Below are 230,686 nucleotides of genomic sequence, written 5' to 3'. Positions count from 1 at the left end.
GGAATTGGAAACAATTTATACTTCATATTATTTCTCCCTCAAAAAAAGGTTGACCAAAACATAATGTTTTGCCCAACCTTGCTTTTTTATTTCAGTAACAAAAAGCATAAAACTAAATCATCACGGTCCTTCAAATCAAAACCGGTCTGTTCATGAAATTTTTCCATTCGATACAATAATGTATTTCGATGTAAAAAGAGCATCTTCGAAGTTTTAGCTAAATTAGAGTCACACTTGTACAACGTATTGATCATCTGCGTAGTCTTAGAATCAATATCAATTTTGCCCTTTAAGGATTTGAACATATCTGTATTCTTCAGATTCTGTTCAATCAGAAAATCCAAAATAACAGTGGATAAGTTGTTAACTCTTTCTTTCATTTCTAACGATTTATGAAATAATTGACGTTCCATGTCAAAAATATTAGGGAGTTTGTCATTGACTGGCCAAAATTGACCAACATAAACATGACTTTTAGTATAAAAATCAGAATCTACTAACTCTATCATTCTTTGGACTTCGAGCTTGTCCATATTTGCATTAGTCTCTTTTTCAATCAATATACCTGTATATTTGTTGATCCAAAAACTATCTACAACATCATCGAACGTATCTTCAAATACGCTCAACCATTCATTGGCTCGATCATCAGATTCCAACTTTTGTACTTCAAATTGGAGTACTCGAACATTAATCTTTTCGGCAGGAATTTTATCACTCTCGTGAACTAAGAAGTTCCACCATTGGTTATTAATGGATTTATTATTATTATCTTGACTGACTAGCGATAAAAGGAACTTCTCTCTGTTGCTTAAATGATCTTTTTTAATTGTTACCCATTGTCCAGATATCAAAAAATTGTAATTATGGGGATCAGAACTAGGTTCTATAACTACTTTGGCATCTGGATACAATTCCAATAATTTAGCAATACTTCCTAGCATACATTTTAACCACCTATTTTAACGGATTGCGTCTGTGGTCTTTTCATCAAAGAAATGTGCTTTGTTCAAATCGAATGTCAAGCGAACTTTATCACCTGGTTTGTGATAATCACGGGCATCAACAATAGCAACAAATTCTGTACCATCAACTCTTGAGTAAAGCATTGATGTAGCACCAAGTAATTCAGAAACCACAACTTCACTTTCAACTGTAGCTTCTGGGAATGTCTCTTCCATGGCACCTTCAGCATGAATATCTTCTGGACGAATACCTAAAGTAACATCCTTATCATCATATCCAGCTTCATCAAGAACCTTTGAACGACCTTCTGGAAGCTTCAACTTCAAGCCTTCGCTATCTGTAACAATACCATCTTTGTAGTGAACATCAAAGAAGTTCATTGAAGGTGAACCGATAAATCCGGCAACAAACTTATTCTTAGGTGATTCATAAACTTCTTTAGGAGTACCAATTTGTTGAACTTCACCCATTGACATGACAACAATTCTGTCGGCCATTGTCATAGCTTCAGTTTGATCATGAGTAACATAAATTGTTGTTGTATGTAATTCTTGGTGCAATCTAGCAATTTCAGCACGCATGCTGACACGAAGTTTGGCATCCAAGTTTGATAGAGGTTCATCCATCAAGAAGATAGGGGCATCACGAACGATAGCTCTACCTAAAGCAACACGTTGTCTTTGACCACCTGACAAAGCAGCGGGTTTTCTGTCTAGATATTCTGTTAGACCAAGAACCTTAGCAGCATAGTCAACCTTCTCTTTGATCTTATCTTTATCATACTTACGTAGTTTCAAACCAAAAGCCATGTTATCAAATACAGTCATATGTGGGTACAAAGCATAGTTTTGGAAAACCATGGCGATATTACGATCCTTAGGAGCTGTATCATTCTCATATTTACCATCAATGATCAATTCACCTTTAGTAATATCCTCTAGTCCAGCAATCATACGTAAAGTTGTTGACTTACCACAACCTGAAGGTCCAACGAAAACGATGAATTCCTTATCCTTGATGTGTAAGTCGAAATCTGAAACAGCATAGTTATCTTCTTCAGCATTAGCATATCTTTTATAAATGTGATTTAAATCAATCTCTACCATAATTAAAAACCTCTCAACTATTTAGTTATTAGTTTATCTCTAATTGATATGTTTATTGTATTTTAAAAACGCTTTCATTGATATTACAAAACAACTAAAATCAATCAGTATTTTTGTATACTTTTACTAAAAACTAAATTTATATGTTCTTATTTCCGCTGGATTTAGGATATCAAGTTTATCTACTGGATAATCTTCTTCCAAAAAGTTAACCGTTTTAGCTTGTTTTAGAATATTGCTGTTAATTTGAGCTTCATCATTTGTTAAATTATATCCTCTCAAAATGTTTCCATCACTATTTTCAGCTTGTTTCAAACTGGTTACAGCAAAATTATCAGTTTGGAGAGTTAAGAAAGCATCTTCACTCTTCTTTTTTCCTTCATGAATGTCAGTTTGGACACTTTGCACAGAAACTTGATTTGTTTTAGCCTGTTGATAAGTATGAGTTTGACTCGCAACTGTACTGCTATGGAAAGCTAAACTGTATTCAAATGAGAATTGACCTAAGCATTGGGCATCCGGTGTCCCGAAGTAACCCCAATCTCCCATTTCACCTACACAACGAAGTAAAGTTACCGCAATCGTATTATCTTTTGGTAAAATTTCATATTCATTTAATCCAAAGTTACCAACTGTCACTCCGCCTTTATCATCACAAATATTAACAAAAGTTTGTTGATGTTGAGGATTAGTGGGATTCTTCCAAGTATCACTAACATGATTAGGACGTTTAACTGTTTCAAAAATAGAATCGGCCAAATTATAGTCACTCTTTAAATTTGTCTTAAACAATACTCTGACACGATGATCTTTCATTTGGTTATTGAAACTAGTCTTAAACTTCAACTGGTCAGCATTCTTAGACAAAGTAATCACAGTAGTTATTGTCAATGGCACCAATTTATCAGAACGGTTTGCTTTTCGGTTCGTTATATCAATTACAGCCTGACGTTCATATTCAAGACGTTCATCAGCCGACTTAGGAATCATCATCGTCTGTCTTAACTGCACCTTAGCACCCAAAAAGTTATTTTGTAGAACTTTGATTTCAGCAGTACTATCAGTTGAAAGAACAGTCTTTTTGTCCGCTGATTGACGATAAATATACTCATTACCAATATCGCCAGTATCTTCAAATACCAATTGATCATCGAATTTACGACCCGTCTTTTTATCAAAGATATTCAAACTTCCATTACTATTAATAGAAACTTGAAGCCAATTATTTTCTAACACTTGTGTATTTTCGTCATAAAATTTAGTAGTATCAGTTTTTTCTGATTCTTCAGAACTTGCTAATGCCAAAGACTTCCATGAGAAAGCTGGCATATCAGTTAGATCTAATTGGACAGTGACATATAAAGCCATATAAGGAATTCTAAATTTATTTTTAGGTAAATCGTAACCAAAACGAACATCCGAACTGACCATTTCAAATGGAATCTTATTGCCATTAGCATCAATGACTTTAAAATCAGGAAGTTCTCTTTGAGCTTTCTTCATCGCTTCATATTGCTCATCAGGTTTACCGTCAGCAAATAAAGCACGTTTCCATTCAATTTCAACTGTCTTCATTTCCGTTTTTTCGTGACCATTAGTATTTATCAAAATAAATGGTTTACTACCTTCTGGGAATGTTGATGTATTTATTTGACTAGCTAAAGTTTTGATAGCATCTTTCGCCACAAATTCACCAACTTCTCTAGACTTGGCGAATCGAGTCATCATTTCTCGATGCACATCATCAACTGAACAACCGCAAATACTATCATGAGGATTATTTTGTAATAACATTTTCCAAGCATATCTTAATTGGTCATGTGGGTAATCTTTTGTACCGTTATAAGCCATAGTTGCCAATGGTTCAGCAATATTCTCTAATTCTCTTTCAACTTTAGTATTGTCTTGCTTTAGATATACACGTGAAGAAGCAGTATTGGCCAAAGTATACCAACCATCAGTTTCTTGACTGGTCAACTCACCGTCTACTTTGCCAAGATCCTTAGGAATGCTTTTAGAAACAGCCTTAAGATAATCGTCAAAATTAGAATGAATAAATTCATAATCAGGATAAAGTTCCTGGGCAACTTTTAAAGCTTCAATCACATTCTTCTGAACAGGTTGATGATCAACTCCGTTCATCATTAAAAGATTATCAGTTGAAGCATACTTCTCAGCATCAGCTAACTTTTGATCCCAGAATTTCTTGGCTTCGGTCTTATCAACGGGGATTTCGTTACCATTACTATACCAATTAGCAAATAATACACTTAACACTTTGGAATTATCTGGCCCTTGCCACCACATTTCAGAATATTGTGAACTGTATTTTTCATTATCAAAGACTTGATTATTCAAACCAGTCGGCTTGACTCCACGACCAAAGGCCGCATATTTCAAATCTGCTAACTTCAACATTTGTGGAGTTTGTCCCATGTTACCAAAAGTATCTGGGAAATATCCTAAGTTAACTTGATTGCCCCACTTCTTTGAATCTTGATGACCAATTAACATATCACGTGTATTAGCTTCTGGACTAATTAGAAAGTCATCTTGCAGAATATAGAACGGTCCAACACGTAATTTCCCTTCGGCAACCCGCTTTTCTACTTCAGCACGTCTCTCTGGTCTGACTTTTAAATAATCATCAAGAATAATTGTTTGTCCATCTAGATGAAAACTATTGAACTCCGACTCTTTATTAAAGAGATCCAAAAGATCATCCATTAATTTAATCAAACGCATATGGTGCTGTTCATAGGCCATATACCATTCACGATCCCAGTGACTATGTGATATTACAAAAACCTTTTTTTTACTCATAATAAATTTCCCATCTATTCTTTAATTTTATAGTCAAAATAATCTAAGAATAATTCGCAATACATCATGTTTGCCCAAGAGAACCATTCACGTGTGAACTTACTTGGATCATTAACATTAAAGCCTTCATGCATCATATTGGTACCAGCCGTTGTGGCAACCATATTATCTAATAGGACTGCTTTTTCATTTTTATCTGATTGTGTTAAACCTTGAATTGCTAGAGCAATATGCCAAATATAGTGTGCAGGCGTATGCGGACTACCTAATCCTTTACCATATTTCCCTGCAAAGTAATAAGGATTTTCTGAACTCAAAACTGTCTTACGGGTATTCAAATATGTTGGATCATCCATAGCTGTGTAATGTAAATATGGTGTACTCAATAGATTAGGCACATTGCCATCATCCATAATTAGGTAATGACCTAAACCATCGGTCTCATAAGCATAAATACGCTCACCGGCTTCATTTGTCGTTGTTCCATATTCCTCAATTCCCGCTTTAACTTCAGTTTGGATCTTTTTAGCTTTAGCAACAATTTCTGAATCGTCCAAGATACCACTGAATAGTTCTTGAATATAATCAAGAATCAAAACTGCAAACATATTAGCCGGAATCAAATATCCATAGACACAGGCATCATCACTAGGTCTAAAACCAGACCAAATCATTCCTGTTTCTGCTACTGGCGAACCTAAACCATCATTAGTTAGAGTATCTTCAGGACGATCTTCATCCCTTTCAAAACGATACTTAGACTCTGCAGTATGATGTTGCTCAGTTTCAAATACTTGTAGTAATTTCTTAATACCACTAACAAAACTATCATCAAATTGATCAATACGACCGGTATTCTTATAAAGTAAGTAAGCCAATTGAACTGGGAAACAAAGGGAATCAATTTCAAATTTTCTTTCCCAAATCCAAGGTGTCATCTCTGTATGATCCTTATGATGTCCTGCATTATTAGGTTCACTATTAAAAGCATTAGCATACGGGTCATGATTCATATTAAAGAATTGACGCTTAACCACTCCACGAATAAAATCCGATACTTCAGGAATCTGCTGAGCCATAACTAGATATGGTCGAACTTGGCAAGTTGAATCTCGTTGCCACATCGCAGGAATATCTCCTGTCAAAATAAAAATGTCATCATCAGCAATTTTCTTAACGGTCGTCTCTAAAGTATTGGCATAAGTTACATTAAATACTTTGGACCAATCAGCATGATCAACCCCAGCTTTTCTAGTAACCTCATCCATAAAGTTCTTTATTTCAGGTGAAATTGTTTGCTTAGTCAAAATCGGATCCTCCAATTGATATATCATTTGCTCCATTAGTATAATGCAAACGTTTACAAAAAACTAGTATCTTTTGTTAAAAAAGTGCTATATTATTAGTCATAGAAAGGAATATTAATATTATGGAGCCAAAATACAAATTGATATACCAAACATTAAAAAACGATATTCTAACACAAAAAATAACTATTGGATCAAAACTACCCAGTGAGAATCAATTAGCTCAAGATTATAAGGTTAGTCGTATTACCTCCAAACGAGCTTTAACTGAATTAGAAAATGACGGTTTAGTAACCCGAAAGGCCGGCATTGGTACAATTGTTAAAAAAAATAATATTGAAAAAATTACTAAATCTGAAATTATTTTTGTAATTCCTTTTGCTAATAATAATGAATTTGGCGATTACACTAGCGGACTCTTACAAATATTGGACGATACAAGCGATTTTCAATTAACGACTATTAATAATAATATTTTTCGTAATTTACCCCTATCACGTATAAAGGCAGCTAAGGGAATTATTTATTATGTTGAATCTCTTAGCCTTGAGTTACCGATAATTACTAATCTCTACCTAAATGACATTCCTATTGTTTTATTAGATAAATCCTTTGAAGATTTGCCTATTCCTTCAGTCACTTCCGATAACTTTACAGGCGGTTATTTGGCCACAAATGAGCTTATTAAAAACGGTCATCACAATATTACTTTTCTAACTAATGAAGTTAATTTAAACGAGGCTTCTGTTCGTTCACGTTATTTTGGCTACCTATCAGCTTTAAAGAAACAGCAAATCACACCGGAAATTCTTCATGCTGACTTAGATCAAGATAAGACTATTGAATACTTAGTAAATAATATTAATAACAAAAAAATTACTGGTCTAGTGGCAGAGAATGATGTCATAGCTATTCGGATCATGAATGAATTACGGAATCACAATATCCAAATTCCACAGCAATTATCTATAATTGGTTTCGACAATATTCAAGCCTCTAAACTAAGCTATCCAGCTCTTTCTACAATTGACCAAAACTTTGTTGCTTTGGGTGAAAATGCAGCCAACCTACTTTTGAATTTAATCAACAATTCTGATAAATCAATCACTAAGCGAACAACTATTCCTGTAAAACTCATCGAGAGACAATCTATTAATACCTTAGGAGATAAATAAATATGTTAATCAGTCAAATTGACACCAGACAGGGAACTAATAGTACTTCTGAATTTTCACATGGTAATACTCTCCCCTATACCGGGATGCCCTTTGGAATGAACTATTTAATACCACAAACAACTTTTGATGATACTTCTTGGTCTTTCTCCCCTGTATCACATCAGTTTGCTGGTATCAAGATTACTCATCAACCGAGTCCCTGGATTGGAGATTTCTCTAGTTTTATCTTGTCAGCCCTTACTGGTGATATTGAAATTAACACTAAAACCTTTGATCAAATCGGATCATACCGACCTAACGAAGCCACTTTCAATCCACACTACTTATCAATTTACGACCAAAGATACGAAGTTCAAACTGAAGTCGTCCCAACAAATTATGGTGCTTTTTTCAAATATAATTTTGACCGTAAAATTCCTAAAATCATCGTACATATTCCTAAGAATGGTGAATTTGTACTCGACGACAGTCAAAATAAGCTAAAATTATTAGTCAGAAATTATGATTCCCATTTCAACAATGACTTTAAACTTTACGCCGCCTTGGAATTTGATGAACCTATTAAAACAACTTTAACCTTGCATCAAAATAATCCTGAATATGATTCTATGATTCTTTCGTTTGATGACACCGATGAAATTAATGTCAAATTAACAACCTCTTTCATCAACTTCAATCAAGCACAAATTGCTTTGAATCGCCTAAATAATTTAACTTTTGAGAATGTTAAAAAGATCGCCCAAGAAACATGGCAGTCCTATCTCGATTTAATAAATATTACTGATCGTAATAAAAAACGTCTTTCAACTTTCTATCATTGTATGTATCGTACATTCCTATTTCCACAAAGATGTTATGAACTGGACTCTAATGATCGACCGATTCACTATGACTTGTATCATGACACTGTTAAATCTGGCTACCTTTATATGAATAACGGTTTCTGGGACACCAGCAAGACAGTTTATCCTCTATTCGCTATTCTTACTCCTAAAACATATCATCAAATGCTGCTTGGCTTTTATAACAGTTACCTCGAAAGTGGATACTTGCCAAAATGGTTAGCTCCTGATGAACGTGGTATGATGCCTGGAACCTTGATTGATGCCGTTATTGCTGATGCAGCTGTCAAAGGCATCTTAAACGAAGACGAAATGAGGCAATTCCTTGATGCCATGTTGAAGAGTGCTACTCAAGAAAGTGACGATGAACGTTTAGGAAGATTAGGCATGGATGATTTCAACAAATATGGCTACCTTCCAGCTGATAAATATCCCGAATCTGTCAACCAAACTCTCGACTACACTTACAGCGATTTTTGTATTTCACAAGTTGCTAAATTACTACATGAAGATAAATTAGCTAAAAAGTATGCCAAATCTGCTTTAAATTATAAAAATATCTTTGACCCAGAAAACGGTCTGATGCGGCCAAAAGACAGCAATGGTCAGTTCAAAGATGGCTTTGATTCAATCCGTTGGGGTACTGATTACACTGAAGGTAGCTCTTGGCAAAATAGTTTTGCCGTTTACCATGATATTGCAGGTCTCAAGAAGCTCTACAGTAAGAAACTAAGTTTTTTACAAACGCTTTTAAACCTCAGCAATCAAAAACCAGCCTTTAAAGTTGGTGGCTATGGTTTTCAAATTCATGAAATGACAGAGATGGCAGCAATTGACTTCGGACAAATTGCTATCTCTAATCAACCAAGTTTTCATTTACCATACTTATTTGAGTATACCGACCATCCCGAATATACCGAACTTTTGGTTAAACAATTAGCCAACCAATTCAATGATTCAATTGATGGTTTTCCTGGTGATGAAGACAATGGTTCAATGGCAGCCTGGTTCATTTTTGCTTGTCTTGGTTTCTATCCACTTTGTCCAGGTAGTGACGAATATGTCTTTGGTATTTCTTTATTCGATAAAATTCAAATAAATCTGCCTAGTGGTGACAACTTCACCATTAGAACAAATCGTAATCAACCTCAAAATCAATTTGTACAAACCCGTTTACTTAATGGTCAAGAATTGAAACAAAGATTCTTAAAATACCATCAAATCATTAATGGAGGAAATCTTGAGACCAATCTTTGCTTACTGCCAGAAATTAAGCACGATGAACAATTACCTTTCTCATTAAGTAAAAAATAACTCAAAAAGACGTTCATATTACCTATTAATACTTGGTAAATATGAACGCCTTTTTATTTTCATGTCTATACACTATCACTGATTTCCCAGCTAAGAGTTGTCCTGTATGTTCCAGCTCTATTTATCTCAGAATTCATATATAACAGAATTCCTTCATCTCGACTCCAGCCTTGTGAATTCAAGACCTCATCGTTTTCAGTTTGATAAATCGAAGTTGGATTGTCTAACAGATCATAGGAATTTTTACCATTATAAAACCTTAAATGACCTGACAAAACGTCAGAATTTTCATTAGTAAATTCCCCTACTTGCTCGACACTCAAAGTTACGGGCTTCTTATTTCTTCTTGTATCTTCAATATCAACGACATTATTTGGTAAATTTAATTCATCTTGACGATTCAATGTGCCCTCTGACATAACAGAATTTAATGTCCCATAGTCGATATCATTTGCATTCTTAATTGCTACAGCATCCAAGGTATAGTTGATCACATTCTGATTACCTATCTTCTGATAGGAAACTCCATCATCATCTTTTCCACTAACATAAGGTATCGAACTAAAACTATCCTTTTTTTCTATTGCTGCTACTTCAGTTTCAATATCAATCGTATGACTTTCGTTAATGTCAAAATTCAGACTTGAAACAGTTAAGTCAGTTGCATTGGTTGTTGAATTTTTCGATAATTTATATTCGTCAGTTTCTGTGCCATCAACTTTAACTGACTTAACGGTCGTTCCATTTCTCAATGGCAAAGTATACGTAGCATCATTTAAACGTCCACCTGAAGTATTATTTTTCAACGTGTCATGATAAATTATTTGATCACCATTATTTACACCAAACAACATATTTTCTGTGTTTGTTCCATCATTAAATGTGCTGTTTTCCATGGTATTGGTAATAGAAAGATTCGGTCCACCTTCTGGTTTTACATACAAAAAGGCATCGTTCGTTGTGTACGAATAAGTTTTACCATTATATTTCACCTGTATAATGGCAAGGAACAAAGTCCCATCATCTTTCAATGTTGCTTTGGGAGTAGTGTATGAGAGTGCTTTGGGATCATCTTTTAAGATTTGTTCACGAGTATGTGTGATGGGATCTTCCTTATACCATTTGACCGTATAATCACTTCCAGCCTCCATGTCATCGCCTTCGTCCAGATCACCAATGTTTCCTCGTAAATCAAAGGTTGCTGTTTGACCAGCCTTCACTGTTTGGTCCTCCAAACCACCGCCAATTGTAATATCCTTATAGTTAGAAACAGTTGATCCATTCGGATTATGCAATGTTGCTGTAACTCTAACTACACCGGATAAACGAGAAGTATTAGCATCAATTTCTCCTGTCTCGCTGTCAATAGTGGCTAATTTATCATTATCAATACTCCAACTAACTGTACCTGTGAAATTAACGGGGTCAGGATGTGCATGTGCTATGGTATCAGTATTAACAATATCATTTGATGAATTGTACAAATAGTCATCATCTGTCGTCACTTCAACACTAGTTGCATCTACTGGTTCGGGGACAGCATTGACAGTCGCCAAATCAGAATATAAATGCGTCGTTGTACGTCCAAGTATTCCTGGCGCTTGCCAGTAGACCTCTAGTTGATAGTACGTTTTGCCCACTTTATCTGGAGTTATACTCAAAGTTTTCTTATTAGCTGAACTAGATGTATCCTTACTCCAATTCTTTCCATCAGTAGATTTATACCATTGATACTTCTTATTTGTATAGCCTAAAGCTAAAGTCAGGGTTAATGTTCCCAACGAACGTGATGCATTACCAGAAATCGTCTTAGTCTGTCCAACTTCCAAATAAGTTTCTTTTGCTGGTTGCAGACTATAACCATTTGTTAGTCTAATACCCAAGAATTTAGTAGAATTTCCACTCGGCTTCTTATAAGGAGATACCTCAGTAGGTTCCTCCTCTTGGGCATTAACATTCTTATAATGCCTATTAAACGACGAGGCTGATAATATGGAAATAAAAATTAGTACTAATAACCAACGTTTTTTTAATTTCCTCATTATGAAACCCCTTTCTATTAATTAACAATAATTATATTATCATATAGTTTTTATACATTAAATCATTTTTAACTATTTTATTTTTAAAAATATGGTTCAATTTTATGTCATTAAAAAAGCTTAAAAAAATCTTAAATATCCTTAAGATACCTATATAAAGGGAAGTTCCCTATTTTTTTAATGTTAGAATTACACTAATTCATGTTAGAAGGGAATTATTATGGGAAAAAAGTATACAAATCAACACTTTTCCCATAACGGGGAAAGAACTATGGAAAATGACGTACTCTCACCTAAAGTAAAAAAAATAGCTCGCGATGATGTTGAAATTAAGGTTCACTACGTTGATTCCTTAGGTAAAGAAATCTCTAAGCCAGTTACCATAAAAGGACATTATCTAGATAAGTTAGATATTCCTTGGCAAGAAATACCTGGGTATGTTTTGTCATCTGTTACTAACTTCCAACAGACATTTATTCCTAATTCCGATGGAATCTACTTAGTTTATGCCAGTCAACTATCAGCTCCTGTTATTGTTTATCACCGTAATACTGATGGTAATTTAATCGCTGATCCACAATATCTTGAAGGTGAATTGAACCGTCAATTCGATTCACATCCACTTCAAGAAGCTGATCACTTCTTGGTACATTCACCTAAAGAATCACATGGTCAATTCACTGACAAAGTTCAAGAACAAGAATATGTTTATAATGTTTTGCCAGTTAGAGAATTCAAAATCAAGAAGAATCTCTATATTCGAACAAAGGATAATGTTAATGTCTTCAGTGAACCAACTAGCAAGACACCTTTAGACAAACCTTTACCTTTTGGAACTGATTGGAAAGTTTATCGTGCCGTTCAAGAAACATATAATAGTACAATCTGGTACAACTTAGGCGGTAACACTTGGATCCCAAGTTCTGAAAGAATTATGACTAGAATTATTCAACGACCAAAATCTCAACAAGAAATGTTGAAAAGTCCTTTGAGTGAAACAGCTAATAATATTAGCTATACTTATTCAGTTATTGATAGTATGAATATTAATCGTTCAGTTAAAGTACTTTACTATTCTGAGCAATTCATTACAGCTTGGAAAACACCTTATGGTGACATGGACAACCAACGTTACCGTGGCAATCAATCTGTTTTTGTTAAAACACTAGTTCAATTAGACAACTATAGTGTTTGGGCCCAATTAGATGACGGCTACTACATTGAAAGCAAATATTTAAATCTATAAAGTCAAAGAGACAGTTAATTCAAAATTGAATTAACTGTCTCTTTTGTGTTCTATTCCATATCTTTCAAAGCATTATTTGCAGCAATACGTCCAAATGTAAAAATGTCACTCAATGAATTACCACCAAGACGGTTACCAGCATGAATTCCTCCGGCAACTTCACCAGCAGCATATAAGCCAGAAATAATCTTTTCATCTTGATTAATAACGTGAGCATCTGTATCAATCCTTAAACCACCCATTGTATGATGAACAGCTGGTTTTCTTGGTGTAGCATAGAATGGTGCTTTTTCAACTTTCAAATCAAAGGCACTCTTATGGAATTCTGGATCTTCCCCAGCGTCAACATAAGAATTATAGTCATTGACAGTCTTAACAAAAGTAGCTGGATCCATGCCCACTTGTTTAGCTAAACCTTCCAAAGTGTCATCACGATACAAAGTACCTTGTTCAACTTGTTTGTCAATTTGAGCTTGACTAGTGTTATAAGCTGTTTCTTTAATTGCGTCGTCGGCAATCAAATAGAACAAACTACCATTATCAATGGCGGCCTTAGTCAATTCATCACGACTACCATATTCGTTAACGAAACGTTTTCCCTTTTGATTAACCATCACAAAATTCTGTGGTGGTACTTGTAAACCACTGAAGAGTTCTCCAGTCTCCGGATCAGATACCGGCATCATTTGAGAAAAGCCCATACCGACCAATTCGGCACCAGCACTTTGACCTAAACGAATTCCGTCACCAGTAATAGCTGGTGAGTTAGTTGTCTTAATATTATCATCAATATTGGACCAGTAAGTGTTATACTTCTTCAACATTTTCGTATTAGCACCAAATCCACCTGAAGCTAGGACCACAGCCTTTGCATGTACGATAACTTTTTTACCATCAGAACTACGAGCAATGATACCTTTAACTTGACCACCTTCGATAATCAATTCTTTAGCTGCGGTATCTGTAATAATTTGTCCATCATTACTTTCAAGATATTTCTTCAAAGCTTCAATAAAGGCAAATCCTTGACTACCAAGTGGTTTATGTCCACGTCTCCATAAAGCCCCAACCGGCATAGTCACTTGAGTCTTATCAAATTTAACGCCAATATCTTCGAGCCATTTAACTGACTCTAAAGCATGATCTGTCAATTCCTTAACCAAATCATATTGACCATAAATCTTGTTACCATTGAGATCAGTTCTTTTTCCACCAAGATAAGTTTGAATACGATGTAAAAGTTTAGAATCAAACAGATAAGCTTTTTTATCTTCATTTTCCTTAAGATATTCATTAATTTGTTTCTTTAATGCTCGGAAATCAGCCAAATATTCATCATCAATCGTCTTTTCATCAATTTCTGAAATTTCTTTTAGAGTGTGACGTTCACCAGTAATCTCATCAAATTTATTTTGCCATTCTGGATCAGCGGCGTTCATTGGGCCACCAGCGCGAACAGTATTTCCCCCAATAGCTGGGAATTTTTCAAGCACAATCGCCTTTTTACCCTGTTGAATCGTTCTAGCTGCGGCTGTTAACCCAGCACCACCGGCACCAACAACAACGACATCAGTTTGATACTCAACAACATTTTGTTTATTAGGACCACTTGATTTTTTACGTTTCTTCAAAATATCGGGATTTGCTCCAGCCATTTTGACAGCCTTAGCAACACCATCAACCACACCACGACTAGTGATAGATGCACCAGAAACATTTAAAGTTTGACCGTCAATAATTTGTTGAGGAATACGTTTGAAAGCAACATCAGCAATACCTTGAGTTTCACTAGAAGTGTCGATATCAATTTTTTCAATACGATCATCTGACAAGGTAACTTCCATTGGTAAGTCTCCATTATGACCTACTGCAGTAACTTTGAAAGTTCCGGGCTCATAAGTAATATCTTCTGGAATATTCATTTGAGCAATGATGTCAGAAAATTTCATAAACTTAGCAAAACAACTGTCTAAGAAATCAATCGTACGCTGAGCTTTCAAATCACCATTCTTGTCAAAGGCTTCTTGAGCTTTACCTAATAAAAATTCTGAACCAGGCATGACACTGGCATTTACCCCAGGAGCATCCAAAATTTGACGTAAATGTAATTGTGCTCTGGATGAACCCTGGATATTGTATGAAGCACCAACAATCATCACTGCTTTACCATCTAAAGGATGTAAATTGAATGATAACCATTCGATAATACTCTTCAAAGCTGCGGGAATAGAGTGATTATGTTCAGGTGTAGCGACAATAACCCCATCACTAGCTTCAATTTTTTGATTGAATTCTTGAATAATTGGACTATCAGATTGATCTTTAGATTCATTGAACATAGGAACATCTTTTAATTCGAGAATTTCAATTTCTGCTTTATTAGCAAAGTGTTTCTGCATGAATTGCAAAAGCATACGGTTGTATGATTTTTTAGCATTAGTACCAACAATTCCAATAAACTTCATTACATGTCCTCCCCATTTGCGACTTGTTTCCAAGAAAATTGTTTACTGATTTCAAAGAATTTACTATTTGCTGTCAATTTTTCAGTTAATTTGACGAAAGAAAGGAATTCTGTAAAATCATTATCCAATTCCTTAGCCTTATCTTCATAAATCATGTTTCCATCGTCATCAAAAGCTTCCAAAGCTCTTCCTAATAAGTATTCAACATTAGGCATAATCAAGGCTTTAAGTTCTGGTGCTTCAAGAATTTGACGTAAATGAGCTTGGGCACGTGATGTACCAAGAGCACCTAATGAAGCTCCAATAATCATAACCGGCTTATTGATCAATGGACGAGTTGTGTAAGATAACCACTCGATAGCATTTTTCAAAACAGCTGGAATAGAATGATCATATTCAGGTGTAGCAAAGATTACGCCATCACTAGCCGCAATTTTATCTGATAACACTTGAACAGCTTGAGGTGCAGTTTTATCCTCTGGTTCATCAAAAACAGGAATTTCATCAATTTCACAAATTTCAATTTCTGCTTGTTCACTATAATGTTGTCTCATATACTGTAACAAACGACGGTTGGTCGACTCTGAAGAATTAGTTCCCACGATTCCAACTAATTTCATAACAAATCTCCTCACAATTGTGTAAGGGTACACAATTAACTTTTTTTAATTAAATTATTTAGTAAGTAGTCAAAATGGTACTATTTAATAGTAAAAACTACCCACTAACTTTAGAGTAAATATCTTTTACTATAAGATTAGTTTAGAGCTCACTTGTGAATTTGTGAAATATTTATTTAATTGTTGAGCTATAAGTAAATAGCTATAAGTTAGGAATGACAGTCTATGCCGAAAACTGATTCTCTAAATATGCTGCGCTTTTTGGACACTTTGTTAAAACATGGTAATTATACAAAGGCGGCCAAAGATCTCTATATCTCACAACCATATTTAACACAAACAATACAAAATGCCGAAAAAGAATTGGGAATTGAAATCATCAATCGTAAATCCTCTCCTTTACAATTAACTGACGCCGGAAGAATTTACTATCAATATTTGAATTCTCTTGAGACTGAAAAAAGTAATTTTCAGAGACAAATCCTTAAATATTCTTCACCAAATAAGACAGTCATTCATTTAGGGGTGCTGTCTAGTTTAGGAACCTATTTGTTACCCCTTTTTATGAAAAAATATTTATCCACTCATCCCGAAGTCAAAATTGAACTCCACGAAGATATACCTGAAACTAACGAAAAAAGTCTTTTAAACGGTGAGATTGATTTTCTTCTGGGACAAAACCCAGAAACTATTTCACCGAGATTAACAGTCTACAACCGTGGGACTCATGGGTATTTTGCCATTATTCCTAAGACTTCCCAATTCTTTCAAAAGGGAAAAAAATCTTTAGAACCAAATTCAATTTCAATCAAAAATTTACTAAAAGAGAAACTTGTTTTAACTACTCATGGTTCTGCCATCCGACGTCAAGTTGATTACTTATTGGAAAAGTACAAAGTAAATTCAAATATTGTTTTAGAAAGTAGCAATATCTTTACCACTGCTAAACTCGCTACCAGTGGTTTGGGTGTAACTCTATTGCCTGAAAGTGTTTATATCATTCCGAATAGTGATGAATACAATATCTATCCCTTGCCGCAAAGTATTATTTCACTCGATTACTTTATTGCCTATCAAGCGGATCGAACCTTGAACCAGGCTGAACAGGATCTAGTTGATTCTTTCCTCAATAGCATTCAAGAAAGAATCAATCAAGATCCTACATTGTTGTAAATAATAAAAGATACTATCTAATTCTTCATTTGCTGACAAATTTTATCAACAAATTCATCAGCCATCCCCTTTAGAAAAACACTATTATAACTTTCAAAATATTTTCCATATTAAACACATAAAAACCTTCATCTACAAAATATTACCCAAAGCAAAGATCAAAGGAATTGTAACTAAAGACAAAATTGTCGACAAACTCATAGCCGATATAGCTGGTGCAGTATCGTCGTGAACCTGCAAAGTAAACAGCACTACTAATCCAGCTACTGGACAAGCTGCCATTACGATTGTTGTATAGAAAGCAATTCCCGTGACGCCAATCATTCTTAAAATAATGATTCCAAAAATAGGAAATAATAGATTACGGAATAAGATTGTTAATCCAATTTCTTTATTCAACATATTTTTAGTAAATTTAATATTAGCCAAACTATTTCCAATTACAATCATCGATAATGGCGTATTCACCGAACCAATATCTTTGATAATTTGATTTGGAATACTTGGAATTCGTACTGAGAAGACAAAAAAGATTGCTCCAATGACAATCGCGATAATATTAGGATTCAATAAAACTTGTTTCCAATTAGTTTTTTCGGTTGTACCACTGTCATTATTTTTGAACAATGATACTCCTTGCGTCCAACTAAAAATGTTAAAGGCTGCCAATGAAACCACTGCAAAGAAGACGCCTTTGGAACCAAATAGAGAACTAATCAACGGAATTCCCATGAATCCGGCATTAGAATAAATACTACCGTACTGAGCAATTCTACTTAAATTACGATTCTTTAGACTTCCAAAAACCAATTTAGCGATAACAATTTCAACTACGTACAACAAGATTACTCCCCCGGCTGCCAGCAAAAATTGTTTGATTCGATCGTTCGAGTAAGGTTGTTCAAACGCATTAATAATTAAACATGGTGAAACAATATATAGTAAAACATTTGTTAAGTCATTCGACGTCTGCGCATGCATAAATTTTAATTTGTTAATTAAAACCCCCACTAGCATCAAGCAGAACATCAAAATGATTTGATTAATCAGTTGTCCAATATTCATTATTTTTCCCTCTAGTTATACTTTAACTAAAGTTTTATGCCAAAACAACACAGCAAAGAAGCATCCATTCAAGATACAAATGGATGCTTCTTTATTTTGAATTATTTTCTACGACGACCAGTAGCTGGATAACCTAATTCTTCACGGTATTTAGCTACAGTTCTACGAGCAATCTTCAAATTATCTTCTATTAATAAGTTAGAAATCTTTTGATCACTCAATGGTTTCTTCTTATCTTCATTATCTAAAATGTCTTTGATCTTGGCCTTAACTTGATCAACGGATTTATCATCCTCACCTACATTTACCTTACTTCTACGTGAGAAGAAGTTCTTCAACTCAAAGATTCCAAAGTCAGTTTGGATGTATTTTCCATTGATAGTTCTGCTTACAGTTGACTCACTCAATTGTAATTTTTGAGCAACATCCCTTATCAAAAGTGGTTCCAAAGCATTGGTTTCCTGCATAAAGAATTTATACTGTGCTTTAACGATACACTTACCGATAATAGAAATTGTTTCAATTCGACGTTGCAAATTATAGCTCAATGATTTGTATTGATTGTACTTTTCGTAAATATACTTTTTAACATCTTCATCAGTTGATTGTGCTAATCGGTCATAAGTTTCTTCAGCAAAAACAATTTGTGGCTGACCATATTTAGTTACTGACAAAGTTAATTTGTCTTTATTTTTTTTAATCCTCAATTCAGGAACAACATATTGTTCATTTTGAGAAGTATATCTTTGTCCCGGATTAGCCGTCAACGACTGAATAAAGTCGACATTCTTTTGTAATTCCTCATTTGATAACTTCAGCTTACGTTTTAATTGTTTCCATTCATGTTTAGCCAACATTTCAAAATTATCACTCAACATCGACATAACAACAGGGTCAGCATTATCCGCCTCAGCTTGCAAATACAGACATTCCTGCAAATTTCTGGCACCAATCCCAGGAGGATCAAGTTGATGCAAAAGTGTCTTGGCATCTAACAACATAATTGGTGTAATATCTTTAAGTTCCGCGAAGATCTCCTTATCAGACATTGTTAAATAACCATTAGGATCTAATTGTTCAATCAAATAAACGACCAAATCACGTAAAGGTGTTTTACGCATCGTTAATTGAACCTGATCTAAAAGGTACTCAAACAACGACTGTTGATCATCCTTAATTTGATATGAAGCTCGATCACTGTTTTCAACGAATGGCATATCCAAATCGACATGTACATCGAAAAGTGGATTCTCCAGACTCTGTTCATTTAAATATTCAGCTAAATCAATAGCATCTGATTGTAATACTAAAATTGATTGTCTCATTCCCTGGGTTAGAGACAATCCCTGAACCTGTTTCTGGTTCAAATTTTGCTTTAATTCCATTAATTTCACGCTCCTTCCGTTATTTTATTCAAAAATTATTAGAATACTTTTTTCGTCAAATATAATAACTAATATAATGATAGCGCTTTTTTAGATATTTGTATTTACTCTTGCCAACTTTATTTTTCGGATTGACGATTTAAATCAATAAATGAACTTAGACCACTGGTATTCAAACGAATCAGACGATTTCTAAACTCGCTTCTATCTAACTGTACCAACCCACTATTATATAAACGAAACATCATCATAGTATTACGAATAAAGAAGCTGGCACAAATATAAGAGTCTAATTGGGAAGTTCCATATTGCTCCTGAATTGCTTGGGCAAAACCTTCAGCCACCTTGGACTCAACTTTTCTAGACAAAAAACTATAATCCATTGAAGTCATCATGAATGTATAGAACTCACGTGATTTTTGAAAAAAATCAAATACTCGGTCAAAGATATAGCCTGGTTTGGCAAGACTCTCCTTTAAAGGCTGACCAGTGATCAAAGTTAATAATTTATCAGCAATTTCATCCACAACAGTATTAGAAAAATCATCGATAGAATCGTAATGTAGATAAAATGTCTTACGATTGATTCCTGCAGTTTCAGTTAATTTCTTAACTGTGATGTTGCGATAGCTAGTATTCCTAGCAATCTTCCTAAAAGCAGTCTGTAGAACTTGATTAGTTTTTTGTACTCTACGATCAATTTTTGTCATTTAATTTCACCTTTTTTAAGATAATACACACATTGTGTATTTATGTTGTGGAAATGATATATTTATATGTTTATCATTTAAGCCACAGTTGAGTATTAATTCACGCCAACTATAACATATTTTCTAAAAGGGGTAATACAAATGATTAAAGAGGAATGGAAATATCTGTTAAAACACAAGTTAATGATTATTGTTTTCGCAGTTATGATCTTTATTCCATCCATCTATTCTGTTACTTTTCTTAAATCCATGTGGGATCCATATGGACAATTAAAAAATTTACCAGTTGCTGTCGTCAACAATGATAAATCTGTAAATTATCAAGGTACAGACTTAAAGGTTGGAAAAGATCTTACTAAAAAACTTAAGCACTCTAAGGATATGGATTTCCGTATTCTCAATTCAAAACAACAAGCACAAAAAGGTTTAAGCGATGGCAAATACTATATGGTCATCACTATCCCAAAGAATTTTTCTCAAAATGCTACCACATTATTAAACAAGAATCCTAAAAAAATGGTACTACACTACGAAACTAGTGCTGGTCACAACTTCACAGCTTCCAAAATGACTGCTTCGGCTGCCCAACAAGCCGCTCAAGGCGTTTCTGAACAAGTCACTAAGACCTATTCGAAGACAATGTTCCAAGCTCTAAAACAGGTTTCTCAGGGTATGGGTAAAGCTGCCAAAGGAAGTCAGAAGTTAGCCACTGGCGGACAAAAGTTAGAAAATGCCAATTCAGAATTATCAACGGGACTCAACACCTTAGCTACCAGTTCTCTAACTTTTAGTAACGGAGCCAATACTCTTAATCAAGGTTTGAATCAATATATTTCTGGAGTTGATCAAGTCGCAGCCGGTAGTCAAACTTTAACTGATGGTATTCAACAGTTAAATGACAAATCCTCAACCTTAACTAGTGGCGTCAATCAATTAGCAGCTGGTAGCAGCGCTTTAACATCAGGCTTGCAAAACTACACTAACGGCGTAACTAGTTTGAATACCGCTAGCAATAGTTTGCATTCCGGCTCACAGGCCCTAAATAACGGAACTAATACTTTGGCTACCAGTTCTCAAACTCTGAATTCAGGATTAAGCCAATTACATTCGGCTAGCCAAGAGTTAACTGATAACTTGCAAAAAGTCAGTGACAGCTTGGATAATACCACCCAGGTTGAAAGTTCAATTAAGAACCTCAAGGACCAACTTGCTAACAACAATAGTCAACAAGCCAGTGCCATTAAGAGTGATCTAACTTCCTTGCAAGAAGCCATCAAAACTCAAGCTGATTCAAATAATCAAACAAGTCAAAAAGTTTCCCAAATAGCCGATCAACAAGGGCTATCCGCTACACAAAAAGCTGCAATTCTCGATGCAGTAAATTCTTCAGACAACAGTAACTTAAGTCAGATCACTGATACTTTATCAAAAGATTTAACTACACTCATGACTACCCAAGAAAGTGCTCTATCACAATTAGATAGTCTTTCAAATAGTAGCAATGATTTATCAACTATCATTGCTCAATTAGCAGCCGGTTCTCAACAACTTACAACTCAGTTGCAAAATGCCTCAACCGGTATGAATCAGTTAAGCAATGGCATCAGTGAATTAAATACCAATACTGCTCAATTAACACAAGGTAGTGCTCAATTGAATGCTGGCATCAATCAACTGGCAGACAATAGTTCCACTTTAAATACTGGTGCTTCCAGTCTTAACAACGGTATTGGTGAATTGAATAGTCAAATGCCAACTCTGAAATCAGGTGTTAGTCAATTGGCAACTGGAGCTGATTCTCTCAATTCCGGAATCAATCAATTGGTTGCTAATGGTACATCTCTAACTAGTGGTACTACTCAACTAACCTCAGGTGCGCAACAAATAAACAGTGGTTCTGAAAAACTAGCCGACGGTTCCAGTCAAATGGGTAGTGGCTTACAACAAGTAACTTCTGGTAATAATACTTTGAACAAAGAATTAGCCGCAGGAGCTAAGAAATCCAACATCAAAGCTACTAATTTAACTTATGACCAAATCGCCAAACCAACTACAACCAAACATAAAGAAAGAGATACCGCTCCAAATAACGGTACCGGAATGGCTCCTTATATGTTATCCGTTTCCTTATTCGTTGGTGCTCTAGCCTTCAATTTAATGTTCGATATCTATACACCTAGAAAATTCCCACGTACAGGTGTTAGTTGGTGGGCTAGCAAAGCTGCTATAACTGGTACTTTTGTTCTATTAGAAGCAGTTGCAGTCTTCCTACTACTTAGTGTCATTGATGGTTTAGCTCCAGTTCGTCCATTTACTACCCTAATAATGTTGATTCTAACTGGATTAACTTTCATGTCGATTGTTCATTGGCTCAATCTAGTTCTTGGTAAAGTTGGTTCATTCCTAAGTATGATTCTCTTAGTCTTTCAACTTGGTGGATCTGCCGGAACCTATCCAATTCAATTATCCAACAAATTCTTTGAGTCAATTCATCCATGGCTACCAATGTCTTACAGTGTCGATGGTTTAAGACAAACCTTGATGATTGGTGACTCGGCCATCCCTGACATGATGACGCTTTTAGCTATCACATTACTATTTTCACTTCTCAGCATTCTTTTCTTTGTCAGAAGAAAGACCCATATCTCTGAAATTGATTACACTAAAGAAGCAGCTGAACATTCAATCGTTTAAACTATTAATCAAAAAGTCTTCAAATCAATAGATAAAATGTCTAAAGATTTGAAGACTTTTTTCTTGTTTTATAAAAATTGGTATATATTAAAAATGCTGTTATGTAAATATCAAATAATAAATGGTCTTATTTTTTTACTATTTTAAAAGTACGATTTATACTCTAGGCGTAAAAAAAGAATGTATCTTAATAATTCAATTCAATAGGTTAAATAAAACCGAAAGGAAATTAACCTATTGCCTTTTTTACAATAGTTTAAACGAGTTGTACAGATCAAAAATCTGACATACTCTTTCACTGGAGATGTCTAAAATGAAAAAATCACTTCTTTATATAACTTTAGTTGGATTGGTTTTAACATTTTTGCTTATCTTTATGCCTAGTGGACAAACAGTAAAAGCTGCAACGTCCTCGCAAGTTGGTTCAACCTCTACTATAACAACTACGAACCCTTCTACCAGTCAAACCAGTGAAACTTCATCTGATCCATTAATCACACCTAGATTTATTGAAGGTATCAGCGGATTAAATGGCGAAGATGCCAAAGTAACTGATATGAATGGTAATCCTATTGGACCCGACGATGATTTATATACATGGTTGAACTTCAATGTACACTATAATTGGAGTATTCCTGATGGTGTTAAAATCAATGCTGGCGATACATCTGATTTTGAGCTACCCAATGGAATAGTAGCTTCTGGTGATCTATCATTCCCTATCTACGATTCCAATGGTGTAGAAATTGGTACTGGCTCCATTAAAAATGGTGAAAGTACTGGTACTATTACATTTAACGATGCATTGTCCAATACTACACTCAACCGTAAAGGTACATTAAATCTCATTGCTAAAGGTACACAAACCAATAACAACAATGAAGGCGAAAATTGGATGTTTAATAAAGTTGGTTGGGTTGCTGGTTATGATCAAAACAATGTCCCTAACGAATTAACTTGGAATATTGCTTTTAACCCTAACGAAAACAACTTAAAGAACGTTGTCATCAAAGATACCCTTGGTCCTAACCAAGAGTATATCCCTGGTTCATTAACTGCCATTGGTGGTTCTTACCAAAATGGTGGCTTTGTTGGCAATGGTCAGCAACTATATCCAAATGTAGTCGTTAACGGAAATGTCGTTGAGATTAGCTTCCCTGGTAATGTTACAACAGCTGTTGATATTTACTATAGAGTCAAAGTTACACCTAATGCCGATGGTACTAACACCTGGACTAACCACGCAACAATGGGGTCAAGCGAAGGCGATTACTCTATCGACTCCAACACATCTTGGGGTGGTAGTGGTACCGGCAACGGTGAAGAAGTTGGAACGATTAAGCTTACTAAGACAGATGCTATCTCTGGAAAAGTTTTGGCTGGCGCTGAATACGAATTAAAAGATAGTACTGGCAAAGTTCTTATGTCCAATGTCACAACTGACGAAAATGGTGTTATCAATATTAAAAATCTACCACTTGGTACATATACTTTAACCGAAGTAAAAGCTCCTGATGGTTATGAATTGAATCCAACTCCAATCACAATCACTTTACCTTCTGATGGTTCATTGGATTTAAATATTTCCGAAACAGACGAACCATTCACTGGTAATGTTACATTGACAAAAGTCGATTCAGTCGTTAACAAGCTTTTACCAGGCGCCGTATATAATCTACTAGACGCTGACAAGAACGTTATTAAGAGCGATTTGACAACTAATGAAAGTGGTCAAATCAATGTTACCGGCCTACCAGTCGGAACATACTACTTTGTTGAAACAAAAGCCCCTGAAGGCTATGAATTAAATGATGAACCAATCGAATTCACTATCACAAAAGATGAAACAACAGATCTTGAAGCTAAGGATGTCGAGACTCCGACAGAACCTGAAAATCCTGTTAAGCCTCCAATCATCGTTCCTCCCGTTAAACCCGAAGAACCTGAAAATCCTGAAGAACCTGTGAACCCTGAAGAGCCTGAAAACCCTGAAGAACCGGAGAATCCTGGTACTACAGTCCCTCCTGTTAAACCTGAAGAACCCGAAAATCCTGGTACTACAGTCCCTCCCGTTAAACCCGAAGAACCTGAAATCCCAGGTACCTCTGAACCCGAAAATCCTGGAGCCATCACTCCTGCACCAAATCCTGACGAAGTTCTTCCACCAACCAACACTGACAACAGTGACAATGTTAGTGGAAATACATCTAATGTAACTTCTAACGGATCAGGGTCAGCAAACAGTCAGAAGAAATTCCCTCAAACTGGTAATGCTAGTGGTTTGTTCATGGCAGTTATCGGATCATTCTTAGCTTTGTTCTTAATCTTTAAACATTTGATCAAGAATCTATAATATTTTACATTAAAAGGCATGATTCCAATTATCTATTGGCGTCATGCTTTTTTTGCACACAAAAACCCCTTAAATACACAGATTTTTCAACTAAACCTGCACATCTAAGGGGTCATTTATTCACACACTAAATTAAAAATAAAAATAAAAATATAGTAACTATCAGAAGATCCGCACTTCCACCAAGACTAAGATTGTTTTTATTACAATATTCATTCATATCATCCAAAATTTTCTTACCTTCAGAATTACCACAACCGCCAACATTTAAAATATCTTTAGCATATTTTTGAATTCTCTCTAATGAATTAAGATCGCCACGTTTTACTACATTAGAATCATACGAATGAGAAACAATAACCATTAAAGTATTCAAAAACATACTGTTAAGATCAACATCAGTTTGTGATTTTAGATATGGTAAAGAATTATCGAAAACAGTCGGATACCCTTTCTCAGCTTCACCGCGAATACCAGTAACTCCATACTTGAGAAACATTTTTTCTCCATTGCTCAAGTTTTTCTTACTGTCCAAAGCCTTAAAATCATTCTCAACTAAACCTTGAAGCATCGCTTTTATAGTCGCTTGGATATTATCACGATCATAACCACACGCTGCCAATATTATACCTAAGGAAAAAATTGCTCCTTTATGGGTATTAATATTGTTCGTGGACTCAAACATTGCTTCTTCAGCCTTAATTCCAATCGGACGAATTGATTTGAACAAGTCACGCAAATCATTACCCTCAAAATCAATTCCAGCTTGCGCAAATTCTTCCAAATATGGATGTAACGATACAGCACTATCAATGAAAGTAAATACATTCATATCCAAATGAGTTGAGTTATCAACTGGATCAACTAATCCCGGTTTAGGGTGAACATTTACCTCATATAATAAAGCTTTCACTGCAGCATCTGCTAAGTATTTACTTGATTTCATAAAAGCTCCACATTTTTATTTATTAATTCACTAATATAGTTCTGCATTTCTTTAACACTATGCTTTCGACTACGAGCACACACTTTAGCAGGTTGATCACACATTATGCATTTACGTCCTACTTGGTGAAAATCTTGTCTGCTCACTGGATGAGGAACACCGTCATCCTCCGTCAAAACATCAATATCAAATAGTCTGCCTAGATTATCATTGTCTTCAAATTCAATAGCAGCTTGCTTTGAATCTTTAGCTGACCCATCAAGAATCAAAAAGGCCTCTGGACCAGTTGCTACATCCCATATCAACCGATAATCAACCTTTGATTCTTGCAAAAATCTTTTTAAACCGCGATAGAAAACTTGTATCAAATAAGCATTATTTTTAATTGGACCAGGTATGTTTAATTTGGCATTAATTAATGATTGATTGTTATTTAATTTTTTTAAAAGAATGAGCTGCTCTCTTACACGCATATCTCTACTCTTCAATATTTGGGTAATATCTTGTGGTATTCCTTTAGAAAAAACATCAACCATCTTTTTTACTCCTAATCTTTAACTTGATAAACGGTATCGATCAAACTACCATCACGATATTCAATCAAAGCAACTGGGCGATCAGTGAATTGTAGTTTTTCTGGTTTACCAACAATAGCTTCTGCACGTTTTTGTAGTTCTTCAATTGTATAAACTGGAACACCAGGAACATCTTTCAAAGCTTCAATTAAATCTTTTCTTCTAGGATTAATAGCAATACCTACTTCAGTTACTAATACATCAATACTATCACCAGGTGTAACAACAGTAGTTACGTCTGGTACGACTGTCGCAATTCTACCACGAACTAGTGGGGCAGAAATGATAGTCAATTTAGCGTTAGCTGCATCTTGATGTCCACCAATAGCACCACGTAGTACGCCATCTGATCCAGTCATAACATTAACATTGAATTTTGTATCGATTTCTAAGGCCGATAGGATACAAACATCCAATTGATTTACTGCAGCGCCCTTATTATAAGGATCGGCATACCATGAAGAATCAATTTCTTGTTGATTTTCATTATTAGCCATACTTGCGGCAGCACCCTTATCAAAGTCTTGAACATCAAGAATCTTATTAACTAAACCTTCCTCTAGCAAATCAACTGTTGGTTTAGTAATACCACCTAATGCAAATGATGCCTTGATATTCCTGTCAATCATTGATTCTCTTAGATAACGGCTAACAGCAAGGGCTGCACCACCAGAACCAGTTTGGAAACTAAATCCATCTTTGAAATATGGAGAATGTGTGATTACTTGGTTAACAGTCTTAGCAATTTTTAATTCCTTAGGATCTTTAGTGAATCTTGTAGCACCGGAACCGATCTTTTCTGGATCTCCGACTTTTGATACCTTAACGACATAATCAACTTGAGTTTGTTTAACACTTGCAGGTGTATTTGGATAAGGCATGATTGTATCAGTTAACAATACTACCTTATCAGCATATTTGGCATCCATAAGTGAATAACCCATTGAACCAAAGACAGCGTCACCTTTGATAGCATTAGCATTTCCGACAGCATCAGAATTAGGAACACCCAAGAAAGCAACATCTATTTTAATATCACCATTTTCGATTGAACGAGCACGGTTACCATGTGAGCGAAGAACAACTGGATCTTTCAAACCACCATGTGAAATGAAATCTCCCAAGCTACCACGCATACCTGATGAAGTTATATGAGTAACTGTTCCGGCTTTAATGGCCTTAATTACCATATCATTCATAACATTGGTCAAAGAACTTGGTGCTAATGTCAAATCCTTAAAACCTTCGTCAATAATTTCTTGCATAACCATGTTAAAGACAAAATCACCTTCACGGAAATGATGGTGGAAAGAAATTGTCATTCCATCTTTCAAACCAACTTTAGCGATAACATCTTTAATTGAATCAACTAACTTATCATTTCCTTGTGAAACTTTTACCTCGTGTGCTACATAAGTAGTTTCGGGATTACCGATTTCAGTTGTTTCAAATGGTTTATAATTTTTATCTTTTAAAATTTCATCGGGAATTTCACGATTTACTTTATTCAACATAAATATTGCCTTCCTTATCAACTAAGTGTGAAGCCTTGGCTAAGGCCATAGTTCTTTCTGCACGAGCAACAACTGGTTTATCAACCATCTTACCATGTAAGGAAATTACTCCTGAACCCTTCTTGTGAGCTTCTTCAATAGCATTTAGAACAGCTTTAGCATTTCTAATTTCCTTTTCACTTGGAGCATAGATAGCATTTACTAATGGTATTTGTCTTGGGTTAATAACTGACTTACCATCAAATCCTAATTCATGAATAATTTCTACTTCATGATTGAATCCTTCAGTGTTATCAACATCAGAATAAACTGTATCAAAGGCTGCAATCCCTGCTGCACGAGCACCATGAAGAATCATATTACGAGCAAATGATAGTTCTGCGCCATCGGGATATCTGTGTGTCTTCATATTTGTAACGTAATCTTCAGCACCAAGAGCAATACCGATCAAACGATCAGAAGCTTTAGCAATTGCAGGTGCATTCAAAACACCTTCAGCACTTTCAATAGCAGCCATCATATGTGTACGACCGTTTTCAATACCAAAGAACTTCTCTGCTTCAGCAATAACTTTTTCAGTTTCAACTACATCATCAGGTGTTTCAGTCTTAGGTAAACGAATAACTTGAACTCCAGCCTTTACCATTGCATAAATATCGGCTTTTCCCATATCTGTGTCCAAACCATTAATTCTGACAACAAGTTCAGAGTTACCATAATCTACATTCTTTAAGGCTTCAAAGACCAACATTCTAGCAGCATCTTTTTCTGCCAAAGAAACTGAATCTTCCAAATCAAACATTATTGAATCTGCTCCGTAAATACCGGCATCTTTAATCATAGCTGGGTTATTACCAGGAACAAACATCATAGTTCTTCTCAAACGTTCCATTATTCGAGTACCCCCCAATTTTGTTCATTCTGAGTATCAGTTGCACGTTGAATTGCAGCGATTAAGCGAGCTTTAATTGTACAATCCAAAGCACCTTTGTCAACAACGTGTACCTTAACATTGTTAATCTCATATTTAGCTAATAAGTCTGTAACTACCTTTTTGATCTGTTTTCCAAATTGTTTTTCAACTTGTGAATCAAGGTCAATACTGATTCCCTTACCCTCAGAAAGAGTAATTTGAACATCACTAGATTCAAGTGTACCTGCTAGTGCCGTATGTTTAATTTCCATTATTAATCCTCCTTAATAAATCCTTTAAATTCGTTTTTATAAAATCAAAAGTTGTTTCTGGAACATACTTTCTAATCGCTTCTAGATTTTCTTTACTAATAGCTTGGCGAACTTTAGTAGCACTGATAATATCGCCGCCAATCTCTTTACGCTTCAACACTTCTAATACAACTTCAGGTATTAAAATTTTCTTCAACGATTGATTATATATTTCAGTTGTAGGTGAATATGGTTCCTCTCCTACAAAACGTTTAGTAATATTTAATGCCTCTGCAATTCTTTTAAAAACTTGGGCATCTAATTCTGTTTGATAAGTAACTACATCGCTACGACTCTTTATAAAATATGATGGGAAAGTTACAAAACTAACCATATAATCGCCGCCGGCTACAACCACAACATTGTTTAAATCTTTAGTACCTGCTTTAACTAATTCAATACGTTCTGAAGTTTTAAATAAAGAAGCATTCTGACTAACTACGAAGACATAAACTACATCGCTCTTTTTCGATGCTTCTTCTATTAAATAACGATGTCCTAACGTAAAAGGATTAGCGTTCATAACAATTGCAGAAATATTATTTCCTGATACCTTAGGTAGTTCAGAAATATATTGAGTGATCGAGTAATCCCCAGTTTCTAAAAGCGTTGAGAAGCTACTTTTAGCTACCAGTTTGAATCCTAAATATTCAAAACTACTTTGGTACTGCGTCTTGGTAAAAACAAAAACATGAAATATGTTCTGACTAGCCAAATCACTAATTAAATATGAAACTAATTTATTAAAAACATTACCACCTTGATATTCCGGATCAATTGCCAAATACTTCAGAACATTATTAAAATAAGATCCTGTTGCAATCAGCTTATCTTCATCATAAATACCAATTGTTTCTGTAATATCATCTAAATTCTCAATGTACAGTCCCTCATTTTCAATCAACTTTTGCCATTGTTGATAATAGTAAGGGTCGTTTAAATCTATTTTTATCGTATCCAACATAATCTCCTAAGCGAAAAATCTCATAAGGAAAATTGAAAGTGTAACAGTAATTGCACCACCCAAACGAACTGCAACTTGAGCAAACGGCATCAAGTTCATACGATCACCAGCGGCCAGGATTGCTAGAGCACCTGTACCACCTTGACCAGAACAACATGATACGGCAATTGCTGTATCGACTGGATACATGCCTAATAATTTGGCACTAAAGAATGCAGCAAGAATAATGGCCGTAACTGTAACAAAGATTGTAAGTAGCATTGGTACATTTGTGAATACAGTTACCAATGACTTCCAAGGAGTCATAGCAACACCGACTCCGAATAGTAATAATGGAGAAATACCTTTAACTGTCAAACTGTATAGTGACTTTCCACCTTCTTGTACAGAATCTGGAATCCAACCTAACATTTTGGCAACCATTACTACGATCAATAATACGATAGGTGCTGGTAAATGAATCACACTGTTAACCCATACACCAAGCATGTACAAAGTAATGGCCAAGATACCTGATATCAACATCTTAGTAATATTAGCTGTATCAGATTTTGAAGAAAGACTACCTAATTCATCAGCACTATCATCGCTTTCAACTAGACGACCATTTCCAGTCAAACTTGGTTTCTTAACACCAATTTGTCTCAAGATACCCGCTTCAATAACTGCGACAAGACTACCTAACATAACACAAGGTAAAATTTGAGCAAAAATGTCTTGTTGACCCATTGAAATAATAGCCGCATAACCTAATGACAATGGCAAGGCACCTTCACCAACACCACCAGCCATAATAGGAGCAACAATGAAGAAATATGATTTATATGCTGAAAGTCCTAATAGCATTCCAAATCCCATACCAACTAGTGGTCCTACAACTTCACAAATCAAAAGAACTACGATAATACGCATACTGGCTTGGATCAAAGTCTTTCGATTCATAGCCGAAATACTTCCGACAATTAATAATGCAATAAAGACTGCTAGAAAATTATTGTTATTCATAAAATCAGTTACAATCTTGGTCGTGCTATTTGGTAACCAATCCATGTAAACAAGATAAGAGGGTAAGAAAGTGACAACCAACACCTTACCACCCAATGAATTCAAAATTGGAATATGCTTTCCTATTTCCTCAAGAATAAAAGAAAATAACGTCATGATACCAATGGCACCAATCATATCATTAGGCATTTGCTTAGTAATTGTTAACAACAGATATGTGACTAATAACAACAGATATAAAGGCATTGGTACAATTCCAATATTTAATCCCATAAACTTCTGAAAGATATTTTTATGTTGTGCATCATTAGGAATAGAGTTTGTTTCCATCTTATTCACCTTTTTTCACAAAATTTGTTATCGCATCAGATACTGTTTTTACTACGCCGTCATCAAAGACACCAGGAATAATTTTTTCAGCCTTAGGTGACTCAATCATTGAAGCTAACCCTTCTGCCACACTAGTTTCTACGTCAGAACTGAAATGTTTGACATGATTTTCAAGTAATCCCTTAAATAAACCTGGGAAAGCTAAGATGTTATTAACTTGGTTAGGATATTGTGAACTACCTGTAGCCACTACAACAGCACCAGCTTCTTTAGCATCGGCTGGATCAATTTCAGGTTTTGGATTAGCTAATGCGAATACAATTCCTTCATTCATTGATGAAACCATTGCTTTAGTTACTACATTTCCTACTGACAAACCGATAAATGCATCCGCACCATTCATTGCTTCAGCTAAATCTTTTGCCTCAGTCTTATAGTTGACCTTTTTATATAAATCATATTGATAGTCATTCAATGTTGTATCTTTACTGTTGATGACACCTTTTTGGTCAACTAGAACAATATTCTTTACACCACTATCAAATAACAATTCAGCTGTAGCTAATCCTGAAGCCCCAACTCCATTGACAACTACTTTCATATCTTTCAAATCTTTATGAACAACTTTTGCTGCATTGATCAAACCGGCCAAAACTACAATAGCTGTTCCTTCTTGATCGTCATGATAAACTGGAATATCAATTTTTTCAGCAAGTTTTTTTTCAATTTCAAAACACTTTGGTGCAGCAATATCTTCCAAATGAATTCCTGCAAAACTCTTACTTATATTAGCAACCGTTTGAACGAATTCATCGACATCAACTTGATCCAAGGCTAAAGGTATTGCATCAACATTAGCCAGCTTCTTATATAACAAAGCCTTACCCTCAATAACAGGTAATCCACCTTGAGGTCCAATATTTCCTAATCCTAGTACCGCTGAACCATCAGTTATAATTGCTACCAATTTACCACTGACAGTATATTCAGAAGCAAGACTGTGATCATTAGCAATAAGTTTACTAATTTCAGCAACTCCTGGAGTATAGGCCTCACCTAATTCTTCCTTAGTTGATACTGGTAATTCCCCATCAATTTCCAGAACTCCGGTATGCGCACTATGTAATTTTTTTATTAATTCACTATTCATAAGCTGCACCTCTTTTAAATTTTTAAAAAAATAACTTATTTATTAACATTTTTCAATTATCATATTACTCTTCGTTTTAAAATATGTAAATGATTTCACAAGAATTAAATTTTTAAAAAATTGCTATTAATTTACAATTAAGGTAATTTATATATATATCAAAGGAGATTCGATTATGGATCAAGAAAAAGACACTTCACTACTTGTCGATTTAGCTCAGGATTATTATCTTAGACATCTTAATCTGGGTGAAATCGCTAAAAAATATAATATTAGCCGTTATAAAATTTCAAAATACTTAAATGAAGCTATTGAAAAGAACATCGTTACAATTAATATCAATTCACCATTTGCTCGAAGCCACGATTTGGAAAACAAATTTAAACATTTTTTCCCCAATCTAAATTTTTACATTTTAAAAAATACAGAAGATATCGCTCATGAAGACGACCGTTTCTATTCCTTTGCGGCAAAATATTTACAGAATTTGATAAATGGAAAAAAGATTATTGGTCTTACTTGGGGAGATACGATTTATCACGTAATTGATTCATTCCAGTCCGTTCCCAAAGAAAACATGGTCTTTACACAGTTTGTTGGCGAAAATGGTAAACATAACTCTTTAGCTGGATCAATGCGTATGGTTCAAAAAGTTGCGGTTCGTTATAACGGTACATATCTGACCATTGATGCTCCACTATATATAGCCAACAAAGAGGTAAGACGTTTACTTGCCTTGGAACCAGCTATCCAACCAACTCTAGCAACGGCCCAACAATTAGATTTGATTTTTACTAGTGTAGGAACAATTGATTCGATTAATAGTGTCAACTCTTGGTATAATTCTGAAGACATTCTTTTTCCAAAAATTAATCCTAATTCAATTGCGGCCTTAGTTTATGGCCGCCCAATTGATAAAGATGGGAACTTATTAATCGATAACGAGCATGATAAGGTATTCGGTATTAGTTTCAAAAAGACTATGGAAGTTCCAACTCGAGTAGCAATCGTAAATGATAAATTTAAGTTCTTAGCCTTAAAAGCTGCTTTAAACGGTAATTACTTCACGGATGTTATTCTCAATGAACCTACAGCTAACAAGGTTTTAGCTGAATTAGAATAGCTAAATAAAGTATGTTTGTGCTTAATTTTCGATTACTTTATTAAAAATAAATGTTTTTAATACATGATCTTTCATCCTCAAAGCAAAAAAGGTGTTCATATCAGCCAAATTTTAATTGGTTAATATAAACACCTTTTTACTATCTAAATGTAAAACAAAAAAGAAATCCATTTGTACTATATAGAGTTAAAGAATTCAAGATGCCGCAGTTTTACTCAGCAGTAATTAGAACCAACGAACTAGTCGGTAGTAAAAAATCTGTGAGCCCTCAGTGGTGAAGTTTTACTTAACTTGCGTAGCAAGGTTAGTAAAAGACCGAGCTTCGAGATCCATAATTTCGCACAAAGTGTGAAATTATTAGCTTGAAGTCGTGTCCACCACGTTCCAGCGGCTCACAGATTTTTTGCGGACGACGCATATTTCAATTACATTAGTTGGTATCCAGTTACAACCAGGTTTGAACATGAAATATGCCTTGAAAACTTAATAGAGGCTGTTCTTTTATTCTTCAGTATATTCTAAAATATCGCCTGGTTGACATTGTAAAATCTGACAAATCTTTTCTAACGTTGAAAAAAGAATTGCCTTAGCACGATTATTCTTCAAGATAGAGATATTGGCCTGAGTAATCCCAACTTTGTCTGCCAATTCCATGACTGTCATTTTTCGTTTTAATAACATAATATCCAAATTAACATTTATCATATCGTCAAATCATTTTCATCTTTCATTTTAATAGAATTATCCAAGATTTGTTCCATCGTATAAACAAAAGTAGCTATGGCTAAAGGTAAAAATACAACTGCACCAACAATAATAATTAGTCCCGGCGCATCTCCATGGTCAGCTGTATAGTAAACAAACGGCATAATGCCTAACAAAATCACAAATTCAGCGATGAATAAATAACGAATCATTTTGACCGCATGTAAGGCAATTTTACTGAAGAAATCTCGCCGATCAATTAAAAAGAAAATTCTAAACAAATAATAACTAATGCCAAAGATTACTAAACAACCTAAGAATAGAGAACTAGCTGTTAAAGTTTGTAATCCAAAAGTTGAGCCCTCTTTAATAGACGAAATAGTTCCCATCGTTAAAGTAAAACAAAAAAATAAGACAAACAAATCGATAATAGCTGTAACTAACTTTAAAAGTACTGTTTTAATCTTCATGCCCAATCTCCCATCAATTATTAGGGGTATTTTAGCATTTTGCATATTGAAAAACAATATATTTATATTGATAATCGATATATATATATATATATTAAATAAAGCTTTTAATAAGTTGTGCCACCTTTTCACTATTAGCCTCACAAATAACATCTGCTTTTTTACCAAAATTCAACAGTGACGGCTTACTATTGATCCAAATACTCTGCTGAGCTTCACTTAACATTTCCAAATCATTGCGATCATTACCAAAGGCTACAAACTTATCAACTTGTAGATATTCTAAAGTATAAGCCTTATTAATATTCTGCGATGTAATATCAACCGTTCCCTCACCAGCTAAACCAATAGCGTTTAAAGTCGTCTTCTCCTTAATGAGAGTCATTAACTTTCCCTGCAAAGAGTCATCTAAATTAACAAAGATTGTTTTAATCGGTTCAACAATTTCTTCCAGAGCAACCTGTTTAGCTAAATTTTTGGGATCAATCATTTTTTCAATAAAACTTTCTTGAGTAATTCTAGATGAATAATTCCAACTACCATCGACTATATAATCTAACTGAAATTCATTAATCAACTCTTTTAAGAAATCATAGTACTCAAGGTCTATTTTGGAAATCACTCTAACCTTTTGATCTATTGAAATCATGGCACCATTAGCACCAATTAGTTTTTGATTCGTAAAGGTAGGAATCATTGGTAAAAGATCCCTAATCGGACGTGCTGAAGCAAAAATAACTTCATTCCCTGCCGCAATCAAATCGTCAATAGCGGAATTGATCACTGGAGCAATTGTTTCACCATCAAAACTCAAAGTTCCATCAACGTCAAAGATATATTTCATTAATTTTTCTCCTGATATTTATTTATCATAAAACCAATTACTAATCCAATTAGAGCTGGAATTACCCACCCCAAGCCTAATGAAGCCAGTGGTAAATAACTATTCCAATGTAATACATTTTGAATAAAACTAGAACCTTTCAAAGTTTCTGGTAGAGCATCAACTCCCGCAAACAACGATGGGATGACTGTAAATAAGGTTGTCAAACCAAAGATCCATCTCGATTCACCAATTAACGGTGTTAAAACTGCCACAATAATCAAAACAATAGCCAGAGGATAAAGGAACATCAAAACAGGTGTCGAATAATTGATCAATTTTGTTAAACCAATATTGGCAATCAAAAACGAAATCACGCCAACTACAATTAAAGTAATTTGATATTTGAATTTAGGAAACATCTCCTCAGCAGTTTCACCAAAGGCTGTTGTCAAACCAATTGAGGTTTTCAAACAAGCTATAATAGCAATCAAAGCCAACAACAAACTTCCAAAAGAACCGAAATAATAATTGAAGACTTGTGCCAGAGTTACGCCTCCATTAGAAGCTAATGGCAATTTAGCTACACTCATTGTTCCTATTAGTGCTAAGAAACCATAGATCACTCCCATAATTACTACGCTGATAAGACCAGATTTAATGGTATCTTTAGCAATTTGACCAGGATGAGTGATTCCTAATGATTTAATAGTATCAATTACGACAACGCCAAAAGCTAATGAAGCCAAAGCATCCATCGTATTGTATCCTTCAGTAAATCCAGTCAGAACTGGACTTGTCGCATACTGATTTTGTGGAACAGCCTGCAAATTACCCATCGGCTTCACAAAAGCTGTTACTATCAAAATTCCTAATAAAACTAGAAAAATCGGTGTTAACCACTTACCAACATAAGTCATCAATTTACTTGGTTTTCTTGATAATAACCACGTTACAAAGAAGAAAATAGCTGAAAAAATCAACAATACTAAACTCTGATGCCCTTTATCGACAAAGGGTGCGATTCCTAATTGAAATGAAATCGTCGCTAATCTCGGAATTGCGAACAACGGACCCATTGTCATATAAAGTAAAATTGTAAAAATATAAGCGAACGGACGATTAACTTTTCCCGCTAAATCAAAGACACTATTACTAGCTGTAATTCCCATACTGGCAACTCCTAGAAGAGGTAATCCTACTCCAGTAATTAGAAGACCAATAATGGCTAAACCAACATTGCTACCGGCTTGTTGACCAAGGAAGACTGGAAAAATCAGATTTCCAGCTCCAAAAAATAATCCAAATAACATTGAACCAATGAAGAATAAATTTCTCCAAGTTAATTTTGTTTTCATTTATTTCACTCTCTTAACTAAACTCATCTAAATATCATAATCAAATCAACGTTTTGAAACAACTAATATTTGAATTTTAAGCAAAAAAAGACACCCCATTGGGATGTCTAAGTAAATTTATACATTTATTATTTAACAACGTATGTATCTTGTACCCATTCGTTAGTAGCAACACGATAGTATGTGTGACCATTAAGAACTCTAGTTTGATCAGTTTGCCATGGTGTGTCATTACCTAAAGCACGGTTAGTAATTACTGAATATGTACCATCACTTTGTAAAGCAAGTAATTTTACATAAGGACTAGCACTATTTCTAACTGTAATAACACCCTTTTGAGTATCTTGTGAACTACCGTTTGTTTGAGCGTTACCATCATATTGTGTCAAATTGTATGTGGAAATGATGTTGTTCAAAGAAGATGCATAGTTAGGAGCTGTTGCATATCTACCTTGTAGCCATGCTGTTGCATCCTTATATGAGCTTGCATTTTCTTTCCATGTACCCTTGTAATAGCTAGAATTCCATGAAACACCATTACGAAGCTTGTCACCATTGTCTAAGAATGATTCGTAGTAACTAGGATACTTTCTGAAGTTAGCATAAATTGTATACCAACCCTTTGATGAACTGTATTCAGATGTAGGCATTGTTACAAAAGCACCATTATAGTCACCCTTAATACCAAACAAGTTATGACCTTGAGTAGCTAATGTTGAAGCACCCCAACCACTTTCAAGAATGGCTTGTGCCAACATTACTGACGCATAAAGGTTATATTTTGAAGCAGCTTTTTGAGCCATAGGAACGGCTTCATTTAAGAAAGCTTGTTGTTGTGAAGATGATAACCCTGAAGCAGCTTGAACAATTGCTGTTGCATTTGAAGCTGCATATGGTGATTCACTTGCTGATTGTACAATTGATGAGTTAGCAACAGTGGTATCAGCCTTTTTTACGTCAGAGCCAGCAATGACGTTTTCGTCGTTATTTTGTGATTTGTTATTTACTTGTTCTGTATTTGTGTCAGATGCTGTAGAATCTGCATCGGTTGTAGCAGCTGATACTACTGAAGGCGTAGCAGTTGCAGCCAATGTTCCAAGTACCAAGGCACTTGTAATTAGATTTTTTTTAGACATAGAATGTTTCCCCTTAATAAATAATCTAGTTATAGACTACTATTTACAAAATTTAGTTTCAATAAAACCCGGATTTTGTAACAAGAATTAAACATTCGAAAATAAATTGTAATTTTTTGTTACTTGACATTAAGAAATTCTTAAGAAATTTAAGATTTTTTTACATCAAATAACCCAATCACATCTTTTCCAAAAGAAATTGGATAACAAATTCCATAAAAATGAAATGTTTAATTGAATAAACCCATTGGTAGCCAAATTATTTTTTTAAAATGAAGAGCGTAATCCCCTGTTTTCACGCCATCCGGGCTTTTTTTGCACCTCCTTTATATGTGATTTTTTACACTACCATGAAAATTTTACAATAAAAAAAACCGCCATTCAGCGATTTCCTATAATTTTGAAGTTAACTTAACATTTGGATATTTGTTAGCAAACCAGTTTTCAGCAAACTTATTCTCAAATAAGAACAATGGTTTGTCATCCAAATCTTTCACTAACATATTTCTAGTTGATGACATTGAAGCATCTAGTTGTTCTGGATCTACCCAACGGGCAATTCTAGAACCAATTGGTTTCATAACAACGTCACAATTATACTCGTTCTTCATTCTAAATTGGAAGACTTCAAATTGAAGTTGTCCAACTGCACCTAAAATATAGTCATTAGTTGTATATTTCTTATAAAGTTGAACCGCACCTTCTTGAACCAATTGTTGCATCCCTTTGTGGAATGACTTTTGCTTCATAACATTCTTAGCTTGAACTTCCATGAACATTTCTGGTGTAAATTGAGGTAAGTCTTCAAATTGAACAGATTTTTTACCTTCATAAATCGTATCACCAATTTGGAAATTACCAGTATCATACAAACCAACAATATCACCGGCAACAGCAGTCTTAACTGTCTCTCTTTGATCAGACATGAACTCAGTTGCATTGTTCAAGCGCATTACTTTACCTGTACGATCCAAAGTTACATCCATTCCACGAACAAATTCACCTGAACAAATACGTACGAAAGCAATTCTATCACGATGATTAGGATTCATATTAGCTTGAATCTTAAAGACGAAACCAGAGAATGTTGGGTCATCAGGTTTTACGACTTCTTCACTATCTTGTTCCTTATGTTCGGCTGGAGCTGGCGCCATGTCCAAGAATGTGTTCAAGAAAGTTTCTACACCAAAGTTAGTCAAAGCTGAACCAAAGAAGACTGGTGTTTGATTACCTGCTAAAACTTTATCCAAGTCGAACTTGTTACCAGCTTCCTTAATCAAATCAACTTCACCTAATGCTTGTTCGTAGACACCCTCTTCTTCAATTGGATTGGATTCAGCCAATTGTCCTTTGTCATTCAAAGGTAGGAAACGGTCATCGCCATCTTTACGGTAAAGTTCCAAGCGATTATTACTAATATCGTATAATCCTTTTAATTCCTTACCCATACCGATAGGCCAGTTCATAGCACAACCTTCGATATTCAAAAGATCTTCCAATTCAGCAATCAAATCAAGTGGATCACGACCATCACGATCCAACTTATTCATAAATGTGAAAATAGGAATACCACGTTTTTTAACAACTTTAAATAATTTCTTTGTTTGTGGTTCAATACCTTTGGCAGAATCAATTACCATGACTGCAGCATCAACCGCCATCAATGTACGATAAGTATCTTCAGAGAAGTCCTCATGTCCTGGAGTATCCAAGATATTGATATCCTTATCGTGGTAATGAAATTGCATAACAGAACTGGTAACAGAAATACCACGTTTCTTTTCAATTTCCATCCAATCACTAGTTGCAAATTGACCGGATTTCTTAGCTTTAACTGTACCAGCTGAACGAATAACTCCACCAAAGTAAAGCATCTGTTCAGTAATAGTTGTTTTACCAGCATCCGGGTGAGAAATGATGGCAAAGGTTCTACGTTTATTTACTTCTTGTTCTAATTGTTTTTGATCCATATTTTATTAACACACAAAAATTTTGTGTACTTTATTCCTCCATACATACTTTGTAACTTAATTCTTCATCGAAAAAAAAGAAATACAGTTAGTATTTCTTTTTGAACATGTTTGAGGTAACTGTCTTCAATTTATTATCTGGTACAGTCACAATAACATTTTCAATTCTTGATCCATTCAACTCACCAGATGTAATCACTGTTCCATCTTTTAACTCAAATGACTTGGGATGCTTAGGATCAGGTATCTCACCAATATTCATGATTAGATAACCCGCAATCGTATCAACATCTTCTACTTGAATCTCTTCTTCAAATAGTTCATCGAAATCCTCAATTGTCATTAAACCAACAACAGAAAACTTATTGGCACCCAATCGTTGGAAATTCTTTGTTACAGGGTCATATTCATCATCAATTTCACCAACAATTTCTTCCAAAATGTCTTCAATCGTAGCTAAACCGACGATTCCCCCATACTCATCAACAACCATGGCAATTTGAGTCTGTGTACTACGCATTTTTAAAAGCAAGGCATCAATATTAGTTGCTTCCGGAACAAACAGTGGTTCCTTCATAATCGATTTTAAATTGATATTTTCAAAACCAATTTCTCGAGACTTCTTCAATAGATCCTTAATATGAACAATTCCGATAACATTATCCTTATCACCGCCATATAAAGGAATTCTTGAATATGGTTGTTCTAAGATTGCATCGATATTCTCATCAACTGGATTGTTGATATCAATCATAAAAGTATCCATTCTTGGTGTCATAATCTCTCTTGCCGTCTTATCACCAAAACGAATGATTCCCTGTAGCATCTGATACTCGTCAGAATTGATTGTTCCACTATTACGTGATTTACGTAAGGTAGCAATCATTTCATTTCTAGAAATAGGATCATCCTTTTGACTAAAATCAATTGGCGTAATCTTCGTCAACATATTGATTGTCTTATCCAATAACCAGACAAACGGACGTAAAATTTTACCAACAAATCTTATAAAAGGTTCAGTAAAACTGGCCACCTCATAGGGTTTTTGTAACGCTATTCTCTTCGGATACAATTCACCGAAAACTAAGGTAATAAACGATAAAATTATCGTTATAATAATAATTGAAATCTCGTGACTGCCTGGAAATTGACCAATCAAAGATTCTACCCTCGTACTTAAGGTAGTTGCCGCACTAGCTGATGACAAGAAGCCTGCTAAAGTAATCGCTACTTGAATCGTAGATAGGAACTTATTGGGATTATTAATCGCCTGTAATATTTTCTGAGCCCGTTTATTCTCATTCTTTGCTCTTTCCTCAACGGACGTCTTATTAACAGAAACTATCGCCATCTCGCCTGCTGCAAAAAAAGCATTTAATAATGTTAAAACTATTATTAAAATCAGCTGCCCGGAAAGCGACGCTCCAGAAGAGTCACCACTCATTTAACTCGCACTCACTTTCATTTGTAAACTTAAACATAAACAAAACAATTATAACAGGTGTTTATGTATTCAACAATAAACCTTTTTCATGTTAAAATAAGAACATTAGTATATAGGGAGTAATCAAAAATGTCTAATAAAAAAATTTCCATCATCTACCTATTCTTCTTCATCATCCCTTATGTTCTCTGTCTATCGATCATTGGGGTGTCATATAACTCATTAGTTCTCCACGCCTTGACTTGGAGAATCGTTGTTGGTGGAATCGTAGGAGCTTTTGGTATGTTTGCTGTTAAGGTAATCGCTCAACGTCCTGTTTTGATTATGTACCGTAGCTCAACTAGAAAAATTCTCAAAGATCTTTTACATTTCTTCGTGCTTGAGCGTAATAAAGTTGTCATTGGTGCAAATCTTTTTGTTGATTTTTGGCTATCGATGTTAAGTATTTACTTAATTGCTCGCTTCCTACCACTGAGTTTAATCCTCGGTCGAACAATGGGTTGGTTAGTCTTCCTGTTGATGATTTCATTGACCTTGGCTTCATATTTGGAATTCGAATCACTTTCAATTTATACAGAAAAAAAGAAATAATCCTTGACTAATTAATTTTTTAATTGTAAATTTGAGTCATCTTAATTGCAGGAGGAATTTGACATGTTGAATTTTAATCAAGAAAACATTAAATCATGTTGTTGTGTAGTAATTGACAAAAATTACTATACTTTTTCGACATGTCTAATACCACTCAATTGATAAACAAGTAGTGCAAACTGTAAATCAAGAGGAGCTGACATTAGTCGGCTCCTCTTTTTGTTTGCCAAACTTAGAAAGGAGACACTTGTGGAACCTATTAGAATTGGAATTTTAAACTTAATGCAAAATAAAATTGAAACTATGCACAATTTTCAGAAGGCTTTAGACCTTGATAACGTTGAATTGACATTTTACTATTCAGCCACTCGGTACGTTGATCGTGTACTTGATTCCGAAATAACAGATAATATGAGACCTTTAGATTTAGAAGAAATTAAGAATCTTGATGGTTTTATCATTAGTGGTAGTCCAGTTGAAAAATTAGATTTTCCTCAAGTTTCCTACTTTGATGAAATCAATGATTTGATTGACCAATTAAATCAGACTGACATTCCACAATTGTATGTCTGTTGGGGCGCCATGGCTGCCCTTAATCGTATATATAACATTCAAAAAAAACTTTTACCTCACAAGGTATTCGGAATTTTCCAAAATCAAATTTTGAAAGATTCTAAATATCTTGAAAATATCAGTGACAACTTTCCTGCACCTCACGCTCGTTATGCCGAAATGGATCACGAAGAGATGCAGAATAACCCTCACTTATCAATCAAAGCTATCAGTGAAAATGGTCTATTAACTTTAGCTGAAGCCGTCGATAAGAATCAAACTTTTATCTTTTCACATTTAGAATATCAAAAAGATGGTTTAGATAAAGAATATCGCCGTGAATTGGCCAGTCCCAAAGCAAAACAACCACTTCCCGCTTTGAATTACTATTCGCCATTAGATAAAAAGCCAACTTTTGCTTGGAAACAAACACAACTTAACTTTTATCATAATTGGCTTCAATCAGTTTCAGAATATAAATTAACTACTTGTTAAGGAGATTATCATTATGACAAAAATTGCTCAAAATATTACAGAACTTATTGGAAATACACCTATCGTTAAACTAAACAACGTCGTTCCTGAAGATGCCGCTGACGTTTACGTAAAATTAGAATTCTTCAATCCTGGTAGCTCTATCAAAGATAGAATTGCTCTTTCAATGATTGAAGCTGCTGAAAAAGCTGGCAAAATCAAACCTGGCGATACATTAGTTGAACCTACTTCAGGTAACACTGGTATTGGCTTATCACTAGTCGCCGCCGCTAAAGGTTACCATTTAATCATTACAATGCCTGAAACAATGAGTATCGAACGTCGTAAGTTGATGCAGGGATACGGCACTGAATTGATTTTGACACCTGGTAAAGATGGTATGGGTGGTGCTATTAAGAAAGCCACAGACCTATCTAAGGAAAATGGTTACTTCATGCCTATGCAATTCCAAAATCCTGCTAACCCGGCTATTCATGAAGCTACTACTGGTAAGGAAATCGTTGAAGCATTTGGTGACACTCCAGTTGATGGCTTTGTAGCTGGTGTTGGTACTGGCGGTACTCTTTCTGGTGTTAGTCATGCTCTAACTAAGAAATATCCTAATGTAAAAGTTTGGGCTCTTGAAGCTGCTGAGTCTCCTTTATTAAAGGAAGGAAAAACTGGTGCCCACAAAATTCAAGGTATCAGTGCTGGCTTCATCCCGGACACACTCGATAAGAATGCTTATTCAGATATAATGGAAGTAACTAGTGATCAAGCCATTAAGATGGCGCAAGAAGTTAGCCACAAGGAAGGCTTTTTACCAGGTATTTCTGCTGGTGCCAATATCTACGGAGCCATTCAAATTGCTAAGAAACTTGGCAAAGGTAAAACTGTCGTAACTGTTGCACCTGATAATGGTGAAAGATACCTATCAACTGATTTATTTAAGTTTTAAAAGTCATATCTTTTTTAAGTATTTTTATTTTATGAGAGAATAGAAAATGGTAATTTTCTATTAGAGGGGGATTTTTTTATAATGAAAAAGCGTATTGCTTTAATTTTAACAATGATTGCAGCCTTTGTTTTGGTTCTAACTGGTTGCTCAAACAAGAGCGCCAACAGTGATACTAAGACTGATGGTACTTTAACAATCGGTTTGGAAGGTACTTATGCACCTTACTCATACCGTGATAATGGTAAACTTAAGGGATTTGAAGTCGATCTTGGTAAAGCCATTGCTAAGAAACTTGATTTAAAGGCTAAATTTGTTCCAACAAAGTGGGATTCATTAATTGCTGGTTTAAACTCAAATACTTTTGATGTTGTTTTGAATAACGTGGCTGAAAACCCATCACGTGAGAAACATTACATCTTCTCAACACCTTACATTTACTCAAAATCAGTTATCATTACTAAAGATGGTACAGGTATTAATTCTGTAGATGATATTAAGGGTAAGAAGATTTCTGCCGGTACTGGTACTGATAATTACAACCATGCCGAAAAATTTGGTGCTAAGGTAGTTCCTGCTGCTGATTTCCAAACTGACATGTCAATGATCGATCAAGGACGTGTTGCTGGTGCTTTCAATTCTAAGGAAGCCTTCCTATATTGGAAAGAAAGCCATAAGAACACTGATTTGAAATACATCACTATTCCTAATAGCAAACTTAAACCATCAAAGATTGCTCCAATTTACAACAAGAAATCAACTCATCTACGTAACCGTGTAAATAAAGCTATCAAAGAACTATATAAAGACGGTACAATGAAGAAGCTTTCTAATAAGTACTTCGGTGAAGATATCACCAAAAAATAAATTTTAAAATTATCGAGGGGGTTATAAGTTCATGTGGCACACTATCATTACTTCATTACCAGCAATGATTTCTGCAATGTTGCAGTATACCATTCCGTTGGCCATTATTTCTTTTATCTTTGGCCTAATCTTAGCCGTATTAACAGCTTTAATTAAATTCATCCAACCGAGTGAAAATAAATTGATCAAATATCCTTGGTTAGTACTTCGTGCAATTGCTAACTTCTATGTTTGGTTATTCCGTTCCACTCCACTATTGGTTCAATTATTCATTATCTTCTTTGGTCTTCCAAGTGCTGGCGTTCAACTATCACCATTCATTGCTGCCGTAATTGGTTTCTCATTGAATACTGGGGCTTATGCCTCAGAGACTATTCGTTCAGCCTTGTTATCAGTTCCGCAAGATCAATGGGATGCAGCTTTTACATTGAATTTTACGACTAAGCAAACATTAATGAAGATTGTGTTGCCACAGGCTGTTAGAATTGCTCTACCACCACTATCCAATTCATTTATTGGTTTAGTGAAGGATACATCTCTTGCCAGTTCTATTACAATTTTGGAAATGTTCCAAGTCAGTCAACAAATTACTGCTAAAAACTTTCAACCATTATTGATGTACTCATTGGCCGCTTTCTTGTATGCTGTTGTCTGCTCGTTACTTACTTTATTGCAACATTATCTCGAACGGAGAACTTCAAAATACGTTAAAGGAAGTGAAGCCTAATGATTTCATTGAAGAATATTGTTAAAACTTATGGTAATAAACAAGTTCTTAAGAATCTTAGTGTTGACTTCCCTGATGGTAAAACAACTGTTATTCTGGGACCTTCTGGTTCTGGTAAATCAACACTATTAAGATCACTAGACCTTTTAGTTCGACCTGAAAGTGGAACTTTGAACTTCTCTGATCTGCAACTTGATTATTCTAAACCTGTTTCCAAAAAGCTTAGTTTCGATGTTCGTAAAAAAACTAGTATGGTTTTTCAAAATTGGAATCTCTTTCCTAATCTAACCGTACTCAAGAACATCACTACTGCTCCTGAAACAGTACTTGGTAAATCTAAGAAAGAAACCGAAGAACGTGCCCATAAGTTGCTTGCTCAAGTCGGTTTATCAGAATACGCTGACCGTTATCCAAGCCAACTATCTGGTGGTCAACAACAACGTATTTCAATTTGTCGTGCTTTAGCAATGGATCCTGAATACATTCTTTTGGACGAACCAACTAGTGCACTTGATCCAGAGTTGGAAACACAGGTTCTTTTGATTTTGGAAGAGCTAAGCAAAATGGGACAAGCAATGATTATTGTGACACACAACATGGAATTTGCTCGTTCAGTTGCTGATAAAATTGTCTTTGTTGAAGATGGTGACATCCTCTTCGACGGTTCAACCGATGAGTTCTTTAATCATCCCACAACACGAATCAAAGACTTTTTATCAGGTATTACATTTAACGAAGAAAAATAGTAATAACCCCTAACAAAAAGCAGCCAATAAAATGGCTGCTTTTTTGTTATGAATTATTTTACTTGTTCAACAAATTCAAACTTATTATTATCAAAAGTTAATTTAAGCACGGCACAGTTATGAAAGCTAATTTCTTTGGCAATTTTCTCCATCGAAAATAGTGACTGCATAAACATCAACATCACCGCTCCATGACAGACTACTAATGTATTTTCACCATCAGATACTTGTGCCATCGTTTCCTTAAGAGTCCTAATAACACGAGCCTGAAATTTTGTAGCCGACTCACCATTAAATTCAACGAAGAAGTCGCCATAAGATCCATCAGTATAGTAAGTTTTAGGCAAAAGTGTCTCACTCTCACCTTCAAAAATACCGAAGTCCCATTCTTTGACCCCCTTCAAACGTTGATAAGGTTGATCAGTTACTAATTCCAAAGTATCGGAAGCACGCTCCTGTGTTGACGAAAAGCAGTGATCAAAGTGCATTTGATGTTCTTCAAAAAATTGCTTTGCAGTTTTGGCATCCTCAATTCCCTTAGCTGTTAAAGGTGAATCACAAGCTCCCTGTGTTTTTTCTAGCTTATTAAAAAGCGTTTGACCATGGCGCATCAAATATAGTGTTTTCATCTCAATTTTTCTCCCCAAATCTGATATACGCCTAGGATACGCGACTTTTACTTTTAGAACTACAAAACCAAGACGAAAGTTTAAATTAATCTACCACATTGATTGTCTTAAGATATTTAAATTTGTCATCCGCAAATTCGAACTTCAAAACGGAACAATTTTTCATTTCTACGTGCTTGACGATTTCCTCTAGTGGAATCCAATTTTTCAAGAACAAATAGATTGATGCGCCATGTCCCACAACCAAAACATTTTGATTATCTTTACGATCCATAATTTCGGTTAAAACTCTTACCATCCGTATCTGCACGTCATCGGCCGAGTCCCCACCGTATGGAACAAAGGCATCGCCGACTGAACCAATTTTAGGATCATATTTAGGATTGAGTCGTTGGTTCTCACCCTCGAATAATCCAAAGTTCCATTCCCTCAAACCTTTTAAACGCTGATAAGGTTGGTCAGTTACTAACTCCAAAGTATCAGAAGCCCGTTCTTGAGTTGAAGAATAAGCATGATCAAATTCTATTTGGTTATCTTTAAAATATTGGTCAACTTTTTTGGCATCAGCAATTCCCTTCGAAGTTAAAGGTGAATCGCATACTCCTTGAATCTTACCTAAAGCATTAAATTGTGTCTGTCCGTGACGCATTAAGTATAAAGTTTTAGTCATTTTAATTCACTTCAATCGTTTTCTGATATTTGAAAATACCTTGATCATATTCAAATTCAATTACTGAACAATTAGTAATATGTGGCAGTCTTTCTGTGATCCACTTCAAAGTAAACATATGAATTGCTCCACCATGACTGACAGCTAGGATATTTTGACCGTCATCGGCTTGTTCCATAATATCGGTTAATGTTTGATTAACTCTAGTTTGTACTTCACTAGCAGCTTCTCCTTGATAAGGTACAAAGAAATCGCCATACGAACCAACCTTAGGATCAGGTTTAGGATTAAGCTTTTCACTTTCACCCTCAAAGACGCCAAAATTCCATTCCTTTAATCCCTTGAGGCGTTGATATGGTTGATCAGTTACTAATTCCAAAGTGTCAGATGCTCGTTCCTGGGTTGATGAATAGGCATGATCAAAAGTTAATTGATGTTCTTTGAAATATTGGCCAACCTTTTTGGCATCGTTAATACCTTTCTGAGTTAGTGGCGAATCGCAGGCTCCTTGAATCTTATGTAACTCATTGAATTGAGTTTGCCCATGGCGCATCAAATAAAGTTTTTTTGTCATGCTATTTCTCCTTTAACAAATTAATAAAATTATCGCGATAAATTCCATTTCTTTGAATGTCAGAAATATTCATTTCATCAATTGCCTGCATAATCTCCTGGGTTGCTCCATTAGGCATCACTGCGAAAGGTGCATCCGTTCCAAAGACTAGGTGTTTTGGACCATAAAAATCCAGTGCCAATTCCAAGGCTTTGGAATTACCTAAAATTGCTGTATCAACATAAAACTTTTTAAAATCCTCATAATACTTAGGCAAAGTATATTTAATCCGACCGGCAAAAAACGGAACCATTGCTCCAGCATGATGAACAATTATCTTCAAATTGGGATACTTTTCAAAATAATCAGCTAAAACCAGTTGATACATTGCCTGTGTTAATTCGTATTCCCAACTGAAAGTCAAATTGTTATCTGGTTTTCTACCATCAAATACAGGATGCAACCAAATCGGCACATTTAACTCAGCAGCCGTTTTGAATACTATTTCAAATTCTGGATCAGCAATCGATTTTCCTAAAGCTCTTGTAAAAAGCTGAATTCCCACTAAAGACGGATTTTGTGAGACTTGTTGAATGATTTTAACAGCTTCGTCTAAATTGTTCATGGGTACCATTGCCACGACTGACTCAAAAATATCAGTATTAGCTTTTTGAATCTGTATCATTTCATCGTTAGCATCCCCGCACATTTGAGCAGACTTTTCTCCATCAAAATAATCTTCAGGATTCAAATTAACATTTGAAATAATTTGTTTAACATCCTGAGGAAAGTTTTGATGACGTAATTTTAAATCAGTCAAAGAGGAAATCTGCAAAAAAAGATTGTCCTCAATAATACTGGGGACATCTTTCTTAATACTTTTCAACAGATTGGTTGGCAAAACGTGTGCAAAAATATCTAATTTTTGATTCATAATTTTTCCACCTTTCCTATTAATTATTAACGTGTAAAATCATTTTCTTCTTTAGTAAAAGCACCAACCAACTTATGTGGCAAATATGGTGCTTTCATATATTTAACATCTTCATTATCCAATTTAACATTCAAAGCATCAACCGAACTAGCCAAATGATCCGGATTAGTTGCGCCTATAATTGGAGCCACAACCTGTTTCTTTTGCAATAGCCAAGCAATAGCAACTTGAGCCATCGTAACATGATGTTTAGCAGCCACTTCTGAAACTCGTTTAACGATTTCCATATCATTTTGTTCCGCATTATCATATTTACTTTCAGCTACTTTATCAGTTTGTGCTCGCTTAGTTCCACCATTCCAAGTTGGACGTGTTAAATGTCCGGAAGCTAAAGGACTATAGGGAGTTACTGCAATATTTTCATCCTCACAAAGTGGCAACATTTCTCGCTCTTCTTCACGGTACAAGAGATTTAGATGATCTTGCATCGATACAAATTCGGTCCAATTATGTTCTCTTGCAACAGCTTGGGCTCTTTCAAATTGCCAAGAATACATAGCTGAAGCTCCAATATATCTAGCTTTACCTGATTTAACTATGTCATGCAAAGCTTCCATTGTTTCTTCGATTGGAGTGTTGTAGTCCCAACGATGAATGATATACAAATCAACATAATCCATATCTAAACGTTTCAAACTTTTATCAATTTGAGTCATGATAGCCTTACGTGATAATCCATGTTGATTAGGTTTATCAGATTGACTGAAGAATACCTTCGTAGCAACTACAACCTCATCACGATTAGCATACTTTTTCAGTGCTTTTCCTAAAAATTCTTCACTGTCACCATAAGAATAAATGTTAGCTGTATCAAAGAAATTGATTCCCAAATCCAAGGCCTTTTTAACTACTTGTTCACTTTTATCATAATCGACAGCCCAAGGAAAAACGCCTGTTTCCGGACGTCCAAAGCCCATGGTTCCCAAACAAATTCGTGAAACGTCTAATCCAGTGTTACCTAGTTTGCGATAATCCAAAACTAAAACTTCCTCTCATTTATTTCATGACGCAAGTAATCGATTCGTTCCAACTGTTTTTCTTGCAAATGAATCTCGTCTAACTTCGACTTACGTTTCTTTGTTAAAAAATCAATTCGTGTTTGCTTAGAATTAGGTGTTTCTAATAGCAAACGCATATACTGCTCAACTTCTTTATTACTGAAGCCGACATCGTGCAAAGCCATGATTGTACTTAGACGCTCCAGATCCTGATTATCATATTGCCATTCACCCATCACGTATTTGACAACATTGCATAATCCCCAAGATTCATATTCATCAAGAACTTCAACCGGAATCCGATATTTTTGACTAACTTCTTTTTTGTTCATAATTAATCTTTCCTACAAAAAAATAGACATCCCTTAACGGAACATCTATATTATCAAACCACTTATATGAAATGTATAATGCTTATTTTTCATCATCTGAAATACCTTCTAGGTATTCCTTAGCAAAATCAATAAAAGCCGACACATTACGAGCCGTTATTTGATCAGCTTTCCAAGCCAAGACAGAATTATAAGTTAAAGCCGGTTTCAAAGGAATAAACTTCATTCCTTCATAATGAGCATCCAACTTCAGACACAAGACACTACCCAGACCAGCTCTAGCCATAATCACCGCATTGTAGAGCAAATTGTAATTAGCAGCAACGTGAATTTTCTTCAAATCACTCCCAAACCAATAATTCAATTCACTTTCCATCGGTCTGCTTTTAGATAAAATCAATGTCTGATTTCTCAAATCTTTTGACTCTATGTAATCAAATTTAGCCAACGATGAATCGACTGGTGTCATAACACCCCACTGTTCAACTGGATGCATTCTAGCAAAATCATATTTTTCAGTGCTGACAGGTTCAATCAATAGACCTAAATCCAGTAGTCCTTGTTCGATTCCCCATTTAGTATCCTTAGAGTTACCACTTTGAATTTTGAAAGTTACTAGTGGATATTGCTGACGAAATGCAGTCATAATCTGAGCCAATTCATTCATACTTCGAAGTTCACCACCGCCAATAGAAATTTCACCAGCAATCTCAGCTTTGTCTTCAGACATTTCTGTTTTGATTTTGTCGCTTAGTTGACGCATCTCTTCAGCCCGACGTCTCAACAATAAGCCATCTTCGGTTAAAGTTATTTTGTGACTTTGACGAACAAACAGTTTTGTTCCCAATTCTTCTTCCAAAGCTGCAATCTGCCGTGAAAGTGTTGGTTGGCTAACATGCAACAAATTAGCTGCTCTAGTAATATTCTCTTCACGCGCAATCATCAAAAAATAATTTAAAACACGTAGCTCCATTATCTTATCCTCCCGAATACTAAAAAAGACCACCTATAGGTGATCTTACTAGGATATAGCAATCCTAATGGTGTGACAGTTCCTCATATCTTTGCATCCAAAGATCAACATAGGCCTGTGAAAATGGGCCTTTCTTCTTATCGATCCAATCAATTAAAACGTCGACATTATAATGTAAAATTGTATCTATTTCTGGTGGATAATTCCACATTTTACTGTGTGCCGCATACTCGTCTACATCGAGTAGTCTTTTTTCTCCATCCGGAAAAACCTTAACATCTAAATCATAATCAATATATTTAATGGCTTCTTTATCTAAGGCAAACGGTGTTGCTAGATTGCAATAATAGGACACTCCACTATTCCGAATCATAGTAACGATGTTGAACCAGTACTTTCTATGAAAATAGACTAATGCTGGCTCTCTAGTTACCCAACGACGTCCGTCTGCTTCTGTGACAAGAGTATTCTCATTACAACCGATAATCTCATTCTCACTTGTCTTTAGCACCATTGTTTCACGCCAAGTACGATGTAAATGACCATCATGCTTATAACTCTGGATTGCTACGTAATCCCCTTCTCTAGGAACTTGCATAACTTACCCAGCTTTCTAAACCTAAATCTTATCCAAAAAAAGTATAACAGAGCTGTGAAACGATTGAAAGATAAACAGTTAATTGTTAGCGTCTAAAACACGCTTGATCTCATCGTAATGGTAGCCTTTAGTCATTAAATAATTAATCAATTTAGCTTGCGTATCATAACGATGCTGAACTTTTTCAATCATTTTCTTTAATTTATCAAGTTCCTCATCTTCATCGACTTCTAAATCTAATTTCTTAATAGCTTCGTTAGTAATCTCACTATTAAAACCCTTTTGATATAAACTCTGACGAATCTTTGTCAGCATTTGTTGGAATGAGGCTCGTTTTTGTTTTCGAGCTTGTTTCTTAGCAAATTCAATAGCATTCTCCAATAGAACATCCTGATCAATATCAAATAAACTATCCTGAATGATATTGTCCGGCACACCCTTTTGAAACAATTTTTGCTCAATTATCTTAGGTCCATTAGCGGTCATCCGTAATTGATCGGTGATAAAACTCTTAGCATAACTAGCATCATCCAAATAATGTAGATTACGCAACTTTTCAAGTGTGAATTCGACAGCATCTTTGTGATATTCCTTCTTATATAGATACTCTTTGATTTCTTTTTCTGTTCGCAATTGGTAACTCAAATAATTAACTGCATCACCATAAGCCTTATTTACATTCTCTCGATGTTCAATCTCCGCAACTTGTTGATCGGTCAATTCTACATCTTTCATCAGACGAAATTCGATCAAAGTAGTCTCCGCTACAGGAAAAGCATACTTGCCATCAAGATAGATATTGTAACGTCCCTTACGTTTCTGGGCCTGAATTTTCGTAACTTTTGCCAAAATATTATTACCTCACATGTTATACTCAAGTGTAAGTTTATCGCAAAAACATTCAAAGGAAAAATTATGGATACAAATATAACTCAAGAACTAAAAGTTGGTGACAAATTTCCACTAACTATCAAACGAATCGGTATAAATGGCGAAGGCATCGGTTTTTTCAAGCATGTCATCGTCTTTGTACCAAAAGCTGTTCCCGAAGATGTCATCGTCTGTGAAGTCACTGATGTGCACCCTCGTTTTCTAAATGGCCGTATTCACAAAATCAGACAAGCTAGTCGCTTCAGAAATCCTGAGACACCTGCCTTAGCTGACAAAGTTGGTGGTTTGGATTTTGCTCATATTAAATATGAAGACCAATTAAAATTTAAGGCCGATATTCTCCGTGAATCACTCGAAAAATACAAACCTTACGCTTATGAAAAATACAACATTCGTCCAACTGTAGCCTCAGTTCAACAAGAAAAATATCGTAACAAAGCTCAATTCCCTATTCAAGAGATAGATGGCGAAATCCGTTGTGGACTTTACAAAACAGGCACACAAGAATTAGTTGATTTAACTGAAATGCCAACACAAATGGATCTAACTATGTCGGCCATGCGCAAGATTGTTGAAATCATTAAAGACTTGGAAATCCCCGTTTTCAATCCTAAACAAAAATCAGGAATCCTCAGCATGATTGTCATTCGTGAATCAGTTGAATTTAACCAACTTCAAGTTACCTTCATTACTCGTTCACCAAAATTTATCAAAGAACGACAATTAATTGAACGTATTCAAGAAGAAATTCCTGAAGTTAGTTCAATTTCTCAAAATATTAATAAGGAAGATCAAGGTGCCGTTTGGGGTGATGAAACTAAATTACTCTGGGGTGACGAATATCTCCAAGAAGATATCAATGGCTATATTTTCAACTTTTCACCACGTGCCTTTCTACAATTAAATTCACTTCAAACTGATAAATTGTATGACCTTGTTAACCAAGCACTAGAACCAACTCAAAGAGATATCCTTCTAGATGCATATTGTGGAGTTGGAACAATCGGTATTACTATGTCAGAGACCGTTAAGCATATTTACGGAATTGAAATTATTCCCGAAGCTATCGAAGACGCCAAAGCAAATGCCAAATTAAATGAAGTAGAAAATGCTGACTACTACGTCGGATCAACTTACAAAATCTATCCAGAATTATTAAAAGATGGCATCAACGTCAACTCAATTGTCGTAGATCCACCAAGAACCGGACTAGAAGGCAGCATGATCACAACACTAAATCGCAACCCAGTTGATAAGTTAGTTTACGTTTCATGTAACCCATCAACCTTAGCTAAAGATTTAGTAAGATTAGCGGAACGCTATAAAGTCGTTTATTTACAACCAGTAGATATGTTCCCACAAACACCACACGTTGAAACAGTCGTTAAACTAGTAAAAAGATAGAGAGTGGAACAGAGGCGGTCAGCTCACGAGGATTTGCCTAAGTATCAGAATTGCACAGGAATCTGGCCTACATAGCTCGTTTCCACTATTTTACATAGAACCATGGTTATTTAAAACCTAACAAAAGAGATGAACTATTCATGGAAGAAAATGAATACGATGATAAAAGTTTCTTTGAAGCCTACAGTAAATTTCCACGTTCTGTTGAAGGCTTAAAAGCTGCTGGAGAATGGCCAACCTTTCAAAAAATGCTACCCGATTTTCACGACAAAAGAGTTCTAGATATCGGTTGTGGCTTTGGCTGGCATGATATTTATGCAGCACAAAATGGAGCAAAATCAGTTTTAGGAATCGATCTATCTGAGAACATGCTCAAAGTGGCTCAGGAAAAGAATCATTACGACAACGTTCATTACCAAAAAATGGCAATGGAAGATATCGACTTTCCCGAAAATAGTTTCGATATCGTTATCAGTTCCCTAGCCTTGCATTACACTCCAGATTTCAATCTTATTTGTCAAAAAGTTAGACACAGCTTATCCCCAAATGGAGCATTCGTCTTCTCTGTTGAACATCCCATCTTCACAGCCTATGGCAACCAGGAATGGTTTTATGATGAGAACGGAGAAATAGCCTGCTGGCCTGTCGATCACTACTTTGAAGAAGGCAAACGAGAAGCTGATTTCTTAAACCACAAAGTTGTTAAATATCACAAGACTTTAACGACTTATGTAAATACACTGTTACAAAATGGATTTACACTAAAAGGCTTAGAAGAACCCACGCCACCAAAACATTTGTTAGATATTCCTGGAATGAAGGATGAGTTTAGAAGACCAATGATGCTGATAATCTCAGCAAAGAGAGCGGAGTAGGTCCACTTTTCACTATTTCAGATAGAACTATGGTTATTAAATATCACTACAAACAAAAATACGTTAAACGGAGTAAAATCAAACTCGATTTAACGTATTTTTTTATAACAAATTTCAGGAGGATCCTATCATGCCAACAACAGGAGTTTTTAATATTATAACAATCGATAAACTAATCCTCTTAGTAAAAAGAAATGATGTACCCTTTTGGGATTTGCCTGGAGGAACTTTAGAAAAAGATGAAGACTACCTTACCTGTCTAAAAAGAGAAGCTTTTGAAGAAACCGGTTTGTTCGTTTCTCCCACTAAAAAAGTTGGAACCTTCTATAACAAGCAACAAAATGACCAACAAATAGTTTATTGTAGCCAAATTGTCGGAGGAGAATTAATCATAAGTGGGCCTGAAACAAATGAATTAAAATTCTTTTCAATCTACAAATTGCCACTCAACCTCATTCCACATCGTAGAATGCAGATCAAATTGGCACTCAAAAATTTACCTCCACTTCAACAAAACATCCGAGATAATTTTCTCGTTCAATTATTTAAACATCAAAAAAAGTCGTAGACCTCACATCTACGGCTTTTTCTATACAGTAGTTTCACCAGTAATCAACTTAACAGGCAAAACATAATTATCTTCTAATTCACAATCATGATCATCAATACGTTTTAACAACAAGTCGATCATCACCATCACAATATCTGAGATTGGCTGCATAACTGTTGTCAATTCAGGATGATAAGACTGAACAAAATTCGTCCCATCATATCCAACAAGCTTCACATCTTCAGGGACCCTCATCCCCAAAGCCTTAGCTTGTTGCATAACTAATAGGGCCGTCAAATCGTCAGTACAGAAGATTCCATCAACTTCTCGCTTAGACAATAATTCTTTGATCTTCAATCCTTTAATATTAGGCGTGGCAGAAAAACTGATTTCCATTATATCGAAATCCAAATCACTCTTCGCTAATTCATCTTTAAAGCCAGTCAATCTCGCATTGGTTGGACTATTAGGACGATTAGCACCCGTAATAATTTGTAATTTTTTACTACCTGACCTCATTAAAGTCTGGGCGGCAAGTTGACCACCATGATAATTATCGGAACTAACTATTGGAATTTCATCTGATAAATAACGATCAAACGAAATAATTGGTAATCCCACCTTTTGGTATTCCTCAATCCCCAAATTGTGCGATCCAGCAATAATTCCATCAACACGGTTAGCCATCAACATTCTTAAATAGTCTCGTTCTTTTTCGGCATCACTACCTGCATTGCAAAGAATGATTCGAAAACCCTTTTTGAACAATTGATCTTCAATTTCTTGCACCATTTGTCCAAAGAAAGGATTACTGACACCGGGTAAAATAACCCCAATCAATTGGGTCTTCTTCCCCTTCAATGATCTTGCCAAACTATTGGGTTGGTAATTGAGTTCTCTCATAGCTTCAAAAACCTTTGTTTTAGTCTTTTCCGACAGTGAGCCATAGTTATTAATAACTCGTGAAACTGTTGTCGCTGAAACACCCGCTAATTTTGCAATATCATCTAATGTCGCCATAATCTACCTCATTAATAAATCTTGTCTAAACTAACTTTTTTCACTTCAATATTTTCTGATTCCACCAAGAACTGTTTACCCTGTGGAAAAATCCGACCGGTGATAACTTTTTGTCCACCGTTAACGTATAATTCAAAAACTGTATTATCTAGATACAAATCGGCCTGAATTTCTTTACCAGCACTAACTTTAGTACTTCTTGTCGTACCAAAATCAGTCGCAAAAGGAACTCCAGCATTTGTGCGATCAACTAATATCTTACCATTAGTTGTATCAAGAATAATTTGTAATTCTTCATTAAGTTCCGTCTTAAGTGTTATCGATCCAACTAAGTTTGCTCCCAGTTTGAATGATAACTTGGCTTGAGGCGTAATTTCCTTTGAGTTAAGTGTTTCCTTAACTAACTGATTATTTTCGACTACTGGTATTTGGTACAAATGATTATCTTTGATCTTCAGTTCTTTGATCAAGCTGAAACAGTTAGCCCAGCCTTCTTTATCCGAAGGATAAGTAGTATCTGGAAGACCAATCCAACTGACTGTTAAAGCTCGTCCATCTGGAGCATTGAATCCATGTGTAGCGTAAACATCAAAACCCTCATCTAAGTTTTCGATTGCACTTGGATTAATAAAACTAAATGTCCCCCAGTCAAAGTCCTCACCGATGACTACAGCGTTGGGATAGACATTCGAGTATTGTAACACATCTTGTTCAATTCCTTGCGGACAAAACATCAAAACTGGACGATTATCAACAAATAGTAAATTAGGACATTCAATCATGTAACCACAATTCTCGTCAGTGAACTTCAATTCTGTTTTGTATGACCAAGGACCGGTGACTTCAGAGGCTTGATATACCAAGACATGCCCTGTGTCATCAGCTCGACGCCCACCAATTAAACAATAGTAAGTATTTTCATGTTTAATAATCTGAGGATCACGAAAATGATCTGTATAACCTGGTTTAGGATTTTCAATCAATGGTGTAGAAATTTTTTTGATTTGATTATCCTTACCCATCCAAGCACCATCTTGTTTAGGATGACGTACCCAATTTTTATCACGGACGTTACCGGTATACATCATAAATAACTTGTCATCTACAGGGATTGCCGAACCAGAGTAAGCACCGTGACTATCTTGAGCATCCCCTGGCAACAAAGCTGGTCCGTGATCTTGCCAATGAACTAAATCATTTGAAGTTAAATGAGCCCAACTCTTTAGTCCATGTACGGCACCATAAGGAAATGATTGATAAAACAAATGCCACTGATTATTAAAATAAGAGAATCCATTAGGGTCATTTAAAAGACCAGTTGACGGTTGAATATGATACCCCAAACGCCAATGTGATTGAGCAATCTTCTGTTCGATATCAATTAACTCCTGATCTGACCATTCTTGATATGGCTTATATCTCAATGCAGTTGTCCATTTTGTAATCATAATTTTGACCCATACTTTCTTTGATAATGGCTTCATTGTAACTTATTTTGTTTAAAATTGTCAATCGTATAACATTTACATTTATTTATGTATAGCAGTATATTAATCGCTTACAAAAATATAAAGCAATTATGAATTGCTAAACGTTTGACAATTTATAAAAACCATGTATTATTAAAGTATCGAAACGCTTACATATATTTTAGGAGGAAATTACTATGAATCATGAACAAGTTGCGGATCGAGTACTGAAATATGTGGGACGTGATAATTTAATTGCGGCGGCTCACTGTGCGACTCGATTAAGATTAGTTGTTAAAGATGAAAAGAAAATCGATCAAAAGGGATTAGATACCGATGACGATGTCAAAGGTACTTTCAGTATCAATGGTCAATATCAAATCATCATTGGGCCTGGTGATGTCGACAAAGTTTATGACTTCTTAATTCAAAAGACAGGTCTTAAAACAGTAACCCCTGATGACCTTAAGAATTTAGCCACTAATGGCAAAAAGGCCAATCCCATCATGGCCTTTGTTAAACTTCTTTCCGATATTTTTGTTCCATTAATTCCAGCCCTTGTTGCTGGTGGTTTGTTGATGGCTTTGAATAACGTCTTAACATCCCCTAACCTCTTTGGTGCTCAATCAGTTGTTCAAATGTATCCTGGAATGAAAGGTGTTGCTGAATTAATTAATCTTTTGGCTTCAGCTCCATTCACTTTCATGCCTGTATTAATTGGTTTCTCAGCTACTAAACGTTTTGGCGGTAATCCTTATCTTGGTGCAGCTATTGGTATGGCAATGGTTATGCCCGCTTTGGTCAACGGCTACGATGTTGCTAACGTTATGGCTGCTGGCAAGATGACTTATTGGAATGTCTTTGGTTTAAAAGTTGCTCAAGCCGGATATCAAGGTCAAGTTTTACCAGTTCTAGCAGTTGCTTGGATCTTAGCTACTATTGAAAAATGGCTACATAAGCATATGCCCGCAACTTTAGACTTTATCTTTACCCCACTACTTGCGGTAATCGTAACTGGTCTACTAACATTTATCGGTGTTGGACCTATCATGAGAATTGTCTCCGATGGTTTAACTAACGGTATCGTTTGGATGTATAACGCAACTGGATTCGTTGGTACTGCTATCTTTGGTACCTTTTACTCACCTATCGTTATTACCGGACTTCATCAAAGTTTCCCTGCTATCGAAACACAATTACTGACTAACATTGCTAAAACCGGTGGAGATTTCTTCTTCCCAATCGCTTCTATGGCCAATGCGGCTCAAGGTGCTGCCTGTCTAGCTGTCTTCTTCCTTTCTAAAGACAAGAAACAAAAAGGTTTGGCATCATCAGCTGGATTGTCAGCTCTATTAGGTATCACAGAACCAGCTATCTTCGGTGTTAACTTGAAATTACGTTACCCATTCATCTGTGCCATGATTGCTTCCGGAATTGCCTCTATCTTTATTGGTATCTTCCATGTTCTATCTAGTGCTTTAGGTGCCGCTGGTATCATCGGATTCATTTCTTTCCCACCTAAGTATTACCTACCATTCTTCATCAGTATCTTAATCAGTATTGCTTTAGGTTTTACTCTTACATATCTTTACGGAATCAAGTTCGACAAAGTAACAACTGCTAAACCAGTTGAAAAAGCCGATAATGATACTGTTGCTGTAGCTGATGAACTAATTGCCGCTCCCGTATCTGGTGAATTGATTCAATTAAAAGATGTTAATGATCAAGTCTTCTCCGCTGAAATTATGGGTAAAGGTGCTGCCATCAAACCCACTGATAACAATGTTTACGCTGTAGCCGATGGAACAGTTACCGTTGCTTATGCTACAAAACATGCTTACGGCATTAAGACCAATGATGGTGCCGAAGTTCTTATTCATTTAGGAATCGACACCGTTGATCTTAAAGGACAATACTTCACATCTAACGTTAAACAAGGCGATACTGTTAAAAAAGGTGATTTGCTTGGTACCTTTGATATTGAAAAAATCCAAACAGCTGGTTATGATCCCACAGTTATGATTGTCGTAACCAACACAATGTCCTACGGCGACGTGGATAAATTGAATAAAACAGACGTCAAATCTGGCGATGACATCGTAGCTTTGACAGAATTAGCTGCAAATTATTCCGCTGCCGCAAATGTTTAACCCTTCATGAATCATATAAAAAATGCCTAAATAAATTAGGCATTTTTTTGTGGATTTTTAAATTGCGTAAACAATAACGCTACCAAAACAGCCGCAATCAATCCATTGACCAAATATAGTACCCGATAATCAATAGCTGCAAAGGCTGCGCTATAAATCAAGACACCAATTGGATTTAGAATTTGAACCATAGTGTACATCAAAGTATTGACTCGTCCCAAGGCTTTTTCAGGAATAATCTCTTGTACATACGTAAAGACTGGTGGATCAGAAATTGCTCCTACAAAACCAGAGACAAATTCAATCACAACAAAGATTGCCAAGGTATACTGTGGAACAAGCTTAATTAAGAATCCTAGTAAAAGAAGTTCAACCACTGAGATCCAATAAGTTACCTTTTCAAATTTAAAGACATCTTTAATTTCAACAATCGTAATAATAATTCCGCCTAAGAAAACTCCAAATGACAAAATACCTTGAACATTACCACTGACGACAGTTGAATACTTGAGGATATGAATCAAAACATAAGGAATTCCAATTTGTAAGGAAATACCAGCTAAATTCAATACCATTGCGATTACAGTCAAAACAACTAATTGTGGTTGACCCTTTAAAACTTTAACCAAATCAATCTTTTCATCATCACCAGTAACCGTCTTTTCAACTGTTATTTGCTTAAAATGCGTACTCCAAGTGACTAGTAGCGTCAGACCCTCTGTAAAAATTTCTACCAGAATAATCCAAGTAAATGGTACGACTCCAAACAGAAAACCTGCTAAAGGTGCAGCTACAATACTAGCCATAGACACTCCCGTTGTCTGAATTGAGTTGAGACGTTGAATAGATTTTTTACTAACAATTTGTGGTGTTGAGGATAAATAAGTAATGGAGAATAATCGGCCAAAAATATTCATGGCACAAACAACTACGATGGCCGTATACAAAATATTAGTCCCCATTGAATAGGCCAATAGATATAGTAACAACGAAGCAATCAACAAAGCTTCAGAAATCAAAGCTAATCGTTTATGAGAATATTTATCAATTATTTTTCCAATGATAGGTGCCAAAGCTAGTCCAACAATTGGACCGATGAATAAGCTAGTACCATATCCTAAAGCTGAACCAGTTACCTTCAATAGCTTTAAAGACAATGAGAATGAAAAAATGGTTTCACCTAAGGCATTAATAACTGAAGTACTTCCGGCCTTGATCAATTGTAAATTATCTTGTTTCATAATAGTCATCCCTAACTTGATTGACCATGTTATAACACTTAACAAGATGAGAAAGTCCATTCTCCTTTCAAGCGGTCGTCTAACTTGCCTATCAGGTAAAAGTGCTTCATTGAAGGTTGGTTTTAGTGTTAAACTGCCGTCTTCCGCAAAAGTTGAAAATGCTGGTGGAACGCTGTGGGCGTGACTTGGAGCTAAAAATCTCACACTTCGTGCGAGATTTTGGATCTTCAAGATCAGCCTCATTGTAACCGGCAAAGCCGCTAACAATGATTTCACAGCTGACCGCATTTTCAACTTTTACTCCAGACTAATAAACAACTCTATTTATTATTTTCTAAATTTTCAGCAAAAAAAACAATAGTACCCATTTAGAAACGCAATTATACACGCCTGTTCTAAATGAATACTATTTTAAATTTCTAAATTATTCGAAGTAACCAGCAGATTATATTGTCTAACCAAAATCTATCCTAACCCCTAATTAAGAACAACACACTAGTCCGGAACAACAAGTCCGATTGGTCTCAGCCGTGAAATTTTTCTTGGTAGGTGCTTTTCCCACCTAGAAAAAGACCTGTATTTGAGACAATTGTGAACTTCAATTGGCTCAAATCAGCGTCCCAGACCAATCGAACTTGTTGTGGAGGACGGCAATCGAACATCTATCTATTAGTCCTCTTCTCTAGCAACAACAAAATAATTACCTTCAGGATCTTGGAAGTTAAAAGTCAACACACCATTAACTTCAGAGACTTCCCCTGCACTTAATAAATCATCATGTAGCTCATTGAATCGATTAGAGAAGAACATCAATGATGGTACTGTCTCATCTACTTCTGGTGAATAAATTCTGACGTAATCTTTAGGAAAAATCGATAGCTCGGTTTCCGCAGAAATCCCTACGATAACATTTTGGTAGCCACCATTTAAAGTTTGACGTGCTACTACTTTAGCTCCAAACTCTTCGACCCAAAATTCAACGTTCATATCAACGTCATCGACGTAAAGCATAATTCTAGTTTTCATCTAACAAATCCCTATCCCAAACGACACCCATAGTTTTTTCACCAGTATGTACACTGATAGCAGGTCCTAAATGACTTGTTGAAATTCGTGCGTCAGGGAAGTTATTTTGGAAATCATTGCTCCACTTCTCTAGCATTTCACGATTATTAGAATCAACTACTGTGATGTGCAACTTCCAGTCTGGATGTGCATCTGCATATTTTTGTATCTCTAATGCAATTACACGGAAAGCTCGATGCATGGTTCTTTCCTTACCAATTGCAAAAATTTTACCATCTTTAAAAGTTAACAATGGTTTAACGTCTAATAAACTACCAATAATAGCGGAACGATTACTTAAACGGCCAGTACGACTCAAATGTTTCAAGTCATTAACTGCAAAATAAATATCGGTTGAATCACGTAATTCTTCCATTTTAGCAACGATTTTTTCAGGATCTTCTCCCTTTTGTGCCATTGAACCAGCTAACATAACTAAATCAGCTTCGGCGGCACTGGCAGCCATTGAATCAAATGGGTAAACTTTAGCATTATCATAATCCTTCACGAACATACGTAAGTTGTCCATAAATGAAGTAATTCCTAATGATAAGTGAATTGAGATAATTGTGTCATAACCTTCTGATACCAAACGATCATAAGCTTCTTGGATCTGTCCCATCGAAACTTGAGCTGTTGTTGGTAATTCTGGTTCATTACGCAAATAATCATAAAACTCTTGATCCGTTAATTCTTCTGTTTCTTTGTATTGCTTATTCCCCAAAATAACCGTGATTGGCAAGACGGTGATGTTGTATTGCTTGATTTGCTCAGGTGTTAAGTACGATGCTGTATCAGTTACAACTGCCGTTTTCATATTTTTCCTCTTTTTCAAGTGACTTTGTATTCATGCATATAATAATAACATTTTATTATATTTTTTAAATCTATAGGGTTGTTTTAGTTATTGGAAAGCGCTATCATTTTTGTTAAGTAAACATTTACTAAATGGAGGATCAATCATGAATACTAACGAAATTTTACAAGGATTTGCAGATAAATTTAACCAAACAGCTGAAAAATTGTTTTTCTCACCTGGCCGTATCAACTTAATTGGTGAACACACTGACTACAATGGAGGAAATGTCTTCCCCTGCGCTATCAGTTTAGGAACATATGCAGCTTACGGTAAACGTGATGACAACACTGTTCAAATGTTTTCCGAGAATTTACCTGACAAAGGTATTATTTCATTCTCACTTGACGACCTCAAATTTAACAAAGACGACGATTGGGCTAATTATCCTAAAGGGATGATCTATTTTATTACTAAAACCGGTTACAAATTAGACCATGGTTTCAATCTTTATATCCACGGTAATTTACCTGATGGTGCTGGCTTATCATCTTCTGCTTCAATTGAATTATTGATGGGAACAATTCTCAAAGACGTCTTCTCACTTGATATTGATCAACTTGATTTAGTAAAAATGGGTCAAAAAGATGAGAACGACTTTATCGGTGTCAATTCAGGAATCATGGATCAATTTGCTGTGGGAATGGGTAAAGAAAATCAAGCTATCCTGCTCGACACTAATACTATGGAATATCACTATGCTCCAGTTGAATTAGGCAATAACGTTATTGTTATCATGAACACCAACAAGCATCGTACTTTGGCCGATTCTAAATACAATGAACGTCGTAGCCAATGTGAGGAAGCCTTGAAACTGCTTCAAACTAAATTGGATATCAACTCATTAGGTGAATTGTCAATTGACGATTTCGATCGTAACTCATATTTGATCAATGATGACATCTTGATTCGTCGTGCCCGTCATGCTGTTTTTGAAAACCAAAGAACCCTCAAGGCTATCAACTATCTTAAAGAGAACAATCTTGAAGAATTCGGTAAATTAGTCAATGCTTCACATATTTCACTTCATTATGACTATGAAGTAACTGGTAAAGAACTCGATACTTTAGTCGCTGCCGCTTGGAAACAAGACGGTGTTCTTGGTGCCCGTATGGTTGGCGCTGGCTTTGGTGGTTGTGCTATTGCCATTGTTGACAAAGATAAAATCGTTGCCTTCAAAGAAAATGTTGGTCAAATTTATCAAGAAGAGATTGGCTATGCTGCTGACTTTTACATTGCTGAAATTGCTGATGGACCTAGAGAAATTGCTATAACCGAGGTGGAAAAATAATGTCTTGTGTCGATAAATTTGTCGATCAAATAATTAATGCTGATAACGATTATCAAGAAATGGATCATGTTTACTTATACAATCGCATCTGTGCCCTAGTTGGTGACGATAATTATCTTGAAGCTGAAGATACTAAAGAAGCCTTAATCAAAACAGCTATTCAAAATAAAAAAATTGAAGATAGTCAAACTGCTAAGGAAATCCTTAACGACCAATTGATGGACTTCGTTACCCCACTACCTTCACGTGTTAATCATAAATTCTGGAATCTTTATCAAAAGAACCCAACTGATGCTATCAAATATTTCTATCAGATGAGTCAAGATAATGATTACATCAAAGTTAAAGCCATCGCCAAAAATATTTCCTACCAGGTAGCAACTGATTATGGCAACCTCGAAATCACTATTAACCTATCCAAACCTGAAAAGGACCCTAAAGCTATTGCGGCCGCTGGCAAAGCTAAACAAACTGGTTACCCTAAATGTCAACTTTGTCTAGAAAATGAAGGCTATTTAGGCCGTTTAGGTTATCCTGCTCGTAGCAATCATCGTGTTATTCGTTTTACCCTTGGTGGTGAAACTTGGGGTTTCCAATATTCCCCTTACGCCTATTTTAAAGAGCATGCTATTTTCTTAAATACGACTCACAAACCAATGATCATCAATCAACATACCTTCAATAACTTGATTGAAATCATTAAAATGTTCCCTAATTACTTCGTTGGTAGTAACGCTGACTTGCCAATTGTCGGTGGTTCTATGCTTAGTCACGATCACTATCAAGGTGGTCATCATACTTTCCCAATGATGAAAGCCCCTATTGACCGTCAAATTGAAATTGATGTTGATAATGTTTCCGCCGGAATCGTTAAATGGCCGCTTTCCACAATTCGTTTAACAAGCAAAGATCCTGAAGAATTAGTTAAGGCTGCTACTTTGATTCATGAACACTGGATGAATTATTCTGACGAATCAGTTGATATTAGATCTCATAGTGGTGAAATTCGTCATCATACTGTTACGCCGATTGCCTATCGCAAAGACGAAAACTACGTTATGGATATCGTCTTGCGTGACAACCAAACCTCTGATAAATATCCCGATGGAATTTTCCACCCCCACAAGGATGTTCAACATATCAAGAAGGAAAATATCGGTCTAATCGAAGTTATGGGACGTGCCATCTTACCTGCTAGACTAAAAACTGAGTTAAAAGAGGTTGAACGTTACCTATTAGACCAACCTAACCAAATGGCTCAATATCATAAGACTTGGGCAGATCAATTGAAACAAAAATATGAATTTACAACTGACAATGTGGAAAAGATTGTTGATAAAGAAACAGGTCTTGTCTTTAGTCGTGTTCTCGAAGATGCTGGTGTCTTCAAATGGAATACTCAAGGACAAGCTGCTTTTGACAAATTCATTCGGAGTCTTCAATAATGGCTACCTTACGCGATATTGCTAAAAAAGCCAGTGTCTCACCAGCCACTGTCTCTCGAGTTTTGAACAATGATTTAACTTTATCAGTCACTGATGAAACTAGAGCCAATATTTTAAAAATTGCGACTGACCTTAACTATAAAAAAGCTAATCATCCCAATAGCCACTATCAAAAACATTTAGCTCTAGTCCAGTGGTATTCCGAATCTAAAGAGCAAGATGACCTCTACTATATGACCGTACGTGAAGGAATCGAACAACAGGCACCCAAATACGGATTCCAAATCAGTCGTATTTTTCACAACGATATTGAGGAAATTCCTAATGACACTGACGGTATCATTGCCGTAGGTAAATTCAGTCAGGAACAAGTTCAAACTATGACCTTGATTTGCCCTAACATTGTTTTTATCGACGATGACCAATTCAGTAAAGGGTTCGATTCAGTGTTAACTGATTTCAAATATGGTATTCAAAAAGTTATTAATTATTTTGTTGACCAAGATATCGAAGACATCGGCTTGATATACGGCGAAGAGACTTCGACAGATAATCAGAGAACTATCCCTGATTTACGTTTTAATTCCTTCAAATCAGCTATGGAAGAACACAATCTATTTGATCCCCAAAATTGTTTTAAGGGTGACTTCACTAAAGACTCTGGTTATCTGCAAATGACAAAGGCCTTGGATAAAGAAAACTTTCCACATGCTTTCTTCATTACCAATGACTTGATGGCTGCCGGTGCATTAAAAGCCCTTCAAGAGAATAACATTGCTGTTCCTAAACAAGTTCAACTCTTTAGTTTCGACAACACTGCTCTTTCTCGCTATGTCAATCCCGAGTTAAGCTCAGTAGACGTTGCTACAAATCAAATGGGTGCCGCCTCAGTTGATTTAATGCAGGATCTCTTAACTAATCAGCAACACATTGCTAAAAGAATCGAATTAGCTACTAAACTCATCTTTAGACAATCCACCTATGCAACAATTGAAGATTTATAAATAATTTGTCATTGGGGAGATAAAAATGGATTACATTCAGGACATTCGACACAAAATTGGTCATGAACCAATTATCTTAAATTTTGCTGGAGGAATTCTAACCAACAATAAGAATGAAGTTCTTTTGCAAAAACGTTCTGATACGAATAAATGGGGACTTCCCGGTGGTGCCATGGAATATGGTGAAACAGTTGAAGGTACCTGTCGTCGTGAATTTCGCGAAGAAACTGGACTTGAAGTTACATTAAATTCATTTCTAGGACTCTCCTCTAACCACATTCAGCACTACCCCAACAACGACGTTGCCCAAACCATCGTAACCTTCTTTTTAGTCAACTATTGTAAAGGTGAACTCCATTCTAAGAATGAGGAAACCTTAGATTTAAAATATTTCTCTAAAGAAAATTTACCTGAAATATTCAATCCGCAACACGCTAGATGCTTGCAACATTACTTTGATCATGATTATCCATATTTCGAATAAGCAAGCAATATAATTGTTAGAACTTCAACTCCTACCTATAATTGAGACAATTCCATTTAAAGGAGATGCCAATTATGATGGGATTAACCGGTTGTCATATATTTAGTGGTATGGACTTCATGGGTGGAGGATTCCTCTTTTATGGAATCATTACCTTGTTGATCTTCATTGCGATTGTTTACCTATTTAATGATCATCAAAATAGCCATCGGCAAAATAGTGCGCTAGACATTTTGGATCGTGAGTACGCTCAAGGAAAAATCTCGGACGCTGACTATGCTAAACGAAAAGAAAATTTAAAAAAGTAAAATAATAAAAAATAAGAACAGCTTCTATTGAGAAATATTCGAGTACATAACATATGCCTTGAATACTTAATGGAAGCTGTTCTTTTGATTTAAAATTTTTATTTGGATTATATAGATACTGCATTTTTACTCGCTAATATTGGAACTAACGAACCAGTCGGTAGTAAAAAATCTGTGAGCCCTCAGTGGTGAAGTTTTTACTTAGCTTGAAGTCGTGTCCACCACGTTCCAGCGGCTCACAGATTTTTTGCGGACGACGGCATATTTCAACTACATTAGTTGGTATTAGTTACAATCAAATCAGCTTTTAATTTTTTCCTACTTCTTCCATAAGAAGTTAATTAAAATCCTATCAACTTGCTTATTTTCATGTAGCTTACTGTGGGCAGCCATCTTACCAACAATCTTCTTTTCCCGATAAGACTTGGCACGACCAGAAACTAAATATCTCAACGATTGAGAAGAAGCGTTGGTTACAGCTCCATCAGAATGTGTACCATCATTTTTATCACCAAAAATATTTAACACTCTAGTATTAGTAGGATAAATCTTTCTAAACTTCAATAACTCCTGATAATACTGATTCATAGGCGTAGGTTTACCATTTTTATCTAAACTAATACGTCCTGGTTCATCATCTTCATCAATGATACCGTCAAAATGACCGGCAATATCAACTACCTTATTAATTTTAGGCAACTTCTTATTACTATAATTATCCAAAATATAATAATTAATAGCCATATTCCCCATTGAATGACCTACTAAATTAACTTTTTTAAACTTATAATCCTTTTGCAAAACTTTGATAACATTCTTAGCCCAAAGACCGGCCGTATGATAGTTCAACATTTTATTATCATCATAATTAACTTCAACAATCGGGTTCTTGGCCTTTTTAGGTATAGAACCAATCATTTTAGCGTAACCATTAGGACTAACATTGATTCTCACGATTGTTCTTGTAACTCCCGCCTCTTTAGCAGCACCAGTCATTTGAGTTTCAGCTTGATAACTACTGCCATAACCATGAAAAAAGATAGTTGGAATTGATTCTTGAACGTATTTTTTAGAATTTACTGCTTGTGCATGACAACTATAGGTAAAGAAACCGAATACCACTAGTATCATTGCCATTGCGGTCGAAAAAATAAACTTTTTTTTATTCATAATTTCTCCTCTCACTTATAACCTATATTGTAGCCATTCTCGTACTAGTCGCGTAAAGAAAACACTTAAACTTGATTGACACTTCCAAAATGATTAATTATGATGAATTTAATCTATTTAATATTATTTTAATTTTAGTAAGGAGATTTTGATTATGGCAAAAGCAGATCCAACAACAATTGACTGGAATAACCTCGGATTTAATTACATGGACTTACCTTATCGATTTATCGCTCATTATAAGAACGGTTCATGGCAAGATGCTGGTTTAACTGAAGACAGTACACTCCATATTAGCGAGGCTTCTACTGTTTTACATTATGGTCAGGCAGCTTTCGAAGGAATGAAGGCCTATCGTACTCCTGATGGTCATATTCAATTATTCAGACCCGACCGCAATGCTAGCCGAATGAAGGAATCTTGTGAAAGACTATTGATGCCAGTTTTTCCAGAAGATAAATTCGTTGAAGCCGTCAAAGAAGTAGTCAAAGCCAATTCTGACTTTGTTCCCCCTTACGGAACTGGTGCCACACTTTATTTACGCCCTTTAATTATTGGTACTGGTGCCCAAATCGGTGTCCACGCTGCTCCTGAATACATCTTTACCATTTTCGCTATGCCCGTTGGTAACTACTTCAAAGGTGGACTCACTCCGGTTAATTTCACCACATCACAGTACGACCGTGCCGCCCACAAAGGTACCGGTCAAAGTAAAGTTGGTGGAAATTACGCCGCTAGTCTCTACCCTGGTGACGAAGCTCATAAAAACGGTTTTGCAGATTGTGTTTATCTAGATCCAATTAATCATGAAAAAATTGAAGAAGTCGGATCAGCTAATTTCTTCGGTATCACTAAGGATGATGTCTTCTTGACGCCAAAATCACCATCAATTTTACCAAGTATTACTAAATACTCCCTACTCTGGTTAGCTAAGAATCGTCTGGGACTTGGAGCAGAAGAAGGCGACGTCTACATCGACCAACTAGATAAGTTCAAAGAAGCTGGTGCTTGTGGTACCGCTGCCGTCATCTCTCCTATTGGTGGTTTGGAACACAATGGTAATCTACACGTCTTCTACAGTGAAACAGAAGTCGGACCAGTTACCAAAAAACTATATGAAACTTTAACAGGAATTCAATTTGGAACCGTTGAGGCTCCTGAAGGTTGGGTTCAAGTCGTAGAATAGCAAAAAAGCTGTGATTGATGAAGTCACAGCTTTTTTAATGGAATATTATATGTTTGAGATTCTCAATATTAAAGTGCAGTATCGAAGGGTGAACTGTAACATTAATATTAGAGCAAATTAGTACACTACTGGTAATTAGGGAAAACAGTGTTTTGATAGTACACATGTTACCTTCGACAGATTATCCGAGGGTGATAATAAGTCAGAAGTTAGAACAATTATTTTGCTCTCTCGCATGTACTTATATTGTATATTTAAGCCACCAGTAAGGAATCTACAAATTTATAAAATAATTTTTCTATTATTGAATTAAAATCCAAGCTAAATAATGGTATATTTCTTAGTTTACAGATAAATCAAACTTTTTACGGTGAAAAATTAACCGCATGATAGAATATTACAGAGCATATAATAATAGAAAGAAGGATTTTTTAATGAAAATATATTTTGCAAATGGTCTTTTTGCTTTAGCTGACCGTATGTTTAACGAAGTTGTAGTTGATAAGATCAGAAAGATGAATTCCAATATCGAAGTTTATCTCCCACAAGAAAATGGTGACATCAATGACAAGATGAATTACGCCGATTCTATCAAAATCGCCCAAGAAGATAACAAAGAATTATTATCTTCCGACTTAATTGTTGCAATTCTTGATGGTGACACGATGGACGACGGTGTGGCTTCTGAAATTGGTTTGGCATATGGAAAAGAAATTCCTATTATTGGTGTCTATACTGACCTACGTCAACACGGCGTCGAGAATCCTGAAAAGCTTAAGGCTGTAGGATCTATCGGTGAGAATCCTTTTGCCTATATCAACAATTACACTATTGGTTTAATCAAAATGAACGGTGTTGTTGTTAACAATATCGATAGTATGTTAGAAGAGATTCGCAAATACTTGTAATTTTTTTGTAAAAATTTGACATATAATTGTTTCAGTTTAGTTACATTAACTTTACAGTCAAATTATAACTAATTTACAGTTAAGTTATATTCAACATTTGTCGGTCTAGACGTTATATTATTAATTCCGTTGAGAAAATAGCACACATTAAATAAAAACAAACACAAGATTTACTCGGGGGAATTATTTTATATGAAGATCAAAAAATTCGTAGCATCAGTATTTACCGTAACTACACTTGCTTTAATCGGAATCAGTACTCAAACACAAACTGTTAGTGCTGCAACAACAACAGCTAGTGCTAGTGGTGTTGTTTATGTAACTAACGCTAATGGTGCCGGTATTTACACACAATCACAAAACGGTGTTACTAGAGCTAGTTCTATGCTTGGTAACAAAACAGCTTGGAGAATCGACAAGACTATGAACGTTGATGGAGCTGTTTATTACGAAGTAGGTGCAAACGAATGGATCTCTGCTAACGATATTTCTACAGAAGCTCCAGCTGTTTCTCTAAGCAAAGATATGTATATTAATGTTGCAGGTGGTGTTAACCTTTATGATGCCCCTAACGGCAATTTTACAGGTAATGTAGCTACTGGACATACTATGGTTCATGTTTACGCAAGTAAAACTGATTCAACTGGTAACACATGGTACGATGTTGGCCGTAGTCAATGGATCAACGGAAAGTACATGTCAACTGACAATGTTAAACAAACTCTAACAATGTCAGCTACAGCTTATGATCCCGTTGTTCTTGGTTCAAACATGGGTTACAGTGGCGTTGCTGCTAACTTATCAAAATTCCCTCGTGGAACACATTTAAGAATTACTGCTAATGGCAAGACTTACGATCGTGTAGTTAACGATACTGGCCTCTTCGCTTACAGCAATCCTAACCAACTTGATATTGCTATGCCTAACTCACAAGCATTACAATTTGGACGTCAAAACGTTACTGTTCAAGTTTTAGGTTAATCAGATAGATTTAATCGGGTATCTCCATTTTGGAGGTACCTTTTTTGTTTTCAATTTTTACTAAGCCGATGTGTTCTTTCATCGAATTTAAGAACTTTCCAAACGAGTAATACCATCCCCACCACAAAGGCTAAGATGGAATAGATTAATGGAGCTGTTACAACAATAATAGTAGCAATTCCCAAAAGAGCGCTGAAGAAAATATTAACTAATTTTTTTAACATAATGCCCTCTCCTTTTCAGTTGCTCAAGATTCTACTAAAGAGAATAATTATTCCAAAAACAAAGGCAATAATTGAACTGATCACGCCACCTGTAATCCAGATATAAAAGTCCAGTAGGATAAAAGCTAAAGTTAAACTTCTACGATATACTTGATCCATTTGTATCAAATCCTTTTTTTGGTTTAAGGATATTCTATTATTTTGAAGTTAATTGTCCAAGAAATTAGTCCACATAAAAAGGCTGAACCCTCATTGATTTAGCCTTCCTTATAACCATTTTTGCCAAGATGTCTAATTAGATAATAAAAAAAGAGCTCTCACTTGTGGAGAGCCCTCTAGTTAGATATAAGTGGTAAGATGAAATCTACTGCAGTTTTCATCAATATTCAATGAATCTTACTACTTTTAAAACATATCTTACTATCTAAATATGTAATTCTTTTGTTCAACTAATGGATCCTAGCGAACCATGTATTGAGCTTGCGCGACTAACTAATTAGGTCGATCTTATGTTAACTTTTGTCGCTAGTTCCAAGAATGTCCTTAAACTGCACTGACTCTAACTTTCTATTTGTTCTTTACTGATCCTATCTTGTAACAGATAAAACTTTCTAAATCAAAAACTTTTAGGGCTGCAGTTCCTGACACTTCATCTTTACCACGTCTATAATATAACTCATTTCGTAAGCGTTTACAATAAATAACTCTGGAAAATTTAGACACTACGTCATTAAATTCTGAACGCAAAAAAAGAGTTCTCACTTGTGGAGAACTCTTAAGTTAGATATGAGTGGTAAGACGAAATTTACTGCAGTTTCATCAACTTTTAAATTGAATCTATTTAAATAAATGAATCTTACTACCTGAAACATATCTTACTATAAATATATTTTGTTCAACTAATGGATCCTAGCGAACCACGTATTGAGCTTGCGCGACTACTTAAAAGGTCGATTTTATGTTAACTTTTGTCGCTAGTTCCAAAAATGCCGTTGAACTGTATTACTCTAATTTTCCTTTGTTTTTGACTAATCCTACCATCCCCTAGAAACGATAAAACTTTCTCATTCAAAATCTTTTAGGGCTACAGTTCCTGACATTTCATCTTTACCACGTCTTTAATATAGCATCTTAAGTAAGCGTTTGCAATACCTTACTTTAACTTTTTATAGAGTCGTTCATTCTCTTTAATTTCACTCAAATAGAACTTGCTATTAACTGCTTGGGGATCAACAATTGTTCCATCTTGATACTCAACTTGATACATCTTTTCGTAATCTGCAATGCTCATTTTTTGACGATTATCAAGCATTTCTAAAATGCCACTTTGATCAATAACCTTATCAAAACCAGCTTGAATTTCGCCACTATATAATTCACCAACAGCACCTGAACCGTAACTGAATAATAATAATTCTTCATTGGCTTGAGCAGCATTAATCAAATAAGACAACAGTCCTAAGTAAAGTGAACCAGTATAAAGATTCCCTACTTCACGGCTGAATTTGATACTAGCTTGATAGTGTTCTGTCAATTTTGCGTACTTGACATCTGAAATCTTGCCTTCCAAAGTTCTTAAAGCTTTTGTACCCATCTTCGTATAAGGAATATGGAATAATAAAGTTGAGAAGTCATCAATTGTGGCTGAATACTTATCTTGATATTTTTTCCATAAAGTATTGAAGAAATCGACATATACTTCATTAGAGAATTTACCACGGGCAAAAGCCGTCTTGGAGAATGTTGGACGCCAGAAATCACCCACATTACGAGTCATGTAAACTGATTTGCGAGTCAATTTCAAAACACGTGGATTTTGACTAACGATCATCGCCACTGATCCAGCACCCTGAGTTACTTCACCAGGAGTCTTGATACCATAACGAGCAATATCACTAGCAATAACTAGTGCTTTTTTATCAGGATTTTGACTGACAAAATCAACCGCTGTTTGTAGTCCAGCTGTGGCTCCATAACAAGCCTGCTTAATTTCAAAAGAACGGATATCTTCTGGTAAATCTAATAGATCCATCAAAAAAGCTGCCGATGATTTAGACTCATCGATACTGCTTTCTGTTCCGACAATTAGTAAACCTAAGGCCTTTTTATCTTCGGTGGTTAAAATACTATCAGCTGAATTAGCAGCCATAGTTACCACATCCTCGTAAGGTTGTGGAACAGCTTGTTTGTCTTGTCCAATACCAATTGTAAATTTATTAGGATCAACATCCCTAGCTTTAGCTAGTTCAACAATGTCGATATAATTTTTAGGAACGTAAACGCCTATTTTATCAATACCTATATCCATTATTTACCTCTTAATTCCATTAAAATATTCTTTGCATTTTCAATTGTATAATTTTTTGTTTGATTTAATTGTTTCGAAACTTCATCAATTTCAGAACCACTGGCACCAGCCGAAACCGCTAATGACTTACTCTGTAGTCCCATATGACCAGCCTGAATTCCAGTTGTCACTAAAGCTCTCAGAGCTGACAAATTATTAGCCAATCCAACTGCAGCCACTACTGACTGTAATTGTTTACTATTAGTGATCTTCATAATTGCCAAACTAAGTTGAGCCATCGGTAAAGCACTTATTGCCCCACCGACGCTACCGAGTTCAATTGGCATTTTTAAAGTGCCCAATAATTGCCCATCTTTGATCTGCCATTCACTGAACGGTTGATACTGTCCAGATTCAAAGGCAAAACTGTGAGCCGCAGCTTCTTGAGCACGGAAGTCGTTTCCTGTAGCTAGATAAACTGCATCAATTCCGTTCATAATACCTTTGTTGTGAGTCACAGCTCGTTTAACTGACTGTTTAGCAAAATCAGCTAGTTTCACGATTCTAGTTGCTACTTCAGAACCAGACATAGATTTCGTCTTGAGTTGTTCAAAATCAATCGCCGCTTCAGCAGTAATGACTTGTCCCTGACCACTATTAGACAAAATACTACATAAGATATCACCTGAAACCAAGCTAGAAATCTTATGAGCTGTCTTTTCCAAAATTGAATTAACCATATTGGCACCCATAGCATCAACCGTATCGATACCGAGTTCAATTTCAAAGAAATCATCGTAGCGATTAAATTTCAACGAAACGATACCGCCACCTCGTTTAATAAGACTGGGATGCGCTTGTTGAGCAAATTCAAATATCTCTGAATCTTTCTTTTCTAAGGTTTCAATATCGGTTTTTGTCAAATTTTCCAAAACGATTTGACCATAAACTACTCGAGAACTGGGGAATGTTCTAAAACCACCACTATTTTTGATACGTTTAGCAGCATTAGAAGCTGCAGCAATCACAGAAGGTTCCTCGATAACCATTGGCACAAGATAATCTTGTCCATCGACTACAAAGTCCGTGGCAAAACCATAGGGCAAACTAAAACTACCAATCTGATTTTCGCTCAAACTATTAGCCAAATCTAAAGAAATGGTTTGACGATTCTGCAACAATTCAGCTTGTTTGGTCGTCAGATAACCCGTTTGAACCAATAACTTAATTCTTTCTTCATTCGTCATTTCATAGATTTTCATAGCAGTTTAATACCCATAGCCATACCCATGCCGCCACCAATACATAATGAGGCTAAACCTGTTTGCTTCTTTTCTTGTTGTAACGAATTTATCAAGGTAGCAATCATACGAGCTCCTGTAGCTCCTAATGGATGTCCTAAGGCAATTGCTCCTCCATAAATATTCAAACGATCCATTGGTAGATTCAAATCACGACTAACGGCTACTGCTTGTGAAGCAAAAGCTTCATTAACTTCATATAGATCAAAATCATCTAAACCAGTCTTGTAACGATCAAAATACTTATTTACAGCATAGTATGGAGCATATCCCATATAATTAGGATCAATTCCTACTTCTGTATAACCCGTAATTTCAGCTACCGGTGTCAAACCTAATTCAGTTGCACGACTTTGTTTCATCAGAATAACCGCTGCGGCACCGTCATTGATTGGTGAAGAATTTCCGGCTGTAACAGTACCTTGTTTATCAAATACAGTTCTTAATTGACCCATTTGTTCCAAAGTTGTTGTCGGACGAATTGACTGATCAGTAGTTATCTCTTCGCCATTAACTTCAATCGGAATAATTTCCTTAGCCAATTTGGACTCTGCTTGATGAGCCTTTTGATGAGAATTGTAGGCAAACTCATCTTGTTGCTCACGACTGATATGGAATTTCTTAGCAACATTTTCAGCCGTTATACCCATAGGTAAATTGTTGAAGGCATCATTTAGACCATCATTGAATAATGTGTCAGAAAGTTTAGGACTGACTTCCATTTTTCCAGTTCTAGGAGCATAGAAAGGTGCATTAGACATACTTTCCACACCACCAGCAACAACGATATCTGCATTACCCATAGTAATAGCTGCGATACCTTCGTAAATGGCCTTCATTCCAGAACCACAAACTTGATTAACCGTCATGGCAGTCGAGTCTACTCGACCACCAACGTTTAAACCAATCTGTCTAGCAGTGTTCTGGCCCATTCCAGCTTGATATACATTTCCAAAAATGAATTGATCAATCTTTTTAGGGTCAATCTTATTCCTATCCAATAATTTTTGAACTAATTGTGTTCCTAATTGAACTGCCGTCAAATTAGCATATTGACCACGAAACTTACCAATAGCAGTTCTCTTTGCGTCTATAATTACAATTGGATCCATAATTTATTTCCCTTCAAACTTGATAAGATATCGGTTCTTATTGCATGACTGTATGATTCCGTCCTCCACAACAAGAAAATTTGGCTGGAACGCCATGGGCCGACTGGAAGCTAATAAATTTGCACTTTGTGCAAATTTATGGATCTTCAAGTTCGACCTTTACCTAAGCAATAAATTGCTAAGGTAAATTTCATGGCTGAGCCAATTTTCTTGTTGCTCTGAACTAGTGTGTTGTTCTATCTTTCTACACTTAAATAGAATTAAAAACTATCCAACCACCGTAATTCTAACTGATAACAATAGAAACAGAAACACAGTCGGTAGTAGAAAATCTGTGGGCCCTAAGTGGTGAAATTCTACTTAGCTTGCGAAGCAAGGTTAGTAGAAGACCGAGCTTAGAGATCCATGATTTTTCGCGAAATGAAAAATCATTAGCTTCAAGTCGTGTCCACCACGTTCCAGCGGCCCACAGATTTTCTATGGACGACGGCATCCTCAAGCCATATCAGTTGGTATCGGCTACAATATATTTCCAGCAAGAACCAAAATATCCTTAAGCTTACATAATAATTTAATTGGACAATAAAAACAATTATTTAGTGGAGAATTCTTATGCGTACTATTGATTTAATCTTATTATTAAATGACTTCAAAAAGAACAACCGCATTTTCGTTGAAGATGACGACCAAAGGTTGGCCGTTGTCGATATTGAAATAATTGACGATACGGTTGTTCTGAAGACATCAACCAAATTACACGGTCTTAAAAACTGGGAGTTTCTAGTTTTACTAAATCAAAAAGATTACTATGAATTTCCGATTTTTTATCATAATAAAAACAGCCACAAACAACTCTTCGGTTTCAGAGTCGCTAATGACTGTCTATTACTTGGTTAATTATTTACTTGATTTCTTGCTAGCAGGTTTGTCTTCTGCTTGAAGTTTCTTAGCAAGATCCAAAATGTATGGTTTTAACTCACTTTCAACTTCAGGATGAGTCAAACCATATTCAATATTTGTCTTAACATAGCCAAATTTGTTACCAACATCATATCTTTGACCCTTGAATTCATGAGCAAACACACGTTGTGTCTTATTCATACGATCAATTGCATCAGTCAATTGAATTTCGTTACCAGCACCTGGTTTTTGAGTTGCTAGTAAATCAAAGATTTCTGGTGTCAAAAGATAACGTCCAATAATAGCTAGATTACTTGGAGCATCTTCAGTCTTTGGCTTTTCAACAAATTTCTTAACATTATATAGTCCAGGGGCTGTTTCGCCTTCAGGATCAATAACACCATACTTAGAAACATCTCTTTCTGGTACTCGCATAACAGCTAGAGTTGAAGCATGTGTCTTGTCATAGTCGTTAATCAATTGCTTTGTCAAAGGAACCTTATCCTTCATTAAATCGTCACCCAACATAACAACGAATGGTTCGTCACCAATAAATGAACGTGCTTGAGCAACAGCATCTCCTAAACCATTTGGATGAGCTTGACGACTGTAGTACAAGTTAACACCCAAATTAGTTGTGTCTTGAACAACTTTCAATAATTCTGTCTTGTTCTTTGCTTGAAGATTTTGTTCCAATTCTGGTACGGCATCAAAGTGATCTTCAATAGAACGCTTATTCTTACCAGTAATAATCAAAATATCTTCGATACCTGAAGCCTTAGCTTCCTCAACGATAAATTGAATTGTTGGCTTATCAACAATTGGTAACATTTCCTTAGCTAAAGCCTTTGTTGCTGGTAAAAATCTTGTTCCTAATCCTGCTGCTGGTATAATTGCTTTTCTAACTTTCATCAATTATTCTCCTTTTCGTGCGATTTCAGATAACTAGTTAACTTACCAGTATTTCTTCTTAAAAATGGACCGCCGTATGCTTCGGCAAAACCGACGTTAACGGCATTTCCAAATAAAAAGATTGTTACTGACATATTCACCCACAGTAAAAACACAATAATGGCACCAATTGCACCGTAATTGTCCCAAGCCGATCCAAAATATTTTAGATAGTAAGAGAACAATTGCGATAATCCTAGTAAACCAACACTAGTAATAATTGATCCGGTTATTATGTAATAAAACTTAAGATGGATATTAGGTAAAAAATAATACAAAGCAAAAACGATCATCAATATTATAACAATAGCAAAGGGCCATTTCCAACGCATAAAGACATCTAAAAGTGTTGACTTTATACGTAGCAATGGAACTAGCCAATTTAAAAATATTTGTCCAAATGTAAACGTTACAATCGCCATCACACCAATCACTAATAACATTAGCGTCATTAAAAAGGCTAACGTCCGACGAATAACATAATTTACAAAAGTTTGTTCAGCAAATAGATTATTAATATCTAGTCCATAGGCCTCATTCATCGTCATTTGAGCAATATTCAATCCACGTGAAATTGCCCATAAGGATACGACAATACCAACTGACAAGACGCCTTTGTTGGAATTAGACAAGACTTTTACTATCGTGGGTAAAAAATAATGATGCAAATCATCAGGCAAAATAAACTCGATATAACTAATAACTGTCGGTTTATCCAAATGTAATAATGGGATTAAATTTCCCACAACAATTACCGCTGGAAACAACGACAACAAAATATAATATGTGATTGCTTTGGAAGCCATGGGGACATTAGAATCACTCATCGCTTGAGTAACATATTTAACAAAGCCAAATAACTTCTGCTTTTTAGTTATCGATTGCCTAAACAGTGGTATTTGTTGCTTTTCTTCTTCCATTATTTATCCTCACTATTTTAAAGTAAGTATTTAGCATCATATTCTGGATCTTGAGAAGTCAAGATCTTAGGACCATCTTTGGTAATGGCAATGGTATGTTCATATTGTGCTGAATCAGTTCCATCGGCAGAAACAAAATATTCCCAGCCATCAGCTTTAACAAACTTATCTTTAATTTCCCACGTTCCAAGGTTAACCATTGGTTCAATAGTAATTGTCATTCCTTCACGTAAACGCAAACCTTGTCCTGGTTCGCCATAATGAGGAACGTTTGGAGCTTCATGCATGGTTGGTTGAATACCATGACCAATCAAGTCACGGACATCGCCCATATGATTTTCATCTTCAACATAATGTTGGATAGCATAACCAATATCACCAAGACGATTGCCAACTACAGCTTGATCAATTCCCAAGTATAGAGCCTTGTGTGTTACATCCATTAATTTTTGATCTTCAGCTGACAAATCTCCAACTGCATATGTCCAGCAAGAATCACTTTCATAACCATTTAAGTTAACGGTCATATCTACTTTTAGAACGTCACCGCTCTTTAAAATAAGGTTCTTACGAGGAATACCGTGGGCAACTTCATCATTAACACAGACACAAGTTGCATACTTGTAGCCTTCAAAACCCTTTTCTGATGGACGACCACCGTGTGAAACGATATAGTCGTTAGCAAAATTTTCAATTTCCATTGAAGAAATTCCTGGTTTAATAATGTCACGTAAACCAATATGTGTATTAGCAAGCAATTCTCCAGACTTTCTCATTCCTTCGATTTCTCTTGCAGATTTTAATGTAATCACTTTATAACATGTCCCTTCAAAAATATGTTAGTTTCATTATAACATTAGAGGGTTTCGGAATTAGATAGCCCGTGATATTAATTTTTGCTATAATATCTAAAGATTAAATAATGAGGCGACAATTATGACAAAAGTAAAAATTGTTTTTGCTAGCATTACTGGTAATGATGAAGATATCGCCTATGTCCTAACTGAAAAGTTCGAGGATTTAGGTTGTGATGTTGATATGAGCGAAGTTTCTCAAACAGATGTAGCCGACTTTGAGGATTCTGATATCTGCATTATCGCTAGCTATACTTATGACCAAGGTGTCGTGCCAGATGAAGCATTGGACTTCTACGATGACATGCAAGACCTTGACTTAACTGGAAAAGTATACGGTGTCTGTGGTTCAGGTGACACTTTCTATGAGGATTTCTGCCGAGCCGTAGAAGAATTCGATAAAGTATTTCAAAAAACTGGTGCTACTCGTGGAGCTGACTCTGTCAAAGTCGAGTTAGGACCAGAACAAGAAGATATCGATAACCTCGACAATTTTGCTGAACAAATCTTTAAAAAGGCACAAGAAATGGATCTTTAAAAATGGACTTCTTAAAAAAATACCGTAATTTTGGAGTTTACTGTCTCTTTGGTTTTTTAGCATCACTATTAAATATCGGAATTTTCGATCTATCGCATAACTATTTCCATATTACCTTGTGGATTGCTAATACTATTGCTTGGTTTATCTCCAACTTCTTTTCATTCTTTGTAACGAAATTATATGTTTTCAAATCTGAAATGGAAAACCTGAAGAAACTATTTAAAGAAGGAATGTTCTTCCTTGTTTCACGTATCTTCTCACTGATCTTTGATGATATTTTCATGGTCGTAGCGGTTTTCATTTTTCCTTGGAATAACTTGATTATCAAAGCTATTGATCAATTGATTGTTGGGCTATTTAATTACTTCTCATCGAAGTTAATTTTCAATTATCAAAATCGTCATTTGATTGATCGTATTAAAAATTTAAAAGCACGTCGAAAGAGTCGAAATGAAATTTAATTCGATTCTTTTTTGTTTGACTAAATATTTCGTCTTCCGCAAAAGTTGAAAAGGCGGTGGAACGCCGTGGGCACAGCTTTTACTCCAGACTGGTAAACTTCTCTATTCATTATTACTTTCTAAATTTTTAAAACAAAAATAACAACATCAATTTAAATAAACGTTACCTCAATTCTATCCAAGCATAAAATTATCTAGCTCAACTTGGCCCACGGGAGTCCTATATTAACCATAATTGTAAAGAAATTTTTTATAATATTTTTAAAAGAAAAAAGAGTGTTCATCCAATTTTAACAAATTGATATGAACACTCTTTATTAATTATGTAGAATTAATGCCTTAAACCACCGATAACATTGGAATCAAAGAATTAGTCGGTAGTAAAAAATCTGTGGGCCCACAGATTTTTTGCGGACGACGGCATATTCATCCACATTAGTTGGCATCTAGTTACAATTGAACTTGAGAATATTTCTCACCGTTTATTTAAATTCGTCTGGTTTCTCTGTTGTTTGTTTGAAGTAATAGCTCATTGCATCCAAAATACGTTCGGAAGCTTTACCGTCACCGTATGGGTTTTTGGCATTTGCCATACGATCGTATTCAGCGTTGTCAGTGATTAAACGTGTCATTTCTCTCTCAACTACTTCAGCGTCTGTACCAACTAACTTCAAAGTTCCAGCTTTTACACCTTCAGGACGTTCTGTTGTGTCACGTAAAACTAGGACTGGTTTTCCTAATGATGGGGCTTCTTCTTGAACACCACCGGAATCTGTCATAATAAAGTAACTTCTTGATGCTAAATTATGGAAGTCGACTACATCTAATGGTTCGATCAAATGAATTCTATCTACCCCACCTAGAATTTCTTTAGCAGTTTGTTGAACGACTGGGTTCAAATGTACTGGGTAAACTAATTCAATGTCATCATGCTTAGCAACAACTTTACGCATTGCTCTGAAGACTTCTTTCATTGGTTCACCTTGGTTTTCACGACGATGCATTGTGATTAAAATCATTTTCTTGTCTGGATCAATTACATCTAAGATATCATGATGATAATCTTTGTGAACGGTGCTCTTCAAAGCATCGATAGCTGTGTTACCAGTTACAAAGATATTTTCGCCATGATGATTTTCCTTCAACAAGTTAGCTTTACTTTCATCAGTTGGAGCAAAGTATAGATCAGTTAAATCATCAGTCATTTGACGATTCATTTCTTCTGGCCATGGTGAATACTTATTCCAAGTTCTCAAACCGGCTTCAACATGTCCAATACGTGTTTGATGATAGAAGGCTGACAAAGCGGCACTGAATGTAGTTGTTGTATCACCATGAACTAGTACAATATCAGGTTTTTCTTTTTCAATGATACTATCTAGTTCCTTCAAAACTAAACCAGTGATACCACTAAGTGTTTGACGTTCCTTCATGATATTTAAGTCATAATCAGGCTTGATCTTAAAAATTTCAAGCACTGAGTCTAACATTTCACGATGTTGAGCTGTAACTACTGTCACAGTATCGAAACGATCACTATTTTGCTTTAATTTTAAAACTAAGGGTGCCATTTTAATTGCTTCGGGTCTGGTACCAAAGACCGTCATAACTTTAATTTTATCCAAAATTATCACCTCAATAAATTACCTACAGTATATCAAAGATAACTTTATTAATATAGGTAGACACGTTTGTTTCATAGGATATCGTTTTCTGAAAGTTTTTGCGTATAATATAGATATTATGATTAATATTCCAATACTAATAGTCCTCAGTATTTTAACAACCTTAATTGCCTTCTTCATCGTCATGGCAATTTATAACACCTTCATCAAATCCACCAGTAAAAAATATTGGTGGTTCATTTTAATTGGCCTGCTTATCCTTTATATGATAGCGTTTTACATCTATTTTCACATCCATTAATGGGTTTACAGAAATAGTTTGTTAAAAAAAGTATTAATTTCTACCATTTTGAGTTAGAATTATCAATGTATTCGAAAATGAATTTTATGGAGGTTTATCGATGGTTTTAACAAACGGTAACGAAATTTTCAATAACGCCCGTAAAGGCAAGTATGCTGTTGGTGCTTTTAACATCAACGACTTGGAATGGACACGCTCAATTTTGGCTGCTGCCCAAGAAACACAAACACCTATCTTGGTTCAAACATCAATGGGTGCTGCTAAGTACATGGGTGGTTATGAACTATGTCTACACCTTGTACAAGACACAATCAAGTCAATGGGTATCACAGTTCCAGTTGTAATGCACTTGGATCATGGTAACTACGAAGCTGCTAAGGAATGTATCGAAGTTGGATATAACTCAGTTATGTTCGATGGTCATGACCTTCCATTCGCAGAAAACCTTGAAAAGACTAAGGAAATTGTTAAATTAGCTCATGCTAAGAACATGTCTGTTGAAGCTGAAGTTGGTTCAATCGGTGGTACTGAAGATGGTATCGTTGGTTTAGGTGAATTAGCTGATGTTGAAGAAGCTAAGACTCTTGCTGCTACAGGTGTTGATTACCTTGCTGTCGGTATTGGTAACATTCATGGTGTTTACCCTGACAACTGGAAAGGTTTAAGCTTTGACCGTCTTAAGGAATTAGCTGATGTTATCAAGACACCACTTGTTCTTCATGGTGGTTCAGGTATTCCTAAGGAACAAATCATCAAGGCTGTTTCAATGGGTATCTCAAAGGTTAACGTTAATACTGAATTACAACTTTCATTCGCTAAAGCAACACGTGAATATATCGAAGCTAAGAAAGACTTGGATATTGATGAAAAGGGTTATGACCCACGTAAATTGCTTGCACCTGGTGCTAAAGCTATTACTGAAACAACTAAGGAACGTATCCAATGGTTCGGTACACCTTCAATCAAATAATTATTTGATAAATAAAAAACAGAGACTTCGGTCCCTGTTTTTTTTGTTCTAAAATACCCTATTAGAAATCCTATACATCAAGGACAATTCTAATAGGGTATTTTTATAATTACTAATCTTATTTGTAATAAGAAACCTTAATCAAATCCAATACTAAGAACATAACAAAGCAAATCAAGAAAACAGCCAATACATTTAAAGCCGCTGTATGCAACCATAAAATACTTATCAAACTGGATAGAACTAGATTAATAAATATAACGGTCCCCACTGATTTACTTGTTTTAATTGACCAAAAATGATCTCTCGTTCTTGTTGAAAGAATCATCCCCATTGCGGAGTAAATCAAGTAAACAAATAATATTCCGCTAATTTGGGCATGTGTGAAACTAGTAAATTTGACACTATACCACAACATTGCAAATCCTAATATTAACCAGCCAACTGTATAGATAGCCGAAATTTTCGATAGGTTCTTCAAATTCCAAGCTTCTGGCAAATGATTAATTTTTACTCGATCAGTTCCCAACGTCAAAGTAACACAATCGTTAAAAATAACGATAAAAACGATGATATTCAACGAAACTGGGAAGAAGTTAGTGAATAAATAACCAATAGTTAATAAAAGTGCTAATTGAGCTGTTCTTGCCAATTTAGTGATCAACCAGGTCATCATTCTCTGATAAACTCGATGACCAGCATCTACCAATTCCATGATTCCTTTTAAAGAAGGTTCTGTCAGAATAATTCTTGCAGCTAACTTAGAAATGTCAGTTGCGGTATCAATGGCAATCCCAACATCAGCTTTCTTCAATGCTGGCGCATCATTGACACCATCACCTGTCATACCAACAACGTAACCTTTATCTTGTAAGGATTTTACAATTTTGAATTTATCTTCTGGATAAACATCAGCAAATCCTCCAAATGACAAAGGAGCAGATAGTGCTTCATCAACTGTACCGATTCGATCATTTAGACCCACTTTTTGTGCAATGGCTTGAGCTGTTGGTACTGTATCACCAGTTAACATTAAAACAGTGATTCCCTGCTTCTTTAATGCAGCAATTGTTTCTGGCATGTCAGGTTTAATTTGATCCTTAAAAGTTATCAAACCAATGGCTTCCTGATTGATAGTCAAAACCATTACTTGCAATCCCTGCTGTGATAGTTCGTCAATTTTAGATTTTACTTGATTCTCTAAATTACCTTTTACAGGTGATCCCAAAAATATTTCATCACCATTGTTGAGAACGGCTTTTGCACCTTTCAATTTAGGATCAAATGAAATTTGTTGTTTCACTTCAATTGAAACTATATCATCCGACTTAGCTTTTTGTAGGATTGCTAAATCAAGCGGACTGACACTACTGGGTTTGACGGTTGCTAATGCATATTTGAATAACTGCATTTTATCCAACCCGTTCAAACTTATAATTTCATCGACTACCGGTTTATTCTTGGTAATTGTTCCGGTCTTATCCATTAACAAGACATTCATCGAACCAGCTTCCTGAATACCAGTAAGCCCGCTAACCAAAACACCCTTTTTCGACAAACTGCCTGCTTCTAAAGAGTTGGCAACCGCAAAACTCGATGGCATTGAGATAGGAATTGTAGCTACAAATAGAATAACTACGAATGGTAATAATGAAAGAAACGGTGTATGTCTAATCAATGCAGTAATAGTTAAAATGACTGCTAAAACAACATCCAAATAGGCCAAATACTTAACAACTGTAAAAAGTAAATTTTCCAATCTACCTGGAGCTTCGTTTGTCCTAACCAATTCTGTTGTTTTACCTAGACTACTGTGAACACCAGTTTTTTCAACTGTTACATCCGCTGTACCTTCGATAATCGTTGAGCCAGAATATAACTCATCATCTTCTACTTTAGTAACAGCTTTCGTTTCACCAGTGATAACTGATTGATTAACTAAAATGGCACCCTTAACTACTTTACAATCAGCTGGAACAACTGATCCGACTGACAAATGAATCAAATCACTAGGAACTAATTCCCGACTCGATAATTTTTGCCATTTACTATCACGAAGCACACTTGCGTAAGCAATCAATTTTGTATCCAATTCACCAATTGATTTTGAAGCTCGATTCTCCTGAATGGCTCCATCAATTGCTGAAAATAGTAATAGGGCAAAGATAAAGACAACTTGAATAAAGTTACCTAAAATCAACTCAATTACTAAAGCTAATTCGATTACATAAGGAATTGGACCAACCAAACGTTTTAAAATCAAACTGATAAATGATTTTTGAATCTTTGGCGTCTCATTATATCCGTATTCTTGTCTGAGTTTCTCAACCTCTGGTGTGGTAAGTCCATATTTTTCTTTCATGATTTATTGATTAGTCAAAGTCCACATCATTTGGGAAATGAGCTAGATTAGATTCTTTGCCTAATTCTTCCTCAATTCTTAATAATTGATTGTATTTAGCTAGACGTTCACCACGTGCTGGAGCACCTGACTTCAATTGTTCAGCATGCATTGCCACTGTAAAGTCAGCCAAGAATGAATCTTCAGTTTCACCAGAACGATGTGACATCATTGTTGTATAGCCATTCTTTCTAGCAACACGGATAGCTTCCATTGTTTCAGTCACAGTACCAATTTGATTCAACTTAATCAAGAAACTATTAGCCATACCCTTCTTGATAGCTTTTCTGAAGAGTGCAGGATTTGTACATACATTATCATCAGTAACAATTTGAACACGTTTGCCATTCTTTTGTGTGAATTTAGCAAAGTTTTCCCAATCATTTTCACCAAAGGGATCTTCCATTGAAACAATTGCTGGATACTTATCTAGCAAACCTTCATAGTATGTACCCATTTCTTCGGCACTACGTTTCTTACCTTCAAACAAATATGAACCATCATCTTGGGCAAAGCTAGAAGCAGCAGCATCAAAGGCAATACCAATTTCTTCACCGGGAACGTAACCAGCATCTTTAATCGCACGATTTAATTCATCAATGGCAGCTTCACTTGACGGAAGATCAGGAGCAAATCCACCTTCATCACCTAGGCCTGTTTGATAGCCTTCTTTTTCAAGATTCTTCTTCAATTGATGATAAACGTTAACAATCTTTTCAAATCCATCACGGAAACTTGTACGTTTGATAGGTGTAATTAAGAACTCTTGCATATCAATTCCGTTATCAGCGTGTTCACCACCATTAATAACATTGTGGAATGTTTGTGGCAATTCTAGATCAACACCACCGAGATAACGGTAAACAGGAATTCCTTCTGCATTAGCTGCAGCACGAACTGTGGCAATTGAAACACCTAAAATAGCATTAGCACCTAACTTAGCTTTATTTGGAGTGCCATCAAGGTCAATCATCATTTGGTCGATATGAGCTTGATTGAAAGGATCAGCACCTTTTAATTTATCATTGATCAAAGTATTAACATTGTTAACGGCCTTTAAAACACCCTTGCCATCTAGTCTGTCACCACCATCACGTAATTCAACCGCTTCATTATCACCAGTTGATTTACCTGAAGGAACACTAGCACGACCCAAAATGCCATTTGAAAGAATAACATCTGCTTCAACTGTTGGGTTACCACGTGAGTCAAATACTTCCCTAGCCTTAACATTCTCAATTGTTACTTTTGTCATAATAAATACTCCCTTCTTAATCATAAAAAAAAGACGACTACTCCACATTAAAAGACCCTCAATAATTTTCCTCAATTATTATTGGTATTTTAAATAGAGTAGACGTCATCAATTACGATTAAGTAATATTTTTCGGCGAACGTCATCGCCTCTTCGAACAAATTCATAGTATAATACTTTTTTTATTTAAACAAGTATATTCATTCACTTTTATGAGTATTTATTTGCTTGTGAAATCTTTTGTTTAAACAAAAAATAATTATATTTATCATTCAATCCATACTGTCACTAACACTTGGCACAATAATATTTTTTGAATCGTGAGCATAGAAATTGTGAAATTCACAAAAACTTGCTATACTTCATTTGTACCATAAAGAAAGCGCTAACATAGAAAGGAGGACCACATATAGCAACTTTGTTTACAACTAGAATAAGTAGTTTTCAAAGTCCTATCTCGTGCCTCCCATGTAGAAAATCTAATTCTATGCTTAAATACTTATTCTAGTAGTTGGTTTGTGAAGTAGGAGCTCACTCAATTCTTCGATTTGCCTAAAATTTAACTCCCAGACCAAATTTGATCTCCTGTTAGTTGAATACCCCATCATTCAATGACATATTAATTTTGCTCCTACTAAAAATCGACTTATATAAAAAACAGTCAGGTTCCCCGCCTGGCTGTTTTTTATATCTTGATCATTGGTACTTTTTCATATTGGAAAATTTTACCCTCGATAGTCATCTCATCACGCCCATTATTCTTTGATTGATAGAGATATTCATCGACTCTTTTAAATATTTCGTCAAAGGACTCATCAGTTTTACGAAGCATCGTTACGCCAAAGCATAGCGTTACATCTAATTGAGTTCCTTGAATAAATAGCGGCATTTCTATTAAGGTTTGGTTAATACGATTGACAATTTCTTGAGCTCTTTTCGTATCAACATTCTTCAATAAAATCACAAACTCTTCGCCACCATAACGGAATAATTGTCCCTGACTGCCATCGACATGTAGTTCACGTTCAACCGTATGTGAAACATGACGTAAAACCTCATCACCAATTTCATGTCCATAATGATCATTAAATTCTTTAAAGCGGTCAATATCAAACATCATCACTGTTAAGGGTACTGAACTTTGACTATATTTTTCAAAGAATTCTTTAGAAACCTTATTCAAATTTGCCCGATTACGGACCCCAGTTAAAGCATCGTAATTAACTTTATTCTCCAAATCGTTATACGCATGCATGTAAGTACTCATTTTTAATTCAATTATCCGTACGACAAACATATAAAACTCGAATAAAATCAACATTCCAATAATATCAACTAATGGAAATCTATAATCAATCCAAATAAAGATCCACCAACAGATTCCAAACAACATTTGTGATGATAAATATCGGTAATTAGAAATTGCTAAAACTTCTTTATGACTATATAAATAATCAATCACAATTATTAAAATAAGATAAGAAACAATAAACAACCATGCATATGGTCCTTGAATTCTCGAAATATCTGACGATGGATGATACAAAAATGGCAAAAAAACATTCAATAAAATAATTAAGCGATTATTGAAAATAAACAGGCCATAGAATAAAATCGTTAATTCAGCGTTGGCTAGCAATCCTCCCAACTCAACTTGCGAACCACCTGTCAAACTTTTGAAAACAATGGTAACCAACAACAACATTAAAAGTAATAGCAGCATTTCAGCTATATTTATCCCCACCTTCTTAAAGAAGGACGATGCTGTGCTGACTTTTCGTTCCAATATAAAAGATATATAAGTAATAATAGTAACTAAACCGATTGTGACTATTCCCGTTACTAAGGCATTTGCACTAAAACAGATTCTTAAAATCTCCATTAAATTACCCAAAAGGAACCCCTCGCACATTCATTTATAACATTAAGTCTAGCATGAATGAACTGTCTATTAAATTAAAAGTATCACATTATACATATTCATATATATTTTTCAAAAAAAGGACAAAACTAAAAAAAGTTTTGTCCTTAATATTTTCTAATTGTTATCTTCTTTAGCAATTGCTTGTTGTGCTACCAAATTGAGATAATTAAATGGATTATCATAATTGGGTTGGAACAGCATATCGACAAAGGCTAAATCATCAATTGTATTCTCATTCTGAATACAGATTGACAAAGCATTTGCTGATTGAGCAACTTCATGCTTACTGAATAATTGTGCCCCTAAGACCTTTCGCGTATCTTTATCATAAATCAAATAAATTGTTAGCATTTCTGTCGTTGGCATATAATCTGGACGATAATTGTCGTGGTATGTAACGCAATCAGCATTCAATCCATTTGCCAGAGCCTTTTTCAAAGTCAATCCGGTTTCGGCTAATGTATAACCAAATAATGCCATTGCTGTGGTAGCCTGTGTTCCCATATACTTGCGAACATTTCCAAAAATATTCAAACCTGCCAAAGTACCTTGACGTACTGCACTAGAAGCCAGTGGAATGTATTTCATTTCACCAGTTGGATTGAACTTAACTGCACAAGAATCACCGGCAGCAAAGATATCAGGATCTGAAGTTTGCATATAATCGTTAACCAAAATGGCTCCATAACCATCCATTTGTACTTGTCCACGCAATAAGTCAGTATTGGCAAAAAAGCCTGTACAAACAATTACTAAGTCGGCCTTATAACTATGACCAGCTTTAGTATTGATGGTTAATTGATCACCGTCTTCAATTTCAGCAACACGTTCACCTAATGCAACTTTAACATCATGCTCTTTAAGTTTTTCAATGATTGTTTGTGATAGGGGTTCGTCAACATAATTATTGAGAATTTGTTCTCTTGATTGAATTAAAGTTACCTCATGAACAGTGTTAGCATAACTTTCAGCTAATTCCACTCCGACATATCCTGCACCAACAATAGCGATACTAGGGTAGTTCAAAGCTGATTCATAAATCTTCTTAGCTTGATCGTAGCTTTTACACAACAAAACACGAGGATTATCCATACCACCAATTGGTGGCACACCAACCTCTGAACCAGTGGTCATGATCAACTTATCATAACTATCTTCAAAAATTTCTTGTGTATTAAGATCTTGAACAACAATCTTCTTATTTTTTGAGTCAATCTTAATAACATTATGTTTCATATGAACCTTAGCGCCATAACCTTCAAGCGTAGTTGGATCGGCATAAAACATGTCTTCTAGTCGATTGACGATTCTTCCTAAATACAATGCTATCCCACATGATAGGAACGCAATATTATCGTCACGTTCATATACGGTAACTTCCGTATCTGGATGTTTCTCTAATATTTTTTCCACTGCAGCTGTTCCAGCATGTGTACATCCGACAACGATTACTTTCAACAGTCGGTTCCTCCTCTAAAGTACCCAAATAAATAACTCTCTGCTTCTTAAGCTTATATAAACACTTAGTTACATTATATCAATCTATTTAATTTTTTATATATTATAAATGGACTTTTTAAATTTCAAATATCGATAATGCACGGCAGAGTATTTGTAATATAATAACAAGTGTATTGACTTTTTTAAAAGCGGTGGTAATCAATGAACAAAATTAAATCTTCTAATGATATAAATTCTGATATCTATCACGACAGTGTGGATATTCGTAAAAAAGTTTTCGTGGATGAACAAAACGTTCCCGCTGAAATTGAAATAGATAACGACGAAGACAAATGTACCTATTTTGTTCTTTACAGCAATCAGCAAGCTGCAGCCACCGCTAGATTCCAAACTACATCTGACAATGGAATCCATATTCAAAGAGTCGCTGTATTAAAACCATTTCGTCACCAACATTTAGGATCTGATCTTCTAAAATATATTTTCAATTATGCTAGAAAACATAATTTCAATTACATTGTTTTAGGAGCTCAGGATCATGCCCAAGCTTTCTATACACAGTTAGGATTCGAAGTTGTCGGCGAACAGTACCAAGAAGCCGGAATCCTTCATCATGACATGAAACTAAGCTTGTAGTATTATTTGTTCGGTACATTATTCACGTGATTAATCAAGAATCGATTAGGACTAACAAAGGAGTACATTATGTACAGATATTTTATTCAACCCCAGCTTGATAAGGTGAATAATTCATTGATCGGTTATGAATTATTAATGAAAGAAAAGAAGCCGGAAGGATGGCGTCCACCCGCAAACTTTTCCGACGTCCCTTCTCACCTTATGGCACAAGTTTTAGTTGCTACAACGAAATTATTATCCTTAAAGATTGGTTCCGTTTCAGTAAATATCAATCGTAATCAATTAATGGACGAAGAAGTTCGTGATGCTATTATTGAAGCACAAAGAATTCTGCGTCCACTAAGACTAGTAGTAGAACTAACCGAAGATACACCAAGCAAAAATTGGAGCAATGAAGAATACATTTCCTTGATTAAAGAATTCATTGATTATGGAATGGACTTCAGTCTTGATGACTGTGGAACCGGAACAAATCAAATAGATCAAATCAAAGATATGATACCTTTAGCAGCCGAAATTAAATTTGCCATTCAGAACTTTGGTGAAAAGTTACGCGACCCAGATATTGAAAGCAAAGTTATCTATTGGCGCGACATATGTAGAAAAGAAAATATTCGCTTTATTCTTGAAGGAATAGAAGACGAAAAAGATGATGCTCTAGCTGATAAGTTAGGAATAGATCTACGTCAGGGATATTATTATGGAAAACCTAGATTGTTGAAGTTAAAAGCAGACGACGACGAATTCTAGAGAGCGGAGCAGGCCTGGGAATTTCCGAGGATTTGCCTAAGTCATGGAATCGACCGTGTACCTTGCGGGCAATTTCATGACTGTAGCAAACCGGAAGAAATTGGCCTGCGCAGCTCGTTTCCACTATTCAGCATAGAACCATGGTTATAAAACAAAAAATAATGGTTATCAAACTCAGACGACCAAACCCAAAAAGGAGATACCAACAAAAGTCGGTATCTCCTCTTTATTATTTCAAAAGATTATTTTACTTTACGTTCCTTAGCCACAGCCATTTGAGCAACCAAGTTCAAATAATTAAATGGATTATCGTAATTAGGTTGGAACAACATATCCATGAAAGCTAAATCATCGATTGTGTTCTTGTTTTGAATACATACTGACAAAGTATCAGCTGATTGAGCAACTTCATGCTTACTGAATAACTGACCACCTAAAATCAAACGTGTATCCTTATCATAAACCAATCTAATTGTTAACATCTCCGTTGATGGCATGTAAGCAGGACGATAATTATCATGGTATTCAACTACATCTGCATTCAAACCATGTTCTAGAGCATGTCCTAATGTTAGACCTGTAGAAGCAATCGTGTAGCCAAACAATTCCATGGCTGAAGTTGCTTGAGTACCCATGTACTTTTGAATATTGCCAAATACATTAATACCGGCCAAAGCACCTTGCCTAATAGCATTAGTTGCTAAAGGCATATAAGCATGTTCATGTGTAGGGTTGAAGTAAACCGTACATGCATCTCCTGCAGCATAAATGTCAGGATTTGATGTTTGTGTATATTCATTAATAATAATGGCACCACGGCGATCCATATCTACTTGTCCACGTAGTAAACCAGTATTGGCAACAAAACCAGTGCAGACAATTACCAAATCAGCCTTGTGATCTTCTTTAGATGTTTCAATAACAACATTGTCATCATCATCACGATTGAATCCAGTAACATTTTCATTCAAATAAACATCGACATTATGTTCCTTTAACAAATCAACTACTTTTTCAGACATATCAGGATCAATATAGTGGTTCAAAACCTGATCTCTCGATTGAACTAAAGTAACTTTATGATTTGTATTAGCATAACTTTCAGCCAACTCTACTCCAATATAACCACCACCCACGATGGCAATATGCTTATAGTCTTTGGCCGTATCATGAATTGCTCTTGCTTGTGCATAACTCTTGCACATCAGAATTCTTGAATCGGAAATGCCCATAATAGGTGGCACTACTACGGTTGAGCCAGTGGTCATAATTAACTTATCATAAGTATCGTTAATTATTTCATGTGTCTCCATATTTTCACACATCAATGTTTTCTTTTCTGAATCAATTTTTAGAACATCATGCTTCATTTTTATTGTGGCACCAAGTTTTTCCAGATCCTTAGGACTAGCATAGAACATGTCCTCTAAACGTTTTACTTTACCACCTAAATATAATGCAATTCCACATGACAGAAATGAAATATTATCATCACGTTCATATACGGTAACTTCCGTATCTGGATGTTCTTGAAGAATTTGTTCTACCGCTGCTGTACCAGCATGTGTACACCCTACAACTACTACTTTCATCCGATCTTTCCCCTCTCAAAAATTGAGTAAATTTTACATTAAAAAGCGAACAATCAAGCATAACTTTAGAAATGTTTATTGCTTTACCCCCTATTATAAACTTATAAATTTATAAATAAATAAGTGTATACTGATACATAATATTCTTTAGGGGTAATTATTTACTAAATGTCTTATAATACTACATCACGGACTCATGAACACGCGTTTTGTGTATTTATTCAAATAAATTCTTACGGAGGTCATTTTGAATATCCTAAAAGAGATTATTAATAACTATTTTAATCTCACCTCAACTATTATCACCTTAGTTACAATCGGCTTAATTACTATTATTACAATTATTTCTTACGGATTAGAGCGCAGAATCACCGATAAATCACCTATCTATATTCGACTACCGATTCATCTTACCGAAGGTGCCATTTTAGCAGGTTCCATGATTATCTTGCAGCAAACCTTCCATGTGCTCAATAATAGTTCCGTTAATAATGGTTGGTTATATGCTAATGCACAACTAACCATCTTGCTTTATTCCATGTATCTCTTACGAAATAAAATTACCCTACTAATTAATCTGTTAATGCCCTTTGCCTATCATCAATCTAATAACTTACAACGATTAACTAATGTTAAATTGCCTTACTTCATCGTTTCCTATATCTTTTTAGTTGCTATTGTTATTTATATCTACTGGCAAACTGATCGTTTACAGGACAGTACCATTAAGTACTTAGCTCTACAAATCCTTTACGGAATTGCCTGGTGGATTCTCCTCTGGGTCGACCACAGTTTTTCATTTTCGAATATTTTTTATATGTTGATCGTTTTTGTCATTTATATGGCAATTATTAGGTTCTGCGAACATAAGATGCAACTAACGCTGGCTGGATACGATACCCTAAAAAAAGCTGTTAATTATGATGAACTGACTGGTATCAGAAACCGCTCTAATTTAGATAAAAGCTCTAAAGAAATCTATGATAAGTATTCTCATGAGAATAGAGTCCCTTTGACCATGGCAATGTTTGATATCGACCATTTCAAACTATTTAATGATAAATACGGACATGCAACTGGTGATGAAGTTTTACGACATGTAGCTCACACTATGGAGCGTGAATTATATCTTCGTAAGACCCACGGAGAAATTTTTCGTTTCGGTGGTGAAGAATTTATCATTATTTTCCGTGATAAAACGGCTGAAGAATGTAGTCCAATTATAGTTGATCTTAGAAATGCTCTATACAGTGCACCCCTTTTTTTAAATGGTAAAAAATTAAATGTCAGTGTCTCATTTGGAGTCTCTGAATTGAAATCATCCGATACTGGTTTTACTGATCTCTTTAACCGAGTTGACAATTACCTCTATAAATCAAAAAATGCTGGTCGCAATAAAATGACTGTCGAAGACGTGATTTACGATTTTGACGAAAATAAATAAGAACGGTCTCCATTAAGAGATTCAAGTAAAGGATATATCTTGAATACTTAACAGAGGCCGTTCTTTTGATTAAAAATTTCTTTTGGAATTATGCGGAGCTAAAAATCTTAAAGCACAGATTTTGACGAAAAACGACATACTTCAACTACATTAGTTGGTTATTTAGTTACAACCCCACTTGAGTAAGAACCCAATTTGAATTGAAGCTTATTTATTTTTGGACAAAAAAATAGTGAGAAATTAATCTCACCGTCGGGAAGGAATCAGTTGTTTTTAAATCTGGTAGTCCCTATATGTCATAGTAAACCATGTTCAGTCTGACCGCAATAGTATAAATCGATAATCTTAACTCTTTTTTTAATAACTCACATTATTTTTAAAATTTTCTTTTATGACATCTAAAATGAATAATGATGTTTCAACGAAGGAACAACTATCTTATCCGAAATTCCAATAATAATACCTTGACAGAACATCGCTAGAATAGTTCCAATTCCCACTGATAAGATATGTCCCGTTAATATGAAGCAAATTATCATGATAATCACTGGTGGTGTGTAACTGACCAACTGTCCCCATCCAGCTGAACCATGTAAATATTTAAATCTCAAAAGATAGGCCATTTCATCATTGGGATGTTGAATTAAATTGCATCTTTGATAGATCGAAGTTCCCATTGAAACAAAAATCAAACCTAGTAGATCAACTAAAAAGCGTGAATAAATTGGAAGATAATTTAAATTGAACGGATTCAAAATATTGCTAAAAAAGCCAACTAAATAGCTAAATGGCAATGAGAATAATAAGTTAGAAATAAAGATATGACTATCAAATTTTCCTAACAACAGTTGATTCACGATAGTTACAATAACAGCATAGATAAATAATGTTGTCCCATAACTGGTGTGTAGTAATGTTGAAATATTGACCGCCGAAGCTGTCCATACTGCACTTCCCATATTACTGTCAATCATTAAAGCATTAGCAAAAGCATCCAATACGATTGCAAAAATCAAGAATCCTAAACGCTTCCTAAAACTGTTATCTTCCACTTTCATATCCCCCAAAATAAAAATAGACAATGCCAATCTTGTAATTGGTATTGTCTATTTGTTTACAGCCTAATTACTAAGAATTAGTTTAAAGTAGACTGAAAACGTTGTCAATGAGACTTTATTTATTCTTTGGGTGATTCATTTCATCCATACTTAATAGATGATATTTGTGCTCATGGTTAGGATCATAAGCTTCAATCTGTGCCATCATCCCTGTATCTTCATGTTCTAGGATATGACAGTGATACATGTAAACACCAAACTTAGTGAACTGAACAGCAATTCTAACTGTTTCACCAGCATTGACACCTACAGTATCTTTCCAACCATGTTCATTAGGATATGGTTCTTTACCATTACGACTAATAACAAGAAATTGACAACCATGCATATGGAATGGATGAATCATTCCACCATCCATATCATTAGTATTTACAACATCCCAAAGGACGGTATCACCAATCTTTTGACGACGGTCAATTCTCTGCATATCAAAGAGTTTACCATCAAGTCTAACTTGATCGTCCATTCCTGACATAACTGTACGAGTAACAGGTAGTCCAGGTGTTACTTCTGGTGCATCAATTGTTGTTAGATGTTCTGGAAGTTTTGTATCATCTGGAGCATATTGACCAATCTTGAATTTCATAATTGGCATATCATCACTCATTAATGTAACCACATCACCTGGCTTCTTGTCGCCAAAGTCTAAAATAACTTCAGCACGTTCAGCACAAGTCAACATCAACTTAGTTAATTTAACTGGTTCTGGCAAAGTACCACCATCTGAAGCAATTTGAGTAAACTCATGATTATCATCAAAGTGAAGACGCCATTCACGACGATCAGAACCATTCAAAATTCTTAAACGAACTCGTTGTGTTGTTACATCAAAGACACCGTTGATCGTACCATTAACTAAAGCATACTTACCTAAAGTACCATCAATATCGTAGTCTTTCTTGTAATCCAATTGATTGTCATGATAACTTCTATCTTGCAAAATAACCGGAATATCATCGACACCATAATTACGTGGGAAAGGTAATTTAGCTTCCTCATCGTCAGTTACCACAACAGCTGCAGCTAAACCATTCCAGACTTGGCGAGCTGTATTTGGACATGGATGTGGATGAATCCAATCAGTCTGTGCAGGTTGATCCAAAGTGAAGTCAATATCACGACTACCACCTGGATAAACTGGAGCATGTGGACCACCATCAACAATAGGTCCCGTAACGTTTAATCCGTGCCAATGGAAAGTAGTAACTTCTGGCAATTCATTAACAAGATGTACATGATAATGAACTCCCTTTTTTAAAACAATTGTTTGACCTAACAATGAAGCATTGTAGCCCCATGTTTTAGTCTTAGCACCAGGCAAAATTTGAGTTTCACCCTCTTGCGCTGTAATTGTGTAATAAACATCATTTCCGTCTACCTTGTCTGGCTTCAAAGCAGCAGGAATATTCAACGGATGATCAGGCATATCCACTTTTTCTAGTGGTATATAACCTCCATCGTGCAAATCAAATACTGGTTCATCAAAGAAATAATTATTGTAAACTTTTGTTTCTGACATTCATAATCGCCACCCTATTTAGTTTTTGATTGAAACGTACAAACACAATTTACTAAAGCCTCAACAAACATACCGATACCCATCATGTACATGGCTATCATGTTTTTATCAGCAAAGATAAAATACAATAAAATTGCATAAAAAATTAGCATGATCAATGAGAAAGCCTTAGAATCACTTGCCATATTTATCACCACCAAAAGTTATTACAACTTCATTCTAATACAGTTACCCTTTTATGAAAATGAAATTTTGGCTAACCTAAAAAATTAATATTTATATACAACTAACTCACCATTAATATAATTAGCCATATAAACTTCTGCTACATCCAGATGGCGTTTCTTCAATTCTTCTTCAACCCAAGCTTCATCCTTGCCTGATGTTGATAACTCATCCATATCAATTTTGCCATCCAAAATCAAAGGATATTTGAAACTATCCTCATCTTTCAAAATAATCGTTAACTGACCATTACGTTCAAAAACGGCACGTTTAACATTTCTAACATCCAAGACACCAGCCTGACGCAATTTAAATGATAAATCATTGGCTGACAAACCGTTTTTCAAAGCCAAGTTAACATCAATATGCCCATTTTTAACAATTATTTGTGGTGTACCCTCAATAACTTTCTTGAAGAAATTATTGTGGTTAGTCAAAAACTTAGCGATAAAGACCACCAATGTCCAAATCAACAAAACCAAAGCAAACTGCATAATTGTGATACTGGAATTGTAAATCATACCACCGACAATTCCACCAAGGACATAATTTTGAAGTTGATCAATAGCACTAGTTGGAGCAATATTTCCACGTCCAAACAGATTGATCTGCAAGACCATGAATAAGAATCCTATAATAAATTTTAAAGTTAAATCACCGTATTGTAATACCATTATGTCACCTATTTCTTAATCAATTGTATTTTTTGTGAGCTAATTATATTGGCTTTGGAAAGTGTATAACTGCTCAAATTATTATCAAAACTGACACGATAAATATCCTTACCTGCTTTGATCAACATTCCTTCTGTCAAACTGGAGCTATTAGAATATAACTTGTTCTTCGAAACTTTTTTATCCTTAGCAACTGATTGCATTAGGCTCAAGGTCTGATTAGTTTTATTGTTAATGTCCAACTGCTGTTCATAATTATTGTAATTAATACCAATAAATAAAAAGATTCCCAATCCAAAGATAATCAACAAATCACGATATTTATTGTCAGATCGATTTTTAAAATACAAGTAACTAGTTATAAAAATAGCTGTTGCTAGTACTAAGACTCCTATAATGAATAAGATATTCGGTTCATTATTATGTTCCACCAAATATTGATATGAATAAAAACTCATTTATATCCCCTCAACTATTTTTTTATTTACGATTAGTATAGCAAAAAGCTGACGCCATGGATTTATCAAACAATCCCTTAATAAAAATTATTTTCTTGCGCAAGCAATTGATTTGTTCCATAATACATAAAAGTTAATATCTAACGTTAGGGGTGATAAATATGAATCATACTTCGAACCTATGTACTTGGTTGAACATGAAACATTTTGAAAATGACGTCCAAGTGGAATTAGAAAAAGTACTAACTAAATACGATTTGTCACCTGTTGAATTCAGTTTTTTACACTACCTTTATGATCAATACGATTCCAAAGCTAGTTTGTTGGAAATTAAGGATTCACTTAAATTAAGTGCTGCAGCTGTTTCAAGAATGGCCGTACGTTTAGAAAATAAAGATTGCAAACCGATTATTCGTTATCACAGCGACGACAATCAAAAAGAGGTTTGCCTAAAGATTACCAAATCTGGTATTGAACATTTTAAAGAAGCCTCTGAAGTGGTTAATAAATCACTAAATGAGTCTTTCTCAAGCCAAGATTTTCAAGCTCTAAGAGAAGCAATCCTAACTACGGAGACCAATTAAAGAATCCTCGTGATTCTTTTTTCTTTGCTCAAAAAAGGAGAAAAAATATGCACAATTACAAATTTCAAACTACAATTCTCGTGCTATTGTCGTTCGTTCTTGGCAACAATGAATTTTTAGTCATGGGTGTTCTTTCTAATATTTCTAAAACCTACCATGTATCCATCGCCAATGTCGGCCTACTGATTACTGCCTACGGATTGATTTACGCCATCAGTACTCCGATCATTACCTCATTATTAGGAAACTTTAATCGCTATTACACTTTAATTGGTCTGACCATAATTTTTATTCTAGGTAATACTCTGAGTGGATTTGCTAGCAATTATACTGTTCTAATCATTTCTCGCGTTATCGCGGCCTCAGTTGCTGGAGCAATTATTTCTCTATCAATGACCTTCTCAAATGTTATCGCTCCTCGTTCTAAACAAGGGACAGTTGTATCTTGGATTTTCTCAGGATTCAGTATTGCTTCAGTCTTTGGAGTTCCCTTTAGTACCGCTATCAGTACTGTTTTTGACTGGCGTATGACTTTCTTCATCATTTCATTAGTTAGCGTTATAACGTTAATTTTATTGATGATTTCCTTACCGAAAGAATTTGAACAAATCAACAGTCCTTTGAAAAGCCAATTCAAATTGATCAAGGATCCCCGCATTTACGTTGGATTTTTCTTACCCTTCTTTGCCATTGCAGCCATTTACGTTATTTATACTTATCTTCAACCGCTCTACGGTACACTTGGGTTCTCCAAAGCCAGTTTGAGTATTTTCCTAGCCGTCTTCGGATTCGCTTCATTAGTAAGTAATCAGTTATCTGGTCGAATTGCTGAACATGGCGGTCTCAAGTTCATGCCGAAAGTTTATGCAGTTGAATTCTTTATTCTTCTGGCCGTACCATTCCTGATTCACAACAAATACTTTGGTTTAATTAACCTACTTATCGTCGGTGTCGTCATGTATTTGATCAATGCTCCAATCCAAATCCATTTCTTAAATATTGCCGAAGAATCATATCCTCAAGCAGTTGCTTTAGCATCCTCATTAAATCCCATTGCTTCTAATCTGGGAATCTCCCTAGGTTCGGCCGTTGGATCTTTAATTGTTGGTAACTTTGGGCTCTATCAAGTCGGATTCGGTGGTGCCATTTTTGCTCTAGGTGCCCTATTAATTAATTTAAAATTGAATCAAATTATTTCTCGAACATAAAAAAAGACGTAGATATTATTCTGCGTCTTTTTTTGATTGCCATGGAAACTGCAAACTAATATTTTTATTAAATCCTTCTTGTGCCAATAATTTCTTAAAACGTTCACCTTGACGCTCGTGGTAGCCGCTACAAACATATTCAGCCTCTTCATTATCAGGAGCAATTCTTGGTAAAAAGATATCCTTATCCGTTACGACAAAAGTAGAAAAACAAGTCAATCCCAAGAAACGTCTCCCCGTTTTCAAATGTTCACCGATAACCTTTGTAAATACTTCAATTGAAGTTCTACCTACCCCGGAAACATAAGATTCCGTACACATTGAATCCTGCAATTCAAACGGCAAAATAAAGTTAACTTGATCAATCGATGCTGTGACCGTTTCAATTCGAGCCAGTCGTGAAGCTGCAATCGAAGAGTTATCATCAATAATCATTAAAGTCTTACCACCGAATACAGTCCCATGTTCATTTAAATCAGACGAAAACACACGATGATTGCTAATAGATAAAGTATCACTACATTTAATCTCTTTCATAATTTAACCTCGTTATAATAATAAAAAACTCACATCTAATTTGCTAGACATGAGTAATTCATTTATTTTTTCTAAAGAAATCTAAAAGTTCTGTTTTCTTTTCAGAAGATAGTTTTGTATAAGGAACACCTTGTATCGCACCTTCCAAAGAGTACAACATTTGAATACAATAAAATCTATCCGGAGCCTTCAAGGATTTTAATTTTAAATAAGCTTTTTGACTGCCTAATTCCTTCAAAGTAGCCACATCAGTTACATTAATCTTAGAAAGTTGCTCATTCAAGACCTTACCAATATTGGGCAAATCTGTTAACTTTTCGATATCAAATTCATCTCCAACATCTTTCACATATTCAAAACAATGATCCCTCCCGGAATCGAACCGGGGACCTACTGCTTAGGAGGCAGTTGCTCTATCCAACTGGGCCAAGGGACCAAGAACTAATTAGCTAACAAAAACAGCTATAAGAAAATTATATCTCACATACACAATTATTCAATACTGGAAAATGACAAATAGAAATGTTTATCCATTCAAAAAACGGTCCCTATTAAGTATTCAAAATATATCCTTTACTTGAATACTCAATAGAGACCGTTCTTATTATTAATTTAACTCAAAGACCAAAACAACATCTATTTTGGATATTTATCCTGAATAGATGCTGCTCATTTTATTTTAAAAATTAGAAATAAAATAATAGATAGGACCACTTACTAGTCCGGAGCAAGAGATGAAAATGCGGTCAGCTGTGAAATCATTGTTAGTGGCTCTGCCACTTACAATGAGGCTGATCTTGAAGATCCAAAATTGCACACAACGTGCGCAATTTTTAGCTCCAAGTCACGCCCACAGCGTTCCACCAGCATTTTCATCTTTTGCGGAGGACAACATATTTAACCAAACTTACAAAAGAAGCCTATTTATTATTATGACGTTTACCCTTATTCTTTTGATCACGTAAACGTTTCTTAGCCTTAGGCTTATCCTTATGACTAACCACAGTTTTTTTACGAGCAACAGGCTTATTAGAAAGTGTTCCATCGCTCTTAAGATAGGCCTTATTTATTTCAACGTTAGTAAATTCACGCATGTTCTTCAAATCATGACTATTACCAAAAGTAAGAACAATACCGCTCTTACCCATTCTACCGGTTCTACCGGAACGGTGAACATATTCACTCTCATCCCGAGGAACCATGTAGTTAACGATAGTCGTGATATTATCAATATCCATTCCACGAGCGGCCACATCAGTTGTTAACAACAAATTAACCTTTTTAGTGGAAAAGAGTTGAATCGCTGACTTACGTTGTTGCGATGACATTTTACTGTCCAAAGATACAAAGTTAGTCTTATTATGGTTCAAATCGCTGATAGCTTTATGCAACGAACGAGAATTATTGAAAAAGACAATTCCCAAAAACTTCTTGTTATGAGCTAACTCACGAACCAACGCATTTTTGATAAATTCACTATTGGCATCAATGAAGTAATGTTTAATACCTGCTGTATAGCTTGTATCATTACGTTGATCGATAATGTCGAAATCTTGTCCGAACCATTTGTGCATATCTTTGAAGATATCATTACCAGTAGCTGAGAAGAAAGTCATTTGGACATCAGCTGGCATCTGAGCAATTGTCTGACGAACTGTTTCCAGTTTTGATTCATTCAACATCTCATCGGCTTCATCCACAATAACAGTATTCAACTTGCCTAATTTCACCTTACGGGCCTGAGTTAATTCATTCAAGCGTCCTAATGTTGCAACGATGATTTCTGGCTTTTCTTTCAACTTCTTCAATTGACGTTGAGGATTAGCACCACCAGTGACTGCCTGTACTTTACAGTCCACTAATTTAGCTAAAGGTTGAATAACATCTCTAACTTGCATTGCCAATTCTTGGGAAGGTTCTAAGATCAACACCTGCAAACCATCCTTTGGTACTAAGGTTTCCAACATTGGCATCACAAAGCCTAAAGTTTTTCCGGAACCAGTTGGTGCCATAGCAACGAAATCTTTACCTTCTTTAAAAGGTAGATAGACTGCCTCTTGAATCTTTGTTAATGCACTAAATTGATTTTGTTTAAAATAATCTTGGTATAATTTTGGTATTTCCACTTTACTTATCCTCATCTGCTCCAAAAACAAGTCCTGCACTTGTTCGGGCTTGTTCTAGAATTCTATTTACAATTCTAGCGTACTTCAAGAGATTTTCATAAGTTTCTTGATCATTTTCATTCATAATTCGTGCAAATTCTTTTGCTTCGGAGTCCATTGGGTTCTCACTCTTAACAGTTGGAATCGTTGTTATATTCTTATTATCATCGGCTAATTGGACATGAGTTATGTCACCACCACTGTCCATTAATAAAGTTTTTCTATCAAAGTAAATTTCTGAGTCGGTATATGAATTTTTCGTCTTGCCTATCAAGATATTAACGTCAAATTCAGGATACTTTAATGTTAGACTTCCACTACCATCGATACCTGATGAAAGTATTTCAGCAACATAATTAACTGATTCGGGTTGTCCGAACAATACAACGGCATCATAAACAGTATAAACACCCAAGTCATACAAAGCTCCACCTGAAAATTTAGGGTTGAAGATATTAGGCAAATTACCGGCCTTGAAGTCATCATAACGGCTCGAATACTTCATATAAGAAAGTGTAGCCCCGCTCAATTCAGCACGATTATCCTCAACGTAATTCTGAATTTTCTTAAAAATTGGCTCGTGAATATGACGGGCAGCTTCAAATAAGAAGAGTCCCTTCTCATGTGCCAAGTCATCTAAGATTGTAAACTCTCTAACAGTTGAAGTACTAGGCTTTTCTACAATGACATTCTTACCATGTTCCAAAGCCAACTTAGCTTGTTGGAAATGTAATCCATTCGGGGAAGCAATATAAACTGTCTCGAAATCATCACTACTAAAGAATTTTTCCAAGTCAGTACTAATGGCGATATTTTTCTTTTGAAGATCTTCAATAAACTTATTTGCTTTAGCTTCAGTCCTGGAATAGACATGTGTTAACGAAAAAGCTTTAGTTTCATCTGTTGCATTAACAAATTGTTCTGTAATCCAGTTTGTCCCAATTATTCCTAAATTTATCATAAAATCACCTCGCCTTAATTTTACTTATATGTAAGCGCAATTACTACTAAAAAAGTACCTGAATTCTATCAATATGGTATATAATTGCAATTTAAACCATTTGAGGGGGTAGTTTTGTTTTATGAACGAGGAAACAGATAACTTCAGTCTGAAAAGAGACCTTGGTTTCTTTCCAGCACTATCAACGGTAATGGGGCTCGTTATCGGTGGTGGAGTATTCTTTAAAATCTCCAGTGTTACTGCAGCCACTGGGAGTGCTAGTTTAACCATTTTCGTTTGGTTACTTGCTGGTTTTATTACTATCAATGCTGGATTGACAGTTGCTGAATTAGCTTCAGCCATCCCGGTTGCTGGTGGTATCTACAAATACATCGAATATATCTATGGAAAGGTTCCGGCCTTTCTACTTGCTTGGGCACAATCGGTCATCTATTACCCAGCAGGAATTTCAGCTTTATCGATCATCTTTGCTACACAAGTCATGAATCTATGCAACATCTCTTCAGTTTGGCAAATACCTATTGCCATTTCATTAGCTATCTTCCTTTATGTAGTTAATCTACTAGGTGCTAAAGTTGGTGGTGGAATTCAAACAATTGCCTTAATTGCTAAATTAATTCCAATCGCTTTAATCATTGTTGTAGGTATTTTCACACCTTCAAGCAATTCCGTTTCACTTTTTCCAATTACTTCTGGTAGTCATGCTAACTTTTGGTCTTCGCTGGGTGGCGGACTGTTAGCAACCATGTTTGCCTTTGACGGTTGGATGAATGTCGGTAGTCTAGCTGGTGAAATGAAACGTCCTGAAAAAGATTTGGCTAAATCAATTATTGTTGGACTATTCGCTATTACATTGATTTACGTTCTAATCAGTTTTGTTTTCATCAAGGAATTACCATTCCACTTAATTCCAGGAAATCAGAACGCTGCTTCTGAAGCAGCTATTCGTATCTTTGGTGAAATCGGTGGAAAAATTGTTACTATCGGTATTCTTATTTCCGTTTTCGGATCAGTTAACGGTTATACAATGACCGGTGCACGTGTTCCTTATGTTTTGGGAAGTGATGATGAAATTGTTTTCTCAAAATTCTTTGGTAAATTAACTAAGAATACACGTGTCCCTGCTAATGCCGGTTTAGTACAAACAGCCATCGCTATTATCATGATTTTCATGGGTAGTTTCGATTACTTAACCGATATGTTAGTTTTCGTTATGTGGATTTTTTCTATGATGATGTTCATCGGAGTCTTCATTTTAAGAAAGAAAGAACCTGAACTAACACGTCCATATAAAATTAATTTTTATCCAATTCCACCAATTATTGCCTTAGCGGGTGGAGCTTACATCATTATTTCTACTTTGTTCCGTCAACCAGGTTTGGCTGCAATGGGAATTGGAATTACTCTATTAGGTTTGCCAGTTTACTATATTCATTATTTCCATAAAAAGAGGTCGCTATGATGGCGGCTTTTTTTATTTGCGTTATACTTTTCCTGATATATATAACGAGTCAATGCAGGTGTTTTTTATGAGAATTCAATTCAATAATAAACTCGAAGAAAAATTAATTTTAGGAACCCTCAAACTTCAAAAGTTCTTTATCTATCGTGTGATTCAACGCACATTGCTCTTAATCTTTCCCTTTGCTTTATTCGGGAGTTTTGTCAAAATAATTCAAACCGTCGTTATTGGTAAGGAAGGCTTTTTAACTGATGTCTTTCCCGACTTGAGTAACGACTTTATTTATCGACAAATTGATAACATTGCCACCGGCTTATACAACTTGTCCTTAGGTTGGATCTCAGTAATTGCCATCTTTGGAGCGGCCAAATATACCGCCAAGCATTTCAATCGTGATGACCAATTAGCCGGTATCACAGGTGTGAGCTCCTTATTAATCATCGATTATACTTATTCCAAAGTCCAAACCTTCTCATTTCATCCCCAAATATTAGGCATGCGTGGATTACTTTTGGCAATCATTTTAGGCATATCTATTGGATGGATTTTTAAAAAAACCAGTCGTCCCGTACCCGATTATGTAAAACTGGGCGGCGCACCAAGTGTTATTGAGCGTTCCTTTATTTCTGCTAAACCAATCATTGTCTCACTATTAATTGCAATGCTCTTTAGTACCTTAATTAATGTCACCTACTATGCTGAGGCTCCTGGCAATTACATTAATGCCTTAGCTTCCGAGTACACCTCAAAGAGCCCTCTAGGTCAACTATTCAAAACCTTCATTTTCTCTATTTATACTTTAGTCATGTCATTCTTCGGCTGGTCTGGAACTTATTCATCTGCTGGTACTGAAAAAATGGATACACTTTCAACTGTTAATCTAAATTACGCTTTAAATAAACATACAGCATGGAATACTCCTAATCCCTTTACCAGTTCAGCTCTGTATCATGCCTTTGCTACTTTCGGCGGAACCGGTGCCGTTTTAGGCTTAATCATCGCCATTTTAATAGTTGCTAAGGATGAAGATTTTCAAACTGTAGCACGTTGGGCCATTATTCCTAGTCTCTTCAATATTGGCAGTGGCTTGATGACCGGTATACCAATTCTTTTTAATATCATTTTTTTGATTCCATTCATCTTGGCACCCGTTGCTAATATGACCATGGCCGCCTTAGCAATTCAATTGCGTTTAATGCCGCCTAGCGTCTACCCTGTGCCAATTGGAACCCCAGGACCACTAATTGCCTTCATTGGGACAAACGGTAGCTGGCAGGCTCTAATATTCTCTATTTTAACTATCGTCATTTCCGTCTACATCTATATTCCATTTGTCAAAATGGCTATTAAGGTTAAAGAACTTGATAACCTTAGTCTTGAAGAAGGTGTTAACTAATGCATACACGTACTTTAAGAAAAAATAAAAACTTTAAATATCTAGTCGCCATGTTACTGTTCTTCATTATTTTAGGAATTCCATCCTATATTTGGACTCGAAAGAACGTTACAACCTTAGCTGGTCGCTATAATTCACCAATGACACCAATCATCATGATTCCTGGTAGTAGTGCTTCAGCTAATCGTTTCGATGATTTGGTCAAAACGGTTAACAACAAATATGGAGAGCACCATAGTCTTTTAAAATTAACAGTGCATACTGATGATTCAATTACCTACAGTGGCAAGATTAGAGCTAATGATACCCAACCATTCTTCGTCGTTGGTTTTCAAAACAATGCAGATGGTTACTCTAACATTAAGAAACAAGCTCGTTGGTTCAATATCGCCTTCAATGCCATTAAGAAACGCTATCGTTTCAACAGTTTCAATGCTTTAGGTCATTCCAATGGTGGCTTGATTTGGACGATGTTTTTAGAGAACGACTTCAATGACTCTAATTTAAATATCAATCAATTATTAACCGTTGGAACACCCTACAACTTTGAAGAAAAGAATACTTCCAATCACACGCAAATGCTCAATGACCTAATTAAGAAACGGGACAAAATACCTAATAATATGACTTATTATTCCATCGCCGGAACTCAGTTATATTCTGATGATGGCATTGTGCCACTAGGCAGTGTTGACGCCGGTAAATATATCTATGAAGGCAAGGCAAAACACTACACGTTGATCACCCTAACCGGTAACAAAGCACAGCATTCTGATATGATTGCCAGCAACCAATTTATCACTATCTTCCATCAATACATAATTGGTAATGGTGTCAACAATCCTAATTCACCTGACAGTAAACAAAGTGCTATTGCCTCGCAATAAACCTTGTATTAGCCCGTTTTTTTAAATACAATGAGTTTATGGTATATATAGACTGGCAACTTGAATGGATTGCAAATTTCTTCATGCTGTTTGCAATTCTACAATTAAAACATTATTTTATTAGAAAATTTTCACTCAGATTTTTTCTTGCCGATATAGCCTTGGCTTTGGTCTTTGGTTACATCGGTTTATTTTTTGATGAACTTTTTGTACTCTTTTTTATTGGTGCAATTTTGATTTTCAATTGGTGTGTCAAAAGATATCGAGCCAACATGCAAAATTCAATTGCTCTGATCATGGCAGCTAATATTGAACTGGTCCTATTTAGCTTGGGAACCTACTCCGCTAGAATTCTCTTCTTTATTGCCTATAATCAATGGCGCTTAACACTTTTGGAAACCTATCAAGAATACTTTATTCCAATTTCTTTAGTTATCAACTTGCTCTATTTGCTCATTGTTGTTTTGGTTTTCGAGCACTTCCGTTATCAAACTATCAAATTATGGCTTCAGATTGAAAAGTATCATTTGGGAAAACGTGTTTTAGTTCTGTCATTGGGAATTTTTATTTCATTCATGGTTATTATGATAATTAGTGATCTTCAATCCGTGACAGCCACTATTCAAGCCAGTTTAATTCTGATTTTCTCGATCCTTTTGATTTTTGCTTACTATCAATTGACTGTTTTCGTTCATGCGATTGCGATTCAAAATGAAGCTCGTGAAAAGTTAACTTACAACAAACAACTGAATGAGTATCTAACCAGTGTGCAACAACAATACACTGAACTTCGGAAATTTAAACACGATTTTCAAAATATCATGTTAGCTATCAAACCGATTGTTGATCAAAGTAATTCTCAAGAATTAAAGGATTATTATCGTGATATTACTAAAGAAAAAAATGAAATGTCCTTGGTTAGCCGGGGTAATATTTCTCAAGCCCAGGCTATCGATAACGACTTAATTCGTGGCCTTATTATTCAGAAATTCTTTATCGCTAAAAGTCGCCAAATCGACTTTCATTTGGAATTGAGTCAGAAGCATTACCAATTTGAAAATGAAGTTCTGATTATTGTCCGTATTCTAGGTATTCTGATCGACAATGCGTTCGAATATGTTGAAGAAATTGCCGACAAAGAGGTTACCTGCGCCATTACTCAAACCGAAAATACCACTGAGATTACAATCGATAATCGCCTAAATGAAAATATTAACCTGAAAGATATTTTCCAAAGTGGTTATTCGACCAAAAAGAATCACTCAGGATTTGGTTTAGCCAATGTCAGAAAATTAATTAATGAATCTGACAACCTTTATTTAGAAACCAAAACTGTCCACGATCATCTTATGATGACACTAATTATTGTTGGAGGTGACTGAATGTACCCCATTTACTTACTAGAAGACAACGAACTACAACGAAATAAATATGCTGAATTTATTCACAATGGTATTTTAATTAACGATGCTAATATGACTTTAGAGATAGCTGCCGGAACTGTTGATGATTTTTTCAAACAATACGATTCCAAGAAACAGGCGCTTTACTTCCTAGATATGGAAATATTGGATGATAAAATTGCCGGTTTAAAAATTGCTGAAAGAGTCCGTCAAAACTCTCCACTCTCACAAATAGTTTTTATAACAACTCATGATGAATTATCTTTGACAACATTAGAACGAAAGATTGCCCCAATGGATTACATTTTAAAGGATAATGGTTTAGAGAATATTAAACAGAGTATCACTGATGATATTGAGAAAACACAACAAGAATTACGAGAATATAATCATTTATCAAAAAACGTGCTGGATTATAAAATTGGTAGTCGCTACTTCTCTATTTTAATGGATGATGTCATTATGCTTTACACTAATAAGGATGCACCCGGAAGAATTTTTATCGTTACTAAATATCAACTAGCCGAGTTCAATGGCTCATTAAATACGTTCGAAGAGGACTATCCTAACCTCTTTCGTTGCAACCGTGGATTCCTAGTTAACGTCGACAACGCCATCAATTACGATAGTAAAACCAGAGTATTATCCTTTATCGATGGCTCAACTTGTGAAGTCTCATTTAGAAAAAATAAGGAACTAATCAAATTAATATCTAAAAACGACTAAAGCCTCCCGTTTAGAGTATTTTACTAACTCTAAACGAGAGGCTTTTTTAATTTTGAAATGAATGTTATCTGCCAACTAAAGTATCCAAACTAACACCATAAACGTCAGCGAACCGCATCATCATATAGATATCGGGAGTCCTAGTATTATGTTCATATTTGGATATGGTCGTAATATCGACATGTAGCATTTTTGATACTTCACGTTCTGATAAATTACGTTGCTTACGACATTCTCTTAAATTGTCACCTAAAAAAATATTACTGCGATCCAATATAAATTCTTTCATAATGTTCCCTCGATTCTTAATCATGAAAACATTATATTTCAGAAATAATAAGTAAAACATAAAATACTTATGAACGTATCATTTTTACCGATTAACGTTAATGAAAGATTCGAAGAACACCAAAAACGATAGCAAATGCCCCAAAAAGCATACTAAAAATTACTGCAATCAGTGAAAATATCATTGGTGCGGATTGTTTTTTCATATTGTCGAAATATTGTTTAGAAACTATTAACTGCCAAATACCTAAAGCCATGGCACCGATACCGATTATGTAATTCATCTTATCATCCCTAATTTAAGAATTTCCTCAATCAAATATTACACGATTTTTATCCTTTTATGAATAAATTTGCTGAGGAAATATGCCGTCCTCCACAACAAGCTCGATTGGTCTGGAACGCTGTGGACACTGATTTGAGCCAATTGAAGTTCACAATTGTCTCAAATACAGGTCTTTGTCTAGGCGGGAAACCCGCCAAGTCAAATTTCACGGCTGAGACCAATCGAGCTTGTTGCTCCGGACTAGTAAACTGTTCTATTTCTTCTTCTCAATTTTGAAACAAATAAATAAAAAAGCGTTCATATTAACCGTTTAACTTTGGTCAATATAAACACCCTTTAAAAATAGTCGAAATACTATTTAGTCTGGAGTAAGAATTGAGAATGCTGTTCAGCTATGAAATCATTGTTGGCGGCTTTGCCGCTTACAATGAGGCTGATCTTGAAGATCCATAATTTTGCCGAAGGTGAAATTATTAGCTTCAAGTCACGCCCATAGCGTTCCAACGCATTCTCAATTCTTGCGGAAGACGGAAGCTTAAGCACATCTACACTCTATTTCTTTGTTAGAGCAACAACACTTTCAATATGATTTGTCATTGGGAACATATCAACTGGTGTTACATCACCAATATTATATGTATCGCTTAACAATGATAGGTCACGTGCTAAGGTTGCTGGATTACAACTGATGTAAACGATCTTCTTTGGTTTGATGTTCTTCAATGAATCCATCAATGAATTTGCCAAACCTTTACGTGGAGGATCAACCATCAAAACATCAACTGACATCTTATTTTTAGCCCACTCGTCTAAAACATCTTCGGTCTTACCAACAACAAAGTCAGCATTTTCAATACCGTTCAATTTAGCATTTTGATCGGCATCCTTAACGGCATCTTCAATTACTTCAATACCAGTAACGTGTTTTGCCTTATTAGCTAATGAAAGTCCAATCGTACCAATACCTGAATAAGCATCGACTACTTCTTCTTTACCAGTCAATTCAGCTTTATCAATGGCTAATTGGTAAAGATTCTGCGTTTGAACTGGATTTACTTGGTAGAAAGATCTTGGTGAAATACGGTACTTATGTCCTAAGATTTCATCATCGATATACTTCTTACCTGCTAATAGTGTCATTTCTTGACCAAAAATAACGTTGGTATTTTTTGAATTAACGTTCAAGTACAATGATTTAACTTCAGGATTATCCATGATTTCCTTAGCAATATCTTTGTAATGTGAGATATCACGAGTTCTTGAAACTAGAACTACCATCATTTCATTAGTAAAGTAAGCACGGCGAACCATGATTGTTCTAATTTGACCCTTTTGATTTTGTTCATCATAACCACGAACCTTGTATTTACGAAGAATATCACGTACTTTGATGATTTCTTCATCAATCTTAGGATCTTGGATCAAGAAGTTTTCCATTGGTACTAGTTCATGTGAACGACGACGATAGAAACCAGTAGTTAACTTGCCATCAACTTGGCGAACAGGTACTTGAGCCTTGTTACGATAGTTGAATGGTGATTCCATACCTAATGTTGGATTAACTGTAACGTCTTTTAAGCCCATTTTACTGAAGTCAGTTACAACTTGATTGTGTTTGAATTCAAGTTGCTTGTCGTACTTCAAATGACTCAATGGAGCAATTCCTGTTTGTGCATAAACAGCATCAATATCATGAACACGGTCAGGAGATTCTTTCAAGACACTCAAAGTTCTCGCAAAACCGAAGTTCTTATTGATTCTAGTAATTACAGCATTAACTGTTTCACCAGGCAAGGCGTTATCAACGAAAAGTGTAAAGTCATCAACTTTAGCAACACCCTTACCTTCGTATGATAAGTCTTGAATATCTAAATCTAATTTTTGATTCTTTTTTAAGTTTGGTTTTTCCATTTTTCACCTATACATAGAAAAAAGAAGTGTTCAAAACTGATACACTCCCAATTTCTTTTTTATTTCTTATTTTTATTCTTATTGTCAAGATTTCGTTCTTCTTCGATAATCTTCTCGCCAGCGTCTTTTTCACTAAGCGTTGGAGTATCACGTGCTTTAAGCGGAATTGAATCAACATTAGCATAAATATTTAAGTGATTATGCAAATTAATAAATTCCATCGGTGCATCCCCACCATACTCACCATCAAGGTTAACCATCAAACGACTTTCATCATTCGCATGAACAGAAATTCGCTTAGTTTTAGTATAAATAACCTTAGGATTGTAAACGTGGCGACCACCGTTTAGAACTAAAGCAATCAAATGAACTAAATCTCTTAAATTAGTTTCTTTAACAATAATCAAAGAGAAAGTTCCATCACCAATAACTGAATTAGGGGCAATTTGTTCCATACCACCAATTGAATTAGTTAAACCAATTAGAAACATTGTGGCTTTGCCATCAAAAACACCATCGTCATATTCAATGTGCATATCAACTGGACTAACTCGAGGTAACATCTCTGCACCTTTAACCAAGTAAGCCAAATAACCCAAAATAGATTTATAGGCTGATGGTACTTCATAGGTTAACTCAGTCATTGAGCCACCACCGGCAATATTAATAAAGTATTTCTTACCTGCTTGACCGATATCAACTGGTAATTTTTGACCTTTTAAAATAACCTTGGCAGCTTCGACAACGTCATCTCGTGGAATTTTTAAGGCACGCGCATAGTCATTAGTTGTTCCGGCAGGAATAATTGCCAATTCTGGACGTTGATCCAAATCAGCAATACCATTAACAACTTCGTTAATAGTTCCATCACCACCAGCGGCAACGACTAAGTCGAAACCTTCCTTTGCTACTCTTCTGGCCTCATTTTTGGCTGAGTTCTTTTTGGGTGTAGTTCGGTAAGCACTAGCCTCATAACCAGCTTTTTCAATAATATTCAAAATGTCTCCAACATTACTGTTCATGGTCTCGTGACCTGAAGTTGGATTATAAATAAGTCTAGCACGACGCATATCTTTCCCTCACTAACGACTCTTTAACTCTTCCATCAATAGCTTATTAGCAACCTTTGGATTAGCTTGTCCATGTGTTTGCTTCATGATTTGTCCAATCAAGAAACCAACGGCACGATCTTTACCATTCTTGAAGTCATCGATTGATTGTTGGTTATTATCAAGAATTTCCAAAATCATTGGCTTCAATACGGCTGGATCAGATTCTTGGACAAGTCCCTTAGACTTAACCCATTCCTCAGGTTCTGTACCATTACTAATTGTTTCTTGGAAGACCTTTTTGGCAATCTTAGAAGAAATTGTACCATTTGAAATCAAATTAATCATCTTGGCTAAGTGTTCTGGTGTCAACTTAGTATCAAGTAAACCAATTCTCTTATCATTCAAGTATCCATTAACTTCACCCATTAACCAGTTAGAAACTAGTTTTGGATTAGCCTTGTATGAAACTGCTTCATCAAAGAAGTCTGACATTTCCTTAGTATATGTAAGAACACCAGCATCATATTCAGGAATACCTAATTCGTTAATATAACGAACACGTCTCTTAGCAGCTGTTTCAGGTAAGTTAGCCTTGATTTCTGAAACCCATTCTGGTGAAATTTCAAAATCTGGTAGATCTGGTTCTGGGAAGTAACGATAATCATCTGCACCAGACTTAACACGCATTAAGAATGTTTCGCCAGTCTTTTCATCAAAACGTCTTGTTTCTTGACCAATGTGTCCGCCTTGCTTCAAAATAGCAGCTTGACGTTGTTCCTCATAAGCAAGACCCAATTTAACGTGGTTAAATGAGTTCAAGTTCTTCAACTCAACTTTTGTACCATAATCTTTTGAGCCTACCGGACGGATAGAAATATTGGTATCAACACGCATTGAACCTTCTTCCATCTTAACATCAGAAGCGCCAGTAAACTGAACGATCTTACGTAGGTTTTCAAGATATTGATATGCCTCTTCTGGTGAATGCATATCAGGTTTTGAAACAATTTCAATCAAAGGAGTACCCTGACGGTTTAAATCAACATAAGAATAACCATTGTTACCGTGGGTATTCTTACCGGCATCTTCTTCGACGTGAAGTTCTTCAACACCGATCTTCTTCTTTTTACCATCAACTTCAATTTCAATATAACCATCATGACCCAATGGCTTATCTTGTTGTGTAATTTGGTAAGCCTTTGGATTATCTGGATAGAAATAATTCTTACGATCAAAATGAGTATGATGTTCAATTTCAGCATTTAAAGCTAAAGCTACCATGACACCTAAACGGTAACCATTTTTATTTACAGTTGGTAATGTTCCTGGAAAACCAAAGTCAATAACGTTGGTATTGATATTAGATTCAGCACCATAAGCAACTGGTGAAGGACTGTACATCTTGGACTTTGTCTTTAACTCAACGTGGACTTCTAGTCCGATAGTTGTTTCAAAATTCATTAGTCTTCCCCCTTGAGTGCAGTTGGTATTTTTTCATAGAATTTATTTTCTTCTTGTAATGCATAAGCAGCATTGAAGACAGATTGTTCGTCAAATGGACGACCGATAATTTGTAGACCAACGGGTAGTCCGTCAGCAAGTCCTGCAGGAACAGAGGCAGCTGGAAGTCCAGCTAAGTTAGCAGGGATTGTCAAAATATCGTTCATGTACATTGCCAATGGATCGTCAACTTTTTCACCAATCTTAAATGCAGGTGTTGTTGTTGAAGGTCCCATAATCAAGTCATAATCTTTAAGGACATCGTTCATTTCATTAATGAAGAGTGTTCTAACTTCGGCAGCCTTCTTAAAGTAAGCATCATAAGCACCAGCTGATAGAGCAAAAGTACCAAGCATGATACGACGTTTTACTTCGTCACCAAAACCTTCTGATCTTGATTTAACAAATAAGTCTTTGATGTTCTTAACATCTTTAGCACGGAAACCATATCTAACACCATCATATCTTTGAAGGTTAGATGAAGCTTCACTAGAAGCTAGAACATAGTAAACTTCAACGGCATGCTTCAATGAAGGAAGACTAACTTCGTCCACAGTAGCACCCATCTTCTTGTATGCATCTAATGCCTTATTAACGTTTTCTAGAACTTCTGGATGAGTACCTTCATGCCAGAATTCCTTAGGAACAGCAATTCTAACGCCAGTCATATCCTTACTCAAGTTAGCACGATAATCAGGAACTGGTTTTTCAGAACTTGTTGAATCATGTTCATCATGTCCAGCCATTACTGAAAGAACAGTTGCTGAGTCTTCAACACGTTTTGAAAGTACACCGACTTGATCCAAACTTGAAGCAAAGGCGATAACACCCCAACGTGAAACACGACCATAAGTTGGTTTGATACCAAAAATACCATTAAAGGCAGCAGGTTGTCTGATTGAACCACCAGTATCTGTACCTAAAGCAGCCACAACTTCACCAGCGGCAACAGCAGCAGCAGAACCACCTGAAGAACCACCAGGAACACGACTTAAGTCCCAAGGGTTTACTGTGGTATCAAAGTATGATGTTTCAGTAGATGAACCCATAGCAAACTCATCAAGATTAGTTTTACCAATATCAACTGCACCAGCAGCCTCTAGTCTTTCTAAGACTGTGGCACTGTAAACAGGCATAAAGTTATATAGAATCTTACTTGCAGCAGTGGTCTTGATACCATTAGTTACAATATTATCCTTAAATGCAATTGGAATACCTGACAAAGGTCCTTTAATACCATCTTCATCAATTTTTTTAGCAGCTTCGGGAGCTTTATCATTTACCGTAATAAATGTATTCAGTTTCTTTTCATTAGCATTGATTTTGTTAATTGCATCGTTAGCTAATTCTTCAGCAGTTACATCCTTATTGACCAATTTGTCATGTAAAGAAGCAATTGTTTCTTTTTTGATGTCCACTATTCATCGTCCTCCTTGTCAACAATCGTTGGAACTTTGATAAGGTTGTTATCAGTTTCCGGAACATTTTCAAGCATTTGTTCTCTAGTTTGAGTACGAATACCCTTATCTTCACGGAAGACAGTGTTAGTGTCACCCATATTGTATGTTGGTTCAACGCCTGTTGTATCAACACTAGATAGCTTACTTTCCATGTTAACGATTTTGTCTAATTGACTAACAAAACTATCAACTTCACTATCTTCGAATTTCAAGTTAGCCAATGCGGCAACGTGCAAAATTTCATCTTTTGAAATCATAAGTTTCTCCTTTTTAATCTGCATTATAAACGTGTGAATTGAACTTACCATTAGTACGAGTAACAACAGCTTGTTGTGCATCAACCGTTTGAATATTAATATCTAGGTCAGCTCCAGATGGTAAGTACTTTGAAGCACTTTGTTGTACGAATTGTGTAAAACTAGTAATTTGAGCTAAACCATCAAATTGAGTATTGATAGTCACATCCATAGACTTCAAATTATTGCCATCATAATGTGCCTGAGCTGTTACACCTGACAAGTTAGGGAAATAATCTTGAATATTATCTTTAAAGTTAGTGAAAGCATCTGAATCACTACTATTGATGGCATTTTCACCATTAACAGTTGGTAACATTTGATTCTTATAATTTAAGGTCGACCAATTACCCAAAGAACCACTCTTACTTACAGAATATTGGAAATATGTTCCACCTACTAATGTATCCTCTGGAGCAACAGAATACAAACCAACTACAATCGGAATATTACCGACTTGTTTATTAGCTCTTAAACGTTTAACAACTTCTTGAGCGATACGTTGACCCTGTTCTTTTTGTTGTTCAGTACTAATTGTTGTCTTGTAAGTAGCACCATATTGCTTCTTTTGGTAATAATCAATCTTGTTCATTGCAATACCGATCGACATCCCTGCCAACTTATATTTACCATCCTGTTTAGTTAGGTAATCTTCTTCCAACATTTGTTGGAAATACATTGGCGCACGTTTGTTTTCATCAGTTGAACCATTTGATGCAGGGTTCAAACCACTTGAATTCTTCTTAGATTTTCTTGCTAACCAATTAGTTACCGTACTAGCAGACAATACTTGACCTTCTTGGAAAACATATGAATTAGTTGAAAATTGTTTCTTCGACAAACTCATTAAGCCACTTTCAAAGCTTCTACTATTAAATTGATTAGAATTATCAGCAGCAGTAAGTCCTGAAATAGGGCTAGTTTTATATTTTCCACCACTTAACAAAACATCGTAACTACTTGAGTCAGATGAAGATGTTGTCTGAACTGTACTCTTACTTGTATCGCCACCACCTGATGATAAACTCGAATTTTGTAAGTTACCACAGGCAGATAAAAGCAGTGCACACATCAGCAATAACGATGTAGTTTTTAAGAATTTTTTCAAAACTGTTCTCCTACTCTTTGTCATTATCCAAATAATCAGATAATGTTGTTTCATCAATAATCTCTGTTCCCAATTTTTGAGCTTTGGCTAATTTGCTACCAGCTTTTTCACCAGCAATCAAAATATCAGTCTTCTTAGTAACTGAACTCGTAACATTAGCACCAAGATTCTCCAAAATCTCTGATAATTGTGAACGTTTATAATTTTTTAAGGTTCCGGTTATAACAATTATTTTATCAGTAAAATGACTATTTGTTTCATTAGAATTAGAACTACCAATAAAATTCATATTAACATTTACTGATTTTAGTTCATTTATCAACTTTTTAACATCATCATTTTCAAAATAAGTTGAAATACTATTAGCAATTATCTCACCCATAGTATTAACTTCAAGAATTTCTTCAGACGAAGCCTTCATTATACTATCTAAATCACCAAAATGCTCAGCTAAAATTCTCGCCGCCTTTGCACCCACATGACGAATGCCTAAACCAAACAGCAATCTTTCAACTGAATTAGCCTTGGAATTATCAATAGCCGTTAATAAATTGTTAATTGATTTTTCTTTGAAACCATCTAAGGTGGCTAAATCATCTGTTGTTAATTTATATAAATCAGCAACATCCTTGATTAATTCTTTCGTATATAACTGTTCTATTATCTTTGGTCCTAAACCATCAATATTCATCGCATTTCGAGAAGCAAAATGTGTCAATTGCTCTTTAACTTGAGCCGGACACTTAGGATTAATGCAACGTAAGGCCACTTCATCTTCTAAGTGAATTAACTCTGAACCACAATATGGACAGTGCGTAGGAATTTCAGCAGGAACGGAATCCTCTGGTCGTTTGCTCAATACTACTTGTGAAACCTCAGGAATGATATCGCCGGCTTTATGCAACAAAACTGTATCGCCGATGCGAATATCCTTTTGACGAATCATATCTTCATTGTGTAACGTCGCACGTGAAACAGTCGTTCCAGCTAAACTTACCGGATCCATCACTGCAGTTGGTGTTAGAACACCCGTCCGCCCAATAGTCCAAGTAATATCGTGAACAACTGATTCAGCTTGTTCTGGTGGGAATTTATAGGCAATTTCCCAACGAGGAACTTTTACAGTATTACCTAATTCACGTTGCAAGGCTAAATCATCAACTTTTAAAACAACACCATCAATCCCATAATCAAGATCATCTCTAATTTCACCATAGTGTTCAATGAAATCCTTGACCCCTTTCAGACCAGTAGTGACCTGAGCTGTAGGATTAACGTTAAAGCCTAGTTCTTTTAATGTCTCTAGGGCCTGATGTTGTGTTGTGACCTCCAAACCATCAAAGGTAACGATTGTATACATAAACGTATCCAATTTTCTGGAAGCCGTAATTTTTGGATCTAACTGACGAAGACTACCAGCAGCAGCGTTTCTAGGATTGGCAAAGACTTGATGACCTTGACTTTCACGTTCCTGATTCAAACGTAAAAACTCCTTCTTCGACATGAAACACTCACCACGGACTTCAAATGAAAGTGGACGGCTTAACTTTTGTGGAATGTCTTTAATAGTTTTAACATTCTCCGTCACATTTTCACCAATTGTTCCATTACCACGAGTTGAGCCTTGAACTAAGATACCATTTTCATAAATTAATGAAAGAGATAAGCCATCAATTTTTAATTCAACATTATAATCGACCTCATGTCCAACATTTTTTTCAATTCGATCATTAAACTCTGCTAGTTCGGCTTCGGAAAAGACATCCCCCATTGAAAGCATCGGAATATCATGCGTCACCTTGTTAAAATCTGGTAATGTCTCATCTCCGACTTCTTGCGAAGGTGAATCGGGGGTAACCAATTCAGGATACATTTTTTCTAGTTCTAGCAAACGATTATAAAGCTTGTCGTAGACGTTATCTTCAACTACGGGAGCATCTTTTGTGTAATAAGCATCGCGCCAACTATTCAGTTGAGGACGAATTTCATCTAATTCTTGACTAGCTTGAGATTTAGTTATTTCAGCCATGCTCTCACCTCTTATTAATCAGTTACTTTTTTGATTGGTGCATATTCAGCCAATAGACGTTTGATACCTTGACTATCAAAGGCTATATCCAACTCAGCATTCTTACCTTCACCGTTAACTTTAACAACTGTTCCTTGACCCCACTTCTTGTGTTCAACTTTATCGCCCACATTCCAGCTCAATTTCTCAGCTCCTTGGGCACCTTTAGCTTTCAAAGTTGGTGAAGTGAAAGTTGCAGCCGTAGCGGCACGGTGACGACGTTGACGATAGTTTTGTTTACTACCACCAAGATTACCAGCATTAGGATTGACTTGCTCCAATGCATCCTCATTAATTTCTTCAATAAAACGAGACGTTGGATTGTTCTGCGTACGTCCATAAAGTGTACGACTATAAGCATTAGTTAAGTATAATCTCTTTTCAGCACGAGTGATACCAACATATGCCAAACGACGTTCCTCTTCCAAATCATCCTCTTTAAGAAGTGAACGACCTAGTGGGAAAATACCTTCTTCCATACCTACTAAGAAGACAACTGGAAATTCTAGTCCTTTAGCCGCATGTAAAGTCATCAATGTAACTTCAGTCTGTTCTTCCTCAATGTCATCTTGATCACTGACCAATGACAATTCTGTCAAGAAAGTTGTCAAACGAGTCTCATCAACTTCAGGGTCTGGTTCGTAAGATTGATCAAATTGAGTGGTAACGGTTAGAAGTTCTTCAATATTTTCCACACGAGCTTGTGATTCCAAGTTATTTTGTTGCTTCAGATCATCAACATAACCTGAATCTTCCAATAAGTGATTCATCAAAATAGTCATTGATTCTGTTTCAGACAATTTTGTTAAATCATCCATTACCTTAGCAAAATGACCAATTGTTTTTCTAGGTTTGGCAGCCAATGGTGATAATTCAATATTCTCAGCCGCTTCAAGTAGTGACCAACCATGTTCATCAGCATAATTCTGTAGTTTTTCAATTGTACCAGGTCCAATACCACGCTTAGGACTGTTGATAACACGTTGAAAACTCATCGAATCATCATGATTAGCAATTAGTCGTAAGTAAGCCAAAATATCTTTGATTTCCTTACGATCATAGAACTTATGTCCACCGATAATCTTGTAAGGCATATTAGCTTGCATAAGCTTCTCTTCAAAGGTACGTGATTGAGCATTAGTACGATATAAAACCGCAAAGTCACCATAATTAAAGCCTTGTAACAGTAGACTCTTGATTTGGTCAACGACGTACAAAGCTTCATCTGACTCATTTTGACCACGGTAGAATTTGATCTTTTCACCGTCATTATTATCAGTCCACAATTCTTTAGGGGTACGGTTGGAGTTATGATTAATAACTTCATTAGCAGCCTTCAAAATAGTTTTTGTTGAACGATAATTTTGTTCCAATTTAATTGTTGTAGCTTCAGGATAATCTTTTTCAAAATTCATAATATTTTGAATATTAGCACCACGCCAACCATAAATACTCTGATCAGCATCACCAACAACACAGACATTACGATACTTAGCACCCAATTGCTTAACTAACTTATATTGCGCCTCATTAGTATCCTGATATTCATCAACGTGAATATATTGGAATTTTTCTTGATACTTTTCCAAAACATCAGGATTCTCATCGAATAATTGACTAGTTGTCATGATCAAATCATCAAAATCTAGTGAATTATTACGATCCATAGCTTTAGCATAAGCATCATAAACACTAGCTACTGTTTGTTCATAAGGACTAGCGGCAACTTGAGCATATTGTTCTGGAGTTTGCAGTTCATTTTTGGCATTACTAATTGTTCCCAAAAGAGCTCGAGGATCGTAACGTTTAGGATCCAAGTTCATCTTAGTTAAGATTTGTTTCATCAAGGTTCTTTGTTCACTTGGATCAGCAATCGTAAATGTCTTAGGCTTGCCCATCTTATCAATATCTCTTCTTAAAATTCTTACACAAAGAGAGTGGAAAGTTGAAACCCACACATCATTGGCAGACTCATCCAGTAACTTACCAATTCTTTCCTTCATTTCCTTGGCAGCCTTATTGGTAAAGGTAATAGCTAAAACGTGCCATGGCATAACATTCTTTTCTTCAATCAAATAGGCCACACGGTGAGTTAAAACACGAGTTTTACCAGAGCCCGCACCAGCCATAATCAAAAGTGGTCCTTCAGTAGCCTTAACTGCATCCTGTTGTTCAGGGTTAAGACCTTTTAACATAGTATCGTCCAATTTATAAATCCCTCAAATCTTTGTGTAAAAAATTTAGTTTAACTTAAAATAGCTGTTTATATTGTAGCAAATTTTTGTAGCTAGAGCGAAAAAGTACGGTCGAAATTAGAACGTATGTTTCTAATAAATTAATACATTTTTGTTTTCCTTTTATATCAAACAAAACAAACATTATCGACCCTGTCCATAAAATTACAGTCTTGTTATAGGATCTTCCTTACATTTAGAATAATTTTATTGAGGTGATAGAAATGAAAAACGACAAATTTATACTTATCAACAATTTAGCTAACATATTAAAGAAAAGAGATATCTCAATTCGTAAATTAAGTATCGAAACAAACATAAGTAGACAGACTATAAAGCGCATTGTAGAAAATAAATATTCACGCCCCGGAACTTATGTTGCTATGGCATTAGCCAACGCATTGGATATAAATTTTAATGAAATATTCAAACTTGAATTAAATCCAGAATTTTTATTTACGGAGGACAACTTAAAAAGAATTAATGTTTTAAATAACAATTCAAAAATAGAATTTAACTATGATATTTATGGTTATGTAAATAACTTAAATTCCGATAATATTCGCTATGCTGGAGAAAAGTTAAACATATATTCAAATTACTTTAATCAACGCAGAATAAGTTTTCGCGGAAATCTTGTAATTGTTCCTGAAGAAAACACATTATACATTCGAGATTTTGATTTATTTGCAAAAAATCAAAGTGTATTACGAGAAGAAATAATTTCATCTTATATAAAAATATTAAATACACTCTATCTAACTGCTGAGCATATCTTAAAAGTAAAAAAAATAAAACTCAGATTGGGAATCTATGATATCAATTTGAATAGTATGAATGTTAACACTTCCCCAGAAAAATTTGATAGCCAAATATACAGTTATCAAAAAAATAATTTTGAAATTCAAACATTATCAACTTATTACAAGGCAGCCTATAGTTACGGATTTAGACTTTCAAAAGGTACACCAAAATATAGATACAATTTCGATGACGTTTATCTTCAAAAAAATATAAACTAAAATCAAAATTTTTTTAAATCAATATAGAAATATATTCTTTTATAGTAGCGCACTAACTAGCCTGGAATAAAAAAGCTGATTGGCTCAGTAGTGAAATTATCCTTAGCAATTTATTGCTTAGGATAAGATCGAACTTGGAGATCCATAATTTTGCACGAAGTGTAAAATTATTAGCTTCAAGTCGATCCACTACGTTCCAGCCAAATCAGCTTTTTTATTCCGGGCGGCAGTTAACAACCCATCAAAAAATTAAGTTTTTATTCTAATCCAACACGTTTGAAAATCTCATCAACGTTACGTAAGTGCCAGTGATAATCGAAAGCATCATCCAAATCTTTTTCAGATAGCTTATCAGTTACACGAGAATCAGCTTCTAGCATAGTACGGAAATCTTTCTTTTCGTCCCATGCTTTAGCTGTCATTGGTTGCACAATATCGTAAGCTTGTTCACGTGCATATCCTGCTTCAACCAATTTGAGCAAGACACGTTGTGAGTAAATCAAACCGTGAGTAATATTCATATCTTCTAACATCTTGTCAGGGAAAACAGTAAGGTCTTTAGTGATCTTAGTAAATCTTCTCAAGATGTAATCTAACAATTCAGTTGTATCAGGAATGATGACACGTTCAGCAGAAGAATGTGAAATATCACGTTCATGCCACAATGGAACGTCTTCTAAGGCTGTAAAGGCATGTCCTCTGATAACACGTGCCAAACCAGTTACATTTTCTGAACCAATTGGGTTACGTTTATGAGGCATAGCACTAGAACCTTTTTGTCCAGCAGCAAAGTATTCTTCAGCTTCTCTAACTTCAGTTCTTTGAAGGTGACGTACTTCAAGAGCAAATCTTTCAATTGATGTAGCAATCAAAGCCATTGTTTGAATGTACTCTGCATGAAGATCACGTGGTAATACTTGTGTTGAGATTTCTTGAGCACGAATACCCAATTTATCACAAACAAACTTTTCAACATTAGTTGGTACATTAGCATAACTACCAACAGCACCACTGATCTTACCTGCTTCAACACCCTTAGCGGCATGATCAAAACGTTCAATATCACGTTTGATTTCAGAATACCAGTTTGCCAAAACTAAACCGAAAGTAGTTGGTTCAGCATGCACACCATGAGTTCTACCAATCATAACTGTATCTTTGTATTCAAGAGCTTTTTGTTTAACTACTTCGAGAAATTCATTTAGATCTTCACGAATAATATCGTTGGCTTGCTTCATCAAATATCCATAAGCTGTATCCACAACGTCTGTGGAAGTAAGTCCGAAATGAACCCATTTTCTTTCAGGTCCTAAATAACGTGAAACATCTCTGGTAAAAGCAACTACATCATGCTTTGTTTGTTTTTCAATCTCAGCAATTTCAGCTACATCAAACTTAGCATTTTGAGCAATTAACTTAGCATCTTCAGCAGGAATTTCGCCTTCTTTACTCCATCCTTCGACGGCAGCGATTTCTACTTCAAGCCAAGCTTGAAATCTGTTTTGGTCAGTCCAAATTGGTTTCATTTGTTCAGTTACATATCTATCAATCATGAATTATTCTACTCTCCAAATATTAGTTGTTAAGATATCATTTTTTAATTCTTCTATATCATCGGAAAAAATTGAAATATAACCGACATCCCTGTCAGCTTGATTCTTAGCTTTAAAACCTGTGTAATAGTTAAATTTCCATTGTGCTTTTTCCTGAAGTAGATCCAAACTCTGTGGCAAAATACCTTCAATGATTTTCAAAGTTGCCGCATTGACCATTGGAAAAATCTCAGGAATTGGCCAATCACAAATAGCTCTGATATGTAATTCGAACTGGGAGATACCGGTAGCTTCTTGATAGACATTAGCAGAATAATTAATTCCGGGGAATATTCGTTTAACATACAAAACACCAGAATCAGACAAAATAAAACCAATTCCAAAAATTCCCACATAATTAATATTCTGTGCTATCAACAAAGCCACTCGTTGCATTTCCGCTTCAATTTCTGGATTGTTCTTTTTATATATGAAAGAACTCATCAGATGTTCACCATCATAAATCTCTTGAATCATTGGAAAAGTATGGATTTTTTGATCCTTACTCTTACTTACCATAATGGAATATTCAGTCTTTGTTTCGATCCAAGCTTCCAAAATATAAGTTCCATCTTTTAATAACTTTTGTACACGTTCAACATCTTCATAATTGTAAATAATATGACGTTGTAACACCCTTTGATTCTTCTGAATTGGCTTCAAGATACAAGGGAAACCAATTTCATCAATTGCGTGTTTAATATCATCAACTGTCACAATCGAGAAAAATGGTGGAACGTTTATATTTAAATCATTTAAAAAGGTTCTCTCGATATATCGATCCTGAACAATCTCTAGTAGGTCCGAACCCTGTGCAACATTAAAGTTTTTCGAAAGTTCCTTTAGGACACTACTATCAAAGTTCTCATCCATATACAAAAGAATGTCGCTTCTATGGCCCAATTCACTTAGATTCTTACTGTCTTCTAATGTACCGACTAAATAACTGTCAGCTGCTTGTGTAGCAATATCCTTTTCTTCGGATGTCAAAAGCATGGTCCTAAAGCCCATTCTTTTAGCCTCTAATTCAAAAAGATAAGTTTCACTGCCGCCGCCAATTATTCCTAATGTTTTACCGGGCGCAATAAAAGTCATAATTCCACCTTCTTAATTTCTAATCGTCTTCTTCACCGAAGACCACTTGTCCATTCTCAAAAGCTGTAATTCTAGCTAATGAATAAATTGGAGTACCTGATTTGTCGATCATTTGTCTTCCCTTTTGGAAAGATTTTTCGATCACAATACCGATACCTGCCAAATGTGCACCAGCTGCATCAATGATTGTATTCAAACCATTTACAGCTTGACCATTAGCCAAGAAATCATCAATAATCAAAACTTTATCACTACTTGAAAGATACTTCTTAGCGATACTAATGTGGTTAGAAGTCTTCTTTGTAAATGAGTAAACCTCTGATGAATAAAGATCGTCGCTCAATGTTACAGATTTGTGCTTTCTAGCAAAAACAACTGGTACTTGGAACTTTAAACCAGTCATAACAGCTGGAGCAATACCTGAAGATTCAACTGTCAAAATCTTGTTGATACCTTCGTTTTTAAAATGTTCGTAAAATTCTTCGCCCATTTTTTCCATTAACATTGGGTCAATTTGATGGTTTAAAAAACTATCAACTTTAAGTACGTCTTTTCCAATAACGCGACCATCTTTTTTGATTCTTTCTTCTAATTCCTTCATTACGTTCTCCCTTATTTAATAGAATAATTAGAGTCTATCATACTTTGTTTTTCACTTGATACCTTCATCGTACTTTTTAAGATTATATTTTTGTATAATCCGAATAATTTTACTTGTATAACCCGGATCGGTCGCATATCCATCTGTTTGCAATGCCACCGCTGCATCAATATAATCCTTCGATTGTAGAACTTGCTTGTATTGCTGCGAATTCCACGACGTACCATTGACCAAGAGCTTTGTATGATCCCTCATTGACTCACGAAAATCCGAATAAACTCGGAAACGCCCGTTGATTGTTACCCACTGGCCATCAGTATACTCTTTAGTCTGTAAAACTTTTGTATTCGAAGGATCGTCACCCTTGATACCAAAATAGTTATTGTACTGACTAGCTAAAGTACTAGAGCCCCAGTCACTTTCCAAAATAGCCTGAGCAATCGTAATACTAGGTAAAACTCCGTAAGTTTGGCCTAATTCGACCGCATACGGTGAAACCTTTTTTATGAAAGCTGCGTGACTTTGCTGAACCATCTCAACTTGTGTTTCTCTTTTGTACTGGACATATCGCCTGTATCCAAAGAAGCTGATAACAAATACAGCAACAATTGCTAATAAAATTAAGGTCGTATTATTATTTTTTCTACTACGTTTACGCCGATAATTTCGGTGTACTGTATATCTTTTCTTTTGTGGCAATTGATCTATCCCTTTTAAGTTTATTAACTCTAATTATAGCCGATAACTTTGAAAATTTTGTGATTTGAAAAATAATTTTAAAAATCATTTAGGTTCTCAAATTTTTGATTTAAATTGATGCTGTTTTGAATAAATCAACCAAGCCATCAAAGCTAAAATTTCAATAATTGCAGAGAATAGAAAAATACTCTTGTATCCAAAACCAGTTGCTATTACGGCTGCCAGCATCGGGCCTAGGACATTTCCCATTGCCTGTGCTGATTGATTATAACTGAAAATCCGTCCAAATATAGAGTTAGGGACATTTTGTATGGTTAGGACCTGAATCGACGGAATCAATGCCGCATCAGAAATTCCCAGAACGAACCGTAGAACTATTAATTCCCAGATATTTTGAACCATACTTGTTAAAATCAAACAAATAATTGCTGATGTTAAAAATATCAGCATACTTTTTAAAGCTCCCAATTTATCAATCAATCGCCCTACTAATCCAGCCATAACAATTGTTGCCAACCCCGGTGCCGCCGAAACTATTCCTGTGATAATTACTAAGTTATTGCTAGTAGAATCGATTTCTCTGACCAAAAGACTGATCATCGGTGTAATTGCATTAGTTGTCGCTTGAACCGCTAAGAGAGACCCAAATAGGGCCAAAAAGAATTGCCAACCAATCTTCTTCATAATAGGTAAAACTGGTTGTAATTCTTTTTTAGTAATAGGTACAAAATCTTCTTTTACTCCAATCAACGTGGTTAAAAAAACTACGGCCATCATAAAACTAGTAACAAAAAAGGCTCCTCGATAGCCAACAGTTGTAGCCAAAAAACCACCTATTAAAGGACCAATCAATAATCCGGTAATATCACCAGTAATTAATTTACTCATCACGCGACCACGAATCTTTACGGGTGCCGAAACTGACATTAACGCATTGGCATTATTAATATATCCAGAAAAGGCCCCTTGCATTGCTCGAAAAAATAATAAGAACCAAACATTTGGAGATAGACCAACCATTAGAATAGTAAAAGTCATAACCCCTGACGCTCGTAAACACATTAATTTTCTACCTTTAAGATCTGCTAATTTTCCCCAAAGTGGTGAAACCAAGGCTTTACTCAAATAAGTTAAAGAAAAGGCTGCCGCGCCTAAAAGATTTAATTCTGTTCTATTGAAATCACCCAATGTTTCGATAAACAGAACAATAAACGGTAAGGTCATTGCATTTCCTAAACCAGTTATCAAACTACCAAACCAAAGTATTCTAAAATTTCTCTTCCAAGTCTCCTGCATTACTTATCATCCTTAATTTTTAAATATTAATGATAGACTAGCAATGTATAAATACTGTAAATAATAAGTAAAGATTTTAAAATTGTGTAAAAAAAAAGCTAACCCGTTGGGTTAGCTTAAAAGTTCAAAGTTTATTAAAGTTTTATTTAATTAGTCCTTAACAACGTTTGAAGCTTGTGGTCCGCGATCGCTATCTTCGATATCGAAAGTAACTGCTTGGCCTTCTTCAAGGGTCTTGTAACCGTCGCCTTGAATAGCTGAGAAGTGAACAAATACGTCACTACCGTCTTCGCGAGTAATAAAACCATAGCCTTTTTCTGCGTTAAACCATTTAACTGTTCCGTGTTCCATAAGAGAATCCTCCTGAAAATAAATAATATATTAGTTGTGCATTATATCGTGGTACATTATGGAAGAAAGTCTAAAGTACGAAACATTCAAACCATCCGAACCATTCACCATTCAAAAATACAACTACTATAGTAACATGATTAACAACTTATTACAATCAAGTATATATAAGTTTCCCCTATAAACGTTTAAATTTTTACATCATCAACGTAAGGAATTGAATTCTGTGCACCTTTTACTTGAACTGCCATTGACGAGGCCTTGCTAGCAAACCTCATTGCTTCAACCATATTAGCTAAGTCGGAATCCAACTTAGCGGCTAAATAACCAATGAATGTATCACCAGCTGCAGTCGTGTCAACCGCAGAAACTTTGTAAGCGTCCACAAAAGATTCTTTACCATCAGTGTAATAAAGCGATCCCCTGCTACCAACAGTTATTATAACACGCTTTATGCCCATTTTATTCAATTTAATGGCAGAATTTATAATTGATTTTCTATCGACCGTCTTTATGCCTGTTATAGCGCCTGCTTCAGTTTCATTTGGAACAATAATATCGGTTTTTGCTGGTGCCGGATTCAATATTGTTACAACATTATTTTTCTTGGCAATTTGGAAAGCAGCCAATGTTGCAGCCAATGGTGTTTCAAATTGAGAAATTAAACAATCGGCATTTTCAATTGCATCCCGAGCATTTTCCACATCGTCTACTGTAATAGTTTGATTAGCACCACCATAAATTAAAATACTGTTTTGACCTTTTTCATCTAATAGAATATAGGCTTTACCTGTACCAGCTTTTGAATCAACCGTAATGTGATCCGTTTTTAAACCATCTTTTTTGAAAGTATCCAACATAAAATCTGCTGAATGATCCTTTCCCACTTTAGCTATGAAGGTCGTTTCTGCACCGGCACGAACTGCAGCAATCGCCTGATTAGCACCCTTTCCACCGCCGGCAGTGGATTGATCACCCATTGCCATAGTTTCACCTGGTAAAGGTAATCGTGGAATATTTAAAATAGTATCCACATTAATTGAACCTAGTACAACAATCTTTTTCATAATTCCATCCACCTTATTATTTTTAATAATCTTATCAATATGAAGTTATTTACTGCAAGTAGGGATTCATATTGGTGTAAATCATGATAAAATATATCCTTAGTAAAAGAAACTTCAAAGGATGTATTATGACAAGAACAGCTAAACTCAGTTTTTATTTCATATTATTTATCATCTTCGGCCTAATTGGTCTTTGGATGCCGCTTCTTGGTGACGATTTACACTGGGGAACCTACTTTGGAAGTAACTATTTCCCACATGGAATCTTTACCTATTATGATGGTCGCTATCTGGGAGACCTTTTAGTTATCAGTATGACTAAAATCAAGCCGGTTGCTTTCATGGCCTATGGGATCTTCCCCACAACCATTGTCTATCTGATTCAAAAGATTCGTGAACAAATTACACCTGAAAAAAATATCGGTTTAGTTTCATCAGCCTTAGCGGCTGCACTTATTCTTTTAAGTCCGGTTATGATTTTCAAACAAATCTTGGGTTGGCATGCTGGGTTTGCTAACTACTTACCTTCAGCAATTTTCCCACTATTTCTACTTTATTTAGTTCTAAAGAATTATGACAATAAAAATGTTCATTATTATCGAACAAGTATGATTCTTATTTTCTTAGCTTCAGTAGCTACACAATTCTTTGCTGAACATATCACCTTATTAAACTGCTTTAATGTTGTTTTAGTTTGGATCTTCTTCAGAAAACATTTTGGTGAACAATTCAAAAAAGTCTTGAATCTTATCTTAGCTGGTAATATTCTTGGTGCCATCCTAATGTTCATCAATGGAGCTTACATCAAAATTCTCTTAGGTTCAGATGCCTACCGTTCTGTAAGCAATGGTTCTAAAGATACCCTCTTCAATTACTTAAAGATTACTTATACACCAAAACATTTGATTGTCGTTGGTACATTGGTATTGGCATTTACCATCTTTATGATTCTTTACAGTCTTAAAATTAATAACACTAAACAAAAAATTGCTAACTTTGCATTACTACTATCAACTTACGTAGCCATTGCCCCATTCATCGTCGTATCACCATTTGGTTCAAGATGTATGTTTGCTAGTTACGTCTTCTTAGTTACAATTTTCACCATCAATTTAGATATTTTCTTTAACAATTACGAAAAAATTCTTCTACCAGTATTTGCTTTATTGACACTTTGTCTAGGCGTCCGTATGGATTACCTATCACACGATTACGGCAAGACCTTTGATATGCAAATTCAATATTCACAATATCAAAATACTATTACTCGTGACGACCAATACTTCTTACAATATAGAAGCGATAAGTACATTTGGTTAACAGCTCCAATTCAAAATGACAATAACTTCTCTGAGTTATACGTTAAGAATAAAGATCGTAACATGATTCCAATCAACTATTGGGATTGGACCGACGCCATGCGCAAATTAAAAGGTAAGAAATTTAAGACTCATGACGATTACATGCGTGCTTTCGATAAACAAATTCTAAAAAAAGTTAAATTGATTCAAGCAAAAGATAATAAGTAAAAATATTTTGTATGGTTAATAATTTCATTAAACATACCGTACACAAAAAGCCGATCGAGCTCGCTATTGAGTTCAATCGGCTTTTTTCGTTCCAAATTATTCTTTAATAAATTCATCCGTTGCAACACGAATATACCTGTGACCACCAATTGTTACAATTTTATCGCATCTCCATAAACTATTCATCGGAAGGAATACGTCTAGAAGTTCACCCTTACTATCATAGAGCGGTGTATTGACTGCCACGGAAACCACATTTTTTTCTACAGTATAAGATTGTAAATCTTTGAAACTAACAAACTCATCATTTCCTACACGGTACATCATTTGACCACCGATATTCTCATAACCATCAGTTGACAAAATACTACCAGCAGATACTGTCTTGGTTAAAGCCGCACCTCTTTCATCATAGAGATGTGCTTCCTTAGCTACATGAACTTTTGATTCAGGTGTAGAAATGAATACTCCCATGCTGCTGGATGTGTCCGTCGTGTAGTCCATAACGTATTCATTAACACCAACACGATAAAACCTAGAACCATTAATATAAACAATTCTATCTACTTTCCAAGATGTTTTAGGACTAAGCATCTCCATAGTCATCTGTCCATCCCTGTTATAAATATAGGTTGAATAAATATTATGGTATATAAAGTTAACTGGTTGATAAGTATTTACAGATTGAGCGTCGACCCATTCATTAGCACCGACATGGTACATTGGTATGCCCCCAATAACAGCTATACCATCAGTTCTCCAATTACTGCTACTTGGTAAAACTTTACCTACCTTTTCGCCTTTAGAATCATAAACTACCGCAGCATCCTTAACTGTCAAATTCAAGTCGCTAACTGGTATAAATGGCAAACTCTTATCGATTGCTAAGAAATTGTTGGTTCCAACTTCGTAATACTTATTACCCTTAATTTCAACGACCTTATCGTATTTCCAAAAAGTACTGGGTCCCAACGTCAAATCAATTGTTTTGCCCGTAGAATCGACTAATGGAGTATATGATTCATCAAATGTTTTTGCTATCCCATCATCAGTCGTATAAGGATTAAATTCATCAGCCAAGACCCATTCATCTGGTCCAATCTTATAATATAAGTCACCATTTATTTCAGCTGACTCTTTAATAGTAGTATCTGTTAAAATAACTTCTTTACCAGTTGGTTTTCCAGTTGAATCATAAGTATAAACTGGCTTATTAGAAACAGCTAAGACATTCAAATCAACGTCACCCCTAGTAATAGAGATTGGTTTAGCTGCTGTAGTTGTAACTCCATTTACTAGTGGTGTAACCACTGGATTAGCTCTGAATTTCAAATCAATGACTTGTGGATCTTGCGAATAGGTTCCCTTCAACGCATAAGGATCTCCCACAAAAGTGTAACCTGCCAAATTTGTATCGGCAGTAAGGTCATAAGAATCACCAATTGTTGTTCCATCAACCACTTTAGTTAAGTCAGATCCGTTAACAGCTATTGGCGAACCGTCCTCATTTTCATAATTGAGCGTTACAGTGGGATGAGCTTGCCAAATAATCGGACGGGCCATTGTGCCAGCATAAATGAAACTAACATTACCGTAAGTCGTATGGATATAAGAATCGGATTTCGAATAATCATTTAAATATCCGTAGACTAAATTCTTTGCAGAACTATCAGCATTAACCAATTTATACTCATCCCCACTGACATGTTCCAAATCTCCATCATCCAAATCCTCTGCTGGGACAGAACTCGAATAATTGTATCCTGACGACAAATCAGTCCCATAAAGCCCCGTAACATGCTCAGCTGTAAAACTGATTGGTTGCTTGTCCACTGCATAAACCGGATTTGGATCATAAACATTATTGATGATATTTAAATAAGCTGGCTTTGTTTTATCAATTCCATTCAATGGTGAAAAATCAGTAATTGAAGAATTACCCAAATAAATAGCTCCACCCTTGTTAGCAATTTCTACAAGAGTTGGTGCTATCATTTTCAACTCCTGATTATTAATTCCATCATTGATGGCAATGCTTCCAGTACCATGAAGTCCCAACTCGTCTACATCACTAATATTTAACTTAGACAATTGACTGAGTGAAATTTCCTTATATGCTGGATCACTATAATTTCCAAATAAGTCAAGTGATTCAAATTTCAACCCATTCATCGGCGTCAAGTCGAGATTAGAAGTTGGCGCTGAAGAAACATTAACCGATAAAGCAACATCCGTTCCTGCTGGCAAATAATTTAAATATTGCATTCCATCAAAACTCGTTACATAGGTATTTGTAACAGTATTAGGCATATTTCCATAATAGAAATCACCTACCAAATTCAATATATTACCACCAAAATTTTTAACATCACTTACTGTTAATGGATCTGTCGATTTCAATCCAAATTCACTTTTGACCATATAATTCAAAAATGGATCAGTGAAGTTAACCTCCGTGCTGTCAGACACATTGTTTGGTAAGGTATAAGAACTTGCTGAAGTTGGAGTTATAGTACTAGAGCTAGTCGTTGATTTAGTTGCAAGCATTGGCGAAACTGGTGTTGTCGTTGTAGCTCCACGATTTAAATTAATAGTAGAAGTCGAAGTAACTGGCTTGCTTGTTGTGGGAACAGTAGCTGGTTCAGTAGCCTTATTACTTGTCAAAGCAGATCCTGATACCGTAGTGCTTGCTTCGGCAGTCAAAGTAACCGGCTTACTTGTAGTTGCATTAGTTTCCGTAGTAGGTGACACTGTTGAAATTGTTGTAGATTTCGGTGTAACCAAAGTAGCACTAGCTGGTTTTATTCCAGAAGTTGTGGAATGGGCCACAGCAACCTGAGTTGTATTCGAGGTCGTTGCACTAACTGGTTCAGTCGTAGCTGAAGTAACCTTATTAGACGTAGTGCTGGTGGTACTAGTGGTCGAGGCATTGTCGCCTGTTGTATCGGCCTTTACCGTCTGATTAGACAATGACGCTAAAGTTACCGCTGAAAATAATGAAGCTCCTAAATATACGCATTTTTTATTTAATAACATATCTCCATCACTCTTTTCCATATTTCACGACAGATATTAAGTCATAGGCAGTCCATATACCAAAGATATGAATCACTATATATTTGATAAGAAAGTGTTTATATGCCAATAGCAGCAAGCTTTATTGTGATTTCTATGTTGAATAGACCTTTCGTCTAAGCCACAAATCTCCATAACTATTTTTATATCACGAAAATTTTTGACGATAAGAAATACATAATAATTTGCATTATTAATTAATTTCTACCAATGTTTTCAAAACTTACCCGTAATACTATGAAAAATAAAAAGTCCTCACTGGAATATACCAATTAACCATCGTTAAGAGTATTATTGCAGTGAGGACTAGACCATTACATCCATTTATAATTTATTTAATTGAATTTAACACGCTTTATTTATGTTTCTTAATTTTATTCCACTTCAGGAAAAAGTTTTTTACAAAAAGTGAATCCAAACAGAAGTGAATCGATAGTACACTATCTCTTGTAATAAGGAAACACCTCATATATCTAATAAAAATTAAACGTACATATGGCAGTGTACATGAGATTGATATATAAAATAAAAAAAGATGTGAGTGGTCGGCATACCACAAACATCTTGAATTAATAATTCACACACAGAATATTAAATTAATTGATGGAAGCTTTATATTGTTGTTCAGTAACGTCAAACATGGCAACGTACATATCTGTAGCAACTCTTAAAAAAGGCATTCCTTGAGACGTATAAATTGCAGAGTCGGAGTACCATTTAGTTCCGGACACAAGTGATACGTCTGTTCTTTGTTTCAAATTATGATCATAAACACGTACTGCATCCTTATCGTCAGATGATTGAACCTTAATAGTCATCTGGCGTTTTTTGTATGCAAAACTATCCTCTGTACTCAAAAATTGATTAGGAGCAACTTGGAAGTAATCATTTCCGTTGATCTTTTGTAATTTGTTTACCTTCCATGTACTATCTTTTTGAACGGAAGTATCAGTCTTATTACCATTTTGATCATACATATTAGTAGTTTGTGTAACTTCTGCATAGTTCCCCTTAGTTACTGATTCAGCGTTAACATCTGTCATTGCAGTTGTTGCAGCGACACTACTTCCTAATAATGCACATACTAAAAAGGCGATTGTTTTCTTCATGATTTTTTCCTCTCTATATCTAATAAAATAATTTCCCCGCTATTTTTTGGCATAAAAATAGCATACATAAGATTGATTCTTGTATATAAAATAAATCTATATTAAATTCACACATTTACCCATATCTTTTATTGGCATTTTATAGGCAACTTAATAGTACAAGGATTCGGCAAAATTTTCAACATATATTTGTCCCTAATGACATATACTTTTATTAATTTTTTTATATAAGCGATATTCCAAGCCGATCTAAAGGCATTATTAAAATATAAGATTTTTTTATAAAAAAAAGGATGTTCCATTAATAAAAATGGGCATCCTTTTTCTTTAGAACTAGACTCTTTGAACAAATTTTTGTTGAACAACGTACCACATTCCAACGTATTCATCCGTTGCCACCCGAACGAACGGCATTCCGCCCGATGCATAAATAACACGGTCTGAATACCAAGATGTTCCAGGTGCTAATGTAACACTAGTACTCTCAACTAGTTTGCTATTATAAACCGGTACATCAGAATCCTTAGTTAAGGTAATCACTTCCGGTCTATTGTGGTAGACATAGCTATCATTTTCACTTAAATACTCATCCGTAGCTACTTGATAAAAATCCTTCCCAGAAATTTCAATTGTTTTACCAAGGTACCAATCGCTGTTCTTTGGCTCATAAACACCAAGTTTTCGGCCTAATGAATTATAGAGTTCAGCTTTATTTACATCTACTTCAACATAACTACCATTAGTTACGGATTCAGCCTTGACACTTTGGAGAGATAAAATTGAAAAAGTAAAGCTCATTAGTGCTACCAAAACGGCCACTATCACTTTTCTTTTCATAATTTATACTTCCTTAGTCTCCTTAGACCAAGCTCAGTATAATTTGTTTAAACATTTTTTACAAAAAATATGTACGTCTTCTATTTAGAAAAATACCAGTAAAAAAATAAACCATTAAGAATATTCTTAGTGGTTTATAACAGTTAATAACTCCTCATTATGATTAGCTTTCGCTAAATAATATGCAAGATTGAGATAATCCTCATACTCTTCCGATTTATCATCTTTACCTTTTACAGCCAAGGCCGCACCATAATTCAATTCGTCAAGAAAATAAGAAATATGCTTTTCTTGAGCGTAATTCAATCCACAACGACTAAATTGGTATGCCTTTTTATAAAGCTTCATAGAGTTATAAGAATTTGCAAGTGTCTTGCAGACAAAAAGTACTTCTAACTCATTGGCATTTTGAATATCAGTACTCTCCTTCAGAGCATCACTGATCATTTGAAAATAATACTGTGCTCGATCGATATGATTTTGACTCAAATAACCTAAACCTTTAAACAAATAAGCTAATAATGTATAAACATCATCATCTGCGGATTTAGTTAGTTGCAAAACTTTATCTAAGGTGAAAAGTGAATTATCAATATGATTCTTCTGATAATCTACAACACCAGTAATCAACTCATATTGTTTCATATCATTATTGGTCAATTTTCCTTGCAAAACAGATAACTTATTGTCGATATCCGTTAATTCACCCATTAAAGCATCCTTTTCGATTTTATCTAAGATACTTTCACCTTTATCTGAATTCTTATCAGCAAAATCACTGAACACATCGTTTAATGACAAATTTAATTTGAGACATATCTTAATTAAAATGTTAACCGTTGGTGCTATATTGTGTTTCTCAATTTTACTAATAGTGTTTTGAGTGCAAATATCGTTGGCAAGCTCTATTTGCGTCAAATTCATTTCTCGTCTTTTATTATAAATAATAGATCCAAGAAACAAGAACAACACTCCCATCTGTCTAATATTGATATTAATCAATATTACTATAACACCTCATTAATAAATATATTCATTTGTTAAAAATAAATATATTAAGTTCTAAACAAATTTTAATATAAAATTCGATTAAAACCTATATGGCACAGGCTTTTTAGTATTCCTTTTGTAAAATTTTGTCGAATTAATTTTTTATTTACAATAATTGGTCTAAGGCCCAAAATCGCTTAAGTTTAGATATTAGCGTCATAAATCAGAAACTAGTATCATAAGTGTATTGTGATTTTAATAAGGAGGAACCAATCGTGACAAAAACATTTTGGTCACAAATAGCTAATCAAGCTAAAAAAGAAAAACGTCCTTTCTTCTCAATGGCACCGATGGAAGCAGTTAGCAATACTGTTTTCAGACAAGTCATTGCTCATGCCAGTGCGCCGGACATTTTTTTCAGTGAATTTGTCTATGCTAAAGGAATTACTGATCCCACTACTAAGTTCCCGGTTGATGGTCGTTTGTATATTGATTCTCGTGAAAAAACTTATCCTGTAGTTCAACTTTGGGGTGATGTTCCCGAAGATTTTGAAAACGGCGCTCTAGCTTTAAAAGATAAAGGTTTTAAAGCCATTGATATTAATACCGGTTGCCCTGATAAAACAGTCATTAAGAATCATGGAGGCACTTTCTTGATTCGTAACCCTGAAAAAATCGATGGTATCGTCACAGCAGCCAAAAACTCCGGATTGGCTGTCAGCATTAAAACCCGCTTAGGATATAGTAAACTAACAGAATATAAGGAATGGATTCCTCATCTACTTAATCAACATGTTGAACTTTTAACCGTTCATTTGAGAACAAAGATGGAAATGAGTAAAGTTCCAGCTCATTTTGAGGTTATTGATGATTTGATAAAAATGCGTGATGAAATTTCACCCGACACTCTATTACAAATCAATGGTGACATTCCAGATTTTCAAGCAGGTGTCGATTTAGCTAAAAAACATCCTGGCCTTGATGGAATCATGATTGGTCGCGGTGTTTTTGCTAATCCATTTGCCTTTGAAAAGGTTCCACAAGAACATCCTTTAAACGAATTATTGAATCTTCTTCGTTTGCAATTGGATCTCTTCGATGATTTTTCTCAACATTACGATGTACCCCGTTTTCCATCATTGAAGCGTTTCTTTAAAATTTATGCTCGTCCGGAATTAGGTGCTACTGATTTACGTAATGAAATGATGAATGCCAAATCAACTGATGAGGTTCGTCAAATTTTAGATGATTTTCAAAACAAATAAAAAATATCTGACCGTTTTAATTAACCGGTCAGATATTTTTTTGCACACTTTTTGCACCGAAGAAACAAAAAAAGCAGCCAGACAATCGTCCAACTACTTTAGTAGTGCGGGTAAGAAGATTCGAACTTCCACGGAGATAATTCTCCACAAGATCCTTAGTCTTGCGCGTCTGCCAATTCCGCCATACCCGCATGCAACAGAGAATATTATACATATAATCAAAAAAATTATCAAGATTATTATTTAATATCCCTTAAATACTCAAGCTTCCCATGGCATTTACCACAAACAAACCTCTTAGTATCGATTCTTCTGACACGGATATATTGTGTCTGACATTTAACGCATTGATAAAGATGATAACTCTTCTTTTTGGCTTGGCTTTGAATTGGTGAATATCTCAATCCTCCAACTTGCTTCAATAAAACTTTGAAACTATGATCCCGATGCTGAGCTGGTAATCCGTCATTATAAAGATGATAATGACACAATTCATGTTTAATGACTCCAACTAAAGTATCATAACCAAATTGCTGATAAATTTTGGGGTTAATATCGATGTTTCGATCTTTCAAGTGAAAACGACCGCCTGTTGTTTTGAGACGACTATTAAAATATGCTTGATGAACAAAAGGTTTCCCAAAATATTCTTGGGAAACCTTTTTTACTAATTCATTTAAATCTGAATTATTCATATTAAGCCAAATTAGTTAACTTTTGAATTAATTTTGAGAATTTATCCATAGCTTCATCTTGGCCTTTTTCTGATTCATCGAACTTATGACGATCGATATTCTTATCATCACCGATACTTTCAGTCATATCGGCACAGGCTTCAACATACTTTCTAAAAGCTGAAACCAAAGTAATATGAGTTCCCATTAATCTTGCAGGAGCCTTACCTTTTTCCAACTTGGCTAAAGTTTCTTGATATTTTTTTGTTCCATCAGCAAAATTCTTTTGAATCTTAGTATATTCAACATCATCCAGTTGATCGACTTTACTACGATCCAACGCACCACGAATCTTTTCAAATTCTGGATTCAACTTATCTTGTTCTTCTTGAATTGTATTAACAGTATTATTAATCAAATTACCATATTGCATGGCTCTTTTTTGTGCGGCATTCATAAACGTTACCTCTTATTTTCTTCTTGTGTTTTTTCAGTATAAATATCTCTTTCAATGGTAAATCTCGGACGTTGTTTAACTTCGCTGAAGATTTTACCGACATATTCACCGATCACACTAATACTAATCAATTGTACACCACCAAGTGCCCAAATGGATATCATTAGTGACGACCAACCATTGACCACGTTACCATTGATTTTTTGAACCAAGCTATAAATCAACAATACGATACTGATCAATACGATGAAGAAGCCTAACCCCATGATCATCTTAATTGGAACGATTGAAAATGAAGTGATTCCATCCATAGCAAACTTGATCATTTTCTTTAGTGGATATTTAGATTCACCAGCAAAACGTTCCTTACGAGCATAATAAACTTTAGCTGATTTGAATCCAACTAGTGGAACAATTCCACGTAAAAACAAATTGCGTTCTCGATAACTCAATAAAACTTGGCAAGCGCGTTGGCTCATCAGGCGATAATCGGCTGAATCAGGTACCAATTTAACCCCTAAGAAGCCCATGAAACGATAGAACATTTCAGCCGTTCCACGTTTGAAAGCAGTATCGGTATCACGATTATTTCTTACTCCATAAACAACTTCAGCACCATTCAAGTACTCATCAACCATCTTAGGAATAGCATTAACATCATCCTGCAAATCGGCATCTATCGTTATAACGGCATCAGAATCTTTTGAAGCTGTCGTTACACCAGCCAATAACGCACCTTGATGTCCAAAATTGCGACTTAATTTAACACCAGAAACGGAAGGATACTCTTTAGAAAACTCAGAAATCAACGACCAAGTTTTATCTTTACTACCATCGTCTACAAAAACAATTTTACTATCCTTAGAAATCTTATCACCGGTCACTAAGCCTTGAAGAATAGCGGTTAATTCCTTAGTAGTTTCATGCAAAACTTCTTCTTCGTTATAACATGGAACGACGATACTTAATTTAAATACATCAGACATCTAATTCTTCTCCCGTCTCGATTTGATCCAGTCAAAGCAGCTATACAAACCGACTCCGGCCAGAATAGCTATTACTGGCAAGAACTCAAGTCGATATCTACCTTGAACTTCAATTAATAATTGTACAACGGCATAGGCCATCAATGGTAATAAAATCAAGAAAATCTTGTTATCAGTCTTTTGTTTAAATAGACTCAATGAACCAATCCAAGAAAAGATTATCAATATGACACTACCCATGTATCCTAATAATTTTACTAAATTATCCATTCTTAATGAATGAATCTTACCAAATTCTGTGAAATCAATTGCCATTGAGCGCCCAGCCCAAAGTGTACGGTTCTTAGCCCAGAACAAACGTAACCAGCCATTAGAAGCATTAAGATTATTGATGTTCTCATGGATGATCTTATGTTCTTTGGCACTCATCTTGGCACGACTCTCCTGCAAGTCAAAACGATCTACCATCTTTTGATCGTATGAACCACCTGAATAAGCATCCAATCCAACTACAAATTTCCATTCTGAATCACGATTAGTTAATCCATAAGAATTCAAACCGGAACTCTTAATTGCCAAACTGGCCCCAGAGAAGATAACCTGATAAATAACCAAAGTCATCACTATTTTTCCAAGTCCAGACCAGGAAAGTTTATTATTAGCAATAAACATGTATAACAAGCCATAAACTAAAATACCGGCAATAATTACTGGTCCAATCGGACGAACAATACTACCAATTGCCAAAGTTAGCCCGGCTAAAGCATAGGTCCAATATTTGTTCTGCATAATCAAGTAGAATGTCAACATGAACAAGAGCATTCCGATATATTGATTATCAGATTGACTATTTAAAGCAAACCAATCTAAGTCAATCATTAATAGAAAGACCGTTAACCGTGCCACTTTAACTTTATTAAAGATTTGCATTGAAATTAAATAAGCTAAATACAAAATCAATACTTGATAGACCACGTTCAATAATTGAATGGCAATAACGTGTTCTCCAAAGATTTTTACAACCGTCATAACGTAGACTAAAAAGCCTGTTTGATAGGCCCACTTAGCAAAATAATCGTTATCATAACTAAATATTTTGCCACCATTTAAAGCTTTAGGAGCTGTATTCCAAAACTCACCAAAATCACTTATCTGTGTCTTAGGAACTACTTTTAGCCAAATTATCGCTACCACAACAAAAATCGCTAACATGCTGAATAGAATCAATCTATTCAAATTTTTGTCATCGTCACGAACTCGATAAAGCAGATAACCTACTCCAACAACGAAAATAATTGCACAAAGAAAAACCAGTATTGCTAGTACTGGTTCTGGTTTTAAATAATTTAATGTAAAAAATTCACCCATCTGTACAAAAACTACAGTAGTAAAGATCCCCACGCAAATAAGCACTAATTTGCTAATAATTCTCTGAAATTTGCTTAACATACTTTTCCTCTAAACTATCGTTTTTTTCTAAGGTTAGAAAATCTTCTAACTTGGATAAACATTGGTCAATATCTTCCATACTTGCAGCATAACTGAATCTCAAATGACCTTCTCCTCCAATTCCGAAGAAGCTACCTGGCAAAATAGCCAAATGTTCTTTATCAAGTAAGTCATTTGCAAACTTCACATCATCTTGAACATATTGTTCAGGTATCTTGGTAAACAAATAAAAGGCACCATTTGGTGTAGGACATTCAAAGCCCAGCTTATTTAAGCCAGCTAACAGCCTATCACGTCTTGCTTGATACTCATTACGCATTGGAATTGGATCATCATAACCATTCTTATATGCTTCTAAGGCTGCAAATTGAGTAATTGAAGTAATTGAAGTAGTTGCCAATTCATGAATCTTATTAATTTGAGCAACAACTTCAGCTGGACCACAAACTACACCAAAACGCCAACCAGTCATGGCATGAGATTTAGACAAACCATTTAACAAAATTGTCTGTTCAGGAAGAATATTGCCAAATGAAATATGCTTAAAATTATAAGTCAATTCACTATAAATTTCGTCACTTATTACGAAAATATTATGTTTTTTAATAACTTCAGCCAAGGCAATCAATTCATCTTCGGTATAACTAACACCTGTAGGATTGCTTGGATAATTAAATAAGAAAATTTTAATACGTGGATTAGTTCTTAAGACTTCACTCAATACTTCAGGAGTTACTTTAAAATCAGTCTCTGAAGTATCGATATAAACTGGCGAAGCCCCATTGAAATTAGCGTCAGGGCCATAAATAGTAAAGGCCGGTGATGGGATCAAAACTTCATCCCCTGGCTGCAAAATAGCATTAAAGGCTGAAAAGACACCTTCAGTTACACCTGTTGTAGCCACGATTTGGGTTTTAGGATCATAATTTAAACCATATTTATCATGCAAGTATTTAGCTACAGCATTCAAAAGCTCATGATTACCTTCAGGAACTGTGTAGTGAGTTTGGTCATCATTAATAGCTTTGATGGCAGCTTGTTTAATATGCTCCGGAGTATGGAAATTAGGTTCTCCAACAGTCATATTAACCGCACCCGGAATACTTTTGGCGCGCGCATTGAATTTAAAAATCTCTTGCTGCTTGATTGCAACAACAGATGGTTTCATAAGGGAAACTAAATTATTGTTCACTGTTAAACACCTCTTCGTAAAATATACAATAATACAACTTAATTCTAACACATAGAACAGGTTACAAGAAAAGGCATTCAAAGAATTGAATGCCCTCAATTTAATTCATATTTATTATCAACAGATTAATCAAAAACTGTATATGGTAAACGACGCTTATGTGCTGTCTTTTTGTACCAATTTTCAATAATTTCAGCATTCTTAGGATTGATTTCCTTACCCTCAAGGTAATCGTCAATATCTTTATAAGATACTCCTAAAGCCTTCTCATCTGGTAAACTAGGACGATCTTCCTCAAGATCAGCCGTTGGTACTTTTTCATAAAGATTCTTTGGTGCATCAAGCTTTTCTAGTAATGACTTACCTTGACGCTTATTCAGACGGAACAATGGTGTAATATCGGCAGCTCCATCACCATACTTAGTATAGAAACCAGTAATATTTTCAGCAGCATGGTCTGTTCCAACCACAACACCTTTATTGTCACCGGCAATAGCATACTGAGCAATCATTCTAGTTCTAGCTTTGATATTACCCTTGTTAAAGTCAGAAATATTTAAATCATTGGCCTCAACTGCTTTAACCATTGCGTCAACACTATCCTTGATATTAACTCGAACGACTTTGTCTGCTTTCATCCATTCAATAGCTTGCATAGCATCTGATTCATCAGCTTGTTCCCCATAAGGTAGGCGCACAGCGATAAATTGATAACTATCATCGCCTGTCTCCTCACGAAGTTCAGTCATAGCTATTTCTGATAATTTACCAGCTAAAGTTGAATCTTGTCCTCCAGAAATACCAAGAACTAGCGTTTTCAAAAAACTACGTTCTTTTACATAATTTTTCAAGAAATCAACCGAACGTCTTATTTCTGTTTCAGGATCAATTTCAGGTTTTGTATGTTCAAATTCAATAATTTCTTTTTGCAATGGTCTCATTTTTTAGTCACCTAATCTAATATTGTTTACGTCATTACGGATCTTTTCGATGTACTTCATCTTATGACTGTATAGTTTTGAAGATAAATCAACTGGATAGACTTGTGGATTCAAGATACGTTTGTACTCATCCCAAAGTGAATCTAAGTTAGACATGCAATACTTTTTAATATCTTTAACATTTGGTAGATCATAAACCAATTTACCATCGACAAAAATATCATGTAACAATGGTTTAGCTTGGAAATCTTCAACAGTCTTATTGATGTAAGTATATTGTGGATGGAACATGTAAAGTGAACTATGTTCTCTAGGATCTTCGTTCCAGAATGTTACGTAGTCACCTTCAGATTTATCATTCTTACGGTTGTTAGTAATACGCCATACTTGTTTCTTACCTGGTGTTGAAATCTTAGCTGCGTTACTTGAGAGTTTCAAAGTATCCATCATGTTGCCACGATTATCCTCGATACTTACTAACTTATAAACAGCACCCAAGGCAGGTTGATCAAAGGCTGTAATAACTTTTGTACCAATACCCCAGACATCGATTTTAGCATCTTGCATCTTCAAGTTAAGTACGGTCTTCTCGTCCAAGTCATTTGATGCATAAATCTTTGCATTGGGAAAACCTGCTTCATCAAGTTGTTTTCTAACACGCTTAGAAATATACGCCATATCACCGGAATCAATTCTGACACCTGCAAAGTTGATCTTGTCGCCCATTTCTTTAGCTACTTTGATAGCACTTGGTACACCACTCTTCAAAGTGTCATAAGTATCAACTAAGAAAACACAATCTTTATGTGTTGTAGCATATGCTTTGAAGGCTTCGTATTCATTACGATATGTTTGAACCAATGCATGGGCATGAGTTCCTGAAATAGGAATACCAAACAATTTACCAGCTAGAACATTACTTGTAGCATCAAAACCAGCAATATAAGCTGCACGTGTTCCCCAAATAGCTGCGTCAACTTCTTGTGCACGACGTGAGCCAAATTCCATAACTGGATCATCACCACAAACAGTCTTAATACGAGCTGCCTTAGTAGCAATTAAAGTTTGGAAATTGACCATATTTAAGATGGCAGTTTCAATCAATTGACATTGTGCCAATGGACCTTCTACTTGAAGGATTGGTTCTTCATTGAAAACCAAATCTCCTTCCAGAGCTGATCGAACGGTGCAACTGAATTGCATATCCTTTAACCAGCGTAAAAATTCTTCGTCATATTCCCCATATTCACGTAAGTATTCAATATCTGAATCAGAAAAGCTAAGATTCTTCAAGTAATCTACGACATGTTCCAAACCTGCAAATACTGCAAAGCCATTGTCGAAGGGTAAACTTCTGAAGTAAACTTCAAAAACTGCACGACGATTGTGCAAACCTTTCTTCCAGTATGTATACATCATATTTAATTCATAATAATCAGTATGCAATGTTAAATCTTCATCTTGAAATTGAGTCATGATTACTCCCTTATTTATTTGATATCACGGTCTTATTTTACTCTAATTGGCCTTCAAAGTCGCTTCATACCCATCATTTACTTTCTCAGCCAATTTTTCAATTGAATAGTTATCTCTTACTTCTTGATACAAAGCCATGCCCTTTTGACTCAAGTTGCCATCTTTCCAATAAGAGTGGGCATCGTTTAAAGCCTCAATTAATTGTTCTTCATTACCTGATTCAACTAACCAGCCATTCTCATTATTAATGACTTTATTCGTAGCACCGACATCTGTTGCAATAACCGGTTTGCCATTGGCAGCTGATTCTAGGTAAACAGCAGGCATACTTTCAGATTTTGAAGTTAAAATCGATACGTCACAATCTTGATAAAAATCGCCCGTATTTTCTTTAAAACCAACAAAATCAACTTTATCAGCGATTCCCAAATCAACAGTTAACTTTCTTAACTCTTCCATCAACGGACCATCACCTACTAAAGTCAAACGATAATTGAATTTAACTTTACTCAAGGCATTCAATAAAAATCGATGATTCTTAACCTCAACTAATCGTGCAACTTCTAAAATATTAAATGGTGAATGACGATTGAATTTTGGATTAGCATTAGAAAAATCAACCGCATTGAATACTTCAAAAGTTTTTTTAGAATCTATTTTCAAAGATTCAAAGTATTCTTCCAAATCAGGATTTACGTAAAATAGCAAATCTGCGTGTTTTAAAGCATGTAAGTTTAATCTAAGCATAACTTGACCCCTTATACCGGAAAAGTCGATACGAGGATCAGAATGGACTGTAATCACCCATTTAGCATGAACTTTATTACGAATCAAAGAAAAAATATAGTTAGCACGTGGTCCATGCGTATGCACAATATCAAAACCATTATTATTGATATATTTTACTAGTGGCTTCAAAATGGAAAGGTCAAAACGTTGTTTCTGAGGCATAACCGCAACATTCAAATCATTTTCACGAGCCATCTTGGAAACAGGACCTTCTTGAAAAGTCAATAAGGCACTTTCCTCACCTATTATTTTTTGACCTTTCATTAAACTAACGATGTATGTACGAGCTCCGCCGTCTTCGTTGCCGGCATTGATATGTAGAATACGCATTTTGACACCTCTCAAATTAATCTTTCTCGTGTATAATAATACATTAAAGGAGAATGCTATGCACAAAAATAGAGTAGATATTTTAGGTACAGAATTTGATAATTTTACCGAAAAACAATTTCACAAATATTTAGACTACGATTTGGATACTAAAGCAAACAAGTTTATCGTAACAGCTAATCCTGAAATTGTCCTTTCAGCTAGAAAAGACAGCAAATTTTTAAAAATCATTAATAACGCTGACTATGTAATTCCTGATGGAATCGGCATTATCAAGGGAGCTAAAAGCCTAGGCACTCCTCTACATGAACGTATCACTGGTTTTGACACATTAAAATATTTAATTGAAACAGCGGACCGCAAACAATTAAAAGTTTACTTGTTAGGCGCTAAACCAGAAGTAATCAGGGCCACTGCTGATAAAATCAAAAAAGATTATCCTCAAGTTGATCTAGTTGGTTATCATGATGGTTATTTCAAAGATGATGCTCCAATCGTTGACGAAATTGCTGAAAAGAAGCCTAATGTTATTCTGGTAGCCTTAGGATATCCTAAGCAAGAATACTTCATCGAAAAGTATCGTCAAAAAGCAGATGCTATCTGGATCGGTGTCGGCGGCAGTTTCGATGTTTTCTCTGGTACTAAGAAACGTGCCCCTAAAGTATTCCAAAAACTCAGTCTGGAATGGTTCTACCGTTTGATCACCGAACCAACAAGATTTGGAAGAATGTTGGCTATTCCTAAATATATGAAATTAATTAAACAAGAAAAAAATCGTAAATAAAAACAGGTTGTCAATTGACAGCCTGTTTTTATTTACGATTCAACATCGATTGTATATGGATCTTCATTAGTTCTTAAGAAAATCTTGGCATTAAGCATTGCATAAGCTAGAACGGAAACAAAGTAAATACTTACTGATGGTGCTTCAATAACATGTCCTGTCATTAAAGCCATTCCGAATCCTAATGCTACAGATGCTACCAACATGGCCCATTTATAAGACCACATATACTTGAATTTTCTGAGGAATGTTCCTATTAAATAAATCAAGCAATATAGTAATGGCACCATATAAACTATTGTACCAATCAATCCAAACTGGAAGAAGATATCAACGTAGTCCATCTCGACCAACTTGGCATCTCTTTCATGTTTGAAACTAGTTGCATAACCCATTCCGAAAATCTTTTGTGCTGGCGTTGCTTTACTAAAGTTATGTGCCGCATTTTCAAAATAAACGGTACGACCACTAAAGAGATAAGAAACTGTCTTATTAGTTTGAACATATTTCTTTTGATCTTTAGTGATACCTTTTTTAGTTTTAGCTTTTTCTTTCTTATCTTTGATCATTTCAGTATGTAATTCAGAAGTCTTAGAAACCGCCATAGCTGGATAAGCAACAACAATTCCACCTAAAGTGATGGCTAGCATTGCAAAAATTCCGACGAAATACTTACGACTATCTTTATACATAAAGAATTGTACGATTGTTGCTAAAATACCCATACAAATACTGAATAGGAGTGCTAAGAGTGAACCCTTTGTTCCAATCAATAAATCTGCGTAAATGGCAACTATAATCGTTATCCAATAATAAATACGTGACCAAGTATTAATTTTTTTCAAAGCATACCAAATCATAATTGGGAATGTAATTGAAACAATTGCACTCAATTCATTGGCAGCGAAGAACCAGCCACTCTCGCCTAACTTATAGTATGAGTAAGAGCTGAAACTTGAATTAGTGAAGTGAGCAACGATCATAATAATACTGATGATATTTACAGCAAGGAAAATGACCTTAGGAAAGAAACGATTAATGATTCGATCCTCTGCTAACTCTTCAAAAGCGTACAAGTAAGCCAACAACATGATTGGATAATACAAACTCTTTGCTAGAGTCGTAACTTCCAAAGTCGTGACAAATAATACTTTGGTTTTGTAATTTATAAACAAACTGATAGCTGAAACAACGGCCAATAGGACAAAATAACCGATCATCATGAACCCATGCCTATTGTCCCGATTTAGAATCAGAAATATCAGCAAATAGAAAACCGTAACAGCCATAACGGCCATACGAATCAATACCCCAAACGAAACATTCATATGTGCTTGAGTCATCAATCCAGTAACAGCATCTAGTACTGGTTGAAAAACAATGTATAGCATCAAGAAGATACTGTACTTTTTAATAAAACTTTGCATATGTGGTGACTCCCAGTTAAAGATTTAAAAACATATCAAACAATATAGTACCCTAAATTTTTTGCGAAAGATAATGATTATCGCTCTAAATAAAATTCGAATCTATCTCCGGCATATTGTGAACGAACATATTCAAATGGACGTTCATCATCCAAAGTAGTAACTTGTCTTACTCGTAAGATAGCAGAACCACGCTTAACATTCAAAAAGTTAGCTATCTTCTCAGATGCAAGGATTGCTGATACAGTTTGCGTAGCGTTGCCCAATTTAAGACCTGCTTTGGTTTCCAAAGCCTTGTATAGAGAAGACGTTATGTCTTCCTTATCAAGTGATTTTACAATATCAACCGGAATTGTAGCAACTTCGAAACAAATTGGTTGGTTATCAGCATAACGAATTCTTTCCATTCGTAAAACCTGATTGCCATCTTTTAATTTCAATTTCTCCATTTCACTGATTGAAGGATCAGCAACATGGTAAGAAACAGTCTTACTTGAAGGTTTCTTACCCTGACTCTCAGTTATCTCAGTAAAACTGGTTGTTCCTGACATCTTTTCTTGGACCTTACTACTAGCAACATAGGTTCCTGAACCTACTTGTCTTTGCAAAATCCCTTCATCTACAAGCGTTTGAATAGCTTGTCGTAATGTCATTCTACTAACGTCAAAATCTTGTGAAAGCTGTCTTTCAGATGGAATACGTTCCCCAACGCTCCATTTGCCAGATTCAATTTCTTTTCTTATCTGATTGTGAATTTGTATATATACTGGTACCTTCATTTTTGGCACTCCTTTATGCGCATTACTTCCATCAATTATACAGTATTTCGGTTAAAAATTAATAACTGGTCGAAAATTAGAAAAATAAAAAGGCAAAATTCATATTCAGAATTTTGCCTTTTTTCATTAATTGGGTTAGCTGGATTCGAACCAGCGCATGATGGAGTCAAAGTCCATTGCCTTACCGCTTGGCTATAACCCAATGAATGGAGGGGAGTGGATTCGAACCACCGAACCCGAAGGAGCGGATTTACAGTCCGCCGCGTTTAGCCAGACTTCGCTACCCCTCCATGAGTTGCTCTGTCTTCATTCGACTTAATAATATTAACGAAAAAACAACTTCATTTCAAGGGATTTTTTAAAATAATTGTTATTTAATCTAAAAAATGAAGTTTTTTTGTTGTAACCTACTATATCATCCTCCACAACAAGACCAATTTGACTGAAACACAACATTTTGTAGTCAATGGTACCAAACAAAAAAGCCTCAACCGATTTAAAATCAGTCAAGACTTTATATTAATTTTAATTTAGTTAACACCTTGCATAAGTTTCTTGATCTTTGGTACAAATAAAATCAAGATAACTGCTACAACTAGTGTCACGATACCAGTTACACCGAAGAACATAATTTCATTATGTGGGTCTCCTGGATTGTATAACTTAACGATTTGAGCATTAGCAGCTTGTCCGGCAGAATCAGCTAAGAACCACATACTCATCATTTGACCTCTGAAGGCCTTAGGAGCAAGTTTAGTTGTAGCTGACAAACCAACTGGAGAAATCAACATTTCCCCAATTTCAATAATACCCCAACTTAATACTAACCAAAGTGGACTAACTTTTGCCCCTGGTGCAATTCCCATCAAAGGAATGATCAAGACAAAGTATGAAATAGCCGTTGCAACTAATCCCATCCAGAATTTAGATGGTGATGATGGTTGACGTCTGCCCAATTTGATCCATAACCAAGCAAAGAATGGTGTATAGATAATAATAAAGAATGGGTTAAGCATTTGGAACAATGGGGCTGATAACTTAAATCCTGCAAAGTTAAGATTTGTTTGTTCAGCAGCAAATAAAGCTAAAACAACTGAACCTTGTTCTTCAATTGCCCAGAAGATAACTGCAGCTAAGAACAAAGGAATATAAGCAAGTACACGTGATCTTTCGACCTTAGTAACTTTCTTACTTGAAAGCATCATAATGAAGTATCCAATTGGTAAAGCAATACCTAGAATACTGATAATTGTGATGATGTTATCGATTGTAAAGGCATGAGCAAAAATCATTACAATTACAATAATAGCCAATACTAATACTACAAGAGCAACACGTTGGAAGAACTTAGTACGTTCTTTGTCAGTGATTGGATCTGGAGCATGTAAACTTTCTTCAGGAAGATACTTACGACCATCCCACCAGTAAACAATCAAACCAATAAACATACCAATAGCAGCTAGTGAAAAACCAGCATGGAAATTAAATTGATTACTCATAGCATTTACAGCTGGTGGAGCAAATAATGAGCCTAAGTTAATACCCATGACATAAATACTGAATCCTGAATCACGTCTTGGATCCCCTTCACTATATAATCCACCAACCATTTCGGATACGTTTGGCTTCAAAAGTCCGGTACCAATAACGATAAGAGCAATTGATGTAAACAATCCCGTTTCACCAATAGGAAGTGATAGCACAATATGACCAAGCATAATGGCAACACCACCCCAGAAGACTGTTCTTCTGGCTCCTAAAAGTCTATCACTGATAAATCCACCTAAGACACTGGACATATAAACTAATGAACCATAGATAGACATAACAGATGCGGCTGTAGTACGGTCCATTCCTAGACCGCCCTTAGTTACAGCGTAGTACATATAGAAAAGCAAAATGGCACGCATACCGTAATAACTGAATCTCTCCCAAAATTCAGTTAAGAACAAGGTGCGTAAACCTGTCGGTTGACCGAAAAATCCTCGGTCCTTCTTCTCATCCATTAAAAAATTCTCCTCACATTACACAATGATGTATTAATATTAAACTTTCAAAAACTTCATGTCAAAGTTTTTTTAATAAAATTCATAAGAATCCTTTTATATCAACAATAAAAAATAAGAGTCTTTTAAGATAGGCTCTTATTTAAATTAGATATTATGTTTAAAAGCCATCGTTGCTTCAACAGCATCTTTCCATCCATCATATAGATTTGTACGTACGGATTCTGACATTTTAGGTTGATAAGTTTTACCGGTTTGATAATTTTTTTTGATGTCATCCAAATCTTTCCAATAGCCTACTCCCAAGCCTGCCATAAAGGCAACACCTAAAGAAGTGGTTTCCAATTCAGATGATCTTTGAAGTGATATTCCCAGAATATCTGCTTGAAATTGCATGAGATAGTCATTAGCAGAGGCGGCCCCATCAACTTTTAAGACTTCAATTGGAATCTTAGAATCAGAACTCATTGTTTCAATAATATCCTTTGTTTGATAAGCAATGGCTTGCAAAGTAGCTTTAATAACATCTTTATCGGTCGTTCCCCTAGTCAAACCGAAGATAGTTCCATGAGCTTCATTATCCCAGTATGGTGCACCTAATCCAGCAAAGGCGGGTACCACATAGACTTCGTTGTTATCAGTCGAACTCTTAGCTGCATCGGAAGTTGCAGGTGTAGAGTTAATCAACTTCATATCGTCTCGTAACCACTGTAAGGCTGCTCCAGCAACGAACACACTACCTTCCAACGCATAATTGATTTCACCATTTATTCCATAAGCAATTGTCGTCAATAAATTATTATCTGACATAGCGGGTTTATTACCGGTATTCATGACCGCAAAGGCACCCGTACCGTAAGTATTTTTTACCATCCCTGGTTCAAAAGCCATTTGACCGAATAACGAGGCCTGTTGTGAACCCGTCATTCCAGAAATAGGAATCTCTGAACCATAGAATTGATAGTTCTTCGTTATTCCGAAAACCTCTGAATTAGATTTAACCTCAGGCAGCATCACTTTAGGAATATTAAAGATTTTTAACAAATCATCATCCCACTGAAGTGTGTTGATATTATAAAGCATTGTTCGGCTAGCATTAGCGCAATCAGTCATAAAACTTTCGCCGTCGGTTAATTTCCATAATAACCAAGTATTAATAGTTCCAAACAAAAGTTCACCTTTTTCAGCGCGCTCTTGGGCACCATCGACATGGTCCAAGATCCAACGAATTTTTGTCGCTGAAAAATAAGGACTGATGATCAATCCAGTTTTTTGATGGATTTCGTCTTTATAACCCGCTTTGATAAAATCATTGGCTAATTTAGAAGTCTGACGACTCTGCCAAACAATAGCGTTATATATAGGAAGTCCCGTTTTTTTATCCCAAACAACTGTTGTTTCTCTTTGACTAGCAATTCCAATCGCTTTAATTTGCTTGGGTTTAATTCCTGAATCAATCAAAGCAGTTGCAATAGTTGTTTGTACAGCATTCCATATTTCATTTGGCTCGTGTTCGACCCAACCTGGATCAGGCAAAATTTGTCTAATTGGATGTCTCGCCATCGCTACTTGTTGACCGTTATGGTCAAAAATAATTGCTCGAGCTGTTGTTGTTCCCTCATCAATTGCTAAAATGTAATCTTTATCCATCTCTAACTCCTAAACAGCAAAAAAGGCGATACTTCGCCTTTTATTTAGTTGTCTTATGCTTAAATTTTCTAGTTGCACTGACTGCTTCACGCCAACCTTCATATAAGTAATCGGCACGTTCTTGATCCATCTTAGGTTCAAACGTAGCACCAGTAGCATATTGTTTCTTAATATCGTCTAGATTATCCCAATAGCCTACTGCTAGTCCAGCTAAAAAGGCAGCTCCCAAAGCAGTAGTTTCCAAATCCTTAGCTCTTTGAACCGGTGTCTGCAAAATATCAGCTTGGAATTGCATCAAATAACGATTATTTGCTGCACCACCATCTACTTTCAACGTTGGAATTTCGATGCCAGTATCTTTCTTCATCGTGTCCAAAACATCACGTGATTGATAAGCCAATGATTGCAAAGTGGCCTTAATGAAGTCATTCTTAGTTGTTCCACGTGTTAAACCAAAGACAGCACCACGGGCATCAGCATCCCAGTATGGAGCACCTAAGCCTGTGAAAGCTGGTACTACGTATACTTCATCTTGATCCATTGAAGCCAGAGCAGCTTCTTCAGATTGAGGTGCAGAATCAACTAAATTCATTGCATCCCGTAACCATTGAATAGCTGATCCAGCTACGAAGATACTGCCTTCAAGTGCATAATAAACCTTATTGTTAATACCATAACCAATAGTTGTTAATAAATTATTATCAGATAATTGGGGCTTTTCACCGGTATTCATAACAATAAAAGCACCAGTTCCATAAGTATTTTTAACCATCCCCGGTTCAAAGGCCATTTGGCCAAACAAGGCAGCCTGTTGATCACCAATCATACCAGCAATAGGAACTTCTGAACCATAGAAATGATAATCTTTTGTCTTAGCGTAAACTTCAGAATTAGGTCGTACCTCTGGTAGCATTGCTTGTGGAATATTTAGAATTCTTAAAATATCTTTATCCCATTCCAAACTGTGAATATTGAAAAGCATTGTACGACTGGCATTGGAATAATCAGTTATATGAGCAGCTCCACCAGACAGCTTCCAAAGTAACCAGCTATCAATTGTTCCAAAGAGAAGTTCGCCATTTTCAGCACGTTTTTGGGCACCATCAACATGATCTAGAATCCAACGAATTTTTGTAGCAGAGAAGTATGGATCAATCAGCAAACCAGTTTTTTCATGAATCATCTCACCATAACCACGACCAGCTAACTTCTCAGCTATATCAGTAGTCTGACGACTTTGCCAAACAATCGCATTGTAAATAGGAAGACCCGTTGTCTTATCCCAAACCACCGTAGTTTCACGTTGGTTCGTAATACCAATACCCTTAATTTGATCTGGTTTAATACCTGATTCAATAAAAACATTGGCTATAGTTGACTGCACAGCATTCCAAATCTCATTAGCATCATGTTCTACCCAACCAGGTTCAGGAAAGTACTGTGTGAACTCACGTTGAGCATCAGCTATCTTATTTCCCTTTTGGTCAAAAATAATAGCACGAGTACTAGTTGTACCTTCATCTATCGCCATAATATATTCATTGGACATTAAATTTCACCCCGCCTTTAATGTAAACGTTTCATATCAGAATCTTATAACATCTACAGAAATTTGCAAATATTTCGATAATTTTTACTAAAATTAGTTATAACTTATTTCGTAATTTATCCTTTGATTTAACTACCAAAAGAAAACTTATAAACAGTATAACGGCAATGGCAGAAACAAGCCAGCCTAGCTTTAGACCAGGTACTTGATAATTTAAAATTACGTTATGGTGTCCCTTTTTGAGGTCAATCGCCATCAAATTTGAAACCACCTTATTAATTTTAGCTTTTTTTCCATCAACATACGCACTCCATCCATTATCATATGGAATACTCAATAATAACGGTGAATCTTGATCCACATTAATTGAACCGCGAACCGTATCATGATTCAAATCTGATTTGACATGTAGAGATCGTTTTTTTTAGATTATCTACTGATAAATCAAATTTAGTTTGATCCAGTGATTGAAAGTATCGAGGATTTAAACCTAAAGATCTATTCGTTAGAATTTTCACTTCTAATTTTTTATTTCGTTTAAAATCACCCAAATATAACGTTGCTGCACTATAAACATTAATTGGTGATGTCTTAATGCGTTTGCCATTAACATAGATCTTCGACTTATCATAATTAAAGGGCGTTACATAAAAATATAACGGTCCTGTTGCTCTCGTAGTTAATTGATAATTATATAATTTACGATTGCCGACAGTACTTTGTTGCATACTGGTTAAGAGTGAATTTTTGAAGTATTCGGCACTACTTCCATTCAGAGCCTGCCACAATCTTTCTTGATTAGACAAGGCCTGACCAGTTTTCATCTTAAAGTCATAAATATTATTATCAGTTAAAAATCCTAAAGTTGGAGCATCATAGTTCTCTTCTACATAGTAATGATTACTCCATTGACGTACTCGATAATAAACACCCAGCAAAGCATTAGTTAATTTAGTACCACCATAATAACTAATCCTTCTGACATTAAGACTAAAATAACCTAGGTCTTTCATCATTTCCAAAGTATTTTGATTCAATGTCGAGCTGTATAAACTTAAGCCATTGATGTTGAACAAAATGGAATCATTATAGTTATTATATTTTTCAGGAAAAGCTTTATTCAATCCTGATTTAGAAACAATTATTCGATGTCCCAAATTACTTCGATCTTTTACTTCTTTTAAAATGGTGTTCTCACGATCAAATTCATTCTCGTAAATAGCCTGATTTCCAAAGTCAGCCGTTGCCATCACCGAATTAAAATTAGCAATCACTTCAAAACTAATCATTAAAAATAAAATCAACAAGAAATTCTTATTACGATTTAATAGTAAAAGTGATAATCCTGAAAGAATAATACAGGCTAGACTCAACCAGAAGTAACCTATGCTGTATTTCAAACTGATACTGTCAAATCCTAATTGTTCAATCACCTTAGGTAGGAGCCACTCGGTTAAATATCCTAAACAAATTAATATTCCGGCGACACAGGTAGCCTTCGTTATAACGCCTAGTTCATTAACCACTCCACTCTGCCAAGCCTTGCGGGCAATAAAGATACAGGCAAAAGAAAAGATAAAACTATTACGAAATGGAAAACCAGCTGGGTTTTGAAACATGTGCCACATCGTATTAAAAGTTGTCACAAACATACTGATAAGCAAAATTCCCAATAAAAAGACTGAATTCTGTTTATCACGATTATTAACACGTGAACTAAGATAATAACTTAATAATAAAATCAAAACTGTCGATGTCATAAAAACGGATGGGCCATGTTCCAGACGCTGGTCAAAACTGTTACCTCCAATACCCAATTCAGTTAAAGCTTCTAAACCAAAACGAGCTGAGGGCAAATAATTGAGGATATTAAATGAGGTCTTAGCCGTTTTTAACATTCCTATTAAAGTTGGCAACAAAACCACCGCTGAACTTAATCCTGCTAGAACAGAAGAAATCAAGTAACGTCTGATAACCAACCATTTATCTTGCCGATGGAATAAATTATCTTCTAATCCAATAAAGATGAAGAAACAAAGTGAAAAAATACAGAGCATGTATCCCAAATAATAATTAAAGATAATCGAAAACAGAATAGAAAAATAATATAGCACATACTGATGATGCTTGATTACACGCATTACACCAACAGCTACCAAAGGCAACATAATTAAAGCATCTAACCACATTAGATCATAGAAGTATGACGCTACAAAACCACAAAAACTATAAGCAATTGTAAACATCCAATTAACAATGCTTCGCTCTTGAAAGTACTCTTTTAAAAAGAACGCCATCGTTACACCCATTGTGGATATCTTGAGCATAATCAAAATATCAGCTGCAATTGGAATATTTCGTGCACTAAAGAAAACCAACAATAGATTAAAAGGCGATAACAAATAGTAACTCATAACAGGAAAAAAATTATCACCCAAAGATTGACTAAACAAATATAAATGCAAATTTCCCGATACCAGTTGCCTTCTAAGCTCCGTCAAGAACGTTAAATATTGAGTTCCCAAGTCACTACTCAAAAAATTATTACTACCAAAAGGAACTAAACCAGTACAGGCAAAAATAATCGAAATAATAATCAGATTAATGATAAAAGCTCCGGAATAATAAAACACACGACGTTTTGCCATATCAAAACTCTCCTTACTAACTACCAAAATAATATGAGATATTAAGCAATAAGTAAAATTATTAACGTCGAGAACACAAAAAAGGCTTGCTTACGCAAGCCCATGTTATTATCGTTTTTCATATTATTACCTCAGGTCAGTTAAATAGTTATTTGTTTGAATGGTTGTATTTTTGATTTGAATGTTAGTACTTTTTAATTAGTTTAAAAACTTTTTTTCATTGTGACTTCTGATCATCTTAGTACAAACAGTAGCTAAGACAGATACACCCGTGAGAACAAGAATCGGATGTTTTTTCATAAGCATTCACCTCGTTTTTTGAATAGCCATATTTGACTATGTATACATAGTAACGTGATTTTATGAAAGGAGTTTTAACAAAATAAGAATAATTTATGAATTTTAGAGAGCGGAGCAAGGGTGCCCAACCCACGAGGATTTGCCTAAGTACTGGAATCGCACGCGCACTATGCGGGCAATTTCAGTACTGTAGCAAACCGGAATGGGTTCCCTTGCGAAGCTCGTTTCCACCATTCTGCATAGAACCATGGTTATTTACTGCCTAGGACATTTTTCAATCTGTTTTAAAAATTCCTTCACCATTCCAGCATCAACTCCAGAAACATTCTTCAATTTACCATATAACCACATACCCAACCTATAATAACTATCAATATCTAACTCAAATTTCTGTGCATAAACATAATGAATGGCTTCTTCATATTTACGATGCAACAATAATTGATCCAAATCAGTATAAATCTTCCTTTTTGATTCTGTTGCTGTTCAAAGACTACTTCATTTCTCGCCTTACCTTTTCCCAGAACAGCTCCAAAGCACTCAGCAAAAGATTTAATCTGACGCATGATAAAATCATCATCTTCCATCAACATCACCCCCAAGGATTTCACACAGGTTATACAAAAAAAGGCGGCCCCAAAGCCACCCTCATAATCTTCAATTATTCATTAACAGTTGAATCAGCTTTTTCAACAGCAGCACCTGCTAAAGCACTAACGTAATTAACTGGTTTATCAAAGTTTGGTTGGAACAAGAAATCAACCATTGATAGTTCATCAATTGTAACTTTCTTTTGAATAGCAAGTGATAGCAAGTTAGCTGATTGTGATACATCATATTTACTTGTCAAAGCACCACCAAGAACTACTCTTGTCTCAGGATCCCAAACTAAGTTCATTAGAACAGGAGTTGTTGATAACATAAACTCAGGACGATAGTTGTCTTCAAGTGAAACTTCAGCAACATTCTTACCCAAAGCATCAGCATGAACCTTAGTCAATCCACTTGCTGCATAGGTTCTGCCAAACAATTCAACAGCTGAACTAGCTTGTGTACCCATATATTCAGCGGTATCTTTTTCAATATTCTTACCAACTAGAATACCTTGACGAACTGAGTTAGTTGCTAAAGGAATATATTGGTTGTCACCAGTTGGATTGTAATGAACAGATGCTGCGTCACCAGCTGAATAAACATCTGGAATGCTTGTGTGCATATATTTATCCACAACTAATGCACCATTTGGAAGAGTTTCAAATTTATCAGCGAACATCTTTGTATTAGGACGGAAACCAACACACATAACGGCAATGTCAGCTTCGTAAGTATTCTTATCGGTTTTAACAATTACACTATGATCTGTTTCTTCAAATGACTCTACTTTTTCACTCAAACCTAAAGTTACACCATTATCGATATAATCTTTTTCAGCAACGGCCGACATATTCGGATCAAGGTTCTTAGCCAAAACATCAGGTAAAGCATCAATCAAGGTTGTTTCTTTGCCTAAAGTAGCATAACCTTCAGCTAATTCTGCACCAATATAGCCAGCACCAATAACAATAGCACTCTTAATATCTTTGGCATTTTCTTTCAATTCATTGGCATTAGTCCAGTTCTTGCACAACATAACACGATCTGAATTAATTCCAGGAATTGGTGGAATAATTGGAGCTGAGCCAGTTGTGATTACTAACTTATCATATGGTTGACTAAAAGTATCACCATTTGCCAAACTTTTCACTGACAATTTCTTGTTATCAAAGTCAATATCAGTTACATCATGTTGCATATACATATGTGCACCCATATCAGTTAATGCCTCGGGGCTGGCATAGAACATCTTATTAGGGTCTGAAACACGATCACTTACCCACAGTGCAATCCCACAGGATAGAAAAGATAAATTATCATTTCTTTCAAAAACGGAAACTTCCCAGTCTGGGTGCTCCTTCAAAATGTTCATTGCTGAAAAAGTTCCTGCATGTGTACAACCTACAATACTTACTTTCATAATAGACACCGTCCCTTTTTCTTATTATTATAATTTATTCACTAATACATTAAAAGCGTTTACAAGATATTTAAAAAATATATTTCACTTATATAATATCTTGATATCGGCAGATAAATTTAATTCTTAATCCTCACTTCCTTCATATTTGTGGATTATCTTTTATCAACAAAAATCTTATGATAACGCTATTATCTAATAAATGATTAAATTTGTGATATTAAAAACAAATAAATATTTTTTTCGAAAATGAATTTAATTGTTTAAACACATGTGGTATATTATAAGTGTGCAAGGGGTTTAGATATGAAAATGCAATTCCTTCCTTTTTTAACTCTTAATGAAGGTTGCGATACACATCCTCATATCGTTAACCTGTAAAGTTCATTCGTATCAATAATAAAAATTGCCCCCCTCAATCAATTTTTACTCAAAAGATACGTTTGTAATATCCCATTACAATAATTTACTTTGAATGCTTTCATTAATTAATTAACAAATCCCTCTCTATTTGACAAATATGGAAACCTCACAAGCATTCATATCTTCCCCTGACACTACTGGTAATGCCGTTACACCAATGTGTGTAACAAAAAACAAGCCCGTCCCCCCAGATGAGCTGTTTTTTTGTTCTTTTTTATTAATTCGAATATAAAAAAGATATCTTTTCTAATAAATATTGATTATTAATTTCAAACTAAATTAATTACTTAAATTATTTAACTACCATCCCTCATGAAATCTTATCCATTAACATATTTCTAATTGCAATAAATAAATATTGTGATATTAAAAACAAACAATTATTTTTACGATAATTGAAAAATCATGTTTAAAAATATGTGCTATATTTATAACTGTGAAAGGGGATATGGTATGAATCAATTATGATTCCTCCTTTATTACTTTTGATACATGGATCACGGTACACATCCTCATACCGAGATCTAAAATCTAAACGAACTAATGAATAAAAATTGCCCCCTCAATCAATTTTTACTTATTACGAGTTATCCCAATTACAAATTCAGTTTGAATGCTTTCCGTTATTAATACCAAATCCCTCAATTTGGAAATTTTATCGAAATCATTCATGCCTTCCCCTGACACTACTGGTAATGTCGTTACATAATCGTAACGAAAAGACAGGCTTATCCCCCTCAGATGAGCTTTTTTTGTGTCTAGAATTTATTTCAAGGCCTTAAAACACAATATCGAATTATTATTGCTCAATCAATTCATTATTTTATCCTAAAAACAAATAAATAATTTGTTCTATTTTGAAACAACATGTTTAAACATATATGCTATATTTATAACTGTGAAAGGGGAAAGATATGAGATGCGATTCCTTCCTTTAACTCTTAAAACAGTTACGATACATCCTCATATCGTTAACTCACAAATTTAAATTCTTAATTGATCCCCTCAATCAATTAAGAAAAATCCCATTACAATAATTTACTTTGAATGCTTTCATTAATTAATTAACAAATCCCTCTCTATCTAATATTTAAAAGAAATTGGAAACCCTCATAAAGCATTCATATCTTTCCCCCGACACTACTGGTAATGTCGTTGTGCATTCGTACAACAAAAACGAGCTCATCCCCCCTCAGATGAGCTTTTTTTATGTTCAAAACTTAATTGGTCTGAATAGATAAAAAAATAGACTCCCAATAAGGAAGTCTATTTTCATTTAATGTTTTGAAGCACTACTTGTTGCATCAACTTCAGGTTTGACCTCTTCTGCTTCTTCTTTAGAAGCACTAGCAGTTGCATCCACTGATGTTTCAGATTTCTCTGAAGCTCCGGAAGTAGCGTCAACCTTAGCGTTTGGATCTGGAACCAACATTTGACCAGTTTGTTTCAAGTATTCATTAACGATAGGTTTCAAATCAACAGCCCATTCATTAACACCTTTGTAATTACCTTCTTCATCATGCATAGCTTTGTAGTAATGCATAACATGATGATCGCTATCTCCTCCAGGTACTGGCATTGAAACTAAATCAGTCTTACCACTTCTCAACATGTGGATAACTTGTTTAACATGCTTAATAACACGCGCTTTACCTGGGTGAACTGCAGTCAATGAATCACCGACTTGAGCAGGTGTTCTCTTAGCCAACATCTTTTCAGTTGGTAAGAAACGATTGTAATAGATAAATTGATTATTTTCATCTACGTAAGTCAATTCAATCGGTGTAGTCTTCAACATGTAGTTCAACTGGTTAACAGTTAACAAACCACTATCCAACTTAACATAAGTATCACCATCTACAGCGTTAACCTTTTCAGCAGCTTTATTTATCCAATCAGGATCATCCATATCTACACCTTCTACAGTTGTATCTACTTTACCTGAAGCTGATAAATCTTCTTTTTCATAGTCGTCAGCATCGATCATATTAATCACCTTCGCAAACTTAATAAATTTTTGTAAAGTTGTATCAAGAAAGTCAACAGTACGTTGATCCTTCAATTCACCGTTATCATCAAAAGCTGTCTTAACGTTACCTAATAGGAATTCATTACCAGGCAAAACAACCGCATTAACTCCTGGTGCCTCTAAGATTTGTCTCAAGTGTAATTGAGCACGTGATGAACCTTGAGTATGATATGAGGCTCCTACGATCATGACTGGCTTGCCATCAAAAGGATGAATCTCATATGATAACCATTCAATAACATTCTTCAAAGCAGCTGGAACGGTATGGTTATGTCCAGGAGTTGCAATGATAACGCCGTCAGCTGACTTAACCTTGTTACTTAATTTTTGAATAACGGAACTATTTGTTTGATCGTCATCTTGACTGAACATTGGCACTTGATTGATATCCAAAACTTCAATATCAACAACACCCTCACAGTGCTTTGCAATGAAATTCAATAATGTGCGATTGTATGATTGGTCAGCGATTGAACCTGCAATACCTACTAATTTCATATTTACCTCTCCTAGTCCTTATCCCAAGAAAATTCTTTGGCTTTTTGTTTGTTAACTTCATTAGCATTATTTAATTGTTTTGATATATTCACGAAATCCAAGAAATCTTGGAACAACCCGTCTAATTGCTTAATAACCTTTTCATCCTTCAAGTCACCATTCTCATCAAAAGCTTGTAATGAGTGGCCCAATAGGAACTCCGAACTAGGCATAATTCTAGCTTTCAATTCTGGTGAATCCAGAATCTGACGCAATTGAGCTTGAGCACGTGATGAACCTAATGATCCATAAGAAGCTCCTGTAATCATAACTGGCTTATCCACAAATGGATGAATTCCATATGATAACCAAGCTAGTGCACTTGATAAAGCAGCTGGAATAGAATGATCGTATTCAGGTGTCGCAATAATCACACCGTCAGCGGCTTCAATTTTAGTAGCAATATCTAATGCTTCTTGAGGAACATATTTGTCAGCACTCTTCTTATAAATTGGAAGATTCTTGATCTCAACCAACTCAATTTCGGCAGCTGATTGGAAACGTTTCTTCATGTACTTCAATAATTCACGATTAGTTGACTTATTGGAATTAGATCCCACTATTGCAATAAATTTATTCATATTAGCAATCACCTTATTTATAATTATCTTACATGTTCATTGTAAATTCGTTCACAATATAAATCAACACAATTTTGGAATTGTTATGATATATAATTGTTATATTTTAAAAAACTTGTCACGTAGTCCACTAGTTGTCTGATATTCCAAATCTTTCGTGATGAAAATAGCTTCAACACCAGGTTGGCTTTCAATCAAAGTCAATCCTTTTTCGATACCTTGATAGAAACCAACGGTTGACCAAATCTCTCCATCAATTGATTTATCACTAACAATCGTCACGCTGGCAAGATTATTTTTGATAGGATAGCCCGTTTTGGAATCGAACATATGATGATATTCATGACCATCAATAACTAGTTTACGTTCATAAATACCTGACGTTCCAATTGACTTGGCCGTAGTATGCAAAACACCTAACGACACATCCCGCTTTTCTACTGGATTTTGGACACCGATATTCCACATCTTATCTTCATGAACACTGGGACCGACTAAAAGTACATTACCACCCAAATCGATAATGCCCGTTTCAACATTCATACTTAACCACAGGGCTTTGATTTTATCAGCAATATAGCCTTTAGCAATTCCACCTAGGTCAATTTCCATACCCTTTTCTTCCAAAAAGACAGTTTGCTGTTCATCGTCCAATTTGATCCTTTCAGGGTCAATGATACGTAAACGTTCTTTAATATCGGCATCACTGGGTTTGTTAGCACCTTTGAAACCTATTTTCCACAACTTAACCAATGGTCCAATCGCAACATTGAAACCTAAATGCTGACGACTAACTAATACTGCACGTTTGATTAAATCGTAAGTGTCAGTTGGTACCGCTACTGGTTTGATTCCAGCTGAATAATTGATGGACATAACTTCAGATTGATCACGATTGACGGTCAATTTATCTTCAAAATTTTTAATCAACTCGTAAGCTGCATCCAACTCTTCCTCTCCGGCTGGAGTCGCAACGGTCAGATTGATCAAGGTTCCTAGGGCATAATACTTCTTATTAACTAAACTCATTTTCATCCTCGATTTCAATTCCAGATTTATAAAACGTTCACAATGTCACAATTTAGAGTTATATTAACCATAACACCTTACGGAAATGGAGTGAATGATATGTTTGAGGATTCAAAACTAAATTGGAATGCTACTTATGATGTAATCGTCTTAGGCTTTGGTGGTGCTGGTGCTACTGCTGCAAGATTTGCGGCCGACAACAATGCTAAGGTCTTAATTACTGATTCAGCTCCCGAGGGTCATGAAGGTGGCAATACTCGCTACGCCGGACAAGTTATTTCTTCAGGTGACAACCTTGATGATTTGAGAAAATATTATCAAGATTTGGCCTACCCATTGGCTTATGATCAAGATTTAATGGAAACTTTCATTCAGGGATTGTACAAAATTCCTGATTATCTAGAAAAATATTTGGGTGTAAAACCTTTTGTTATGGGTCAACATCCAGAATCACCTGTTTCCAAAGCTTTATACTTTATGGCTCACGAATATCCCGAATTTAGAGGTCAAGCTACCCATGAACTAGTTGCTGTCCATGAAGGTGTGGCCGATTCAGCTTTATGGAAGAATTTACGTCAACAAGTTCTCGACCGTGCTGATAAAATTGATGTCCTTTATCAAACACCTGCAAAGCACTTAATTCAAAATCCAGAAACTAAGGCAATTGTCGGAGTTCAAATTGAACGTGACGGTAAATTATTAAACGTTAAAGCCAATAATGGTGTTGTAATGGCAACTGGTGGTTTTGAAAACAATCCTAAAATGATTGAAAACTACTTAGGCGAAACTAGCTTGAATCCCATTGGTTCTCTCTACAACAAAGGTATTGGCGTCAAAATGGCTAGCGAGGTCGGTGCTCAACTTTACAACATGAACAATTATGAATCATACGGTATCTTCCATGGGTTGACACCTAAACCTGCCAAAGGCCAACGTTCACAATTTTTGCCATTTGACTGGCCCGCTTTCCATCAAGGCAGCTTGATTGTTGTCGGTGACGATGGAACTCGTTACTTCGATGAAAATGAAATCCACAGACACGGTCACATTCAAGACCACGGCAACTGGAGAATCCCTCTAGCTCAACGTCATCCCTACGTCGTCTTTGATCAAAAGAAGTACGATGAATTATCTAACGATAAAAATGCTCCTTACCCAGAATTTTTGAAAGCTGTCGTTAAAGCTGACAATCTTGAAAGTTTGGCCAAAGTTTTGGATGTCGATGTTGATAAGTTGCAAAAAACTATTACAGACTTCAATTACTTTGCCGAACAAAAACGTGACTATGCTTTCAATCGTGATCCTGAAACCTTGACTGCTTTTGACGATGGTCCTTATTATGCTCTAGCAATGGTGCAAGGTCTATTGAATACTCAAGGTGGTCCAGTTCACAACTCTCATGCCGAAGTGGTCGACAACGATGATCAAGTAATCCCTCATCTTTATGCTGCCGGTGAATTAGGTAGTTTGATGGGACGTCAATACAACGGTGGTAGCATTTAGCCGAGAATTTAATCTTTGGTAAGATTGCTGGTGAAAATGCTGCTAGTGTAAAATCTGAAGCTACTACCACAAATGTTGATGCTCAAACTTCAGCCAGCATCCATGAAGAAGGACTCGGTTCCGATATTGCCGAAGAACATTTCGAAACAAATGATAATCAATATATCGGTAAATCAACTGCCGGTATGGGTAACGAAATCGTTGTCCGTGTCACAGTTGATGACGACAAAAATATTCAAGATATCGAAGTTTTGAAACAAAGTGAATCCGACGACTACGGTTTGAAAGCTGTTGAAGAACTTCCAAAAGAAATCGTCGCTAAGAATTCTGTCGATGTCGATACCGTTTCTGGTGCTTCAGCTTCAAGTAAAGCCATTAAAGAAGCCGTTCAAAATGCTTTAAATAAAGTTGAATAAAAAAAGCCAACAATATAGATTTAATTGTCGACTTCAATTTCATGAGCTAACCTCTTCAGGTTAGCTTTTTTGTTTATTTTTTATCAAAAAAATGGAGAAACACGTCTGTGTTTCCCCTGGGAGGTATTTCTCAATTCATTATCTAATACAGTCATTATATAATTAATGCGAGTAAATTTATATAGCTTAGGGAAATTTATAACATTTTTTTGATATTCTTTGATTTGTAAAATAATCTTCTTTGAAAAGGCATACATATGAATTGTTAAAAATTTGCACGACAAATTTAAAATCGAAAAAGTTATCAGCCGTGCAAACTTTCGTGCAAAGTCATTTGATTTTCTCTGACATTCTTGGATTTTTACAAATAAAAAAAAGCCTTGAATGCTGATCTAACAGTATTCAAAGGCTCTTCTTTTTTAACTGACATTCTTATTATGCCGTGTGCAGGAGTCGAACCTGTGACCGCCGGTTTACGATACCGATGCTCTACCAACTGAGCTAACACGGCAAGAAAAAGAAATCCTATAAAAAAAATACATCTAATTCAAATGAACTAGATGTATTTCTATTGAAGACACCTAGGATTTCCTAAGTATTTATAACTCCGGATGTCAGACTCGAACTGACGACACCCTGATTAACAGTCAGATGCTCTACCAACTGAGCTAATCCGGAATAATTCAATAGCTCTTTAACAGAACTATTAAATCTTATCAATCTATTGGGATTGAGTCAATACTTATTTGGCATTTTCTTTAGTAATTTTTGTAATTCCACCCATGTATGGTACCAATACGTCAGGAATTGTAACTGATCCATCTTCATTTTGGTAATTTTCAAGGATAGCAGCTACGGTACGACCTGCAGCAAGTCCTGAACCATTCAAAGTATGTGCCAACTTTGTCTTACCATTTTCGTCACGGTAACGGATATGAGCACGACGAGCTTGGAAGTCAAGACAGTTTGAACAACTTGAAACTTCACGATACTTGTCTTGAGCAGGCATCCAAACTTCAAGATCGTATGTCTTAGCTGAACTGAAACTGGCATCCCCACTTGAAAGTACGATAACGTGATATGGTAGTCCTAATTGTTTCAAAATATTTTCAGCATTAGCTGTCAATTTTTCTAGTTCATTGTATGATTCTTCTGGTTTTGTAACCTTAACCATTTCAACTTTATTGAATTGGTGCATACGGATCAAACCACGAGTATCACGACCAGCACTACCTGCTTCTGAACGGAAACAAGGTGTTAGAGCTGTAACGTACTTAGGTAAGTCTTTTTCATTCAAAATCTTACCGGCAAAGTAGTTTGTCAAAGGTACTTCAGCTGTAGGAATCAAAGTTAGTGGGTTTTCATCAACCATAACTGTATAAACGTCTTCAGTAAACTTAGGGAATTGACTTGTACCAAACATGGCATCGTTGTTTACCAAGTATGGAGGGATAACTTCTGTATAGCCTTCCTTTTGGTGTTGATCCAACATAAAGTTGTAAACAGCACGTTCAAGTCTAGCACCCATGCCAATGTAGTAAACAAAACGTGAACCAGCAACTTTAGTAGCTTGTTCAAAGTCTAAGATTCCTAGTTCTTCACCGATATCCCAGTGATGACGAGGTTTGAAACCTTCCTTAGGAATAGCACCGACTTTACGGATTTCAACGTTAGTACTTTCATCAGGTCCAACAGGAACTGAATCATCAGGAATATTAGGTAGACGAACTAAGATATAGTTCATTTTTCCTTCTGTTTCTTCAAGCTCAGCATCCAAGTCCTTAATGTCTGAACCAACTTGCTTCATAGCAGCAATTTCGTCACTGGCATCTTCTTTATTACGTTTCTTAGTAGCGATACCTTGAGAAACAGTGTTTCTCTTTTCTTTAAGGGTTTCACTCTTAACTAATAATTCACGACGTTTGCTGTCATAGCCAAGCAATTCATCAATTTCATCACTAGTTACTCCACGTGATGCTAACTTGTTCTTGATCCATTCTGGATCTTTTCTAATCAATTTGATATCTAACATTGAGATTCTCCTTTTTGATTTTTGGCTTGAGAGAGTTTGTACTCTTTTTTGGTTTGGGGTGAAATTTTTTTTGATAACCATTGTTCTATTTTTTATAGTGGAAACGAGCTTCGCAGGGACAACTCCTTCCGGTTAAGTCAACTTATCTCTGCCGGCGCTTCGCTACCGACTGAGATAAGTAGTCTTAATCCTCGGGAGCTGAACGCCCCTGCTCCGCTCTCTACAAAAAAAGGCCGATTCATCCCAATAAAGGGACGAATCGACCATTCGCGGTACCACCCAGTTTCAGTGTACGCAAATACACTGCACTTTCAGACTTTATCGGATCAACCCGAACGGCATTACCCGTTGCCAGAATGCTGGAATAAAAGCCTTTGCGATTTTCACCAACCATCGCTTCTCTGAAAGGTTTATGAGTAGGCACTCTCTTAGCGTTATATTCATTTCTAATAATAATTTAAACTAACTTAAATATCAATAGCGGTTGTGTTTTTGTTCATGTTTTACATCGATATCTTCTAGTTTCAAAAACTTAGTCTTATATCTAATCTTGTAGTAAAGCCAACATACGAACAAAATAATCAATCCACTATAACTAATCAATAATCTTCCGATATTGAAATCTACCATTGATCTTACGTCTTGTCCTAAGATAATAATAATTCCTAAAACAATGGCTAAAATTGGTCCAAATGGGAACCACTTTGCTTTATAACGAAGATCATCTAGATCATAGCCTTTATACAAGTATGCTTTTCTGAAACGGTAATGTGAAAAGGCTATTCCTAACCATGCAATGAATCCGGTTAGTCCTGATGCGGCAACTAACAATTCATAGAATGAATCACCATACAAACTTGTAAACAAGGCGATGGCTCCAACTAAAGCTGTTAATAATAGTGAAAATACGGGAACGCCTCGACCATTGGTTCTTTGGAAAGCCTTTGGTGCCATGCCTTGTTTACTCATTGACCAGAGCATACGGCTGGCAGCATATAATCCTGAATTAGCAGCAGAAATAACTGATGTTAAAATAACGGCATTCATTACTCCAGCAGCTAGTGGAATACCAACTTTTTTGAAGACAATAGTAAATGGACTGATAGCAATATCGCCAGCTCCTGATCCTAATAAGTTAGGACTTGTATAAGGAATCAAGGCACCGATAACGGCGATTGACAATATGTAGAATAACAAGATTCTCCAGAAGACTTGCTTGATAGCCTTAGGTATACTCTTCTCGGGTGTAGCAGATTCACCTGCGGTAATTCCGATCAACTCGGTACCCTGGAACGAAAAACCAGCTACAACGAATACACTCAGAATTGCCGGTATTCCACCAACAAATGGTGCTTTCTTGTAAGTGTAGTTAGTTAAACCAACAAAATTTTGATTGCCTAGAATACCTAAAATACTCAAGATACCAACAATCAAGAAGATGATTACAGCAATAACTTTAATTGATGATAACCAATATTCAGTTTCACCAAATGATCCAACTGAAATAAAATTAATTACTAGTAAAACAATCATAAAAGTTAAACTTATTTTCCATGATGTCCAACTTGGGAACCAATACTTAACAACCAATGAAATAGTTGATAAGTCTACCGCTAAGGTAATAGCCCAGTTAAACCAATAATTCCAACCTAAAGCAAAGCCAAAGGCTGGATCGATAAATTTAGTTGCGTAAGTTGCAAAGGAACCGGAGACCGGCATATAAGTTGCCATTTCTCCCAAACTTGTCATCAAGAAATAGACCATGATACCGATAGCCGCATAAGCTATCAGAGCTCCTCCAGGTCCTGCGGTTGAGATTGAAGAACCACTGGCAACAAATAATCCAGTTCCAATCGAACCTCCTAACGCAATCATTGATAGATGACGAGTCTTTAACGACCGACTCACATCATTATTTTCCATCTTTCATTCCCCTTTTATTTGGACATAAAAAAAGTCCCTATTATCAGAGGAACTACTGACAATAAGGATTATAATTATCCCAATAATCAATAGCTCAACGTTTTTCAAAAAATAAGAAACTCATTCTCTGAACGTACGACAGTCTACCACCTATTAAGTAATAGCCCAATCAACTTTATCAAGTAGGGATAAAATGATTTCGGCAACTTTTCCTTTAATGTTTTTTCAAGGTACCCTATCGTACTCCAAAACACGACTAATAAAAATTGCGCCTCTATCTGATTACAAAATATTATAAATAAATGTTAAGATAGTAGCAAGTAGTGTTTCTTATATTTATTAATCTTTTTAAATTAACAATTTAACATTGCCGGGGGAAACAAACATGTTGGAGCAAATTTTCTTAGTTAAGCAAGACGTAGAGAAATATCGAATGCTAACTGTTATTAAGTCGCTACCTCCTCGTGAAGTAAACTTGAGTAATATTAGTAGTAGATTACAATTTACGTACCAAAAAACATATAACATTTTCCAAGCACTGCTAGAAGATTTTGCCGATGTCGCCCCTGATATCGATCCTAGTGACACTAAGATTGAGTCAATCGACTTTAGTAAAATTTTCATTGATACTTACCGCCTATACTTAGTTAAGAACTCGGTAGTTTTTCAGGCCTTTAATTATGGCCTGACCAGTGCTAATCCATCATTTGAGAGTTTCAGTAACGAACACTTTACTAGTAAATCAACTCTCAATCGTCGAATGTCCAAATTCAGAGCCTTCCTTAAAAACTTTGGACTTAAAATTTCCAATTCAACCCTTGAGATCAAGGGTAATGAGAAAAATATCCGATGGATGGCTTATTATGTCTATTGGTATACTTACCATGCTCAAGAATGGCCATTTAGCCTTATTCAAGAGAACTCAATCGATCAAATTATTGCCAAAGCGGGAATAACTTTTGACAATCCAATCGTACATTTTCAACTGAAGTATTTCTTGGCAATCTCCAGAATTCGTTTGATCAAACGAAATTATATTGAAGATTTGCCATATTACAACGTTGTCTTCGATAATCAACAACTAGGTGAAGAGATTTTAACTCACGATGATTATCCAATTGTGCCACTAGATGCCTTACATAATGAAAATAAGCTGATCAATCTCTTTAGAAAGACAGCCTTTCAACCTAGTGACACCGCCTTTGAACAACCAATCAATACTAATGCTCGTATTAATCCGAAGTTCTACGCGCTCGTTTATCACTTTATAGATTTTCTTAAAGAGCATTATCACGATGATATGACTGTTTATCATAATCAAAAGACTTTGAAGCACATCATGACTTATGTCACCCGTGATATTGTTTTCTATTACATCATGGCGCCATATTCCTTGATGCATCTCGATACAATGTACGCTGAGGGTAATGAACAATCATATACTGACTTGTACAAAGACGTTTATACCTTCTTCTCAAATGTTGATCAAAATGAATTTCCGGGCATTTATAATGCGGCTGAATTAATTTCAAAAGATTTATATCAAATCTTGCCAAGTTATATTTCAACAATTCGTGAAGAAGATTTCATCCGTGTTAAAGTCTTAATTGACCCAGGTAATCAGGCCGCTGAGGTTGCTTTAAGAACAGTTCGTAATCTCGAATTCGTTGAAGTAGTTCCAAGTAACGTTTACGATGATGTCGACGTCTTAATCACTTCATTGGATGTCTTACCATTGGATATCGAGAAAAAGAAGTATCCAGGAAATCTTAAAGTCATTCCCTGGGATATTTCCTCCACTAGGCCAGACTATATCTGGTTATTGATTCAATTGAATCAAATCTACGTCAAAAAACTTAAAAATAAAATCACCACAAATAAAAAGAAAAAAGTTTTGTAAAGAAATAGACGAACTCATAACGAGTCCGTCTATTTTTTTACAATGAATTAATTGCTGTCCAATTTAAAGTACCAGTATATTGACCAGCCTCATTTTCTTTACTAGTATCATTCTCCAATAATAGACCTGAATTATTTGTCCAATCATCAGAAATATCATCAACTGTCTTCGTTTGAAAATGTTTTTTCATAATCAAGCCGCCTTCACTGTGAACTACGTCGGTACTAAAATACCGAGCTTCTAGGAACATTCCATACTTGCCAACTAGTATTTCAACTAGTCAGTAGAGGTTACTAAGGCTTGTTCCAAGCCAATATTTAATATGTTTTTACTTGCATTGACATCTCTATCATGGTGAATACTACAATTTGGACAATCCCATTCTCGAATGTTTAATCCGTGTTTACCATCGTCATAACCACAGTTAGAACAAATTTGACTAGTTTTGAATGGATTAACTATCAAAAGTTTTTTACCATACCATTCACACTTGTATTCAAGCATTAGTCTTAATGCACTCCATGATTGGTTGGCAATAACACGTGATAATTTATGATTCTTAAGAAGATTTTTGGTTTTCAAATCTTCAATTACAATCATGTCATTATTTTCAACTAATTCACGAGTTATCTTATGAAGATAGTCTTTCCTTTGATTAGCTATTTTTTCACTGTATTTAGCTACCATGAGCTTAGCCTTTATATAATTACTGTACTGTTCTAAAGTTTTTGGGTCACTCAATCCAAATTTTTTCTTGTATTGAATGTCCCTCAAAGCCTGAGTACGTCTTCTAGCTAATCGTTTTTCCCAATGGTGTTTCTTTTTAGCTAATTTTTTATCAAACCGTATAGCCTTATATTTTCTACCGTTTGAACAAATGACTAGATCAGAAACACCATATCAATTCCAACTGATTTATTAGTCTTAGGTAATTGCTCTGGTTCTTCATCAACCGTTAAAACAGCATAATACTTGCTAGTAGATGACTTACGAATCGTAACGTACTTGATGATACTAGGAATTGATTTCTTGTTCTTATATTTCATTACTCCAAGTTTAGGAAGTTTTATATAAGAGTTATCAATGATCTCAACGTTGTTATTTACGAACTTAGATTGATAACTTTGTTTGGGAAACTTCTTGCTCTTGAAACGAGGAAACTTACGCTTTTTACTAAAGAAACCCCTATATGCCTCAAACAAATCTTTATTAGTGGCCTGAAGACTGGTGCTTTCAGCTTTCTTTTACCGGATAAAACACCAACAAATACCGTAAAAAATCTAAAAAGAATATCGGTTAGAGAACGGCTCAAGAAATACCCGGAAACAAAATCACAATTATGGAGTGGCCATCTTTGGTCTTCAAACTATTTTATGAGCACATTAGGAAATGCATCTAAAAAATTGTAATAGAATGTGTTAATTAACAATTAAAAAATATAATAATGGTCGTCCAAAATATTGAAAAAACTCGGTAATAAATTACCGAGTTTTTTCAATTGACGACCTTTATAAAAGCTTTTATTTCATAAAATGAATCATTTTTAACCTAAATTGAGTTATTCAAAGTCCAACTAATTGTTCCTGTATATTTTCCACTAGAAACTAGATCACCATCTGAATGCAACAAGATTCCAGTATTTTTCGACCAGCCCTTAGTCACATCAAAGGTACCCGTCTCCGACTTTTCAATTTCTGAATTACTAATAAGTGTTGGTGAATTCAAATCAGCTACCTCACCTTGGGCATCCCGATAAAACATTTCACCATCAAAAGTCTCACTATCGTCGTTCACTAAAGAAGTACCACTGGCTGACAGAGACCACGATGAATCCTGAGCAATCACATTGACCTGCCAATCGTCATTTCGACGTACATCTCCAGAATAATATGATTGGATATTAGCAAATGAAAAGTTACCATCACCTAAATCAAGTTTCAACGATTGCGCATCAACTGTCACCGTAAAGGTCTTCGTCTCTGATTTATTATTGTAGTGATCATTGGCTGAAATTGTTATCGTGTGTGTACCTGGGCCTAGAATCTCTTGTTCAGGTAAGTCAGTTCCGGCGTCAGAACTACCATAAAACGGAAGTGAAAAATCAATCTTCTTATTGTCATCAGTAGCCGTGACTGCCATTTGACTCAAATTTTTACCATCAACTGTCACATTTAAAAGAGCTCCCTCACTTTCAAAGGCACTACCATCAGCATAAGTAAGTGAACCCTTCAAATTGGTACTAGTAATAGTTGAAATCTCAGTTGATGACAAACTAGCATCCAAATTTAGAGTTTTGATTTTAGGATTACGGATAACAAAATCAGTTGCCATTGCATCACCAATATAAGTATCACTGGCAAAATGAACATGACTAGATGCTACCTTCGTATTGTCAGCAACCGTTGTTGGCGTGGTACCAGTTAAAGTAAGCGTAGCCTGATTATTAGTCGTATTCAACACGTTCGTAACCAAACTGATTGTGTGGGTCAAAACACCAGTCTTATTAGCTGTGTCAATTTCTGAATTAGAAATATTCTCCGTATTGCCATTAGCAAATTTAATTGAAGCACCATAATTTAAAGTAACGTTTTTGGGCACATCAATTGTCGTTTTGATTTTACCAACATCTTCTTGTCCACCATTGTATTTCAAATCGTACTGTAACTTCAGATTATCGCCAGCATTGATTTCTTTATAATTAGAAGTCAATTCGCGATCATTTTGAGTAGAGTCGAAGATTTTAGCATCAACTGAAACATCAGCCAATGAAGATAATTGTTCATAAATCAACTGAGATTCACTTGCTCCCGTATTACCAGCACCAACAAAACCCCAAGTAACCTTTTTATCACTGCCTAAATTAAATTTACTCAAGTCGATTTCGACCGTTTTATCTGCCTCGATTGGATTTGTAGCAGAATCTACTCCAGTATTAGTGTTAGGTGTACCATCAATATTTTTATCATTGAATTTATAAGTAATATTGGCCGTCTTACCATCATTATTCGGATTATATAGAATCGAAACATGATGCCAACCGCTATTTGTACCAATCGTCCGATAAATTGGTGACTGATGAATCAATGAATAAGCCCCATTACTCAGTGGTGAATAAGATTGCTCATCATCAGGATATCCCGAAGCAATGTGAACCTTGTCACTGACTAATTGAGTACTATCCAAACTCGAATCTTTGTCAAAAGCATCATTCACGTTCCCACTGACGTTAGGATAATTATCAAATTCTAGTGCCCAACTATTTTGAATAGCGTTCGCCAAATGGGATGTATTCTGATCCGCTGCCCAAACACCTAATGTTTCCATTGGTGCCGTCGCATTGCCATTCAAAGTCGACAAAGCATTAGTGCCATTAGGATCGTTTTGCATAACGAATGCTAATCCACCACCACTAGCAGTGTCTACAGGAGTTTTTATCCAAAATGAAAAATAAGCATTCTTAGTGACATCCATCTTATTCTTCTCATTTGACCATAAAATCCCATTATTATTTTTACTACTCCAAAAAGTCATGTAAACCGTATTACTCAAAGTATTATTAACAACAGCGGCTGCATTCGTTCCACCATTGATCAAACTGGATGGTTTAGTAAAAATACCATCTTTTGCTGGTCTACCTATGATAGAACCATTCGGTGTATATCCCAAGACATCATCATTACTTAGCCCAGTTGGCGTATCATCAGCTTTAACTGTCGTTGCACTAAAAAGAACAATCATAATACTGGCAAAAAATAATAGAACATTCTGCCAAAGATTTTTAGTCTTCAAATTAACGCCCTCCTTCAGCCTACTCATCAAGCTTATTATATTCTCAATAAAATAATATCTCCACCTTAATTAAAAGAATAAAAAAATACCTCAAGCATTATTTGCTTGAGGTATCGGTAGCTTATTTCTTATGACGAGATGATCTTGTATTACCAGATCTAGTAGTCTTATTAGGATCATTCTTTGGTTTTCCACCAAATCTCAATCCACTACGACCTTTAGGTCCTTTACCGTTCTTATTACGTTGTGAATAGTACAAGTACATCCAAACAACAATTACGATTAAAACAATAATTCCAATGATGATACCAATCCACTGCTTATTATTACTTTCCTGCTTAGGATTGATGGCATCTTTAACACTATCGACTTCTTTTTGTTGAACCGATATATTTTTATCAAATGATTGAGAAAATCCAGAATCATTTTTCAAAGTAATATGTGCTTTATAAGTTCCCGATGTCAACTTACTAATCGGAATAAAGTAATTGAATTGTGAATTAGGCGCAATTTGCAAATTGTCAGCGTTGTACTTAATCGTCTTACCATTATGTTTGATGTGAGCAGTCAATTTAACTTTATTAATGTTAATCGGAGCTGTGTTATCTAACATATAAGAAATACCAGTTGAACCCGCCACAGCCCTTGGAGCAGCTGAAGTTAAATGCATACTAGGCATTACTCCATCGTCTTTTGAACGTAGAACAACACCCTTAACGTAACGCACTTGATTCTTGATATTGATATTTTTTGACTTAGTAGGACTGACTGACGCTGTGGTCGTGACTCCACCAAGAATAATTCCGGCGTATTCTGAATCTGGAGATTTAACTTTGAATTCAACCGTCTTATTCTCACCAGTATCCAACTTAACAACTTGTTTCCTTGAACCATCAACTAATGAAGTCAATGAAGGAAGCTTAGACTTATACAATTTAGTATTGTATTTATCATAGCCAATCACACCTGAGTCAGCTGTATAAGCATTGTTAACCTCAGCAGTAACTGTAATTGGTTTCGTACCAGTATTCGCAATTAAAACTTTTAAAGTTTGTTCCTTCTTAGGAGTTACCTTCAAATCAAAATATGATTCATTCTTGTCAATTTGATTGTCAGGTAAAATTGCTTGAATAGCATAAGATTTGTCTGGTGCTGCCTTCACCGTTGTTGCTGGTAAAAAGGCAATTAATAACATCAACAATGTTGAGAAAAATAATATTATTCGTTTTTTCATATTTTTAACTCCTACCTGAATACCAAATGGCCCAGAAAATAAGGAAAATCAATGATACTAAGACACAGACAATCAAAATATAAGTTGTGGTCTTGTTATAGATCAAGCCTTTACAACGTTTGTTGATATCATTCGCCTGATCTTGCGTAATTTTATATGTCTTATGGAAAGTCCAAGTAGCTTTTCCACTTCGGGCCGCACCCTTAACAACATATTCACCCGCTTGAATTGGTGTCTGATTCTGATCAAAATCAACCGGAATAGCTGAATTAGGTGCAACTTTATTATACGTCGTATCGGCAACCATTTCCTTAGGTCCCAAATTGAAACGATCCAACCAACTCTTACGTTTTACAGTCATATGAACGATAACATTCTTCATCTGACCAGGTTCTTTATTTTGCAAATTGATAATAATATGCGGTTTTCGACTAATTACGTCCAAAGCCAAATTATGTAAACTGATAATACCACCAACAGCTTTATTGTTGCCCGTTATCCAGACTGCAACATTGGCATTACCTTTGGCACCATCCCTAGCTGCATCATAGATGTTAAATCCACCCATAACTAATCCTTCTATCTTATCAGATGGCAATTTAATTTTAAAAGTCACATCTTTAGTCTTATTCGGCTCCAAAACTAAGGTCTGTGGCTTGGTCATATCGGCAAAAGCATATTTCAAACCATACTGACCTGCACGAACCTTGTCTGTATAGACGATTTTACCATCCATGGAAGTTGTTGCATTTGTTGGTACAATTCTCAAACGTAGTTTATTAATACTGAAATTACCAATAGAAATCTTAACTGTACGTGTAGCATTCGGTTTGCCAACAATATCAAACCTATCAGTAACATCACTATTAGCATCCTCAATTAAGGGAGTCACTGTAACATTACTAATATCGGCCTTCACGACAGTGTTGTTAAACGTTATAAAGCCTATAAAGGCAAAGAATACCATTGATAGAAAATAGATTATTTTTTTATTCATTGTTCTGCCCCTGATAATTACTTCACCTCTAATAATACTAAAAAAGCCGTTCCAAGTCTTGGAACAGCTCAATATTTAATTATTTATCAAAGAATATTAACGACGACGACGTCTTGTAGGTTGATTGCCATCTCCACCGTTGTTGTTCTTGTTATTGTTTCTCTTACCTAAGTAAATACCTAATCCTAGGATAATTGCCAAAGCAAGAATGCCTAATAGGATGTACAACCATAGATAATTAGGCTTGATACCAGCTAATTTATTATACTTAGCAGCATCGTTATTTGTGATTGCAAAGTCTTTATTTAAAACCCAACTCTTCAAACCACCATCTGTTTTATAAGTTAACTTCAAATGATAATTACCCGATTGAAGAGTTTTTTTACCCCACGGAATACTCAAATCATAATTAGTAGTTGAAGCAATATCTTGTGAACTATAATTCTGAGTTATCTTAAAGCTTTTATCACCTTTTTTAGTGACAACAGCCTTAGCAGAAAGTGTACCTGCATATGAATTAGTAGAGTTATGAACATTGGCTAAAACGCCTTGTTTTCTACCCTTAAATGTCTGTACCAAACCAGGTTTTACCGTTCTAACTGAATACTTAGGTTGTACTTTAGGTTGGCCAGTTTGATGAATTTGCACAGGTATAGAATAACTAAACTTATTTTTAATCAAAGTACCATTATCTGAGACGCTTCCTTTAGCCTTCTCTTTATATGGAGCAATTGTTACACCACCCATTAAAGTACCTGCAAATTTTTTCTTAGGAACAGTCACGTTTAAAGTAATTGTGGCTGTTGTATTGCCTGGAACTTTAAATATTGATTTTTTTGGAGATAACGCGTCTTTAGTTTGAATTTTAAGAGATGGATCTTTTACATTCGTATCATCATACGATAAAGTACCATTATTATTAGTATAGGCAGTTGCTGCATAATAAATAAAATTACGTGTATCACTGGCCTTATTAACAACCATCAATTTCAATTGTGCAGTTTGACCAGGTTTACCCGTTACCATATACGATCCATTATCAATATTTACGACATCATTACTTTCGCCACCTGGTTTAATCGTATAGTCACCAGAGGTTGCGGCCCTAACATTAGTAGCACCGAATAATCCTGTTATCATAGTAAAAATAAATGAAATTAGAAACAAGAATCTAACTTTTGGTTTCAAAACTTGAACCTCCCTTTTTAAAATCAATGCATAAGTCGTTTATATTATAAAATAAAAACCACTACTATTGTAGTAGTGGTTAACATTTTAACATTTATATTTTAAATACTCACTATGCTGTAACAGTAGATTTTGTCTTCAATGTCCATGTAATTGTAGCATTGTATGATTGAACACCATCTTTGCCACTTGTTGCTGGAGTATCTGTAGCTAAGTTCAAGTATGTGTTCTTGTCAGTTGGTGTAAATGAAGCATTGATAGGACCATCTGTATATGTACCCTTATCCAAGTCAATCATAGTTGAAGCTTCTGGAGCTGTTGAATCAGCACTTCCGGCTTTATTAGCTGCACCGGCAATATTGATACCTGTAGTATATCTAGGACCATCGGCTGAAACATCGCCACCCTTATCATTCTTCAATTGTGTCTTTTGTAGATTCAAAACAAATGGTTGACCTGTCTTGTCATCACTACCGGCAAAGAAGTTTGTAATAGCAGCATCAACTGTGAATCCAGGTGCGTCAGTACGTGAATCAGTTACTGTTAATACACCTTTATCTTGACTATCTGTAGCACTGTCATCACGATTGTTGCTATCCAAAGCAACTGTTGTGCCAATGGCAGCATTACCAAATCCAAAATCAGGAACAGAATCTAATGTCAAAAGACCTGATTGAACTTTAACATTAGCATTTGATTGAGCTGATGCTTCACCAACAGCTGTAGTCTTTCCATCTGTAGTTTCATCATATGCAATTGCTAATTTACTATCACTGCCACCAAGTGGTCCAACATCTGTACCAGCTTTGTATGAAACAGTTCCATCAGCAGCTGTAGCACCTGAAGATGTAGCAGCTTGTGCTGTGATTGTTGGTGCAATTGCTCCTAAAACGATTCCTGCTGTTGCTAATGATCCTGCTAAAACACTCTTAGATAATTTCATGATATATCCTCCCTGATATAGAAAATTATTTTTTGTTTTTGTCTTTCTTGATTACAATTAGATAATACCAAATTTTACGAACCGTACATCTCATAATTTGTAAAAGATATTTATCAGAATTGAATCAATTTGTTACCTTTGAAACGTGTAAAGATTGGAAGCTTTTCCGGAACTTCAATCCATAAAAAGCGAATAGACCAATCAAAATAGTAAAGCCTAAAATGACTAATCCGGTATCATGCGCATCCCCGGTTTGTGGGTATGTTGACATGTTGTTGACGTTGACTGACGGTGTATAGTCAGTATCTTTAGCTTGTGTTTGGCTACCGGTACTTGTTCCAGTATTATCACCAACTAAGACGTTAGCATTAGTTGCTGCACCGCCTGCGCCTGAAGTACTACTATCAGACGTCTTAGCGAGTACCGCAACTGGTGCTGCAGCGTCATTCCCTGCCGTGCTGTCAGATTCAGCAATAACTTTGTTAATACTGAATCCACCAACCACACCTAACAAAATAACGGCAATTGCGAAGAAACCGACTATTCGCTTTTTGACTGTGAGACTTTTTCTAGTTCTCGTTCTTTTTTTCATATAAAAACCTCTCATCAAAAGTCAGTCTATTTTCTCCTTACAAGAAGTATAGTACCATCCGTATACCATTTGCTTACTCCGAAATAATTAAGAATTTCTTACAAAAAGTGAACTATTCCTTCAGAAGATAATATCTGACTATATTGCTATGTGTTGCGAATGGAAGCGCTTGGTCGGCACTGTAGATATATTTGAACCCTAATTTTTCTAAAATCTTCTGAGGAACTTGATTTTTTTCTTCAGTGGACGCCCAAATCTCTTTCAAGTGCAACTGTTTAAATCCATAATCAATCACTAACTGCATTGCTTCTGTCGCAAATCCCTTTTGTCGATACTTTTGATCGATAACAAAGCCGATTTCTCGTGTCAAAACAAGGTCTGCGGACTCTCCACGATGATTGATCTCGATAATTCCTACCATTGTATTATTTTCTACTTCAGCAATGACATTAGCATCATCTCTTTTGCAATACATTTCAAACAACTGGTGAACATAATTGGAATCCGTGCTATATTCCAATCCCGCTAGTTCATGATTAGTCTTATCACCGACTAACGCTAGAAACTGAGGAAAGTCAGTTTCCGTAAAATTTCTTATCTTAATATCTTTTCCTACTATTAACATGGCATCACCTCAATTTGCAATCTAATTTCTAGGTTTTTATTTTGCCCTAACTTATAATGAGTCTAGCATCAAAAAAGAAAGGGTGAATATTCGTATGAATTTGGAATTTAAAGGACAAACTGTTGCCACAATTGGTCAACCACTATCTGTTGGAGATAAGTTCCCCGACTTTACCGTATTAAATAAGAACAATCAAGAAATCAAACTCAGTGATCTATTAAACAAACCATTATTGATCAGTGTCGTTCCTAACATCAATACTAGTGTCTGCAGTATTCAAACTAAACATTTCAATGAAGAAGTCGATGGTCACTCGGCTATCAACTTCGTTACCATTTCTACTAACACTGTTGAGGAACAAACCCACTGGTGTGCAGCTGAAAATGTGAAGAACATGCAAATGTTAGCTGATGTCAACCGCGACTTCGGTAAGAAATCCAATCTTTGGATCAAGGACTTGGACATTTTGGCACGTTCAGTCTGGGTAGTTGACCCTAACGGCGAAATCACTTATTCTGAGGTAGTTCCAGTACAAACTGACGAACCAAGTTATGATAAGGTACTGGATCAGATTGACCAAATGAATTAGATTCATCGAACCATTCAGCATTTGTAAAAATTCCTATACAAATGTAAAGAACCATTCCTGATAATAATACATTTCAATAAGAAATCTCGACCAATTTACAATAAATTGTCCGAGATTTTTTTAGTTTAACGACGGCGATGTTTGACAAACGTTACAAAGTGCAAGATACAAGCCAGTAAGACAAAGAAAATAATAGTAAAACTAGTATAATTCAACCAGAAATTGTTACCGATCCATCCTGAGAGTGGTAATTGAATCCCCATTGTTATTAGTGCCATCACGGCAATCATAAAGAATAGCTGTATATATCTTTTCACGGTTGAATCATCCTTTCTCTTTCTGACAGAAATCTTTTTAGCATACTTTTGACACAGTTTCTTCTTATTATATGGAATGGTTTTCATGCCAAAGGTATTCGGCAAAACTATTTCCCCTACTTTAATTACTCCAGCAGCGGACATTACTCGATCAATCGTCTTAAATGAATCGTCAGTCACACCAGTAACAAAGTTTTCTAATATAGAAACGTAACAAGACGAAATACTCAAGTAGTGCTTATTCTTGAATGGACCTGGTATCGTGTCGCCATTTTGTTTGAAATAGACAAACTTAGGTCGCATGCAGTCGAAAAAATTCTTTAAAACTCCTGACAATTCTCGCCAATAAGTAGGTGCAGCAAAGATCCAGACGTCACTGTCCATTAATTTCTGCGCCAATTCATCCAAAACAGGATTGTCCTCATGATATTTGTGAGGCGTAATATCATAATTCTCTAAGAAGATTGTTTCTGTTTCGATTCCACTATCAACATTTTTCAACACTTCATCCAACATTTGGGCATTGAGACCATGTTCTTGATGGGAGGCCAAAATTCCTAATATTTTCATACGCTATTTCCCCTTTGTATATAAGTCTAATATACTCAAATATAAGATTCAAAACACTAGCATTATTAAAAAAATGTTGCTACAGTATGTTTAACTAAGGAGGTTTTGAGTATGAAAGTTCTTATTATTGGTGCCCATGGCAAAATCGGACACCTACTGATTGGTGAATTACAATCAAGAAACATCGAATTTGTTGCTGGATTGCGTAGTCAAGAACAAATCAAGGCCTACAACGAAAACAATATCGAAACTCAATTTATCGATCTAACAGCTTCTCTAGACGATATTAAGAATTCAATTGAAGAGTCTGGTGCTGACATTATCGTCTTCTCTGCCGGTGCTGGTGGTGCTAGCGATGCTCTAACAATTGAAATTGATCTCGATGGTGCTATCAAAACAATGATGGTTGCCGAAGCAATTGGAATCAAACGTTATATTATGGTTAGTTCTGTCTTTAGTGACAATCGAAATAAGTGGGACGCAAGTGGTATCAGACCTTACATGACTGCTAAACATTACGCTGATGATCATCTGCGTGGCACTAGTCTCGATTACACAATTATTCATCCCGGAACACTAACTAATGAAGATGGTACTGGTAAGATCAAATTATTGGGACCTAATGAAAATGACACAATTCCTCGAGTTGACGTTGCTAAAGCTTTAGCATTGATTATTCAGAATTCGTCAACAATCGGTAAAGAGTACACCTTTGCCAGTGGTGATCAACCTGAAGAAGATATATTTAGTTAATATCGAAAATAACAGTCAGTGACTCAATTTGAGTTGTTGACTGTTTTGCTTTTTAAATATAATTCGTTATTTAATTATTTAATGTATAACTTTTAGATAACAATTATAATTATATAGATATAAATACGAACAATTATCCAAATTGTAGCTTGAATTAATCGTATTTTACTTGCTATTTTCCATAATTTTTGTAATACTTTCTAAGTAGTAAAAAACTTAGGGGGTTATATCATGGAATCATCAACAGATTCAAATCGTAGCTTCATTGAAAAATTATTCCATCTCCAAGAAGCTCAAACTACTGTTAGACGTGAAATTCTAGCTGGTTTGACGACTTTCGTATCAATGGCCTACATCCTCTTTGTCAATCCGCAAGTTTTAGGGGTCGCGGGTATGAACAAAGGTGCTGTCTTTACAGCTACTGCTCTTTCAGCAATCTTGGGTTCTATTTTAATGGCATTATTAGCTAATTATCCAATTGCAATAGCTCCAGGTTTAGGCGATAATGCCTTCTTCACTTACTCAGTTGTACTAGCCATGGGAATTCCTTGGCAAACGGCAATGGCTGGTGTCTTCATGTCCAGCGTTCTCTTCCTCTTGATTTCCGTACTTAAATTACGTGAACTGGTCATCGACTCAATTCCACATGATTTAAAATTGGCTATGGCGTCTGGTATCGGACTCTTTATCGCCTTTGTTGGATTACAGGGTGGTGGTCTAGTTGTTGGTAGTAAATCAACCCTTGTTGCTATGGGTTCACTGACAGTTCCTACAACTTGGTTAACTATCTTTGGACTAGTTGTAACTGGCTTACTAATGGCTAAAAAAGTTCCTGGTTCAATCTTCATCGGTATGGTGCTAACTACTATTTTAGGATTAGTAACTAAATTGATTCCTTTGCCAAAACAAGTTATCTCTACTATTCCAAGTATGAAACCAACTTTTGGTGTCAGTATCGCTCATTTACCTGATCTATCAGATCCAAAACTTTGGGCAGTTGTCCTAGTCTTCCTACTTGTAGCTTTCTTTGATACTGCTGGTACTTTGATTGGTTTAGCTGAACAAGCTGGCTTCATGAAGAACAACAAGATGCCTAGAATTGGACGTGCTTTGATGGCTGATTCTATTTCAATGCTAGGTGGTGCTGTTATGGGTACTACTCCAACTGCCGCTTACGTTGAATCTTCTGCCGGTATCGCTGTCGGTGGTCGTACAGGACTAACATCCCTCGTTGTCAGCATCATGTTTGCCATTGCCATGTTCTTCTCACCACTATTGACTGTTGTAACTTCAAACGTTACCGCACCAGTATTGATCATTGTTGGTATTTTAATGGCTCAATCAATGAGACAAATTAACTGGAACAAATTCGAAATTGCTATGCCAGCCTTTCTTACTATTGTAGGAATGCCTTTGACATACAACATCTCTTATGGATTTGCTTTCGGAATCCTCTTCTACCCATTAACAATGTGGGCTGCAGGTCGAGGCAAGGAAGTTACACCTATTATGTACATCCTCTTCTTCGTCTTCGTTGTTCTACTTTACTTTATTAATATTTTGCCAGGTTAAAAACGAATCTGGTACGAAAAAGAGACTCTAATTACAATTAGGGTCTCTTTTTTTGTCTCGAATTTTTAATATGATTTATTCCCTCAATTATTAGATATTATCTTTAACCAGAAACAACCAGTCTTTATTAAATCAATGTCATAACATGTCATTAGTTTAATAAAATTCAAATTATTATAATTTATATCTTATATATAGCACATTTTATATTTTGATATTATAATAATCGTGAAAGCTTACGGATAATGTATTTTTAAGGGGAAATTAATATGAATTATCACAAGTTATGGCATAATTTGCTACCTACGATTATGTTCTTTTTGACGTTAACAATTTTTTCTATGTGTACAACCAATGTTCATGCGATTGTGGACTTCTCAAGTGTGGCACCATCAAATGATGACGTCCTGAAGGCTGCTCCGAACGGAATGAAGATTGGTAATCTATTTGAATATCCTACAGACTATTCAGGTTCTAAGGACACCAAAAACTCTGTACAGATTCTAGAGGGTGGTGGTTCGAACCCTAATCCTGTCGATGTAATTCAAATGACGGGTGCTCAAGATAACGCAGTAGGTTCCATTTGGGGACGTATGACCAATCCTGATGATTCTACTGAATCATACAATTACTTTGATTTGACTAAAGAACAGACTATTACTGGTTGGATCTACGTTGGACCAACATTTAACGTTTCTGGTGACGGGATTGCTTTAGTCTTACAAAACGACGATAGAGGTATCAACGCAATTGGACGGTACTATAAAAAGGCTGGATTACTTTCGTTTATTGATCCAGAAAAAAACTATGCGGCTTCTGGTGAATCTCTCGGCGTTTACGGAGGAACTTCTTCGCCCGCTACTGTTTCTAATGCAACTGAGTTTGCTGGTAATGCTATCCAAAATAGTTTTGCTCTTGAATTTGATTCTTTTAATAATTCAAGTTCGAGTGCGGGTCTTAGCAATGGCAAAGAACAATTCAACGATAAAAAAACGGATGATCTATTCGACGGTTTATACGATTCTCATCTAACACAGGAGACCAAAGGTCAACATGTTGCTTGGGCCTACCCCGGTGATCCAGACACGTACGTACAAAAGATGGCTCTAACTTATTATTTCTTTGGTATGCATCACCACAATGTTATATTTAATGCTACTATTGGTGGTTATGACTCTCTTACTGGCGCTACAGGTAAAGATGCTTGGCATCACTTTACTTTCACTTACAAACCTGATAAAGATGATAGTAACTACGGCTACATCAATTACGTCTACAATGACCGTGAGACTGACGGAACTGTTAAGCCATATCACACTTGGGATAAACGTCCTCGTGATATTGATGATCCAATCAAAATTGATTTAAGAAAGTTTAATTTAAAAGATGGTCAGACTAAGATTCGTTGGGGCTTTACTAGTTCAACTGGTTCCCCTAATTCATTGCCTGGCTATAATGACATTATTCTTGAAAAAATACCAGCAATCGCTAACGTTACTGATGCATCCAGTCTTTATGATGTTACTCAAGATCGTGCTATCAAAGACCTTGATCGTCGTGATACAAATCCAACTGATAGTGATTCAGATTATACGGTTGATGATGGCGATAAATTAGCCTTTAACTACAATTTGAAATACACTTCTGGTGCTATTGGTACAGGTGATATTACTACCGAACTTCAGCTACCACAACATGTGCTTTACCAAAATGACAGCAATAACCGAATCGGTGAAATTACCTACCCTGACGATCCCGATAGTGTTACTTACATCAGTGCTTCACAGTTGACCACATCTAAAAATGCTGACGGTGATGAAGTACAGACACTCAATCTAGATCTTGGTGCTCTTTCCAAGAAGAGTACCGAAGTTAACATCAAGATTTACGGAACTGCCAACGCACCTATCAGTAATACACTCACTTCAACTACTGTTAGTCCTGAACATACTTCCTATAAGAGTGATTACTATAACGCCGATGTTATGAGTTATGGTTTCAAAATAACTAATCAAAAACTACAAATTGTGGCCGCAAAAGACAGCGAGACACAAAAGGTCAAAAGTACTGATGACTTTAAACTGGAAGGAACTGCTAGTTACCTATTTAGTTCTAAATTCAGTGGTGATGACCTTTCCGCTTACGGTGAAATCTTTGACGCTAATGGCAAGACCACAAATATGAAGAGTACTTGGACCGTGCCGGTTGCTAAAGATGCCACAACAGGTGACTATTCACTAGATGTCCCCAAAGGCACTCTAGATCCGGGCGACTATAAAATCAAAGTTTACCTAACCGACAGTCAAGGACTCGTTTCTAATACCGTGACCTATAACATCACCGTAACCGACAGCGAATTAGTTATCACTCCTGACAAAACTGATATTACGGTTAATGATAATAAACCAGTCACGCTATCAGGAAGCTACAAGTATTCTGATGATTCTCAATTTAAAGATGAAGATGCCACAAAGACTTATGAAATTACCAATCCTGATGGCACCGTCCATAAGATCACTAAAACTGTAGCCCACGATAAAAAGATCGATATTACTTTGAAACCAATTGCTTATGACAAGCCGGTTACTCAAACTTTAGATGATTATCTAAAGAATCCCGCTGAAGACAACGTCCTAGCTGAAGGTAAAAATACTGTTAAAGTAACAGTTCAAGATGGAAAATATGCTAGTGCAAGCACAACGATTACTGTCAATGTGCCTAAACTAACACCAAAGATCACTGCTAAATCTAATGACTTAACGGTCCTAGGCCCTAGCGGTAATATTTACTTCCCAATGGACTTCACTTACGATAGTGACTATGCCCTCAACTATCATGATTTAACTGGCGTCTTCACAGTTGACAATCAAACACCGATTAATCTCAAATTGCCTAATCCAACCGAAGCTCAAACTTCGAGTTTTGATATGAGTTTCAACTTATCCGGTGATCAATTGAAACTACCAACAGACAAAGATACTTCTGTGGTGTCTGTCTACTTCACCGATCCATATGGGCGAAAGACTAACACAGAAACCTTCAACTTAAAGATTTTAGCCAAAGCTTTGGAGCTAGACTTCAACAATTATCGTTTCAAGACAATTGACCCTAAGTCATTCAAGCCCGGTTATATCAACCGTTCTGGCGATTGGAAACTGAATGTCACAAGCTACAAGGCTGGTTGGACCCTCAGCGCTAAAGCTGGCAACTTGGACTACGCAGCTACTGACGAACAATCTGACCTTTCGATGGCATTCGTTAATAAAGATAACCTAGCTACTCCATTAAATATGGACCCTGTAATTGCTAAAGACAGCAGTTTAGCAGCTCATACGGTCGATATTAGTAACCAATGGAGTTCCGATAATGGTATTCTTTTGAAAGCTAATACCGTACCAAGAGCCGGCGATTACAAAGGTCGAGTTAACTGGAATTTGACCGAAAGTCTATAAAAAAAGAGACCCGTAAGGGTCTCTTTTTTGTGTTCAATATTAGTTATCAAAGTTAATAAATTGCAATCGAATTGCATTTAAAACAGCTATAATGGTTACTCCAACATCGGCGAAAACAGCTTGCCACATGTTGACCATTCCTAAAGCTCCCAATAATAGGAACAAAATCTTAATGACCAAGGCAAATGAGATATTCTCAACCACAATACGACGGGTCTTTTTGGCTATCTTCATAGCTTCGGAAACTTTTGATGGCTCGTCTCCCATGATGACGATGTCAGCAGCTTCAACCGCTGCATCTGAACCCAAACCACCCATTGCAAAACCGATATCAGCAGTTACTAGAACGGGAGTATCATTGATTCCGTCACCAACAAAGGCAACTTTCTTGTTGTTTTGATGTGATACTTTCAATAAATCATTGATAATCTCAACTTTATTTTCTGGCAAAAGATTCGTGTAAGCTGCACTCATTTTTAACTTCCGAGCCATTGCTTGACCGACAGTTTGATTATCGCCGGTTAACATGACATTCTTGTGAATTCCTCGATTGTTCAACAATTGAATTGCCTTTTGAGCATCACTCTTAGGCACATCCGCAATCACAATATCACCCCAGAATTGGTTATCGACAGCCACGTAAACAACTGTTCCCACAGCATCTGTTTCAGTGAAAGCAATCTTGTTTTGCTTGAGTGCTTTGGCATTTCCGACGATAACTTCTTGACCATCTACTTGAGCCATTAAACCATGTCCGGCTTTTTCATCAGCTTTAGTCACGGTCAATAACTCACCTTCGTAAGCCTGAAGGATTGATTTAGCAATCGGATGAGTTGAATTCTTCTCAACACTAGCCGCCATCTGCAACAATTTTTGTTCTAAAATATTTACCGAATTAACTTGCACAACTGAGAATTGACCTTTAGTCAAAGTTCCCGTTTTGTCAAAAGCTACTGTATCCACGTCATTCAAGGCTTCCAAGTAGTTGCTTCCTTTAACAAGGATACCTTGCTTAGAAGCCGCACCGATACCACCGAAAAAACTCAATGGTACTGAGATAACTAGAGCACAAGGACAAGAAATTACTAGGAAAATTAATGCTCGGTAAATCCAAGTATTCCAATCACTCGTCATAAGAGACGGTACGATTGCTAAGGCTACTGCTAGAAAGACTACGATTGGTGTATAAATTTTAGCAAACTTAGTGATAAATTTTTCCGTATCGGCCTTCTTGGTGCTAGCATTCTCAACTAAATCCAAAATCTTGGCTACGGTCGAATCGTTGTAAAGCTTAGTAACCTTGATGCGCAAAGTTCCAGTCTGGTTGATCGAACCACTCAAAGCTGTATCACCCACCTTGATCGACTGTGGCATCGACTCACCAGTTAGAGCTGATGTATCAACTGCTGAGCTACCTAAAACAACTGTTCCATCTAGTGGAATTTTTTCTCCAGGTTTAACCAAAATTGTATCACCAATCTGAACCAGATTAGGATCAACAACATTATTCTGATCGCCTGAAATCAAAGTTGCGTAAGCCGGCTTTACTTCTAGTAAAGCTGAAATAGAACGTTTTGACTTATTAACAGCAATGTCTTCAAAAACATTACCCAACTCATAAAAAAGCATAACCGCAATGGCCTCAGGATATTGTTTGAGAATGATTGCCCCAATCGTGGCGATACTCATCAGGAAGTTCTCATCGAAAATTTCTCCGTGAAAAATATTCTTGATGGCCTGCCAAACGATCCGTGCCCCAATAACTAGATAGGCTCCGACCAATAAGACAATATTAAAAGGTTCCGGAACAAAGGAACTGGACCCCACTATCAACAAAATGAAGGCAATCAATAGTCGCGTGATTGTCAGTTTTGTTTCCGAACTCATTTCACTTTTTATTTGATTAGCTTTCTTTTTAACTTTGTAATCAGTTTGGACATTATATAATTTCATAACGTTGTCCTCCTCGAAAGAGTTTACATGTTCAATTGAATATATGAGCATTCATTCATATGTGAATTATAATATAATAAAGTATCAGTTTGCAACCTATTTTTGATAAGAGGAACAAAAAATGTCAGAACAAAATTTTGAGATGGAACACCAACAAGCTCTCCATAATTTAAAGCAAGGTTTACCCGATGATACCGATTTGGAAGCCATGGTCAACATCTTCAAAGCATTCGGCGATATGACCCGAGTTAAGATCATCTTAGCTTTATCTGAAACGCCTTTAAGTGTCGGTGAGATTGCGGATACCTTGGACATGAGCCAGTCCTCCATCTCCCACCAACTCAGCATTTTGAAACAGTTAAATTTGGTCTCCAACGCCAGACGTGGTAGAAATATTCACTACCGTTTGAGCGATCAACATATTATTACCATCTTCAATCAAACTAAAGAACATATTATTGAAGATGACAATGACTTCTAACGCAAAAAATTCCACTAAAATAACTTGATTAGTTATTTAGTGGAATTTTTGATTTTCTACGATAATGAATTAAAGCATATTAACTCAAGATATAACTACCAAATCAGTTATTTCACTATATCCTTTATTGCTCATTACCAAAGCAGGTCTTCGTTTTTTTATCCCTTTCCCTGTGGAAGAATCAAAGACAATTTGAATAATATCTTGTTTGTCAGGTATACATTAGAGTTCATTTCCCAGAAGATGTCCTCCCATTTCCTCCTTTTGATAAGAGTTACGGTACTTTCTTATGATTTTTTTACACTATTATTATCCATAATTACTAACCTCTTTTTCATTACATCTTAAATATATATACTGTGTAATTTTAAAATCCAATTTAAAAGCAATTTTGAAATTGTGTAACAAAAAAAGGTTCCTTCAAGTTTAAATTTGAAGAAACCTTTTATTTTATTCACCATAACCTGATGATGCATAACCATTATTTACATCACTGCTAGAACTGTCAGTAGATGCTGATGAACCGCCTCCATATGAGGATTCACCACTATTACTTGAAGAACTGCCGCTACCGGTTGTTGAACTGGAGCTTCCGGTATTAGATGACGAACCGCCACCATAATAGCCGCTATTTGCTGAACTTCCGCTGTTACCTGTTGATGAACCACTTCCGTATGAAGAACCAGTACTAGATGATGTGCCACTTGAAGAATTGCTACCATAAGATGAAGTACTTCCAGCACTATTACCTGTTGCACCGGATCCGGCTGTTGAGGAAGAACCTGTTGCTGAACTCGTGGTACCAGTTGTATCAGATGCAGCACTATTGGCTGTTCCACTATCAGTATCAGAAGTATTGCTGTCAGTTGTTTCCTTCTTAGTCGATTCTTTCTTGGTCTTCTTCTTAGTTACCTTTTTCTTCTTGTCCTTCTTTTTAGCTGGTTCGGTAATCTTTTCACCCTTTTGATAAGAAATCTTACCTGTCTTGACGTGTTCTAAATTCAAATTGTCACGAATAAAGTTAGTTACTCGCTGCAACTCTGAATCCTTGACGATTTTCATACTTTGACCAGCAACTTTTGCCGCTGTACCTTTCATATGTGTTTGATTCGTTTCGCCATTATAGAAATAATTCTTAGCTAAAACGTTCAAATCAGCGAAGGTTAAATCAGTCTGTGTTTGTTCAGCCATTGAGTTGAAGAAACTTTGATTTAACAAGGTTGAAATTGAGTCACTCTTATGCAAAATGGCACTTAGAACGTCGAATTGACGTAACTGACGACCATAATCGTTATTGGCGTTATTGACATAATCAATGGCTTTGGCACCATCCATATGTGTCTTTTCCCCTTGTTCGTAGACATCAACTCCACCGACTTGATCGATCACATCTTCCATACCTTCTAAATTAATCAAGGCATAAAAATCGATTGGTACGTTCAAAAGTTTAGATACAGTTGTCACAGCTGTTTTAGCCTGGCCATAAGAATAAGCCGCATCTATTTTAGCAGGTGACTTCCCTTTGTAACCTGGAACTACAACTGCTACATCCCTTGGAATACTTGTAATAGAAGTTTTTCTAGTCTTAGGGTCGATTGTAACGACCATCATTGAGTCCGTGCGACCCGTATAATTACGACCAGAAGCTCCATTATCTGTCCCCATTAATAAGATTGAAACCGGAGTCCTCTTTTTCAAAATTGAACTGACATTACGTGATTTATTCGCACCAGACGGTGCAAAAGAACTGTTAATTGCTGCTTTGACACTACGATAGTGTGACATTCCAAATGCCGCTGTACCGAAGATGAGCAAAGCTAAAATTGACAAAAATACATTACGAAATGTGTGACTTTTGTGTTTTTTGTGCATGTTGTTTTCCCCCACATTTTCTAACTACCCTTAGGTGCTCATATGAACTTTATCATATTTGCCAAGGTGATTAGAGGTATAGACGGAAATATCTTTAATATAGGAAACAAAAATCGCTAAAATCTGTTTGATTTTAGCGATTTCTCATCATGCACGAACAAATTCATCTGTAGCAATACGATAATAAGCAATTCCATTAATGACAACCTTACGGTCAACTTTCCAAGAAGTACCAGTTGCCAATTGATAATCTAATAACTTACCAGTAGCCGAATAAACTGGTGTTTTAACTTTAGCAGTGAAGACTTTGGGGAATGTGGTTGAAACTACCTTACTACCAGAAACATTCACTGCATCAGCGGCTACCCACTCGTCACTGGCAACACGATACATTTTGATTCCATTAATAGTGGCACTACTATCAGTTAACCAATTGGAACGTGCTGGCAAAGTTGTACTCAATTTAATACCTTTTGAATTGAACAAAGGTACAGCTGAACTTGCTGCCAAAACTGTTCTCGTTTGAATTGGTGTATAAGTAATTCCACTATCAGCTAACAAGTATTCATTAGTTCCCACTTCATAATATTGTTGACCATTGATTTCCACTACTCTGTCATAAGTCCAACCGGTATTAGGCCCTAATTCAACTGCCAATGTGTTACCTTCAATATCAGTTAATTTTGTATAACCATTGAAAGTTCTGACAACACCACTCTTATCAACATATGTTGGTGCCACTGGAGTTGTGGTTGTTTCACTAGATTCATTACCTGCAGTGTCAAGAACGTTACTTGATCCAGTTGAATCACCAGTCTCTGTAGATTGCGCAGGTGTTGTCGGTTCAATCACAGGTTTAGTTGAAGTCTTCCAAATCAAAGGTTGTGAGTACATCCCGAAGTATTCCAAAGTTGAGTTGCCGTAGCTCTTCTGCAACATCGAATCGTCATTACTGCTGATGTAGTCGCCAATAATGCCGTAAGTTAATTTCTTAGCCGAAGTGTCAGGATCGGCAATCTTATAAACGTCGCCTTTAACATGAATCAAGTTATCGTCAGCAGGCGTCTTGACCGTCGTCGTGTAGTGGTAAGTCGAGGCCAGATCTTCACCATCAATTCCTTTAAATGGCAAAGCAGTAAAGATTAGACCTGCTTTACTTGCGGTAGCGTAGACAGGTATAGTGCTGGCTACATTATTGTGATTAACGAATACAGTTACCGATTTTGTTCGATTGATACCTTTCAAGGCCGAAAAGTTAGAAATCGAACCGTTATTCAAAACAATGTCATTGTATGTTTTACCGTTATTAGCATATTTGACCAGCCATGGTGCAATCTTTTCTAATTGTGCTTGCGTAATTCCTGAATTAGCTGAAACGGCAGTATCACCAGTTAATTCAACATTTGTAGCTTTAGAAATATCCAATTTAACCAATTGATTCAAATCAATTTCCTTAGCCTTAGCATTGCTATAGTTGCCGTCCAAAGTAAAATTGTAAATTGGAATTCCATACAAAGGTGACAAATCGAGGTCAGCTTTCGGATCTGAAGCTAATTTAACTTGGAAAAATACCTGAGTATTCTTTGGTAAATACTTCAAAACTTGCAAACCATCAAGATTTTCAATTGGCGTATCGGTTTCATCTGTCACATTAGGATTAATGCCAGATAAATAAACCGTTTCATTTAGGAAAAATTCAGAATTATTAAACTTTTGAAATTCTCCAACGGTTACTTTGTCCTTATCATTCAAACCCAATGACCATTTGACCATTGATGATAGTGTCGGATCCTTGATATCTATGACTGTATCTGCCGATTCTGGCTTGTTCGCTACCACATTAGTTGCTGGTGTTTTCTTAACTACAGTCGGTGCCACTTTAACTACTGGTTTGGCAGTTTGAGTAACTTCAGGTTTTGCTACTGAATTGTCAGTTGGTGCAGTTGTTTTTTGTACATTAGTAGTTGTTGACTGTGTTGTAGTCGTAACTGGTTTTGATGTAGCCGTGGTTGGCGTCTTTTCTGTTTGCGTATCAACTGTTGATGATTGCGTAGTTGTTACCAGTTTTGATACATCAGTATTATTTGTTGGTGCTTGAGTCGTTGTAGTGGTTGAAGTAGTTGGTGGTACAGCCTTTTCAACACTCACATTAGTATTTCCATCAGTTGTAGTATCGGCTTTAACGGTTTGATTTGATAATGATGTCAAAATCATTGCTGAAAATAGTGTTGCCCCTAAATATACACATTTCTTATTTAATAACATAACTATCATCCTTTTCCATATCTTCTGCCGTAATAATAGTTCATGAATTCTTATGTAGTTATTTATAAGAATCGTTTTGTACTTTTTGTCTAACTCCGCACTAGTCGTGGATAAAAAATCCATCTGACCAATTTAATTCTATTGACCAAAAAGCAAACGAAGAGTGACAATAACCAAGTCCCAGCAATCAAAGCCAATACAACCAAGAAGTAATTTGATAAAACAATCTTAAAGAGCAGCACTTTCAACAATGTCTTAATCGGAACGTGAACTAGATAAATTACGATTGAAGCTTGACCATATCTACTGAAGTAGTTATATAAACGACTTGGATGTAGATTACTAAAAAGATAGAAGAAAACGAAAATACTCAATAATTTAGAAATGCTAGTTGCCGGTACCATTCCATCAGTGTTGTACCAATCACTGACTAGAAAATATTGAAATACCAGACTGACCAACATCCCACCTAATGAACCAAAGAATAGTAACTTGTTCTTCAACAAAGCTTGATGTTTCTTTAAAACGACTCCAATCATAAAGCAAGGTAACCAACCAAAAGTTCCAGAAACCATGAATGGCAGTTGAACTGTCTGTACAAGAATGAATAAACCGCCATAAATAAGCAATTGCCAGTACCATTGAATGTGCAATAAATCGATCAAACCAACTACTAAAAAGATAAAGAATAAACTGTACAAAAACCACAACTCACCAATCGGTTTATTCCAAATCTGCCCCAAACTGCCCCAGGTATATAACTTATTAACATTACTCTTGTCGAATTGTTGCAGCATAATAAAAATTACGGAAAAAATTGCATAGGGAATCATCAATCCGCAAAATTTTTTCTCCATCCCTTTAAGATACTCACCACTCGACTTAGGAGCACGATACAAGAACCCTGATAGCGCAAAGAAACAAGGCATGACGAAGGTCAAAATAATTCCCAGTAAAAACTGTGATAGCAAATTATAATTTCCAAAGTGGTTTGATTCTAACAGATCACTCAGGCAGTGGGCTACGACCACAAAGAAAATCGTCAAACCTTTGCCAAAATCAATCCAGCCAATTCTTTTCATGATGTTTCCTCCCTTCAAAAAAAGGAATCATATCACACCGATATGGTTCCCTTTTTGATATCAAAATTTATTTCTTAGCGACTGGAGCTTGAACCGGTACGTATTCAATATCACCAGTTGTAGCTTTGGACAATCCTAGGTTAACTCTGAGATCATCTGTGACACGTTGTAATTCAGCTTTGTTAACAACTTCCATGCTTTGACCAGATACTTTGGCAGCACTGCCTTGGAGGTTATCTTCAACAGTATGATCACCGACTTCATCATAATTCTTGTCTAGTAAAGTCATACTATCGAAAGTTAAATCTGTTTCCATTTGACCAGAAACTGAATTGATCAAACGTTGGTTGAACAATGTAGAAATTGAACGCCCCTTGTGTAGCAAAGCTGATAGAACAGCTCTTTGACGGTCCTCACGAACATAGTCATTGCCATTACTGATGTAAGCCATAGCTTCTCTGCCGTCCATATGTGTTGAACTGCCCTTTACAAAGTTATAACCTGCAACGCTAAATGAAACATCAGGAACGACTTCGATACCTTTGACATCGTCAATTGCTTGTTTCATACCATCCATATTCAATAGCAAGTATGAATCAATTGGCACATTCAAAAGTTGTTCAACAGATGTAACAGCTGTCTTAGTTTGACCTAATGAGTAAGCCGAACTAATTGTAGCTGGTGAACTCTTTTCAAATCCAGGCACTTTAATAGCAACATCGTGTGGAATTGTAGTGATAGTAGTCTTCTTAGTAGCTGGGTTCACGGTTAGAACCATCATACTGTGAGTATCACCTTTGTATGAACTGATCGAACTATTGGTATTAATACCCATCAACAAAATGGAAAATGGTTTGCGAGCTGCCAATTCAGCGTGGACATCACGACTTTCAGCTCCAGAAGGTACAAATGAACTGTTGACCGCACTCTTAACATCACGATAACGAGTCATTCCAAAGGCTGCGCCACCTAAAATAAAGATTAAAACGAACCACATACATAAATCTCTTATAGTGTGTCTCTTATTTCTGTTTCTATACATAAGGCCTTTCCTCCTCATATAGGTATTTATTTTTTCAAGAATCGCTTAGCTTGAGTTAGCATCTTAACTTTAAATAACAATATCAAAGCCAAATATGTCAAGAAACCAATGGATACTTCAAAAATGATTGAGAACCATCCATTAGGTAGAATTCTATCTAATGAAAAAACAATACAAAACATAATCAATCCCGACAGTAAGTACTTATAAGTGTCGTCAAACAACTTAGAATAAGATACTTGGTGCCGGATAGAGACTAATTGATACAAAGTGACCGATAATTCTGACAAAATCGTTGAAATAGCCGCTCCAACTGTACCCCAAAAGAAAATCAGTGGAATATTGGCAATCAGATTTACCACTGCCCCTAAAATAACTGAAATCGTATAGGCCTTGGTCTGATTAGTTGGTAACAAATATTGCATCCCAATCGCATTGCTCCAAGCAATCAAGATGATAATCAACGCTTCGATCATCATAATCGGAATAACTCCGTGAAATTTGTTGGTAAAGAACAATGGTACAAATTTAACGGTAATCGCCATCAACCCCAACATCATCGGGATGGACGACATGGTAATAAAAGAAAAACTGGTATACAAATACTCTTTAGCTTTGTCCAGATGACCATTAGCAAAGGCATTTGCAACGTGTGGTAACATCACAGTTCCCGTCGCCGTCACTACTGCTAAAACCATTTTGATGATTTTGTCTGACTGATCAAAGTACCCAGAAGCTTGAACCGAAACCATCGAACCTAACATCGTCTTATTCAAAACAACATAGATTTGAGTGGCAATTTGCGGTACGAATAGAATCAAGGCTGGCTTGAAATGTTTTGCAATCCGCAAATCGTGAAATCTGGGTCTACCGATATACTTGTGCAAACTGGGAAACAGGGTCAAATTCCCAATCAACAATGACAGTGACAAAATCAAAATGTAGATAGTCAAATCAGCTTTTGACTTCACTAAAGTAAAAATACTGACCAAAGTTAAAATCTTAATGATGAAATTTCGTAGCACTGTCACAGCAAAATTCTCAATTCCCATAAAAAACCAGGAAATATCGAAGATAACGGCTATTAACGAAATTGCTTGAGCTAAGTAATAGATTTGGTAATCACTCACTAATCCAAAGAATATTCCAAAGGCTAAAGTAGCTATGACCACTGTTATTAGCCGCATCAGAAAGATTTCGTAGAACGTGGCGGTCAATTTTTGCCGATCATTGCGGACAAAAGCAATTTGTCGATTTCCATAAAGATTCACGCCAATGCTTCCAAAGAGGATGAAATATTGAATAATTGAATTCGTGTAAGAATTTATTCCAACTCCCCTCGGACCCAGCACTCTAGCTAAATATGGCGTTGTTACTAAGGGAACTATCAGAATAAATACTTGATAAAAAGCATTATAGAGGTAATTTTTAATAACTTTCATTAATCGTCAAATTCTTTCTTGACAGTTTGTAGAGCTGCCATAATCGTCTGATCCATATTGTAGTAACGATATTGACCTAAACGTCCGCCAAAAATCACTTGAGGATAATCTTTACGAGCTAGTTGCAGATACTTGGCATAGAGTTCCTTGCTGGCGTGGTCATTGATTGGATAATAAGGCTCATCCCCAATCTCCCAAGCCTTAGGATATTCATGCGTTATAACGGTTTTATCTTTAACATCTTGTCCAGGATCAAAGAATTTATGTTCAATGATTCTCGTGTAAGGCGTCTGGGAATCGGTATAATTAACAACTGCATTGCCTTGGTAATTAGCCTGATTCAACACTTCAGTTTCAAAACGAAGGCTTCGATACTCTAAGGCTCCAAACTGGTAGTTGAAGAACTGATCGATCATTCCGGTGAAAATAATTTTGGCACCTGACTTCAAATATTCATCCTTATGATCAAAGAAATCGGTCTGGTTCTGCACTTCAATCAACTTATTACCCAACATTTTTTCGATAATTGGTGTATAACCACCAATGGGAATTCCTTGGTATGGATCGTCGAAATAATTGTTGTCATAAGTAAACCGAACTGGCAAACGACGAATGATAAAGGCTGGTAAATCCTTAGCTGACTTGCCCCATTGTTTCTCTGTATAACCCTTGATCAATTTTTGATAAACGTCGGGACCTACTAAGGAAATAGCCTGTTCTTCCAAATTCTTGGGATTACCATCCAGTTCTAAAGACTGCTTCTGTTGCTCAATCTTGGCTTGTGCTTGAACTGGAGTAACTACGCCCCACAACTTATTAAAGGTGTTCATGTTGAAAGGTAAATTGTAGATTTCCCCATTGAAATTAGCGATGGGACTGTTGATGTAGTGATTGAATTCCGCAAATTGATTGATGTACTGCCAAATTTCTGATGACTTGGTATGAAAGATGTGAGCTCCGTACTCATGAACCTGAATACCGGCAACTTCATGCGTATAAATGTTGCCGCCGATGTGACTACGTTTCTCAATTACTTTGACTTGATGACCTCGTTTAGCAGCCTCATAAGCAAAAACAGCTCCAAACAATCCTGAACCAACGACTAAATATTTTGTCATATTGCACCTCCATCAAAGTGCCACGGTCTGATAAACTGCAACGTACCAATATCCAAAGAGTACAAAGGCTGTGGCGTAAGTCATCAAATTATAGAAGAACATCAGATAAGCCGTTCTGTCTTTGAGTCGTTCGGTTGAAAACAGTAATGCCTTCAAAGGTGCGCTCATGAAGAGCAGTAACATGATGGCTCGCAAGTAAATCTGTGAATTCATAAATGATCCAATTGTAAAAGCGATGATATATAGATAGAGCGTCAAATAACCTTTTGGTAAAACCGTATCTTTATACAAAGATAGGAACAGCAGCAGCTCCACAATCAAAGCTACAAAAACCATCGAGGTGAAGGAAACCTCCGCTCTACCGGTTGAAGCACTAAACTCAGTTTGTCCATAAACGTAATTCTGTGACTTGGAAAATAGTGAACTCATCATTGGCAACTCACTGACTTGAGCCAAAAGATTAACGATGAAAGTCATGAAATGGTTATAGATCAAAAGAATCACCATCACTACTGCGTCAAAAATGTGATTGCCAAAGAAAACAAATTTGTTTTTCAAAGCCAGTAACAATCTGAAGAGGACAAACACGATGGCAATGGGATGAAAGAACATGCAGAAGATGTAAGCAATAATGGCTTCGACTTTTTCATGCTTTTGTGTTGCGGTCAAATCGGTGAAGATAGCCCAGGCGAAAATCATAAAGGCTAAGAAATTACGAATTCCCTCAATTTGGTAAAACAAGTTAAAAGTTGTCAGAATCACAAACTGAATCAAAATCAGATTCCAGTGCGAAACTTTGAAATACTTGCCAACTTTCAATAACAAATGCGACAGAAAAATCAGGAATAAGAACGTTGTTATGAAGAAGAACATCCCATTATTTTTGAAAAAGCTAAAGATCCAAATATACACAGCCACCACCGGTTCAGCGGCATACTCTGAATAATTCAGTACCCAATTTAATCCACCACTCAAGCCTGAAATTAAATTAGCATCACGAATCTGATCCAAAATATATTGAAAACGAACTGTATCGAAGTAGACACCATTCATCGGATTAGCCACATAAGCTGGTAAAGCTAACAGAATATCGCTAATCAAAAAATAATGTTTGAGATCATTTTCTTTGAAGATGTAACCAAAAATCAAAAAGAGTACTAATAGCACTGCATAAACCATTCCAAAATTCATGTCATCATCAGTCCCTCCTTGAGATTAGTCACCCTTAGTTTTGGCGTTCAATACGTAATGAATTTTTGGATTGAAGTACATGCCCTCGATAATACCTTTGGACATGATGCCCAATTTCTTAAACCGTTGATGTACCTTGTGGCTAAACAAAACTTGACCATATTCAATTCCGATTCGACCTAAAGATTTAATTTTCTCCGCACCTTTGGCCTTACGAGCACGAAAAGTTTTATTCCGGAAAAGATAAAAGTATCTGCTTAAACGACTGCCACTTTCATCTATGATGTCAATTCCGTCATTAGATTTGGTCTTATGATGGACAATACTTTCTGGAACAAAATAACAGCTGTATTCCCGACTGATTCGAGAGGTATATTCGGCATCATCTTCCCAAATGAAGAATTCCTTGTAAGGTAGACCCTTGACGGAAATCACTTCTCGAGGCACTAGTAAGGAAACAAAACTAGCTGAACTGACTCGTGGATAAAAGATATTGTCGCTGATTTCCAAGTCGTCGCTACTCCAATGGGCCTGGTCTATAGCTGGTACATTCATCACAGCTGGTTTACCGTCAATCCAGCGAACATTGCTAGCTAAAAATCCAAATTGACCAATCGTTGACCAACACTGACTCAATTCTTTTAAAGCTGTCGAAGTCGGAATCGTATCATCATCCATGATCCAAACAAAATCATCAGTCAATTGCTCTTCAAAGATTTTGATGCCTTCGTAGAAACCACCTGAGCCGCCCAGATTCTTGGCTAAATGTTTGACGATCAAACCGTCGATTTGAAGCGAGTCAAGATATTCTTTGGTACCATCTTGACTGTTATTGTCGATCACCAAAATATGTTTCACTGGATAAGTTTGTGCAGTGATGGCGGCAATATTCTCTTTTAAAAGTTTCAAACGATTATAAGTAACTACTAATGCTGTAACTTGTTTCATTTTGCTCACCAGACTAACTAAAATTACGTAACTGGATTCTTCTTTTGGTACAAACGGATATAAGTTTGTGGTGAAAATCTAGCTAAGATAACCGCAGCTGCGTATCTTTTTGGCAAATATTGCAAGGCCTTGAGAATCGCTGGAATTGAATAAAGTGACCAGTATCTTCTTTGCTTTGTCTTATTCCAACTCGTGTCATATTTGATGTGATGATGAATGATATATAACGTCGTTCTGATCTTAAAAGCATTGATAATCGCTGTTTTGACATGTAGTCCGCGACTATTCAAAATTGCTTGTACCTTATTTTCATACTTACTAGCCCAATAGCTGATCTTGGGATTGAACGAAGTTGTTGTTGTTCCCAAAGTCTTGTAGAGGTCGTACAGTATCTGATTGATGAAGACAACTTTTCCCGGTCGGCAATTCAACAAGTACCGCAGATTGAACAGTGAATCCTCGAAGAAATTGCCATTATTAAAACGGAGTTGGTGCCCTTGAATCAGACTCCTGCGAAAAATTTTGTTCCACAAGCCAGTGTCGAATTCCTTATTTTTATCCAAATAATTGGTGATCAAATCTTTTTCATTCTTAGCACCAGTTAGGTCGGTTTGATCTTCCACAACTGTCTTATCCGGATAGATTTTTTTGATTCCACACATAACCAAATCATTGTCAGCTTCAATTTTATGAACCATGATCTGCAACATATTTTTTTCAACAATGTCATCACTGTCAAAGAACATGACATAATCACCTTTGGCATGATCTAGGCCATTATTACGAGCTGCGGACTGTTTCAAATTCTGTTGTCTGAATAATTCAATATTGGCAAATTTCTTCTGATACGCTTCAATACAACCAATCGAGTCATCAGTTGAACCATCGTCAACTACGATAATTTCAAATGGAAAATCAACTTGTTGTCGCTCAATTGAATCAAGACAACGACCAATCGTTTGCTCGGCGTTATACATCGGAATGATAATACTCAAAGTTATTTTCATTTTTATCATCTACTTCATTTCCGCCAAACTAGCCCAAAAACGTTGGCAAAATTTATCAGTCGCATATTTTCCTAACGTCTGTTGCACCGTGACGTGATTGAAATGTACTTGCTTGATCAACTTCAAAATGTCAGTTACTAAACCTTTGACGTCACCGACTCGATAGAGAAACCCATTCTCTGAATCGATAATATCTGCCGGTCCAGTCGGACAATCTGAAGCAATTCCGGGAACGCCATAACTGATTGACTCCGCTAGAGCCATCGGAAAGCCTTCATACTGTGAAGTCAAAACCGTCGCATCTAATGTCCGAATCTCTTGCCATGGATCTTTCACCCAACCATGCCAGATAACTGTCTGTTTTACATGATGTTTAGCCAGATAAGCCTTACATTCAGCTATCTGTCCAGTGCCATAAATATGTAAAACAACTGCCTGTGGTGGTAAAAGAGTTAGCGCATCAAACAATTCTTGCAAATCCTTTTGCCCCTTCAACATCACTCGTCCGACATAAGCTAAATGAATCACACCATCATCAGCTGGCATGATTACTCGTTTCTTTTTGTCGACTGGATTAAAAATCAAACGAATTCGTTCGGCTTTGATACCCAATGATTCCAATTGCTTGACGATACCAGAACTGATAGCTAAGTGATAGTCGGCATAATGCAACTTGTCAGGATCAACTGTCTTTTCATTAAAAATTGAGAAGTGAATCCAAGAGACTATCAAATAATGTTTACGGAAAACTTTCCTGATTAAAGCTGACCAATGAATGATAGTTGTACTCAAACAAATCACCTGCTCAAAACCACCAAACAACAACCAGTAACTCAAAACCAACATTCGTAAAATTTGATTATCTGTCGCAAAATGAACTTTCACTTTGGTCGGTAATTCAGTGATCCATTGATTATTTTTGTGACCACCCAAAATAACTAAGTCGATCCGATTTAAATTTTCAAAATACTCATTTTCCTGTAAAACTGTCTTCAGAACCGTTTCCGTACCACCATTACCCGATAACTTAGGTGTGATGATAGCAACTTTTCTTTTCATTAGAAGTGCGTCTTTCCTACTTCTAAGCCAAACCTCCGGCAGAAGAAATAGAAGTATTTTTTCATCAGATGCTTGGGACCCACTTCATACCAACGAACTTCGGTATAACGAACCCGATTCTTCTCGACCCAGACATCCATTAACAATTCGCCCAGATAACCATAAACGCGTGAATCCTGTTGCGAATAGTTCGAGATATCCAGTTGTTGTTCCAAAATGTCTAAGACGTTAAACAGAAATTGAGAATATTGATCAAAAAATTGTTTCTTCATGATAAACATGTTGAACATGTGTGCACTGCGACGATGCATCACTTTATCAAAGGAATCTAAGTAATCAGGATAGTAAGTCGCAATCACGTAACGTAATTTATCTAAGGGGTCACTCTTGTGGGCGTGAACGTAATGCGAATAATTCGTCTCAATATAGTAGTGCCGCTTAGTTGGCAAAATAACGTCAGTTGTCTTCAAAATATCGGCAATCTCTTCATCAGTCAGTGGACCATTTTTATCTTCATATGATTTGAAAAAGCGGCGGTACTGTACGAGTCCAATTGCGTCTGACGTATCAAAATTCTTCCAGGCCCAATACATTGCGGTCAACTCGTTATAATGAGGGTTCTTTTCAGAAATGTTCTTGCCAGTATCATCACGTTGAAACTTAATACCTTGTTTAAAATTTTTAACAGCTCCTACCAAAACTGGTAGATATGTCTTTTTATCAACTGGCATTGGAAAAACTTTATGTGCCGCTACGAGTACTTTTGCATCCATATCAATAAGCCCCGTTTTCCTTAAAAATATCGACAAAGTTAGCTAAGATAATTTTCAAATCGACTGTTAAACAAGCTTCATCAATGTAATGCATCTCAATTTCAGCTCGTCTGGGATAGCCAACTTTACTGCGACCTGACGCTTGCCAAAGCCCCATGGCGCCAGGTTTAACTGATAATAATTTCTTACGGTCATATTCCTTCAGTTCATCCTCGACTACTGGTCTTGGCCCTACCAAGCTCATATCACCCTTAAAAATATTGATAAACTGCGGTATCTCATCAATTGAAGATCTTCTCAAGAATCTCCCTAGCTTGGTAATACGTGGATCTTCATCTGGTGGCAGTTTAAAATTATTTTTAACGTATTCTGCGTACAGTTTCTTATCAGCGTGCAGTTCTTCGTCTGCGTTAACGACCATAGAACGAAACTTATACATTTTAAATTTTTGTCCATGGAGCCCCATTCGTACTTGCCCGTATAACACTGGTCCGCGATTAAACTTACTCAAGTGATCTACTAAGGCAATGACCAGATATATTGGACACAAACAGATTAATGCCAACGCTGAAACAAGAATGTCGAATAGTCGCTTGATAAACAGATACCAAGCTGTTTCAATGTCAAAATGTAACTTCTTATACTTCTCATGTTTCGATTCGATCATTTATCCTGCCCCAAAAGCCATTAGGCTTTCCAGTCAATTTAAATTCTCTCCTCGGATATACTTCATTAACTCTTTCTCTGATATTTCTCTAAACCGTAATAACTCCCGTAATAACCATAATGTTGGTCACGAATGACTCGATTCATTACTGCCCCTAAGATGTGTGCGTGAACCATCAACAAAGCTTGTTTAGCATGAGCAACAGCAGCCTTATTAGCAATTCCTTGTGGAACAACTAAAATCACACCATCAACTAAATTGGCCAGAACCTGAGCATCCGTTACTGTATTGATTGGCGGTGCATCTAAAATTAATAGTCCAAAACTTTCTGATAGTCTGGTAAATAATTGTTTAATTTTATTACTACCAAGCAACTCTGAAGGATTAGGTGGAATTGGACCACTCGTAATGACGTACAAGTTGTGAAAATCAGTTGGTTGTATAATCTCTTCAAAAGTTGCGTTGCCCAATAGATAATTGGATAAACCTTTTTTGTTATCAACATTAAAGGTTTGATGAACCGTAGGTCGACGTAGATCGGCATCAATCAATAGAACTTTTTCATTCTGTTGCGCCCAAGTCACGGCAATGTTGCTGCTGACAGTAGACTTACCTTCAGAAGGTTCTGACGAAGTAAATAGAATTGATTTCAAGGGCTTATCAACCGATGAAAACTGAATGTTAGTCCGAATCGTTTTAAATTGTTCCGAAATGATACCGTTAGGATCATCCGAAGCAACCAGACCAACACCATGATGCAAACTGTAATTATCTAATTTTTTATGCTTATTTTTGAAATTTAACATTTGGTTTAAACCCTCCTGTAATTTCTTTCATCGACAGTATTTAAAGTTGGTTCGTCTACAACTGACTTCTTAGTATCTGTCTGTTCAATTACTTTTTGGTCAATCTCATCGACAATTCCCAAGCTGGTCAAACCTAATTCATCACTTAACTCAGTTTCAGTAGTGACAGCACTATTGCTTAACTCTTTCAAACAGGCAAACGCGATACCGAAGATGATACCTAAAACAATTCCAATCAAGACGTTTAAAATTTTCTTAGGACTTGTTGGTGTCGGATCAACTGTAGCTTTAGAAACAACCGAAACATTGTCGACACTCATCAACTTACCAACACGTTTCTTAAAGACACTGGCGGTCTCATTAGCAATAGCGGCCGCAGTTCCCGCATCCGTCGATTTAGCTGTTAAAGAGAACACCTGCGAGTTCTGTGCATTACTAATCGATAAAGATTTGGATAAATTACCGGCACCTTGATAACCGGGATAATCATGAACTCGTTGATTAACCTCGTTTAAAACTGTGGGACTGGTAATGATATCTTTATAAGTACTGATCAATTGCACATCAGCTTGAGCTTGTTGAAACTGACTAGCTTCCGCATCAGAAGAAGCTTTACGGTTGACCAAAATCTCAGTTGTGGCACTGTACTTAGGCGTCATAACGAAGAAAGTTACAAAAATGGAGATAATGATTACAAAGAATGCGGTACCGATAATCATACGAATGTGTTTTCGAATTATCTCCCAAATCCGCAACACACTGATTTTTTGTTGATTTTCCAATTTGCTCCTCCTAATGAATAGAATTTAGGGTATGCAAAAAACCTCACGAAACACTAATTGCACAAAAGCCACTCATAGCTTTCATGAAACCAGTCCCTCATAAGGTTTCTGATTGTCATAGTACTATCATTTTCCATAAACATTCATCATTAAGCCCTCGATTAGACTTAATGTATGAAACACCTACTTTTATATGATTATTTTTTAATTCTAAAAATTAATGTGCTAATATCTATCAAAAAGTTATGCCTTGGAGATGCCAATCATGACTAAACATGCATATTTGATTATTGCGGATAATAAATTTGAACAACTAGGATTCCTATTAACGCTATTGGATGACTCAAGAAATGATATTTATCTTTTAATCGACAAAAAAACGTCGCTAACTCAACAAGACAAGCAGAAGTTACACACTTGTGTTGAGAAAACGACGTTATTAATATTGCATGATATAAAAATCACTTGGGGTACTTACTCCCAAATTGCAGCCGAAATGGAATTGTTTGAAATCGCCAGTGAACATGATAAGTATGGTTATTACCATCTAATCTCCGGCCAAGATTTGCCGCTACGCAATCAGAATTATATTCATAACCTCTTTGACCAACATTCCGATATGATTTTTCTGACCATTCCCTGTCAGGAGATCTATCAAAAAGTTAAGATACCTGAACGGGTTTTGTATGAACACTATTTTATTCGATTTTATGGTAGATCTAGTTTGAATAAGTATGCTAAGAAGTTCTTTCGTATCTTGGAAAGAATCAACTTTGAAATTCAAAAGATTACTGGCGTTACCAAACGTAGAAAAGCTAGTTTGCCACCTATTAAATATGCCTCTAATTGGGTTAGTTTAAATGATGCGGCTGTTAGATATTTAGTCAGCCGGAAGGACTTTATTTATTGGACTTTCCGACATGCTTTTCTTTGTGATGAATTGTTTGTTCCTACTGTTTTGTTGAACAATGAGAAATTTAAGGATACTGTTTACCACCCTCAGCCTGTGCATGATCGACCTGATGAGTTGCAGGGTAATCTGCGGTATATCAATTGGTGGGATGGCTCTCCCTATACTTGGTCTAGTGATGATTGGGATAAGGTGGAATATGGTCGGGATTTGGGACATTTGTTTTCTCGGAAATTTAATTTGGAAACGATATTGCAAACTAAAACCTCATTTTTCAACATACATATTTATACTAGTTCCATGTAATTTATACCTATTGTACTCACCATACAGCACATCTGATTCTATTTTAACTTTTTTATAATTATTATTTTTGAAATCCTGAAACATTGTATACCAATAATTATATTTTGCAAAAATGTTCTTATAGTATGAGGAATCAGCATAATTTTTACTATCAATTTTAACAGTATCCTCTTTCAATGACTCACGTATAGTAGAAAGACTCCCATAAAGTTCAGCCGCAATTCTACTATTTTTTCTATATCCCTCTAGAGAATGTAAATCAAATTCTATATTTTCGATACTAACTTTTACTCTTTCTCTTAAAGAATCAATATCTGAACTATTCCCCGCTGCAAAAGGACCAAAATCACGTCTCAATTCGTCAGTCGTATTTATACTATTATTTGTAGTTATTTCAATTGATTGACGCGTTATATTGTTCTCTAACTTTTCAGTATGTACCTTATCATTTTCAACTTTCCACTCTGTCACTATATTAAGTAACATTGGTACAGTGGCTAAAATCATTGTTGTAATAGTTTTTGATACCTTCTTTTCTTTTTTCGATAAAATCCAAATTGTAATAATCATTATTATTACAATTCCAATATAAATTAATGCTATGAGATGTTTTTTCATAAGATTCTTTTATAATCATATTCTTTAGAAGATTGACAGGTGATTTAAAAAAGCTTCATACCCATTAAGGTACATTAGTTGGTAATTATTTTATTTTTAAATATTTATTAGGATGGAAAAAGAAATTTATTATGTTTACCTTCCTTGAAAGATAACAAATAAATAATGAAGCGAACCATGATAAAATTATTGATAAAATCAAAAAGATAAAATAATTTGGAATTCCAATTTTAATCAATAAAATTTAAAAAAAGGACGTCAAAGGTAAATGTACCAGATAAATAACTATTGAATAATTTCCATACTTCTCAAAATATTCAAAAAACTTATTATTTTGAACATGGTAGAAGAAAAAGAACATCAGGAATATACTTCCAACTTTGAAAATTGCAGTATTCATTAGCATATCATTGTTTCTAAACCATGAACCGCCTAAATATATTCTTATTGCTAAACCAAAAATCGTAATTATTAAAGAAATTACAAATACCATATAATTATTCAGAATATTCATATTCCTCTTAATTAGAATTCCCATATAAAAACATGGTAACCATGAAAATGTCGCATATATAAAGTAAACTGGATTTATCAGTTGTACTACAATAAACAAAATTATGCTTAAAACTAACTGAATGTTAAAAGGAACCTTTATTATATCCATCAAACCTATAAAAACAAATATTAAAAATAATACATATAAAAACCAAAGGTAACTTATTGGCTGTTTATATATAAATATCAGACTTCCCCATGGATTCAATCTATTAACTTTCGTCAAATGCTGTAAAGATACATATAAAATTGAAAATACGATATACGGTATCGAAAAATTTACAAATTTTTTTCTAATTGAATACAGATATCCTTTATTCGATTTAGGTGACTTATATAAAAAACCTGACAGTGCAAAAAAGCATGGCATTATAAATGTATATATTATTGCCAACATCAATTTAGAAAACACATCATATTTTGGAAAAATATTTGTTCCATAAAGTTCATCTATACAATGTGCAGTCAATACAAAGAATATGGTAAATCCTTTACCAAAATCAATCCATCTAATTCTTTTCATTAAATTATCGCCCCTCAAAAGTCATTTTAAAACTTCTTTTTTGACAAAAAAATGAGAAATCACTATTCTTAAGAATCATGATTTCCCATATGTAAATATATAGTTTTCAAAAATTCTAATACCCTGTATTTGAATACCCTGAGTTGCTAGTAGTTCCCTTACTTTTTGCAGTAGAATCATTTGTAGTATTTGAACGCTGTGAACCAATATTATTAATATCTTGAACTGATTTATTGGTATTAGTACTCTGTGTTGACGGTTTAAACTCAATATTACCAGTCTTAGCGTGAGGCAAATCCAAATTCTCACGAATAAAGTTTGTTACGCGTTGTAATTCAGATTTTTTCATAACTTCCATACTTTGTTTAGCAACTTCATCGCTACTACCCTGCAAATGTGTTTCTGAGGTATGTTTTCTAACCGAATTATAATCCTTAGCAATTGTAGTTAATTCATCGAACGTTAAATCAGTTTGCGTTTGATCAGACAATGAGTTAATAAAGCTTTGATTTAATAACGTAGATACTGAACTACTCTTATGTACTAAGGCAGTAAGAACTTCCCTTTGACGAGTCTGACGACCGTAGTCGCCTTTTGGATCGTCATATCTCATACGCGAGTATGCCAAGGCCTTTTTCCCGTTCATATGAGTTTTTTCATTCTTTGTAAATGAAGATCCTTCATATTTAAAACTCAAGGACGGTGTTACATCAACTCCGCCAGCCTGGTCAATAACTTTTTCCATACCACCCATATTGATAAGTGCATAGAAATCAATCGGAATGTTCAAAAGTTTTTGAACAGTTTTAATAGCTGTCTTAGTTTGGCCGTATGAATATGCAGCATTGATTTTAGCAGGAGAAACTGACTTATATCCTGGAATATTAACAGCCGTATCACGAGGAATACTTGTTACAGTAGTCTTCTTATTATTCGGATTTAAAGTAATTACCATCATACTATCAGTACGTCCCTTATAATCTCGACCTAATGCACCGGTATCTGTTCCCATTAAAAGAATAGACACTGGCTTCTTATTCTTTAAGGCATTACTTACATCACGTTCTTTAGTCACACCTGATGGTTTAAATGAACTATTTACTGAATTCTTTACGCTTCGATAGCGCGTCATTCCATATGCTGCTCCACCCAAAACAAGTAACAATACGAATGATAAAAATACATTTCTTAATGTATGTTTTTTCTTTTTTCTATTATTATGCATCTTATCCCCCTAAAACCAAATCATCCATGTTCTAATTAATTAAACTAATACAATAAATACCCGAGCTATTACAGATAGACTATCTAATGATTCATTAAAATTTCTAGATATTCACATGGTAATCTAATTTTCAAATTCTCTTTTTACTATTTGCATTGCTGACATAATAGTTTGATCCATATTATAATAACGGTACTGTCCTAATCTACCACCAAATATAACATTTGGAAATTCATTTCTTGCTAATTTAACATAATTTGAATATAAATCTTTATTTCTTTTATTATTGATTGGATAGTAAGGATCATCCCCACGATGCCATTCTTGAGGATACTCATGGGTAATAACTGTTTTTCCATTATTCCCTTGACCAAATTCAAAATGCTTATGTTCGATGATTCTAGTAAATGGTGTATCTGAATCAGTATAATTTACAACTGCATTTCCTTGATAATTATCTTCATTCAAAACCTTTGTATCAAAGCGTAAACTACGATATTCTAATTCACCTAATCTGTAATCAAAGAATTGATCAATCATACCGGTAAAAATAATTTTATTATCAGATTTCAAATATTTGTTCTTATTTTCAAAAAAATCTGTATTAATTTTAACGTCTATTAACTCATTACTTAGTAGCTTATTAATAATTTGAGTATAGCCGCCAATTGGAATTCCTTGATATGGATCATTGAAGTAATTATTATCGTATGTAAATCTTACAGGTAATCTACGGATAATAAAAGCTGGTAAATCCTTTGCGGATTGCCCCCACTGTTTCTCTGTATATCCTTTAACCAGTTTTTCATACACATCTGGCCCTATTAAAGATAGTGCCTGTTCCTCAAGATTTTTGGGATTTCCTTCAATATGAAGCGCTTCTTTTTGACTTTCAATTTTTCTTTTGGCTTCAGTAGGTGTTATTACTCCCCATAGCTTGTTGAATGTATTCATATTAAATGGAAGGTTATAAATCTCACCTTTATAGTTTGCAATTGGACTATTTATATAATTATTAAAGTCTGCAAATTGATTAACATAATCCCATATATCCTTCATTTTAGTATGAAAAATATGAGCACCATACTTATGTACTTGAATTCCCTCTACTTCTTTAGTATAGATATTACCTCCAACATGATCTCGCTTTTCAATAACAGTCACATTATTTCCTCTTTTTGCCGCTTCGTTGGCAAATACCGAGCCAAATAAACCTGAGCCAACCACTAAGTAGTTCATATAAATCCTCCTAATTTATTGTTTTCCTCGTCCAAATAGTGGTGAATACACCTTAAATATTAAATTATATACATGAACGCCTAAATATTTTTTTATTCTTCTAGAAACCCTTGCATGCCTATATTGTTTCTCTAATGAGAATTTATTCTCTGAAACCCAGCTACTATTAAAATGATGTGTCGTATAAGCATTACCAAAATCTTTAGAATTCTTAATTTCTCCATACTGCTGAGGACAAAAAACAGAAGTTTCATAAATTATATGATTATCAATATTCTGACGTTTCCCATTAAATTTAAATCCTCTATCTTTGAAGAAAGATGTCACTATCTCAACAGTACTACTATAATTTATTGCATTTATAGCCGCATCCTTATCCATTGAAGAATATATATTCAAAATTTCACCTAAAATAGTATCCCCTTTTTCAGCAGCAAAAATTAAACCTGTATTAATCCGATCAATTTCCTCAGTAGCAAAAAAGGAGCCATTATTGACAATTTCATCTATATTCCTTAGGAACTCAACATCAACATCAACATAAATACCACCATTCTGATGAATAATATCTAACCGTGCATAATCCGATACAAAGGCAAATTTGTTCATCGAATAGGCACATCGAACAAACTCATTGGAATTTATATCGTAATTTTTCTCATTCCATTCTACAATTTTGTAATCTGGACAATATTTTTTCCAAGATGAAATTATAGATTCAAAATTATCTGGCTTTGTTCCATGTCCAAACCAGCAGTAATTAATAACTTTCGGAATCATATATTCATTTCCCCTTCTATAAAACTAATCAACAAATTTTAGTACTTCATTTGTAGGTTTTCTTGCTGATTTTGCTGCTAGTACTTCATCCTTAGGATACCCTGCCGCAACAAATGCTATTAAAACCTCTGAAGGTGAAATTCCTAATATTTTTTTTACCTTCCTTTGTTCTTCGTTAGGTAACATCGAGTTAAGAATGCATGATGCCAAGTCAAAGTATGTTAAAGAAAAATCAAAATTCATTAAAAAGAGTCCACCATCTATATATGCTTCATTTCTTTCATAACTCCCTATAAAGGATCTTCTATCGACAGTAACTAAACTTAATGTTGGAGGTAACTCATAACCATTGAATCCTTTTTGCAACCTTAACAATTCAGCTATTTTATTTTTATTACTTGTTGTGTAGACTTTCCAAGGTTGCCTATTACAGACGGAAGGTGTTTTTAAAGCCAACTTTACTGCTTCATCAAATACACTACTATCCACGCCTTTATGTGAAAATTCACGTTGCGTTGTTCGATAATATTCAAATTCTTCAAAGCTCATGTCATTTGCTTCTTTATTAACATGTTTCTCTGCACCAGCCATTTGCTTTCCAAATGAAATTTCATCAAGATTAAATAATGAATCAAAAAAAGGAGTATCAATACCCGCATTTTTATGCTTGTTTTTGTAAAATTTTAAAACGGAAATAGCATTTTGGTAAGAAAAGTCATTTTTATCAAGATTCAAACGTTCAAATTCATCTAAATTTGCCTTCAAACCAGACAGTGCTCTTTTTCCAAAATTAGGTCTAAAATGCGGATGACTAAGTCCCTTCTCCAAAGCATGCGTATGAAAAATCAATAATTCTTTAACTCCCTTATCCGAACTACCTACCAAATGGAAATTAGTTGAATTATTATATTGAACAGCATCTTCGCGAAATTCATTCTTTACACGACCATGTTCTCTAAACTCTCTATACTTAATTACCCAGATGTTGGGAACAATCTTTTTTACAAGTTCTTTCATCTCGTTACCTCTTTGATATACAATTTAATTATTAATTAAAAAATTTTGCCTTTATTCCAGAAACAACAATTCCAAGAATTTGTTTATTTAAGACAATGGAATACCCCATAGCAAATATGCAGGAAGAAATTATTGCCAAAGGTGTCTGAACCATGAATAAGCTCAATACAACACCACTGGCTATAATATTGATAAAAATGATTCTCTTTGAGTAACTCAATTTAACCATGCCTTTAACTTTCATTCTTCTATACCAATAGATGAAAAAACTTGACAGCAAGGTAGCAAATGCCGCAGCATATATTCCCATGGTCTTAATAAGGACAATATTAAGAACCAGATTAATAATGGCAGACCATACAGTGGTTGTACCCAATATCCACGTATTTTTATGGGCTGTGAAAACACCACCAAAAAAACCAGACAAATTCGAAAAGAACGTTGCAAAAAGTAATATTGGTACACAATAGATTGCACTATAATAACGATGATTGACAAAAAATCTAAAAATAATTGGCATAAATGCGGTCATTAAAAGAACTACTGAAATTAAAAAATTAATCAAATACACAAAAATCTTTTGAAAAAATGCATCACTATCATCTTTTGCAAGAGCACGTGCAGAACTTTCTTTCCATGACTGATAGAAAAAGCCATATACTGTATCCATTAATGTAGGAAATTTATAAGCTACGGCATATAAACCTGATGCACTGGCACCTAAAACATTCATTATCACAATTCTATCCGATAAATTTATAATAGACCAAGAAATACTATTTGGAATCATTGGTATTGAGTATCTAAGCATTTCTCTGTAATTCCCTGACGCCTTGAAATCTATGAAACGCCAAACATGTATTCTGAATGCCGTAAATATGGCTACCGAACTTTGTGCAATTATAAAAGCAAATAGCATACCATATACACCAAATCTAAATACAGCAATCAAAGTTACATTCAAAATAACATTCAAAATTCCTGTAATACAATTATATAAGGCATACCAATCTGTTCTTCCTATACCTCTCAAAAAAGCACTAAAAAGAGTTGCCACAACGGACGAAATCATATACATTAGGAAAACCAATATCATCACTTTATTGATAAATAGATATAATATTCCACAAATAGCACTAACTATTAAAATTCCTACTCCAGTGATTTTTACCGCTACACTAATTATCGATTTTCTTTCATTATCATTTTTTGCATCAATTAAATAACGAAACATAGACTCATCCATTAGCATAGTTGCAAAGGGAACACAAAAGGTTGAAATACTTATTATATAATCGACAGTACCATATTGGTTAGTGGTTAATAACGCCGTATATAATGGTAATAGAAAAAAAGAAACCAGCTTAGTACTCAAATTTCCTAAAGCAATTAATCCCGTGTTCTTTATAAGCCGATGTTCTTCTTTCATAACCTACTCCTCTTGATAAAAAGTTAATCATTTTTTGATAATGCTGATTTCAAAAAATTAATCGAATTCTGCTTAAGTAATTCGAGTTTTTTATTAACAGTTTTGAAGTCAATTTGATCATCCATATTAAAATTTGAATCCATTATCCTATTAGTTAATCCTAAGTTACCCAATAAATCTAACATTCTAGGAAAACTCTTCCTAGTTTTAAAAGTTGCAAATCTTTTTTCGAATATTATTGAAAAAACAGTAGCATGAAAGGAATTAGTAACTACATATTCAGCGTTCTTCAATTTAGATAGAAATTCATTTGGTGCCAAACCATATAAATTTTCAGAATTAACTGAATCAAAAATTTTCTTTTTTGTAATGTTAGATATATATAATACCTTTAGTTCTTTTTCCTTGGCTAATTTAGATACATAATCTACCAATTCATTATTTGGCTCCAAGAGATAAACAAATATGTACTTACCATCATTATCTTTATTCAATAAAGTGGAATAATCATCACTTTTTAAAAGCAGAGTGGGATCTAGTACAACTTCAAAGTCCCTATTTGTTAAGCTTTCTAGTTTTTTCTCCATACTTTTTTCACGTATTGATAAAGAATTAAAACTTTCTAACATTGGTTTTATGGTATCAAGATCTTTTTGATTTTGTCCGTTTTGTCCCATACTTGGTGCGTACGCAATTTTTTTCTTTGAAGAACTAACGAAATCCAAAAAGTAAACCGAATCTACTCCACCTGTACACTCAAAGTTCCAAATTTGATCGCTTCCAGCTACAAATGCATTCATTTCAGTATTTAAGCTTTTTAATTCTTCAATAGAGTTATACTTTTTTGAAGTTATTTTTAGATATTTCTTATGAAATTTTCTAAATGAATGTCTTCGTTTTAAATTTTTTTTCAAATATAAAATATCTGAAAGAAAAGTTTTAGGTCTATTCTTATACTGATGAATTCTAAACAATTTATAATTTTCAAAATCATACATACATATATAATCTATTATTTCCGATTCATACCCCATTTGCTCAAGTACTTTTTGTAAAGCAAAGGCCTGTAGGGTAGAACCGTAATTATATGGGTAATGCAATGTTACTGTACCCACTTTTTCCATTGTATTTACCTCAAATCCTCTGAACCATTAGTTTCATTACTTTTTAAATTCTTAAACATAAAGAACGATAGTAAAAACGCCCCGGTAAAAGTAAATGTTCCAAATTGCCATCTAAAAAAGGACGATGCTAGTATTTCAACTAGGATCATAGCTGGAAATACATATTTCTCATTTTTAAATTCTGTAGATAATACATATATCCATTTACTTAATCCACCCAAAATCAGGGAACCGATGAAGACTCCCCAAATTCGAAAATCAATATATAAATCATAAAACATAGTATCAAACGCGTTATACCAATTACCTGAATATATTTGAACCCAATTTTGTTGAGGTATATTAATTAAATTTGCAACATTTTCATATACTGGTAAATTTATTCCAAATTTGTTTAGGATCACATCCAAAAGCTGAAAGATTCCACCAAAAAATGCTAGACCATTTCCCTTAACGCCACTAGTATCTACTGTACCTATCCATCGAGATAATATTGGTAAGTTTACATTGAAATATGCATATACTGAATTGATTTTTAAAGATCCGACACTTTGAGACTTAACCCTAAACAATGTGGTAACAAAAGCAACTATTCCTAAAACTAGGACAAACATTCCAACTCTTCTAATAGTTTTCCATGGAATATCTTTCCTATAGTATCCCATAGCAAAAATAAACTGGAATAGCATAAACATAATAATTAATCGTCCACCAGTTGCTATTATGTAAGCACCAATACTTATCCAACTCATTACTTTATATTGTAACTTTAGCCTACCATGAAAGAGTTCAATAACTGCTACTGGTGCAACACAATACGTCATTGGAACATCGACAATATTATAAACATTCAACATTAGCTTAGAAGTAAAAAACTTTGTTCCATCATCATTATATGAATATAGCAAGTCTCTAATATATGCATAACTAATACCACTTCTTAAATAATTAATCATAATGACAACTAACATAATATTGAATACGGTACTGAAAACAATTATTAGTTTAATCAACCAATTTCTATAAGTTGTTGGGAAAGCACTTCCAGAATTATTTATTCTAAATGCCCCTACTAAAGTCTTACGGATTAATACAGTTCCTAAAATGAAACTTAATGTACCTATAATTACTAAATTTAAAGCTTCCTGATTTATCTGCCCATTAATCCGATATATATCTAACACATAAGTTAAAAGACACAAAACCCATGGAATTAAAAAATAAATTAATGGGTGTGTAAGATCACGTCTTATAAAGACAATGAAAATAATTATGCAGATAAAAAATATTAATAAATAACCCATCTCATTTCCCCATCCGTTTAATATGAATAACTAAACTATTCAACTTATTTTCCATAGAGTAAAACATCCCTTTAGAAAGCTTTAATAGATTTAATTCAGCTCTATACCTAGGAGAGAGAAGTTTTTTTTCTAACTTCCCATAATTCTTTGACAGAATTAATTGTAGTTTTTCATCCTCACCAAAGTCTAATCTCTGATTTGACAATGCAGCCTCTCTATATATGTCAATTATTGCTGCAATAACAGAGACTTTTAATTCAGGTAAAAATTTTGGTTTCAATTTACCTAGTTCCTTTTTTCTCAAAATCCTCGCATCCAACAAATTAAAAAAGGACTTATAACTATCGGAATGAACTATGGAATTATCTCGTTGATTATAAAAGTACAATGGTTCATCTAATAAAACTATAACTTTGGCTTTTAAGTACGTTTTATAAACCGTAGAAACGTCCTCATAAGTTGTACCCGAAGGAAATGAAATTCCTTTCCAAGTAGAGGCTTTATAAATTCTCCCCCAAGTTCTACTTCTGAACTTTCTGTCATCCAGTAATGTCTTCAAACTTGAATCACTATCTTGACGAACACATTTTCCAGAAGTATCTGGTTTTTCTATTCTATCGCCATATACAAAGTAGTTTTCACAAGCAACAATATCAGCATTTTCATTTAAAAGGACGTTCAACAATCGTTCTATCATCTCAGACTTCACCCAATCATCCGAATCAATGAATACTATAAAATCACCATGCACATTCTCTAATCCGACATTTCTAGTATCAGCTATTCCCGAGTTTTTTTTATGAATAACCCTAATACGAGCATCATGATTTGCAAGAGAATCACATAATTTATCAGACCCGTCTGTTGAACCATCATCTATTAATAAAATTTCTAAGTTATCATATGTTTGAGTACAAACACTTTTTACAGACTTTTCTAAATAACTTACTACATTGAATACCGGTATTATTACTGATACTACTGGATTTGATTTTTCCTCTTTATTTAAAGAATCCATACTATATTCCCTTTTTTACTTTAAGATAATACTTCCAAAAACAACTGTATACGGGATAGCCAAGGTATATTAAAATTAAGGCAACTTTATCCCTTGTAGGCGTCTTAGAATCACCTAGAACTTTAAATCCATTCAAGCGAATTTGTTTCACTAGTTTGTTCTTTATATCCCTATGTTCTTTAACACCTTGCATTTGGTTAAGTGTACTAATTTTAGCATAGACCCTTCTACGTAAAACAGCTCTTTCCAGCAGAGGAAATTTCTTGCTAACGTCTTTCCCCATTTGATCAGTCATACTAATCAAATCCATCTTATTCAAGCTGAACTTTCTATTAACAATAGACTTAGAGCGATATACATAATTATATTTTTCATCGCTACCAATAGAAACGTACTCTGACGCCATAATAAACTTATAAGTGGTTGAAATATCTTCAAATAATTTTCCGACAGGAAATTCTATATTCCAAAATAAATCTTTGCTATATAATTTTGCCCAAGCAGAAGTATCCACTTCATCAGAATATAAAAGTCGTTCTAATGTTTTTACAGATGAAAGTTTCTCATTTCCATGGTAAAAATGATGTTCTACTTTCCCATTAGTAAAAACAGTCCTGTGTTGGCAAATAGACATTTTTACATTATTTTTTGATAGAAGATCATAAAGATACTCGACATAATCATTATCTATAAAATCATCTGAATCAACGAAAGTAACAAAATCACCACTAGATTTACTGACTCCAAAATTTCTTGCATCGGACAATCCACCATTAATCTTGTCAAATAGTTTAAATCTAGAATCTTCATTCACAAATTCTTTACAAATACTTCTACTACTGTCTGTAGAACCATCATTAACCATTACTACTTCAATATTCTCATAAGTTTGATTTTCTACACTTTTTAAACATTTTTTAAGATATTCTTCAACATTAAATACTGGAATCACTACTGAAACTAATGGTGTATTCATAAAATCTCTCTCCAATTATTACCTAATCAACATGACTTTTAATATGTGCTTCACCATGTCCAATAACTTTTCTTTTAATAAATCCAATTCCCTTTTTAAACAATTGTTGTCCCTCTACATACAACACTGGCACTTCTACAAACGAAATCTTATTGTTCTTTAACCATACATCCAATAAAAGTTCACTTACATAGCCAAAAACTCGAGCCTCTTGCTTTGAATAATCTGATATATCTAATCTATTTTGTAATTCAAAAAGAATAGAAAATAACCACTCACAATATTCATCAAAGAATTCTGATTTCATAATAAACATATTAAACATATGAGCAGATCTTGCATTCATTACTTCATCATACGAACTTCTATATTTGGGATACATCTCGGAAATAATATTCTTTGTACATTTCAATGCCTCAGATGGATGGGCATGAACATAATGTGAGTAATTTGTTTCAATATAATATTTTCTCTTTTGAGGTAAAATAACATCAGCGCTTTTAAACAACGATTCCAAATCTGAAGTAGTTAAAATCTTATCAAAAATTTTATTTTCCCCATTAGTAAAATGATTTTCTTTACTTTTAAGATATCTGCGATAATGAACCAATCCTTTATACCTAGAATTAACATTTTTCCAGATATAGTATATTCCTGTCAATTCACTATAGTTGGAATTCAAATTAGAAATATTATCCCCTATATCATCTCTTGTAAAATTTGGTATTGTCATTTTACCCGAGGCACCAACTTGAATGGGAACATAAGAATTATCTTTCGGCATATCATATTTCTTGTGCCCGGCAACACCAATAAAAAAATCTTTCATAGTTAAACATCCTCAATTAACTTCTTTTAACAATATAAGGCCCAGTGAGATTATGCAATCAACACTCAGCCTTACAAAAAATATAGTTATAAATTTATTAATATGCCCCATTAGGGACAAAGAAAATACCGACAGTCTTGATCATAACGTACAAATCAAAAGAAATACTTCTTTTACTTATATATTTAAGATCCAAACTAACCATTTCATCAAATCCAACATCGTTTCTTCCACTAACTTGCCATAAGCCCGTACAACCAGGTTTCACAGTTAGTCTTTGCATGTCATGATCTGTATACTTAGCAACTTCTCTTGGTAAAGGTGGACGAGGTCCCACTAAACTCATTTGGCCTAACAATACATTAACTAATTGTGGAAGTTCATCAATACTATATTTTCTGATAAATTGTCCTACCCTTGTAACTCTAGGGTCGTTTTTCATCTTAAACATAGCACCTTCAATTTCATTTTGTTTCAATAATTCCTTTAAATGACTATCAGCATCAACTATCATTGAACGGAATTTAAACATTTTAAATGACTTTTTATTTTTTCCTAATCGTATTTGTGAATAAAAAACGGGGCCTTTTGGATCTTCAATTTTTATCATAACTGCGACAATCAAAAATAATGGTGATAAAATTATTAATCCTAATAAGCTTGCAACAAAGTCAAAAATTCTTTTTGACATTCGATAGATATACCTTCTATTCTGATATTCAAGATTAACAGTTGCCTTATCACTTTTATCATCAAAATATTCCATATTAAAATCCCCCCTAAAAACACTGTCTTTATACTAAAATAGCCAAAATTTCTTTTTCTTCTTAGGTAATGAAGATATCTCAATAAAATCAGTATCACCAACGTCATCACCATTGATGATATTTCTTGCATTAAGATTAAATAATTGTGCCTTGCGAAGTCCCTCTTCTTTTTCTAACTTCTCAAAGGCTTCCTTCATCAAATATCTACGCCCCTTAAAATTATGGGCATCAGATGAAAAAACAAATCCTAAATTGGCTTTAATGATTTCTTCAGTAAGTGTTTGAACCCTTTTACCAAACACACCAAGATAACTGCTACTTGTCAATTGTGTTAAACATCCCATTTTAACGAAATCATATAATTTATCAGGATCCTCTTGGATTCCTTGATTACGCTCTGGATGGGCAATAACTGGCGTTATACCACGAGTAGTTAAATCAAAAATCATGTCCGCTGTATATTCAGGAATACCATCGTGTGGCATCTCTAACAATATATAACGATTAGTTTCATCCATGAACAGAACATCATCTTTAGCAATGGCATCCATTAGTTCCCCTGTTAGATGAACTTCCTGACTAGCAAACACACTCAACGGTATGCCTGCATTATCTAAAGCTTCTTGAAATTCATTAGTCTTTCTAATCACATCTTGTTTGTGATTAGTGTATTCCCCATCCATATGGTGAGGAGTTACCAGACTATTGGTAATTCCTTGATCTACAGCTGCCTTAGCCAAATCTAATGACATCTGCATATCTTTGGAACCATCATCAACGCCTGGCAATATGTGGCAATGCAAATCAATTAATTTCATTTCTCTTTCTCAGCTCCATAGTATCCGCCATAATAACCACCATAGTATCCACCATAATAGCCTTGTGACTTTTCTTTTGTGACACGATTCATAATCACACCTAGAATATTAGCATGAACCGTATCTAATAATTGCTTAGCATGAGCAACGCCAGCTTTTTCAGCAATTCCTTGAGGTACAACCATAATTACACCATCAATTTGTGCTGCCAAGACTTGCGCATCAGTAACTGTATTAACTGGTGGCGTATCCATAATTAATAATCCAAATTTATCTTCAAGACGATTAATTAAATCCTTAGTTCTCATACTCCCAAGAAGTTCGGACGGATTAGGTGGTATTGGTCCACTAGTAATAACAAATAGATTTTTAACCATAGTTGGTTGAATAACATCTTCAAATGAAGCATTTCCCAATAAGTAACTGGACAATCCAACACGATTACTTACATTAAAGGTTTTATGGATTGTTGGACGACGAAGATCGGCATCAACAAGAACAACGGTCTCACCTTGTTTAGCCCAAGTTACCGCAACATTGTTACTTACGGTAGATTTACCTTCAGATGGAGCAGATGAAGTGAATAAAATTGAATTCAACTTTTTATCTACAGATGAGAATTGAATATTAGTTCTGATAGTATTAAATTGCTCTGAAATCGTACTGGTAGGGTCATCATAAGTAACCAAACCAACACCATTTTTCAAACTATAATTATCTAGCTTTGTAGTTTTCTTTTTAAATAATGCCATTTTATTCCCTAGACCCTTCTATGATTTCTTGAAGATTTATTGATACTCAATTTAGATTGAACTTTCTTATGTTCAACAGTTCTTTCAATATCTTTTTGATCAATTTCAGCAACAGTTCCCAAACTCGTAAGTCCTAAATCATCAGTTAAGAACGTCTCAGTTGAAACTGTTCTATCAGTTAACTCACGAATAAATGCTAATGCTATTCCTAAGATTAAGCCTATAATTACACCAGCTATAACATTTAAGGCCTTTCTAGGACTTACCGGTTTTGTATTTGCCGTAGCTTCAGAAACAATTGAAACATTATTAACACTCATAATTTTTACTACTTTTTTCTTAAAAACTTTTGCTGTCATATTAGCGATTGCTGCTGCAGTTCCTGCATCAGAAGATTTTGCCGTTACTGAAAACACTTGAGAATTCTGAGCATTACTGATGGATAACGAACTCTTTAACGCATTTATTGAACCCGGATATCCCGGATACGCGCTTACTTCCTTATTAACATCTCTTAAAACAGTAGGACTAGTAATAATATCCTTATAAGTACTAATCATCTGAACATCAGCCTGAACTTGTTGGAACTGCGCTGATTGCATATCATCTGATAATTTACGATTGACCAAAATTTGTGTAGTGGCGCTATATTTTGGTGTCATAACGAAAAAGGTAACGAAAATTGCTGCCAAAGTAACAACAATAGTTGTTCCGAAAATTGCTTTTATATGTTTGCGTAAGATGCCTACGATCTGCATCATACTAATATTTTGTTCTGATTCCACTTCGTCCTCCGAATATATACAAGTTATTGTAAATTATATACATAAAAACCCCAGCTTAATTAAAGCATGTATAAAAAAGTATAGTCCATTAGCTCGTTCCAAACAATAATTCTTGACAAATTTAAAAATTTGGCAACGTTTACCAGACGCTTTTTTCCGTTTAGTAAAGGTTAACCAGATTTTTATTTTTACTTTTTGATTAATTGTTTTTACATATATTTTGGACGACCAAGTTTAAATTTCTTAGCTTCATTTTTTATCCTTAAACAATGCCTTTCTAATCCATCTCTGGGAAAAACCATAGATGTGTGACAAATCTTTAATACTTATGGTCTTATCACTGATGCTTCCCAAATATTTTTTAAGTGTTTGACGATCATAGAGTTTCATCGGCATCTGTACTTGGGTGCCTCGGAATTCATGATAAACTTTCATCATATTATCTTCGCCAACTAAATCATAAAGAGCCTTGTATGTTGGATGTAAAACCTCGTAGCGAATTTTTTCCTTTTTCAAAATTATTTCCTCCCGAACTCCACTAATATATAAAATAGCAAAAACTTGGATACTGTAAAAATGCACGGCGCAATACAAAAAGCATGTATAAAGTCCTATGAAATGACATATTAATGGAGACTTATTATTTTTATTTTTTGTGTTTCTTCCTATTATTAATAGTTAGTTAGGCTATTAATAAAAAAGAATAACTATATTCGAACCGGTTCATTCATCTTTGTATGTTCAAATATATCGGGAGTCAAGTTCAATTGTACAAAAAAAGGACGTCATTAAACGTCGCTTTCTCGTTTTAACCACTCAATATGATTTTTTTCTCGTTCGATAGCACGCGTCAAAATCAAATAGTGACCATAATTATTTTTTATTTGTTGCTGATTGGAAAATACTGTTTGGAGTCGTATTTGCAAATGAGCATACTTATCCTGATTAATTTTTAACTCTTCAAAAATCAGTTTCTTCATCAGCGGATCTGTTTCATCCAATACAAAGTACATTTTTAGCGAGAACAAGTCCTCATCTGCTTGCAGTGGTTCTTCCATCCAGGCACGCAAAACTCCATGGCCGACTTCAGTAATTTGATAGTAAGTTGATTTACCATCTTCTTGATCAATTAACCAACCGTCCTCTTTCATACGAGCTAGTTCGGGATAAATCTGACTGTGTGATGCACGCCAAAATTCGCCAACTTCATTTTTGAATTCTTGACTGATTTGGTATCCGGATAACTTGCCTTTATTGTTTATCAATCCAAGCAATACATATGGCAAAATTCGTCTCTTAGGCATAATTCCTCCAAAAAAAATGATATACGATGTTCTCGTATATCATTCTAATACTATTTATTAATACGGTTATAATTCTTATCGAAATATTTACCATTTCTAATATCATCAGGCATCCCTTTATAAGGTGCTTCACTGATAACATCTTCGTTATCTTGACCAGCATCACCCATATATGTGATATTAGCAAATTCAGGCACAACTAATTTTGGATATGTCTCGTACTTTTCACGTGATTCTTCCATTAAATCAATATGTTCATTTTGATATGTCACAGTAATTTCTGGATGTTCTTCAACCCACTTAGGGAAAAAGATTGTTCCGTGTAATTTCTTTTCATTAGGCATGAAGTCCAAGGCTACGTCTGTACCTGTTGGTTCTGTCCAAGAAATCTTGTAAATACCTTCTGTTAACATAATGATATCAGCTTTTTGATCAGTTACCCAACGGCCACCAACCATACCACCGTGAATACGGTAGTCAACTGTGTGGTCGTTTTTTGCGTACCATTCATATTCCCAACCGTTATCGTATGTGTAAATGAAATGTGTTCCTAAAAAGTCTTCTAAAGTTTTAAATGTTTTTGTCATAGTTATTTGCCTCCTTGTGTCGTTATCGACAATTAATAGTATATGTCGATATAAACATATAGTCAAGAGCTTTGTTTTTTTAGAGATAAAAAAAGCCCTCATGCTGAGGGTTATCAAAATACTTATGCTCAATTATCACAAATCAAATTTTAAAAGTTTGATTTATTTAGTTATACTCAAGCTAGAGTCGTAAAGGGTCATTTCTCTTTATTGACTTTAGTGGCTTTAAAAACAAGTAGTATACTCCCTCTCGATTACTGGAGAAATGGAGGGTTAACTATGAGTGAAATGATAAGGTGCGTTGGGCTGTGTTTGCTTTCGCAGAATCCGTTGTTCAACTAGGTATCGCCTGCATATTTTTTGCAGTGGCCTATTGGATAATAAAAAAAGCTAACCACTAGGGTTAGCCAACCAACGAAATTTTTCGAGTCATGATTGAGATCACGGGAGCCATATTCCTGTGGTCTCTTTTCGATTACATAAATATTATAAATGATGATTATTCTTTTTGCAATCTTGAGCGGTTCTTTATTTAGATAACCAATGTTCTTGGCAATATAGTGGAAACGAGCTGCGTGAGGGCAACCTCTTCCGGTTTGCTACAGTATTGAAATTGCCCGCAAAATCCGCGTGCGATTTCAGTACTTAGGCAAATCCTCGGAGGCTAACCGCCCTCACTCCGCTCTCTCTACTTTTTACTAATCTGATTCATAACTTGTGCGGTAACGGGGATTTCGGAGAACTTTCCGATATCTTCTTTACTCATCACAACGGTATTACTTGAAGATTCTGCCAAGGCTGCGAATGCTTGGATTTGTTGATCTGTGAAGTATTTATTGTCGGCTGATGCTAACATGTCATTCAACTTCTTGATTTCGTATGCTTTGGCATCGGCTCTGGCGATGGTTGCAGCTGCTTCGGCTTTGGCTGTTGAGACGGTCGCATCGTTTCTGGCTTTTGTTTCAATTTCAATACTTCTGGCTTCACCATTTGCTTTAGCAATGGCGGCTGTCTTCTCACGATCAGCTCTGATTTGTTTCTCCATTGATTCGGTGATGGAAGCTGATGGTTTCAATTCATCGATATTTACACGGTCTACTTTGATTCCGTAGGTATTAGTCAAATCCCCGATTGCTGCGGCTAAATCTGCGTTGATCTTTGAGGTTGACCCTAGTGCTTCGTTCAAGTCGATCTTACCGATAATATCACGTAAGTGTCCACGGACTAATTGCACCATTGATTCAACTGAGTTGCTGTTTTCATATTCGAATTTACGCGCATCGGTAACGTGATAATTTAATGTAACGTTTGTCTGTACTTCAGCGTTATCTTTGGTAATAACGGAATATCCTTTTAAGGACAACGGTATCATTGCAAGGTCCACTATTCTAACTTTTTGAAAAATGGGAATGTAAAAACTCAAACCAGCGTTAACTTCACGCTTGTATCTCCCCAAAGTTTCAACCAATCCTACATGATTTTGACGCACTACCTTAAATCCAAACATTATTCCCCGCCTACTTTTCTATTTTAATTCCTGTATTGTCAGGATATTACCATTTGCTTTAATAACCTGATAATTACGTTGGGTGTTAACTGAATCGTTTGCCAGTAAATCATAGCGATAGTAGATACCTTTAACCTCGACCAAGTCGTTTGCCATGTTGATCTTATCCCCTCTGACGATAGACCCTACAATTTGGCGCTGTTCGAGGTTATTTGTAGGTACAGCTTCACTCAATTTGGTGACAATATAATTATTAACACTACGATTCTCACGACCTGCATCTTCTGCTATTCGGTCGTACAAATCTTTATCTAGTCTTAATGCAATCATCTTATCTGCCATATCTGTATTATAGCACCTTTATATCAAAGTGATATCACTTTGATATAAAATTTAGGCAAAATAAAAAAAGCCTACTAATGTAAGCTTT

207 protein-coding genes, 6 tRNA genes, 1 pseudogene and 2 riboswitches (2 of these 216 cut by a window edge) are annotated in these 230,686 nt (G+C 35.4%); of the genes and pseudogenes, 52 read left to right on the top strand and 162 right to left on the bottom strand.

Features of this window, described 5'->3' with window-relative positions:
• The 5 genes from ATN92_RS06400 to ATN92_RS06380 all read right to left on the bottom strand — a co-directional run.
• Positions 1-26, bottom strand: partial view of a beta-N-acetylglucosaminidase domain-containing protein gene (locus tag ATN92_RS06400; RefSeq protein WP_056953846.1) — the start only. The gene continues 1,747 nt to the left of window position 1, outside the view; 26 of the gene's 1,773 nt are visible here — the first part of the coding sequence; it begins with the start codon at positions 24-26; its stop codon lies beyond the left edge, outside the window.
• A 60-nt stretch (positions 27-86) separates the two neighbouring features.
• Positions 87-944 (bottom strand): helix-turn-helix domain-containing protein, encoded by an 858-nt coding sequence (locus ATN92_RS06395; RefSeq protein ID WP_056953844.1) that lies wholly within the window; start codon positions 942-944, stop codon positions 87-89.
• A gap of 18 nt (positions 945-962) precedes the next feature.
• The gene (locus ATN92_RS06390; protein ID WP_056953842.1) at positions 963-2,072 is read right to left on the bottom strand and encodes an ABC transporter ATP-binding protein; all 1,110 of its coding nucleotides are present in this window, start codon (positions 2,070-2,072) and stop codon (positions 963-965) included.
• Positions 2,073-2,198: 126 nt separating this feature from the next.
• Entirely contained in the window at positions 2,199-4,895 is a 2,697-nt protein-coding gene (locus ATN92_RS06385; RefSeq protein ID WP_056953840.1) for an alpha-mannosidase, read from the bottom strand.
• Between the two features lie 14 nt (positions 4,896-4,909).
• The gene (locus tag ATN92_RS06380) at positions 4,910-6,202 is read right to left on the bottom strand and encodes a glycoside hydrolase family 125 protein (RefSeq protein ID WP_411762959.1); all 1,293 of its coding nucleotides are present in this window, start codon (positions 6,200-6,202) and stop codon (positions 4,910-4,912) included.
• A 140-nt stretch (positions 6,203-6,342) separates the two neighbouring features.
• On the opposite strand from ATN92_RS06380, the gene ATN92_RS06375 reads away from it, so the two are divergent.
• A complete protein-coding gene (locus ATN92_RS06375) occupies positions 6,343-7,377 on the top strand; it encodes a GntR family transcriptional regulator (RefSeq protein ID WP_158106630.1) in 1,035 nt (344 codons plus the stop codon).
• 2 nt (positions 7,378-7,379) lie between these two features.
• A complete protein-coding gene (locus ATN92_RS06370) occupies positions 7,380-9,536 on the top strand; it encodes a GH92 family glycosyl hydrolase (RefSeq protein ID WP_056953836.1) in 2,157 nt (718 codons plus the stop codon).
• Between the two features lie 65 nt (positions 9,537-9,601).
• On the opposite strand, the gene ATN92_RS06365 is transcribed toward ATN92_RS06370, so the two are convergent.
• Positions 9,602-11,578, bottom strand: coding sequence for a hypothetical protein (locus ATN92_RS06365; protein WP_056953834.1), 1,977 nt, complete (start codon positions 11,576-11,578; stop codon positions 9,602-9,604).
• A 271-nt stretch (positions 11,579-11,849) separates the two neighbouring features.
• Between ATN92_RS06365 and ATN92_RS06360 the strand changes: the two genes are divergently transcribed.
• Positions 11,850-12,824: a MucBP domain-containing protein gene (locus ATN92_RS06360; RefSeq protein ID WP_234032536.1), complete on the top strand. Its 975-nt coding sequence runs from the start codon at positions 11,850-11,852 to the stop codon at positions 12,822-12,824.
• A 50-nt stretch (positions 12,825-12,874) separates the two neighbouring features.
• On the opposite strand, the gene ATN92_RS06355 is transcribed toward ATN92_RS06360, so the two are convergent.
• Together ATN92_RS06355 and ATN92_RS06350 are read right to left on the bottom strand one after the other, a co-directional pair.
• The gene (locus ATN92_RS06355) at positions 12,875-15,289 is read right to left on the bottom strand and encodes a flavocytochrome c (protein ID WP_056953831.1); all 2,415 of its coding nucleotides are present in this window, start codon (positions 15,287-15,289) and stop codon (positions 12,875-12,877) included.
• Positions 15,289-15,909 (bottom strand): NADPH-dependent FMN reductase, encoded by a 621-nt coding sequence (locus ATN92_RS06350; RefSeq protein ID WP_056953829.1) that lies wholly within the window; start codon positions 15,907-15,909, stop codon positions 15,289-15,291. Before ATN92_RS06350 ends, ATN92_RS06355 begins: the two co-directional genes overlap by 1 nt.
• A gap of 225 nt (positions 15,910-16,134) precedes the next feature.
• Here ATN92_RS06350 and ATN92_RS06345 point away from each other — a divergent pair, with 225 nt between their 5' ends.
• Positions 16,135-17,082, top strand: coding sequence for a LysR family transcriptional regulator (locus tag ATN92_RS06345; RefSeq protein ID WP_056953827.1), 948 nt, complete (start codon positions 16,135-16,137; stop codon positions 17,080-17,082).
• Positions 17,083-17,214: 132 nt separating this feature from the next.
• Here the strand turns inward: ATN92_RS06345 and ATN92_RS06340 are convergent, their stop codons facing one another.
• The 3 genes from ATN92_RS06340 to ATN92_RS06330 all read right to left on the bottom strand — a co-directional run bounded on the left by ATN92_RS06340 (position 17,215) and on the right by ATN92_RS06330 (position 20,242).
• Positions 17,215-18,147, bottom strand: coding sequence for an AEC family transporter (locus tag ATN92_RS06340; protein WP_056953824.1), 933 nt, complete (start codon positions 18,145-18,147; stop codon positions 17,215-17,217).
• Between the two features lie 101 nt (positions 18,148-18,248).
• Positions 18,249-19,532, bottom strand: coding sequence for an RNA polymerase factor sigma-54 (gene rpoN / locus ATN92_RS06335; protein WP_056953823.1), 1,284 nt, complete (start codon positions 19,530-19,532; stop codon positions 18,249-18,251).
• A gap of 119 nt (positions 19,533-19,651) precedes the next feature.
• Positions 19,652-20,242, bottom strand: coding sequence for a TetR/AcrR family transcriptional regulator (locus ATN92_RS06330; RefSeq protein WP_056953821.1), 591 nt, complete (start codon positions 20,240-20,242; stop codon positions 19,652-19,654).
• Positions 20,243-20,383: 141 nt separating this feature from the next.
• Here ATN92_RS06330 and ATN92_RS06325 point away from each other — a divergent pair, with 141 nt between their 5' ends.
• Both ATN92_RS06325 and ATN92_RS06320 read left to right on the top strand, forming a co-directional pair.
• Positions 20,384-22,936: a YhgE/Pip domain-containing protein gene (locus ATN92_RS06325; RefSeq protein ID WP_056953819.1), complete on the top strand. Its 2,553-nt coding sequence runs from the start codon at positions 20,384-20,386 to the stop codon at positions 22,934-22,936.
• A 313-nt stretch (positions 22,937-23,249) separates the two neighbouring features.
• Entirely contained in the window at positions 23,250-25,289 is a 2,040-nt protein-coding gene (locus ATN92_RS06320) for a SpaA isopeptide-forming pilin-related protein (RefSeq protein ID WP_158106629.1), read from the top strand.
• Positions 25,290-25,416: 127 nt separating this feature from the next.
• Here the strand turns inward: ATN92_RS06320 and citG are convergent, their stop codons facing one another.
• From citG to ATN92_RS06280, 8 genes are read right to left on the bottom strand one after another with little or no spacing between them, the layout of a single operon-like run.
• Entirely contained in the window at positions 25,417-26,235 is an 819-nt protein-coding gene (citG, locus tag ATN92_RS06315) for a triphosphoribosyl-dephospho-CoA synthase CitG (protein WP_056953816.1), read from the bottom strand.
• Positions 26,232-26,771 (bottom strand): citrate lyase holo-[acyl-carrier protein] synthase, encoded by a 540-nt coding sequence (citX, locus tag ATN92_RS06310; RefSeq protein WP_056953814.1) that lies wholly within the window; start codon positions 26,769-26,771, stop codon positions 26,232-26,234. Before citX ends, citG begins: the two co-directional genes overlap by 4 nt.
• Before the next feature lie 11 nt (positions 26,772-26,782).
• On the bottom strand, positions 26,783-28,324 hold the full coding sequence (gene citF / locus ATN92_RS06305; protein WP_056953813.1) for a citrate lyase subunit alpha: 1,542 nt from the start codon (positions 28,322-28,324) through the stop codon (positions 26,783-26,785).
• Positions 28,314-29,216: a citrate (pro-3S)-lyase subunit beta gene (gene citE / locus ATN92_RS06300; protein WP_056953811.1), complete on the bottom strand. Its 903-nt coding sequence runs from the start codon at positions 29,214-29,216 to the stop codon at positions 28,314-28,316. Before citE ends, citF begins: the two co-directional genes overlap by 11 nt.
• Positions 29,216-29,509, bottom strand: a complete 294-nt coding sequence (gene citD, locus ATN92_RS06295) for a citrate lyase acyl carrier protein (protein WP_056953809.1) — start codon at positions 29,507-29,509, stop codon at positions 29,216-29,218. The genes citE and citD overlap by 1 nt, the downstream gene beginning before the upstream one ends.
• Positions 29,499-30,512: a [citrate (pro-3S)-lyase] ligase gene (citC, locus tag ATN92_RS06290; protein WP_056953807.1), complete on the bottom strand. Its 1,014-nt coding sequence runs from the start codon at positions 30,510-30,512 to the stop codon at positions 29,499-29,501. Before citC ends, citD begins: the two co-directional genes overlap by 11 nt.
• Positions 30,513-30,518: 6 nt before the next feature.
• The gene (locus ATN92_RS06285; protein WP_373887553.1) at positions 30,519-31,805 is read right to left on the bottom strand and encodes a 2-hydroxycarboxylate transporter family protein; all 1,287 of its coding nucleotides are present in this window, start codon (positions 31,803-31,805) and stop codon (positions 30,519-30,521) included.
• 43 nt (positions 31,806-31,848) lie between these two features.
• Positions 31,849-32,997 carry an NAD(P)-dependent malic enzyme gene (locus ATN92_RS06280; RefSeq protein WP_056953805.1) on the bottom strand — a complete coding sequence of 383 codons (1,149 nt, stop codon included), beginning with the start codon at positions 32,995-32,997 and terminating at the stop codon, positions 31,849-31,851.
• Positions 32,998-33,172: 175 nt separating this feature from the next.
• Here ATN92_RS06280 and ATN92_RS06275 point away from each other — a divergent pair, with 175 nt between their 5' ends.
• Entirely contained in the window at positions 33,173-34,120 is a 948-nt protein-coding gene (locus ATN92_RS06275) for a sugar-binding transcriptional regulator (RefSeq protein ID WP_056953802.1), read from the top strand.
• Positions 34,121-34,621: 501 nt separating this feature from the next.
• Here the strand turns inward: ATN92_RS06275 and ATN92_RS06270 are convergent.
• The 7 genes from ATN92_RS06270 to ATN92_RS06240 all read right to left on the bottom strand — a co-directional run bounded on the left by ATN92_RS06270 (position 34,622) and on the right by ATN92_RS06240 (position 42,026).
• Positions 34,622-34,825, bottom strand: coding sequence for a helix-turn-helix domain-containing protein (locus ATN92_RS06270; protein ID WP_056953800.1), 204 nt, complete (start codon positions 34,823-34,825; stop codon positions 34,622-34,624).
• On the bottom strand, positions 34,822-35,295 hold the full coding sequence (locus ATN92_RS06265; RefSeq protein ID WP_056953798.1) for a DUF2975 domain-containing protein: 474 nt from the start codon (positions 35,293-35,295) through the stop codon (positions 34,822-34,824). Before ATN92_RS06265 ends, ATN92_RS06270 begins: the two co-directional genes overlap by 4 nt.
• A gap of 94 nt (positions 35,296-35,389) precedes the next feature.
• Positions 35,390-36,139 (bottom strand): HAD-IIB family hydrolase, encoded by a 750-nt coding sequence (locus ATN92_RS06260; RefSeq protein WP_056953796.1) that lies wholly within the window; start codon positions 36,137-36,139, stop codon positions 35,390-35,392.
• The gene (gene brnQ / locus ATN92_RS06255; protein WP_056953794.1) at positions 36,139-37,476 is read right to left on the bottom strand and encodes a branched-chain amino acid transport system II carrier protein; all 1,338 of its coding nucleotides are present in this window, start codon (positions 37,474-37,476) and stop codon (positions 36,139-36,141) included. The genes ATN92_RS06260 and brnQ overlap by 1 nt, the downstream gene beginning before the upstream one ends.
• A gap of 128 nt (positions 37,477-37,604) precedes the next feature.
• Entirely contained in the window at positions 37,605-38,612 is a 1,008-nt protein-coding gene (locus tag ATN92_RS19305; protein WP_056953792.1) for a glycoside hydrolase family 73 protein, read from the bottom strand.
• A gap of 392 nt (positions 38,613-39,004) precedes the next feature.
• A complete protein-coding gene (locus ATN92_RS06245) occupies positions 39,005-40,582 on the bottom strand; it encodes a peptide chain release factor 3 (protein WP_056953790.1) in 1,578 nt (525 codons plus the stop codon).
• 88 nt (positions 40,583-40,670) lie between these two features.
• Positions 40,671-42,026: a hemolysin family protein gene (locus ATN92_RS06240; protein ID WP_056953788.1), complete on the bottom strand. Its 1,356-nt coding sequence runs from the start codon at positions 42,024-42,026 to the stop codon at positions 40,671-40,673.
• Positions 42,027-42,155: 129 nt separating this feature from the next.
• On the opposite strand from ATN92_RS06240, the gene ATN92_RS06235 reads away from it, so the two are divergent.
• The 6 genes from ATN92_RS06235 (at position 42,156) to ATN92_RS06210 (ending at position 46,938) form a co-directional block, all read left to right on the top strand.
• The gene (locus ATN92_RS06235; protein ID WP_056953787.1) at positions 42,156-42,617 is read left to right on the top strand and encodes a hypothetical protein; all 462 of its coding nucleotides are present in this window, start codon (positions 42,156-42,158) and stop codon (positions 42,615-42,617) included.
• Positions 42,618-42,866: 249 nt separating this feature from the next.
• Positions 42,867-43,664 carry a homoserine O-acetyltransferase/O-succinyltransferase family protein gene (locus ATN92_RS06230; RefSeq protein ID WP_056953785.1) on the top strand — a complete coding sequence of 266 codons (798 nt, stop codon included), beginning with the start codon at positions 42,867-42,869 and terminating at the stop codon, positions 43,662-43,664.
• A gap of 13 nt (positions 43,665-43,677) precedes the next feature.
• The gene (gene cysK / locus ATN92_RS06225) at positions 43,678-44,601 is read left to right on the top strand and encodes a cysteine synthase A (RefSeq protein WP_056953783.1); all 924 of its coding nucleotides are present in this window, start codon (positions 43,678-43,680) and stop codon (positions 44,599-44,601) included.
• Positions 44,602-44,682: 81 nt separating this feature from the next.
• Positions 44,683-45,465 carry a transporter substrate-binding domain-containing protein gene (locus tag ATN92_RS06220; RefSeq protein WP_056953780.1) on the top strand — a complete coding sequence of 261 codons (783 nt, stop codon included), beginning with the start codon at positions 44,683-44,685 and terminating at the stop codon, positions 45,463-45,465.
• 31 nt (positions 45,466-45,496) lie between these two features.
• Positions 45,497-46,192 carry an amino acid ABC transporter permease gene (locus ATN92_RS06215; RefSeq protein ID WP_025084707.1) on the top strand — a complete coding sequence of 232 codons (696 nt, stop codon included), beginning with the start codon at positions 45,497-45,499 and terminating at the stop codon, positions 46,190-46,192.
• Complete coding sequence (locus ATN92_RS06210; RefSeq protein WP_056953778.1) at positions 46,192-46,938, top strand: amino acid ABC transporter ATP-binding protein; 747 nt, start codon at positions 46,192-46,194, stop codon at positions 46,936-46,938. The genes ATN92_RS06215 and ATN92_RS06210 overlap by 1 nt, the downstream gene beginning before the upstream one ends.
• A gap of 53 nt (positions 46,939-46,991) precedes the next feature.
• Here the strand turns inward: ATN92_RS06210 and ATN92_RS06205 are convergent, their stop codons facing one another.
• The 9 genes from ATN92_RS06205 to recX all read right to left on the bottom strand — a co-directional run bounded on the left by ATN92_RS06205 (position 46,992) and on the right by recX (position 53,534).
• Positions 46,992-47,567, bottom strand: coding sequence for a histidine phosphatase family protein (locus ATN92_RS06205; RefSeq protein ID WP_056953776.1), 576 nt, complete (start codon positions 47,565-47,567; stop codon positions 46,992-46,994).
• An 85-nt stretch (positions 47,568-47,652) separates the two neighbouring features.
• Complete coding sequence (locus ATN92_RS06200; RefSeq protein ID WP_056953774.1) at positions 47,653-48,237, bottom strand: histidine phosphatase family protein; 585 nt, start codon at positions 48,235-48,237, stop codon at positions 47,653-47,655.
• 1 nt (position 48,238) lies between these two features.
• Positions 48,239-48,811, bottom strand: coding sequence for a histidine phosphatase family protein (locus ATN92_RS06195; RefSeq protein WP_056953772.1), 573 nt, complete (start codon positions 48,809-48,811; stop codon positions 48,239-48,241).
• A 1-nt stretch (position 48,812) separates the two neighbouring features.
• Positions 48,813-49,724 carry an amidohydrolase family protein gene (locus ATN92_RS06190; protein ID WP_056953770.1) on the bottom strand — a complete coding sequence of 304 codons (912 nt, stop codon included), beginning with the start codon at positions 49,722-49,724 and terminating at the stop codon, positions 48,813-48,815.
• A 26-nt stretch (positions 49,725-49,750) separates the two neighbouring features.
• Positions 49,751-50,761: an aldo/keto reductase gene (locus tag ATN92_RS06185; protein WP_056953768.1), complete on the bottom strand. Its 1,011-nt coding sequence runs from the start codon at positions 50,759-50,761 to the stop codon at positions 49,751-49,753.
• Between the two features lie 2 nt (positions 50,762-50,763).
• The gene (locus ATN92_RS06180; protein WP_056953766.1) at positions 50,764-51,114 is read right to left on the bottom strand and encodes a MerR family transcriptional regulator; all 351 of its coding nucleotides are present in this window, start codon (positions 51,112-51,114) and stop codon (positions 50,764-50,766) included.
• An 82-nt stretch (positions 51,115-51,196) separates the two neighbouring features.
• Positions 51,197-52,087 carry a LysR family transcriptional regulator gene (locus ATN92_RS06175; RefSeq protein ID WP_056953764.1) on the bottom strand — a complete coding sequence of 297 codons (891 nt, stop codon included), beginning with the start codon at positions 52,085-52,087 and terminating at the stop codon, positions 51,197-51,199.
• Positions 52,088-52,151: 64 nt separating this feature from the next.
• Positions 52,152-52,685 carry a nucleoside tri-diphosphate phosphatase gene (ntdP, locus tag ATN92_RS06170; protein WP_054643218.1) on the bottom strand — a complete coding sequence of 178 codons (534 nt, stop codon included), beginning with the start codon at positions 52,683-52,685 and terminating at the stop codon, positions 52,152-52,154.
• A gap of 78 nt (positions 52,686-52,763) precedes the next feature.
• Positions 52,764-53,534, bottom strand: a complete 771-nt coding sequence (recX, locus tag ATN92_RS06165) for a recombination regulator RecX (protein WP_056953762.1) — start codon at positions 53,532-53,534, stop codon at positions 52,764-52,766.
• A gap of 66 nt (positions 53,535-53,600) precedes the next feature.
• Here recX and rlmD (ATN92_RS06160) point away from each other — a divergent pair, with 66 nt between their 5' ends.
• The 3 genes from rlmD (ATN92_RS06160) (at position 53,601) to ATN92_RS06150 (ending at position 56,423) form a co-directional block, all read left to right on the top strand.
• Entirely contained in the window at positions 53,601-54,980 is a 1,380-nt protein-coding gene (rlmD, locus tag ATN92_RS06160; protein ID WP_056953760.1) for a 23S rRNA (uracil(1939)-C(5))-methyltransferase RlmD, read from the top strand.
• 140 nt (positions 54,981-55,120) lie between these two features.
• Positions 55,121-55,855 (top strand): class I SAM-dependent methyltransferase, encoded by a 735-nt coding sequence (locus tag ATN92_RS06155; RefSeq protein ID WP_056953758.1) that lies wholly within the window; start codon positions 55,121-55,123, stop codon positions 55,853-55,855.
• A 130-nt stretch (positions 55,856-55,985) separates the two neighbouring features.
• Positions 55,986-56,423 carry an NUDIX hydrolase gene (locus ATN92_RS06150; protein WP_056953756.1) on the top strand — a complete coding sequence of 146 codons (438 nt, stop codon included), beginning with the start codon at positions 55,986-55,988 and terminating at the stop codon, positions 56,421-56,423.
• Between the two features lie 21 nt (positions 56,424-56,444).
• Here the strand turns inward: ATN92_RS06150 and ATN92_RS06145 are convergent, their stop codons facing one another.
• Together ATN92_RS06145 and ATN92_RS06140 are read right to left on the bottom strand one after the other, a co-directional pair.
• Positions 56,445-57,428 (bottom strand): LacI family DNA-binding transcriptional regulator, encoded by a 984-nt coding sequence (locus ATN92_RS06145; RefSeq protein WP_179207687.1) that lies wholly within the window; start codon positions 57,426-57,428, stop codon positions 56,445-56,447.
• 8 nt (positions 57,429-57,436) lie between these two features.
• Positions 57,437-58,873, bottom strand: a complete 1,437-nt coding sequence (locus ATN92_RS06140; protein WP_056953752.1) for a sucrose-6-phosphate hydrolase — start codon at positions 58,871-58,873, stop codon at positions 57,437-57,439.
• A gap of 218 nt (positions 58,874-59,091) precedes the next feature.
• On the opposite strand from ATN92_RS06140, the gene ATN92_RS06135 reads away from it, so the two are divergent.
• Positions 59,092-61,044, top strand: a complete 1,953-nt coding sequence (locus tag ATN92_RS06135) for a sucrose-specific PTS transporter subunit IIBC (RefSeq protein WP_056953750.1) — start codon at positions 59,092-59,094, stop codon at positions 61,042-61,044.
• Between the two features lie 35 nt (positions 61,045-61,079).
• Here the strand turns inward: ATN92_RS06135 and ATN92_RS06130 are convergent, their stop codons facing one another.
• From ATN92_RS06130 to ATN92_RS06120, 3 genes are all read right to left on the bottom strand, one after another.
• Positions 61,080-62,516 carry an MFS transporter gene (locus ATN92_RS06130; RefSeq protein ID WP_234032534.1) on the bottom strand — a complete coding sequence of 479 codons (1,437 nt, stop codon included), beginning with the start codon at positions 62,514-62,516 and terminating at the stop codon, positions 61,080-61,082.
• A 438-nt stretch (positions 62,517-62,954) separates the two neighbouring features.
• The gene (locus tag ATN92_RS06125; protein WP_056953746.1) at positions 62,955-63,311 is read right to left on the bottom strand and encodes a VOC family protein; all 357 of its coding nucleotides are present in this window, start codon (positions 63,309-63,311) and stop codon (positions 62,955-62,957) included.
• Positions 63,301-64,167 carry a DegV family protein gene (locus tag ATN92_RS06120; RefSeq protein WP_056953744.1) on the bottom strand — a complete coding sequence of 289 codons (867 nt, stop codon included), beginning with the start codon at positions 64,165-64,167 and terminating at the stop codon, positions 63,301-63,303. Before ATN92_RS06120 ends, ATN92_RS06125 begins: the two co-directional genes overlap by 11 nt.
• A gap of 145 nt (positions 64,168-64,312) precedes the next feature.
• On the opposite strand from ATN92_RS06120, the gene ATN92_RS06115 reads away from it, so the two are divergent.
• The 5 genes from ATN92_RS06115 (at position 64,313) to ATN92_RS06095 (ending at position 68,738) form a co-directional block, all read left to right on the top strand.
• On the top strand, positions 64,313-65,497 hold the full coding sequence (locus ATN92_RS06115) for a galactokinase (RefSeq protein ID WP_056953742.1): 1,185 nt from the start codon (positions 64,313-64,315) through the stop codon (positions 65,495-65,497).
• Entirely contained in the window at positions 65,497-66,942 is a 1,446-nt protein-coding gene (locus tag ATN92_RS06110) for a UDP-glucose--hexose-1-phosphate uridylyltransferase (protein ID WP_056953740.1), read from the top strand. The genes ATN92_RS06115 and ATN92_RS06110 overlap by 1 nt, the downstream gene beginning before the upstream one ends.
• Entirely contained in the window at positions 66,939-67,946 is a 1,008-nt protein-coding gene (locus ATN92_RS06105) for a LacI family DNA-binding transcriptional regulator (protein ID WP_056953738.1), read from the top strand. Before ATN92_RS06110 ends, ATN92_RS06105 begins: the two co-directional genes overlap by 4 nt.
• Positions 67,947-67,965: 19 nt before the next feature.
• The gene (locus tag ATN92_RS06100; protein ID WP_087721272.1) at positions 67,966-68,430 is read left to right on the top strand and encodes an NUDIX hydrolase; all 465 of its coding nucleotides are present in this window, start codon (positions 67,966-67,968) and stop codon (positions 68,428-68,430) included.
• A 74-nt stretch (positions 68,431-68,504) separates the two neighbouring features.
• A complete protein-coding gene (locus ATN92_RS06095; RefSeq protein WP_056953735.1) occupies positions 68,505-68,738 on the top strand; it encodes an SHOCT domain-containing protein in 234 nt (77 codons plus the stop codon).
• 318 nt (positions 68,739-69,056) lie between these two features.
• On the opposite strand, the gene ATN92_RS06090 is transcribed toward ATN92_RS06095, so the two are convergent.
• Positions 69,057-69,908: an alpha/beta hydrolase gene (locus tag ATN92_RS06090; RefSeq protein WP_056953733.1), complete on the bottom strand. Its 852-nt coding sequence runs from the start codon at positions 69,906-69,908 to the stop codon at positions 69,057-69,059.
• A gap of 154 nt (positions 69,909-70,062) precedes the next feature.
• Here ATN92_RS06090 and ATN92_RS06085 point away from each other — a divergent pair, with 154 nt between their 5' ends.
• From ATN92_RS06085 to ATN92_RS06075, 3 genes are all read left to right on the top strand, one after another.
• The gene (locus tag ATN92_RS06085) at positions 70,063-71,094 is read left to right on the top strand and encodes a branched-chain amino acid aminotransferase (protein ID WP_056953731.1); all 1,032 of its coding nucleotides are present in this window, start codon (positions 70,063-70,065) and stop codon (positions 71,092-71,094) included.
• Between the two features lie 434 nt (positions 71,095-71,528).
• Positions 71,529-72,002, top strand: a complete 474-nt coding sequence (locus tag ATN92_RS06080; protein ID WP_056953729.1) for a nucleoside 2-deoxyribosyltransferase — start codon at positions 71,529-71,531, stop codon at positions 72,000-72,002.
• Positions 72,003-72,194: 192 nt separating this feature from the next.
• Positions 72,195-72,983 carry an RlpA-like double-psi beta-barrel domain-containing protein gene (locus tag ATN92_RS06075; RefSeq protein ID WP_056953727.1) on the top strand — a complete coding sequence of 263 codons (789 nt, stop codon included), beginning with the start codon at positions 72,195-72,197 and terminating at the stop codon, positions 72,981-72,983.
• A gap of 50 nt (positions 72,984-73,033) precedes the next feature.
• On the opposite strand, the gene ATN92_RS06070 is transcribed toward ATN92_RS06075, so the two are convergent.
• The 5 genes from ATN92_RS06070 to ATN92_RS06050 form a co-directional block, all read right to left on the bottom strand.
• Positions 73,034-73,207, bottom strand: a complete 174-nt coding sequence (locus ATN92_RS06070) for a hypothetical protein (protein ID WP_156638769.1) — start codon at positions 73,205-73,207, stop codon at positions 73,034-73,036.
• Positions 73,208-73,222: 15 nt separating this feature from the next.
• On the bottom strand, positions 73,223-73,366 hold the full coding sequence (locus tag ATN92_RS06065) for a hypothetical protein (protein WP_156638768.1): 144 nt from the start codon (positions 73,364-73,366) through the stop codon (positions 73,223-73,225).
• A 994-nt stretch (positions 73,367-74,360) separates the two neighbouring features.
• Positions 74,361-75,515 carry a hydroxymethylglutaryl-CoA synthase gene (locus tag ATN92_RS06060; RefSeq protein ID WP_056953725.1) on the bottom strand — a complete coding sequence of 385 codons (1,155 nt, stop codon included), beginning with the start codon at positions 75,513-75,515 and terminating at the stop codon, positions 74,361-74,363.
• Positions 75,515-76,756, bottom strand: a complete 1,242-nt coding sequence (locus tag ATN92_RS06055; protein WP_056953723.1) for a hydroxymethylglutaryl-CoA reductase, degradative — start codon at positions 76,754-76,756, stop codon at positions 75,515-75,517. Before ATN92_RS06055 ends, ATN92_RS06060 begins: the two co-directional genes overlap by 1 nt.
• Complete coding sequence (locus ATN92_RS06050) at positions 76,753-77,907, bottom strand: thiolase family protein (protein ID WP_056953721.1); 1,155 nt, start codon at positions 77,905-77,907, stop codon at positions 76,753-76,755. Before ATN92_RS06050 ends, ATN92_RS06055 begins: the two co-directional genes overlap by 4 nt.
• Before the next feature lie 612 nt (positions 77,908-78,519).
• Between ATN92_RS06050 and ATN92_RS06045 the strand changes: the two genes are divergently transcribed.
• Positions 78,520-78,804, top strand: a complete 285-nt coding sequence (locus ATN92_RS06045; protein ID WP_056953719.1) for a hypothetical protein — start codon at positions 78,520-78,522, stop codon at positions 78,802-78,804.
• Here the strand turns inward: ATN92_RS06045 and galU are convergent, their stop codons facing one another.
• The 3 genes from galU to map are packed head-to-tail and all read right to left on the bottom strand — an operon-like array spanning position 78,805 to position 81,490.
• The gene (gene galU, locus ATN92_RS06040; protein ID WP_056953717.1) at positions 78,805-79,719 is read right to left on the bottom strand and encodes a UTP--glucose-1-phosphate uridylyltransferase GalU; all 915 of its coding nucleotides are present in this window, start codon (positions 79,717-79,719) and stop codon (positions 78,805-78,807) included. It abuts the gene before it with no gap.
• Positions 79,719-80,678, bottom strand: a complete 960-nt coding sequence (locus tag ATN92_RS06035) for a YihY/virulence factor BrkB family protein (RefSeq protein WP_234032533.1) — start codon at positions 80,676-80,678, stop codon at positions 79,719-79,721. The genes galU and ATN92_RS06035 overlap by 1 nt, the downstream gene beginning before the upstream one ends.
• Positions 80,679-80,695: 17 nt before the next feature.
• A complete protein-coding gene (map, locus tag ATN92_RS06030) occupies positions 80,696-81,490 on the bottom strand; it encodes a type I methionyl aminopeptidase (protein WP_025084677.1) in 795 nt (264 codons plus the stop codon).
• A gap of 124 nt (positions 81,491-81,614) precedes the next feature.
• Here map and ATN92_RS06025 point away from each other — a divergent pair, with 124 nt between their 5' ends.
• Together ATN92_RS06025 and ATN92_RS06020 are read left to right on the top strand one after the other, a co-directional pair.
• On the top strand, positions 81,615-82,070 hold the full coding sequence (locus ATN92_RS06025; protein ID WP_056953713.1) for a flavodoxin: 456 nt from the start codon (positions 81,615-81,617) through the stop codon (positions 82,068-82,070).
• 2 nt (positions 82,071-82,072) lie between these two features.
• The gene (locus tag ATN92_RS06020) at positions 82,073-82,534 is read left to right on the top strand and encodes a GtrA family protein (RefSeq protein WP_056953711.1); all 462 of its coding nucleotides are present in this window, start codon (positions 82,073-82,075) and stop codon (positions 82,532-82,534) included.
• A gap of 482 nt (positions 82,535-83,016) precedes the next feature.
• Here the strand turns inward: ATN92_RS06020 and wecB are convergent, their stop codons facing one another.
• The gene (wecB, locus tag ATN92_RS06015; RefSeq protein ID WP_087721271.1) at positions 83,017-84,159 is read right to left on the bottom strand and encodes a non-hydrolyzing UDP-N-acetylglucosamine 2-epimerase; all 1,143 of its coding nucleotides are present in this window, start codon (positions 84,157-84,159) and stop codon (positions 83,017-83,019) included.
• 401 nt (positions 84,160-84,560) lie between these two features.
• On the opposite strand from wecB, the gene fba reads away from it, so the two are divergent.
• On the top strand, positions 84,561-85,430 hold the full coding sequence (gene fba / locus ATN92_RS06010; RefSeq protein WP_056953709.1) for a class II fructose-1,6-bisphosphate aldolase: 870 nt from the start codon (positions 84,561-84,563) through the stop codon (positions 85,428-85,430).
• A 118-nt stretch (positions 85,431-85,548) separates the two neighbouring features.
• Here fba and ATN92_RS06005 read toward each other — a convergent pair whose 3' ends face one another.
• The 4 genes from ATN92_RS06005 to ATN92_RS05990 all read right to left on the bottom strand — a co-directional run bounded on the left by ATN92_RS06005 (position 85,549) and on the right by ATN92_RS05990 (position 92,468).
• Positions 85,549-87,792 carry an HAD-IC family P-type ATPase gene (locus ATN92_RS06005; protein WP_056953707.1) on the bottom strand — a complete coding sequence of 748 codons (2,244 nt, stop codon included), beginning with the start codon at positions 87,790-87,792 and terminating at the stop codon, positions 85,549-85,551.
• Between the two features lie 10 nt (positions 87,793-87,802).
• Entirely contained in the window at positions 87,803-89,086 is a 1,284-nt protein-coding gene (eno, locus tag ATN92_RS06000; RefSeq protein WP_056954048.1) for a phosphopyruvate hydratase, read from the bottom strand.
• A gap of 92 nt (positions 89,087-89,178) precedes the next feature.
• Positions 89,179-89,245: riboswitch (Fluoride riboswitch) on the bottom strand.
• A 526-nt stretch (positions 89,246-89,771) separates the two neighbouring features.
• On the bottom strand, positions 89,772-90,980 hold the full coding sequence (locus tag ATN92_RS05995) for a GGDEF domain-containing protein (RefSeq protein ID WP_158106628.1): 1,209 nt from the start codon (positions 90,978-90,980) through the stop codon (positions 89,772-89,774).
• Between the two features lie 144 nt (positions 90,981-91,124).
• Positions 91,125-92,468: an FAD-dependent oxidoreductase gene (locus tag ATN92_RS05990; RefSeq protein WP_056953703.1), complete on the bottom strand. Its 1,344-nt coding sequence runs from the start codon at positions 92,466-92,468 to the stop codon at positions 91,125-91,127.
• A 204-nt stretch (positions 92,469-92,672) separates the two neighbouring features.
• On the opposite strand from ATN92_RS05990, the gene ATN92_RS05985 reads away from it, so the two are divergent.
• Together ATN92_RS05985 and ATN92_RS05980 are read left to right on the top strand one after the other, a co-directional pair.
• The gene (locus tag ATN92_RS05985; RefSeq protein ID WP_056953701.1) at positions 92,673-93,107 is read left to right on the top strand and encodes a GNAT family N-acetyltransferase; all 435 of its coding nucleotides are present in this window, start codon (positions 92,673-92,675) and stop codon (positions 93,105-93,107) included.
• Positions 93,108-93,176: 69 nt separating this feature from the next.
• A complete protein-coding gene (locus ATN92_RS05980) occupies positions 93,177-93,860 on the top strand; it encodes an EAL domain-containing protein (protein WP_056953700.1) in 684 nt (227 codons plus the stop codon).
• A 242-nt stretch (positions 93,861-94,102) separates the two neighbouring features.
• Here the strand turns inward: ATN92_RS05980 and ATN92_RS05975 are convergent, their stop codons facing one another.
• Complete coding sequence (locus ATN92_RS05975; RefSeq protein WP_056953697.1) at positions 94,103-95,452, bottom strand: FAD-dependent oxidoreductase; 1,350 nt, start codon at positions 95,450-95,452, stop codon at positions 94,103-94,105.
• A 247-nt stretch (positions 95,453-95,699) separates the two neighbouring features.
• On the opposite strand from ATN92_RS05975, the gene ATN92_RS05970 reads away from it, so the two are divergent.
• Entirely contained in the window at positions 95,700-96,896 is a 1,197-nt protein-coding gene (locus ATN92_RS05970; RefSeq protein WP_056953695.1) for a GGDEF domain-containing protein, read from the top strand.
• Between the two features lie 398 nt (positions 96,897-97,294).
• Here ATN92_RS05970 and ATN92_RS05965 read toward each other — a convergent pair whose 3' ends face one another.
• The 5 genes from ATN92_RS05965 to ATN92_RS05950 form a co-directional block, all read right to left on the bottom strand.
• Positions 97,295-97,954: a YczE/YyaS/YitT family protein gene (locus ATN92_RS05965; protein WP_056953694.1), complete on the bottom strand. Its 660-nt coding sequence runs from the start codon at positions 97,952-97,954 to the stop codon at positions 97,295-97,297.
• 115 nt (positions 97,955-98,069) lie between these two features.
• Complete coding sequence (locus tag ATN92_RS05960; RefSeq protein ID WP_056953692.1) at positions 98,070-99,533, bottom strand: multicopper oxidase family protein; 1,464 nt, start codon at positions 99,531-99,533, stop codon at positions 98,070-98,072.
• 14 nt (positions 99,534-99,547) lie between these two features.
• Positions 99,548-99,718, bottom strand: coding sequence for a nitroreductase family protein (locus ATN92_RS18605; protein WP_087721270.1), 171 nt, complete (start codon positions 99,716-99,718; stop codon positions 99,548-99,550).
• Between the two features lie 84 nt (positions 99,719-99,802).
• Complete coding sequence (locus tag ATN92_RS05955; RefSeq protein WP_056953690.1) at positions 99,803-100,432, bottom strand: DUF421 domain-containing protein; 630 nt, start codon at positions 100,430-100,432, stop codon at positions 99,803-99,805.
• An 8-nt stretch (positions 100,433-100,440) separates the two neighbouring features.
• Complete coding sequence (locus ATN92_RS05950; RefSeq protein WP_056953688.1) at positions 100,441-100,890, bottom strand: DUF3290 domain-containing protein; 450 nt, start codon at positions 100,888-100,890, stop codon at positions 100,441-100,443.
• A 161-nt stretch (positions 100,891-101,051) separates the two neighbouring features.
• Between ATN92_RS05950 and ATN92_RS05945 the strand changes: the two genes are divergently transcribed.
• Positions 101,052-101,474 (top strand): helix-turn-helix domain-containing protein, encoded by a 423-nt coding sequence (locus ATN92_RS05945; RefSeq protein WP_056953686.1) that lies wholly within the window; start codon positions 101,052-101,054, stop codon positions 101,472-101,474.
• A 47-nt stretch (positions 101,475-101,521) separates the two neighbouring features.
• Positions 101,522-102,682 (top strand): MFS transporter, encoded by a 1,161-nt coding sequence (locus tag ATN92_RS05940; RefSeq protein WP_056953684.1) that lies wholly within the window; start codon positions 101,522-101,524, stop codon positions 102,680-102,682.
• A 15-nt stretch (positions 102,683-102,697) separates the two neighbouring features.
• Here the strand turns inward: ATN92_RS05940 and ATN92_RS05935 are convergent, their stop codons facing one another.
• The 5 genes from ATN92_RS05935 to ATN92_RS05915 all read right to left on the bottom strand — a co-directional run bounded on the left by ATN92_RS05935 (position 102,698) and on the right by ATN92_RS05915 (position 106,345).
• Positions 102,698-103,219, bottom strand: a complete 522-nt coding sequence (locus ATN92_RS05935) for an acyl-CoA thioesterase (RefSeq protein WP_056953682.1) — start codon at positions 103,217-103,219, stop codon at positions 102,698-102,700.
• Between the two features lie 58 nt (positions 103,220-103,277).
• Positions 103,278-103,568: a TfoX/Sxy family protein gene (locus ATN92_RS05930; RefSeq protein ID WP_087721269.1), complete on the bottom strand. Its 291-nt coding sequence runs from the start codon at positions 103,566-103,568 to the stop codon at positions 103,278-103,280.
• A gap of 13 nt (positions 103,569-103,581) precedes the next feature.
• A tRNA-Arg gene (locus ATN92_RS05925) sits at positions 103,582-103,655 on the bottom strand.
• Positions 103,656-104,139: 484 nt separating this feature from the next.
• On the bottom strand, positions 104,140-105,345 hold the full coding sequence (locus ATN92_RS05920) for a DEAD/DEAH box helicase (protein WP_056953680.1): 1,206 nt from the start codon (positions 105,343-105,345) through the stop codon (positions 104,140-104,142).
• A gap of 1 nt (position 105,346) precedes the next feature.
• A complete protein-coding gene (locus ATN92_RS05915) occupies positions 105,347-106,345 on the bottom strand; it encodes a Gfo/Idh/MocA family protein (protein WP_056953679.1) in 999 nt (332 codons plus the stop codon).
• 121 nt (positions 106,346-106,466) lie between these two features.
• On the opposite strand from ATN92_RS05915, the gene ATN92_RS05910 reads away from it, so the two are divergent.
• From ATN92_RS05910 to ATN92_RS05890, 5 genes are all read left to right on the top strand, one after another.
• A complete protein-coding gene (locus ATN92_RS05910; RefSeq protein WP_056953677.1) occupies positions 106,467-107,807 on the top strand; it encodes an APC family permease in 1,341 nt (446 codons plus the stop codon).
• A 67-nt stretch (positions 107,808-107,874) separates the two neighbouring features.
• Complete coding sequence (locus tag ATN92_RS05905; RefSeq protein ID WP_056953674.1) at positions 107,875-109,203, top strand: PTS transporter subunit EIIC; 1,329 nt, start codon at positions 107,875-107,877, stop codon at positions 109,201-109,203.
• On the top strand, positions 109,203-110,090 hold the full coding sequence (locus ATN92_RS05900; RefSeq protein ID WP_056953672.1) for an alpha/beta hydrolase: 888 nt from the start codon (positions 109,203-109,205) through the stop codon (positions 110,088-110,090). The genes ATN92_RS05905 and ATN92_RS05900 overlap by 1 nt, the downstream gene beginning before the upstream one ends.
• A gap of 38 nt (positions 110,091-110,128) precedes the next feature.
• Positions 110,129-111,472 (top strand): sensor histidine kinase, encoded by a 1,344-nt coding sequence (locus tag ATN92_RS05895; RefSeq protein ID WP_056953670.1) that lies wholly within the window; start codon positions 110,129-110,131, stop codon positions 111,470-111,472.
• On the top strand, positions 111,473-112,219 hold the full coding sequence (locus tag ATN92_RS05890; protein ID WP_056953667.1) for a response regulator transcription factor: 747 nt from the start codon (positions 111,473-111,475) through the stop codon (positions 112,217-112,219).
• Positions 112,220-112,283: 64 nt separating this feature from the next.
• Here ATN92_RS05890 and ATN92_RS05885 read toward each other — a convergent pair whose 3' ends face one another.
• From ATN92_RS05885 to pcrA, 10 genes are all read right to left on the bottom strand, one after another.
• On the bottom strand, positions 112,284-112,508 hold the full coding sequence (locus ATN92_RS05885; RefSeq protein WP_056953666.1) for a helix-turn-helix domain-containing protein: 225 nt from the start codon (positions 112,506-112,508) through the stop codon (positions 112,284-112,286).
• 97 nt (positions 112,509-112,605) lie between these two features.
• The gene (locus tag ATN92_RS05880; protein ID WP_056953664.1) at positions 112,606-112,791 is read right to left on the bottom strand and encodes a hypothetical protein; all 186 of its coding nucleotides are present in this window, start codon (positions 112,789-112,791) and stop codon (positions 112,606-112,608) included.
• Between the two features lie 554 nt (positions 112,792-113,345).
• Positions 113,346-114,704, bottom strand: a complete 1,359-nt coding sequence (gene rlmD, locus ATN92_RS05875; protein ID WP_056953662.1) for a 23S rRNA (uracil(1939)-C(5))-methyltransferase RlmD — start codon at positions 114,702-114,704, stop codon at positions 113,346-113,348.
• 59 nt (positions 114,705-114,763) lie between these two features.
• Entirely contained in the window at positions 114,764-115,774 is a 1,011-nt protein-coding gene (locus ATN92_RS05870; RefSeq protein WP_056953661.1) for a diacylglycerol kinase, read from the bottom strand.
• A gap of 12 nt (positions 115,775-115,786) precedes the next feature.
• The gene (gene gatB, locus ATN92_RS05865) at positions 115,787-117,217 is read right to left on the bottom strand and encodes an Asp-tRNA(Asn)/Glu-tRNA(Gln) amidotransferase subunit GatB (protein WP_056953658.1); all 1,431 of its coding nucleotides are present in this window, start codon (positions 117,215-117,217) and stop codon (positions 115,787-115,789) included.
• Positions 117,217-118,674, bottom strand: coding sequence for an Asp-tRNA(Asn)/Glu-tRNA(Gln) amidotransferase subunit GatA (gatA, locus tag ATN92_RS05860; protein WP_056953656.1), 1,458 nt, complete (start codon positions 118,672-118,674; stop codon positions 117,217-117,219). The genes gatB and gatA overlap by 1 nt, the downstream gene beginning before the upstream one ends.
• Positions 118,674-118,973, bottom strand: coding sequence for an Asp-tRNA(Asn)/Glu-tRNA(Gln) amidotransferase subunit GatC (gene gatC, locus ATN92_RS05855; RefSeq protein ID WP_025084868.1), 300 nt, complete (start codon positions 118,971-118,973; stop codon positions 118,674-118,676). The genes gatA and gatC overlap by 1 nt, the downstream gene beginning before the upstream one ends.
• A 13-nt stretch (positions 118,974-118,986) precedes the next feature.
• On the bottom strand, positions 118,987-120,120 hold the full coding sequence (locus tag ATN92_RS05850; RefSeq protein ID WP_056954046.1) for a CamS family sex pheromone protein: 1,134 nt from the start codon (positions 120,118-120,120) through the stop codon (positions 118,987-118,989).
• A gap of 10 nt (positions 120,121-120,130) precedes the next feature.
• Complete coding sequence (gene ligA / locus ATN92_RS05845) at positions 120,131-122,149, bottom strand: NAD-dependent DNA ligase LigA (protein ID WP_056953654.1); 2,019 nt, start codon at positions 122,147-122,149, stop codon at positions 120,131-120,133.
• 14 nt (positions 122,150-122,163) lie between these two features.
• On the bottom strand, positions 122,164-124,383 hold the full coding sequence (gene pcrA / locus ATN92_RS05840) for a DNA helicase PcrA (RefSeq protein WP_056954043.1): 2,220 nt from the start codon (positions 124,381-124,383) through the stop codon (positions 122,164-122,166).
• A 263-nt stretch (positions 124,384-124,646) separates the two neighbouring features.
• Here pcrA and ATN92_RS05835 point away from each other — a divergent pair, with 263 nt between their 5' ends.
• Positions 124,647-125,444: a helix-turn-helix domain-containing protein gene (locus tag ATN92_RS05835; protein WP_056953652.1), complete on the top strand. Its 798-nt coding sequence runs from the start codon at positions 124,647-124,649 to the stop codon at positions 125,442-125,444.
• 257 nt (positions 125,445-125,701) lie between these two features.
• On the opposite strand, the gene purB is transcribed toward ATN92_RS05835, so the two are convergent.
• From purB to rbsK, 7 genes are all read right to left on the bottom strand, one after another.
• Entirely contained in the window at positions 125,702-126,997 is a 1,296-nt protein-coding gene (purB, locus tag ATN92_RS05830) for an adenylosuccinate lyase (protein ID WP_056953650.1), read from the bottom strand.
• A 3-nt stretch (positions 126,998-127,000) separates the two neighbouring features.
• A complete protein-coding gene (locus ATN92_RS05825; RefSeq protein ID WP_056953648.1) occupies positions 127,001-128,131 on the bottom strand; it encodes an ATP-grasp domain-containing protein in 1,131 nt (376 codons plus the stop codon).
• Between the two features lie 19 nt (positions 128,132-128,150).
• Entirely contained in the window at positions 128,151-128,732 is a 582-nt protein-coding gene (locus ATN92_RS05820; RefSeq protein WP_025084874.1) for a xanthine phosphoribosyltransferase, read from the bottom strand.
• A gap of 51 nt (positions 128,733-128,783) precedes the next feature.
• Positions 128,784-129,431: a glycoside hydrolase family 73 protein gene (locus tag ATN92_RS05815; protein ID WP_056953647.1), complete on the bottom strand. Its 648-nt coding sequence runs from the start codon at positions 129,429-129,431 to the stop codon at positions 128,784-128,786.
• A gap of 96 nt (positions 129,432-129,527) precedes the next feature.
• On the bottom strand, positions 129,528-130,727 hold the full coding sequence (locus ATN92_RS05810) for an MFS transporter (protein ID WP_056953645.1): 1,200 nt from the start codon (positions 130,725-130,727) through the stop codon (positions 129,528-129,530).
• 150 nt (positions 130,728-130,877) lie between these two features.
• Positions 130,878-131,078, bottom strand: a complete 201-nt coding sequence (locus tag ATN92_RS05805; RefSeq protein WP_010020786.1) for a cold-shock protein — start codon at positions 131,076-131,078, stop codon at positions 130,878-130,880.
• Positions 131,079-131,266: 188 nt separating this feature from the next.
• Positions 131,267-132,145 (bottom strand): ribokinase, encoded by an 879-nt coding sequence (gene rbsK, locus ATN92_RS05800; protein WP_056953643.1) that lies wholly within the window; start codon positions 132,143-132,145, stop codon positions 131,267-131,269.
• Positions 132,146-132,273: 128 nt separating this feature from the next.
• On the opposite strand from rbsK, the gene ATN92_RS05795 reads away from it, so the two are divergent.
• Positions 132,274-133,674, top strand: a complete 1,401-nt coding sequence (locus tag ATN92_RS05795) for a hypothetical protein (RefSeq protein ID WP_056953641.1) — start codon at positions 132,274-132,276, stop codon at positions 133,672-133,674.
• A gap of 96 nt (positions 133,675-133,770) precedes the next feature.
• Here ATN92_RS05795 and ATN92_RS05790 read toward each other — a convergent pair whose 3' ends face one another.
• The 4 genes from ATN92_RS05790 to ATN92_RS05775 form a co-directional block, all read right to left on the bottom strand.
• The gene (locus tag ATN92_RS05790) at positions 133,771-136,710 is read right to left on the bottom strand and encodes an SLAP domain-containing protein (protein WP_056953638.1); all 2,940 of its coding nucleotides are present in this window, start codon (positions 136,708-136,710) and stop codon (positions 133,771-133,773) included.
• Positions 136,711-137,345: 635 nt separating this feature from the next.
• On the bottom strand, positions 137,346-137,858 hold the full coding sequence (locus ATN92_RS05785; RefSeq protein ID WP_056953637.1) for an SLAP domain-containing protein: 513 nt from the start codon (positions 137,856-137,858) through the stop codon (positions 137,346-137,348).
• A gap of 333 nt (positions 137,859-138,191) precedes the next feature.
• Positions 138,192-138,695 (bottom strand): SLAP domain-containing protein, encoded by a 504-nt coding sequence (locus ATN92_RS05780; protein ID WP_056953636.1) that lies wholly within the window; start codon positions 138,693-138,695, stop codon positions 138,192-138,194.
• A 126-nt stretch (positions 138,696-138,821) separates the two neighbouring features.
• Positions 138,822-139,673 (bottom strand): helix-turn-helix domain-containing protein, encoded by an 852-nt coding sequence (locus ATN92_RS05775; RefSeq protein ID WP_256970557.1) that lies wholly within the window; start codon positions 139,671-139,673, stop codon positions 138,822-138,824.
• Between the two features lie 284 nt (positions 139,674-139,957).
• On the opposite strand from ATN92_RS05775, the gene ATN92_RS05770 reads away from it, so the two are divergent.
• Positions 139,958-140,950, top strand: coding sequence for a tRNA dihydrouridine synthase (locus tag ATN92_RS05770; RefSeq protein ID WP_056954041.1), 993 nt, complete (start codon positions 139,958-139,960; stop codon positions 140,948-140,950).
• Between the two features lie 105 nt (positions 140,951-141,055).
• Here ATN92_RS05770 and ATN92_RS05765 read toward each other — a convergent pair.
• From ATN92_RS05765 to ATN92_RS05725, 9 genes are all read right to left on the bottom strand, one after another.
• Positions 141,056-141,141: transfer RNA gene (locus ATN92_RS05765), tRNA-Leu, on the bottom strand.
• 48 nt (positions 141,142-141,189) lie between these two features.
• Positions 141,190-141,645, bottom strand: coding sequence for a SprT family protein (locus ATN92_RS05760; protein WP_056953634.1), 456 nt, complete (start codon positions 141,643-141,645; stop codon positions 141,190-141,192).
• Position 141,646: 1 nt separating this feature from the next.
• On the bottom strand, positions 141,647-142,081 hold the full coding sequence (locus ATN92_RS05755; protein ID WP_056953631.1) for a hypothetical protein: 435 nt from the start codon (positions 142,079-142,081) through the stop codon (positions 141,647-141,649).
• Between the two features lie 5 nt (positions 142,082-142,086).
• Positions 142,087-143,067: a glycosyltransferase family 2 protein gene (locus ATN92_RS05750; RefSeq protein WP_056953628.1), complete on the bottom strand. Its 981-nt coding sequence runs from the start codon at positions 143,065-143,067 to the stop codon at positions 142,087-142,089.
• Positions 143,068-144,516, bottom strand: a complete 1,449-nt coding sequence (locus ATN92_RS05745; RefSeq protein WP_056953626.1) for a glycosyltransferase family protein — start codon at positions 144,514-144,516, stop codon at positions 143,068-143,070.
• Positions 144,488-145,708 (bottom strand): aminotransferase class I/II-fold pyridoxal phosphate-dependent enzyme, encoded by a 1,221-nt coding sequence (locus tag ATN92_RS05740; protein WP_087721268.1) that lies wholly within the window; start codon positions 145,706-145,708, stop codon positions 144,488-144,490. Before ATN92_RS05740 ends, ATN92_RS05745 begins: the two co-directional genes overlap by 29 nt.
• 125 nt (positions 145,709-145,833) lie before the next feature.
• Entirely contained in the window at positions 145,834-146,649 is an 816-nt protein-coding gene (gene nadE, locus ATN92_RS05735) for an NAD(+) synthase (protein ID WP_056953624.1), read from the bottom strand.
• 3 nt (positions 146,650-146,652) lie between these two features.
• Positions 146,653-148,125 carry a nicotinate phosphoribosyltransferase gene (locus ATN92_RS05730; protein ID WP_056953622.1) on the bottom strand — a complete coding sequence of 491 codons (1,473 nt, stop codon included), beginning with the start codon at positions 148,123-148,125 and terminating at the stop codon, positions 146,653-146,655.
• A gap of 42 nt (positions 148,126-148,167) precedes the next feature.
• Positions 148,168-149,244, bottom strand: a complete 1,077-nt coding sequence (locus ATN92_RS05725; RefSeq protein ID WP_056953620.1) for a glycosyltransferase — start codon at positions 149,242-149,244, stop codon at positions 148,168-148,170.
• A 58-nt stretch (positions 149,245-149,302) separates the two neighbouring features.
• Between ATN92_RS05725 and ATN92_RS05720 the strand changes: the two genes are divergently transcribed.
• The gene (locus ATN92_RS05720; RefSeq protein ID WP_056953618.1) at positions 149,303-150,028 is read left to right on the top strand and encodes a WecB/TagA/CpsF family glycosyltransferase; all 726 of its coding nucleotides are present in this window, start codon (positions 149,303-149,305) and stop codon (positions 150,026-150,028) included.
• 32 nt (positions 150,029-150,060) lie between these two features.
• Here the strand turns inward: ATN92_RS05720 and ATN92_RS05715 are convergent, their stop codons facing one another.
• The 14 genes from ATN92_RS05715 to ATN92_RS05655 all read right to left on the bottom strand — a co-directional run bounded on the left by ATN92_RS05715 (position 150,061) and on the right by ATN92_RS05655 (position 167,000).
• Positions 150,061-151,455 carry an O-antigen ligase family protein gene (locus ATN92_RS05715; protein WP_056953615.1) on the bottom strand — a complete coding sequence of 465 codons (1,395 nt, stop codon included), beginning with the start codon at positions 151,453-151,455 and terminating at the stop codon, positions 150,061-150,063.
• Positions 151,456-151,532: 77 nt separating this feature from the next.
• Positions 151,533-152,234 (bottom strand): GntR family transcriptional regulator, encoded by a 702-nt coding sequence (locus ATN92_RS05710; protein WP_056953613.1) that lies wholly within the window; start codon positions 152,232-152,234, stop codon positions 151,533-151,535.
• Between the two features lie 130 nt (positions 152,235-152,364).
• A tRNA-Gln gene (locus tag ATN92_RS05705) sits at positions 152,365-152,436 on the bottom strand.
• Positions 152,437-152,441: 5 nt separating this feature from the next.
• Positions 152,442-152,524, bottom strand: a tRNA-Tyr gene (locus ATN92_RS05700).
• Positions 152,525-152,764: 240 nt separating this feature from the next.
• Complete coding sequence (locus ATN92_RS05695) at positions 152,765-154,240, bottom strand: peptide MFS transporter (RefSeq protein WP_056953611.1); 1,476 nt, start codon at positions 154,238-154,240, stop codon at positions 152,765-152,767.
• A gap of 147 nt (positions 154,241-154,387) precedes the next feature.
• Positions 154,388-155,890, bottom strand: coding sequence for a glycerol kinase GlpK (gene glpK, locus ATN92_RS05690; RefSeq protein ID WP_056953609.1), 1,503 nt, complete (start codon positions 155,888-155,890; stop codon positions 154,388-154,390).
• Between the two features lie 40 nt (positions 155,891-155,930).
• A complete protein-coding gene (gene glpK, locus ATN92_RS05685) occupies positions 155,931-157,439 on the bottom strand; it encodes a glycerol kinase GlpK (protein ID WP_056953607.1) in 1,509 nt (502 codons plus the stop codon).
• 97 nt (positions 157,440-157,536) lie between these two features.
• Positions 157,537-157,833 (bottom strand): YfhO family protein, encoded by a 297-nt coding sequence (locus ATN92_RS19025; RefSeq protein WP_256970556.1) that lies wholly within the window; start codon positions 157,831-157,833, stop codon positions 157,537-157,539.
• Complete coding sequence (locus ATN92_RS05680; RefSeq protein WP_256970555.1) at positions 157,823-160,087, bottom strand: YfhO family protein; 2,265 nt, start codon at positions 160,085-160,087, stop codon at positions 157,823-157,825. The genes ATN92_RS19025 and ATN92_RS05680 overlap by 11 nt, the downstream gene beginning before the upstream one ends.
• Before the next feature lie 677 nt (positions 160,088-160,764).
• Positions 160,765-160,974: a hypothetical protein gene (locus tag ATN92_RS05675; RefSeq protein WP_056953605.1), complete on the bottom strand. Its 210-nt coding sequence runs from the start codon at positions 160,972-160,974 to the stop codon at positions 160,765-160,767.
• A 74-nt stretch (positions 160,975-161,048) separates the two neighbouring features.
• A complete protein-coding gene (locus ATN92_RS05670) occupies positions 161,049-162,401 on the bottom strand; it encodes an FAD-dependent oxidoreductase (protein WP_056953603.1) in 1,353 nt (450 codons plus the stop codon).
• Between the two features lie 1,699 nt (positions 162,402-164,100).
• Positions 164,101-165,351: an NAD(P)H-dependent oxidoreductase gene (locus tag ATN92_RS05665; RefSeq protein WP_056953601.1), complete on the bottom strand. Its 1,251-nt coding sequence runs from the start codon at positions 165,349-165,351 to the stop codon at positions 164,101-164,103.
• Between the two features lie 11 nt (positions 165,352-165,362).
• Entirely contained in the window at positions 165,363-165,971 is a 609-nt protein-coding gene (locus tag ATN92_RS05660; RefSeq protein ID WP_056953599.1) for an NADPH-dependent FMN reductase, read from the bottom strand.
• A 99-nt stretch (positions 165,972-166,070) separates the two neighbouring features.
• Complete coding sequence (locus ATN92_RS05655) at positions 166,071-167,000, bottom strand: FAD:protein FMN transferase (RefSeq protein WP_056953597.1); 930 nt, start codon at positions 166,998-167,000, stop codon at positions 166,071-166,073.
• A 99-nt stretch (positions 167,001-167,099) separates the two neighbouring features.
• Between ATN92_RS05655 and ATN92_RS05650 the strand changes: the two are divergent.
• A pseudogene (locus ATN92_RS05650) lies at positions 167,100-168,919 on the top strand (FAD-binding protein).
• A gap of 438 nt (positions 168,920-169,357) precedes the next feature.
• On the opposite strand, the gene ATN92_RS05645 reads toward ATN92_RS05650, so the two are convergent.
• From ATN92_RS05645 to ATN92_RS05630, 4 genes are all read right to left on the bottom strand, one after another.
• Positions 169,358-169,430: transfer RNA gene (locus ATN92_RS05645), tRNA-Thr, on the bottom strand.
• A 94-nt stretch (positions 169,431-169,524) separates the two neighbouring features.
• Positions 169,525-169,597: transfer RNA gene (locus ATN92_RS05640), tRNA-Asn, on the bottom strand.
• Between the two features lie 64 nt (positions 169,598-169,661).
• Positions 169,662-170,951, bottom strand: a complete 1,290-nt coding sequence (serS, locus tag ATN92_RS05635; RefSeq protein ID WP_056953595.1) for a serine--tRNA ligase — start codon at positions 170,949-170,951, stop codon at positions 169,662-169,664.
• Positions 170,952-171,425: 474 nt separating this feature from the next.
• Positions 171,426-172,874 (bottom strand): amino acid permease, encoded by a 1,449-nt coding sequence (locus ATN92_RS05630; RefSeq protein ID WP_056953593.1) that lies wholly within the window; start codon positions 172,872-172,874, stop codon positions 171,426-171,428.
• Between the two features lie 82 nt (positions 172,875-172,956).
• Positions 172,957-173,159: riboswitch (Lysine riboswitch) on the bottom strand.
• Positions 173,160-173,259: 100 nt separating this feature from the next.
• Here ATN92_RS05630 and ATN92_RS05625 point away from each other — a divergent pair.
• Positions 173,260-174,774: a helix-turn-helix domain-containing protein gene (locus ATN92_RS05625; protein WP_056953591.1), complete on the top strand. Its 1,515-nt coding sequence runs from the start codon at positions 173,260-173,262 to the stop codon at positions 174,772-174,774.
• A 37-nt stretch (positions 174,775-174,811) separates the two neighbouring features.
• Here ATN92_RS05625 and ATN92_RS05620 read toward each other — a convergent pair whose 3' ends face one another.
• From ATN92_RS05620 to ATN92_RS18725, 3 genes are all read right to left on the bottom strand, one after another.
• The gene (locus ATN92_RS05620; protein WP_156638767.1) at positions 174,812-174,964 is read right to left on the bottom strand and encodes a hypothetical protein; all 153 of its coding nucleotides are present in this window, start codon (positions 174,962-174,964) and stop codon (positions 174,812-174,814) included.
• Between the two features lie 86 nt (positions 174,965-175,050).
• Entirely contained in the window at positions 175,051-175,623 is a 573-nt protein-coding gene (locus ATN92_RS18730) for an RNA-guided endonuclease TnpB family protein (protein ID WP_234032522.1), read from the bottom strand.
• A 32-nt stretch (positions 175,624-175,655) separates the two neighbouring features.
• Entirely contained in the window at positions 175,656-175,820 is a 165-nt protein-coding gene (locus tag ATN92_RS18725) for a hypothetical protein (RefSeq protein WP_234032517.1), read from the bottom strand.
• Positions 175,821-175,889: 69 nt separating this feature from the next.
• Between ATN92_RS18725 and ATN92_RS05610 the strand changes: the two genes are divergently transcribed.
• A complete protein-coding gene (locus tag ATN92_RS05610) occupies positions 175,890-176,183 on the top strand; it encodes a transposase (protein WP_143444178.1) in 294 nt (97 codons plus the stop codon).
• Between the two features lie 139 nt (positions 176,184-176,322).
• Here ATN92_RS05610 and ATN92_RS05605 read toward each other — a convergent pair whose 3' ends face one another.
• The 7 genes from ATN92_RS05605 to ATN92_RS05575 all read right to left on the bottom strand — a co-directional run bounded on the left by ATN92_RS05605 (position 176,323) and on the right by ATN92_RS05575 (position 184,142).
• On the bottom strand, positions 176,323-178,563 hold the full coding sequence (locus ATN92_RS05605) for an L-type lectin family protein (protein ID WP_056953587.1): 2,241 nt from the start codon (positions 178,561-178,563) through the stop codon (positions 176,323-176,325).
• A gap of 121 nt (positions 178,564-178,684) precedes the next feature.
• Entirely contained in the window at positions 178,685-179,797 is a 1,113-nt protein-coding gene (locus ATN92_RS05600; protein WP_087721267.1) for a DUF916 domain-containing protein, read from the bottom strand.
• A gap of 4 nt (positions 179,798-179,801) precedes the next feature.
• On the bottom strand, positions 179,802-180,794 hold the full coding sequence (locus ATN92_RS05595) for a WxL protein peptidoglycan domain-containing protein (protein WP_056953584.1): 993 nt from the start codon (positions 180,792-180,794) through the stop codon (positions 179,802-179,804).
• Between the two features lie 96 nt (positions 180,795-180,890).
• A complete protein-coding gene (locus ATN92_RS05590) occupies positions 180,891-181,982 on the bottom strand; it encodes a DUF3324 domain-containing protein (RefSeq protein ID WP_056953582.1) in 1,092 nt (363 codons plus the stop codon).
• A gap of 112 nt (positions 181,983-182,094) precedes the next feature.
• On the bottom strand, positions 182,095-182,925 hold the full coding sequence (locus ATN92_RS05585; RefSeq protein WP_056953579.1) for a WxL domain-containing protein: 831 nt from the start codon (positions 182,923-182,925) through the stop codon (positions 182,095-182,097).
• Between the two features lie 124 nt (positions 182,926-183,049).
• On the bottom strand, positions 183,050-183,517 hold the full coding sequence (locus tag ATN92_RS05580; protein ID WP_056953577.1) for an LPXTG cell wall anchor domain-containing protein: 468 nt from the start codon (positions 183,515-183,517) through the stop codon (positions 183,050-183,052).
• A 112-nt stretch (positions 183,518-183,629) separates the two neighbouring features.
• Positions 183,630-184,142: a GNAT family N-acetyltransferase gene (locus ATN92_RS05575; protein WP_056953575.1), complete on the bottom strand. Its 513-nt coding sequence runs from the start codon at positions 184,140-184,142 to the stop codon at positions 183,630-183,632.
• Positions 184,143-184,236: 94 nt separating this feature from the next.
• Between ATN92_RS05575 and tpx the strand changes: the two genes are divergently transcribed.
• On the top strand, positions 184,237-184,731 hold the full coding sequence (gene tpx / locus ATN92_RS05570) for a thiol peroxidase (RefSeq protein ID WP_056953573.1): 495 nt from the start codon (positions 184,237-184,239) through the stop codon (positions 184,729-184,731).
• Positions 184,732-184,856: 125 nt separating this feature from the next.
• On the opposite strand, the gene ATN92_RS05565 is transcribed toward tpx, so the two are convergent.
• Entirely contained in the window at positions 184,857-185,618 is a 762-nt protein-coding gene (locus tag ATN92_RS05565) for a flavodoxin family protein (RefSeq protein ID WP_056953572.1), read from the bottom strand.
• Positions 185,619-185,729: 111 nt separating this feature from the next.
• Between ATN92_RS05565 and ATN92_RS05560 the strand changes: the two genes are divergently transcribed.
• From ATN92_RS05560 to ATN92_RS05550, 3 genes are all read left to right on the top strand, one after another.
• The gene (locus tag ATN92_RS05560; protein ID WP_056953570.1) at positions 185,730-186,371 is read left to right on the top strand and encodes an SDR family oxidoreductase; all 642 of its coding nucleotides are present in this window, start codon (positions 185,730-185,732) and stop codon (positions 186,369-186,371) included.
• Positions 186,372-186,602: 231 nt separating this feature from the next.
• Positions 186,603-187,943: an NCS2 family permease gene (locus ATN92_RS05555; RefSeq protein WP_025085615.1), complete on the top strand. Its 1,341-nt coding sequence runs from the start codon at positions 186,603-186,605 to the stop codon at positions 187,941-187,943.
• A gap of 269 nt (positions 187,944-188,212) precedes the next feature.
• Complete coding sequence (locus ATN92_RS05550) at positions 188,213-191,395, top strand: L-type lectin family protein (protein ID WP_056953568.1); 3,183 nt, start codon at positions 188,213-188,215, stop codon at positions 191,393-191,395.
• Positions 191,396-191,434: 39 nt separating this feature from the next.
• Here the strand turns inward: ATN92_RS05550 and ATN92_RS05545 are convergent, their stop codons facing one another.
• Complete coding sequence (locus ATN92_RS05545) at positions 191,435-193,348, bottom strand: heavy metal translocating P-type ATPase (protein ID WP_056953566.1); 1,914 nt, start codon at positions 193,346-193,348, stop codon at positions 191,435-191,437.
• Positions 193,349-193,469: 121 nt separating this feature from the next.
• On the opposite strand from ATN92_RS05545, the gene ATN92_RS05540 reads away from it, so the two are divergent.
• Positions 193,470-193,829: an ArsR/SmtB family transcription factor gene (locus tag ATN92_RS05540; RefSeq protein ID WP_054643830.1), complete on the top strand. Its 360-nt coding sequence runs from the start codon at positions 193,470-193,472 to the stop codon at positions 193,827-193,829.
• Between the two features lie 84 nt (positions 193,830-193,913).
• Here ATN92_RS05540 and ATN92_RS19300 read toward each other — a convergent pair whose 3' ends face one another.
• From ATN92_RS19300 to ATN92_RS05465, 15 genes are all read right to left on the bottom strand, one after another.
• Entirely contained in the window at positions 193,914-194,027 is a 114-nt protein-coding gene (locus tag ATN92_RS19300; protein ID WP_411762955.1) for a hypothetical protein, read from the bottom strand.
• 252 nt (positions 194,028-194,279) lie between these two features.
• A complete protein-coding gene (locus ATN92_RS05530) occupies positions 194,280-195,701 on the bottom strand; it encodes an LCP family protein (RefSeq protein ID WP_082604558.1) in 1,422 nt (473 codons plus the stop codon).
• 147 nt (positions 195,702-195,848) lie between these two features.
• Positions 195,849-197,966 carry an SLAP domain-containing protein gene (locus tag ATN92_RS05525; protein ID WP_056953564.1) on the bottom strand — a complete coding sequence of 706 codons (2,118 nt, stop codon included), beginning with the start codon at positions 197,964-197,966 and terminating at the stop codon, positions 195,849-195,851.
• 89 nt (positions 197,967-198,055) lie between these two features.
• A complete protein-coding gene (locus ATN92_RS05520; RefSeq protein ID WP_056953561.1) occupies positions 198,056-199,048 on the bottom strand; it encodes an acyltransferase family protein in 993 nt (330 codons plus the stop codon).
• Between the two features lie 67 nt (positions 199,049-199,115).
• Positions 199,116-200,090, bottom strand: coding sequence for an LCP family glycopolymer transferase (locus ATN92_RS05515; protein WP_056953559.1), 975 nt, complete (start codon positions 200,088-200,090; stop codon positions 199,116-199,118).
• Positions 200,091-200,116: 26 nt separating this feature from the next.
• Entirely contained in the window at positions 200,117-201,532 is a 1,416-nt protein-coding gene (locus ATN92_RS05510) for an oligosaccharide flippase family protein (protein ID WP_056953558.1), read from the bottom strand.
• Positions 201,532-202,650, bottom strand: a complete 1,119-nt coding sequence (gene glf, locus ATN92_RS05505; RefSeq protein ID WP_056953556.1) for a UDP-galactopyranose mutase — start codon at positions 202,648-202,650, stop codon at positions 201,532-201,534. Before glf (ATN92_RS05505) ends, ATN92_RS05510 begins: the two co-directional genes overlap by 1 nt.
• Positions 202,651-202,662: 12 nt before the next feature.
• Entirely contained in the window at positions 202,663-203,841 is a 1,179-nt protein-coding gene (locus ATN92_RS05500) for an EpsG family protein (protein WP_056953553.1), read from the bottom strand.
• A gap of 24 nt (positions 203,842-203,865) precedes the next feature.
• Positions 203,866-204,789, bottom strand: a complete 924-nt coding sequence (locus tag ATN92_RS05495) for a glycosyltransferase family 2 protein (protein ID WP_056953551.1) — start codon at positions 204,787-204,789, stop codon at positions 203,866-203,868.
• A gap of 23 nt (positions 204,790-204,812) precedes the next feature.
• Complete coding sequence (locus tag ATN92_RS05490; RefSeq protein ID WP_056953549.1) at positions 204,813-205,805, bottom strand: glycosyltransferase family 2 protein; 993 nt, start codon at positions 205,803-205,805, stop codon at positions 204,813-204,815.
• On the bottom strand, positions 205,806-206,855 hold the full coding sequence (locus tag ATN92_RS05485; RefSeq protein ID WP_056953547.1) for a glycosyltransferase: 1,050 nt from the start codon (positions 206,853-206,855) through the stop codon (positions 205,806-205,808).
• Positions 206,855-207,628, bottom strand: coding sequence for a DUF4422 domain-containing protein (locus ATN92_RS05480; protein WP_056953546.1), 774 nt, complete (start codon positions 207,626-207,628; stop codon positions 206,855-206,857). The genes ATN92_RS05485 and ATN92_RS05480 overlap by 1 nt, the downstream gene beginning before the upstream one ends.
• A gap of 1 nt (position 207,629) precedes the next feature.
• Positions 207,630-208,295, bottom strand: a complete 666-nt coding sequence (locus tag ATN92_RS05475; protein WP_056953544.1) for a sugar transferase — start codon at positions 208,293-208,295, stop codon at positions 207,630-207,632.
• A gap of 65 nt (positions 208,296-208,360) precedes the next feature.
• Positions 208,361-209,101, bottom strand: a complete 741-nt coding sequence (locus ATN92_RS05470) for a CpsD/CapB family tyrosine-protein kinase (protein ID WP_056953542.1) — start codon at positions 209,099-209,101, stop codon at positions 208,361-208,363.
• A gap of 5 nt (positions 209,102-209,106) precedes the next feature.
• Entirely contained in the window at positions 209,107-209,883 is a 777-nt protein-coding gene (locus tag ATN92_RS05465; protein WP_056953540.1) for a YveK family protein, read from the bottom strand.
• Positions 209,884-210,148: 265 nt separating this feature from the next.
• Between ATN92_RS05465 and ATN92_RS05460 the strand changes: the two genes are divergently transcribed.
• Entirely contained in the window at positions 210,149-211,099 is a 951-nt protein-coding gene (locus ATN92_RS05460) for a beta-1,6-N-acetylglucosaminyltransferase (RefSeq protein WP_056953538.1), read from the top strand.
• Here the strand turns inward: ATN92_RS05460 and ATN92_RS05455 are convergent.
• From ATN92_RS05455 to ATN92_RS05350, 22 genes are all read right to left on the bottom strand, one after another.
• Positions 211,061-211,717 carry a hypothetical protein gene (locus ATN92_RS05455; protein ID WP_056953536.1) on the bottom strand — a complete coding sequence of 219 codons (657 nt, stop codon included), beginning with the start codon at positions 211,715-211,717 and terminating at the stop codon, positions 211,061-211,063. The genes ATN92_RS05460 and ATN92_RS05455 overlap by 39 nt on opposite strands.
• Before the next feature lie 244 nt (positions 211,718-211,961).
• The gene (locus tag ATN92_RS05450; protein WP_056953534.1) at positions 211,962-212,795 is read right to left on the bottom strand and encodes an acyltransferase family protein; all 834 of its coding nucleotides are present in this window, start codon (positions 212,793-212,795) and stop codon (positions 211,962-211,964) included.
• A gap of 115 nt (positions 212,796-212,910) precedes the next feature.
• On the bottom strand, positions 212,911-214,020 hold the full coding sequence (locus ATN92_RS05445; RefSeq protein WP_056953532.1) for an LCP family protein: 1,110 nt from the start codon (positions 214,018-214,020) through the stop codon (positions 212,911-212,913).
• A gap of 123 nt (positions 214,021-214,143) precedes the next feature.
• Positions 214,144-215,259, bottom strand: a complete 1,116-nt coding sequence (gene glf / locus ATN92_RS05440; RefSeq protein WP_056953529.1) for a UDP-galactopyranose mutase — start codon at positions 215,257-215,259, stop codon at positions 214,144-214,146.
• Positions 215,260-215,274: 15 nt separating this feature from the next.
• Positions 215,275-216,039: a glycosyltransferase family 32 protein gene (locus ATN92_RS05435; RefSeq protein ID WP_056953527.1), complete on the bottom strand. Its 765-nt coding sequence runs from the start codon at positions 216,037-216,039 to the stop codon at positions 215,275-215,277.
• Positions 216,040-216,063: 24 nt separating this feature from the next.
• Positions 216,064-217,056, bottom strand: coding sequence for a nitroreductase family protein (locus tag ATN92_RS05430; RefSeq protein WP_056953524.1), 993 nt, complete (start codon positions 217,054-217,056; stop codon positions 216,064-216,066).
• A 31-nt stretch (positions 217,057-217,087) separates the two neighbouring features.
• Entirely contained in the window at positions 217,088-218,485 is a 1,398-nt protein-coding gene (locus ATN92_RS05425; protein WP_056953522.1) for an oligosaccharide flippase family protein, read from the bottom strand.
• Positions 218,486-218,508: 23 nt separating this feature from the next.
• Positions 218,509-219,609 (bottom strand): polysaccharide pyruvyl transferase family protein, encoded by a 1,101-nt coding sequence (locus ATN92_RS05420; protein WP_056953520.1) that lies wholly within the window; start codon positions 219,607-219,609, stop codon positions 218,509-218,511.
• Between the two features lie 5 nt (positions 219,610-219,614).
• A complete protein-coding gene (locus ATN92_RS05415) occupies positions 219,615-220,913 on the bottom strand; it encodes an O-antigen polymerase (protein ID WP_056953518.1) in 1,299 nt (432 codons plus the stop codon).
• 1 nt (position 220,914) lies between these two features.
• The gene (locus ATN92_RS05410; RefSeq protein WP_056953516.1) at positions 220,915-221,931 is read right to left on the bottom strand and encodes a glycosyltransferase family 2 protein; all 1,017 of its coding nucleotides are present in this window, start codon (positions 221,929-221,931) and stop codon (positions 220,915-220,917) included.
• Between the two features lies 1 nt (position 221,932).
• Positions 221,933-222,907 (bottom strand): glycosyltransferase family 2 protein, encoded by a 975-nt coding sequence (locus ATN92_RS05405; protein WP_056953514.1) that lies wholly within the window; start codon positions 222,905-222,907, stop codon positions 221,933-221,935.
• A gap of 22 nt (positions 222,908-222,929) precedes the next feature.
• On the bottom strand, positions 222,930-223,736 hold the full coding sequence (locus tag ATN92_RS05400; RefSeq protein ID WP_056953512.1) for a DUF4422 domain-containing protein: 807 nt from the start codon (positions 223,734-223,736) through the stop codon (positions 222,930-222,932).
• Between the two features lie 97 nt (positions 223,737-223,833).
• A complete protein-coding gene (locus tag ATN92_RS05395) occupies positions 223,834-224,502 on the bottom strand; it encodes a sugar transferase (RefSeq protein WP_056953509.1) in 669 nt (222 codons plus the stop codon).
• A 33-nt stretch (positions 224,503-224,535) separates the two neighbouring features.
• Positions 224,536-225,321 (bottom strand): tyrosine-protein phosphatase, encoded by a 786-nt coding sequence (locus ATN92_RS05390; RefSeq protein WP_056953507.1) that lies wholly within the window; start codon positions 225,319-225,321, stop codon positions 224,536-224,538.
• On the bottom strand, positions 225,318-226,073 hold the full coding sequence (locus tag ATN92_RS05385; protein ID WP_056953506.1) for a CpsD/CapB family tyrosine-protein kinase: 756 nt from the start codon (positions 226,071-226,073) through the stop codon (positions 225,318-225,320). Before ATN92_RS05385 ends, ATN92_RS05390 begins: the two co-directional genes overlap by 4 nt.
• Before the next feature lie 8 nt (positions 226,074-226,081).
• Positions 226,082-226,858: a YveK family protein gene (locus ATN92_RS05380; RefSeq protein ID WP_056953503.1), complete on the bottom strand. Its 777-nt coding sequence runs from the start codon at positions 226,856-226,858 to the stop codon at positions 226,082-226,084.
• A 249-nt stretch (positions 226,859-227,107) separates the two neighbouring features.
• The gene (locus ATN92_RS05375; protein ID WP_056953502.1) at positions 227,108-227,374 is read right to left on the bottom strand and encodes a hypothetical protein; all 267 of its coding nucleotides are present in this window, start codon (positions 227,372-227,374) and stop codon (positions 227,108-227,110) included.
• Positions 227,375-227,646: 272 nt separating this feature from the next.
• On the bottom strand, positions 227,647-228,162 hold the full coding sequence (locus tag ATN92_RS05370) for a PadR family transcriptional regulator (RefSeq protein WP_056953499.1): 516 nt from the start codon (positions 228,160-228,162) through the stop codon (positions 227,647-227,649).
• A gap of 50 nt (positions 228,163-228,212) precedes the next feature.
• Positions 228,213-228,749 (bottom strand): phenolic acid decarboxylase, encoded by a 537-nt coding sequence (locus ATN92_RS05365; protein ID WP_056953497.1) that lies wholly within the window; start codon positions 228,747-228,749, stop codon positions 228,213-228,215.
• A 688-nt stretch (positions 228,750-229,437) separates the two neighbouring features.
• The gene (locus ATN92_RS05360; RefSeq protein ID WP_025085357.1) at positions 229,438-230,256 is read right to left on the bottom strand and encodes an SPFH domain-containing protein; all 819 of its coding nucleotides are present in this window, start codon (positions 230,254-230,256) and stop codon (positions 229,438-229,440) included.
• Between the two features lie 18 nt (positions 230,257-230,274).
• Positions 230,275-230,598 (bottom strand): hypothetical protein, encoded by a 324-nt coding sequence (locus ATN92_RS05355; protein ID WP_054643824.1) that lies wholly within the window; start codon positions 230,596-230,598, stop codon positions 230,275-230,277.
• A gap of 74 nt (positions 230,599-230,672) precedes the next feature.
• Positions 230,673-230,686 carry the 3' end of a glycosyltransferase family 8 protein gene (locus ATN92_RS05350; protein WP_056953495.1) on the bottom strand. 799 nt of this gene lie beyond the right edge of the window, so only the last 14 of its 813 coding nucleotides appear in the window; the start codon falls outside the window, past its right edge — the gene reads right to left on this strand; its stop codon occupies positions 230,673-230,675.

The sequence above is a fragment of the Companilactobacillus bobalius genome, from assembly GCF_009764355.1.
The sequence above is the reverse complement of the archived record's forward strand: the minus strand, read 5'-3'. Positions and strand labels throughout refer to the sequence as shown.

Coding starts and splice junctions, on each gene's coding strand:
- ATN92_RS06395 (WP_056953844.1), bottom strand. CDS start 944: ATGCTAGGAAGTATTGCTAAATTATTGGAATTGTATCCAGATGCCAAA.
- ATN92_RS06390 (WP_056953842.1), bottom strand. CDS start 2,072: ATGGTAGAGATTGATTTAAATCACATTTATAAAAGATATGCTAATGCT.
- ATN92_RS06385 (WP_056953840.1), bottom strand. CDS start 4,895: ATGAGTAAAAAAAAGGTTTTTGTAATATCACATAGTCACTGGGATCGT.
- ATN92_RS06370 (WP_056953836.1), top strand. CDS start 7,380: ATGTTAATCAGTCAAATTGACACCAGACAGGGAACTAATAGTACTTCT.
- ATN92_RS06365 (WP_056953834.1), bottom strand. CDS start 11,578: ATGAGGAAATTAAAAAAACGTTGGTTATTAGTACTAATTTTTATTTCC.
- ATN92_RS06360 (WP_234032536.1), top strand. CDS start 11,850: ATGGAAAATGACGTACTCTCACCTAAAGTAAAAAAAATAGCTCGCGAT.
- ATN92_RS06355 (WP_056953831.1), bottom strand. CDS start 15,289: ATGAAGTTTATTGGAATTGTTGGTACTAATGCTAAAAAATCATACAAC.
- ATN92_RS06350 (WP_056953829.1), bottom strand. CDS start 15,909: ATGAAATTAGTTGGAATCGTGGGAACTAATTCTTCAGAGTCGACCAAC.
- ATN92_RS06345 (WP_056953827.1), top strand. CDS start 16,135: ATGCCGAAAACTGATTCTCTAAATATGCTGCGCTTTTTGGACACTTTG.
- ATN92_RS06340 (WP_056953824.1), bottom strand. CDS start 18,147: ATGAATATTGGACAACTGATTAATCAAATCATTTTGATGTTCTGCTTG.
- rpoN (WP_056953823.1), bottom strand. CDS start 19,532: ATGGAATTAAAGCAAAATTTGAACCAGAAACAGGTTCAGGGATTGTCT.
- ATN92_RS06330 (WP_056953821.1), bottom strand. CDS start 20,242: ATGACAAAAATTGATCGTAGAGTACAAAAAACTAATCAAGTTCTACAG.
- ATN92_RS06325 (WP_056953819.1), top strand. CDS start 20,384: ATGATTAAAGAGGAATGGAAATATCTGTTAAAACACAAGTTAATGATT.
- ATN92_RS06320 (WP_158106629.1), top strand. CDS start 23,250: ATGAAAAAATCACTTCTTTATATAACTTTAGTTGGATTGGTTTTAACA.
- citG (WP_056953816.1), bottom strand. CDS start 26,235: ATGAAATCAAGTAAATACTTAGCAGATGCTGCAGTGAAAGCTTTATTA.
- citX (WP_056953814.1), bottom strand. CDS start 26,771: ATGGTTGATGTTTTTTCTAAAGGAATACCACAAGATATTACCCAAATA.
- citF (WP_056953813.1), bottom strand. CDS start 28,324: ATGTTGAATAAAGTAAATCGTGAAATTCCCGATGAAATTTTAAAAGAT.
- citE (WP_056953811.1), bottom strand. CDS start 29,216: ATGGAACGTTTGAGAAGAACTATGATGTTTGTTCCTGGTAATAACCCA.
- citD (WP_056953809.1), bottom strand. CDS start 29,509: ATGGAAATTAAACATACGGCACTAGCAGGTACACTTGAATCTAGTGAT.
- citC (WP_056953807.1), bottom strand. CDS start 30,512: ATGTTGGATACGATAAAAATAGATTTAAACGACCCTTACTATTATCAA.
- ATN92_RS06280 (WP_056953805.1), bottom strand. CDS start 32,997: ATGAATAGTGAATTAATAAAAAAATTACATAGTGCGCATACCGGAGTT.
- ATN92_RS06275 (WP_056953802.1), top strand. CDS start 33,173: ATGGATCAAGAAAAAGACACTTCACTACTTGTCGATTTAGCTCAGGAT.
- ATN92_RS06270 (WP_056953800.1), bottom strand. CDS start 34,825: ATGATAAATGTTAATTTGGATATTATGTTATTAAAACGAAAAATGACA.
- ATN92_RS06265 (WP_056953798.1), bottom strand. CDS start 35,295: ATGAAGATTAAAACAGTACTTTTAAAGTTAGTTACAGCTATTATCGAT.
- ATN92_RS06260 (WP_056953796.1), bottom strand. CDS start 36,139: ATGAAATATATCTTTGACGTTGATGGAACTTTGAGTTTTGATGGTGAA.
- brnQ (WP_056953794.1), bottom strand. CDS start 37,476: ATGAAAACAAAATTAACTTGGAGAAATTTATTCTTCATTGGTTCAATG.
- ATN92_RS19305 (WP_056953792.1), bottom strand. CDS start 38,612: ATGTCTAAAAAAAATCTAATTACAAGTGCCTTGGTACTTGGAACATTG.
- ATN92_RS06245 (WP_056953790.1), bottom strand. CDS start 40,582: ATGGATCAAAAACAATTAGAACAAGAAGTAAATAAACGTAGAACCTTT.
- ATN92_RS06240 (WP_056953788.1), bottom strand. CDS start 42,026: ATGAGTGGTGACTCTTCTGGAGCGTCGCTTTCCGGGCAGCTGATTTTA.
- ATN92_RS06235 (WP_056953787.1), top strand. CDS start 42,156: ATGTCTAATAAAAAAATTTCCATCATCTACCTATTCTTCTTCATCATC.
- cysK (WP_056953783.1), top strand. CDS start 43,678: ATGACAAAAATTGCTCAAAATATTACAGAACTTATTGGAAATACACCT.
- ATN92_RS06220 (WP_056953780.1), top strand. CDS start 44,683: ATGAAAAAGCGTATTGCTTTAATTTTAACAATGATTGCAGCCTTTGTT.
- ATN92_RS06215 (WP_025084707.1), top strand. CDS start 45,497: ATGTGGCACACTATCATTACTTCATTACCAGCAATGATTTCTGCAATG.
- ATN92_RS06210 (WP_056953778.1), top strand. CDS start 46,192: ATGATTTCATTGAAGAATATTGTTAAAACTTATGGTAATAAACAAGTT.
- ATN92_RS06205 (WP_056953776.1), bottom strand. CDS start 47,567: ATGAAAACACTATATTTGATGCGCCATGGTCAAACGCTTTTTAATAAG.
- ATN92_RS06200 (WP_056953774.1), bottom strand. CDS start 48,237: ATGACTAAAACTTTATACTTAATGCGTCACGGACAGACACAATTTAAT.
- ATN92_RS06195 (WP_056953772.1), bottom strand. CDS start 48,811: ATGACAAAAAAACTTTATTTGATGCGCCATGGGCAAACTCAATTCAAT.
- ATN92_RS06190 (WP_056953770.1), bottom strand. CDS start 49,724: ATGAATCAAAAATTAGATATTTTTGCACACGTTTTGCCAACCAATCTG.
- ATN92_RS06180 (WP_056953766.1), bottom strand. CDS start 51,114: ATGAACAAAAAAGAAGTTAGTCAAAAATATCGGATTCCGGTTGAAGTT.
- ATN92_RS06175 (WP_056953764.1), bottom strand. CDS start 52,087: ATGGAGCTACGTGTTTTAAATTATTTTTTGATGATTGCGCGTGAAGAG.
- ntdP (WP_054643218.1), bottom strand. CDS start 52,685: ATGCAAGTTCCTAGAGAAGGGGATTACGTAGCAATCCAGAGTTATAAG.
- rlmD (WP_056953760.1), top strand. CDS start 53,601: ATGGATACAAATATAACTCAAGAACTAAAAGTTGGTGACAAATTTCCA.
- ATN92_RS06155 (WP_056953758.1), top strand. CDS start 55,121: ATGGAAGAAAATGAATACGATGATAAAAGTTTCTTTGAAGCCTACAGT.
- ATN92_RS06150 (WP_056953756.1), top strand. CDS start 55,986: ATGCCAACAACAGGAGTTTTTAATATTATAACAATCGATAAACTAATC.
- ATN92_RS06140 (WP_056953752.1), bottom strand. CDS start 58,873: ATGATTACAAAATGGACAACTGCATTGAGATATAAGCCATATCAAGAA.
- ATN92_RS06135 (WP_056953750.1), top strand. CDS start 59,092: ATGAATCATGAACAAGTTGCGGATCGAGTACTGAAATATGTGGGACGT.
- ATN92_RS06125 (WP_056953746.1), bottom strand. CDS start 63,311: ATGAAAACTAGAATTATGCTTTACGTCGATGACGTTGATATGAACGTT.
- ATN92_RS06120 (WP_056953744.1), bottom strand. CDS start 64,167: ATGAAAACGGCAGTTGTAACTGATACAGCATCGTACTTAACACCTGAG.
- ATN92_RS06115 (WP_056953742.1), top strand. CDS start 64,313: ATGAATACTAACGAAATTTTACAAGGATTTGCAGATAAATTTAACCAA.
- ATN92_RS06110 (WP_056953740.1), top strand. CDS start 65,497: ATGTCTTGTGTCGATAAATTTGTCGATCAAATAATTAATGCTGATAAC.
- ATN92_RS06095 (WP_056953735.1), top strand. CDS start 68,505: ATGATGGGATTAACCGGTTGTCATATATTTAGTGGTATGGACTTCATG.
- ATN92_RS06090 (WP_056953733.1), bottom strand. CDS start 69,908: ATGAATAAAAAAAAGTTTATTTTTTCGACCGCAATGGCAATGATACTA.
- ATN92_RS06085 (WP_056953731.1), top strand. CDS start 70,063: ATGGCAAAAGCAGATCCAACAACAATTGACTGGAATAACCTCGGATTT.
- ATN92_RS06080 (WP_056953729.1), top strand. CDS start 71,529: ATGAAAATATATTTTGCAAATGGTCTTTTTGCTTTAGCTGACCGTATG.
- ATN92_RS06075 (WP_056953727.1), top strand. CDS start 72,195: ATGAAGATCAAAAAATTCGTAGCATCAGTATTTACCGTAACTACACTT.
- ATN92_RS06070 (WP_156638769.1), bottom strand. CDS start 73,207: ATGTTAAAAAAATTAGTTAATATTTTCTTCAGCGCTCTTTTGGGAATT.
- ATN92_RS06065 (WP_156638768.1), bottom strand. CDS start 73,366: ATGGATCAAGTATATCGTAGAAGTTTAACTTTAGCTTTTATCCTACTG.
- ATN92_RS06060 (WP_056953725.1), bottom strand. CDS start 75,515: ATGGATATAGGTATTGATAAAATAGGCGTTTACGTTCCTAAAAATTAT.
- ATN92_RS06055 (WP_056953723.1), bottom strand. CDS start 76,756: ATGAAAATCTATGAAATGACGAATGAAGAAAGAATTAAGTTATTGGTT.
- ATN92_RS06050 (WP_056953721.1), bottom strand. CDS start 77,907: ATGGATCCAATTGTAATTATAGACGCAAAGAGAACTGCTATTGGTAAG.
- ATN92_RS06045 (WP_056953719.1), top strand. CDS start 78,520: ATGCGTACTATTGATTTAATCTTATTATTAAATGACTTCAAAAAGAAC.
- galU (WP_056953717.1), bottom strand. CDS start 79,719: ATGAAAGTTAGAAAAGCAATTATACCAGCAGCAGGATTAGGAACAAGA.
- ATN92_RS06035 (WP_234032533.1), bottom strand. CDS start 80,678: ATGGAAGAAGAAAAGCAACAAATACCACTGTTTAGGCAATCGATAACT.
- ATN92_RS06025 (WP_056953713.1), top strand. CDS start 81,615: ATGACAAAAGTAAAAATTGTTTTTGCTAGCATTACTGGTAATGATGAA.
- ATN92_RS06020 (WP_056953711.1), top strand. CDS start 82,073: ATGGACTTCTTAAAAAAATACCGTAATTTTGGAGTTTACTGTCTCTTT.
- fba (WP_056953709.1), top strand. CDS start 84,561: ATGGTTTTAACAAACGGTAACGAAATTTTCAATAACGCCCGTAAAGGC.
- ATN92_RS06005 (WP_056953707.1), bottom strand. CDS start 87,792: ATGAAAGAAAAATATGGACTTACCACACCAGAGGTTGAGAAACTCAGA.
- eno (WP_056954048.1), bottom strand. CDS start 89,086: ATGACAAAAGTAACAATTGAGAATGTTAAGGCTAGGGAAGTATTTGAC.
- ATN92_RS05985 (WP_056953701.1), top strand. CDS start 92,673: ATGAACAAAATTAAATCTTCTAATGATATAAATTCTGATATCTATCAC.
- ATN92_RS05980 (WP_056953700.1), top strand. CDS start 93,177: ATGTACAGATATTTTATTCAACCCCAGCTTGATAAGGTGAATAATTCA.
- ATN92_RS05975 (WP_056953697.1), bottom strand. CDS start 95,452: ATGAAAGTAGTAGTTGTAGGGTGTACACATGCTGGTACAGCAGCGGTA.
- ATN92_RS05965 (WP_056953694.1), bottom strand. CDS start 97,954: ATGAAAGTGGAAGATAACAGTTTTAGGAAGCGTTTAGGATTCTTGATT.
- ATN92_RS05960 (WP_056953692.1), bottom strand. CDS start 99,533: ATGTCAGAAACAAAAGTTTACAATAATTATTTCTTTGATGAACCAGTA.
- ATN92_RS18605 (WP_087721270.1), bottom strand. CDS start 99,718: ATGGCAAGTGATTCTAAGGCTTTCTCATTGATCATGCTAATTTTTTAT.
- ATN92_RS05955 (WP_056953690.1), bottom strand. CDS start 100,432: ATGGTATTACAATACGGTGATTTAACTTTAAAATTTATTATAGGATTC.
- ATN92_RS05950 (WP_056953688.1), bottom strand. CDS start 100,890: ATGAGTTTTTATTCATATCAATATTTGGTGGAACATAATAATGAACCG.
- ATN92_RS05945 (WP_056953686.1), top strand. CDS start 101,052: ATGAATCATACTTCGAACCTATGTACTTGGTTGAACATGAAACATTTT.
- ATN92_RS05940 (WP_056953684.1), top strand. CDS start 101,522: ATGCACAATTACAAATTTCAAACTACAATTCTCGTGCTATTGTCGTTC.
- ATN92_RS05935 (WP_056953682.1), bottom strand. CDS start 103,219: ATGAAAGAGATTAAATGTAGTGATACTTTATCTATTAGCAATCATCGT.
- ATN92_RS05915 (WP_056953679.1), bottom strand. CDS start 106,345: ATGATAAATTTAGGAATAATTGGGACAAACTGGATTACAGAACAATTT.
- ATN92_RS05910 (WP_056953677.1), top strand. CDS start 106,467: ATGAACGAGGAAACAGATAACTTCAGTCTGAAAAGAGACCTTGGTTTC.
- ATN92_RS05905 (WP_056953674.1), top strand. CDS start 107,875: ATGAGAATTCAATTCAATAATAAACTCGAAGAAAAATTAATTTTAGGA.
- ATN92_RS05900 (WP_056953672.1), top strand. CDS start 109,203: ATGCATACACGTACTTTAAGAAAAAATAAAAACTTTAAATATCTAGTC.
- ATN92_RS05895 (WP_056953670.1), top strand. CDS start 110,129: ATGGTATATATAGACTGGCAACTTGAATGGATTGCAAATTTCTTCATG.
- ATN92_RS05890 (WP_056953667.1), top strand. CDS start 111,473: ATGTACCCCATTTACTTACTAGAAGACAACGAACTACAACGAAATAAA.
- ATN92_RS05885 (WP_056953666.1), bottom strand. CDS start 112,508: ATGAAAGAATTTATATTGGATCGCAGTAATATTTTTTTAGGTGACAAT.
- ATN92_RS05880 (WP_056953664.1), bottom strand. CDS start 112,791: ATGAATTACATAATCGGTATCGGTGCCATGGCTTTAGGTATTTGGCAG.
- rlmD (WP_056953662.1), bottom strand. CDS start 114,704: ATGGAAAAACCAAACTTAAAAAAGAATCAAAAATTAGATTTAGATATT.
- ATN92_RS05870 (WP_056953661.1), bottom strand. CDS start 115,774: ATGCGTCGTGCTAGACTTATTTATAATCCAACTTCAGGTCACGAGACC.
- gatB (WP_056953658.1), bottom strand. CDS start 117,217: ATGAATTTTGAAACAACTATCGGACTAGAAGTCCACGTTGAGTTAAAG.
- gatC (WP_025084868.1), bottom strand. CDS start 118,973: ATGATTTCAAAAGATGAAATTTTGCACGTTGCCGCATTGGCTAACTTG.
- ligA (WP_056953654.1), bottom strand. CDS start 122,149: ATGGCTGAAATAACTAAATCTCAAGCTAGTCAAGAATTAGATGAAATT.
- pcrA (WP_056954043.1), bottom strand. CDS start 124,383: ATGTTAAAAGGTCTTAACCCTGAACAACAGGATGCAGTTAAGGCTACT.
- ATN92_RS05835 (WP_056953652.1), top strand. CDS start 124,647: ATGAAAAACGACAAATTTATACTTATCAACAATTTAGCTAACATATTA.
- purB (WP_056953650.1), bottom strand. CDS start 126,997: ATGATTGATAGATATGTAACTGAACAAATGAAACCAATTTGGACTGAC.
- ATN92_RS05825 (WP_056953648.1), bottom strand. CDS start 128,131: ATGACTTTTATTGCGCCCGGTAAAACATTAGGAATAATTGGCGGCGGC.
- ATN92_RS05820 (WP_025084874.1), bottom strand. CDS start 128,732: ATGAAGGAATTAGAAGAAAGAATCAAAAAAGATGGTCGCGTTATTGGA.
- ATN92_RS05810 (WP_056953645.1), bottom strand. CDS start 130,727: ATGCAGGAGACTTGGAAGAGAAATTTTAGAATACTTTGGTTTGGTAGT.
- ATN92_RS05805 (WP_010020786.1), bottom strand. CDS start 131,078: ATGGAACACGGAACAGTTAAATGGTTTAACGCAGAAAAAGGCTATGGT.
- rbsK (WP_056953643.1), bottom strand. CDS start 132,145: ATGAAAAAGATTGTTGTACTAGGTTCAATTAATGTGGATACTATTTTA.
- ATN92_RS05795 (WP_056953641.1), top strand. CDS start 132,274: ATGACAAGAACAGCTAAACTCAGTTTTTATTTCATATTATTTATCATC.
- ATN92_RS05790 (WP_056953638.1), bottom strand. CDS start 136,710: ATGTTATTAAATAAAAAATGCGTATATTTAGGAGCTTCATTATTTTCA.
- ATN92_RS05785 (WP_056953637.1), bottom strand. CDS start 137,858: ATGAAGAAAACAATCGCCTTTTTAGTATGTGCATTATTAGGAAGTAGT.
- ATN92_RS05780 (WP_056953636.1), bottom strand. CDS start 138,695: ATGAAAAGAAAAGTGATAGTGGCCGTTTTGGTAGCACTAATGAGCTTT.
- ATN92_RS05775 (WP_256970557.1), bottom strand. CDS start 139,673: ATGGGAGTGTTGTTCTTGTTTCTTGGATCTATTATTTATAATAAAAGA.
- ATN92_RS05760 (WP_056953634.1), bottom strand. CDS start 141,645: ATGAATAATTCAGATTTAAATGAATTAGTAAAAAAGGTTTCCCAAGAA.
- ATN92_RS05755 (WP_056953631.1), bottom strand. CDS start 142,081: ATGAATGCCGCACAAAAAAGAGCCATGCAATATGGTAATTTGATTAAT.
- ATN92_RS05750 (WP_056953628.1), bottom strand. CDS start 143,067: ATGTCTGATGTATTTAAATTAAGTATCGTCGTTCCATGTTATAACGAA.
- ATN92_RS05745 (WP_056953626.1), bottom strand. CDS start 144,516: ATGTTAAGCAAATTTCAGAGAATTATTAGCAAATTAGTGCTTATTTGC.
- nadE (WP_056953624.1), bottom strand. CDS start 146,649: ATGAGACCATTGCAAAAAGAAATTATTGAATTTGAACATACAAAACCT.
- ATN92_RS05730 (WP_056953622.1), bottom strand. CDS start 148,125: ATGACTCAATTTCAAGATGAAGATTTAACATTGCATACTGATTATTAT.
- ATN92_RS05725 (WP_056953620.1), bottom strand. CDS start 149,244: ATGCGTATTCTACATATCAATGCCGGCAACGAAGACGGCGGAGCTCGT.
- ATN92_RS05720 (WP_056953618.1), top strand. CDS start 149,303: ATGCACAAAAATAGAGTAGATATTTTAGGTACAGAATTTGATAATTTT.
- ATN92_RS05715 (WP_056953615.1), bottom strand. CDS start 151,455: ATGCAAAGTTTTATTAAAAAGTACAGTATCTTCTTGATGCTATACATT.
- ATN92_RS05710 (WP_056953613.1), bottom strand. CDS start 152,234: ATGAAGGTACCAGTATATATACAAATTCACAATCAGATAAGAAAAGAA.
- ATN92_RS05695 (WP_056953611.1), bottom strand. CDS start 154,240: ATGGATGAGAAGAAGGACCGAGGATTTTTCGGTCAACCGACAGGTTTA.
- glpK (WP_056953609.1), bottom strand. CDS start 155,890: ATGGATAAAGATTACATTTTAGCAATTGATGAGGGAACAACAACAGCT.
- glpK (WP_056953607.1), bottom strand. CDS start 157,439: ATGTCCAATGAATATATTATGGCGATAGATGAAGGTACAACTAGTACT.
- ATN92_RS05680 (WP_256970555.1), bottom strand. CDS start 160,087: ATGGCAAAACGTCGTGTGTTTTATTATTCCGGAGCTTTTATCATTAAT.
- ATN92_RS05675 (WP_056953605.1), bottom strand. CDS start 160,974: ATGGAAGATGATGATTTTATCATGCGTCAGATTAAATCTTTTGCTGAG.
- ATN92_RS05670 (WP_056953603.1), bottom strand. CDS start 162,401: ATGAAAGTAAGTATTGTAGGTTGTACACATGCAGGAACTTTTTCAGCA.
- ATN92_RS05665 (WP_056953601.1), bottom strand. CDS start 165,351: ATGAAATTAGTAGGTATTGCAGGTTCAATCGCTGACCAATCATACAAT.
- ATN92_RS05660 (WP_056953599.1), bottom strand. CDS start 165,971: ATGAATAAATTTATTGCAATAGTGGGATCTAATTCCAATAAGTCAACT.
- ATN92_RS05655 (WP_056953597.1), bottom strand. CDS start 167,000: ATGAGTTTAGTTAATAAGAAGTATTATGCCCTAGGAACCTTGATCAAT.
- serS (WP_056953595.1), bottom strand. CDS start 170,951: ATGTTAGATATCAAATTGATTAGAAAAGATCCAGAATGGATCAAGAAC.
- ATN92_RS05630 (WP_056953593.1), bottom strand. CDS start 172,874: ATGGAAAATAATGATGTGAGTCGGTCGTTAAAGACTCGTCATCTATCA.
- ATN92_RS05625 (WP_056953591.1), top strand. CDS start 173,260: ATGTTGGAGCAAATTTTCTTAGTTAAGCAAGACGTAGAGAAATATCGA.
- ATN92_RS05620 (WP_156638767.1), bottom strand. CDS start 174,964: ATGAAAAAACATTTTCAAACGAAGACAGTTGATGATATTTCTGATGAT.
- ATN92_RS18725 (WP_234032517.1), bottom strand. CDS start 175,820: ATGAAATATAAGAACAAGAAATCAATTCCTAGTATCATCAAGTACGTT.
- ATN92_RS05600 (WP_087721267.1), bottom strand. CDS start 179,797: ATGAAAAAACGAATAATATTATTTTTCTCAACATTGTTGATGTTATTA.
- ATN92_RS05595 (WP_056953584.1), bottom strand. CDS start 180,794: ATGAATAAAAAAATAATCTATTTTCTATCAATGGTATTCTTTGCCTTT.
- ATN92_RS05585 (WP_056953579.1), bottom strand. CDS start 182,925: ATGAAATTATCTAAGAGTGTTTTAGCAGGATCATTAGCAACAGCAGGA.
- ATN92_RS05580 (WP_056953577.1), bottom strand. CDS start 183,517: ATGAAAAAAAGAACGAGAACTAGAAAAAGTCTCACAGTCAAAAAGCGA.
- ATN92_RS05575 (WP_056953575.1), bottom strand. CDS start 184,142: ATGTTAATAGTAGGAAAAGATATTAAGATAAGAAATTTTACGGAAACT.
- tpx (WP_056953573.1), top strand. CDS start 184,237: ATGAATTTGGAATTTAAAGGACAAACTGTTGCCACAATTGGTCAACCA.
- ATN92_RS05565 (WP_056953572.1), bottom strand. CDS start 185,618: ATGAAAATATTAGGAATTTTGGCCTCCCATCAAGAACATGGTCTCAAT.
- ATN92_RS05560 (WP_056953570.1), top strand. CDS start 185,730: ATGAAAGTTCTTATTATTGGTGCCCATGGCAAAATCGGACACCTACTG.
- ATN92_RS05555 (WP_025085615.1), top strand. CDS start 186,603: ATGGAATCATCAACAGATTCAAATCGTAGCTTCATTGAAAAATTATTC.
- ATN92_RS05550 (WP_056953568.1), top strand. CDS start 188,213: ATGAATTATCACAAGTTATGGCATAATTTGCTACCTACGATTATGTTC.
- ATN92_RS05545 (WP_056953566.1), bottom strand. CDS start 193,348: ATGAAATTATATAATGTCCAAACTGATTACAAAGTTAAAAAGAAAGCT.
- ATN92_RS05540 (WP_054643830.1), top strand. CDS start 193,470: ATGTCAGAACAAAATTTTGAGATGGAACACCAACAAGCTCTCCATAAT.
- ATN92_RS05530 (WP_082604558.1), bottom strand. CDS start 195,701: ATGCACAAAAAACACAAAAGTCACACATTTCGTAATGTATTTTTGTCA.
- ATN92_RS05525 (WP_056953564.1), bottom strand. CDS start 197,966: ATGTTATTAAATAAGAAATGTGTATATTTAGGGGCAACACTATTTTCA.
- ATN92_RS05520 (WP_056953561.1), bottom strand. CDS start 199,048: ATGAAAAGAATTGGCTGGATTGATTTTGGCAAAGGTTTGACGATTTTC.
- ATN92_RS05515 (WP_056953559.1), bottom strand. CDS start 200,090: ATGTATAGAAACAGAAATAAGAGACACACTATAAGAGATTTATGTATG.
- ATN92_RS05510 (WP_056953558.1), bottom strand. CDS start 201,532: ATGAAAGTTATTAAAAATTACCTCTATAATGCTTTTTATCAAGTATTT.
- glf (WP_056953556.1), bottom strand. CDS start 202,650: ATGACAAAATATTTAGTCGTTGGTTCAGGATTGTTTGGAGCTGTTTTT.
- ATN92_RS05500 (WP_056953553.1), bottom strand. CDS start 203,841: ATGAATTTTGGAATGGTTTATGCAGTGCTATTAGTACTCTTTTTGATT.
- ATN92_RS05495 (WP_056953551.1), bottom strand. CDS start 204,789: ATGAAACAAGTTACAGCATTAGTAGTTACTTATAATCGTTTGAAACTT.
- ATN92_RS05490 (WP_056953549.1), bottom strand. CDS start 205,805: ATGATAAAAATGAAAATAACTTTGAGTATTATCATTCCGATGTATAAC.
- ATN92_RS05485 (WP_056953547.1), bottom strand. CDS start 206,855: ATGAAAAGAAAAGTTGCTATCATCACACCTAAGTTATCGGGTAATGGT.
- ATN92_RS05480 (WP_056953546.1), bottom strand. CDS start 207,628: ATGGATGCAAAAGTACTCGTAGCGGCACATAAAGTTTTTCCAATGCCA.
- ATN92_RS05475 (WP_056953544.1), bottom strand. CDS start 208,295: ATGATCGAATCGAAACATGAGAAGTATAAGAAGTTACATTTTGACATT.
- ATN92_RS05470 (WP_056953542.1), bottom strand. CDS start 209,101: ATGTTAAATTTCAAAAATAAGCATAAAAAATTAGATAATTACAGTTTG.
- ATN92_RS05460 (WP_056953538.1), top strand. CDS start 210,149: ATGACTAAACATGCATATTTGATTATTGCGGATAATAAATTTGAACAA.
- ATN92_RS05455 (WP_056953536.1), bottom strand. CDS start 211,717: ATGAAAAAACATCTCATAGCATTAATTTATATTGGAATTGTAATAATA.
- ATN92_RS05450 (WP_056953534.1), bottom strand. CDS start 212,795: ATGAAAAGAATTAGATGGATTGATTTTGGTAAAGGATTTACCATATTC.
- ATN92_RS05445 (WP_056953532.1), bottom strand. CDS start 214,020: ATGCATAATAATAGAAAAAAGAAAAAACATACATTAAGAAATGTATTT.
- glf (WP_056953529.1), bottom strand. CDS start 215,259: ATGAACTACTTAGTGGTTGGCTCAGGTTTATTTGGCTCGGTATTTGCC.
- ATN92_RS05435 (WP_056953527.1), bottom strand. CDS start 216,039: ATGATTCCGAAAGTTATTAATTACTGCTGGTTTGGACATGGAACAAAG.
- ATN92_RS05430 (WP_056953524.1), bottom strand. CDS start 217,056: ATGAAAGAACTTGTAAAAAAGATTGTTCCCAACATCTGGGTAATTAAG.
- ATN92_RS05425 (WP_056953522.1), bottom strand. CDS start 218,485: ATGAAAGAAGAACATCGGCTTATAAAGAACACGGGATTAATTGCTTTA.
- ATN92_RS05420 (WP_056953520.1), bottom strand. CDS start 219,609: ATGGAAAAAGTGGGTACAGTAACATTGCATTACCCATATAATTACGGT.
- ATN92_RS05415 (WP_056953518.1), bottom strand. CDS start 220,913: ATGGGTTATTTATTAATATTTTTTATCTGCATAATTATTTTCATTGTC.
- ATN92_RS05410 (WP_056953516.1), bottom strand. CDS start 221,931: ATGGATTCTTTAAATAAAGAGGAAAAATCAAATCCAGTAGTATCAGTA.
- ATN92_RS05405 (WP_056953514.1), bottom strand. CDS start 222,907: ATGAATACACCATTAGTTTCAGTAGTGATTCCAGTATTTAATGTTGAA.
- ATN92_RS05400 (WP_056953512.1), bottom strand. CDS start 223,736: ATGAAAGATTTTTTTATTGGTGTTGCCGGGCACAAGAAATATGATATG.
- ATN92_RS05395 (WP_056953509.1), bottom strand. CDS start 224,502: ATGGAATATTTTGATGATAAAAGTGATAAGGCAACTGTTAATCTTGAA.
- ATN92_RS05390 (WP_056953507.1), bottom strand. CDS start 225,321: ATGAAATTAATTGATTTGCATTGCCACATATTGCCAGGCGTTGATGAT.
- ATN92_RS05385 (WP_056953506.1), bottom strand. CDS start 226,073: ATGGCATTATTTAAAAAGAAAACTACAAAGCTAGATAATTATAGTTTG.
- ATN92_RS05370 (WP_056953499.1), bottom strand. CDS start 228,162: ATGCCTAAGAGACGAATTTTGCCATATGTATTGCTTGGATTGATAAAC.
- ATN92_RS05365 (WP_056953497.1), bottom strand. CDS start 228,749: ATGACAAAAACATTTAAAACTTTAGAAGACTTTTTAGGAACACATTTC.
- ATN92_RS05360 (WP_025085357.1), bottom strand. CDS start 230,256: ATGTTTGGATTTAAGGTAGTGCGTCAAAATCATGTAGGATTGGTTGAA.
- ATN92_RS05355 (WP_054643824.1), bottom strand. CDS start 230,598: ATGGCAGATAAGATGATTGCATTAAGACTAGATAAAGATTTGTACGAC.